Origin of the sequence: Roseateles sp. (assembly GCF_965229315.1) — a bacterium.
Classification (GTDB): domain Bacteria; phylum Pseudomonadota; class Gammaproteobacteria; order Burkholderiales; family Burkholderiaceae_C; genus Pelomonas.
Window position 1 is genome coordinate 1935149 of the sequence record NZ_CBDDJA010000002.1, and the last position, 228276, is coordinate 2163424.

General features: G+C 67.4%; 206 protein-coding genes, 8 tRNA genes and 5 pseudogenes (2 of these 219 only partly in view). 77 read left to right on the forward strand and 142 right to left on the reverse strand.

Features of this window, described 5'->3' with window-relative positions; genetic code table 11:
* Positions 1–2938: the 3' portion of an efflux RND transporter permease subunit gene (locus ACO07H_RS13725; protein WP_422015023.1), read on the forward strand. 140 nt of this gene lie to the left of the window's left edge; only the last 2938 of its 3078 coding nucleotides appear in the window; its start codon lies off the left edge, out of view; its stop codon occupies positions 2936–2938.
* Positions 2935–4224: a TolC family protein gene (locus ACO07H_RS13730; protein WP_422015025.1), complete on the forward strand. Its 1290-nt coding sequence runs from the start codon at positions 2935–2937 to the stop codon at positions 4222–4224. The genes ACO07H_RS13725 and ACO07H_RS13730 overlap by 4 nt, the downstream gene beginning before the upstream one ends.
* Before the next feature lie 3 nt (positions 4225–4227).
* Here ACO07H_RS13730 and ACO07H_RS13735 read toward each other — a convergent pair whose 3' ends face one another.
* A complete protein-coding gene (locus ACO07H_RS13735) occupies positions 4228–5532 on the reverse strand; it encodes a YihY family inner membrane protein (RefSeq protein WP_422015027.1) in 1305 nt (434 codons plus the stop codon).
* A 21-nt stretch (positions 5533–5553) separates the two neighbouring features.
* Between ACO07H_RS13735 and ACO07H_RS13740 the strand changes: the two genes are divergently transcribed.
* Positions 5554–5961, forward strand: a complete 408-nt coding sequence (locus tag ACO07H_RS13740; RefSeq protein ID WP_422015029.1) for a DUF2069 domain-containing protein — start codon at positions 5554–5556, stop codon at positions 5959–5961.
* On the forward strand, positions 5958–7361 hold the full coding sequence (locus tag ACO07H_RS13745) for an FAD-binding oxidoreductase (protein WP_422015031.1): 1404 nt from the start codon (positions 5958–5960) through the stop codon (positions 7359–7361). The genes ACO07H_RS13740 and ACO07H_RS13745 overlap by 4 nt, the downstream gene beginning before the upstream one ends.
* A 3-nt stretch (positions 7362–7364) precedes the next feature.
* Here the strand turns inward: ACO07H_RS13745 and ACO07H_RS13750 are convergent, their stop codons facing one another.
* The 24 genes from ACO07H_RS13750 to rpsO all read right to left on the reverse strand — a co-directional run bounded on the left by ACO07H_RS13750 (position 7365) and on the right by rpsO (position 33063).
* The gene (locus ACO07H_RS13750; protein WP_422015033.1) at positions 7365–10595 is read right to left on the reverse strand and encodes an efflux RND transporter permease subunit; all 3231 of its coding nucleotides are present in this window, start codon (positions 10593–10595) and stop codon (positions 7365–7367) included.
* Between the two features lies 1 nt (position 10596).
* The gene (locus ACO07H_RS13755) at positions 10597–11778 is read right to left on the reverse strand and encodes an efflux RND transporter periplasmic adaptor subunit (protein WP_422015035.1); all 1182 of its coding nucleotides are present in this window, start codon (positions 11776–11778) and stop codon (positions 10597–10599) included.
* Positions 11779–12013: 235 nt separating this feature from the next.
* Positions 12014–12598: an NUDIX domain-containing protein gene (locus ACO07H_RS13760; protein ID WP_422015037.1), complete on the reverse strand. Its 585-nt coding sequence runs from the start codon at positions 12596–12598 to the stop codon at positions 12014–12016.
* Positions 12585–12899 carry a DUF2818 family protein gene (locus ACO07H_RS13765; protein ID WP_422015039.1) on the reverse strand — a complete coding sequence of 105 codons (315 nt, stop codon included), beginning with the start codon at positions 12897–12899 and terminating at the stop codon, positions 12585–12587. Before ACO07H_RS13765 ends, ACO07H_RS13760 begins: the two co-directional genes overlap by 14 nt.
* Before the next feature lie 17 nt (positions 12900–12916).
* Entirely contained in the window at positions 12917–14398 is a 1482-nt protein-coding gene (gene nuoN / locus ACO07H_RS13770; protein ID WP_422015041.1) for an NADH-quinone oxidoreductase subunit NuoN, read from the reverse strand.
* A 20-nt stretch (positions 14399–14418) separates the two neighbouring features.
* Positions 14419–15897, reverse strand: a complete 1479-nt coding sequence (locus tag ACO07H_RS13775) for an NADH-quinone oxidoreductase subunit M (protein ID WP_422015043.1) — start codon at positions 15895–15897, stop codon at positions 14419–14421.
* Positions 15898–16078: 181 nt separating this feature from the next.
* Complete coding sequence (gene nuoL / locus ACO07H_RS13780) at positions 16079–18127, reverse strand: NADH-quinone oxidoreductase subunit L (protein ID WP_422015045.1); 2049 nt, start codon at positions 18125–18127, stop codon at positions 16079–16081.
* Positions 18128–18140: 13 nt separating this feature from the next.
* Positions 18141–18461, reverse strand: coding sequence for an NADH-quinone oxidoreductase subunit NuoK (gene nuoK, locus ACO07H_RS13785; RefSeq protein ID WP_088481271.1), 321 nt, complete (start codon positions 18459–18461; stop codon positions 18141–18143).
* A complete protein-coding gene (locus tag ACO07H_RS13790; RefSeq protein ID WP_422015047.1) occupies positions 18458–19111 on the reverse strand; it encodes an NADH-quinone oxidoreductase subunit J in 654 nt (217 codons plus the stop codon). Before ACO07H_RS13790 ends, nuoK begins: the two co-directional genes overlap by 4 nt.
* A gap of 149 nt (positions 19112–19260) precedes the next feature.
* Positions 19261–19749, reverse strand: coding sequence for an NADH-quinone oxidoreductase subunit NuoI (gene nuoI / locus ACO07H_RS13795; RefSeq protein ID WP_422015049.1), 489 nt, complete (start codon positions 19747–19749; stop codon positions 19261–19263).
* A 10-nt stretch (positions 19750–19759) separates the two neighbouring features.
* Positions 19760–20857, reverse strand: coding sequence for an NADH-quinone oxidoreductase subunit NuoH (gene nuoH / locus ACO07H_RS13800; RefSeq protein ID WP_422015051.1), 1098 nt, complete (start codon positions 20855–20857; stop codon positions 19760–19762).
* A 13-nt stretch (positions 20858–20870) separates the two neighbouring features.
* On the reverse strand, positions 20871–23177 hold the full coding sequence (gene nuoG / locus ACO07H_RS13805) for an NADH-quinone oxidoreductase subunit NuoG (protein WP_422015053.1): 2307 nt from the start codon (positions 23175–23177) through the stop codon (positions 20871–20873).
* Between the two features lie 18 nt (positions 23178–23195).
* Positions 23196–24527 carry an NADH-quinone oxidoreductase subunit NuoF gene (gene nuoF / locus ACO07H_RS13810; protein ID WP_422015055.1) on the reverse strand — a complete coding sequence of 444 codons (1332 nt, stop codon included), beginning with the start codon at positions 24525–24527 and terminating at the stop codon, positions 23196–23198.
* 7 nt (positions 24528–24534) lie between these two features.
* Positions 24535–25050 carry an NADH-quinone oxidoreductase subunit NuoE gene (gene nuoE / locus ACO07H_RS13815; protein ID WP_422015057.1) on the reverse strand — a complete coding sequence of 172 codons (516 nt, stop codon included), beginning with the start codon at positions 25048–25050 and terminating at the stop codon, positions 24535–24537.
* Entirely contained in the window at positions 25047–26300 is a 1254-nt protein-coding gene (locus ACO07H_RS13820; RefSeq protein WP_422015059.1) for an NADH-quinone oxidoreductase subunit D, read from the reverse strand. Before ACO07H_RS13820 ends, nuoE begins: the two co-directional genes overlap by 4 nt.
* Positions 26301–26311: 11 nt before the next feature.
* Positions 26312–26908, reverse strand: a complete 597-nt coding sequence (locus ACO07H_RS13825) for an NADH-quinone oxidoreductase subunit C (RefSeq protein ID WP_422015061.1) — start codon at positions 26906–26908, stop codon at positions 26312–26314.
* Between the two features lie 10 nt (positions 26909–26918).
* Positions 26919–27395, reverse strand: coding sequence for a NuoB/complex I 20 kDa subunit family protein (locus ACO07H_RS13830; RefSeq protein ID WP_046113908.1), 477 nt, complete (start codon positions 27393–27395; stop codon positions 26919–26921).
* Positions 27396–27426: 31 nt separating this feature from the next.
* The gene (locus tag ACO07H_RS13835) at positions 27427–27786 is read right to left on the reverse strand and encodes an NADH-quinone oxidoreductase subunit A (protein ID WP_422015064.1); all 360 of its coding nucleotides are present in this window, start codon (positions 27784–27786) and stop codon (positions 27427–27429) included.
* 226 nt (positions 27787–28012) lie between these two features.
* Positions 28013–28097, reverse strand: a tRNA-Leu gene (locus tag ACO07H_RS13840).
* 112 nt (positions 28098–28209) lie between these two features.
* Positions 28210–28596 carry a preprotein translocase subunit SecG gene (gene secG, locus ACO07H_RS13845; protein ID WP_422015066.1) on the reverse strand — a complete coding sequence of 129 codons (387 nt, stop codon included), beginning with the start codon at positions 28594–28596 and terminating at the stop codon, positions 28210–28212.
* A gap of 58 nt (positions 28597–28654) precedes the next feature.
* The gene (gene tpiA / locus ACO07H_RS13850; RefSeq protein ID WP_422015068.1) at positions 28655–29398 is read right to left on the reverse strand and encodes a triose-phosphate isomerase; all 744 of its coding nucleotides are present in this window, start codon (positions 29396–29398) and stop codon (positions 28655–28657) included.
* Between the two features lie 10 nt (positions 29399–29408).
* The gene (locus ACO07H_RS13855) at positions 29409–30395 is read right to left on the reverse strand and encodes an NAD(P)H-quinone oxidoreductase (RefSeq protein WP_422015070.1); all 987 of its coding nucleotides are present in this window, start codon (positions 30393–30395) and stop codon (positions 29409–29411) included.
* A gap of 21 nt (positions 30396–30416) precedes the next feature.
* On the reverse strand, positions 30417–32573 hold the full coding sequence (gene pnp, locus ACO07H_RS13860; protein WP_422015072.1) for a polyribonucleotide nucleotidyltransferase: 2157 nt from the start codon (positions 32571–32573) through the stop codon (positions 30417–30419).
* Between the two features lie 220 nt (positions 32574–32793).
* Positions 32794–33063: a 30S ribosomal protein S15 gene (gene rpsO / locus ACO07H_RS13865; protein ID WP_422015074.1), complete on the reverse strand. Its 270-nt coding sequence runs from the start codon at positions 33061–33063 to the stop codon at positions 32794–32796.
* A 400-nt stretch (positions 33064–33463) separates the two neighbouring features.
* On the opposite strand from rpsO, the gene ACO07H_RS13870 reads away from it, so the two are divergent.
* Positions 33464–33859: an Hsp20/alpha crystallin family protein gene (locus ACO07H_RS13870; protein WP_422015076.1), complete on the forward strand. Its 396-nt coding sequence runs from the start codon at positions 33464–33466 to the stop codon at positions 33857–33859.
* Here the strand turns inward: ACO07H_RS13870 and tsaD are convergent.
* The 9 genes from tsaD to uvrB form a co-directional block, all read right to left on the reverse strand.
* Positions 33856–34899, reverse strand: a complete 1044-nt coding sequence (gene tsaD / locus ACO07H_RS13875) for a tRNA (adenosine(37)-N6)-threonylcarbamoyltransferase complex transferase subunit TsaD (RefSeq protein WP_422015078.1) — start codon at positions 34897–34899, stop codon at positions 33856–33858. The two genes, ACO07H_RS13870 and tsaD, sit on opposite strands and share 4 nt — an antisense overlap.
* A complete protein-coding gene (gene fdx / locus ACO07H_RS13880; protein ID WP_422015080.1) occupies positions 34896–35234 on the reverse strand; it encodes an ISC system 2Fe-2S type ferredoxin in 339 nt (112 codons plus the stop codon). The genes tsaD and fdx overlap by 4 nt, the downstream gene beginning before the upstream one ends.
* 13 nt (positions 35235–35247) lie before the next feature.
* The gene (gene hscA, locus ACO07H_RS13885; RefSeq protein ID WP_422015082.1) at positions 35248–37104 is read right to left on the reverse strand and encodes a Fe-S protein assembly chaperone HscA; all 1857 of its coding nucleotides are present in this window, start codon (positions 37102–37104) and stop codon (positions 35248–35250) included.
* 3 nt (positions 37105–37107) lie between these two features.
* Complete coding sequence (gene hscB / locus ACO07H_RS13890) at positions 37108–37626, reverse strand: Fe-S protein assembly co-chaperone HscB (protein ID WP_422015084.1); 519 nt, start codon at positions 37624–37626, stop codon at positions 37108–37110.
* Between the two features lie 60 nt (positions 37627–37686).
* Entirely contained in the window at positions 37687–38010 is a 324-nt protein-coding gene (iscA, locus tag ACO07H_RS13895; protein WP_422015086.1) for an iron-sulfur cluster assembly protein IscA, read from the reverse strand.
* A gap of 5 nt (positions 38011–38015) precedes the next feature.
* Entirely contained in the window at positions 38016–38411 is a 396-nt protein-coding gene (iscU, locus tag ACO07H_RS13900) for a Fe-S cluster assembly scaffold IscU (protein WP_422015088.1), read from the reverse strand.
* Positions 38412–38424: 13 nt separating this feature from the next.
* Positions 38425–39645, reverse strand: a complete 1221-nt coding sequence (locus ACO07H_RS13905; protein ID WP_422015090.1) for an IscS subfamily cysteine desulfurase — start codon at positions 39643–39645, stop codon at positions 38425–38427.
* Positions 39646–39673: 28 nt separating this feature from the next.
* The gene (iscR, locus tag ACO07H_RS13910; protein WP_422015092.1) at positions 39674–40219 is read right to left on the reverse strand and encodes a Fe-S cluster assembly transcriptional regulator IscR; all 546 of its coding nucleotides are present in this window, start codon (positions 40217–40219) and stop codon (positions 39674–39676) included.
* A gap of 185 nt (positions 40220–40404) precedes the next feature.
* Entirely contained in the window at positions 40405–42513 is a 2109-nt protein-coding gene (uvrB, locus tag ACO07H_RS13915; RefSeq protein WP_422018640.1) for an excinuclease ABC subunit UvrB, read from the reverse strand.
* A 150-nt stretch (positions 42514–42663) separates the two neighbouring features.
* On the opposite strand from uvrB, the gene ACO07H_RS13920 reads away from it, so the two are divergent.
* The 7 genes from ACO07H_RS13920 to ACO07H_RS13950 all read left to right on the forward strand — a co-directional run bounded on the left by ACO07H_RS13920 (position 42664) and on the right by ACO07H_RS13950 (position 47886).
* Positions 42664–43851, forward strand: coding sequence for an amino acid aminotransferase (locus ACO07H_RS13920; RefSeq protein WP_422015094.1), 1188 nt, complete (start codon positions 42664–42666; stop codon positions 43849–43851).
* Between the two features lie 132 nt (positions 43852–43983).
* Positions 43984–45303 carry a polyhydroxyalkanoate depolymerase gene (locus tag ACO07H_RS13925; protein ID WP_422015096.1) on the forward strand — a complete coding sequence of 440 codons (1320 nt, stop codon included), beginning with the start codon at positions 43984–43986 and terminating at the stop codon, positions 45301–45303.
* Positions 45300–45947, forward strand: coding sequence for an electron transport complex subunit RsxB (rsxB, locus tag ACO07H_RS13930; RefSeq protein ID WP_422015098.1), 648 nt, complete (start codon positions 45300–45302; stop codon positions 45945–45947). The genes ACO07H_RS13925 and rsxB overlap by 4 nt, the downstream gene beginning before the upstream one ends.
* A gap of 19 nt (positions 45948–45966) precedes the next feature.
* Positions 45967–46611: an endonuclease III gene (gene nth / locus ACO07H_RS13935; RefSeq protein ID WP_422015100.1), complete on the forward strand. Its 645-nt coding sequence runs from the start codon at positions 45967–45969 to the stop codon at positions 46609–46611.
* Positions 46612–46624: 13 nt separating this feature from the next.
* Positions 46625–46834 carry a DUF904 domain-containing protein gene (locus ACO07H_RS13940; RefSeq protein ID WP_422015102.1) on the forward strand — a complete coding sequence of 70 codons (210 nt, stop codon included), beginning with the start codon at positions 46625–46627 and terminating at the stop codon, positions 46832–46834.
* Positions 46831–47130, forward strand: a complete 300-nt coding sequence (locus ACO07H_RS13945; protein WP_422015104.1) for a cell division protein ZapA — start codon at positions 46831–46833, stop codon at positions 47128–47130. Before ACO07H_RS13940 ends, ACO07H_RS13945 begins: the two co-directional genes overlap by 4 nt.
* Before the next feature lie 297 nt (positions 47131–47427).
* Positions 47428–47886: an EVE domain-containing protein gene (locus ACO07H_RS13950; protein WP_422015106.1), complete on the forward strand. Its 459-nt coding sequence runs from the start codon at positions 47428–47430 to the stop codon at positions 47884–47886.
* A gap of 7 nt (positions 47887–47893) precedes the next feature.
* Here the strand turns inward: ACO07H_RS13950 and ACO07H_RS13955 are convergent, their stop codons facing one another.
* Positions 47894–48907, reverse strand: coding sequence for a diguanylate cyclase (locus ACO07H_RS13955; protein ID WP_422015108.1), 1014 nt, complete (start codon positions 48905–48907; stop codon positions 47894–47896).
* A gap of 215 nt (positions 48908–49122) precedes the next feature.
* On the opposite strand from ACO07H_RS13955, the gene ACO07H_RS13960 reads away from it, so the two are divergent.
* The 4 genes from ACO07H_RS13960 (at position 49123) to ACO07H_RS13975 (ending at position 51617) form a co-directional block, all read left to right on the forward strand.
* Entirely contained in the window at positions 49123–50373 is a 1251-nt protein-coding gene (locus tag ACO07H_RS13960; protein WP_422015110.1) for an NAD(P)/FAD-dependent oxidoreductase, read from the forward strand.
* Positions 50374–50505: 132 nt separating this feature from the next.
* A complete protein-coding gene (gene rpsU / locus ACO07H_RS13965) occupies positions 50506–50718 on the forward strand; it encodes a 30S ribosomal protein S21 (RefSeq protein WP_007833691.1) in 213 nt (70 codons plus the stop codon).
* 98 nt (positions 50719–50816) lie between these two features.
* A complete protein-coding gene (locus ACO07H_RS13970; protein ID WP_422015119.1) occupies positions 50817–51263 on the forward strand; it encodes a GatB/YqeY domain-containing protein in 447 nt (148 codons plus the stop codon).
* Between the two features lie 9 nt (positions 51264–51272).
* A complete protein-coding gene (locus ACO07H_RS13975; protein ID WP_422015121.1) occupies positions 51273–51617 on the forward strand; it encodes a TIGR01244 family sulfur transferase in 345 nt (114 codons plus the stop codon).
* Between the two features lie 19 nt (positions 51618–51636).
* Here ACO07H_RS13975 and ACO07H_RS13980 read toward each other — a convergent pair whose 3' ends face one another.
* The 6 genes from ACO07H_RS13980 to pmbA form a co-directional block, all read right to left on the reverse strand.
* Positions 51637–52359: an ABC transporter ATP-binding protein gene (locus ACO07H_RS13980; RefSeq protein WP_422015123.1), complete on the reverse strand. Its 723-nt coding sequence runs from the start codon at positions 52357–52359 to the stop codon at positions 51637–51639.
* A complete protein-coding gene (locus ACO07H_RS13985; RefSeq protein ID WP_422015125.1) occupies positions 52356–53129 on the reverse strand; it encodes an ABC transporter ATP-binding protein in 774 nt (257 codons plus the stop codon). Before ACO07H_RS13985 ends, ACO07H_RS13980 begins: the two co-directional genes overlap by 4 nt.
* 2 nt (positions 53130–53131) lie before the next feature.
* A complete protein-coding gene (locus ACO07H_RS13990) occupies positions 53132–53986 on the reverse strand; it encodes a branched-chain amino acid ABC transporter permease (RefSeq protein WP_422015127.1) in 855 nt (284 codons plus the stop codon).
* A 3-nt stretch (positions 53987–53989) separates the two neighbouring features.
* Entirely contained in the window at positions 53990–54871 is an 882-nt protein-coding gene (locus ACO07H_RS13995; protein ID WP_422015129.1) for a branched-chain amino acid ABC transporter permease, read from the reverse strand.
* A gap of 65 nt (positions 54872–54936) precedes the next feature.
* Positions 54937–56097, reverse strand: coding sequence for an ABC transporter substrate-binding protein (locus tag ACO07H_RS14000; protein ID WP_422015131.1), 1161 nt, complete (start codon positions 56095–56097; stop codon positions 54937–54939).
* 46 nt (positions 56098–56143) lie between these two features.
* Positions 56144–57511, reverse strand: a complete 1368-nt coding sequence (gene pmbA, locus ACO07H_RS14005; protein ID WP_422015133.1) for a metalloprotease PmbA — start codon at positions 57509–57511, stop codon at positions 56144–56146.
* A 166-nt stretch (positions 57512–57677) separates the two neighbouring features.
* On the opposite strand from pmbA, the gene yjgA reads away from it, so the two are divergent.
* Positions 57678–58217 (forward strand): ribosome biogenesis factor YjgA, encoded by a 540-nt coding sequence (yjgA, locus tag ACO07H_RS14010; RefSeq protein ID WP_422015135.1) that lies wholly within the window; start codon positions 57678–57680, stop codon positions 58215–58217.
* Complete coding sequence (gene mog, locus ACO07H_RS14015; protein ID WP_422015137.1) at positions 58210–58794, forward strand: molybdopterin adenylyltransferase; 585 nt, start codon at positions 58210–58212, stop codon at positions 58792–58794. The genes yjgA and mog overlap by 8 nt, the downstream gene beginning before the upstream one ends.
* Here mog and ACO07H_RS14020 read toward each other — a convergent pair.
* From ACO07H_RS14020 to ACO07H_RS14030, 3 genes are all read right to left on the reverse strand, one after another.
* Positions 58757–61978, reverse strand: coding sequence for a ligand-binding sensor domain-containing diguanylate cyclase (locus tag ACO07H_RS14020; protein ID WP_422015139.1), 3222 nt, complete (start codon positions 61976–61978; stop codon positions 58757–58759). The two genes, mog and ACO07H_RS14020, sit on opposite strands and share 38 nt — an antisense overlap.
* Positions 61979–62132: 154 nt before the next feature.
* Complete coding sequence (cysE, locus tag ACO07H_RS14025) at positions 62133–62909, reverse strand: serine O-acetyltransferase (RefSeq protein ID WP_422015141.1); 777 nt, start codon at positions 62907–62909, stop codon at positions 62133–62135.
* Between the two features lie 43 nt (positions 62910–62952).
* Positions 62953–63687: an RNA methyltransferase gene (locus ACO07H_RS14030; protein WP_422015143.1), complete on the reverse strand. Its 735-nt coding sequence runs from the start codon at positions 63685–63687 to the stop codon at positions 62953–62955.
* 110 nt (positions 63688–63797) lie between these two features.
* On the opposite strand from ACO07H_RS14030, the gene ACO07H_RS14035 reads away from it, so the two are divergent.
* Positions 63798–64739: an inositol monophosphatase family protein gene (locus tag ACO07H_RS14035; RefSeq protein ID WP_422018641.1), complete on the forward strand. Its 942-nt coding sequence runs from the start codon at positions 63798–63800 to the stop codon at positions 64737–64739.
* A 220-nt stretch (positions 64740–64959) separates the two neighbouring features.
* Positions 64960–65274: a TonB family protein gene (locus ACO07H_RS14040; protein ID WP_422015145.1), complete on the forward strand. Its 315-nt coding sequence runs from the start codon at positions 64960–64962 to the stop codon at positions 65272–65274.
* 77 nt (positions 65275–65351) lie between these two features.
* Here the strand turns inward: ACO07H_RS14040 and ACO07H_RS14045 are convergent, their stop codons facing one another.
* Positions 65352–66407 carry a hypothetical protein gene (locus ACO07H_RS14045; RefSeq protein WP_422015147.1) on the reverse strand — a complete coding sequence of 352 codons (1056 nt, stop codon included), beginning with the start codon at positions 66405–66407 and terminating at the stop codon, positions 65352–65354.
* A gap of 94 nt (positions 66408–66501) precedes the next feature.
* Here ACO07H_RS14045 and mutS point away from each other — a divergent pair, with 94 nt between their 5' ends.
* The 8 genes from mutS (at position 66502) to ACO07H_RS14085 (ending at position 74777) form a co-directional block, all read left to right on the forward strand.
* The gene (gene mutS, locus ACO07H_RS14050) at positions 66502–69063 is read left to right on the forward strand and encodes a DNA mismatch repair protein MutS (protein ID WP_422015149.1); all 2562 of its coding nucleotides are present in this window, start codon (positions 66502–66504) and stop codon (positions 69061–69063) included.
* Between the two features lie 70 nt (positions 69064–69133).
* Positions 69134–69937, forward strand: coding sequence for an alpha/beta hydrolase (locus ACO07H_RS14055; RefSeq protein ID WP_422015151.1), 804 nt, complete (start codon positions 69134–69136; stop codon positions 69935–69937).
* Between the two features lie 73 nt (positions 69938–70010).
* Positions 70011–71660, forward strand: a complete 1650-nt coding sequence (locus tag ACO07H_RS14060; protein ID WP_422015153.1) for a CTP synthase — start codon at positions 70011–70013, stop codon at positions 71658–71660.
* Positions 71661–71672: 12 nt separating this feature from the next.
* Positions 71673–71963, forward strand: coding sequence for a DUF1330 domain-containing protein (locus tag ACO07H_RS14065; RefSeq protein ID WP_422015155.1), 291 nt, complete (start codon positions 71673–71675; stop codon positions 71961–71963).
* A gap of 89 nt (positions 71964–72052) precedes the next feature.
* A complete protein-coding gene (gene eno, locus ACO07H_RS14070; RefSeq protein ID WP_422015157.1) occupies positions 72053–73339 on the forward strand; it encodes a phosphopyruvate hydratase in 1287 nt (428 codons plus the stop codon).
* 6 nt (positions 73340–73345) lie between these two features.
* Positions 73346–73639, forward strand: coding sequence for a septum formation initiator family protein (locus ACO07H_RS14075; RefSeq protein WP_422015159.1), 294 nt, complete (start codon positions 73346–73348; stop codon positions 73637–73639).
* Positions 73639–74250: a nicotinamide riboside transporter PnuC gene (gene pnuC / locus ACO07H_RS14080; RefSeq protein ID WP_422015161.1), complete on the forward strand. Its 612-nt coding sequence runs from the start codon at positions 73639–73641 to the stop codon at positions 74248–74250. Before ACO07H_RS14075 ends, pnuC begins: the two co-directional genes overlap by 1 nt.
* Positions 74251–74255: 5 nt before the next feature.
* Positions 74256–74777 carry an AAA family ATPase gene (locus tag ACO07H_RS14085; protein WP_422018642.1) on the forward strand — a complete coding sequence of 174 codons (522 nt, stop codon included), beginning with the start codon at positions 74256–74258 and terminating at the stop codon, positions 74775–74777.
* Between the two features lie 174 nt (positions 74778–74951).
* Here the strand turns inward: ACO07H_RS14085 and ACO07H_RS14090 are convergent, their stop codons facing one another.
* Both ACO07H_RS14090 and ACO07H_RS14095 read right to left on the reverse strand, forming a co-directional pair.
* Positions 74952–75989: an Hsp33 family molecular chaperone HslO gene (locus tag ACO07H_RS14090; RefSeq protein ID WP_422015163.1), complete on the reverse strand. Its 1038-nt coding sequence runs from the start codon at positions 75987–75989 to the stop codon at positions 74952–74954.
* Between the two features lie 112 nt (positions 75990–76101).
* Entirely contained in the window at positions 76102–76626 is a 525-nt protein-coding gene (locus ACO07H_RS14095) for a gamma carbonic anhydrase family protein (protein WP_422015165.1), read from the reverse strand.
* Between the two features lie 252 nt (positions 76627–76878).
* On the opposite strand from ACO07H_RS14095, the gene ACO07H_RS14100 reads away from it, so the two are divergent.
* The 9 genes from ACO07H_RS14100 to ACO07H_RS14140 all read left to right on the forward strand — a co-directional run bounded on the left by ACO07H_RS14100 (position 76879) and on the right by ACO07H_RS14140 (position 87252).
* On the forward strand, positions 76879–77406 hold the full coding sequence (locus ACO07H_RS14100; protein WP_422015167.1) for a PEP-CTERM sorting domain-containing protein: 528 nt from the start codon (positions 76879–76881) through the stop codon (positions 77404–77406).
* Positions 77407–77495: 89 nt separating this feature from the next.
* The gene (locus ACO07H_RS14105; RefSeq protein WP_422015169.1) at positions 77496–78299 is read left to right on the forward strand and encodes a ferritin-like domain-containing protein; all 804 of its coding nucleotides are present in this window, start codon (positions 77496–77498) and stop codon (positions 78297–78299) included.
* Complete coding sequence (locus tag ACO07H_RS14110) at positions 78299–79207, forward strand: DMT family transporter (protein ID WP_422015171.1); 909 nt, start codon at positions 78299–78301, stop codon at positions 79205–79207. The genes ACO07H_RS14105 and ACO07H_RS14110 overlap by 1 nt, the downstream gene beginning before the upstream one ends.
* A 51-nt stretch (positions 79208–79258) precedes the next feature.
* Positions 79259–80575 carry an aspartate aminotransferase family protein gene (locus tag ACO07H_RS14115; RefSeq protein WP_422015173.1) on the forward strand — a complete coding sequence of 439 codons (1317 nt, stop codon included), beginning with the start codon at positions 79259–79261 and terminating at the stop codon, positions 80573–80575.
* A gap of 58 nt (positions 80576–80633) precedes the next feature.
* A complete protein-coding gene (locus tag ACO07H_RS14120) occupies positions 80634–81815 on the forward strand; it encodes an esterase-like activity of phytase family protein (RefSeq protein ID WP_422015175.1) in 1182 nt (393 codons plus the stop codon).
* 21 nt (positions 81816–81836) lie between these two features.
* On the forward strand, positions 81837–82724 hold the full coding sequence (locus tag ACO07H_RS14125) for a DMT family transporter (RefSeq protein WP_422015177.1): 888 nt from the start codon (positions 81837–81839) through the stop codon (positions 82722–82724).
* Between the two features lie 9 nt (positions 82725–82733).
* Entirely contained in the window at positions 82734–83588 is an 855-nt protein-coding gene (locus ACO07H_RS14130; protein ID WP_422015179.1) for a PIG-L deacetylase family protein, read from the forward strand.
* Positions 83589–83593: 5 nt separating this feature from the next.
* Complete coding sequence (locus ACO07H_RS14135) at positions 83594–84577, forward strand: succinylglutamate desuccinylase/aspartoacylase family protein (protein ID WP_422015181.1); 984 nt, start codon at positions 83594–83596, stop codon at positions 84575–84577.
* Between the two features lie 725 nt (positions 84578–85302).
* On the forward strand, positions 85303–87252 hold the full coding sequence (locus ACO07H_RS14140) for a hypothetical protein (RefSeq protein ID WP_422015183.1): 1950 nt from the start codon (positions 85303–85305) through the stop codon (positions 87250–87252).
* A 53-nt stretch (positions 87253–87305) separates the two neighbouring features.
* Here ACO07H_RS14140 and ACO07H_RS14145 read toward each other — a convergent pair.
* From ACO07H_RS14145 to yghU, 3 genes and pseudogenes are all read right to left on the reverse strand, one after another.
* Positions 87306–87684: pseudogene (locus ACO07H_RS14145) on the reverse strand (VOC family protein).
* Between the two features lie 31 nt (positions 87685–87715).
* Positions 87716–88345: a glutathione S-transferase family protein gene (locus ACO07H_RS14150; protein WP_422015185.1), complete on the reverse strand. Its 630-nt coding sequence runs from the start codon at positions 88343–88345 to the stop codon at positions 87716–87718.
* 13 nt (positions 88346–88358) lie between these two features.
* Positions 88359–89240 carry a glutathione-dependent disulfide-bond oxidoreductase gene (gene yghU, locus ACO07H_RS14155; protein ID WP_422015187.1) on the reverse strand — a complete coding sequence of 294 codons (882 nt, stop codon included), beginning with the start codon at positions 89238–89240 and terminating at the stop codon, positions 88359–88361.
* A 136-nt stretch (positions 89241–89376) separates the two neighbouring features.
* Here yghU and ACO07H_RS14160 point away from each other — a divergent pair, with 136 nt between their 5' ends.
* Together ACO07H_RS14160 and ACO07H_RS14165 are read left to right on the forward strand one after the other, a co-directional pair.
* Positions 89377–90024, forward strand: coding sequence for a DsbA family oxidoreductase (locus ACO07H_RS14160; protein WP_422015189.1), 648 nt, complete (start codon positions 89377–89379; stop codon positions 90022–90024).
* Between the two features lie 67 nt (positions 90025–90091).
* The gene (locus tag ACO07H_RS14165) at positions 90092–91081 is read left to right on the forward strand and encodes a recombination-associated protein RdgC (protein WP_422015191.1); all 990 of its coding nucleotides are present in this window, start codon (positions 90092–90094) and stop codon (positions 91079–91081) included.
* A 19-nt stretch (positions 91082–91100) separates the two neighbouring features.
* On the opposite strand, the gene ACO07H_RS14170 is transcribed toward ACO07H_RS14165, so the two are convergent.
* From ACO07H_RS14170 to dusA, 9 genes are all read right to left on the reverse strand, one after another.
* Entirely contained in the window at positions 91101–91895 is a 795-nt protein-coding gene (locus ACO07H_RS14170; protein WP_422015193.1) for a PEP-CTERM sorting domain-containing protein, read from the reverse strand.
* Between the two features lie 158 nt (positions 91896–92053).
* Positions 92054–93031, reverse strand: a complete 978-nt coding sequence (locus ACO07H_RS14175) for a hypothetical protein (RefSeq protein ID WP_422015195.1) — start codon at positions 93029–93031, stop codon at positions 92054–92056.
* Between the two features lie 123 nt (positions 93032–93154).
* Positions 93155–93658, reverse strand: coding sequence for a hypothetical protein (locus ACO07H_RS14180; RefSeq protein WP_422015197.1), 504 nt, complete (start codon positions 93656–93658; stop codon positions 93155–93157).
* A 12-nt stretch (positions 93659–93670) separates the two neighbouring features.
* A complete protein-coding gene (locus ACO07H_RS14185) occupies positions 93671–95788 on the reverse strand; it encodes a TonB-dependent receptor (protein WP_422015199.1) in 2118 nt (705 codons plus the stop codon).
* A 116-nt stretch (positions 95789–95904) separates the two neighbouring features.
* On the reverse strand, positions 95905–96402 hold the full coding sequence (locus ACO07H_RS14190) for a hypothetical protein (RefSeq protein ID WP_422015201.1): 498 nt from the start codon (positions 96400–96402) through the stop codon (positions 95905–95907).
* Positions 96403–96563: 161 nt separating this feature from the next.
* Positions 96564–97028, reverse strand: a complete 465-nt coding sequence (locus ACO07H_RS14195) for a CYTH domain-containing protein (RefSeq protein WP_422015203.1) — start codon at positions 97026–97028, stop codon at positions 96564–96566.
* Positions 97018–98271 (reverse strand): DEAD/DEAH box helicase, encoded by a 1254-nt coding sequence (locus tag ACO07H_RS14200; protein ID WP_422015205.1) that lies wholly within the window; start codon positions 98269–98271, stop codon positions 97018–97020. Before ACO07H_RS14200 ends, ACO07H_RS14195 begins: the two co-directional genes overlap by 11 nt.
* 6 nt (positions 98272–98277) lie before the next feature.
* On the reverse strand, positions 98278–98856 hold the full coding sequence (locus ACO07H_RS14205) for a methylated-DNA--[protein]-cysteine S-methyltransferase (RefSeq protein WP_422015207.1): 579 nt from the start codon (positions 98854–98856) through the stop codon (positions 98278–98280).
* A gap of 21 nt (positions 98857–98877) precedes the next feature.
* Complete coding sequence (gene dusA, locus ACO07H_RS14210) at positions 98878–99903, reverse strand: tRNA dihydrouridine(20/20a) synthase DusA (protein WP_422015209.1); 1026 nt, start codon at positions 99901–99903, stop codon at positions 98878–98880.
* Between the two features lie 135 nt (positions 99904–100038).
* Here dusA and ACO07H_RS14215 point away from each other — a divergent pair, with 135 nt between their 5' ends.
* Positions 100039–101052, forward strand: coding sequence for a tyrosine-type recombinase/integrase (locus tag ACO07H_RS14215; RefSeq protein WP_422015211.1), 1014 nt, complete (start codon positions 100039–100041; stop codon positions 101050–101052).
* Positions 101053–101335: 283 nt separating this feature from the next.
* Here the strand turns inward: ACO07H_RS14215 and ACO07H_RS14220 are convergent, their stop codons facing one another.
* Together ACO07H_RS14220 and ACO07H_RS14225 are read right to left on the reverse strand one after the other, a co-directional pair.
* Positions 101336–101602, reverse strand: a complete 267-nt coding sequence (locus ACO07H_RS14220) for a hypothetical protein (RefSeq protein ID WP_422015212.1) — start codon at positions 101600–101602, stop codon at positions 101336–101338.
* A 23-nt stretch (positions 101603–101625) separates the two neighbouring features.
* A complete protein-coding gene (locus ACO07H_RS14225; protein ID WP_422015214.1) occupies positions 101626–102048 on the reverse strand; it encodes a hypothetical protein in 423 nt (140 codons plus the stop codon).
* Between the two features lie 949 nt (positions 102049–102997).
* On the opposite strand from ACO07H_RS14225, the gene ACO07H_RS14230 reads away from it, so the two are divergent.
* The 3 genes from ACO07H_RS14230 (at position 102998) to ACO07H_RS14240 (ending at position 104723) form a co-directional block, all read left to right on the forward strand.
* Positions 102998–103882, forward strand: coding sequence for a hypothetical protein (locus tag ACO07H_RS14230; protein WP_422015216.1), 885 nt, complete (start codon positions 102998–103000; stop codon positions 103880–103882).
* Positions 103879–104211: an STAS-like domain-containing protein gene (locus ACO07H_RS14235; protein WP_422015218.1), complete on the forward strand. Its 333-nt coding sequence runs from the start codon at positions 103879–103881 to the stop codon at positions 104209–104211. The genes ACO07H_RS14230 and ACO07H_RS14235 overlap by 4 nt, the downstream gene beginning before the upstream one ends.
* A gap of 170 nt (positions 104212–104381) precedes the next feature.
* Positions 104382–104723 carry a hypothetical protein gene (locus ACO07H_RS14240; RefSeq protein WP_422015220.1) on the forward strand — a complete coding sequence of 114 codons (342 nt, stop codon included), beginning with the start codon at positions 104382–104384 and terminating at the stop codon, positions 104721–104723.
* 67 nt (positions 104724–104790) lie between these two features.
* Here the strand turns inward: ACO07H_RS14240 and ACO07H_RS14245 are convergent.
* Positions 104791–105588: pseudogene (locus tag ACO07H_RS14245) on the reverse strand (phage portal protein); the annotation flags it as partial.
* Positions 105589–105627: 39 nt separating this feature from the next.
* Here ACO07H_RS14245 and ACO07H_RS14250 point away from each other — a divergent pair.
* From ACO07H_RS14250 to ACO07H_RS14265, 4 genes are all read left to right on the forward strand, one after another.
* A complete protein-coding gene (locus ACO07H_RS14250; protein ID WP_422015222.1) occupies positions 105628–105921 on the forward strand; it encodes a hypothetical protein in 294 nt (97 codons plus the stop codon).
* An 87-nt stretch (positions 105922–106008) separates the two neighbouring features.
* Positions 106009–106416 (forward strand): hypothetical protein, encoded by a 408-nt coding sequence (locus tag ACO07H_RS14255; protein WP_422015224.1) that lies wholly within the window; start codon positions 106009–106011, stop codon positions 106414–106416.
* Positions 106413–106640 carry a hypothetical protein gene (locus tag ACO07H_RS14260; RefSeq protein WP_422015226.1) on the forward strand — a complete coding sequence of 76 codons (228 nt, stop codon included), beginning with the start codon at positions 106413–106415 and terminating at the stop codon, positions 106638–106640. Before ACO07H_RS14255 ends, ACO07H_RS14260 begins: the two co-directional genes overlap by 4 nt.
* A 2-nt stretch (positions 106641–106642) precedes the next feature.
* On the forward strand, positions 106643–106894 hold the full coding sequence (locus ACO07H_RS14265) for a hypothetical protein (protein WP_422015228.1): 252 nt from the start codon (positions 106643–106645) through the stop codon (positions 106892–106894).
* Between the two features lie 86 nt (positions 106895–106980).
* Here ACO07H_RS14265 and ACO07H_RS14270 read toward each other — a convergent pair whose 3' ends face one another.
* From ACO07H_RS14270 to rimP, 9 genes are all read right to left on the reverse strand, one after another.
* Positions 106981–107745, reverse strand: a complete 765-nt coding sequence (locus ACO07H_RS14270) for a hypothetical protein (protein ID WP_422015230.1) — start codon at positions 107743–107745, stop codon at positions 106981–106983.
* A gap of 357 nt (positions 107746–108102) precedes the next feature.
* The gene (locus ACO07H_RS14275; RefSeq protein ID WP_422015232.1) at positions 108103–109218 is read right to left on the reverse strand and encodes an enoyl-CoA hydratase/isomerase family protein; all 1116 of its coding nucleotides are present in this window, start codon (positions 109216–109218) and stop codon (positions 108103–108105) included.
* Positions 109215–110081, reverse strand: coding sequence for a DMT family transporter (locus tag ACO07H_RS14280; protein ID WP_422015234.1), 867 nt, complete (start codon positions 110079–110081; stop codon positions 109215–109217). Before ACO07H_RS14280 ends, ACO07H_RS14275 begins: the two co-directional genes overlap by 4 nt.
* A gap of 107 nt (positions 110082–110188) precedes the next feature.
* On the reverse strand, positions 110189–112012 hold the full coding sequence (gene typA / locus ACO07H_RS14285; RefSeq protein WP_422015236.1) for a translational GTPase TypA: 1824 nt from the start codon (positions 112010–112012) through the stop codon (positions 110189–110191).
* A 24-nt stretch (positions 112013–112036) separates the two neighbouring features.
* On the reverse strand, positions 112037–113020 hold the full coding sequence (gene truB / locus ACO07H_RS14290; RefSeq protein WP_422015238.1) for a tRNA pseudouridine(55) synthase TruB: 984 nt from the start codon (positions 113018–113020) through the stop codon (positions 112037–112039).
* Complete coding sequence (gene rbfA / locus ACO07H_RS14295) at positions 113013–113393, reverse strand: 30S ribosome-binding factor RbfA (protein WP_422015240.1); 381 nt, start codon at positions 113391–113393, stop codon at positions 113013–113015. The genes truB and rbfA overlap by 8 nt, the downstream gene beginning before the upstream one ends.
* A 112-nt stretch (positions 113394–113505) precedes the next feature.
* Entirely contained in the window at positions 113506–116511 is a 3006-nt protein-coding gene (infB, locus tag ACO07H_RS14300) for a translation initiation factor IF-2 (RefSeq protein ID WP_422015242.1), read from the reverse strand.
* 50 nt (positions 116512–116561) lie between these two features.
* On the reverse strand, positions 116562–118040 hold the full coding sequence (gene nusA, locus ACO07H_RS14305; protein ID WP_422015244.1) for a transcription termination factor NusA: 1479 nt from the start codon (positions 118038–118040) through the stop codon (positions 116562–116564).
* Positions 118037–118675 carry a ribosome maturation factor RimP gene (rimP, locus tag ACO07H_RS14310; RefSeq protein WP_422015246.1) on the reverse strand — a complete coding sequence of 213 codons (639 nt, stop codon included), beginning with the start codon at positions 118673–118675 and terminating at the stop codon, positions 118037–118039. The genes nusA and rimP overlap by 4 nt, the downstream gene beginning before the upstream one ends.
* Before the next feature lie 248 nt (positions 118676–118923).
* Between rimP and fabI the strand changes: the two genes are divergently transcribed.
* Positions 118924–119703, forward strand: a complete 780-nt coding sequence (fabI, locus tag ACO07H_RS14315; RefSeq protein ID WP_422015248.1) for an enoyl-ACP reductase FabI — start codon at positions 118924–118926, stop codon at positions 119701–119703.
* Between the two features lie 49 nt (positions 119704–119752).
* On the opposite strand, the gene ACO07H_RS14320 is transcribed toward fabI, so the two are convergent.
* Entirely contained in the window at positions 119753–122026 is a 2274-nt protein-coding gene (locus ACO07H_RS14320; RefSeq protein WP_422015250.1) for an Orn/Lys/Arg decarboxylase N-terminal domain-containing protein, read from the reverse strand.
* A gap of 167 nt (positions 122027–122193) precedes the next feature.
* On the opposite strand from ACO07H_RS14320, the gene ACO07H_RS14325 reads away from it, so the two are divergent.
* Together ACO07H_RS14325 and ACO07H_RS14330 are read left to right on the forward strand one after the other, a co-directional pair.
* A complete protein-coding gene (locus ACO07H_RS14325) occupies positions 122194–122580 on the forward strand; it encodes an NfeD family protein (protein ID WP_422015252.1) in 387 nt (128 codons plus the stop codon).
* A gap of 31 nt (positions 122581–122611) precedes the next feature.
* Positions 122612–123547, forward strand: a complete 936-nt coding sequence (locus tag ACO07H_RS14330) for an SPFH domain-containing protein (protein ID WP_422015254.1) — start codon at positions 122612–122614, stop codon at positions 123545–123547.
* 272 nt (positions 123548–123819) lie between these two features.
* Here ACO07H_RS14330 and ACO07H_RS14335 read toward each other — a convergent pair whose 3' ends face one another.
* Positions 123820–124530 (reverse strand): autoinducer binding domain-containing protein, encoded by a 711-nt coding sequence (locus ACO07H_RS14335; RefSeq protein ID WP_422015256.1) that lies wholly within the window; start codon positions 124528–124530, stop codon positions 123820–123822.
* Positions 124531–124608: 78 nt separating this feature from the next.
* Between ACO07H_RS14335 and ACO07H_RS14340 the strand changes: the two genes are divergently transcribed.
* From ACO07H_RS14340 to ACO07H_RS14350, 3 genes are all read left to right on the forward strand, one after another.
* On the forward strand, positions 124609–124983 hold the full coding sequence (locus ACO07H_RS14340) for a hypothetical protein (protein WP_422015258.1): 375 nt from the start codon (positions 124609–124611) through the stop codon (positions 124981–124983).
* A gap of 52 nt (positions 124984–125035) precedes the next feature.
* Positions 125036–125125, forward strand: a tRNA-Ser gene (locus tag ACO07H_RS14345).
* 221 nt (positions 125126–125346) lie between these two features.
* Complete coding sequence (locus ACO07H_RS14350; protein WP_422015260.1) at positions 125347–126645, forward strand: tyrosine-type recombinase/integrase; 1299 nt, start codon at positions 125347–125349, stop codon at positions 126643–126645.
* A gap of 311 nt (positions 126646–126956) precedes the next feature.
* Here ACO07H_RS14350 and ACO07H_RS14355 read toward each other — a convergent pair whose 3' ends face one another.
* The 5 genes from ACO07H_RS14355 to ACO07H_RS14375 form a co-directional block, all read right to left on the reverse strand.
* The gene (locus tag ACO07H_RS14355; RefSeq protein WP_422015262.1) at positions 126957–127718 is read right to left on the reverse strand and encodes a Fic/DOC family protein; all 762 of its coding nucleotides are present in this window, start codon (positions 127716–127718) and stop codon (positions 126957–126959) included.
* Positions 127711–128364 carry a hypothetical protein gene (locus tag ACO07H_RS14360; protein ID WP_422015264.1) on the reverse strand — a complete coding sequence of 218 codons (654 nt, stop codon included), beginning with the start codon at positions 128362–128364 and terminating at the stop codon, positions 127711–127713. The genes ACO07H_RS14355 and ACO07H_RS14360 overlap by 8 nt, the downstream gene beginning before the upstream one ends.
* 348 nt (positions 128365–128712) lie before the next feature.
* The gene (locus tag ACO07H_RS14365) at positions 128713–128940 is read right to left on the reverse strand and encodes a hypothetical protein (RefSeq protein ID WP_422015266.1); all 228 of its coding nucleotides are present in this window, start codon (positions 128938–128940) and stop codon (positions 128713–128715) included.
* A gap of 57 nt (positions 128941–128997) precedes the next feature.
* Positions 128998–129744 carry an SDR family oxidoreductase gene (locus ACO07H_RS14370; protein WP_422015268.1) on the reverse strand — a complete coding sequence of 249 codons (747 nt, stop codon included), beginning with the start codon at positions 129742–129744 and terminating at the stop codon, positions 128998–129000.
* A 166-nt stretch (positions 129745–129910) separates the two neighbouring features.
* Entirely contained in the window at positions 129911–130906 is a 996-nt protein-coding gene (locus ACO07H_RS14375) for an SDR family NAD(P)-dependent oxidoreductase (RefSeq protein WP_422015270.1), read from the reverse strand.
* Between the two features lie 187 nt (positions 130907–131093).
* Between ACO07H_RS14375 and ACO07H_RS14380 the strand changes: the two genes are divergently transcribed.
* Positions 131094–131666 carry a TetR/AcrR family transcriptional regulator gene (locus ACO07H_RS14380; protein ID WP_422015272.1) on the forward strand — a complete coding sequence of 191 codons (573 nt, stop codon included), beginning with the start codon at positions 131094–131096 and terminating at the stop codon, positions 131664–131666.
* Between the two features lie 340 nt (positions 131667–132006).
* Here the strand turns inward: ACO07H_RS14380 and ACO07H_RS14385 are convergent, their stop codons facing one another.
* Positions 132007–132237 (reverse strand): hypothetical protein, encoded by a 231-nt coding sequence (locus tag ACO07H_RS14385; protein ID WP_422018683.1) that lies wholly within the window; start codon positions 132235–132237, stop codon positions 132007–132009.
* Positions 132238–132755: 518 nt separating this feature from the next.
* On the opposite strand from ACO07H_RS14385, the gene ACO07H_RS14390 reads away from it, so the two are divergent.
* Positions 132756–133136, forward strand: coding sequence for a GntR family transcriptional regulator (locus ACO07H_RS14390; RefSeq protein ID WP_422015274.1), 381 nt, complete (start codon positions 132756–132758; stop codon positions 133134–133136).
* 212 nt (positions 133137–133348) lie between these two features.
* Here ACO07H_RS14390 and ACO07H_RS14395 read toward each other — a convergent pair whose 3' ends face one another.
* Both ACO07H_RS14395 and ACO07H_RS14400 read right to left on the reverse strand, forming a co-directional pair.
* The gene (locus tag ACO07H_RS14395) at positions 133349–134215 is read right to left on the reverse strand and encodes a DUF932 domain-containing protein (RefSeq protein ID WP_422015276.1); all 867 of its coding nucleotides are present in this window, start codon (positions 134213–134215) and stop codon (positions 133349–133351) included.
* A gap of 72 nt (positions 134216–134287) precedes the next feature.
* The gene (locus tag ACO07H_RS14400; RefSeq protein ID WP_422015278.1) at positions 134288–134716 is read right to left on the reverse strand and encodes a single-stranded DNA-binding protein; all 429 of its coding nucleotides are present in this window, start codon (positions 134714–134716) and stop codon (positions 134288–134290) included.
* Between the two features lie 765 nt (positions 134717–135481).
* Here ACO07H_RS14400 and ACO07H_RS14405 point away from each other — a divergent pair.
* Positions 135482–135736 carry a hypothetical protein gene (locus tag ACO07H_RS14405; protein WP_422015280.1) on the forward strand — a complete coding sequence of 85 codons (255 nt, stop codon included), beginning with the start codon at positions 135482–135484 and terminating at the stop codon, positions 135734–135736.
* 627 nt (positions 135737–136363) lie between these two features.
* Here the strand turns inward: ACO07H_RS14405 and ACO07H_RS14410 are convergent.
* A complete protein-coding gene (locus ACO07H_RS14410) occupies positions 136364–136555 on the reverse strand; it encodes a hypothetical protein (RefSeq protein ID WP_422015282.1) in 192 nt (63 codons plus the stop codon).
* Between ACO07H_RS14410 and ACO07H_RS14415 the strand changes: the two genes are divergently transcribed.
* Positions 136547–137410 (forward strand): tyrosine-type recombinase/integrase, encoded by an 864-nt coding sequence (locus ACO07H_RS14415; protein ID WP_422018643.1) that lies wholly within the window; start codon positions 136547–136549, stop codon positions 137408–137410. The two genes, ACO07H_RS14410 and ACO07H_RS14415, sit on opposite strands and share 9 nt — an antisense overlap.
* A gap of 91 nt (positions 137411–137501) precedes the next feature.
* Here the strand turns inward: ACO07H_RS14415 and ACO07H_RS14420 are convergent.
* Together ACO07H_RS14420 and ACO07H_RS14425 are read right to left on the reverse strand one after the other, a co-directional pair.
* Positions 137502–137805 (reverse strand): annotated as a pseudogene (locus tag ACO07H_RS14420) (integrase core domain-containing protein); the annotation flags it as partial.
* A gap of 187 nt (positions 137806–137992) precedes the next feature.
* A complete protein-coding gene (locus ACO07H_RS14425) occupies positions 137993–138256 on the reverse strand; it encodes a hypothetical protein (RefSeq protein WP_422015284.1) in 264 nt (87 codons plus the stop codon).
* A 174-nt stretch (positions 138257–138430) separates the two neighbouring features.
* Between ACO07H_RS14425 and ACO07H_RS14430 the strand changes: the two genes are divergently transcribed.
* From ACO07H_RS14430 to ACO07H_RS14440, 3 genes are all read left to right on the forward strand, one after another.
* Positions 138431–142585 carry an RHS repeat-associated core domain-containing protein gene (locus tag ACO07H_RS14430; protein ID WP_422015286.1) on the forward strand — a complete coding sequence of 1385 codons (4155 nt, stop codon included), beginning with the start codon at positions 138431–138433 and terminating at the stop codon, positions 142583–142585.
* Positions 142586–143497: 912 nt separating this feature from the next.
* On the forward strand, positions 143498–144010 hold the full coding sequence (locus ACO07H_RS14435; protein WP_422015288.1) for a helix-turn-helix domain-containing protein: 513 nt from the start codon (positions 143498–143500) through the stop codon (positions 144008–144010).
* A gap of 35 nt (positions 144011–144045) precedes the next feature.
* A complete protein-coding gene (locus ACO07H_RS14440) occupies positions 144046–144321 on the forward strand; it encodes a hypothetical protein (protein WP_422015290.1) in 276 nt (91 codons plus the stop codon).
* A gap of 103 nt (positions 144322–144424) precedes the next feature.
* On the opposite strand, the gene ACO07H_RS14445 is transcribed toward ACO07H_RS14440, so the two are convergent.
* Entirely contained in the window at positions 144425–144991 is a 567-nt protein-coding gene (locus tag ACO07H_RS14445) for an ORF6N domain-containing protein (RefSeq protein WP_422015292.1), read from the reverse strand.
* On the opposite strand from ACO07H_RS14445, the gene ACO07H_RS14450 reads away from it, so the two are divergent.
* The 6 genes from ACO07H_RS14450 (at position 144969) to ACO07H_RS14475 (ending at position 148075) form a co-directional block, all read left to right on the forward strand.
* A complete protein-coding gene (locus tag ACO07H_RS14450) occupies positions 144969–145316 on the forward strand; it encodes a tyrosine-type recombinase/integrase (protein ID WP_422015294.1) in 348 nt (115 codons plus the stop codon). The genes ACO07H_RS14445 and ACO07H_RS14450 overlap by 23 nt on opposite strands.
* Before the next feature lie 15 nt (positions 145317–145331).
* Positions 145332–145571 (forward strand): hypothetical protein, encoded by a 240-nt coding sequence (locus ACO07H_RS14455; protein ID WP_422015296.1) that lies wholly within the window; start codon positions 145332–145334, stop codon positions 145569–145571.
* Between the two features lie 186 nt (positions 145572–145757).
* The gene (locus ACO07H_RS14460; RefSeq protein ID WP_422015298.1) at positions 145758–146207 is read left to right on the forward strand and encodes a glycine zipper domain-containing protein; all 450 of its coding nucleotides are present in this window, start codon (positions 145758–145760) and stop codon (positions 146205–146207) included.
* Between the two features lie 2 nt (positions 146208–146209).
* Entirely contained in the window at positions 146210–146644 is a 435-nt protein-coding gene (locus ACO07H_RS14465) for a DUF4279 domain-containing protein (protein WP_422015300.1), read from the forward strand.
* Between the two features lie 164 nt (positions 146645–146808).
* Positions 146809–147006: a hypothetical protein gene (locus ACO07H_RS14470; protein WP_422015302.1), complete on the forward strand. Its 198-nt coding sequence runs from the start codon at positions 146809–146811 to the stop codon at positions 147004–147006.
* Between the two features lie 787 nt (positions 147007–147793).
* Positions 147794–148075 (forward strand): hypothetical protein, encoded by a 282-nt coding sequence (locus tag ACO07H_RS14475; RefSeq protein ID WP_422015304.1) that lies wholly within the window; start codon positions 147794–147796, stop codon positions 148073–148075.
* On the opposite strand, the gene ACO07H_RS14480 is transcribed toward ACO07H_RS14475, so the two are convergent.
* The gene (locus ACO07H_RS14480; RefSeq protein ID WP_422015306.1) at positions 148050–149039 is read right to left on the reverse strand and encodes a sodium-dependent bicarbonate transport family permease; all 990 of its coding nucleotides are present in this window, start codon (positions 149037–149039) and stop codon (positions 148050–148052) included. The genes ACO07H_RS14475 and ACO07H_RS14480 overlap by 26 nt on opposite strands.
* A gap of 73 nt (positions 149040–149112) precedes the next feature.
* On the opposite strand from ACO07H_RS14480, the gene ACO07H_RS14485 reads away from it, so the two are divergent.
* A complete protein-coding gene (locus tag ACO07H_RS14485; protein ID WP_422015308.1) occupies positions 149113–150018 on the forward strand; it encodes a LysR family transcriptional regulator in 906 nt (301 codons plus the stop codon).
* Between the two features lie 397 nt (positions 150019–150415).
* Here ACO07H_RS14485 and ACO07H_RS14490 read toward each other — a convergent pair.
* A pseudogene (locus ACO07H_RS14490) lies at positions 150416–150568 on the reverse strand (transposase); the annotation flags it as partial.
* A 208-nt stretch (positions 150569–150776) separates the two neighbouring features.
* Here ACO07H_RS14490 and ACO07H_RS14495 point away from each other — a divergent pair.
* The 3 genes from ACO07H_RS14495 (at position 150777) to ACO07H_RS14505 (ending at position 152524) form a co-directional block, all read left to right on the forward strand.
* Entirely contained in the window at positions 150777–151202 is a 426-nt protein-coding gene (locus ACO07H_RS14495) for an ABC transporter permease (RefSeq protein WP_422015310.1), read from the forward strand.
* An 11-nt stretch (positions 151203–151213) separates the two neighbouring features.
* A complete protein-coding gene (locus ACO07H_RS14500; RefSeq protein WP_422015312.1) occupies positions 151214–152152 on the forward strand; it encodes a dienelactone hydrolase family protein in 939 nt (312 codons plus the stop codon).
* A gap of 147 nt (positions 152153–152299) precedes the next feature.
* Positions 152300–152524 (forward strand): hypothetical protein, encoded by a 225-nt coding sequence (locus tag ACO07H_RS14505; protein WP_422015314.1) that lies wholly within the window; start codon positions 152300–152302, stop codon positions 152522–152524.
* Positions 152525–153020: 496 nt separating this feature from the next.
* On the opposite strand, the gene ACO07H_RS14510 is transcribed toward ACO07H_RS14505, so the two are convergent.
* The 11 genes from ACO07H_RS14510 to ACO07H_RS14560 all read right to left on the reverse strand — a co-directional run bounded on the left by ACO07H_RS14510 (position 153021) and on the right by ACO07H_RS14560 (position 171182).
* Positions 153021–156095: a chondroitinase family polysaccharide lyase gene (locus tag ACO07H_RS14510; RefSeq protein WP_422015316.1), complete on the reverse strand. Its 3075-nt coding sequence runs from the start codon at positions 156093–156095 to the stop codon at positions 153021–153023.
* A 219-nt stretch (positions 156096–156314) separates the two neighbouring features.
* Positions 156315–157871: a sulfatase gene (locus ACO07H_RS14515; protein WP_422015318.1), complete on the reverse strand. Its 1557-nt coding sequence runs from the start codon at positions 157869–157871 to the stop codon at positions 156315–156317.
* A 34-nt stretch (positions 157872–157905) separates the two neighbouring features.
* Positions 157906–160362 carry a polysaccharide lyase 8 family protein gene (locus ACO07H_RS14520; protein ID WP_422015320.1) on the reverse strand — a complete coding sequence of 819 codons (2457 nt, stop codon included), beginning with the start codon at positions 160360–160362 and terminating at the stop codon, positions 157906–157908.
* Entirely contained in the window at positions 160359–161522 is a 1164-nt protein-coding gene (locus tag ACO07H_RS14525; RefSeq protein WP_422015322.1) for an N-acetylglucosamine-6-phosphate deacetylase, read from the reverse strand. Before ACO07H_RS14525 ends, ACO07H_RS14520 begins: the two co-directional genes overlap by 4 nt.
* The gene (locus ACO07H_RS14530; protein ID WP_422015324.1) at positions 161516–162457 is read right to left on the reverse strand and encodes an ROK family protein; all 942 of its coding nucleotides are present in this window, start codon (positions 162455–162457) and stop codon (positions 161516–161518) included. Before ACO07H_RS14530 ends, ACO07H_RS14525 begins: the two co-directional genes overlap by 7 nt.
* Positions 162458–162469: 12 nt before the next feature.
* Positions 162470–163615, reverse strand: coding sequence for an SIS domain-containing protein (locus tag ACO07H_RS14535; RefSeq protein WP_422015326.1), 1146 nt, complete (start codon positions 163613–163615; stop codon positions 162470–162472).
* A gap of 11 nt (positions 163616–163626) precedes the next feature.
* Positions 163627–164919: a D-tagatose-bisphosphate aldolase, class II, non-catalytic subunit gene (locus tag ACO07H_RS14540; RefSeq protein ID WP_422015328.1), complete on the reverse strand. Its 1293-nt coding sequence runs from the start codon at positions 164917–164919 to the stop codon at positions 163627–163629.
* A gap of 111 nt (positions 164920–165030) precedes the next feature.
* Positions 165031–167955: a TonB-dependent receptor domain-containing protein gene (locus ACO07H_RS14545; RefSeq protein WP_422015330.1), complete on the reverse strand. Its 2925-nt coding sequence runs from the start codon at positions 167953–167955 to the stop codon at positions 165031–165033.
* A 105-nt stretch (positions 167956–168060) separates the two neighbouring features.
* Positions 168061–169230: a glycoside hydrolase family 88 protein gene (locus tag ACO07H_RS14550; RefSeq protein WP_422015332.1), complete on the reverse strand. Its 1170-nt coding sequence runs from the start codon at positions 169228–169230 to the stop codon at positions 168061–168063.
* Between the two features lie 123 nt (positions 169231–169353).
* The gene (gene kduD, locus ACO07H_RS14555) at positions 169354–170115 is read right to left on the reverse strand and encodes a 2-dehydro-3-deoxy-D-gluconate 5-dehydrogenase KduD (protein ID WP_422015334.1); all 762 of its coding nucleotides are present in this window, start codon (positions 170113–170115) and stop codon (positions 169354–169356) included.
* Positions 170116–170138: 23 nt separating this feature from the next.
* A complete protein-coding gene (locus tag ACO07H_RS14560; protein ID WP_422015336.1) occupies positions 170139–171182 on the reverse strand; it encodes a LacI family DNA-binding transcriptional regulator in 1044 nt (347 codons plus the stop codon).
* A gap of 345 nt (positions 171183–171527) precedes the next feature.
* Here ACO07H_RS14560 and ACO07H_RS14565 point away from each other — a divergent pair, with 345 nt between their 5' ends.
* The 4 genes and pseudogenes from ACO07H_RS14565 to ACO07H_RS14580 all read left to right on the forward strand — a co-directional run bounded on the left by ACO07H_RS14565 (position 171528) and on the right by ACO07H_RS14580 (position 175947).
* Positions 171528–172928: an MFS transporter gene (locus tag ACO07H_RS14565; protein WP_422015338.1), complete on the forward strand. Its 1401-nt coding sequence runs from the start codon at positions 171528–171530 to the stop codon at positions 172926–172928.
* 71 nt (positions 172929–172999) lie between these two features.
* Positions 173000–174268 carry a DUF2264 domain-containing protein gene (locus tag ACO07H_RS14570; protein WP_422015340.1) on the forward strand — a complete coding sequence of 423 codons (1269 nt, stop codon included), beginning with the start codon at positions 173000–173002 and terminating at the stop codon, positions 174266–174268.
* Between the two features lie 296 nt (positions 174269–174564).
* Positions 174565–175412, forward strand: a pseudogene (locus ACO07H_RS14575) (integrase core domain-containing protein).
* Positions 175413–175695: 283 nt separating this feature from the next.
* Positions 175696–175947: a hypothetical protein gene (locus ACO07H_RS14580; RefSeq protein WP_422015342.1), complete on the forward strand. Its 252-nt coding sequence runs from the start codon at positions 175696–175698 to the stop codon at positions 175945–175947.
* Between the two features lie 53 nt (positions 175948–176000).
* Here the strand turns inward: ACO07H_RS14580 and ACO07H_RS14585 are convergent.
* From ACO07H_RS14585 to ACO07H_RS14700, 24 genes are all read right to left on the reverse strand, one after another.
* A tRNA-Asp gene (locus ACO07H_RS14585) sits at positions 176001–176077 on the reverse strand.
* Positions 176078–176131: 54 nt separating this feature from the next.
* Positions 176132–176207 (reverse strand) — tRNA-Glu (locus tag ACO07H_RS14590).
* Between the two features lie 48 nt (positions 176208–176255).
* Positions 176256–176331, reverse strand: a tRNA-Ala gene (locus ACO07H_RS14595).
* A 76-nt stretch (positions 176332–176407) separates the two neighbouring features.
* Positions 176408–176484: transfer RNA gene (locus tag ACO07H_RS14600), tRNA-Asp, on the reverse strand.
* A 52-nt stretch (positions 176485–176536) separates the two neighbouring features.
* Positions 176537–176612 (reverse strand) — tRNA-Glu (locus tag ACO07H_RS14605).
* Positions 176613–176663: 51 nt separating this feature from the next.
* Positions 176664–176739: transfer RNA gene (locus ACO07H_RS14610), tRNA-Ala, on the reverse strand.
* Positions 176740–176826: 87 nt separating this feature from the next.
* Positions 176827–178230, reverse strand: a complete 1404-nt coding sequence (gene gltX / locus ACO07H_RS14615) for a glutamate--tRNA ligase (protein ID WP_422015344.1) — start codon at positions 178228–178230, stop codon at positions 176827–176829.
* Positions 178227–179465, reverse strand: a complete 1239-nt coding sequence (locus ACO07H_RS14620) for an O-succinylhomoserine sulfhydrylase (protein WP_422015346.1) — start codon at positions 179463–179465, stop codon at positions 178227–178229. The genes gltX and ACO07H_RS14620 overlap by 4 nt, the downstream gene beginning before the upstream one ends.
* 5 nt (positions 179466–179470) lie before the next feature.
* Positions 179471–180982, reverse strand: a complete 1512-nt coding sequence (purF, locus tag ACO07H_RS14625) for an amidophosphoribosyltransferase (protein WP_422015348.1) — start codon at positions 180980–180982, stop codon at positions 179471–179473.
* A 10-nt stretch (positions 180983–180992) separates the two neighbouring features.
* Positions 180993–181520: a CvpA family protein gene (locus tag ACO07H_RS14630; RefSeq protein WP_422015350.1), complete on the reverse strand. Its 528-nt coding sequence runs from the start codon at positions 181518–181520 to the stop codon at positions 180993–180995.
* 10 nt (positions 181521–181530) lie between these two features.
* Complete coding sequence (locus tag ACO07H_RS14635; protein ID WP_422015352.1) at positions 181531–182301, reverse strand: SPOR domain-containing protein; 771 nt, start codon at positions 182299–182301, stop codon at positions 181531–181533.
* A gap of 14 nt (positions 182302–182315) precedes the next feature.
* A complete protein-coding gene (gene folC / locus ACO07H_RS14640; RefSeq protein WP_422015354.1) occupies positions 182316–183635 on the reverse strand; it encodes a bifunctional tetrahydrofolate synthase/dihydrofolate synthase in 1320 nt (439 codons plus the stop codon).
* 73 nt (positions 183636–183708) lie between these two features.
* The gene (gene accD / locus ACO07H_RS14645) at positions 183709–184581 is read right to left on the reverse strand and encodes an acetyl-CoA carboxylase, carboxyltransferase subunit beta (RefSeq protein ID WP_422015356.1); all 873 of its coding nucleotides are present in this window, start codon (positions 184579–184581) and stop codon (positions 183709–183711) included.
* A gap of 3 nt (positions 184582–184584) precedes the next feature.
* Positions 184585–185394, reverse strand: coding sequence for a tryptophan synthase subunit alpha (gene trpA, locus ACO07H_RS14650; protein ID WP_422015358.1), 810 nt, complete (start codon positions 185392–185394; stop codon positions 184585–184587).
* Positions 185391–186680: a tryptophan synthase subunit beta gene (gene trpB / locus ACO07H_RS14655; RefSeq protein WP_422015360.1), complete on the reverse strand. Its 1290-nt coding sequence runs from the start codon at positions 186678–186680 to the stop codon at positions 185391–185393. Before trpB ends, trpA begins: the two co-directional genes overlap by 4 nt.
* A 9-nt stretch (positions 186681–186689) precedes the next feature.
* Positions 186690–187319 (reverse strand): phosphoribosylanthranilate isomerase, encoded by a 630-nt coding sequence (locus ACO07H_RS14660; protein ID WP_422015362.1) that lies wholly within the window; start codon positions 187317–187319, stop codon positions 186690–186692.
* Entirely contained in the window at positions 187316–188098 is a 783-nt protein-coding gene (gene truA / locus ACO07H_RS14665) for a tRNA pseudouridine(38-40) synthase TruA (RefSeq protein ID WP_422015364.1), read from the reverse strand. The genes ACO07H_RS14660 and truA overlap by 4 nt, the downstream gene beginning before the upstream one ends.
* A gap of 60 nt (positions 188099–188158) precedes the next feature.
* Positions 188159–190777 carry a FimV/HubP family polar landmark protein gene (locus tag ACO07H_RS14670; RefSeq protein WP_422015366.1) on the reverse strand — a complete coding sequence of 873 codons (2619 nt, stop codon included), beginning with the start codon at positions 190775–190777 and terminating at the stop codon, positions 188159–188161.
* Positions 190778–191025: 248 nt separating this feature from the next.
* Positions 191026–192138: an aspartate-semialdehyde dehydrogenase gene (gene asd / locus ACO07H_RS14675; RefSeq protein ID WP_422015368.1), complete on the reverse strand. Its 1113-nt coding sequence runs from the start codon at positions 192136–192138 to the stop codon at positions 191026–191028.
* Positions 192139–192223: 85 nt separating this feature from the next.
* Positions 192224–193318: a 3-isopropylmalate dehydrogenase gene (gene leuB, locus ACO07H_RS14680; protein ID WP_422015370.1), complete on the reverse strand. Its 1095-nt coding sequence runs from the start codon at positions 193316–193318 to the stop codon at positions 192224–192226.
* A complete protein-coding gene (leuD, locus tag ACO07H_RS14685; protein WP_422015372.1) occupies positions 193318–193965 on the reverse strand; it encodes a 3-isopropylmalate dehydratase small subunit in 648 nt (215 codons plus the stop codon). Before leuD ends, leuB begins: the two co-directional genes overlap by 1 nt.
* A 1-nt stretch (position 193966) precedes the next feature.
* A complete protein-coding gene (leuC, locus tag ACO07H_RS14690; protein WP_422015374.1) occupies positions 193967–195379 on the reverse strand; it encodes a 3-isopropylmalate dehydratase large subunit in 1413 nt (470 codons plus the stop codon).
* The gene (locus ACO07H_RS14695) at positions 195376–196269 is read right to left on the reverse strand and encodes a LysR family transcriptional regulator (protein WP_422015376.1); all 894 of its coding nucleotides are present in this window, start codon (positions 196267–196269) and stop codon (positions 195376–195378) included. The genes leuC and ACO07H_RS14695 overlap by 4 nt, the downstream gene beginning before the upstream one ends.
* Before the next feature lie 84 nt (positions 196270–196353).
* On the reverse strand, positions 196354–197688 hold the full coding sequence (locus ACO07H_RS14700) for a hypothetical protein (RefSeq protein ID WP_422015378.1): 1335 nt from the start codon (positions 197686–197688) through the stop codon (positions 196354–196356).
* Between the two features lie 372 nt (positions 197689–198060).
* Here ACO07H_RS14700 and ACO07H_RS14705 point away from each other — a divergent pair, with 372 nt between their 5' ends.
* Complete coding sequence (locus tag ACO07H_RS14705; protein ID WP_422015380.1) at positions 198061–198747, forward strand: substrate-binding periplasmic protein; 687 nt, start codon at positions 198061–198063, stop codon at positions 198745–198747.
* On the opposite strand, the gene ACO07H_RS14710 is transcribed toward ACO07H_RS14705, so the two are convergent.
* From ACO07H_RS14710 to scpA, 12 genes are read right to left on the reverse strand one after another with little or no spacing between them, the layout of a single operon-like run.
* The gene (locus tag ACO07H_RS14710; RefSeq protein ID WP_422015382.1) at positions 198744–199220 is read right to left on the reverse strand and encodes a VOC family protein; all 477 of its coding nucleotides are present in this window, start codon (positions 199218–199220) and stop codon (positions 198744–198746) included. The genes ACO07H_RS14705 and ACO07H_RS14710 overlap by 4 nt on opposite strands.
* Positions 199221–199228: 8 nt before the next feature.
* Positions 199229–200428, reverse strand: coding sequence for an FAD-dependent oxidoreductase (locus ACO07H_RS14715; RefSeq protein ID WP_422015384.1), 1200 nt, complete (start codon positions 200426–200428; stop codon positions 199229–199231).
* On the reverse strand, positions 200421–202466 hold the full coding sequence (locus tag ACO07H_RS14720; RefSeq protein WP_422015386.1) for an acetyl-CoA carboxylase biotin carboxylase subunit: 2046 nt from the start codon (positions 202464–202466) through the stop codon (positions 200421–200423). Before ACO07H_RS14720 ends, ACO07H_RS14715 begins: the two co-directional genes overlap by 8 nt.
* An 11-nt stretch (positions 202467–202477) precedes the next feature.
* On the reverse strand, positions 202478–202768 hold the full coding sequence (locus ACO07H_RS14725) for a helix-hairpin-helix domain-containing protein (RefSeq protein ID WP_422015388.1): 291 nt from the start codon (positions 202766–202768) through the stop codon (positions 202478–202480).
* Positions 202768–203913 carry a hypothetical protein gene (locus ACO07H_RS14730; RefSeq protein ID WP_422015390.1) on the reverse strand — a complete coding sequence of 382 codons (1146 nt, stop codon included), beginning with the start codon at positions 203911–203913 and terminating at the stop codon, positions 202768–202770. Before ACO07H_RS14730 ends, ACO07H_RS14725 begins: the two co-directional genes overlap by 1 nt.
* Positions 203910–205442, reverse strand: coding sequence for an acyl-CoA carboxylase subunit beta (locus tag ACO07H_RS14735; RefSeq protein ID WP_422015392.1), 1533 nt, complete (start codon positions 205440–205442; stop codon positions 203910–203912). Before ACO07H_RS14735 ends, ACO07H_RS14730 begins: the two co-directional genes overlap by 4 nt.
* A gap of 5 nt (positions 205443–205447) precedes the next feature.
* Positions 205448–205843: a VOC family protein gene (locus tag ACO07H_RS14740; protein ID WP_422015394.1), complete on the reverse strand. Its 396-nt coding sequence runs from the start codon at positions 205841–205843 to the stop codon at positions 205448–205450.
* On the reverse strand, positions 205840–206802 hold the full coding sequence (meaB, locus tag ACO07H_RS14745; RefSeq protein WP_422015396.1) for a methylmalonyl Co-A mutase-associated GTPase MeaB: 963 nt from the start codon (positions 206800–206802) through the stop codon (positions 205840–205842). The genes ACO07H_RS14740 and meaB overlap by 4 nt, the downstream gene beginning before the upstream one ends.
* On the reverse strand, positions 206799–207242 hold the full coding sequence (locus tag ACO07H_RS14750; RefSeq protein WP_422015398.1) for a GNAT family N-acetyltransferase: 444 nt from the start codon (positions 207240–207242) through the stop codon (positions 206799–206801). The genes meaB and ACO07H_RS14750 overlap by 4 nt, the downstream gene beginning before the upstream one ends.
* A gap of 11 nt (positions 207243–207253) precedes the next feature.
* Positions 207254–207661 carry a type II toxin-antitoxin system VapC family toxin gene (locus ACO07H_RS14755; protein ID WP_422015400.1) on the reverse strand — a complete coding sequence of 136 codons (408 nt, stop codon included), beginning with the start codon at positions 207659–207661 and terminating at the stop codon, positions 207254–207256.
* The gene (locus ACO07H_RS14760; protein WP_422015402.1) at positions 207658–207984 is read right to left on the reverse strand and encodes a hypothetical protein; all 327 of its coding nucleotides are present in this window, start codon (positions 207982–207984) and stop codon (positions 207658–207660) included. The genes ACO07H_RS14755 and ACO07H_RS14760 overlap by 4 nt, the downstream gene beginning before the upstream one ends.
* Positions 207985–208014: 30 nt before the next feature.
* Positions 208015–210195, reverse strand: coding sequence for a methylmalonyl-CoA mutase (gene scpA, locus ACO07H_RS14765; RefSeq protein ID WP_422015404.1), 2181 nt, complete (start codon positions 210193–210195; stop codon positions 208015–208017).
* Positions 210196–210279: 84 nt separating this feature from the next.
* Between scpA and ACO07H_RS14770 the strand changes: the two genes are divergently transcribed.
* Both ACO07H_RS14770 and ACO07H_RS14775 read left to right on the forward strand, forming a co-directional pair.
* Positions 210280–210939, forward strand: coding sequence for a GntR family transcriptional regulator (locus tag ACO07H_RS14770; protein ID WP_422015406.1), 660 nt, complete (start codon positions 210280–210282; stop codon positions 210937–210939).
* Positions 210940–211244: 305 nt separating this feature from the next.
* A complete protein-coding gene (locus ACO07H_RS14775) occupies positions 211245–220499 on the forward strand; it encodes a hypothetical protein (protein ID WP_422015408.1) in 9255 nt (3084 codons plus the stop codon).
* 164 nt (positions 220500–220663) lie between these two features.
* On the opposite strand, the gene ACO07H_RS14780 is transcribed toward ACO07H_RS14775, so the two are convergent.
* The 8 genes from ACO07H_RS14780 to ACO07H_RS14815 all read right to left on the reverse strand — a co-directional run.
* Entirely contained in the window at positions 220664–221515 is an 852-nt protein-coding gene (locus ACO07H_RS14780; protein WP_422015410.1) for a hypothetical protein, read from the reverse strand.
* An 8-nt stretch (positions 221516–221523) separates the two neighbouring features.
* Positions 221524–222474, reverse strand: a complete 951-nt coding sequence (locus tag ACO07H_RS14785; RefSeq protein WP_422015412.1) for a hypothetical protein — start codon at positions 222472–222474, stop codon at positions 221524–221526.
* Positions 222475–222476: 2 nt separating this feature from the next.
* A complete protein-coding gene (locus ACO07H_RS14790) occupies positions 222477–223457 on the reverse strand; it encodes a glycosyltransferase family A protein (RefSeq protein WP_422015414.1) in 981 nt (326 codons plus the stop codon).
* 1 nt (position 223458) lies between these two features.
* Positions 223459–224565 carry a DegT/DnrJ/EryC1/StrS family aminotransferase gene (locus ACO07H_RS14795; protein ID WP_422015415.1) on the reverse strand — a complete coding sequence of 369 codons (1107 nt, stop codon included), beginning with the start codon at positions 224563–224565 and terminating at the stop codon, positions 223459–223461.
* Positions 224562–224972: a sugar 3,4-ketoisomerase gene (locus tag ACO07H_RS14800; RefSeq protein ID WP_422015417.1), complete on the reverse strand. Its 411-nt coding sequence runs from the start codon at positions 224970–224972 to the stop codon at positions 224562–224564. The genes ACO07H_RS14795 and ACO07H_RS14800 overlap by 4 nt, the downstream gene beginning before the upstream one ends.
* A 71-nt stretch (positions 224973–225043) precedes the next feature.
* On the reverse strand, positions 225044–226384 hold the full coding sequence (locus ACO07H_RS14805) for a class I adenylate-forming enzyme family protein (RefSeq protein WP_422015419.1): 1341 nt from the start codon (positions 226382–226384) through the stop codon (positions 225044–225046).
* Positions 226385–226388: 4 nt separating this feature from the next.
* Positions 226389–226625: an acyl carrier protein gene (locus tag ACO07H_RS14810; protein ID WP_422015421.1), complete on the reverse strand. Its 237-nt coding sequence runs from the start codon at positions 226623–226625 to the stop codon at positions 226389–226391.
* A protein-coding gene (locus tag ACO07H_RS14815; RefSeq protein WP_422015423.1) for an HAD-IIIC family phosphatase crosses the window boundary here: on the reverse strand, positions 226618–228276 show its 3' portion. It continues 120 nt past the right edge of the window; the window shows 1659 of its 1779 coding nt (coding positions 121–1779); its start codon lies off the right edge, out of view; its stop codon occupies positions 226618–226620. The genes ACO07H_RS14810 and ACO07H_RS14815 overlap by 8 nt, the downstream gene beginning before the upstream one ends.

Sequence of the window (228276 nt, forward strand, 5' to 3'; positions counted from 1 at the left end):
GCAGGTTGTCACGCAGGTGCCGGGGCTTGCCGCCGAGGAGGTGGAACAGCAGATCACCGTGCCGCTGGAGCGCGAGTTGCTGGGCACGCCGGGCCTGCACGTGCTGCGCTCCAAGAGCACCTTCGGCCTGTCGCTGATCACCATCGTCTTCAAGGACGGCGTGGAGGGCTACTGGTCGCGCCAGCGGCTGCAGGAGCGCATCAACGGCGTACAGCTGCCCTACGGCGCGCAGCCGGGGCTGGACGCCTACACCTCGCCCATCGGCGAGATCTACCGCTACACGCTGGAGTCCGGGAGCCGCGACCTGCGCGAGCTTTCGGAGCTGCAGTTCTGGACCGTCATCCCGCGGCTGAAGAAGGTGCCCGGCGTCATCGACGTCGCCAACTTCGGCGGCCTGACGACGCAGTTCATGCTGGAGCTGGACCCGGCCCGCCTGGTGCAGTACGGCCTGACGCTGCAGCAGATCAAGGACGCCATCAACGCCAACAACAGCAGCGCCGGCGGCAGCGTGATGAACCGCGGCGAGCAGGCCTACGTCATCCGCGGCGTGGGGCTGATCCGCTCGCTGGCGGACATGGGCAACGTCGTCGTCACGGCCAAGAACGGCACGCCCGTGCTGGTGCGCGACCTGGGCACCGTGGCCTATGGCAACGTGGAACGCCGCGGCATCCTCGGCAAGGACGACACCCCTGACACCCTGGAAGGCATCACGCTGCTGCTGAAGGACGAGCATGCGTCCGAGGTCATCAAGGGCGTGCACGAGGCGGTGCGCGACCTCAACGAGCACCTGCTGCCCAAGGACGTCAAGGTCGTGCCCTACCTGGACCGCAGCACGCTGATCGAAGCCACCACGCACACGGTCGGCCACACGCTGATCGAGGGCGTGACGCTGGTGACGCTGGTGCTGCTGCTGGCACTGGGCAGCTGGCGTGCGGCGCTGATCGTGGCGGTGACCATCCCGCTCGCGCTGCTGATCGCCTTCGTGTTCATGCGCCACCTGCAGATCCCGGCCAACCTGCTGTCGCTGGGCGCCATCGACTTCGGCATCCTGGTGGATGGCGCGGTCGTGCTGGTCGAGAACATCATGCGCCGCCGCGAGGAGCAGGAAGGCCGGCCCATCACGGCCGCCGACGCGATCGCGGCGACGCTGCAGGTCGCCCGGCCGATCTTCTTCGGCATGCTGGTCATCATCGCCGCCTACCTGCCGCTGTTCGCCTTCCAGCGCATCGAATACAAGCTGTTCTCGCCGATGGCCTTCGCCGTCGGCTCGGCGCTGGTGGGTGCGATGCTGGCGGCGCTGGCGCTGATCCCGGCGCTGGCCTGGCTCGCCTTCCGCAAGCCGCGGCGCGTGTTCCACAACCGGCCGATGCAGTGGCTGGTGGTGCGCTACCAGCGCTTCCTCGAGGCGGCCATCGGCGGGCGCCGCTGGGTGATGGCCAGTTGCGCCGCCGCACTGGCCGGCGTGGTGCTGCTGGGTGCCAGCATCGGCCGGGATTTCCTGCCCTACCTCGACGAAGGCTCGCTGTGGCTGCAGGTCACGCTGCCGCCCGGCATCACGCTGGACAAGGCCGGCACGATGGCCGGCGAGCTGCGCCGCGCGACGCGCGAATTCCCCGAGGTGTCCACCATCGTCACGCAGACCGGCCGCAACGACGATGGCACCGACCCCTGGACCGTCTCGCACATCGAGGCCAGCGTGGGCCTGCACCCGTACTCGACGTGGCAGTCCGGCCTGAGCAAGCAGGCCCTGATTGCCCAACTGGACGCACGCTACCGCCAGATCCCCGGCGTCAGCGTGGGCTTCATGCAGCCCATGATCGACGGCGTGCAGGACAAGCTCTCGGGCGCGCACACCGACCTGGTCGTGAAGATCTACGGCGACGACTTCGACGAGCTGCGCCGCATCGCTGCCGCGGTAGTGGCAGCGCTGGATACCGTGCCCGGCGCGGCCGACGTGGCCATCGACCAGGAGCCGCCGCTGCCCAACCTGAAGATCGACGTGGACCGTGCGGCAGCAGCGCGGTACGGCATCAACGCCAACGACATCAGCGACCTCATCACGACCGCCATCGGCGGCGCCACGATCGGCCAGGTCTTCGTCGGCGAGAAGAGCTACGGGTTGACCGTGCGCTTCCCGCAGGCCGTGCGCAACAACCCTGACGCCATCGCCGGGCTGACACTGTCGGCCCCGGGCGGCGCCAAGGTACCACTGGCCCAGGTGGCGGCCATCCACACCGTGTCGGGCGAGAGCACGATCACGCGTGAAGGCGCGCGCCGGCACCTGACGGTGAAGCTCAACCCGCGCGGCCGCGACCTGTCCGCCGTGCTGGCCGACGCGCGGACGGCGATCGCACGCGGCGTCACCTATGACGCGCAGCGCTACCAGCTCGTCTGGGGCGGTCAGTTCGAGAACCTGCAGCGCGCGCAGGCACGGCTGGCGCTGATCCTGCCGATGACGCTGGGGTTGATGTTCCTGCTGCTGTTCGCCGAGTTCGGCAACCTGCGTCAGCCGGCGCTGGTGCTGGGCGTGGTGCCGCTGGCCACGCTGGGGGGCCTGGCCGCGCTGCACCTGCGGGGCATGACGCTGAACGTGTCCAGCGCGGTCGGCTTCATCGCCTTCTTCGGCGTGGCCGTGCTGAATGGCGTGCTGATGATTTCGCAGATCAACCGGCTGCGCGCGCATGAGCACCGGCCGCTGCGCGAGGCCGTCATCGAAGGCGCACGCAGCCGCATCCGGCCCGTGCTCGTCACCGCCACCGTGGCGGCGCTGGGCCTCACGCCGGCGATGCTGGCACGCGGCCTGGGCAGCGACGTGCAGCGACCGCTGGCGACCGTGGTGGTCGGCGGCCTCGTCACCGCCACGCTGCTGACGCTGCTGCTGCTGCCGGCGCTGTACCAACTGATCGAAGCCCGCATCGAGGCCAGGGAGGCCGCATGAAGTTCACCCGACTGATGACGCCGATGCTGGCGCTGGCCGCGACGGCCGCGCACGCCCAGCACGTCCCGTTCACCGCCTACCTGGACGCCGTCGAGCAGCGCAGCCTGGAGCTGGCCGCACAGCGCGAGACCGTACGCGCGGCACGTGCGGGCGTGTCCATCGCCGCGCTGCCGCCCGACCCGTCGCTGAGCTGGGGCATGGGGCCGAAGGAGTTCAGCCGCGAGGTGACGCCGAAGCCGCCGCTGGGCCAGTCGCTGAGCCTGAGCTGGACGGTCGAGACCGCCGGCAAACGCGGTCGTCGCGTGCGCGCGGCCGAGAGCGGCGTGGCGCTGGCCCAGGCCAGCGTGGAAGGCTTCGCGCACACCCTCTACGGCAACGCCGCCGGCGCCTTCGCCGAGGCCTGCCGCAGCCGCGAGGCGCTGCTGCGCCAGGAGGCGACGCTGATGGCACTGTCCGATGTGGTGCGTGCCAACGAGGTGCGCCGCAAGGCCGGCGACCTGGGCGGGCTGGAGCTGCTGCAGTCGCGCACCGAGCGCGACCAGTACCAGGCCGCCGTCGTCAAGGCGCGGGCCGACGCCAATGTCGCGCGGCTGAACCTGGCCCTGCCGTTGAGCGGCACGCTGGAGTCCGTGTTCGGCGACCAGCCGCTGGCCTGCCAGTTCCAGCCCTTCGACGCCGGCGACGACATCGACCGCCTGGTGGAGCAGGCGTTGCAGCAACGCGACGACGTGCGCATCGCCCGGGCCACGCTGGCCAACGCCCGCGACGCCGCCGACCTGGCGCGCGCCAACCGCTACGTGGACCCCAGCATCAGCCTCAGCTACGCCTACGCACCGCATGGGCGCGACGGCGCGGAAGCCGACGGCAGCCCCATCGCCGGCGCATCGCGCACCAGCACGCTGAGTTTGTCGGTGTCGGTGCCCATCCCGCTGTCGCGGCTGCAGCGTGGCGAGCTGGTGCAGGCCGAGTCCGCCGTCTCGCAGGCACTGCTGCTGCAACGCCAGGCCGAACTGAAGGCCGAGGCCGATGTGCGCGGCACGCATGCGCAGTTCCTGGCGGCGCGAGAGAACCTGGCGCGCTACCGCGACACGGTGGTCGCCGATTCGCAGAAGGTGCTGGACGGCATGCGGCTGTCGTACCGCAACGGCGCGGCCTCCCTGCTGGAGCTGCTGAACGCGCAGCGCTCGGCGGACGACCTCTACCTGGCCTACCTGCAAGCGCAGGCCGACCTGGCGAATGCGACCGTGCAGTTGCAGCTCAGCCTGGGGCGGCGGCCGGCTCTGTAGCCCTCAATGGCTGTCGGCGGCGAGCAGCCGGTCCAGCATCAGCGTGGACCACTCGCCCTGCGTCCACAGGTTGGCCAGCAGCCCCTCGCGGTCGGCGAGGAACGCACTCAGCAGCGGCGCGGCCGGCGTGCGCTCCGGGGCGCACAGCAGCGTCAGGCGCTGCGCGCCCTCCTCTTCCAGCCGGCCTATCCAGTCCAGCACCAGCAGCCGGTCGAGGATGGGGCTGAGCTGCAGCGGGTCCACCTGCAGCGCACGGGCCAGCGCCAGGTGCGACAGGCCGCCCTGCCCGGCCTCGCGCACGCGCCACAGCTCGCGCAGCGCTTCCAGCGCCAGCGCGAACGGCTGGCCCGGCGTGTCGGCCCGCAGATGCAGTCGCCCCGTCAGGCTGGGCGTGTTGGCCGCGAGGATGGCGCCCAGCAGCACGACGACCCACCCGAGGTAGACCCAGACCAGGAACACCGGCACGGTGGCAAAGGCGCCGTACAGCGTCGAATACGTCGGCACCTGCTTCACGTACCAGGCCAGCAGCGCCTTGGCGAGCGAGAAGCCGATGGACACGAAGGCGCCGCCCAGCAGCGCATGGCGCCAGCGCACGTGCGTGTTGGGCACGTAGTGGAAGAGGCCCGCCATCGCCAGGCCGAACAGCAGCACGTCGGCGCTGCCCAGCGCCGTGGACATCGCCGCCGGCATCGCCGTCAGGTACCCCTGGCCGACGCTGATGGCATAGCTCGTCAGCGTGAGGCTGCCGCCCAGCAGCAGCGGGCCCAGCGTCAGCGCGGCCCAGTAGACGAGCACGCGCTGCGCGATGGGCCGCGGGCGCTGCACGCGCCAGATCGCATTCAGCGTGCGGTCGATGGTGAGCATCAGCGCCAGCGCCGTGACACCCAGCGCCACCAGGCCCACCGCGCCCAGCTTGTTGGCCTTGGCGGCGAACTGCGTCAGCGCGCCCAGCACCGGCTTGGCGATGTTGGGCGGGATCAGGCTCTTCAGGAAGTACTGCTCCAGCGCGGCCTGGAAGCTGGAGAAGATCGGGAATGCGGTGAACACGGCCAGCATCACCGTCAGCAGCGGCACCAGCGAGATCAGTGTCGTGAACGTGAGGCTGCCGGCGGTCAGGCCCAGCTTCTCTTCCTTGAAACGCTGGCGGAAGGTCTGCAGCGTCTGCAGCCAAGGCCAGCCCAGCAGCACGGCCAGGAAGTTGCTCGCGAAGGTGACGGGGTTGCGGGCGAGCGGCGCGTCGGCATCGCTATTGGCGTTGGCATTGGCGGGGGCGGCGGATGACACGGACCGGACGGGAATCGGGGACATGGCTTCTATGATGCCGCAGCTATGTCCCCTGCCCCCGAAAGAACCGAACCCAGCGCGGCCGAGCGCCTGTCGCGCAACCTCGCATTCGCCGCCATCACGGCGCTATTCCTGCTGTGCCTGATGTGGGAGCTGTGGCTCGCGCCAACGGGGCGAGGCACGCTCGCCGTCAAGGCGCTGCCACTGCTGCCGGCGCTGATGGGCCTGTGGCGCTACCGCCTCTACACCTTCCGCTGGGTGGCGCTGGGCGTGTGGCTGTACGTGCTGGAGGGCCTGGTGCGCAGCACCAGCGAGGGCGGGCTGGGGCAGTGGCTGGCGCTGGCCGAGGTGGTGCTGGGCGCCATCGCGTTCACCGCCTGCACCGCGCAGATCCGCCAGCGGCTGAAGGCCGCCAAGGCTGCCGCAGCGACCGGGGCCACGGAGCCGGCATGACGGCCTTCCTGGACGCGCTGCGCGCGCGGCTGGGAGACGCCGGGCTGCTCGTGGGTGGCGACCTCGCGGCCTACGAGCAGGACTGGCGCAAGCGCTACGCCGGCCGGGCGCTCGCGGTGGCGCGGCCGGCGTCCACGGACGAGGTCGCGGCGGTGCTGAAGCTGTGCCACGACCACCGGGTGCCGGTCGTACCGCAGGGCGGCAACACGGGTCTGGTCGGCGGCTCCACGCCGGACGACAGCGGGCGGCAACTGGTGCTGAGCCTGTCGCGCATGAAGCGCCTGCGCGGCGTGGACGTGGCGAACGCCAGCCTCACCGCCGAGGCCGGCTGTGTGCTGGCCGATGTGCAGGCGGCAGCACGCGCGGCCGGCCTGCTGTTCCCGCTGAGCCTGGCGGCCGAGGGCTCGTGCACGCTGGGCGGCAACCTGGCGACCAATGCCGGCGGCACGCAGGTGCTGCGCTACGGCAATGCGCGCGATCTGTGCCTGGGGCTGGAGGTCGTCACGGCGAGCGGCGAGGTGTGGCACGGGCTGTCGGGCCTGCGCAAGGACAACACCGGCTACGACCTGCGCGACCTGTTCATCGGCAGCGAGGGCACGCTGGGCGTCATCACCGCGGCGACGATGAAGCTGTACCCGGTGCCGAAGGAGCGCCTGACCGCGCTGGCGGCCTGCGCATCGCTGGACGATGCGGTGGCACTGCTGGGGCTGGCGCGCGAGCACGCGGGCGATGCGCTGACCGGCTTCGAGGTCATGAACGGTGCCTCGCTGGCGCTGGTCGCGCGGCAATTGCCGCAACTGCACCAGCCGCTGCCGCCCGTGGCGTGGACGGTGCTGCTGGAGCTGTCGGATGCCGAGAGCGCCACGCATGCCCATGGCGCGTTCGAGGGCCTGCTGGAGGCGGCCATGGCGCGCGGCTGCGTGCAGGACGCGGCCATCGCACAGAACCTGCAGCAGGCCAAGGCCTTCTGGCATCTGCGCGAGTCCATCCCGCTGGCGCAGGCGCAGGCCGGGCTGAACATCAAGCACGACATCGCGCTGCCGGTTTCCGCCATCTCCGGCTTCGTCGCCGAGATGGACGCCACGCTGGCGGCCTACCTGCCCGGTATCCACATCATCGACTTCGGGCACCTGGGCGACGGCAACCTGCACTACAACGTGCAGGCCCCGGCCACCGTGCCGCCGGCCGAGTTTCTCGCGGCCCACGAGGGGCCGATCAACGCGATGGTCTACGACGCCGTGGGCCGGCGCGGCGGCTCGATCTCGGCCGAGCACGGCATCGGGCGCCTCAAGCGCGAGGAACTGGCGGCCCGCAAGGACCCGACGGGGCTGGCGCTGATGCGGGCGATAAAAAAGGCCCTGGATCCCCGGGGCCTGATGAATCCCGACCGCCTGGTCTGAGCCTCACTCAGCCATGCGGGGCTGCATCGCCGGGTCGCGGCGGCCGCGACCGCGCCGGAACAGCGACTGCAATCCCCAGTAGATGAAGATGGTCAGCGTCAGGAACGCCACCACGACCAGCAGCACCTCGCCGACGGACAGGATGGCCGCGCCAACGACGGTCCAGCGCTGCCGCCGCGCCGCGAACTTGGTGCCCAGGTTGTCGCGGAAGATCTCGATGCTGTCGTAGAAGCTCGGCACCATCAGCAGCGTCAGGAAGGTGGACGTGATCGTGCCGCCGATGATGGCCACGGCCATCGGGCGGTAGAACTCGCCGCCCTCGCCCACGCCAATGGCCACCGGCAGCATGCCGGCGATCAGCGCGAAGGTCGTCATCAGGATGGGGCGGAAGCGCTTGCGGCCCGCGTGCATCAGCGCCTCTTCACGGGGCACGCCATTGGCCTCCTCCTGGCGTGCGGCGTCCAGCAGCAGGATGGCATTTTTCGCCACCAGGCCGGCCAGCATGATGATGCCGATGAAGCTCATCAGGTTCAGCGTGCCCTTGGTGAGCAGCAGCGCGAGGACGACACCGATCAGCGACAGCGGCTGCGACAGCATGACGCCCAGCGGTGCGGTGAACGAGTTGAACTGCATCACCAGGATCAGGTACATCAGGCCGATGCCGGACACCAGAGCCGTGCCCATCGCGCTGAACACCTCGGCCTGGTCCTTGGACGCACCGGCCAGCTTGATGCCGTAGCCGGGCGGGAAGCTCATGCTCTGGGCGAGCTTCTGCGCGTCGGCCGACACCTCGCCGGAGGAGCGGCCCTGCGCGTTGGCCGACACGGTGACGACGCGCTTGCCGTCCACGTGGCTGATGGTGGCCGGACCCTTGCCGGTGGTGACGGTGGCGATCTGCTCCAGCGGCACCATCATGCCGGTGCCGCTCACGGCGATCGGCAGGCGCTCGATGTTGCCGGCATCGACGCGGTCGTCGGGGTGCAGGCGCACCGAGACGTCGCGTGTCTGGCCGGTCGGGTCGATCCAGTCGCCGACCTGGATGCCGGCGAAGGCCACACGCAGCGCGTTGGCCGCGTCGCCGACCGAGATGCCCATGGCGTTGGCCATGCCGCGGTGCATCTCGATACGCAGTTCGTCCTGCGTGTCCTGCTGCGACAGGCCCACGTCCACGGCACCCGGCACCTTGCGCAGCCGGGTCATGAAGTCTTCGGTCATCGCCATCAGCTGGCGCGTGTCGGTGCCGTAGAAACGGATCTGCACGGGCTTCTGGCCGCCGTTGTTCAGGTCGTCCAGCACGACGTACTCGGCGCCGGTCAGCACCTTGAGCCGCTCGCGCAGGTCCGCGCCGATCTGCTGGGCGCTGCGCTGGCGGGTGAAGCTCTTGCCGAGGTCGATGTAGAGCTTGCCGCCGGTGGTCTGCACGAAGCTGTCGGTGGCCTTGGTCTCGGGCAACTGCCGGGCGATGTCGGCGGCCGCGGCGAGCTTGCGGCGCGAGTATTCGAGGCTGGCGCTGGGCGGCGTGCGGATGTCCACGGCGATGGTGCCGAAGTCGGAGCTGGGCAGGAAGCTGCTGCCGCCGAGCGTGGCCTGCAGCCCGATGGCGGCGAAGAAGCTCAGCGTCGCGATGGTCGCCATCCAGCGGCGGTGGTGCAGTGCCCAGGCGATCACGCGGCCGTAGCGGTCGGCCTGGTGGTCGAACCAGACATTGAACTTCTCCAGGATCCTGGAGATGCCGGTCTTGGGCGCCTCGTGGTGCCCCGGGGGGTCGCCCCAGAAGGCCGACAGCATCGGGTCCAGCGTGAACGACACCAGCAGGCTGACGAGCACCGAGGCCACCACCGTCAGCGCGAACGGGCGGAACCATTCGCCGCCCACGCCCGGGATGAAGGCGACGGGCACGAACACGGCGACGATGGAGAAGGTGGTCGCCGCGACGGCCAGGCCGATCTCGGCCGTGCCGCGGAAGGCTGCGGTGCGCCGGTCGGCGCCGCGCTCCATGTGCCGGACGATGTTCTCGCGCACGACGATGGCGTCGTCGATCAGCACGCCGATGGCCAGCGACAGGCCCAGCAGGCTCATGAAGTTCAGCGTGAAGCCGAACAGCCAGACCGCGATGAAGGCGGCGATGACGGACGTGGGCAGCGACGTGGCCGTGATCAGCGTGGAGCGCCACGAGTTCAGGAAGGCGTAGACCACGAAGATGGTCAGGCCGGCGCCGAACACCAGCGCGTCGATGACGTTGCGCAGGCTGTTCTGGGCGTCCTTGCCGCTGTCCTGCGTGATCTCGAGCTTGGTGCCTTCGGGCAGGCTCTTGTTGCTCTCCTCGACGACCTTGCGCACCTCCTTGGCCACGCTGACCGTGGAGGCCTCGCGCGAGCGGGTGATGGACAGCCCGACGTTGTTGTTGCCGTTGCGCACGCTCAGCGTCGTGCGTTCGGCAAAGCCGTCCTGGATGGTGGCGACCTGGCCCAGCCGCACCAGCTCGCCGGCCGTGCGCTTGACGACGATGCGGTCGAAATCGGTCGGTGACTCGATGCGGCCGACCAGGCGGATGCTCTGGTCCTCATACTCGCCACGCACCTTGCCGACCGGGGCCGACATGTTCTGGTTGCGCAGCGCGTTGGTGACGTCGCTGACCGACACGTTGAACTCGCGCAGCTTCTGGCCGTGCAGCAGCACGGACAGTTCGCGGTTCAGCGAGCCGAACACGTCCACCTTGCCGACGCCGGGGATGGCGCGGAACTTGTCGGCGAGCTGGTCTTCGGCGATGCGCGACATCTCGGCATGCGTCAGCGTCTTGGACTCCAGCGACACCTGCATGACAGGCTGCGCGGACGGGTCGACGCGCTGCAGGATGGGCTCCCGCATCTCCTGCGGCAGGTTGTAGCGCACGGACGCAATCGCGTTGCGCACGTCGTCCGCGGCTTCGATCAGGTTCTTCTTGAAGTCGAACTGCAGCACGAAGGTGGCCTGACCCTCGCCGGCCGTGGAGCGCACCTCGGTCACGCCGGGCACGGCCAGCAGCGGCCGCTCGACGCGGTTGACGATCTCGCGCTCGCTGGTCTCCGGCGACGCGCCCGGGTAGGGGATGCTGACGACGAGGATGGGAATCTCGACGTCCGGGTTCTGGTTGACCTTGAGCTTGGTCAGGGCCAGCAGGCCCATGGCCATGATGCCGATGATGCAGACGATCGTGGCGATCGGCTTCTTGATGGCGAAATCGGAGATCAGCACCTCAGCCTCCTGCGCTCGCTGCGGACGCCGCCGGTGCCTCAGCGGCCGCGGGCTTGGCGCCTGCGGCCACCTGCTGCACGGGCGTGCCCTCCACCAGCGTGCGGCTGGGGTTGCGGATGATGATGTCGCCGGCGGCCAGGCCGCTCTTGACGACGAACTCGCCGCTGCGCTCGTCGCGCTCGCCCAGCACGATGGGCTGGCGGTGCAGCTTGGCGTCCTTGACGATCCAGGCGAACGCACGGTCGCCGTCGCGCTGCAGGTCGGCATCGCCCAGCATCAGCGCGACCACGGTGCTGGTGCGCACATGACCCTCGCCATACAGGCCGGAGACGACGGCCTGCTTGGCGTCGACGAAATCGACCAGCAGCGCGACCTGGCGGGTGACGGGGTCCGCGGCCACGTCGATGCGGCGGATGCGGCCTTCAGACTTCGGGTTGGCCGCGCCGTTGATGCGCAGGTCCACCGGCTGCCCGACCTTCAGGTCGGCGCGCCGGTCGGCGGACACATAGCCCTCGAACCGCATGCTGCTGGGGTCGATCACCTTCAGCAGCGCCTTGCCGACCTGCGCCGTGTCGCCGGAGGACACCTGGCGTTCGCTGACGACGCCATCGAACGGCGCGCGCACTTCGGTGCGGGCCAGTTGCTGGCGTGCCGCGACGAGGCGGGCATCGGACGCGACGCGTTCACTCATCGAAGCCGTGCGGCGGTTCTGCGCATCTTCCAGCGCCTGCAGCGACACCATGCCTTGCGCCTGCAACTGCTTCTGCCGCTGGTACTGGCGGTCAGCCTGCTCGAAGGCTTCCATCGCGGCGCGGGAGGCTTCCTGGGCCGATGCCAGGCTGTCACGGATGGACGTGGCGTCCAGGCGCACGAGCAGGTCGCCCTTGCGCACGACCTCGCCGTTTTCCTTGAACACCTGCTGCACGATGGCCGAGACCTCGGCACGCAGGTCTGCCCGGCGTTCGGGCTGCACGGAGCCGGTGATCAACGGGCCGGTGCTGTGGTCGCTCTGGCCCAGGATCATCCGGTCCTCGACCCTGAGCTGCAGCGGCGGCAGCGGCTTGGTCGCGTCGGTGTCGGTGCCGGGCTTCTTGCAGGCCGACACGGCCAACAGCGCCGCGAGCGCCGTGAGGGTGAGCAGGCCGCGCGCGCTTGCATGCAGCTGTGTGGGACGGTGAGTCATCCTGGAATCGTTCGTTGTTGTGGCCGGGAATCGGGGCCGCCCGCCTGGGGCGGTTGGCCGGAACGCCGCATGACCGCGGCGCCATCGTCTTCATGGTCGTACACAGTACGACACAAAGCCCGGCAAGCATACCGACGATGGCCGGGGGTGCCGGAAGTCGTGCGACGGACTGCGGATGGCGCCGGTGAAGCGCGCAATTCGGGTGACAGACCGGGGATGGGCGTGCCGGGCTGCGTCAGGCGCGCGCTGACCAGCTGAGCGGCCAGTCGCCCTGCTGCCAGCGCTGCAGCCACAGCAGACCGATCAGCGTCTTGGCATCGGTCAGCATGCCGCCCACGGCCAGCGCATCGAGTTCGGCGGGTGTGTGCGTGACGAGTTCCAGGAACTCGCCGGCATCGAGCTTTTGCTGGCCGCCCGTGAGGCCACGTGCGAAGAAGATGTGAATACCCTCGTCCGAGTAGGCGATGGCGTTGTGCAGCACGCCGGCATAGGCCCATTCGGCGGCGCTGTAGCCGGTTTCTTCGATCAGCTCGCGTTGCCCGCAGGCCAGCGGGTCTTCGCCGGCGTCGAGCTTGCCGGCCGGGAACTCCAGCATCACGCGTCCCATCGGGTAGCGGTACTGGCGCTCCATCAACAGCCGGCCGTCATCCAGCAGCGGCACGATCATCACCGCGCCGGGGTGACGGATGTACTCGCGCTGGGCTGTGCTGCCATCCGGCAGCGCGACGTGGTCCTTCCGGACGCGCAGGAAATGGCCCTCGTAGACGGAGCCGCCATCGAGGCGGCGCTCGACGAGGTGGTCGTCCTCAGTCCTGGCCACGGCGCCCACCACGGCGCAGGTAGCGCCAGACGAAACCGGGAAAGCCCAGCGTGATGAAGAGACACGCCGCTGACGCGTAGAACTCCCAGCCCTGCGCGTGGCGCTGGCCGATGCGGGTCTCCAGCAGCGTGCCGAGCCCGAAGGTCAGCACGGCCAGCAGCACCAGTTCCAGCAACCGCCACCAGACGGCCTTGGGTTGCTGGCGGGGGCCGACCAGCAGCAGCCGCTCGCTGAAGTACGGCAGGTTGGCGGCGACGAGGGCCGCTGCCAGAACCACCCAGACGGCGACGGTTTGATCCATCAGGTCCGGTCAGCCGGTCAGGTGGCCAGGGCCCGGACGATGGCCTTGGCGCACAAGTCCATCAGGCCGCCAGGCAGCAGGCCGAAGACCAGCACGGCAGCGCCGTTCAGCGACATGACGAACCGCACATCACCCGGCGCGGCGATGGGGGCCGTGTCGGTGGCTTCGTCGAAGAACATGACCTTGACGATGCGCAGGTAGTAGAACGCGCCGACCAGCGACACGACGACGGCAAACACCGCGAGGTACAGGTAGGCCTGCACGTTGGTGGACACCAGCGCCTGCAGCACCGACAGCTTGGCGTAGAAGCCCACCGTGGGCGGCAGCCCGGCCAGCGAGAACATGAAGATGCTCATGACCAGCGCGAACCAGGGGCTGCGCTTGGCGAGGCCCGCCAGGTCCTTGATCTCCTCGGCCTCATGACCCTGGCGCGACAGCAGGATGATCATGCCGAAGGTGCCCAGTGTCGTCAGCACGTAGGTCACGGCGTAGAACATCGCCGAGCTGTAGGCGTTGGCGGCGGACAGCGTGTTGTTGTTGACGACGCCCGACGTCATGCCCAGCAGCATGAAGCCCATGTTGGCGATGGTGGAGTACGCCAGCATGCGCTTGAGGTTGCTCTGCGCGATGGCTGCCAGGTTGCCGATCAGCAGCGACATGATGGACAGCACCATCAGCATCTGCTGCCAGTCCACGGCCAGGCCGATCATGCCCTCGACGAGCAGTCGCACCGTGATGGCGAATGCGGCGAGCTTGGGCGCCGCGCCGATCAGCAGCGTGACGGCGGTGGGGGCGCCCTGGTAGACGTCCGGCACCCACATGTGAAAGGGTGCGGCGCCCAGCTTGAAGGCCAGGCCGGCGACGACGAAGACGACGCCGAAGACCAGCACCGAACGGTTGGGCGCGCCCTGCGAGATGACGTCGAAGACCTGCGGGATGCTCAGCGAGCCGGTCGCACCGTACATCATCGACAGGCCGTACAGCAGGAAGCCGCTGGCCAGCGCGCCGAGCACGAAGTACTTCATCGCGGCTTCCGTCGCGATGGCGTTGTCGCGGCGCAGCGCGACGAGCGCGTACAGCGACAGGCTCATCAGTTCCAGGCCGAGGTAGATGACCAGGAAGTTGTTCGCCGACAGCATCACGCTGATGCCCAGCAGCGAGAACAGGCTGAGGATGAAGAGCTCGCCCTTGAGCATCTCGCGCGACGCCGCGTAGGGGCGCGCGTAGACCAGCGTGATCAGCGTCGCCAGGCAGGCGAAGCCGGCCAGCAGGTGGCCCATGGGGTCGGCGACGACCATGCCCTGCATGGCATAGGTGGTCAGGCCGGCGTCGAAGTCATAGAAATGCAGGCCGGCGACGACGACCAGCGTCAGCTGGGTCAGCCAGTAGGTCGGGCGGCGCTGCTCGTCGGTGACCCACAGGTCCGCGAGTGCGACGACGCAGCCCATGGCCAGCAGCAGGATTTCGGGATAGATCGCGAGCCAGTTCATGTCGTTCATTGTTGTGCCTCAGCTCGTCATCAACCCGGGATGAGCTTGCTCTGCGCGACGTGCTGCAGCAGCTCGACGACCGAGACGTGCATCACGTCGGTGAAGGGCTTGGGGTAGACGCCCATGTAGAGCGTGGCCACGGCCAGGACGGCCAGCATGACGAACTCGCGCCTGTTGATGTCGGTCAGCGCGCGCACCTTGTCGTTGGCGATGTCGCCAAAGTAGACGCGCTTGATCATCCACAGCGTGTACGCCGCACCGAACACCAGCGCCGTCGCGGCAATGCCACCCAGCCAGAAGTTGAACTGCACGGTGCCCAGGATCACCATCCACTCGCCGACGAAGCCGGCGGTGGCGGGCAGGCCGCAGTTGGCCATGCCGAAGAACACGGCGAAGGCTGCGAAGGTCGGCATGGTGTTGACGACACCGCCGTAGTCCGCGATCTCACGCGAATGCACGCGGTCGTAGAGCACGCCGATGCACAGGAACATGGCGCCCGACACGAAGCCGTGCGAGATCATCTGCACGAGGCCGCCGGCCACGCCCAGCTCGTTGAAGATGAAGAAGCCCAGCGTCACGAAGCCCATGTGGGCGATGGACGAATAGGCCACCAGCTTCTTCATGTCCTTCTGCACCAGCGCGACCAGGCCGATGTAGACGACGGCGATCAGCGACATCGCGATGATGAGCCAGGCCCATTCGCGCGCCGCGTCGGGGGCGATCGGCAGCGAGAAGCGCAGGAAGCCGTAGCAGCCCAGCTTGAGCATGATGGCCGCCAGCACGACCGAGCCACCGGTGGGCGCCTCGACGTGGGCGTCGGGCAGCCAGGTGTGCACCGGCCACATCGGCACCTTGACCGAGAACGCTGCCAGGAAGGCGAAGAACAGCCAGGTCTGCGCGCCGCCCGTCAGCGGCAGCTTGTGCCAGGTCTGGATGTCGAAGCTGCCGGCGGACTGGTAGTACAGGTACAGCAGCGCGACCAGCATCAGCAGCGAGCCGGCCAGCGTGTACAGGAAGAACTTGAAGGCCGCATAGACGCGGTTCGGACCGCCCCAGACACCGATGATGATGTACATCGGGATCAGCGTGGCCTCGAAGAACACGTAGAACAGCATGCCGTCCAGTGCGCTGAAGACGCCCACCATCAGGCCGGACAGGATGAGGAACGCGCCCATGTACTGGTTCACGCGCGTCTCGATGACCTCCCAGGCCGCGATGACGACGATGACCGTGATGAACGCGGTCAGCGGCACGAACCACATCGAGATGCCATCCACGCCCAGGTGGTAGTGGATGTTGAAGCGGGCGATCCAGGGTTGGTTCTCGACGAACTGCATCGCGGCGGTCGTCGTGTCGAACCCCGTGATCAGCGGGAGGGTGACGAGGAAGCTCGCCACGGCCGCCACCAGCGCCAGCCAGCGCACGGCTTTGACCTGTTCGTCGCGCCCGACCGCCAGCAGCAGCGCGCCGCAGGCGATGGGCAGAAAAATCGCAAGACTCAGCAACATTCTTGTTATCCGCCTCAGAGGGTGTGGAGAGGCTCGGTGTGGCCGAGCGGACCGCACAGGCGGCCCCAATCAAGGCGCAAAGCGGAGCCGTAGCTCTGCCTACGGCGAGCATTTGCAACGACGAGTGGGGTCGTCTGGGAGGGACGAGCGGTCATGTTGAGCTTCTTCATACCCTCTGCGCTCAGAACCCGAACAGGGCGCTGAACTGGGGCTTGATATAGGGCCAGAGCTGCCAGGTCATCAGTCCCGTGACACCGAGGATCATGACCAGGGCGTACCAGTACAGGTAGCCCGTCTGCAAGCGGCGCACCAGACCCGCGATGCCGCCGACCGAGCGGGCCGAGCCGTTGATGATCAGGCCGTCGATCAGCGCGCCGTCGCCGCCCTTCCACAACCCCGTGCCGATGAGGCGCGCAGCGCGAGCCAGGATGTTCTCGTTGATCCAGTCCATGAAGTACTTGTTCTCCAGGACGACGATCAGCGGGCGCAGCACCTTGGCCAGCGTGGCCGGGATGGCGGGCGCGACCATGTAGAACACGTAGGCGGTGACCACGCCGGCCAGCGCCAGCCAGAACGGCAGCGTGGTCAGGCCGTGCAAGGCCATCGCGGCGGCACCGTGGAAGCCTTCGGCCAGTTCCTCCATCGCCGGGTGGGCGTGGCCGTTGACGAAGATGGCGTCCTTGAAGAAGTCGCCGAACAGCATCGGCTGGATGGCCATGAAGCCGATGACGACGGACGGGATGGCCAGCAGCACCAGCGGCGCGGTGACGACCCAGGGCGACTCGTGCGGCACGTGGGCGTGGTGGTCGCCGTGGTCGTCATGGCCGTGCTGCTCGTCGTCTTCCGGCGGGAACGGCTTGTGGTGGAAGTGTTCCTTGCCGTGGAAGACGAGGAAATACATCCGGAACGAGTAGAAGGCGGTCACGAACACGCCGGCGATGACGGCGAAGTACGCGAAGCCCGCGCCAGGCAGGTGGCTGGCGTGCACGGCCTCGATGATCGAGTCCTTCGAGTAGAAGCCCGCGAACAGCGGCGTGCCGATCAGCGCCAGCGAGCCCAGCAGCGACGTGATCCAGGTGATGGGCATGTACTTGCGCAGGCCGCCCATGTTGCGGATGTCCTGGTCATGGTGCATGCCCATGATGACGGAGCCGGCACCGAGGAACAGCAGCGCCTTGAAGAAGGCGTGCGTCATCAGGTGGAACACGGCCACCGAGTAGGCCGATGCGCCCAGCGCCACGGTCATGTAGCCCAGCTGCGACAGCGTGGAGTAGGCGACGACGCGCTTGATGTCGTTCTGGATGATGCCGAGGAAGCCCATGAACAGCGCCGTGATCGCGCCGATCACCATGACGAAGTTCAGCGCCGTGTCGCTCAGCTCGAACAGCGGCGACATGCGCGCCACCATGAAGATGCCGGCCGTCACCATCGTGGCGGCGTGGATCAGCGCGGAGATGGGCGTCGGGCCTTCCATGGAGTCGGGCAGCCAGACGTGCAGCGGGAACTGTGCCGACTTGCCCATCGCGCCGATGAACAGGCAGATGCAGGCGACGGTCAGCATGGCCCAGTCGGTGCCAGGGAAGACCATCTTGGACAGCAGGTCCGCCTTGGCGAAGGTCTCGGCGTAGTTCAGCGAACCGCCGAAGGCCACCAGCAGGCCGATGCCGAGGATGAAGCCGAAGTCTCCCACCCGGTTCACCAGGAAGGCCTTCATGTTGGCGAAGATGGCCGACTGCTTCTTGTACCAGAAGCCGATCAGCAGGTACGACACCAGGCCCACCGCTTCCCAGCCGAAGAACAGCTGCAGCATGTTGTTGCTCATGACCAGCATCAGCATGCTGAACGTGAACAGCGAGATGTACGAGAAGAAGCGCTGGTAGCCGTCGTCCTCTTCCATGTAGCCGATGGTGTAGATGTGCACCATCAGCGACACGAAGGTCACGACGCACATCATCATGGCCGTCAGGCCGTCGACGAGGAAGCCGACTTCCATCTTCAGCGGGCCCAGGGTCATCCACTCGTAAATGGTGGCGTTGAAGCGCGCGCCGTCGACGGCCACGCTGTACAACGTCTGTGCCGACAGGATGAAGGCGATCAGCACGCCGAGGATGGTGACGATGTGCGAGCCACGGCGGCCCACCGTCTTGCCAAAGAAGCCGGCGACGATGGCGCCCACGAGCGGCGCCAGCGGCACCGCCAGCAGCAGGTTCTGGTTGAGTGTTGCAGACATCTTGTGTGTGTCCTCAGCCCTTGAGAGCGTCGAGTTCTTCGACGTTGATGCTGGCTCGGTTGCGGAACAGCACGACCAGGATGGCCAGGCCGATGGCCGACTCGGCCGCCGCGACGGTCAGGATGAAGAACACGAAGACCTGCCCGCCCATGTCGCCCAGGTAGTGCGAGAAGGCGACGAAGTTCAGGTTGACCGCCAGCAGCATCAGCTCGATGGCCATCAGCAGCACGATCAGGTTCTTGCGGTTCAGGAAGATGCCGATCACCGACAGCGCGAACAGCATCGCGCCCAGCGTCAGGAAATGGCCCAGGGTCAGTCCAGCGGCGCCGATCATGCTTTGCCTCCTTCGGTGGGTGCGGCAGCAGAGGTCGCGGCTTGCGCTGGCGCGGCGATGGTCGGCGCCATCTTCACGATCTTCAGGCGCTGCGCCTTGGTGACCTTGACCTGCTCGGAGGGGTCCATCGCGCGCGAGTCCTTGCGGCGGCGCAGCGTCAGCGCGATGGCCGCGACGATGGCGACCAGCAGCAGCACAGCCGCGATCTGCAGCGGATACAGGTAGGCGGTGTAGATCTCGATGCCCAGCAGCTTGGTGTTGCCCAGCTGCAGCTGCGCCGCGGTGGCGACCGGCGCATCGGCAAGCTGGAAGCCGCCCATCAGCACGATGCCCATCTCGAAGGCGATCAGCGCGCCGACGACGGCAGCAAGCGGCAGGTGCTTCCAGAAGCCCTCGCGCATGCTGTCGGTGTTCAGGTCCAGCATCATGACGACGAACAGGAACAGCACCATGACAGCACCGATGTAGACGAGCACCAGCGCGATCGCCAGGAACTCGGCCTTCAGCAGCATCCAGATGCAGGACGCCGTGAAGAACGACAGGATCAGGAACAGCGCCGCATGCACGGTGCTGCGCGCCGTGATGACACGGAACGAACTCACCAGCAGGATGCCGGAGAAGACGTAGAAAAGGATGGTCGTGATGTCCATATTTGCTCGGGCAAACACTGCTGACTTTGGATCCGGGGCGTCCGCCGGGCCGTCCCAAGGGCGATCCGGGCAGATGTGGACGAGGGCGTTGGCCTGAGTCCATCTGCGTCCCCTCGGGGGACCGGCCGGGTACTCCCGGACGCGGGGTGTCAACGATATTTGGCGTCAGCCTCCTTTTGGGCCGCGATTTCGGTCTCGTACTTGTCACCGACCGCCAGCAGCATGTCCTTGGTGAAGTACAGGTCGCCGCGCTTTTCGCCGTGGTATTCGAAGATGCTGGTCTCGACGATGGAGTCCACCGGGCAGCTTTCCTCGCAGAAGCCGCAGAAGATGCACTTGGTCAGGTCGATGTCGTAGCGCGTCGTGCGGCGGCTGCCGTCGGCGCGCACGTCGCTCTCGATGGTGATGGCCATCGCCGGGCAGACAGCCTCGCAGAGCTTGCAGGCGATGCAGCGCTCTTCGCCGTTCTCGTAGCGCCGCAGCGCATGCAGGCCGCGAAAGCGCGGGGACAGCGGCGTCTTTTCCTCGGGGAACTGGACGGTGATGTTGCGCGACAGGAAGTGCCGGCCGGTGAGCTTCATCCCCTTGAGCAGTTCCCAGAGGAAGAAGGTCTTCGCGAAATTCGTGATTGCAGTCATGGGCGCCGCCTCACTTCCAGATGTTGAACGGCGTCTGCATCCAGGCACCGACAACGACCAGCCAGATCAGCGTGATGGGAATGAAGATCTTCCAGCCCAGACGCATGATCTGGTCGTAGCGGAAGCGCGGGAACGTGGCGCGCACCCACAGGAACATCGTGACGACGAAGAAGGTCTTGCCGAACAGCCAGGCCCAGTTCCAGAACGCCATCGTGTGCTGGATGAAGGCCGGCGTCTCCATGCCGAACAGGCTCCAGGAGATCGGCGCGGTCCAGCCGCCCAGGAACATGACGACGGCCAGGGCCGACACCAGGATCATGTTGGCGTACTCGGCCAGGAAGAACATCGCGAACGACATGCCCGAGTACTCGATCATGTGGCCGGCGACGATTTCCGATTCGCCTTCGACGACGTCGAACGGGTGGCGGTTGGTTTCGGCCAGGCCCGAGATGAAATAGACGATGAAGATGGGGAACAGCGGCAGCCAGTTCCAGGACAGGAAGGTCAGGCCCATGTTCGCGAACACGCCCTTCTCCTGCACCTGCACGATGTCGGTCATGTTCAGGCTGCCGGTCACCATCAGCACGACGACCAGCGCGAAGCCCATCGAGATCTCGTAGGAGACCATCTGCGCCGAGGCACGCAGCGCGCCGAGGAAGGCGTACTTCGAGTTGGACGCCCAGCCGGCGATGATGACGCCGTACACCTCGAGCGACGTGATCGCCATCAGGAACAGCAGGCCGGCATTGACGTTGGCGACCGCCGCGTCCGGGCCGAAGGGCACGACGGCCCAGGCGGCCAGCGCCGGCATGATGGTCATGACCGGGCCGAGGAAGAACAGGCCCTTGCTCGCGGCGGCCGGCTTGATGATCTCCTTGAAGATCAGCTTGACCGCGTCGGCGATGGGCGTCAGCAGGCCGTAGGGGCCCACGCGGTTCGGGCCGGGGCGGATCTGCGACCAGCCGATGGCCTTGCGCTCCCACAGCGTCAGGTAGGCCACGCAGCCCAGCAGCGGCAGGATGACCGCGACGATCTTCAGCAGGCTCCAGACCAGGGGCCACAAGGCGCCCAGCAGCGACGCGCCGTTTTGGTAGAGAGAGTCGATCATTCTTGAGGCTCCCTCAGACCTTGCTCAACGTCAGCGTGCCGAAGGCGGCACCCAGCGCGGCGGTTTGTGCGAGGCCGGCGGGCACACGGGCGAGGCCTTCAGGCAGACCGGCTTCGAGGCGGGCGGGCAGTTGGGCCGCGCCGCCGTCTTGAACGATGCGGACGTAGTCGCCGTCGTGCAGAGCCAGCTGCTGCCACAGGCCAGTGGGCAGGCCCACCATTGCCGCTTCACGGCCATCGGCCGTCAGCTGCAGCGAGGTCGAGTTGCGCACCAGCGCGTCGGTCGCGTAGATAGGCAGGTTGCCGAAGCGTTCGACACCATCGGCCTTGGCAACGATTTGTGGCGTGGCAGAGGTGCCATTGCTGAGGCGGGCCGCGATATCACCTCCCAGCGCCTGCTCGCGCACCTGCTCGGAGCTGTCCTGGTCAAAGCCCGGCAGGCCCAGCAGGTTGCCCAGCACGCGCAGCACCTTCCAGCCCGGGCGCGTCTCGGCCAGCGGCCTGACGACGCCGACGAAGCTCTGCAGCCGGCCCTCGGCGTTGACGAAGCTGCCGGAGGTCTCGGTGAACGGCGCAATGGGCAGCAGCACATCGGCGTATTCGAGACCGCTCTTGAACGGACTCAGCACGACGACCATCTCGGCCGCGTCCAGCGCCTTGGCGGCGGCGCCCGTGTTGGCCGCATCCAGTACCGGGTCGGTGTTCAGCAGCAGCGCGGCCTTCAGCGGCGAGCCGGCCAGCATCTGCGCGGCGTTCAGGCCGTCGATCTGCGGTTGCGCCTTGACGAGCTGCGCGCCGACGGTGTTTGCCGCGGCGGTCAGGTAGCCGACGGTCGCGCCGGTCTGCTGGCCAATCCACTGGGCGAGTGCCAGCAGGCTGGCCGCTTGCGGATGTTCGGCCGCAGCGTTGCCCAGCAGGATGGCCTTGCGCTGGCCGGACGACAGGCTGGCGGCCATGGCCTGGGCTTCATCGGTCGCCGTGCCGGACAGCGGCGCACCGTCACCGATCGCGGCGGCCAAATCGGCCAGGGCTTGCACCCAGCCCGAGGGCGCCACGGATTGCGACGCGGCGAGCGGCAGCAGCCAATCGTCGCTGTTGATGCCAATGCGATGCACGGCCGCACCGCGGCGCGCCGCATGGCGCAGGCGCGCCGCGAACAGCGGGTGGTCCTTTCGCAGGTTGGAGCCGACGACCAGCGCCCGGTCCAGCTCGGACAGGCTGGCGATGCTGGTGCCCAGCCAGCGGGCCTGGCCGGCGGGTGCGGCGTTGCCGAAATCGCTGTGGCGCAGGCGGTGGTCGACGTTGTCACTGCCCAGGCCGCGCACCAGTTGCGCCAGCAAATGCAGTTCCTCGACGGTGCTGTGGGCCGAGCCCAACGCGCCGATGGCTGCCGCGCCGTGGTCAGCCTTGATGGACTTCAGGCCGTTGGCGACGTATTCCAGCGCCGTCGTCCAGTCGACCTGCTTCCAGGCACCGCCCTGCTTGATCATGGGCGCGGTCAGGCGCGCGTCGCTGTTCAGCGCTTCGTAGCTGAAGCGGTCGCGGTCGGCGATCCAGCATTCGTTGACGTCTTCGTTCTCCAGCGGCACGACGCGCAGGACCTGGTGGTTCTTGACCTGGACGATCAGGTTGGCGCCGGTGGAGTCGTGCGGGCTGACGCTCTTGCGGCGCGACAGCTCCCAGGTGCGGGCGCTGTAGCGGAAGGGCTTGCTGGTCAGCGCGCCGACCGGGCAGATGTCGATCATGTTGCCCGACAGCTCGGAGTCCACCGTGCGGCCGACGAAGGTCTGGATCTCGCTGTGCTCGCCACGGTGGGCCATGCCCAGCTCCATGACGCCGGCGATCTCCTGGCCGAAGCGCACGCAGCGGGTGCAGTGGATGCAGCGGCTCATCTCCTCCATCGAGATCAGCGGGCCCACGTTCTTGTGGAAGACGACGCGCTTTTCTTCGGCGTAGCGGCTCTTGCCCGCGCCGTAGCCCACGGCCAGATCCTGCAGCTGGCACTCGCCGCCCTGGTCGCAGATCGGGCAGTCCAGCGGGTGGTTGATCAGCAGGAATTCCATGACACCCTGCTGGGCCTTGAGCGCCTTGTCGCTCTTGGTGCGCACGATCATGCCCTGCGTGACCGGCGTGGCGCAGGCGGGCATGGGCTTGGGTGCCTTCTCCACGTCCACCAGGCACATGCGGCAGTTGGCCGCGATGCTGAGCTTCTTGTGGTAGCAGAAGTGCGGGATGTAGGTGCCGGCCTTTTCGGCGGCATGCATGACCATGCTGCCTTCCTGCACCGAGACCTTGTTGCCGTCGAGTTCGATTTCAACCATGGCTGTTCCTGGGACTGCTTAGACCGCCACCAGGGGCTTCTTGTGTTCGATCAGGTGCACGAACTCGTGCTTGAAGTGCTTGATCATGGCCCGCACCGGCATCGCCGCGGCATCGCCCAGCGCGCAGATGGTGCGGCCCTGGATGTTGTCGGCGACCGAATTCAGCAGGTCGAGATCGTCCGCCCTGCCCTGGCCGGCGTAGATGCGCTCGATGACGCGATGCATCCAGCCCGTGCCTTCGCGGCACGGCGTGCACTGGCCGCAGGACTCGTGCGTGTAGAAGTAGGACAGGCGCATCAGGCTCTTGACCATGCAGCGCGAGTCATCCATGACGATGACGGCACCCGAACCCAGCATGGAACCGGCCTTGGCGATGGAGTCGTAGTCCATCGTGCAATTCATCATGATCTCGGCGGGCAGCACCGGCGCGGATGAGCCACCGGGGATCACCGCCTTCAGCGTGCGGCCCTTGCGGACGCCACCTGCAAGCTCCAGCAGCTTGCTGAACGGCGTGCCCAGCGGGATCTCGTAGTTGCCCGGGCGCTCCACGTCGCCTGACACCGAGAACAGCTTCGTGCCGCCGTTGTTGGGCTTGCCGATCTCCAGGTAGGCCTGGCCGCCGTTGCGGATGATCCAGGGCACCGCCGCGAAGGTCTCGGTGTTGTTGATGGTGGTCGGCTTGCCGTACAGGCCGAAGCTGGCCGGGAACGGTGGCTTGAAGCGCGGCTGGCCCTTCTTGCCTTCCAGAGACTCCAGCAGCGCCGTCTCTTCGCCGCAGATGTAGGCGCCGAAGCCGTGGTGGGCGTGCAACTGGAAGCTGAAGTTGGAACCGAGGATCTTGTCGCCGAGGTAGCCGGCGTCGCGCGCCTCTTCCAGGGCCGCCTCGAAGCGCTCGTAGACCTCGAAGATCTCGCCGTGGATGTAGTTGTAGCCGACCGAGATGCCCATCGCGTAGGCGGCGATGGCCATGCCCTCGATGACCTGATGCGGGTTGAACATCAGCAGGTCGCGGTCCTTGCAGGTGCCCGGTTCGCCTTCGTCGGAATTGCAGACGAGGTACTTCGCACCCGGGAACTGGCGGGGCATGAAGCTCCACTTCAAGCCGGTCGGAAAGCCCGCACCGCCTCGGCCGCGCAGCGCCGAGGTCTTCACTTCGGCGATGACCTGGTCAGGCGTCATGCCGCCGTCAGCCGCGAGGATCTTCTTCAGCGCCTCGTAGCCGCCGCGCGCCTCATAGTCCTTGATGGACCAGTTCTTGCCGTTCAGGCCGTCGTAGATCTGCGGGGTGATGTGGCGGCCGTGGAAACAGGTCTCGGCGCCCGTGGATTGGAATTTGGTGAGGTCCAGCATGTCGTCCTCAGGCCTTCACTGCCGTGGTTGCAGCATTGGCACGCAGCACATCGACGAGTTCGTCGAGGCGCTCGGCCGTCATGAAGCTGCACATCTGGCGGTCGTTGACCAGCATCACCGGCGAGTCGGCGCAGGCGCCCAGGCACTCGCTCTTCTGCACGGTGAACAGGCCGTCGGCCGTCGTGCCGCCCTCTTCCACGCCCAGCTTGTGGCACAGGTGCTCCAGCGCCGTCTGGCCGTCGCGCAACTGGCAAGGCAGGTTGGTGCAGACGTTCAGCTTGAACTGGCCCAGCTTGCGCTGGTTGTACATGTTGTAGAAGGTCGTGACCTCGTACACGGCGATCGGCGCCATGCCCAGATGCGCGGCGATCACGTCCTCGGCCGCGCGGGACACGAAGCCCTCTTCCTGCTGCACGATGGCCAGGCAGGCCATCACGGCGGACTGGCGCAGCTCGTAGGGATACTTCGCGACCTCGCGGTCGAAGCGAGCGCGGGTGGCGTCAGAGAGTTGGTAGCTGCTCATCGATCAATCTCGCCGAACACGATGTCCATGGTGCCGATGATGGCGACGGCGTCCGCGATCATGTGGCCGCGGCCCATCTCGTCCAGCGCGGCCAGATGCGCGAAGCCAGGTGCGCGGATCTTCAGCCGATAGGGCTTGTTCGCGCCGTCGCTGACCATGTAGATGCCGAACTCACCCTTGGGGTGCTCGACAGCCGCATAGGCCTCGCCCTCGGGCACGTGGAAGCCTTCGGTGAAGAGCTTGAAGTGGTGGATCAGCTCTTCCATGTTGGACTTCATGTCCACGCGCGAAGGCGGTGCCACCTTGTGGTTGTCGGTGATGACGGGGCCCGGGTTGGCACGCAGCCAGGCCGAGCACTGCTGGATGATGCGGTTGGACTGGCGCATCTCTTCCACGCGCACGACATAGCGGTCGTAGGTGTCGCCATTGGTGCCGACCGGGATGTCGAAATCCATCTTGTCGTACACGTCGTAGGGCTGCGTCTTGCGCAGGTCCCAGGCGATGCCCGAACCGCGCAGCATGGCACCGGTGAAGCCGAGGTTCAACGCACGCTCGGGCGTCACGACGCCGATGCCGACCGTGCGCTGCTTCCAGATGCGGTTGTCGGTCAGCAGCGTCTCGTAGTCGTCGACGTTCTTCGGGAAACGCGCGCAGAAGTCGTCGATGAAGTCCAGCATCGAGCCCTGGCGGTTCTCGTTGAGCTGCGCGATGGCCTTGGCATTGCGGATCTTGCTGACCTTGTACTGCGGCATCACGTCCGGCAGGTCGCGGTAGACACCACCCGGACGGAAATACGCGGCGTGCATGCGAGCGCCCGACACGGCCTCGTACAGGTCGAACAAGTCCTCACGCTCTCGGAAGCAGTAGATGAGGATGTTCATCGCACCGCAGTCCAGGCCGTGGCACCCCAGCCAGAGCAGGTGGTTCAGCAGGCGCGTGATCTCGGCAAACATCACGCGGATGTACTGCGCGCGGATCGGCACCTCCAGACCCAGCATCTTCTCGATGGCCAGGCAGTAGGCATGCTCGTTGGCCATCATCGACACGTAGTCGAGACGGTCCATGTAGGGCAGCGACTGGATGTAGGTCTTGCTCTCGGCGAGCTTCTCGGTCGCGCGGTGCAGCAGGCCGATGTGCGGATCGGCGCGCTGGATGACTTCGCCGTCCAGTTCCAGCACCAGGCGCAGCACGCCGTGGGCAGCCGGATGCTGGGGACCGAAGTTCAGCGTGTAGTTCTTGATTTCTGCCATGACTGTTCGACTTACAGGCCGCCGTACTTGTCTTCGCGGATGATCCGCGGCGTGATCTCGCGGGGCTCGATGGTCACCGGCTGGTAGATGACGCGCTTTTGCTCGGCGTCGTAGCGCATCTCGACGTGGCCCGACACCGGGAAGTCCTTGCGCATCGGGTGGCCGATGAAGCCGTAGTCGGTCAGGATGCGGCGCAGGTCGTTGTGGCCGTCGAAGATGACGCCGAACATGTCGAAGGCTTCGCGCTCGAACCAGTTCGCCGAACTCCACACATCGGTGACCGAGGCCACGCAGGGAAAGTCGTCATCGGTGGCGAAGACCTTCAGGCGCAGGCGCCAGTTCTTGGTCACCGACAGCAGGTGGCTGACAATGGCGTAGCGCGGGCCTTCACGGCCCCCATTGCCAAAGTCGCTGTAGTCCACACCGCAAAGGTCGATCAACTGCTCGAGCTTCAGCTCGGGGTGGTCGCGCAGCGTGGTGGCCACGTCGTGGTAATCCACCGCGCGGACGGTCAGCGTCAACTCGCCCAGCGCGTTCTTCAACTCGACGACACGTTCGCCGAGGACGGCACCCACTTGCTGGGCCAGGGTTTCGAGGTTCATGCTCATGCCTTGGCGCTCAGCGGGCGATGGTGTTTTCGCGGCGGATCTTGGCCTGCAACTGCAGGATGCCGTACAGCAGCGCCTCGGCCGTCGGTGGGCAGCCGGGCACGTAGACATCCACCGGCACGATGCGGTCGCAGCCGCGCACGACGGAGTAGCTGTAGTGGTAGTAGCCGCCGCCGTTGGCGCAGGAGCCCATCGAGAGCACCCAGCGCGGCTCGGCCATCTGGTCGTAGACCTTGCGCAGCGCCGGCGCCATCTTGTTGCACAGCGTGCCGGCCACGATCATCAGGTCGGACTGGCGCGGGCTCGGGCGGAACAGCATGCCGAAGCGGTCGATGTCGTAGCGCGCGGCACCCGCGTGCATCATCTCGACAGCACAGCAGGCCAGGCCGAATGTCATCGGCCAGAGCGAGCCGGTCTTGGACCAGTTGATGAGCTTGTCGACCGACGTGGTGACAAAGCCCTCTTTCAGGACGCCTTCAATACCCATTTGAAATTCCCAGCTTGTGTCGGCCGCAGGCTTATTCCCAATCGAGGGCGCCTTTTTTCCACTCGTAGGCGAAGCCGACGACCAGAATGCCGAGGAAGATCATCATCGCCCAGAAGCCCGTCGCACCGATTTCCTTGAGCGCGACGGCCCAGGGAAACAGGAAGGCAATTTCCAGGTCGAAAAGAATGAACAGGATGGCGACGAGGTAGTAGCGCACATCGAATTTCATGCGCGCGTCTTCAAAGGCCTCAAAGCCGCATTCGTAGGGGGAGTTCTTGGCCGCGTCGGGCCGATTGGGGCCGAGCAGCCCGCCGAGCAACTGGGGTGCAATCCCGACCACTGCGCCGACCAAAATGAAGAGGATGACGGGCAGATATTGTTCGAGATTCATCTTGGCCTTCTCGGGTCGACTAAAACGTCTTCGTCAACATGGCCGCCGGTGAAGCAGGCCACAAAAGCAAACAGGCGCGCCACCAGCGAATCGAATGATCTCGCTCGCGGATCGCGCCCGCCTTGAACCTTGCGTCGATCAGCCCGGCGTCAAACCGGGCGACTTCAGCGACAGGCCGCTATGGCTGACCCCCGCATCAAAACTGCGGGAATCCTAGCCGATGTTCTGGTGCCGTCGGCGAGACTCGAACTCGCACAGCTTTCGCCACTACCCCCTCAAGATAGCGTGTCTACCAATTTCACCACGACGGCAGGTATTCAAATATGCCTGGCAACCGGGGAGGGTTTGCTTGCCAGACAGCCTCGCATTCTATACCGAAAGTGACAACCCTCCAGCGGAGGAAGCGAGGCTTTTAGTCGGGATTCAGTTCGCCGCGGACGAAGCGGAAACGGCCGGCGGCACGGTGGGTGCCACGACGGCGCCCGGGATTGCCGCGGCACCCGATGCGGCCGGCGCCGGCGCGACGACAGGCGAGCGATCCAGCACGTTGTCCGCGGCCGAACTGGCCGTGCGGCTGTTGGACAGGTAGGCCAGGCCCAGCGTGCAGCCGAAGAACACCGTGGCCGCAAATGCGGTGGTGCGCGACAGGAAATTGGCGCTGCCGGTGGCGCCGAACAGGCTGCCCGACGCTCCACTGCCAAAGGATGCGCCCATGTCGGCGCCCTTGCCGTGCTGCACCAGCACCAGACCGATGATCGCCAGGGCGGACAGCAACTGAACGATCAACACCAGATTTGCAAAGAACTGCATTCCAAACACTCCATCAAAACTCGTTGACGCCGCGCTCCAATGCGGGCGCCGGGAAAACTCAGTGGGCGGCCGCCAGGCAGATCGCCGCGAAATCAGCCACTTTCAGCGACGCGCCGCCAATCAGGCCGCCGTCGATGTCGGGTTGCGCGAACAGCTCGGCCGCGTTGTTGGCCTTGACGCTGCCTCCGTAGAGGATGCGCATCACGCCGGAACGATCAGTGGCAGCCTGCAGTTGCGCGCGCAGCACGGCATGCACGGCCTGTGCCTGGGCAGGCGTGGCCGTCAGCCCGGTGCCGATGGCCCAGACGGGCTCGTAGGCCACGACCATCTCGCCGCAGCAGTGGCCCAACGTGTGGATGACGGCGGCGAGCTGGCGCTTGACGACGGCGTCCGTCTGCCCGGCGTCGCGCTCGGCGAGCGTCTCGCCGACACAGACGATGGGGCACACGCCATGCGCGAGCGCAGCCTTGGCCTTGTCCGCCACCAGCTGGTCGCTCTCCGCGTGATACGCGCGGCGCTCCGAGTGGCCGACGATGGCGTAACGGCAACCCACGTCGGCCAGCATCGCACTCGACACCTCACCGGTGTAGGCGCCCTGCTCATGCGCAGAGCAGTCCTGCGCACCGTAGACCATGGCCGTGCCGGTCAGGGCCAGCGCAGTCTCGGCGAGATAGGGGAACGGCACGCAGACCGCCACATCGGCATTCCACGGCCCGCCCTCCTTCAGACCCGCCAGCAACTGCGCGTTGGCGGCGCGGCTGCCGTGCATCTTCCAGTTGCCGACGACGAGTTTTCTTCTCATCTCCACTCCATCACCAGTTCAGCACGATCTTGCCGATGTGCTGGTTGGACTCCATCAGCGCATGCGCCTCGGCCGCCTGGGCCGCGGGCAGTTCGCGATAGACGACCGGCCTGATGCGACCCGCCTCGATCAGCGGCCAGACCTTGGCGCGCAGCGAGCGCGCGAGCGCCGCCTTGAACGCCGCCGAGCGCGGGCGCAGCGTCGAGCCGGTGATCGTCAGCCGCTTGCGCAGCACCAGACCGGCATCGATCTGCGCGTTCACGCCGCCCTGCACCGCGATCAGCGCCAGGCGGCCGTCCTCGGCCAGCGCCTGCACGCCACGACCGATGTAGTCGCCGGCCACCATGTCCAGGATCACGTCGACGCCGCAGCCACCGGTGGCCGCCTTGGCTTCAGCCACGAAATCCTGTTCACGGTAGTTGATGGCGACGTCAGCACCCAGCGCCAGGCAGGCCGCCGCCTTGTCGGCACTGCCCACCGTCACCAGCACGCGGGCACCCAGCGCCACGGCCATCTGGATGGCCGTGACCCCGATGCCACTGCTGCCGCCGTGAATCAGCAGCGTTTCGCCCGGCTGCAGCGCAGCACGTTCGAACACGTTGGCCCAGACGGTGAAACAGGTCTCGGGCAGCGTCGCGGCCTGCGCCATCGACCAGCCCTGTGGCACCGGCAGGCACTGGGCCACAGGCGCCGCGCACAGCTCGGCATAACCGCCACCATTGACCAGCGCACAGACCTTGTCGCCGACCGCGAAGCCGGCTTCGGCCAGCGCCGCCGCGTCACCCGAGACGATCTCGCCCGCCACTTCCAGGCCGGGCAGATCGCTGGCGCCAGCGGGTGGCGGGTAGGCACCCTTGCGTTGCAGCACATCCGGCCGGTTGATGCCGGACGCCGCCACGCGGATCAGGCACTCGCCAGGCCCGGCGACCGGATCCGGCCGCGCGGCCAGTTCCAGCACCTCGGGCCCGCCGGGGCGGGTGATCTCAATGGCTTGCATCGCTCAGGCGCTCCGCCTTGCTTACTCAGCGGCGGCTTCAGGGGCCGGCGCAGCAACAGGCGCTGGCGCTGGCGCGGGCGCGGCGTCACGGTCGATCAATGCCTTCATGGACAGCTTGATGCGACCCTTCTCATCCGTCTCCAGCACCTTGACCTTGACGATCTGGCCTTCGCTCAGGAAGTCCGTGACCTTCTCGACGCGCTGGTGCGCGATCTGGCTGATGTGCAGCAGGCCATCCTTGCCGGGCAGCAGGTTCACAAGTGCACCGAAGTCCAGGATCTTGACGATGGGGCCTTCGTAGACCTTGCCGATTTCCACTTCGGCGGTGATCTCGGCGATGCGCTTCTTGGCCAGTTCGGCCTTCTCGCCGTCGGTCGAGGCGATGGTGATGGTGCCGTCTTCGCCGATGTCGATCGTGGTGCCGGTCTCTTCGGTCAGCGCGCGGATGGTGGCGCCGCCCTTGCCGATCACGTCACGGATCTTTTCCGGGTTGATCTTCATCGTGTACAGGCGCGGCGCGAAGTCGCTGACTTCGGTGTTCGCCGTGGCCATCGCGCCGACCATCACGCCCAGGATGTGCAGGCGGGCTTCCTTGGCTTGCGCCAGGGCGACCTGCATGATTTCCTTGGTGATGCCCTGGATCTTGATGTCCATCTGCAGCGCGGTGATGCCGGTCGTCGTGCCGGCCACCTTGAAGTCCATGTCGCCGAGGTGGTCCTCGTCACCCAGGATGTCGGTCAGCACGGCGAAGCGGTTGCCGTCCTTGATCAGGCCCATGGCGATGCCGGCCACGTGGGCCTTCATCGGCACACCGGCGTCCATCAGTGCCAGGCAGCCGCCGCACACCGAAGCCATCGACGAAGAGCCATTGGATTCGGTGATTTCCGAGACCAGGCGCACCGAGTACGGGAAGTCTTCCTTGCTCGGCAGTGCGGCGATCAACGCGCGCTTGGCGAGGCGGCCATGGCCGATTTCGCGGCGCTTGGGGCTGCCCACGCGACCCGTCTCGCCGGTGGCGAAGGGGGGCATGTTGTAGTGCATCATGAAGCTGTCGGTGAACTCGCCGGCCAGCGCGTCGATGCGCTGCGCGTCGCGGTCCGTGCCCAGCGTCGCGATGACCAGGGCCTGCGTCTCGCCACGGGTGAACAGCGCCGAGCCATGGGTGCGCGGCAGCACGCCGTTGCGGATCTCGATGGGGCGCACGGTGCGGGTGTCGCGACCGTCGATGCGCGGCTCGCCAGCCAGGATCTGGCCACGCACGATGCCGGCCTCGATCTCGAACAGCAGGCCCTCGACCTCGACCTTGTCGAACTCGACGCCATCGGCCTTCAGTGCGGCGAAGACGTTGGACGTCACGGTGCGGCAGGCTTGCGTGCGGGCCTGCTTGGAGCGGATCTGGTAGGCCGCCTTCAGGCCTTCTTCGGCCAGGCCCTTGACCTTGGCAATGAACGGCTCGTTCTTGGCCGGCGCGGTCCAGTTCCAGGCCGGCTTGGCGGCATCGCGCACGAGGTCGTTGATCGCGGCGATGGCGATGTTGCCCTGCTCGTGGCCGTAGACCACGGCGCCCAGCATGATTTCTTCCGACAGGCCGACGGCCTCGGACTCGACCATCAGCACGGCGGCTTGCGTGCCGGCGACGATCAGGTCCATCTGGCTGTTGGCCAGCTCGGTCTTGCCCGGGTTCAGGATGTATTCGCCGTTGACATAGCCCACGCGCGCGGCGCCGATGGGACCGTTGAACGGGATGCCGGAGATGGCCAGCGCGGCGGACGTGCCGATCATGGCGGCGATGTCGGCCTGCACTTCAGGGTTCAGGCTCAGCACGTGCACGACGACCTGGACTTCGTTGAAGAAGCCTTCCGGGAACAGCGGGCGGATCGGGCGGTCGATCAGGCGGCTGGTCAGCGTCTCCAGCTCGCTCGGGCGGCCTTCACGCTTGAAGAAGCTGCCAGGGATCTTGCCGGCGGCGTAGGTCTTCTCGATGTAGTCGACGGTCAGCGGAAAGAAATCCTGGCCGGCCTTGGCTTCCGTCTTCGCGACCACGGTGGCCAGCACCACGGTGCCTTCGATGCTCACCAGCACGGCGCCGGTTGACTGGCGGGCGATCTCGCCGGTCTCGAGCGTGACCTGGTGGTTGCCCCACTGGAAGCTCTTGGTGACCTTGTTGAACAAACTCATGCTCATCTCCTGGTTGATGGACGACGCTGTCACACGACGGCGGCGTCAGGGAAAACCGGGGAACGATGCTGGGTTTGGCTGCGATGCCATTCCAACGAGACTCGATCGAGTCGCCTTGGAATGACACATCGATGCCACGTCAGCCTGGCTCCGCGGTAGATGGACAAAGAGCCTGTACTGGGCTTGAGGACCAGACAGGCTCCATGTCGGATGGGGCGAATTACTTGCGCAGGCCGAGCTTGCCGATCAGCGCGACGTAGCGGCTGGAATCGATGCGCTTCAGGTAGGCGAGCAGGCTCTTGCGGGTGTTGACCATCTTCAGCAGGCCGCGACGGCCGTGATGGTCCTTGGCGTGCGTCTTGAAGTGGGGCGTCAGCGCGTTGATGCGGGCGGTCAGCAGGGCGACCTGGACTTCAGGGCTGCCGGTGTCATTGGCGCTGCGCGCGTTGGTCTTGACGATTTCGGCCTTGTTCAGATCGGCGACGGACATGTTGTTTTCCAAAAGGTTTCGGAAGTCCGGCCGGGCAAGACGCGTTCAAGGCGCTGCCGCAGACGGTTTCCGGGGTTGACTTGCGGACACGGGGGAAACCGCCCCGAGCCGTGCTGGTACCGCTCAACTCGCGCTGAGCGTTCTGTTCTGCGCCGTGAAGCGCAAAACCTGCGGATTCTAGCGCAAAGCCAGACCCGGCCCCAACCACAACGGGTCAGGCGTGCGGACATGCGGCCAGCCGCCCCGGCTTTCAAGAGCGCGAAGCGCCCTGCCCTGCGAATGCGTGACTTCTCTGCTCAGCGGCGGCAAAGGGTCTTGAAGCGCTGCGGCATCGCCACATCTGCCGGTCATCGGGTGCTGCTCCCGACCGGTTCAGCAGCGCAACCACTGGAGTTTCACCATGTTCTACCTGACCCATCCCCGCCATGTTGCCCGCGTCCTGCGCCAGTTCGATGCCGACACCAACACCGCCCGCACGCCGGCCCTGGACGTGAGCGAAGACGACAAGGCGTATCGCGTGACGGTCGACATGCCCGGCGTCGTCAAGGAAGCAGTCAAGGTGCGCATCGACGGCCGCCGCGTGAGCATCGAGACCGCCAGCGAGGAAGTCGTCGCACCGACCGACGGTTCCCGCGTGCTCTACCGCGAACGCCGGGCTGCCAGCTACGCCCGCAGCTTCTCACTGCCGGCCGAGATCGACCAGGGCCAGTCGCAAGCCCGCTTCGAGAACGGGGTGCTGACGCTCAACCTCACCAAGCGCATCGCCGAGAACGGCGGCCAGCTGACGGTCAACTAAGCCGCCCCAAGCTCCCAGCGCGGACGGACTTCAAAGCCGCCGTCCTGCCTGGGGTGGGCCATGCCGCGCTGCACACGCAGCGCGGCGGCCATCGCGATCATGGCGCCGTTGTCGGTGCACAGCGACAGCTCGGGATAGTGCACACGCACGCCCCGCTTCGCGCAGACGGCATTCAGCTGCTCGCGCAGCTTGGCGTTGGCGCCGACGCCACCCGCGACGACGAGGCGCTTCAAGCCCGTTTCCTTCAACGCCAGCAGCGACTTCTTGACGAGCACCTCGACGATGGCTGCCTGAGTCGATGCAGCCAGGTCAGCCCGGGTCTGCTCGCACGGCGAGTCACCCATCTTCTTCACCTGCGTCAGCACCGCCGTCTTCAGGCCGGCGAAGCTGAAATCCGGTCTGCCGCTGTGCAGCAGCGGGCGCGGCAGCGCGTACGCCTCGGGGTTGCCAAACTCCGCCATGCGCGCCAGGTGCGGGCCACCGGGATACGGCAGGCCCAGCAGCTTGGCGCTCTTGTCGAAGGCCTCGCCGGCGGCATCGTCGATGGTCTCGCCGAGGATGTCGTACGAGCCCACGTCGTCCACACGCATCAACTGCGTGTGCCCGCCGCTGACCAGCAGCGCGACGAACGGGAACTCCGGCGGGTCGGCCGACAGGAAGGGCGACAGCAGATGCCCCTCCAGGTGATGGATGGGCAGCGCCGGCACCGCCAGCGCAGCGGCCAGCGACACGGCCACGCCGGCGCCCACGAGCAACGCGCCCGCGAGTCCGGGGCCTTGTGTGTAGGCAATCAAGTCGATGTCATGCAGCGCCAAGCCGGCCTGCGTCAGCACCTCGCGCGTCAGCGGCAGCACACGGCGCACATGGTCGCGTGAGGCCAGCTCGGGCACGACGCCACCATAGGCCTGGTGCATGGCAATCTGGCTATGCAGCGCCTGCGCGAGCAGCTTCGGCGGTGCATCACCGTTCACCTCGACAAGCGCTACCCCGGTCTCGTCGCAAGAGGATTCGAAACCCAGGATGCGCGCGGCTTGGTTCACTGGCCTTCCTTGGCGTGGTTGATCGAGTACTTGGGGATTTCGACCGTGACATCCTGCTGGCGCAGCAGCGCCTGGCAGGACAGGCGCGAGTCCGGCTCCAGCCCCCAGGCGCGGTCGAGCATGTCTTCCTCGTCCTCTTCCATCTCGCTCAGCGAACGGCCGCCCTCGCGGACGATGACGTGGCAGGTCGTGCACGCGCAGACCTGGTCGCAGGCGTGCTCGATGGGGATGTCGTGGGCCAGCAGCGCTTCGCAGATCGACGTGCCAGGCTCGGCAGTGATGCTGGCGCCGTCGGGGCAGTACTCGGCGTGCGGGAGGATCTTGATGACGGGCATGTCTTTTGTTCTCTCAAAGGGCCGAGACGTTGCGGCCGGTCAGCGCGCGGGCGATGGAGCGGTTCATGCGCTCGGCGGCAAAGCCTTCGGTCGCTTGCGCCAGAGCCTTCACGGCGGCATCGATGGCGTCGGCATCGCCGTCCATCCTCGCCAGTGCCAGCAGCTGCGATTCGAGCGCCTCGCGCTCGGCTGGCGGCAGCAGGTCGCCATCGGCAGCCAGCGCACTGCGCGTGGCGAGCACCATGCGCTCGGCCTCGACCCGCGCCTCGCGCAGCTTGCGCGCGGCCATGTCGACCTCGGCGCTGGCAAAGCCGTCCTTCAGCATGCTGGCGATCTCGTCGTCGCCCAGGCCGTAGCTGGGCTTGACGGTGACGGCGGCCTGCACACCCGAGGTCAGCTCCTCGGCAGACACGTTGAGCAGCCCGTCGGCATCGACCTGGAAGCTGACGCGGATGCGCGCCGCACCGGCGGTCATCGGCGGGATGCCGCGCAGCTCGAAGCGCGCGAGGGAGCGGCATTCGCTGACCAGCTCGCGCTCGCCCTGCACGATGTGCACGGCCAACGCGGTCTGGCCGTCCTTGAAGGTCGTGAAGTCCTGCGCCTTGGCCACCGGGATGGTCGAGTTGCGCTCGATGACGCGCTCGACCAGTCCACCCATGGTCTCCAACCCCAGCGACAACGGGATCACGTCCAGCAGCAGGATCTCGCCGTCGGCCGCATTGCCGGCCAGCTGGTTCGCCTGGACGGCCGCGCCCAACGCGACGACTTCATCGGGGTTCAGGTTGGTCAGGACCCTGGACTGACCATCCGGGCCAAACAGTTCGCCAACGGCGCGGCGCACCACGGGCATGCGCGTGGAGCCGCCGACCATGACGGCGCCCTGCACGTCCGCGGCCTTGACCTTGGCGTCGCGCAGCACGCGCTTCACGGCGGACAGCGTCTTGGTGATCAGCGGTTGGGCGAGTTCTTCGAATTGAGCTCGCGTGACGGCCACGCGCAACTCGCCGCTGTCGAGCGCGGCGAACAGCTCGGTCGAGTCGGCATCCGACAGCGCTTCCTTGGCGGCGCGTGCGGCGACGAGGACAGCGCGCTTGTCGTGAGCCGATGCGACGGCGCGGCCGCCCAGCGCCCAGTCGGCCAGCGCGCGGTCGAAGTCGTCACCGCCCAGAGCCGCGTCGCCGCCGGTCGCGACGACTTCGAACACACCGCGCGTCAGGCGCAGCAGCGAGATGTCGAAGGTACCGCCACCCAGGTCGTAGACCGCGTAGAGACCTTCGCTGGCGTTGTCCAGGCCGTAGGCAATGGCCGCCGCCGTGGGCTCGTTGATGAGGCGCAACACCTTGAGACCGGCCAGCTCGGCGGCGTCCTTGGTCGCCTGGCGCTGCGCGTCGTCGAAGTAGGCCGGCACCGTGATGACGGCGCCGAACAAGTCGTCGGCAAAGCTGTCCTCGGCGCGGAAGCGCAACGTGGCGAGGATCTCGGCAGACACCTCGACGGGGCTCTTCACGCCGTCGCGCGTGGCGATGGCCAGCATGCCGGGGCGGTCTTCGAAGCGGTACGGCAGCTGGCCGCGGTGGGCCACGTCGGCCAGGCCACGGCCCATGAAGCGCTTGACCGAGACGATGGTGTTCTCGGGGTCTTCGGCCTGGGCGGCCAGCGCATCGGCGCCGATCTGGCGCCGGCCTTCAGGCAGGTAGCGCACGGCGGACGGCAGGATCACACGGCCTTGTTCGTCAGGCAGGCATTCGGCCACACCATGGCGGACGGCGGCGACGAGGGAATGGGTCGTGCCGAGGTCGATGCCGACGGCGATGCGGCGCTGGTGCGGGTCGGGCGAGGCGCCGGGTTCGGAGATCTGAAGCAGGGCCATGTTTTAGGCGTCTAGCGCGGCGAGGCGCTGGTCGATATCGGCACGGAAGCGCTGGATGAACATCAGCGCGCGGACCTGGGAGGCGGCAGCGGCAGCGTCGTTGGTTTCGTCGAGCAGATGCTGCACGGTGGTGAGTGCGGTGGCTTCGGCCTGGGCTGCCTCGTCGTCGAGCGTGGTCAGCGCGGCCTCGCCGTCGGCGTCGTCGAGGGCCTCACGCCATTGCATCTGCTGCATCAGAAAGGCCGCGGGCATCTGCGTGTTGTTTTCGGCCTGCACCGGCGCGCCACGCAGCTCACACAGGTAGGCCGCGCGCTTGAGTGGGTCGCGCAGGCGCTGGTGGGCTTCGTTCACCCGCATCGCCCACTGCATGGCAACGCGCTGGGCCGCGGCGCCTTCCGATGCGAAACGGTCGGGGTGGACTTCAGCCTGCAGCGACTTCCAGCGGGCGTCGACGTCCGCGCGCACCTGGGCCTGCTGTTCAGGCAGGCCGAAGAGCTGGAAGTCGTTGTCGGTGAGGCGCATGGCGGGTTGTAAAAGCAAAAGGCGCGGTTCACACCGCGCCTGTCATCGAGTCAGCGAGTTTCAGACACGGAAGGACTCGCCGCAGCCGCACTTGTCTTTCTCGCGCGGGTTGCGGAACTTGAAGCCTTCATTCAGGCCTTCGCGCACGAAGTCGAGTTCGGTGCCGTCGAGGTAGGGCAGGCTCTTGGGGTCGATGAGGATCTTCACCTCATGGCCTTCGAAGATCACGTCCTCGGGCGCCACGTCGTCGGCGTATTCGAGCTTGTAGGCCAGGCCCGAGCATCCCGTGGTTTTCACGCCCAGGCGCACGCCCACGCCCTTGCCGCGCTTGGCGATGTAGCGCTTGACGTGGCGGGCCGCGGCTTCGGTCAGCGTGACGGACATATCGCTTAGGCCGTGGTCGCTGCGTGCTTGGCGCGGTAATCGTCCACCGCGGCCTTGATGGCGTCTTCGGCCAGGATGGAGCAGTGGATCTTGACCGGCGGCAGCGCCAGCTCTTCGGCGATGTGCGTGTTCTTGATCGTCAGCGCCTCGTCCAGGCTCTTGCCCTTGACCCATTCGGTCACGAGCGAGCTGGAGGCGATGGCCGAGCCGCAGCCGTAGGTCTTGAACTTGGCGTCCTCGATGAGGCCGGTCGCCGGGTTCACCTTGATCTGCAGCTTCATCACGTCGCCGCAGGCCGGCGCGCCGACCATGCCGGTGCCGACGTCGTCATCGCCGTTGTCGAACTTGCCGACGTTGCGGGGGTTTTCGTAGTGGTCCACGACCTTGTCGCTGTATGCCATGTTGTTCTCCTGATCAGTGAGCAGCCCACTGAATGGTGCTGATGTCGACGCCGTCCTTGTACATGTCCCACAGCGGGGACAGCTCGCGCAGCTTGCCGACACGGTCGGTCAGCACGCTGATGGCGTAGTCGATTTCTTCTTCGGTCGTGAAGCGGCCGATGGTCATGCGCAGCGAGCTGTGGGCCAACTCGTCGCTGCGGCCCAAAGCGCGCAGCACATAGCTGGGCTCCAGGCTGGCCGACGTGCAGGCCGAGCCCGACGACACCGCCAGGCCCTTGACGCCCATGATCAGCGACTCGCCCTCGACATAGTTGAACGAGATGTTCAGGTTGTGCGGCACGCGGTGCTCAAGGTCGCCGTTGATGAAGGTCTGCTCGATGCCCGACAGCCCCTTCACGAGGCGGTTGTGCAGCGCACGGATGCGCTCGCTCTCCGCACCCATCTCTTCGCGGGCGATGCGGAAGGCCTCGCCCATGCCGACGATCTGGTGCACAGGCAGCGTGCCCGAGCGCATGCCGCGCTCATGCCCGCCACCGTGCATCTGCGCTTCCAGGCGCACACGCGGCTTGCGGCGCACGTACAGCGCACCGATGCCCTTGGGGCCGTAGGTCTTGTGCGAGGCCAGGCTCATCAGGTCGATGGGCAGTTGGGCCATGTCGATGGCGACCTTGCCCGTGGCCTGGGCCGCGTCGACGTGGAAGATGATGCCGCGCTCGCGGCACAGGTTGCCCAAAGCGACCACGTCCTGGATGACGCCGATCTCGTTGTTCACGTACATGACCGAGGCCAGGATGGTGTCCGGGCGCAGCGCGGCCTTGAAGGCTTCCAGGTCGACGAGACCGTTTTCCAGCACGTCGAGGTAGGTCACGTCGAAGCCCTGGCGCTCCAGCTCGCGCATGGTGTCGAGCACGGCCTTGTGCTCGGTCTTCACGGTGATGAGGTGCTTGCCGCGGGTCTTGTAGAACTGCGCGGCGCCCTTGAGCGCCAGGTTGTTGGACTCGGTCGCGCCGGAGGTCCAGACGATCTCGCGCGGGTCGGCACCGATCAGCTCGGCGACCTGAACGCGGGCCTTTTCAACAGCCTCTTCCGCCTCCCAGCCCCATGCGTGGCTGCGCGACGCCGGGTTGCCGAAATGCTCACGCAACCAGGGAATCATCGCGTCCACCACGCGGGGATCGCACGGCGTCGTCGCGCCGTAGTCGAGGTAGATCGGGAAGTGCGGGGTCATGTCCATGGAACGACTTCTCTTGGGTTCTTCTGACTTACTTGCTGAACGCGCCGCTGAGATTGCCACCCAGCGCGAACACCGAGTTGGGCGCCGTCACGCGGATGGGCTTGAGCACCGGCTGGCTGGAAATGGCGCGCTTGATGGGCGCCGCCTCGACCTCGAAGCCCTTGGCCAACTGCTCGTCGGCCAGCTTGCGCAGGGAGACCGAGTCGAGGTACTCGATCATCTTGGCGTTCAGGTTGGTCCACAGCTCATGCGTGATGCAGCGGCCGCTGTCCTCGCCCATGCAGTTTTCCTTGCCGCCGCAGCCGGTGGCGTCAAGCGCCTCGTCCACGGCGACGATGATGTCCGCCACGGTGATGTTCTCGGCCTTGCGACCCAGCGAGTAACCGCCGCCGGGGCCGCGCGTGCTTTCCACCAGTTCGTGGCGGCGCAGTTTGCCGAACAGCTGCTCCAGGTAGGACAGCGAAATCTGCTGCCGCTGGCTGATCGCCGCCAGGGCCACGGGGCCGGTGTTCTCGCGCAGCGCCAAGTCCAGCATCGCGGTGACTGCAAACCGGCCTTTGGTAGTGAGACGCATAAAAACTCCTTTGCGAGATGACACGACCAGGATTTGTCCTGGACAAACGATTTCGGGTTAACCCGGCACGCTTGGACAATAGCCGAGCGAATCATTTCCGATGATTTTACTCGACTACTGCAGCATTTCCTATGGGCCGCGGGTAGCCCTGGCCTCGTCCGGGTTTTTGCTGCGCCGCAGCAGCTTCAGCGTGGCGTGGCCGGCTTGCGGGCGCTGTCCAGCGGCACGATGTTGTCGTGCACGCGTGCGCCGAAGGCCTGCTCGCGCAGTTGCGCGAGTTGGTCGCGCAGGCGCGCCGCCTTCTCGAACTCCAGGTTGCGGGCGTGCTCCAGCATCTGCTTTTCCAGCTGGGCGATGCGTTTGGCCAGATCCTTTTCGGACAAGTCCTCTACCTGAGCCGCCGCCAGCAGCTTGGCGTCGTCGCGGCCGGACTCGGCTGAATACACGCCATCGATCAAGTCCTTGATGCGCTTGGTCACGCTGCGCGGCGTGATGCCGTTTTCCTCGTTGAAGGCGATCTGCTTGGCGCGCCGGCGCTCGGTTTCGCCGATGGCCTTGCGCATCGACTCGGTGATGCGGTCGCCATAGAGGATGGCCTTGCCGTTGAGGTTGCGCGCGGCGCGGCCGATGGTCTGGATCAGGCTGCGCTCGGCGCGCAGGAAGCCTTCCTTGTCGGCGTCCAGGATGGCGACCAGCGACACCTCGGGGATGTCCAGCCCCTCGCGCAGCAGGTTGATGCCCACCAGCACGTCGAAGGCGCCCAGGCGCAGGTCGCGCAGGATTTCCACGCGCTCCACCGTGTCCACGTCGGAGTGCAGGTAGCGCACCTTGACGCCGTTGTCGCTGAGGTAGTCGGTCAGCTGCTCGGCCATGCGCTTGGTCAGCGTCGTGATCAGCACGCGCTCCTGCATCTCGACGCGCAGGCGGATCTCCTGCAGCACGTCGTCCACCTGGTGCGTCGCGGGCCGCACCTCGACGAGCGGGTCCACCAGGCCAGTCGGCCGCACGACCTGCTCGACCACCTGGCCGGCGTTGTCCTGCTCGTACTGCGCCGGCGTGGCGGACACGAAGATGGCCTGGCGCATCTTGCGTTCGAACTCCGCGAACTTCAGCGGCCGGTTGTCCAGCGCCGACGGCAGCCGGAAGCCGTATTCGACCAGCGTCGTCTTGCGCGCGCGGTCGCCGTTGTACATGCCGCCGAACTGACCGATCAGCACATGGCTCTCGTCCAGGAACATCAGGGCGTCGGGCGGCAGGTAGTCCACCAGCGTCGGCGGCGGGTCGCCGGGCGCGGCGCCGGATAGGTGGCGCGTGTAGTTCTCGATGCCCTTGCAGTGGCCCACCTCCTGCAGCATCTCCAGGTCGAACCGGGTGCGCTGCTCGACGCGCTGGGCCTCGACGAGCTTGCCCTCCTTGACGAAGAAATCGACGCGCTCGCGCAGTTCCGCCTTGATCGCGTCCGTCGCCGCCAGCACGCGTTCGCGCGGCGTCACGTAATGGCTGCTGGGGTAGACGGTGAAGCGCGGGATCTTCTGGCGGATCTGCCCCGTCAGCGGGTCGAACAGCGACAGAACCTCGATCTCGTCGTCGAACAGCTCGATGCGGATGGCCAGCTCCGAGTGCTCCGCCGGGAACACGTCGATGGTGTCGCCGCGCACGCGGAAGTGGCCGCGGGTGAACTCCATCTCGTTGCGGGTGTATTGCATGCGGATGAGCTGCGCGATGACGTCGCGCTGGCCCATCTTGTCGCCCACGCGAAGCGTCATCACCATCTGGTGGTAGTCGCTCGGGTTGCCGATGCCGTAGATGGCCGAGACCGACGCGACGATGACCACGTCGCGCCGTTCCAGCAGGCTCTTGGTGCAGGACAGGCGCAACTGCTCGATGTGCTCGTTGATGGCGCTGTCCTTCTCGATGAACAGGTCGCGCTGCGGCACGTAGGCCTCGGGCTGGTAATAGTCGTAGTAGCTGACGAAATACTCGACGGCGTTGTTCGGAAAGAAATCGCGGAACTCGCTGTACAGCTGCGCGGCCAGCGTCTTGTTGGGCGCGAAGATGATGGCCGGGCGGCCCAGGCGGGCGATGACGTTGGCCATCGTGAAGGTCTTGCCGGAGCCGGTCACGCCCAGCAGCGTCTGGTAGCTGAGGCCGTCGTGGATGCCTTCGACGAGTTGGTTGATCGCCGCCGGCTGGTCGCCAGCGGGCGGGAACGGCTGGAACAGCTGGAACGGCGAGCCTTCGAAGCTGACGAATTCGCCCTTGCGCTCCTCGGTGTCACCCTCTGTGGCGGGCATGGCGTTCAAGGCTTCTTGCATGGGGAATTCCCTGGGTTCACGGGCAAAATTGCTGCGCTGCATTGCTGCAATGCAGAAACAGTCAGGTTAGCGCAGACCCTGATTCTTCAAGCCTCCCCTCCTGCCAACGTCCTTTCAGGAACCTCCCCCATGTCCCTCTTCGCCGAAGTCTCCCTGGCCCCCCGCGACCCCATCCTCGGCCTGAACGAGCAGTTCAACGCCGACACCCGCCCGGGCAAGGTCAACCTCGGCGTCGGCGTGTACTACGACGAGAACGGCAAGCTGCCGCTGCTGAAATGCGTGCAGGCCGCCGAAGCAGCGATGGCCGCGGCCCCCAAGCCGCGCGGCTACCTGCCCATCGACGGCATCGCCGCGTACGACAAGGCCGTGCAGAAGCTGGTCTTCGGCGGCGAGCTCAAGAACGTCGCGACCGTGCAGGCCCTGGGCGGCACCGGCGCGCTGAAGATCGGCGCCGACTTCCTGAAGCACCTCAGCCCCGGCGCCACCGTGCTGATCTCCGACCCCAGCTGGGAAAACCACCGCGCACTGTTCACGCAGGCAGGGTTCAAGGTTGAGACCTACCCCTACTACGATGCCGCCAACAAGGGCGTCAACTTCGACGGCATGCTGTCCGCGCTGAACGCCGCGCCGGCCGGCACGGTTGTCGTGCTGCACGCCTGCTGCCACAACCCCACCGGCTACGACATCACGGCGGCCCAGTGGGCACAGGTGGTCGCCGCAGTCAAGGCCAAGGGCCTGACGCCCTTCCTGGACATGGCCTACCAGGGCTTCGGCTTCGGGCTGAAGGAAGACGGCGAGGCGGTGCGCCAGTTCCAGGCCGCCGGCGTGGGCTTCTTCGTGTCCACCAGCTTCTCCAAGAGCTTCTCGCTGTACGGCGAGCGTGTCGGTGCGCTGAGCGTCGTCTGCACCAGCGACGAGGAAGCCGTGCGCGTGCTGTCGCAGCTCAAGATCATGATCCGCACCAACTACTCCAACCCGCCGACGCACGGCGCGCAGGTCGTCGCCCAGGTGCTGGCCGATGACCAGCTGCGCGGCCTGTGGGAGGAAGAACTGGCCGGCATGCGCGTGCGCATCAAGGCCATGCGCTCGGCGCTGGTGGCCGCACTGAAGGCGGCCGGCGTCACGCAGGACCTGGGCTTCGTGACCGAGCAACTGGGCATGTTCAGCTACTCCGGGCTGACTGCCGCCCAGATGCAGCGCCTGCGTGACGAGTTCGGCGTCTATGGCGTGGACTCGGGCCGCATCTGCGTGGCCGCGCTGAACGAAGGCAACCTGCCGACCGTGGCGGCGGCCATGGCGGCGGTCATCCAGGGCTGACGCAGCCCTGGGCGCACCGTCCAAGTGCGCAGGATTGGCGCTTTAGGGCGCCGATCCGATGTTGCAGCGCACAACCGCGAAAGCGTTTTCTGGCACCATTGGCGTTCCCAGTCCCCTCGTTCAAGGCCGGCAATGCTGTATCAGCTCTTCGAAACCCAGCGCGCGCTGATGAGTCCCTTCTCGGAATTCGCCGCCGCATCGGCCAAGCTTTACAGCCATCCGCTGTCGCCCTTGGCGCACACGCCGATGGCGCAGCGCATGTCGGCCGGCCTGGATCTGATGCACCGGCTGGCGAAGGACTACGAAAAACCCGAGTTCGAGATCAAGTCCGTCGAGGTCGATGGCGTGGACGTCGCCGTGCAGGAGCTGGTGGCGCTGGAAAAGCCCTTCTGCCGCCTGTTGCGCTTCAAGCGCTACACGGACGACCCGGCGGTGCTGGCCAAGATGAAGGATCAGCCCACGGTGCTGGTCGTGGCGCCGCTGTCGGGTCACCACGCCACGCTGCTGCGCGACACGGTCAAGCAACTGCTCAAGGACCACAAGGTCTACATCACCGACTGGACCGACGCGCGCATGGTGCCGCTGGACGTCGGCCCCTTCCACCTGGACGACTACATCCATTACGTGCAGGAGTTCATCCGCCACGCGGGCGGCGCGGACAGCCACGTCATCTCCGTCTGCCAGCCGACGGTGCCCGTGCTGGCCGCCATCTCGCTGATGGCCAGCGCCGGCGAGGCCACGCCGCGCAGCATGACCATGATGGGCGGCCCCATTGACGCCCGCAAGAGCCCGACCGCCGTCAACAACCTGGCGATGAACCGCAGCTACAGCTGGTTCGAGACCAACGTCATCTACCGCGTGCCGACCAACTTCCCAGGCGCCGGCCGCGCGGTCTACCCGGGCTTCCTGCAGCACACCGGCTTCGTCGCGATGAACCCGGACCGCCACCTGACCTCCCACTACGACTACTTCCTGGACCTGGTGCGCGGCGACGACGACAGCGCCGAGTCGCACCGCAAGTTCTACGACGAGTACAACGCCGTGCTGGACATGCCGGCCGAGTACTACCTCGACACCATCAAGACCGTGTTCCAGGACTTCGCGCTGGTCAACGGCACCTGGCAGGTCGATGGTGCGCTGGTGCGGCCGCAGGACATCAAGACCACCGCCGTGCTGACCATCGAAGGCGAACTCGACGACATTTCCGGCGCCGGCCAGACCCAGGCCGCCCTCGACCTGTGCGCGAACGTGCCCGGACAGCACAAGTACCACTACGAAGCCAAGGGCGCCGGCCACTACGGCATCTTCTCGGGCCGCCGCTGGCGCGACCACGTCTACCCGGAAGTGCTCGCCTTCATTGCCAAATACGACGCCAAGCCGCTGAACAAGGCCCCTGCGCCCGTGCCGGCCAAGCGCGCGCCGGCAGCCAAGCGCGCAGCCCGGAAAGCGTGACTCTCGCCGAGCGCATCGACGCGGCGCTGCCGCAGACTCAGTGCACCCGCTGCGGCTATACGGACTGCCGCAGCTACGCCGAAGCCATCGCCGCAGCTGAAGCCGACATCAACCAGTGCCCCCCCGGGGGTGCCGAGGGCGTCGCCCGCCTCGCGGCCATCACGGGGCGCCCGGCCCTGCCGCTGAACCCGGCCAACGGCATCGAAGCGACACGCGGCGTCGCCGTCATCGACGAAGCCTGGTGCATCGGCTGCACGCTGTGCATCAAGGCCTGCCCGGCGGACTGCATCGTCGGCGCGCCCAAGGCCATGCACGTCGTCGTCGCCGCACAGTGCACCGGCTGCGAGCTGTGCGTGCCGGCCTGCCCGGTGGACTGCATCACCCTGCCCGAGGTCACCACCACCACCGGCTGGGCCGCATGGAGCCAGCCGCAGGCCGACGAAGCCCGCGAGCGCTACCAGTTCAGGCAGTTCCGTCGGCACCGCGAAGCCGAAGAGAACGAGGCGCGCCTGATGACCAAGGCCGAGGCCAAGCTGGCCGACCTGCCGGCGGCCTCGGCCATCACCGACCCGGTCCAGCTGGACCGCAAGCGCGCCGCCATCGAAGCCGCGCTGGCGCGCGCTCGCGCCAGGCGCTCGCCATAAGGCGGCGGACAATGCCTGCATGAACGGTGCCCAAGTCGAACGTTTCTTCGCCACGCTGAAAGCCGCCAACCCGGCGCCGCAGACCGAGCTGGAGTTCTCCAGCGTCTTCGAGTTGCTGACGGCCGTGCTGCTGTCCGCGCAGGCCACCGACGTGGGCGTCAACAAGGCCACTCGGCGGCTGTTCGCCGTCGCCAACACGCCGGCACAGATCCTCGCGCTCGGCCATGAGGGGCTGGAATCCCACATCAAGACCATCGGCCTGTTCCGCAGCAAGGCCAAACACCTGCTGCAGACCTGCCGCATGCTCATCGCCTTGCACGGCGGCGAGGTGCCGCGCTCGCGCGAGGCGCTGGAGGCACTGCCCGGCGTGGGCCGCAAGACGGCCAACGTGGTGCTCAACGTCGCCTTCGGCGAGCCGACGATGGCGGTGGACACCCACATCTTCCGCGTCAGCAACCGCACGGGCCTGGCGCCGGGCAAGACGCCGCTGGCCGTCGAGCTGGGGCTGCTCCAGCGCATACCGGCTGCGTACAGGGTGGATGCGCACCACTGGCTGATCCTGCACGGCCGCTACGTCTGCCAGGCGCGCAAGCCGCTTTGCAGCGTCTGCGCCGTCATCGACACGTGCGACCACGGCCGCCAACTAAAATCCGTCTCCGCCTGACCCGAGCCCATCCATGGCCAGCCTGACCGATCTGACCGACCGCGTGGAGCGCCTGCTCCTTCGCCACGACGAAATCCTGCGCACCAACCTGCTGCTGCAGGTGCAGCTCACCGCCATCACCCAGGAGCGCGACAGCCTGCGCTCGCGCCTGAACGCGGCCCGCGCGCGCGTCGACGCGCTGCTGGAGAGGCTGCCTGGCGAAGCGCCAAGGGACGACGCATGAAGCAGATGGAAGTGACCATCATGGGCCAGAGCTACCTGCTCGGCTGCCCCGAAGGCGGTGAAGCCGCGCTGACCTCGGCCGTGGCGCAGGTGGACCGCGAGATGAGCACCATCCGTGACGCGGGCAAGGTCAAGGCACGCGAACGCATCGCCGTGCTGGCCGCGCTGAACCTGGCCTACCAGCTCGCCGGCACGGCGCCCAGCACGGTGGTGGCGGGACCCATCGCGTCGCCGGAACTGGACGCGCTCGTCAAGCGCCTGGACGATGCGCTCGGCCACGATGGCCAGTTGATCTGACAGCACCGCCGCGGCCGGTGCCCCGCCAAGGCGCAAGGCCCGCCACCGCGCAGGGCGACCTGCTTGAGTCGTAGAATTCACCCCGTCCATCGCTTTCCCCGGGGCTTTATTTCCTTCATCCGATGCTCTATGAGCAAGGGCTTGGAACATGCCGGACGGGCGTGATCGTCTCGCGTCAGATGAACCCGAAGTCCGGCTGACCTCGCCCACCTGATTACCCCTGGGTGTTCAGGATCTCGGCCCCCAGGATTGCGGTGGACACCCTTTTCTGCGTTGCCCGTTGGGTAGCATCGGCCGATGAACTACTGGCTGATGAAATCAGAACCCGACGAGGCCTCCATCCTCGACCTGGAACGCGCCGGCACCCTGCCCTGGACCGGCGTGCGCAACTACCAGGCGCGCAACTTCATGCGTGACGACATGCAGCTCGGCGACGGCGTGCTGTTCTATCACTCGTCCTGCCCGGAACCCGGCATCGCAGGCCTCGCCGAAGTCAGCAGCGCGCCCTACCCGGACGCGACGCAGTTCGATCCGGCCAGCCCCTACTTCGACCCCAAGTCCAAGCGCGACACGCCACGCTGGGTGCACGTGGACGTGCGCTGGCGCGAGACGACGCCCCTGCTGAGCCTGAAGGCCATGCGCGAGGCGCCTGAACTCGCCTCCATGCGCGTGCTGGAGCGCGGCAGCCGTCTGTCCATCACGCCGGTCACGCCGGACGAGTGGCGGGCGGTACTGAAGCGGTTGCGCGCCGCCTGAGCGCGGGTCAACCGAAGGCGATCGACGCCAGCACCACCTGGTTGCCGCCGCGGCGCTGCGCCTCGTGCACGGCGGCTTCGCTGGCGGCGGTCAGTTCATCCTGGCGCGAGGCGGTGTGCGGGAAACTGGAGACGCCCATCGAGATCGACAGGCCCAGATCCTCACCGTTGAGTACGACGATCTGCGCGACGCACTGGCGGCGCAACTGCTCCATGCGCGCATGCGCCGTCGCCAGGCCCACGCCGGACAGCAGCACCGCGAAGCGATGCGGCCCGATGCGGCAGGCCGAGTCCATCGCACGCGTGTTGGCCCGCAACATGCGCCCCATGCCTTCGAGCAGGCGCTGCTGGGCAGCTTCGCCCAGCGCCGTGACGGCTGGCGACGCGTCCAGCGCGATGACGACGAGCGCGAACTCGCGATGTTCGCGAGAAGACAGGTCGATCTCGCGCAGCAGTTGATCGTCGAACTGCGGCCGCATGTACAGGCCCGAGACATCGTCGCGGCCCGAGCCCTGCTGCAGCTCGCGGCGGATCTGCTCAAGGGCCACCTGCTGCTGCTCGATCTGCGCCAGCGCACGCTGCAGGTGCGACTCGCGATGGCGCTCCTCGGTGCGCTCGTGCCAGACGGCGAGCAGGAAGTCCTGGCCCACGGTCATGCGCGTCACGCTGAACTCGCGCCGACGGCCGTTGATCTCCAGCTTGTGCTCGCTGACGACCGGGTGGCGTTGCGCCATAACCGTCTGCTCGACACGGCGCAATGCCGTGGTCTCGTCGGGCTTGAGCAACTCCGCATCGGTGTGGCCGACGACCTGCTCGCGCTCGAACATCTGCGCCAGCCCGGTGGTCGCGAACACATAGCGGCCGTTGACGGCCGACTTGATCGCCGCCTGGCTGCCGAGCGGCTCGATCAGCGCCACGAGGCCCGCCAAGGCCTCGCCGCCCAGATCGGCATGACCCGCCAGCCAATGCGCCAAGCTGCCGGGTGGCGGCTGCATCGCGGTCGTGTCGGCAGTCATGTCCATGGAATCGTCTTGATGCGATCAGGCGCTCGCGGCAGGAGGCCGCTTTGCGTCGCGGGTGTCGAGGAATGTAGTGGGGGCAAACCGGCAGCAGCAAGGGCGGTCTACCCCACGAACCGGGACTCCCCCCTAGAAGACCCGCCCAGCACCACGGCCCGAATCGTAACGAGTTTCGCCTCGCTCACCCCCGACAATGCGACCCGATTCAGGGGGAGGTCATGCAGGGATTCGATGCGGTGGTGGTGGGCGCGGGCGCGGCAGGCCTGTTCTGTGCCGGGCTGGCCGGGCAGCGCGGGTTGAGGGTGCTGCTCGTCGACCATGCACCACGCCTGGCTGAAAAGATCCGCATTTCGGGTGGCGGACGTTGCAATTTCACCAACCGGGAGGCCGGCCCGGCGAATTTCCTGTCCGAGAACCCGGCGTTCTGTCGCTCGGCGCTGGCGCGCTACACGCCGCAGGACTTCATCAAGCTGGTGCAGCGTCACGGCATCGCCTTCCACGAGAAACACAAGGGCCAGCTGTTCTGCGACGACTCCAGCGAGCAGATCATCCGCATGCTGGTCGCGGAGTGCGAGACGGGGGGCGTGACACGCTGGCAGCCCTGTACCGTTGCCGACGTGCGCGCGCTGCCCGAAGGCGGCTTCGAACTGGACACCAGCCAGGGCGCGGTGCGTACGCCGCGCGTCGTCGTGGCAACGGGTGGCCTGCCGGTGCCCAAGATCGGCGCCAGCGACTGGGGACTGCGCCTGGCGGCGCGCTTCGGCCATGCCATCGTCGAGCCGCGCCCGGCCCTGGTGCCGCTGACATTCACGGCGGACGACTGGGCCCCGTTCGCGGCGCTGGCCGGGCTGTCGCTGCCGGTGCAGGTGAGCTGCGGCAGCGGCAAGGCGCGCATGCGCTTTCTGGAGGACCTGCTGTTCACGCACCGCGGCCTCAGCGGCCCCGCCATCCTGCAGATCTCCAGCTACCGCAAGGACGGCCAAGCCTTGCAGATCGACCTGGCGCCCGAGCTTCAATTGGACAAGGACCTGGTCGAAGCCAAGTCGGCGTCGCGCCGCCAGCTGGGCAACGAGCTCGCGGCCCGTCTGCCGCAACGGCTGGCCGCCGCATGGCTCGATCGCGCCGGCCTGGACGCCACCCGCCCGCTGGCCGAATGCCGCGATGCCGATCTGCAAGGCCTGGGCCGCAGCGTGCACGAGTGGCAGCTGATGCCCAGCGGCGACGAGGGCTGGCGCAAGGCGGAGGTCATGCGCGGCGGCGTCAGCACCAAGGAGTTGAGCTCTCAAAGCCTGGAGAGCAAACGCGTGCCGGGACTGCATTTCATCGGCGAGGTGGTCGACGTGACCGGGTGGCTGGGGGGCTACAACTTCCAGTGGGCCTGGGCCAGCGCAGCCGCCTGCGCACAGGCCATGGCGGCCGCCCCGGCCAGGCCTCAAAGCCCGCTTGATCGAATCTTGGCAAGTCGTTGATTTCCCCGCTACAATCCTCGGCTTTGCTGGCAAACCCGCGCGTCGATTCGCTTGCCTATCCCAGGCGACGCAGTCATCCGGAACCTGCTGCTGAGCCTCAGCCGCGAACACCGAGCGCAATCAAGGAAATACATGACCACCATCCGCGTCAAGGAAAACGAGCCGTTCGACGTCGCACTGCGTCGCTTCAAGCGCACCATCGAAAAGCTGGGCCTGCTGACTGATCTGCGCGCCCGCGAGTTCTATGAGAAGCCCACCGCTGAGCGCAAGCGCAAGAAGGCAGCCGCCGTCAAGCGCCACTACAAGCGCGTGCGCAGCATGCAGCTGCCCAAGAAGCTGTACTGATCGTTCCTGACGCGACCCGGAGCCCTCCCTCCGGCGTGACCCTGAAACCCGCCACAGGACGCTGTCGCGGGTTTTTGTCTTTTGAACCGGATGTCCCCATGAGCCTGAAAGACCGCATCACCGATGACATGAAGGCCGCGATGCGCGCCAAGGAAGCCGACCGGCTGCTGACCATCCGTGGCCTGCTGGCCGCCGTGAAGCAGAAGGAAGTGGACGAGCGCATCGTCGTGGACGATACCGCCCTGGTCGCCATCGTCGACAAGCTGATCAAGCAGCGCAAGGATTCCATCAGCCAGTTCGCCGCCGCCGGCCGTGACGATCTGGTCGCCAAGGAAACCGCCGAGCTGGCCGTGCTGCAGGCCTACCTGCCAGAGCGCCTGTCGGCCGAGGCGGTGGCCGAGAAGGTCGCAGCAATCGTGGCCGAGCTGGGCGCCAGCGGTCCTGCCGACATGGGCAAGGTCATGGCCGCCGCCAAGGCGCAGCTGGGCGGCGTGGCCGAGATGAGCACGGTTTCCGCTGCGGTCAAGGCCGCGCTGACGAAGTAAGGAATCGCAATGAGCCTGCCCCTGCAAGCACTGGCGCCCGACATCTGCGCATCACCGCAACTGCTGCCCGCCGCCATGGCCGAAGTGGCTGCGATGGGATTTCGCAGCGTCGTCAACAACCGGCCGGATTTCGAGCACGGCCCCGACCAGCCGACCTCGGCCGACATCGAGGCGGCGGCCGTCGCGGCGGGGCTGGAATACCGCCACCTGCCTGTCGCAGGCGGCTACCAGTCACCCGAGGAGGTCGAAGCGTTCGCCGTGCTGCTGGAGACGCTGCCGCGCCCGCTTCTGGTGTTCTGCCGCTCGGGTGCGCGATCCACGCGGCTGTACCTGCAGGCGCAGCAGCTGGGCTGATCGCCCGCGGGCCCGGGCCTCAGTGACCCAGGTACGCGGCCTGCACGCGCGGGTCGCCCAGCAGTTCCCGGCCACTGCCCTGCAGGGCGATGCGGCCGTTCTCCAGCACGTAGGCGCGCTGTGCCAGCTTCAGCGCCTGCTTCACGTTCTGCTCGACGAGGAAGATCGTCAGCCCTTCCGCGTTGATGCGCTGCAGCGTGCGGAAGATGTCCTGCACGATGAGGGGCGCCAGGCCCATGGACGGTTCGTCCAGCAGCAGCAGCCGCGGCTTGGCCATCAGCGCGCGGCCGATGGCCAGCATCTGCTGCTCGCCGCCCGACAGGCTGCCGGCCAGCTGCGTCGCGCGCTCGGCCAGCCTGGGGAACAAGCTGTAGATGTGGTCGATGCTGCGCGCCCGTTCGGCGGCGCCGTCGCGACGCGTGTAGGCACCCAGCTCCAGGTTCTCGCGCACGGTCAGCGTCGTCAGCGTGGCACGGCCTTCGGCCACCTGCACCAGGCCGCTGGCCACGATGCGGTGCGGCGCCGCGCTGGTGATGTCCTGGCCATCGAACTGCACACGGCCCGCGGCCTTCTTCACCAGTCCCGACAGCGCCATCAGCGTCGTCGACTTGCCGGCACCGTTGGCGCCGACCAGTGTCGTGATCTGCCCGGCTTCCAGCTCCAGGTCGATGCCGCGCAGCGCCTGGACGTGACCGTAGGCGACGGCCAGCCCGCGCACGCTCAACAGCGGTTGCGCACTCATGCCGCCACCTCTTCGTCGTCGTCGCGCCCCAGGTAGGCCTCGATGACCTGCGGATCGTTGCGCACCTGCGCCGGGCTGCCCTGCGCAATGATGCGGCCAAAGTTCAGCACGGCGATCTGCTCGCACAGGCCCATGACGAAATGCATGTCGTGCTCGATCATGAAGACGGTGTAGCCGCGCGCCTGGATGTTGCGGATCTCGCCCATCAACTCGGCCTTCTCGGCGCCGTTCATGCCGGCCACCGGCTCGTCCAGCAGCAGCAGTTTCGGCTCGGTGGCCAGCGCGCGGGCCAGCTCCAGCTTGCGCTGCTCGCCGTAGCTGAGGTTGTCGGCGATGTCGTCGGCCTTGTGGTCCAGCTTCATCCACGACAGTAACTCGCGCGCCCGCTCTCGCGCGGCGCGCTCGGCCGCACGGAAGCTGGGCAGGCGCAGCAGCAGCCCGGCCGGGCCGTAGGCCAGCCGGCCGTGCATGCCGACGATGACGTTCTCCAGCAGCGTCATTTCCTTGAACACGCGGATGTTCTGGAAGGTGCGCGCCACGCCGCTCGCGGTGATGCGGTGCGGCTTGCGGCCGACCAGGCTCGCGCCGTCGAACAGAATGTCGCCCGACGTCGGCGGCAGCAGGCCGGTGATGAGGTTGACCACGGTGGTCTTGCCGGCGCCGTTCGGCCCGATCAAGCCGAAGATGCCGCCGGCCGGCACGTCGAAGCTGACGCCCTGCAGCACTTTGAGGCCGCCGAAATGACGCGAGACGGATTGCAGCTTCAGCATGCTCAGCGCCTCCGGCCCAGCAAGGCGCGCACGCGTTGCGGGTCCCACAAGCCGCGCGGCAGGAACAGCACGATCACCACCAGGATGAGCCCGTTGAAGACGTTGCGGAAGTCCGTCAGGCCGCGCAGCAGTTCGGGCAGCAGCGTCAGGATGACGGCGCCGGAGATCGGGCCCATCAGGCCATTGATGCCGCCGAGGATGGTCATGGTCAGGATCTCGACGCCGCGGTCGAAGCCGTACTCGTTGGGGCCGATGAAGAAGGTCAGGTGCGCGTTCAGCGCGCCGGCCAGGCCGGCCAGCATCGCGCCCAGCACGAAGGCCAGCATCTTGTGCGCGTTGACGTTGATGCCCATCAGGCCGGCCGCGGTCTCGTCCAGCTTGATGGCCTCGAACGCGCGGCCGACCTTGGAGCGGCGCAGCAGCGCGAGCACCCCGCAGGCCAGCCCCAGCGCCAGCAGCACATGCCACCACTCGGTCGACGGCGGGATGCCGTTCAGCCCCAGCGCGCCACCGGTCCAGTCCTCGGTGTTCAGGATGAAGATGCGCACCACCTCGCCGAAGGCCAGCGTGGCCATCGCGAGATAGACGCCGGACAGCCGCAGCGTCGGGCCGCCCATCACCAGCGCCACCAGCGCCGGCGCGGCCATGCCGCCGGCCAGCGCGACCGCGAACGGCGCACCGGCGTTCATCGTCAGCAGCGCCGCGGCGTAGGCACCGATGCCCATGAAGGCGGCGTTCGCCATGGCCAGCATGCCGCAGGACAGCGTCAGGTAGATGGACAGCGCCAGCAGCGAGTTAGTGCCCAGCGTCAGCACCAGGTTGCTGTAGACGGCCCAGAAGTTGTCGAACGCTTCCATCGCTCAGACCTTGCGCTCGTTCGTGGTGCCGAACAGCCCCTTGGGCCGCAGCAGCAGCACGGCGAACAGCAGGCCGAAACCGACCGCGTCGCGCATGGTCGAGCCGATGTAGGCCACCGACAGCACCTCGGCGAAGCCCAGGAACAGCCCCGCCAGCATCGCGCCGCGGATGTCGCCCATGCCGCCCAGGATGATGACGGCGATGCCCTTGTGCAGGATGGGCTGGCCCATCAGCGGGAACAGCGCGTTGGAGTACAGCCCGATCAGCACGCCCGCCACGCCGCCCAGACCGGCGGCGAAGAAGCTGGTCAGCATGAACAAGCCGCCCACGTTGATGCCCAGCAGCGCCGCCGCCTTGGGACTTTCGGCGATGGCCCGCAGCGCGCGGCCCAGCTGCGTGCCGCGCAGCACCAGCAGCAGCACCGCCATCAACGCGAAGGACAGCGCGATGATGCCCAGCTCCAGCACGGTCACGTGCAGGCCGGCGAGGTTCAGCGTGTCGTGCGGCAGCACCTCGGCCGGGAAGCGCAGGTTCTCCGCACCGAACAGCCCCTGCGCCAGGCTGTTGATCGCGATGGCCAGGCCGATGGTGGCGATCATCGGGATCAGGTGCGGCGCATTGCGCGCGCGCAGCGGCCGCAGCACCAGCAGGTCGATGACGAGGCCCAGCAGCCCCGACGCGAGAAAGGCCACGGCCAGCGCACCGGCCAGCGGCACGTTCAGCTTGAGGACGGCCTGCAGCGCCGCGTAGGCGCCGACCATGAAGACGGCCCCATGCGACAGGTTGACGACGCCGAGCACGCCGAACACCAGCGTGAAGCCGAGCGCGAACAGCGCATAGACGCTGCCCAGCGAGAGGGCGTTGAAGAGTTGCTGTTCAAGCACGACGGAGACCCGGACAAAAGACAAGGCCCGCGACGCAAGCCGCGGGCCGCTGCGGCGAAGGCGCCTTACTTCTCGATGGCGTAGCGGCCGCCCTTGGTGACGCTGACGATGGCGGTCTGGTCGGCGTCGTAGCCCGCAGGCTTGCCGCCCTTGTCGACGGCACGGCGGAACGCGAAGCCGCCGGTCGCGCCGGTCCACTTCACGGCCGGCAACGCCTCGCGCAGCGCAGCGCGGTCCTTGGCGAGGTCGCCGCTGAGCTTGACCTTCTTCAGCGCCTGCGCGGTGATGTACATCGCGTCATAGGCCTGCGCTGCGAACTGGTCGGGCGCCGACTTGTGCTGCTTGGTGTAGGCGACGATGAACGCGCCGTTCTCCTTGGTCTGGTTCTCGATGGACCAGGGCGAGCCGATCCACAGGCCGTCGGACGCGCCCTTGGCCAGCTCGAACACCTTGACCGAGTTCATGCCGTTGCCGCCGATGACGGGCACGTTCAGGCCGAGCTGGCGGGCCTGCACCATGATGGGCGCGCCCTCCGCGATCAGCGCGGACAGCACCAGCGCGTCCGGCGCGCTGGCCTTGATCTTGGTGAGCTGGGCCTTGAAGTCGACGTCGCCCTTGGCGAAGGTCTCGGTCGTCGTGACGGCGATCTTCTGCGCCTCCAGCGCCTTCTTGAAGTTGTCGTAGCCGCTCTTGGTGAAGACGTCGTCGTTGCCGTACAGCACGGCGACCTTCTTGATACCGAGCTTCTTGGCCGCGGTGGCGATGGTGACCGGCAGCACGTCGGCCTCGGTCACCGAGTTGCGGAACACATGGTCGCCGATGGACGTGATGCCGTCCGCCGTGTTGGACGTGCCGAACACCACCGTCTTGGCAGCCTGCGCGATCGGGTCGGCCGCCTGCGCGGAGTTGGACAGCGTGGGGCCGAAGAGCATCAGCACCTTGTCCTGGAAGATCAGCTTCTTGAAGGCGTTGATCGCCTCCTCCTTCTTGCCCTGCTCGTCTTCGACCACCAGCACCAGCTTGTTGCCGTTGATGCCACCGGCGGCGTTGATCTCGTCGGCCGCGAGTTGGAACCCGGCGCGGATGCTCTGGCCATACTGCGCCGCACCGCCCGACAAGGCCTCGGCGACACCGAGCTTGATGTCGGCGGCCTGCGCCGCGCCAGCCAGCGCTGCGAGTGCGGCAAATGCGGCAACGGCCAACGGCCTGAGGGTGCGAGTGATCATCTGCGGGTCTCCTGTTGTTGTGGGCGGGGTCGGTTTTTGATGATAGTCAGTTGCCGGCCAGCTTCATGCCCGTGACCAGGAGGGAGCCCACCGTCTTGGTGCCCATCGTGTACTCGTCGGACCCGATGCCGACGATGTTCTGCAGCATGTCCCTCAGGTTGCCGGCAATGGTCACTTCATGCACCGGGTAGGCGATCTCGCCGTTCTCGACCCAGTAGCCGCTGGCGCCGCGCGAGTAGTCGCCCGTCACGTAGTTGACACCCTGCCCCATCAGCTCGGTGACCAGCAGGCCGCGGCCGAGGCGGCGGATCATCGTCGCGAGGTCGTCGCCGGGCGCGGTGGCGCGGCTGGTCATGCGCAGGTTGTGCGAGCCGCCGGCATGGCCGGTGGTCTTCATGCCCAGCTTGCGGGCCGAGTAGCTGGACAGGAAGTAGCCCTGCAGCATGCCGCCCTGCACGACCTGGCGGGCCCGCGTGACGACGCCTTCGTCGTCGAACGGCGAGCTGCCCTTGCCCTTGGGCACATGCGGGTCCTCGCTGATGTCGATGTGCGGCGCCATGACGGATTTGCCGAGGCTGTCGAGCAGGAAGGTCGTGCGCCGGTATAACGCGCCGCCGCTGGTGGCCTGCACCAGCGCGCCCAGCAGGCCGATGGCCACCGTGCTTTCGAACAACACCGGCACCTCGGCCGTGGCGACCTTGCGCGCCTTCAGCCGCGACAGCGCCCGTTCCGACGCGTAGCGGCCCACGGCCTCGGCCGAGGCCAGTTCGGCCGCGTCGCGCATGGAGCTGTACCAGGCGTCGCGCTGCATGCCGGCACCGCGGCCGGCAATGGGCGCGACCGACAGCGAATGGCGCGAGCTGGCATAGCCGCCGCGAAAGCCGCGCGTGTTGCCCATCCAGAAATGCGACTGCTGGGCCGACACGGCCGCGCCTTCGCTGTTGGTGATGCGCTTGTCCACCGCCAGCGCCGCGGCCTCGCAGCGCAGGGCGATGTCGGCCGCCTGCGCGGCGTCGATGGCCCAGGGGTGGAAGAGGTCCAGCTCGGGCCGCAGCGATGCATCCAGCGCCAGGTCGGCCTCGTCGGGCAGGCCCGCGAACTCGTCCTCGGCCGTGAACCGGGCGATGTCGTAGGCGGCGCGTGCGGTGTCGCGGATGGCCTGCGGCGAGAAGTCCGACGTGCTGGCATTGCCGCGGCGCTGGCCGACGTAGACCGAGATGCCCAGCGACTTGTCGCGGTTGCGCTCGACGTTCTCCAGTTGGCCCAGCCGGGCCGACACCGACAGGCCGCAGCCCTCGGACACTTCGGCGCCGGCGTCGGTGGCGCCGAGCTTCTTCGCCTCGGCCAGGGCGTCCTCGATCCACTGCTGGAACTGCGCGGGGCTGTAGGCGAAACCTTCTTGGGCTTGGGACATGAACTGAGACGCCACGGGGGCCGGCGCCTGGAAATCGAGGTGGGCGACAATCATAGGACCCGAAGAACTTGGACCACCCCGTACGGCTTCCCCGGCCCCTCCATGGCCGCAGCCCGCGACAGGCAAGGCACCTCCCTGGCTTTGCGCTCCACCACGGGCACACAAGATGCAAGAAAACACCCCCGAATTCGATGACGACGACGGCTTCGACCGTCCCAGCAAGAGCCAGCTCAAGCGCGACATGACCGCGCTGCAGGGGCTCGGCGAAGACCTGCTGAACCTGCCGGAAAGCCGCTGGGAGCCGCTGGCGCTGCCCGAGATCCTGTACGACGCGCTGCGCCATGCGAAGAAGATCACCAACTTCGAGGGCAAGCGCCGCCAGATGCAGTACATCGGCAAGCTGATGCGCAAGATCGACCCGGAGCCCATCCGCGAGGCGGTCGCCGCGTTCAAGCTGGGCCATGCGCAGGACAGCCTGCGGCTGCACCAGTCCGAGCGCTGGCGCGAGCAACTGCTGGCCAACGATGCGGCGCTGCAGGAGTTCATCAACGAGCACGTGGACGTCGACATCCAGCAGCTGCGCAACCTCGTGCGCGCCGCGCGCAAGGACGCGGCGAACGAGCCCGAGAAGCGCAGCGGCCGGGCGTTCCGCGAACTGTTCCAGTTCATCAAGGCGTCTGAGCCCGCCGCTGATGCCGATGAGTGATCCGGTTCCTGAACTTGTACGCATTGGCATCGTCTCGGTCAGCGACCGCGCATCCAGCGGCGTCTACGAGGACAAGGGACTGCCCGCCCTGAAAGACTGGCTGACCGGCGCGCTGCTGAATCCCATCGAGTTCGTGCCGCGCCTGATCCCCGACGAGCAGGCCGGCATCTCGGCCGCGCTGGTCGAACTGGTCGACGACGAACGCTGCGACCTGGTGCTGACCACCGGCGGCACGGGGCCCGCGCCGCGCGACGTGACCCCCGAGGCCACGCTGGCCATCGCCGACCGCGAGATGCCAGGCTTCGGCGAGCAGATGCGCCAGATCTCGCTGCACTTCGTGCCGACGGCCATCCTGTCGCGCCAGGTGGCGGTCATCCGCGGCCGGGCGCTCATCATCAACCTGCCCGGCCAGCCCAAGGCCATTGCCGAGACGCTGGCAGGCCATGAGCAGGCCAGCGGCATCTTCGCGGCCGTGCCCTACTGCATCGACCTGATCGGCGGGCCCTACCTCGAGACGCGCGACGAGGTCTGCCAGGCCTTCAGGCCCAAGAGCGCGCGGCGTCCGTCGGCGGCCTGAGCCCGGCCGGCGCCATCGCCGCCAGCGCGGCCTTCACCCGGTCCAGCGGCTGGTTGCTGCTGATGCGCGGCCCCTGCTCATCGCCGCCGGACTGCAGCCCCACCCAGGCGTTGCGCCCCGAGTGCTTGGCGGCGTACAGCGCCTGGTCGGCCAGGTTGACGACCTGTTGCCAGGTCTTTCCCGATGGCCGCCCGGGCTCGTAGGGCATGCAGGCGAAGCCGATGGAGCAGGTCACGTTCAGCGGGCTGCCGTCATCCAGCACGAACGGCGTGGCGGCGATGGCCGTGCGCATGCGCTCGGCCAGTTCCTCGGCGCGGACCCGGTCCGTGTCGCGCGCCACGGCCAGGAACTCCTCGCCACCCCAGCGCACCAGGTAGTCCGACTCCCGCAGCACCGCGCGCAACCGGGCGCCGAACTGCGTCAGCACCGCGTCTCCGGCCGCATGGCCGTAGTAGTCGTTGACGCGCTTGAAGGCGTCGATGTCCAGCAGCAGGAAGACGCTGTCCGTGTCCAGCGGCTGGGAGCCGGCCGCCCGCACCTCCTGCGCGCGGCGCTGGCTGGCGGCCAGGTCCTGCTCGATGTGCTCGGCCAGGAAGCGGCGGTTGTGCAGGCCGGTCAGCGGGTCGGTCACGCTGCTCATCTCGAGCTGGGCCGACTTTTCCTCCAGCGCGCGGTGCAGCGCCTCCAGCTCCACCGTGCGCGCGCGCACCTTGCGTTCGAGCTCATGCTGGCGCGCCTTGAACATGCGCGTGCGCAGGCCCACCGCGGCGAACGTGAGCCCAGCCAGGGCTAGCACCAGGCCAGCACGGAACCACCACGTCTGGTGCCAGGCCGGCAGCACGCGGATGGGCAATGCCAGCTCGCCTTCGCCCCAGGCGCCGTCGCGGTTGGAGGCGCGCAGCAGCAGCCGGTAGTCGCCTGGCGGCAGGTTGGTGTAGGCCGCCAGCCGGTGTGCCGCGTCCGCAGACACCCAGTCGGCATCGAAGCCTTCCAGCTTGTGCGCATAGCGGTTGCGTTCCGGCGCCGAGAAGTCGGTCGACGAGAACTCGACGGCCAGGCTGTTGGCGTCGGGCAGCACCGTCAGCGCGGCGCTGCCGGGCGGCAACGGCCGGCCGCCCTGCTTGATGTCGGTGACGAGCACGCGCGGCCGGTAGTTCCAGTCCTGCAGCTTCTCCGGCCGCACGACGGTCATGCCGCCGGCGCCACCGAACAGCAGTTCGCCACGCTCGGTGCGGGCCGCCGCGGCCGTCCAGTAGGTCGGAAAGACGACGCCCTCGGCCCGACGCAGCGCACGCACGGTCAACTGCTGCGGGTCGATGCGGGCCAGGCCGTTGTCAGTGCTGGCCCAGACCTGGCCTTGCAGGTCCTGCAGCAACGCGTTGACCGTGCCGTCGGGCAGCCCCTGCGCCATGCCCAGGCGCTGCGGTGCGTCCGCCTCGCGACCCGGCACCGGCAGGATGTCGACGCCGCCGCCGTAGCTGCCCACCCACAGCCGGCCGGCGTCGTCGGTCAGCAAGGCCGTGATGAAGCCCGCCGACAAACGCCCGGCCTGCTGCGGCCCGGCAGGGAATTGCGTGACGGCGCCGCTGGCGACATCGACCCGGTTGAGCCCGTTGCGGGTGCCGACCCACAGGCCACGGCCGGGCGCCGGGGCGAGCACGGTCACGCGCTCGTCGCTCAGGCCGGGCGCGGCCAGCTTCACCGGCTCGGCGCGGCCACTGGCGACGTCCATGCGCCACAGCCCGTCGGCCTGGCCGCCGATCCACAACGTCGGCCCATCGGCCAGCAATGCCCAAACCGACGCTGCCGGGTCGCGGCCCTGGAGCTTGACGCGCGCCACGCGCCGCCCCGCCGCGTCCGCCCGGTACAGACCGCGCTTGGTGCCGATGAAGTAGTCGCCGTCCGGCGCGCGGGCCATCGCCAGCACGATGTCCTGCGGCAGCGCCGTCTCCGGCCGCGTCGCGTCGGGCTTCATCACCGCGACGCGCGTGCCGGCGGCGTCCAGGATGTCGATGCCGCTCTTGTGCGTGCCCAGCCACAGCCGGCCGTCCGGCATCGGCTGCACCCAGCTGATCTCGGTGCTGACGAAGCTGGCGTCCATCGCATCGCCAACGTCGGGGCCGGCGCCGAAGCGCGTCAGCACGGCGGTCTGGCGCGGGTCGTAGCGGCTCACACCGCGGCTGGACGCCACCCAGACGAGGCCGGCGCGGTCGCGGTAGATCTTGCGCAGCGCGTTGTCCGCCAGGCTCATGGGCCAGGCGGGCACATGGCGGATGCGGCGCGTATCGCCGCGGTCCAGGTCCACCGACACCAGGCCCTGACCCAGCGTCGCGATCCACATCTCGCCCGGCTGGATCTCCAGCAGGCTGGCGATCTGGCTGGTGCGCAGCAGGTCCTGCCCGTCCGGCGTCGCGGCCTCGCGCACGGCCCTGGCCGGCGCGGCGCCGTCGTCGCCCAGCACGAAGACGCCGTCGTGCAGCGTGCCCACCCAGATGCGGCCGGCCTGGTCCTGGGTCAGCATTTCCGGCTGCGCGGTGCTGCCCGCCTGCAGTGGCACGGGCGTCAGCGCGGCCGAGCCCGGCTCGCGCCTGAAAAGGCCCGCCGTGCTGCCCAGCCACACCGCGCCGCGCCGGTCGCGCATGACCACGCGCACCTGCGGCCCGGCCGCGGCGGCCCAGGCGCCGGACCGGCTGGCGTGCTCGACGTGGCCGGTGGCGGGGTCCAGGCGGTCCAGCCCGGCGTCCGTGACGACCCACAGGCCGCCGTCGCCATCGTCGGCGATCTGGCGCACGCTGACGTGGCTCAAGCCCCGCTCGCCGCCGCACGGATAGGCGACGAAGCGGTCCGTCGCCGGGTCATGGCGCAGCAGGCCGGCCGCGCTGGTGCCCACCCACAGGCGCCCGCGGGCATCGCCGTGCAGCGTCTGCACGTAGTTGTCCGGGAGCGCGCCGGGCCGCTGCGGGTCCGCCTGGTAGACGCGGAAGCGGTAGCCGTCCCAGCGCGACAGCCCGCCCAGGCTGCCCACCCACAGGAAGCCCTGGCCGTCCTCGGCGATGGCCGTGGCGATCGCATTGGGCAGGCCCTGGTCCTGCGTGACGTGCTGGAAGGCGATGTCCGCGAGCTTGGACCAGCGTTGACCCTCGGGCGCTGCCTCGGCCGGGTGGGCCAGGACCGCGCCAAGCATCAGGCCCAGCGCGAATCGCCAACCGTGGAAAAGCGTCGTTCGGAACTCGCGCAGCAGCAAAGCAGGTCGACACAGCGGGCCACCGGCCCTGAAGCGGCGATTCTGCGGCATGCCCATGGCCGTTGCGCGGCACCTCAACGCCGCGCAGGCGCCCCTATTTCACGAGCCGGTTCATCTCCGCGGCGTCGAACGCCTCGGCACGCTGGGCGTCCGCCGGCACGCAGTCGCCCGAGGGATGGCCCGTCTGCGCGGACAGCTTGCACATCGCCTCCCACAGCAGCGCGATCTGGTGGTCGTGGCCGGCGGCGCTGTCGATGAGCCCGCGCATGGCCATGGCCAGCGGATCATCGCCCTGGGTCAGGCCGTAGGCCGAGAAGCCCATCCTGGCGGCCGCCTGCTCGCGCGCCTGCTCGCTGGCCGCCTCGATGATGCGGGCCGGGTTGCCCACCGCCGTGGCCCCGGCCGGCACGGGCCGCGTCACCACCGCGCCGGAGCCGATGCGCGCGCCGGCTCCCACCGTGAAGCCGCCCAGCACGCAGGCGTTGGCGCCGACGATGACGCCCGGCCCCAGCGTCGGGTGCCGCTTGGCGCCCTTCAAGAGCGAGGTGCCGCCCAGCGTCACGCCCTGGTAGATGGTGCAGCCTTCGCCGACTTCGGCCATCTCGCCGATGACGATGCCCATGCCGTGGTCGATGAAGACCTTGCGGCCGATCTTGGCGCCGGGATGGATCTCGATGCCGGTCAGGAAGCGGTTCCAGTGCGACACCCAGCGGCCCAGCCACCGCAAGCCGTTCATCCAGAACCACTGCGCGCGGCGGTGCAGCCAGAGCGCATGCAGGCCCGGGTAGCAGGTCAGCACCTCCCACGCCGACCGCGCAGCCGGGTCGCGTTCAAGGATGAGGGCGATGTCTTCGCGCAGGCGCTGGAACATGGAACTGCCGCAGGGAAAAGGGCAGCGCAGTGTAGGTGCGGGGTCAAGAACCCGTCGGGCCGACGGTCTTGCTCATCTGGCGCGCCACGCCGCGCAGGATGTGCACCTCCTCCGTCGTGAGCGCTGCGCGGTTGAAGAGCTGGTTCAGGCGCGGCATCAGCTTCCTGGGCGCCGCGGGGTCGAGGTAGCCGATGTCGGTCAGCGCCGCCTGCAGGTGCTCCAGCAACCCTTGCACGGCGCGGGCGTCGGCCAGCTGCACGTCGGGCGTGCGCGGTTGCACGCCGAAGCCGCCCAGCGCCTGGCGCAGGTCGTAGGCCAGCAATTGCACCGCTTGCGCCAGGTTCAGCGAGCCGTAGCCGGGATCGGTCGGGATGCTGAGCACGGCGTGGCAGCGGTAGACGTCGTCGTTGCTCATGCCGTAGCGCTCGGAGCCGAACACCAGCGCCAGGCGCGGCGCGGCCTCGCGGGCGGCAAGCTCGGCGAACAGCGCCCGCGGCTCGCGCGTGGGCGGGCCGAAGTCGCGCGGCGTCATCGCCGTGGCGCAGGCGAAGTCCACACCGTCCAGCGCCTCGGCCAGCGTGGGCACGACGCGGGCGCGGGCCAGGATGTCCGCCGCGCCGCTGGCCATGGCCACGGCCTCCTCGTGGCAGAGCACATCGGGGAAGCGCGGCGCGACGAGCACCAGGTCGCGAAAGCCCATCACCTTCATCGCCCGCGCCGTCGCGCCGACGTTGCCGGCATGGCTGGTGTGGATGAGAACGAAGCGTGTGGATTCCACGGGTTTGTACTGGCGTCGAGCTAGAATCGCGCGATTATCCGGGCCGTGTCCGCCACGACCCGCCGCTCTTTCCTTCTGTCGCCCCTTCTTCCCAGCGAGTGCTACGCATGCTGCAAACGTCCCACCATCCCATGCTCAATGTCGCCATCAAGGCGGCGCGTGCGGCTGGCGCCCTCATCAACCGCGCGTCGCTGGACCTCGAAGCTCTGCGCATCAACACCAAGAGCCCGAACGACTTCGTCACCGAGGTCGACCACGCCGCAGAAGGGGTGATCATCGAGACGCTGCTGGGCGCGTATCCGGACCACGGCATCCTCGCCGAAGAGTCGGGCCGCACCCACGGCGCCAAGCATTCCGAGTACGTCTGGATCATCGATCCGCTGGACGGCACCACCAACTTCATCCACGGCCTGCCGATGTACTGCGTGTCCATCGCGCTGACGCACCGCGGCGTCGTGCAGCAGGCCGTCGTCTACGACCCGACCCGCAACGACCTGTTCTACGCCAGCAAGGGCCGCGGCGCCTTCCTGAACGACCGCCGCCTGCGCGTGTCCAAGCGCACCCGCATGAGCGACGCGCTGATCGGCACGGGCTTCCCGTTCCGCCGCGGCGACAACTTCAAGCGCTACGTGAAGATGTTCGAGGAGGTCATGCAGCACTGCGCCGGCCTGCGCCGCCCGGGCGCGGCCGCCCTCGACCTCTGCTACGTTGCCGCCGGCTACTACGACGCCTTCTTCGAGACCGGCCTGCAGCCCTGGGACGTGGCGGCCGGGTCGCTCATCATCACGGAGGCCGGCGGCCTGATCGGCAACTTCACCGGCGAAGCCGACTACCTGCACCAGCGCGAAGTCGTGGCCGGCAACCCCAAGATCTACGCGCAGCTCGTGACCATCCTGTCGCCCTACACCCGCGTCATCAAGGACGAAGAGCCGGCGGCGGCGGCTGCCCCCATGGCCGCGACCGAGGCCGCGACCGAGGCCGCCGCGCCTGTTGCCAAGAAGCGTGCGCCGGTGCGCATCAAGCGCGACGAGGGTGGCGACGCGCCGCTCTGAGCCCCCGCGGCGCTCGCCCTCGAAGCCCTCCTCGCGAGGGCTTTGTCGTTTTCGGGCGTGACGGATTTGGCGGCCTTCGCCATCGCGGATGCCACGGGCCGGGAAGGTGTGACTTGCGCACGGCCTGCCCCCTGGCTTGAGGGGGGCGGCTGGCCAAAATGCGTCCTGCAGCGCGGCCACACGCCGCAAGACCTGTTCAACAAGCCTGAAAGAGTCCCTGATGTTCGCCCGCTCCGCCATCGCCCTCGCCCTCGTCGCCGCCGCATCGCTGGCCCATGCCGATGCCAAGGTCCTGAAGAAGGTCGCCCCCGACTACCCCGGCGAAGCCGTCAAGAAGAACATCACCGCCGGCAGCGTGCGCGCCAAGATCGCCATCGCCGGTGACGGCAAGGTCTCGGGCGTGGACATCGTCGAAGCCGAACCCAAGCGCGTCTTCGACCGCGCCGCCGTCGACGCGCTGAGCCAGTGGAAGTTCGAAGGCACCGGCGCGCCGCAGACGCATGAGGTGAAGCTGGTGTTCAAGTCGGAAGACTGAAGCCAGGCGCCGTCCGGCCTGCAGGCCGCGATGCCCCCCCACAAGGCCCGCAGCGCGGGCCTTGTGCTTTTCCGGCGTCACTCGTCCCGGACGATCACCTCGGCCAACCCGGCCGGTCCGGTGCGGAACTGGTAGGACGCCACGCCATCGTCCGCCCCACCGGGCGGCTTGAACAGCGCCACCAGCAGCGCGCCGCCCTCCCGCCACCCCACACCCGAGCGACCCACGATGGCCAGCCACCACTGCCCCTGTACCAGCACGGGCAGCACGCGGGGATCGGCGTTGGAAAACACGGTCAACATCGGATCGAGCCACCGCTCGTCGGCCCCGAACACGGGAAAGGGCGGGTTGAAGACCTTGTCGGCGCGGGTCGCCGATTCGAACCTGCCGAACACCGCCAACGTGGCGGCGTCCGGTTGGCGCCCGCCGTTGAAGGCCTGCACATCGAGAGGTTGGCCACGGACCCGTGAGTCTTCGTAGCTCGCGGCCAGCCGCTGCGCTGTCGGCTGCGCGTTGTCGCAGACCTGCGCGCCAGGCAGGCAGAAGCGCTGTCCCAGCGACAGCGTCGTCTGCCGCCTGATCTCGATGCTGCAAAGCCCGGTCCATGCACGGCTGCTTCGGCCAGCGATGCGGTAGCGGATGTCCGGGCTGGTCATCGTCGGCGCCCCGCCCACGACCAACGCCGGATGTCCCAGCACTTGGGCGAAGCGGGCCGATTCGGTGACGCACAGGTTCATGCCGTCCAGTGTGAAAGGGGGCTGCAGCTCCCGTGCAGCCCGGCCTGGCAGCGCTTCCACCAGCACCAGCGTCTGGCAGTTTGCCGTGCCGCCGTACTCGCTCGCCATGTAGACCGGCAAGCCCGCTAGTTTTCGTACGTCGAGCGGTCGGTCATGGGGCGCGCCGACGGCCTCGCGCCAGCGCGGATCGCGGGCCACGGCGTCGACGATGGCGGACGGCGCTGCGGCCGCAGCGGGTCGAACCCAGGCGAACAGCGGATCGAGCCGGGACCAGGTGCTCGCCGGCGCACGCCGCGCCTCTTCGGCCAGACGCGTGCACAGCGACGGCTCGGCCAGCCCGGCCCGCGAGCCCATCACCAACGTCAGCGCCGCGCCGACCCGCAAGACCTTGTTCACCGTGCTCTCCCGGCGGAGCACTGGGGCACCCCGCTTAAACTGGTGCGCATTCTGAAGCCCTCCGCCGGGGGGCTTTGCTATTTGCCCCACGCCGATGAACCAGACCGCTGACTTCAGCGCGCACACGCCCATGATGCAGCAGTACCTGGGCCTGAAAGCCGACTTTCCGGACACGCTGCTGCTGTACCGGATGGGCGATTTCTACGAGGTCTTCTTTGATGACGCGCGCAAAGCCCATGCGCTGCTGGACATCACGCTGACCCAGCGCGGCCAGAGCGCCGGGCAGCCCGTGATCATGGCCGGCGTGCCGGTGCATGCGCTGGAGAGCTATCTCGCCAAGCTCATCAAGCTCGGTGAAGCGGTGGCCATCGCTGAACAGGTCGGTGAGGTCGGCGCGGGCAAGGGGCCGGTGGAGCGCAAGGTGGTGCGCGTCGTCACGCCGGGCACCATCACCGACACCGAGTTGCTGGCCGACAAGCAGGACGCGGTGCTGCTGGCCGTCTCCGGCCACGGCCGCCGGCACGGGCTGGCCTGGCTGTCGCTGACGCAGGGCGAGATCGGCCTGGCCGAATGCAGCGACGTGGAACTGCCGGGCTGGCTGGCGCTGCTGTCCCCGGCCGAGGTGCTGGTCAACCGCGAACAGCAGCCGGCCGGCGTCATGAAGGCGCGTTTCCCGGTGACGAACCGGCCAAGCTGGCAGTTCGACGGCGCCTTGGGCAACCGCAAGCTGTGCGAGCAATTGGCGGTCGCCAGCCTGCAGGGCTTCAACGCGCATGAAATGGTGCTGGCGCATGCGGCCGGCAGCGCGCTGCTGGCCTTTGCCGAACACACCCAGGGCCGCGCGCTGGCCCACGTGCGGTCGTTGCGCGTGCAGCGCGCCAGCGACCTGCTGGACCTGCCGCCGGCCACGCAGCGCAACCTGGAGCTGGTGCAGACGCTGCGCGGCGAGTCGTCGCCGACGCTGTTCTCGCTGCTGGACACCTGCAAGAGCGGCATGGGCAGCCGCACGCTGCGGCAGTGGCTGCTGCATCCCAAGCGCGACCGGGCGGAAGCGATCTCGCGTCACGACGCGATTGCGGCGCTGCATGCGGAAGGCTTCGAGCCGCTGCGCGAGGCGCTGAAGTCGGTCAGCGACGTGGAGCGCATCTCCGCCCGCATCGCGCTGCGCCAGGTGCGCCCGCGCGAGCTGACGGGCCTGCGCGCGACCTTGCAGGTGCTGCCGCAGCTGCGTGCAGTGACGCCGGCTGCCCTGCGTGATGCAGCGTTGACGCCGCCGACCGACATCCTGGATCTGCTGGAGCGCGCCATCGCGCTGGAGCCGGCCCTGCTGACGCGCGACGGCGGCGTCATGGCCGACGGTTTCGACGCCGAGCTGGACGAGCTGCGCGGCATCCAGCAGAACTGCGACGGCTTCCTGCTGGACCTGGAAACGCGCGAACGCGCCCGCACCGGCATCGCCAACCTGCGTGTGCAGTTCAACCGCGTGCACGGCTTCTACATCGAGGTGACGCAGGGCCAGGTCGACAAGGTGCCGATGGACTACCAGCGCCGCCAGACGCTGAAGAACGCCGAGCGCTACATCACGCCGGAGCTGAAGGCATTCGAAGACAAGGCACTGTCCGCCAACGAGCGGGCGCTGGCGCGCGAGAAGCTGCTGTACGAGCAGGTCATCGACGCGCTCATCACCCGCCTGGCGCCGCTGACCGCGCTGGGCCGCACGCTGGCCGGGCTGGATGCGCTGGCGGCGCTGGCCGAGCGTGCCATCACGCTGAACTGGTGTCGGCCGGAGTTCGTTCCACAGCCCTGCCTGGACATCGAGGCCGGCCGCCACCCGGTCGTGCAGGCCCGCCTGTACGAAACCGGCGGCACGGAGTTCATGCCCAACGACTGCAAGCTGGATGCGCGCACCAAGCTGCTGGTCATCACCGGCCCGAACATGGGCGGCAAGAGCACCTTCATGCGCCAGGTGGCGCTGATCGCGCTGCTGGCCGCCATCGGTTCCTACGTGCCGGCCACCCGTTGCCGCCTGGGCCCGATGGACGCCATCCACACGCGCATCGGCGCGGCGGACGACCTGGCCAACGCGCAGTCCACCTTCATGCTGGAGATGACCGAGGGCGCGGCCATCCTGCATTCGGCCACCGACCAGTCGCTGGTGCTGATGGACGAGATCGGCCGTGGCACCTCGACCTTCGACGGCCTGGCGCTGGCGTCGGCCATCGCCAGTCATCTGCACGACAAGACGCGCGCCTTCACGCTGTTCGCCACACACTACTTCGAGCTGACCGAGTTCCCGGCCAAGCACACGCTGGCGCAGAACTGGCACGTGTCGGCCGTGGAGAGCGGCGAGGACATCGTCTTCCTGCACGAACTGCAGCCCGGCCCTGCCAGCCGCAGCTACGGCGTGCAGGTCGCGAAGCTGGCCGGCATGCCGGCCAGCCTGGTGCGCCAGGCACGCGCGACGCTGGAAGCGCTGGAGACGCGCTCGAACGCGGCCGACGACCAGTTCGACCTGTTCGCCGCACCCCCTGCCCCACCGCCGCTGCCCGAGCCCAGCGCGCTGGTGGCCGCGCTCGCCGGCATCGACCCCGATGCACTGTCGCCGCGCGAGGCGCTCGACGCGCTGTACCAGCTCAAGAAGCTCGCCAAGGCATGAGCGCTGCCCGGCCGCCCGAAGGCTCTCGGCGCCAGCTCGCCGGGACAGCGCGCAGCGCGAAGGGTGCCCGGTGACCAAGACGCTCGTCTTCTCCCACGCCAACAGCTTTCCCGCCGGCTGCTACCGCGTGCTGTTCGAGCGCTGGCGCGCGGCCGGCTGGCGCGTCGAGGCGCTGGACCGCTTCGGCCACGATCCGCGCTTCCCCGTCACCGGCGACTGGCGCCGGCTGCGCGACCAGCTCATCCATTTCATCGAGCACGACGTGAGGCCCGACGGCCCCATCGCGCTGGTGGGCCATTCGCTGGGCGGCCTGCTGAGCCTGATGGCCGCGTGCCGCCGGCCCGACCTGGTCAATGGCCTGGTGATGCTGGATTCGCCCGTCATCGCCGGGCTCCGCGCCGCCGGCATCGCCGTGGCGAAGACGACCGGGCTGATCCACCGCTACGGCCCGTCCAAGATCGCCCGCGAGCGCAGGCAGAGCTGGCCCGACCGCGCGGCAGTCCACGCGCACTTCGCCGCCAAGAAGGCGTTCGCCCGCTGGGACCCGCGTGTACTGGCTGACTACGTCGAGGCAGGCTTCGAGGAGCTGGACGGCCAGGTGCGGCTGCGCTTTCATCGCGAGGTCGAAGCCCACATCTACCGCACGCTGCCTCACCACCTGCCGCTGCTGCTGCGCCTGCGCCCGCCACAGTGCCCGGTGAGCTTCGTCGGCGGCACGCGCTCGCGCGAGCTGCGCCAGGCCGGTGCCGCGGCGTCGCAGCGGCTGGCGGGCGAGCGCTGGCGCTGGATGGAGGGCTCGCACCTCTACCCGTTCGAACAGCCGGATTCGACGGCCGACCTGGTGCTGGCGCTGCTCGCCGACCAGGCCCGCTGACGGCCGGGCCCCGACGCCTCCCGTACAATCTGAATTTCCCACCACAGCAGCCTGTTCTGGGCTGCTGCAAGACATGACCAAATACGTCTTCGTCACTGGCGGCGTGGTGTCCTCGCTAGGCAAGGGCATCGCATCGGCCTCCCTGGCTGCCATCCTCGAATCCCGCGGCCTCAAGGTCACCCTGATCAAGCTGGACCCGTACATCAACGTCGACCCGGGCACGATGTCGCCGTTCCAGCACGGTGAGGTCTTCGTCACCGACGATGGCGCCGAAACCGACCTGGACCTCGGCCACTACGAGCGCTTCATCACGACGCGGATGAAGAAGGCCAACAACTTCACCACCGGCCAGATCTACATGTCCGTGCTGGAGAAGGAACGCCGCGGCGACTACCTCGGCAAGACGGTGCAGGTGATCCCGCACATCACCAACGAGATGCAGGAGTTCATCCGCCGCGGGGCCGGCCAGGGCACGCCCGAGGCGGTGGACGTGGCCATCGTCGAGATCGGCGGCACGGTGGGCGACATCGAGTCGCTGCCCTTCCTGGAAGCCGCGCGCCAGATGAGCCTGAAGGCCGGCCCGAACAACGTCGCCTTCGTACACCTGACCTACGTGCCGTGGATCGCCGCCGCCGGCGAACTCAAGACCAAGCCCACGCAGCACACGGTGCAGAAGCTGCGCGAGATCGGCATCCAGCCCGACGCGCTGCTGTGCCGCGCCGACCGCCGCATCCCCGACGACGAACGCGAGAAGATCTCGCTGTTCACGAACGTCGCGGAGTACGGCGTGATCTCGATGTGGGACGTGAACACCATCTACAAGGTGCCGCGCATGCTGCACGAGCAGGGCCTGGACCAGCTCATCTGCACCAAGCTGCAGCTCAACACCAAGAGCGCGGACCTCAAGCGCTGGGACAACCTCGTGTTCGAGGTCGAGAACCCCAAGGAGCAGCTCACCATCGCCATGTGCGGCAAGTACACCGACCTGTCGGACTCGTACAAGTCGCTCAACGAGGCGCTGCGCCACGCCGGCATCCACAACCATTCGGGCGTGAAGATCGAGTACGTCGACAGCGAGACGCTGACGCCCGAGACGGTCGGCAGCCTCAGCGCCTACGACGCCATCCTGGTGCCCGGCGGCTTCGGCAAGCGCGGCGTGGAGGGCAAGATCCTGGCTGCGCAATACGCCCGCGAGCACAAGGTGCCCTACCTTGGCATCTGCCTGGGCATGCAGGTCGCGACCATCGAGTACGCCCGCCACATGGCCGGCCTGGCAGGCGCCAACTCCACCGAGTTCGACCCGCAGACGCCGCATCCCGTCATCGCGCTGATCGACGAGTGGCAGGACGCCGACGGCAGCATCCAGAAGCGCGACGCCAACTCCGACCTCGGCGGCACGATGCGCCTGGGCGCGCAGAGCTCCGACGTCAAAGCCGGCACGCTGGCCCACGACATCTACGGCGACGTCGTCACCGAGCGCCACCGCCACCGCTTCGAAGCCAACGAGCACTACCTGGACCGCCTGCAGCAGGCTGGCTTGGTCATCTCGGCCATCACCCAGCGCGAGAAGCTGACCGAAATGGTCGAGCTGCCGCGCGAGGTGCACCCGTGGTTCGTCGGCGTGCAGTTCCACCCCGAGTTCAAGTCCACGCCCTGGGGCGGCCACCCGCTGTTCACGGCCTTCATCAAGGCCGCGCTGAACCACAAGCACCAAGCTCACTGACTCACTGACACCATGCCGAGCGCCTACATCTTTGCAAATGTCACGGTCACCGACCCGGCGCAGTACGAGGACTACCGCAAGTTCTCGTCGCAGGCGATGCAGGTGCATGGCGCCGAGGTCTGCGTGCGTGGCGGCGCAGTCAGCGTGCTGGAAGGCGACTGGGCGCCGGAGCGTGTCGTTCTGCTGAAGTTCCCATCGCGCGAAGCGGCGCAGGCGTTCTACGACTCGCCCGAGTACGGCCGCGCCCGGCAGGCCCGCGAGGGTGCGGCGGTGATGCGCATGGTGCTGATCGACGGCGTCTGAAGCACCGGCAAGAGATTGATGTGACGCGGTAACGCCCGCTTGGCACACTGCGCCCCGCCCCGAATTTTTCACTTCCTGGAGACACAAGAATGAGCGCCATCGTTGACATCGTCGGCCGAGAGATCCTCGACAGCCGCGGCAACCCCACCGTGGAGTGCGACGTGCTGCTGGAGTCCGGCGTCATGGGCCGTGCGGCCGTGCCGTCGGGCGCGTCCACCGGTTCGCGCGAAGCCATCGAGCTGCGCGACGGCGACAAGTCCCGCTACCTGGGCAAGGGCGTGCTGCGCGCCGTGGAGCACATCAACACCGAGATCTCTGAGGCCGTGCTGGGCCTGGACGCCGCCGAGCAGGCTTTCCTGGACAAGACGCTGATCGACCTGGACGGCACCGAGAACAAGAGCCGCCTGGGTGCGAACGCGATGCTGGCCGTGTCCATGGCCGTGGCCCGCGCCGCGGCCGAAGAGTCCGGCCTGCCGCTGTACCGTTACTTCGGCGGCATGAGCGCCAACCAGTTGCCCGTGCCGATGATGAACGTCATCAACGGCGGCGCGCATGCGAACAACTCGCTGGACCTGCAGGAGCTGATGATCATCCCCGTGGGCGCGCCGAGCTTCCGTGAAGCGCTGCGCTGGGGCGCCGAGGTCTTCCACGCGTTGAAGAAGATCCTCGAAGGCAAGCACATCTCCACCGCCGTCGGCGACGAAGGCGGCTTCGCGCCCAGCGTCGAGAGCCACGAGGCCGCGATCCAGCTGATCCTGGACGCCATCGCCAACGCCGGCTACACCGCCGGCGAACAGATCGCCATCGGCCTGGACTGCGCCGCCAGCGAGTTCTACAAGGACGGCAAGTACGTGCTGGAAGGCGAAGGCGGCATCCAGCTGACCGCGGCCCAATGGACCGACATGCTGGCCACCTGGGTCGACAAGTACCCCATCATCTCCATCGAGGACGGCATGGCCGAAGGCGACTGGGACGGCTGGAAGCTGTTGACCGACCGCCTGGGCAAGAACGTGCAGATCGTCGGCGACGACCTGTTCGTCACCAACACCAAGATCCTGCAGGAGGGCATCGACAAGGGCATCGCCAACTCGATCCTGATCAAGATCAACCAGATCGGCACGCTGACCGAGACCTTCGCCGCCATCGAGATGGCCAAGCGCGCGGGCTACACGGCCGTCATCTCGCACCGCTCGGGCGAGACCGAAGACAACACCATCGCCGACATCGCGGTGGGCACCAACGCCGGCCAGATCAAGACCGGCTCGCTGTCGCGCTCGGACCGCATGGCCAAGTACAACCAGCTGCTGCGCATCGAGGAAGACCTGGGCGACGTCGCGACCTACCCCGGCCGCGCCGCGTTCTACAACCTGCGCTGACCTCACTTGAAAGTCCTCGCCCTGGTCCTGGCCGCGTTCCTCGCGGCCATCCAGGCCCAGCTCTGGGTGGGCCGGGGCAGCATTCCGCACGTCGCCCAGCTGCGTGAGAAGCTGGCCGACGCGCAGGCCGAGAACGACGCGGCCCGGGCACGCAACAGCCAGCTGCAGGCGGAGTTGCGCGACCTGCGCGAGGGGCTGGAGATGGTCGAGGAGAAGGCCCGCTTCGAGCTGGGCATGATCAAGTCCGACGAAATCTTCGTGCCCGTCGCTTCGGCGGCGGCCTCGTCCGGCAGGCGCTGATGCTGGCGGCCTCGTGGGCGGCGCTGATCGCGCCGGCCTTCTCCGCGTTCGGCAGCCCCATCTCGTGGCTGGAGCTGGTGGCCTTCGTGCTGGCGATCTGGATGGTCGTGTGCAACATGCGCGTGCACCTGCTGGCCTGGCCGCTGGCGCTCATCAGCTCGCTGATGTACTTCGCGCTGTTCTGGGACGGCAAGCTCTACGGCGAGGCGGCGCTGCAACTGCTGTTCGCCGCGCTGGCGCTGTGGGGCTGGTGGCAGTGGCGCTTCGGCCGCACGCGCAGCGGCGAGGCGTTGACCGTGCGGCGCCTGGGCCTGCCAGGCCTCGCCAAGCCCGTGCTGCTGACGCTGGCCGCCTGGCCGCTGCTGGGCCTGTTCCTGTCCAGGCAGACCGACTCGCCGCTGCCCTACTGGGACGCCTTCCCCACCGTCGCCAGCCTGCTGGGCCAATGGCTGCTGGCGCGCAAGTACGAGGAGAACTGGCCGACCTGGATCGTCGTCAACGCGGTCAGCGTGGTGCTGTTCGGCCTCAAGGGCTACTGGCTCACCGTCATCCTGTATGCCGGCTTCATCCCGATGAGCGTGATCGGCTGGCGCGCGTGGAGGCGGGCTTGACGCTGGTGGCCCTGCTGGGCGCCGAGTGCACCGGCAAGTCCACGCTGGCCGAGGCACTGGCCACGCACTTCAACGCCGGCCTCGTGACCGAGTACCTGCGCGAATGGTGCGACACCCACGGCCGCACGCCGCAGAAGCATGAGCAGCCGCACATCGCCCAGGCCCAGGCCGCCCGCATCGAGGCCGCCGCCCGGCAGCATGCGCTGGTGTTCTGCGACACCACGCCGCTGATCACGGCCCTGTGCAGCCAGCATTACTTCGACGACGACTCGCTGCTGGCCGGCGCGGTGGCCTTCCAGCGCCGCTGCGACATGACGCTGCTGTGCGCTCCGGATTTGCCCTGGCAGTCCGATGGCATCCAGCGCGACGGGCCCGAGGTGCGGGCACGCTTCGACGCGCGCCTGCGCGCCGCGCTGGCGGCCGCGGCGCTGCCGTGGGTGGACATCGAAGGCAGCGACGCGGTGCGGCTGCAACGCGCGCTGCAGGCGCTGGCGCCCCGGCTCACAGCGCCCGCTGCGCGTAGCTGACGCCGTAGGCCGCCGGGCGCACCAGCAGCACCGGGTCGGCGGATGGCTTGATGCCGGCGGCGGCCAGGTCATCATGGATGGTTTCCTGCGCCTGAAGATCCCCTGCTACCAGCGCCGCAGGCCCGGCCCGCAGGGGTCAGACCGGACTGCGAACGTCCGTGCCGGGCACGCCGCTCATTGCAGCGTCGCGTCCCCGCCGACGGGCTGGTTGCCGAGGGCCGTGAACATGGCACCGACATCGACCGCGTCGAAGCGGTAGTGCTGGCCGCAGAAGTCGCAGCTGATCTCGATCTCGCCACGTTCGGCCAGCACGCTGTCCGCCTCGTCGCGGCCCAGACCGCGCAGCATCTGCGTGACGCGTTCCCGCGAGCAGGTGCAGGCGAAGTGCGGCGCCTGCGGCTCGAAGCGGGTCACGGTCTCTTCCCAGAACAGCCGGCGCAGCACCGTGTCGGCGTCCAGCGTCAGCAGTTCCTCGGCCGTCAGCGTGCCCGCGAGGATGCTGATGCGGTTGAAGGCGTCGGACAACCCGATGTCGTCCTCGTTGCTGGAGCGCTGGCTCCATGCCGGCAGCGCCGGGTGCTCCCCGGCGGGGCTTGGCGTGGGCGAGGCCGGCCCGGCGCCGCGCACCCCCTGCAGATTGCCTTCGCCCTCGACCGGCAGGCGCTGGATCAGCAGGCCCGCGGCGATGTCGCCATTGGCGGCCAGCACGAGCTTGGTGTCGAGCTGCTCGGACTGCAGCATGTAGTGCTCCAGCACCTCGGAGATCTTCTGCAGCGGTTCGCGCTGGTCGCCGTGCAGGGACACGACCCCCTGGTAGGGCTGCTGGCCGGGGAACTTGTCCTTGGGGTCCAGCGTGATCGCGCAACGCCCCTGGCCGTGCAGGTTGACCATGGCCTCCAGCGCCGCGCCCGGCGCCACCTCGCCCACACACTTGGCCGTGGCGCGGAACGCCAGGTCGGGCTGGGCCTCCGCGACGGCCAGCTTGACGGGGCCGTCACCGAAGATCTGCAGCACCAGCGCGCCGTTGAACTTGATGTTGGCCTGCATCAGCACGGCCGCGGCGCTCATTTGGCCCAGCAGGTCGCGCAGTTCCGGCGGGTATTCGCTGCCGGGCTCGCGGCGCGACAACAGCTCCTGCCAGGAACCGGTCAGCCGCACCAGCATGCCGCGCACGGGCAGGCCATCGAACAGGAACTTGTGCAATTCAGACATGCTGGCGCCCCTCGTCCGTCGAGGTCGCCGGCCGATCCCCCGAGGGGGTGCCTGTCCGGCTTGGGGCGGCCCGGCGCTCGGCCCGCTCGCCGGCCTTCACGTTCTTCATGTCTTATCCGATCCTCTTCAGGCCGCCCGCATAACGGCGGCCGTTGTTGACGTAATGGGCCGCGCTGGCCTTCAGACCGGCGATCTGCGCCTCGCTGAGTTCGCGCACGACCTTGGCCGGCGCGCCGACGATGAGGCTGCCGTCCGGGAATTCCTTGCCCTCGGTCACCAGCGCGCCGGCGCCGACGACGCAGTTGCGGCCGATGCGGGCGCCATTCAAGACCACGGCGCCGATACCGATGAGGCTGTCGTCACCCACCGTGCAGCCGTGCAACATGACCTGATGGCCCACCGTCACCCGCTCCCCGATGACGAGGGGGTAGCCGTGGTCTGCATGCAACACCGAACCATCCTGGATATTGCTACTGGCGCCGACCGTCAGATGCTCGCTGTCGCCGCGCAGCACGGCGTTGAACCAGATGCTCACATCCTCGGCCAGCGTGACGCGGCCGATCACCTCGGCGCTGCCGGCCACCCAGGCGGAACCGGCCACATCGGGGACGAAGTCATCCAGTTGGTAGATCGCCATCGCTCGCCGCCTGAGAGTGGCCGCTGGGGCCGGGAGCGGAATTTTAGGTGAGCACCCGGCGACGGCCTGCGAGCCGCGGCGGCCGTGGGTGCACGGCGTCGCGGCGCAACCCGGGTTAGTGCCCAGCGGGTTTTCACGCCCCTCAAGTCCGGTGCTTGCTGAAAGCTGTCGCCAACCTGATCATCGCCGCCACACCTGTGAATTCGTCACGGTTGACCGTTAGCTGTTTTTCCACATCGCGAGAAAGAACATATGAACGTCAAGAGCCTCCTCTCCAAGATCGCCACGGCCGCGGCGCTGACGGCCGCTGCTGCTGCCGCCCAAGCGGACACCTACCAATTCACCCTGACCGGCGCCTACAACGCCACCTGGCAGATGCAGTCGACCATCGAGCCGGATGATCCGTATGAAGGTCAGGGCTTCATCGTTTGGGATGTTGCCGGTACGTTTCCCGGCGCCAGCACGGGCTTGGTCGACCTGACCTTCTATCACGGCGACCTCGGCGGCGGCGTCCAGATCGACGACTTCTATGGCGATGCCACGCTGCTGATCGCCGACGGCCCGCAGCTGTACACCGGCTCCGAACTCAACCCGACCTTCAACCTCGGCACCTTCGCGCTGACCGAGTACCAAGGCACCGCCTCGTACACGCTGACGGTGACCAACCTCTCGGCCGTGCCGGAACCGGCTTCCATCGCCCTGCTGCTGGGCGGCCTGGGCCTGGTGGGCGCTGCCGCGGCACGCCGCCGCAAGACTGAAGAAGAAGCGCTGGAAGCCTGAGCTCCACACCCCTTCACAGCCGCCGCCGGCGCCCAGCGCCTGCGGCGGCTTTTTCATGGCCTCGCCGACCCTCGCCGACAATCGCGGGCATGGATCTCCGCTGCCGCGCTCTCGACATCCTTGCCATTGCCGCGCCGGACGCCAAGGTCGCCGCCACGCAGGCGCTGGCGCAGGCCGTCGCCGGGGGCGAGGCCACGCTCGACGAAACCACCACTCTCGTCCCCGGGCCTGCCGTGACCCTTCCCGGCCGCCCGCCGCTGCCCCGGCTGGTGGCCGCGGTCAAAGTGACCAAGCGCTCGCCTTTCACGCTCGAAGGCCGCGCCGCGCTGGTGCACGCCATCGCCCACATCGAGTTCAACGCGATCAACCTCGCGCTCGATGCCCTCTGGCGCTTCCCCGGCATGCCGCGGGCGTTCTACCTGGACTGGCTGAAGGTGGCCGCCGAGGAGGCGTTGCACTTCGACCTGCTCGCCGGGCACCTGCGCACGCTCGGCGCGAACTACGGCGACTTCGACGCCCACGATGGCCTGTGGACCATGGCCGAGCGCACGGCCGGCGACGTGCTCGCCCGCATGGCCCTGGTACCGCGCACGCTGGAGGCCCGCGGGCTGGACGCCACGCCGCCGCTGCAGGCCAAGTTCGCCAAGGCGGGCGACCCGCGTGCCGTGGACATCCTCGCCATCATCCTGCGCGACGAGGTGGGCCACGTGCAGATCGGCAACCGCTGGTACCGGTTCCTGTGCACACAGCGTGGGCTGGACCCGGTGGCGCTGTATCCCGACCTCGTCGAGCGCTTCCAGGCGCCGAAGCTGCGCGCGCCCTTCAACCTGGAGGCCCGCCGCGCCGCGGGCTTCGAGGACGCGGAACTCGCCGCGCTGACCCTCGCCCCCTGATGACCCGTCTCCAAGCCAACCTGCTGCTCACGGCCGTCGCGCTGATCTGGGGCTCCGCCTTCATCGCCCAGCGCCAGGGCATGGCCGACGTCGGCCCGCTGCTGTTCACCGGCGTGCGCTTCCTGATCGGCTCACTCGTGGTAATGCCGCTGGCCATGCTGGAGTGGCGCCGGCTCGGTCGTGAAGGAAAGCCCTTGACGCGGCTGGACGGCTGGCACATCGCCGGCCTGGGCGGGCTGATGACGCTGGGCGCCGTCATGCAGCAGATCGGCATCCAGTTCACCAGCGTCACCAACGCCGGCTTCCTGACCGCGATCTACGTGCCGCTGGTGCCTGTGCTGGCCTGGCTGCTGCTGCGCCAGGTCGCTCATGGGTCGGTGTGGCCCGCAGCCGTGGGATGCCTGGCCGGCGCATTCCTGCTGTCCGGCGCGCACGAGCTGAACGTGGGCGCGGGCGACCTGTGGGTGGCCGGCTCGGCCGTCCCCTGGGCGCTGCACGTGCTGATGGTGGGCCGCTGGGCCGACCGCATGGGCGCGCCCTTCCTCGTCGCCAGCGGCCAGTTCGCGGTGTGCGGCGTGCTGTCGCTCATCGCGGCCTTCGTCAACGAGCCGGTCCATGCGAGCGGCCTCGTGGCTGCCCTCTGGCCCATCGTCTACACCGGCGTGCTGTCGGTGGGCGTGGCCTTCACGGCCCAGGTCGTCGCGCAGCGCTACGCGCATGCAGCCGATGCCGCCATCATCCTGTCGTCCGAGACGCTGTTCGCGGCCGGCTTCGGCTACCTGCTGCTCGGCGAGCGCCTGAACACCGCCGGCCTGCTCGGCTGCGGCCTGATGCTGGGCTGCATCCTGTTCGTGCAACTGGCGCCGCTGGTGGCCAGACTCAGGCAACCCCTGAGTCCGCAAATCTGACCAACCAGTCAGAATCGAGCCAACCCCGTCATCTTTCCCGAGGAGCCCCGCATGAGCGCAGACGTTTCCAAACTCGACGCCTACTGGATGCCGTTCACGGCCAACCGCCAGTTCAAGCAGTCGCCCCGGCTGCTGACCGGCGCCGACGGCATGTTCTTCCGTGACGACAAGGGCCGCGAGGTGCTGGACGGCATCGCGGGCCTGTGGTGCGTCAACGCCGGCCACAACCGGCCCAAGATCGTCAAGGCCATCCAGGAGCAGGCCGCGGAGCTGGACTTCGCACCGCCCTTCCAGATGGCCCATCCCAAGGCCTTCGAGCTGGCCGATCGCCTCGCGCAGATCGCGCCCGCGGGCATGAACCGCGTGTTCTTCACCAACTCCGGCTCCGAGTCCGTCGAGACGGCGCTGAAGATGGCCATCGCCTACCACCGCGTGCGCGGCGAAGGCGCCCGCACCCGGCTCATCGGGCGCGAGCGCGGCTACCACGGCGTCAACTTCGGCGGCATCTCGGTCGGCGGCATGGTGGCCAACCGCAAGATGTTCGGCAGCCTGCTCTCGGGCGTGGACCACATCCGCCACACGCACGACCCGGCGCGCAACGCCTTCTCGGTGGGCGTGCCCGAACACGGCGCCGAACTGGCCGATGACCTGGAGCGCCTGGTCGCGCTGCACGACGCGTCGACCATCGCCGCCGTCATCGTCGAACCGGTGGCCGGCTCCACCGGCGTGCTGATCCCGCCGGCCGGCTACCTGCAGCGCCTGCGCGACATCTGCGACAAGCACGGCATCCTGCTGATCTTCGACGAGGTCATCACCGGCTTCGGCCGCACCGGCCAGCCGTTCGCCGCGCAGACCTTCGGCGTCACGCCGGACCTGATGACGGTGGCCAAGGGCATCACCAACGGCTGCGTGCCGATGGGCGCGGTGTTCGCGCAGCAGAAGATCCACGACGCTTTCATGACCGGGCCGGAGCACCTGATCGAGTTCTTCCACGGCTACACCTACTCGGCCCACCCGCTGGCCTGTGCCGCCGGACTCGCCACACTCGACACCTACGCCGATGGCAACCTGCTGACCCGCGCCGGCCAGATGCAGGCCGAGTTCGCCACCGCGCTGCACTCGCTGCGTGACGAACCCAACGTCATCGACGTGCGAAACATCGGCCTGGTCGGCGGCATCGAGCTGAAAGGCCTGCCGGGCGAGCCGGCCAAGCGCGCGTTCAACATCTTCCTGGACTGCTGGGACAAGGGCCTGCTGATCCGCACCACGGGCGACACCATCGCGCTGTCGCCGCCGCTCATCATCGAGAGCCAGCACATCGCCACCATCATCGACACGCTGCGCGGCGCGCTGCGGCGGGCCGCCTGAGCGACAACGGCCACAACACGGCGCGACTAGACTGCGCGCCGCCGCCCACGGAAATCCGATGAAGTCACTTGCCCGTTGCGCCGCGATCGCGGCCCTGTCCCTGATCGCCCTGCCCGGCGTCGCCCAGACGCTGAGCTACCTCGGCCAGCAGATCGTGCCGACGAGCGCGATGTTCCGCGGCGTGCCGGTGGGCGGCCTGTCCAGCATCGACTACGTGCCGGCGACGGGCCGTTATCTCGCCATCTGCGACGACCGCAGCGACCTGGCGCCAGCACGCTTCTACGAGCTCTCGCTGGACCTGAGCCAATTCCGCCGCAGCGCCACGCCCGGCGAGGCCGGCGTGTCGTGGGTCAACATGACCACCATCCTCGACCTGGACGGCAAGCCCTTCGCGCGCAACCGCGTGGACCCCGAGAGCCTGCGGCTGGACACGAAGCGCAACCTCATCTACTGGAGCAACGAAGGCGCGCGCACGTCCGGCGGCATGCAGAACCCGACCGTGCGCCGCATGCACCCGGACGGCCGCCCCGCGGGCGAGTTCCCGGTGCCGGCCTACTACAACCCCTCGGGCAGCGCCGGCGGCCTGGCTGCGGGCGACATGGGCGTCTACAACAACCTCGCCTTCGAGAGCATCGCGATCACGCCCGACAGCAAGACGCTGTGGACCATCGTCGAGAACGGCCTGGCGCAGGACAGCCCGCCCACGGCGGTCGGCCGCGGCAGCCGCACCCGCATGCTGGCCTTCGACCTGGACACCGGCAAGGCCGGCGCCGAGTACGTCTACGAGGTCGGTCCCGTGCCGTTCCCGCCGGCACGTGCCGGTGACTTCGCCACCAACGGCGTGCCCGACATGCTGGCGCTGTCGGACCATGAATTCATCCTCATCGAACGCGCCTATGCCGTCGGCGCAGCCACCCCCGGCGTGGCCGCGCTGACCAGGCAGCCCACCAGCAACACCATCAAGCTCTACCTTGTCGACACGCGCGGCGCCACCGACGTGGCCGGCTGGCCCACCCTCAAGGGCCGCGACGTGGTGCCCGTCAAGCGCACCCTGCTGCTGGACCTGTCCTCGCTGAAGAACGACGACGGCAGCGTGCTCGCGGTGGACAACATCGAGGGCCTGACCTTCGGCCCGATGTTTGAGGGCAAGCGCACGCTGATCCTGGCGTCCGACAACAACTTCAACCCGGCGCAGTTCACGCAATTCATTGCCCTGGTCATCGACGGCCCGCTGCCCTGATCGCGCGAACGGTCCGCGCCCATGCATCCCATCCCCTGGCGCGCCTACGCGCTGCTGGCGGCCAGCACCAGCCTGGTCGGCAGCTACGTGGGCCTGTCCAAGCTGCTGGTCGCCGTCTTCCCCGTCTTTTTGCTGGCCGGCCTGCGCTTCGGCTTCGCGGCAGTGCTGATGCTGCCCTGGCTGAAGAAGCCGGCCGACGAGGCGCCGCTGGACGGCCGCTCGCGCCTGCTGCTGTTCCTCGAATCCTTCCTGGGCAACTTCCTGTTCTCCATCTGCATGCTGTTCGGCCTGCGGCAAAGCTCGGCCGTGGTGGCCGGCGTCATCATGGCCGGCATCCCGGCCGCGGTGGCCCTGCTGAGCTGGGCGGTGCTGAGGGAGCGCCTGAGCGGGCGCGTGCTGGCCGGCATCGCCTGCGCGGTGGGCGGCATCGGCCTGGTGGCGCTGGGCAAGCACGACGGCGCCGAGACCACGCCGCTGGGCGCGCTGCTGCTGCTTGCCGCGGTGTTCTGCGAGGGCTGCTACGTCGTCATCGGCAAACAGTTGACGGCCAACCTGACGCCGCGGCGCATCAGCGCGCTGATCAACCTGTGGGGCCTGGTGCTCGTCACGCCGCTGGCCGTCTGGCAGGGCTTGAGCTTCGACTTCGGCATGCCGCGGCTGCTGGACTGGGCGCTGCTGGGCTACTACGCCGCCACCGCCAGCGTCGTCACCGTGTGGCTGTGGATGGCCGGGCTGCGCGGCCTGCCCGCGGCCAAGGCCGGCGTGTTCATGGTGTTCCTGCCCATCAGCACGGCGCTCGTCGGGCTGCTGCTGGGCGAGTCCCTGTCCGCCGCGCAGGCCCTGGCCTATGGCCTGGCCTTATTGGGTGTGCTGCTGGCGACATGGCCCGCGCCAACCACCGCTCGTTAGGATGCCGGGATGTTCTCCCTGGAAGACGACCTCGCGCGCTGGCGCGAGCACCTGACCCGCTTCGCGGCGCTGCTGGGCAGCCCGCCCGACCGCCACAACGCGCCCGCGACTGAACCCCGCGCCGCCCACTGCCTGGTCTTCGCGCCGCACCCGGACGACGAGTGCATCGTCGGTGCGCTGCCGCTGCGCCTGCAGCAGGAGGCCGGCTGGCGCATCAGCAACGTGGCCGTCACGCTGGGCAGCAGCCCCGAGCGCCGCGAATCGCGCTGGGCCGAGCTGGTGGACGCCTGCGGCGTGCTGGGCTTCGGCTGCATCCGCGTCGGCGACGATGGCCTGTCCGACGTGCGCCCCGACACCGCCGAGCGCGAGCCCGCGCTGTGGGCCGCCCACGTCGCCGCCCTCGCCGCGCTGCTGCACGAGCACCGCCCTGCCCTCGTGCTCGCGCCGCATGCGCTGGACGACAACCCCAGCCACCGCGGCGTGCACCGCCTCGTCGTCGGCGCGCTGGCCGCCGCGCGCAGCAGCACCGTGCTGGCGATGACCGAGTTCTGGTCCACGCAGGCCGACCCGAATGCGCTGGTGCAGACGAGCATCGCCGACACCGCCCGCCTGATCGCCGCGCTGGCGCGCCACACCGGCGAGATCGCGCGCAACCCGTATCACCTGCGCCTGCCCGCCTTCCTGGCGGACGCCGTGCGCCGCGGCGGCGAGTTGGTGCTGGGCGCGGGCGAGGCGCCGCCCGACTTCGCCTTCGCCACGCTCTACCGCCTCGTCGAATGCCGCGACGGCCAGCTCGCCGCCGACCTGCCGCGCCGCGTCTTCCCGGCCGACCAGGCCCTGACCTCTGCCCTGCTCAAGCCCTGACCTCCATGTCCAGCCAGCCCACCCACCTCCGCGTCCACCAGTTCGCCGGCCTGCAGCCCGGCCCGCGCTTTCTCGTGACCGGCGCGGTGCACGGCAACGAGGTGCACGGCACGAAGGCCATGGCGGAGATCATTCGCCAGCTCGACGCCGGTGAGCTGACGCTCAAGCGCGGCACGCTGACCTTCGTGCCCATCGTCAACCCGCTGGCCCACCAGCTCAACCGCCGCGAGGGCGACCGCAACCTGAACCGCAACCTGCGCCCACCGGCCGTGGTGCACGACTTCGAGGACCGCGTCGCGCGCGTGCTGTGTGCGCTGATCGCCGACCACGACGGCATCCTCGACCTGCACAGCTTCCAGGGCAACGGCCCGGCCTTCGCGATGATCGGCCCGCGCAACAACCACGGCGACCTGGAGCCCTTCACGCAGGAAGCCACCGAATCGGCGCTGGCCGCACGCCTGGGCGTGGGCCGCATCGTCGAGGGCTGGCTGTCCACCTACGCGCTGGGGCTGCAGCGCCGCCAGCAGCGCACCCACGACGGCTCGCGCCGCGCCACGCTGATCTCCGACCCGCACTACGGCGTCGGCACCACCGAGTACATGCGTTCCACGGGCGGCTGGGCCATCACGCTGGAATGCGGGCAACACCTGGACCCGAACGGCCCCGAGGTCGCTCGCCTGGCCATCCTGCGCGCGCTGGTGTTCCTGGGCATGCTGGACGACAGCGCCGTCGAGCCACACCGCCCGGCGCAGCCGCCCGAACTGCTGCAGCTCTACGACGTCATCGACCGCGACGACATGGGCGACACGTTCGAGCGCGAATGGGCCAGCTTCGACGCCATCGAGAAGGATCAGCGCATCGGCACCCGCGCCAACGGCGACGCCGTGCTGGCGCCCAGCGAAGGCCGCATCGTGTTCCCCAACGTCAAGTCGCAGCCGGGGACGGAATGGTTCTACCTGGCACGGCGGAGTGATCGGCAGCTGGGCTGAGTTGACACAAGATCGACGTCCGTGTTGACTGCGCTGGCAGTTCTCAGTTTGTTCGCTTGCGCACCGGCGATCGTCGTCTGGGTGGCCTACGGCGCAGGACGTTTGGAGCAGCACTTCAGCTACATGAGATTGCGCTGATCGCGGCTCTCGTGTGTTGCACCGTCGGCTGGCTCGTCACTGTGCAGTCATCAACTGCCTTGTCAAGCGGCCAGGTCCTCCGGTGGCTGGCGGTGACGCTTGCCGCCACGGCCTTGTCACTTTTCGCGCCGCTCTTGATTGGCTACGGACTGATACGTGGCCAGCCACGTACCACGGCAGTGCTGCTGTCTTTGCCCCTGGGATTGCTGGGATCTGGGCTTTTTGCGGTGCTCCATACGGCCTTCGCCTGTTTCATCGCTTTTTCTTGCTGAATCTCAACTGCGCGGAGAGCCTTCTCACGACCCTGACCCGCCAGGCCATGAGAATCAATGCCCCAGCCTGGTTACTGGCTCACCACGGATCCCTTCACTGACGTGTGCGGCAAAAGCCTTCAATGTAGGGGTTAGGTGGGTAAGTCCTCCTGCTGTCTGTGGCGCGAGCTGGTGACGATGTGGCTTGAATGAACGACGCCGGCTGCGTCTCCTGGGGTACTCCCGGCGAGGCCGCGCTGTCGCGATTCCTCAGCGCTGGGTGCCAGTCGGGTTGGCCCCATGCATACAGCCACAGACACATGACGGGGATGACTGATGAGTTCTTCGAATAGCAAAGTCCTTGCGGCAGCGACGCTTGCCGGCGCAATGGCGTTCGTCGGCGCGGGCTTCACCGATGCACAGGCCGCCACGGCCAACGCTCAGAAGACCCAGTATTGGTCTGTTTCCGGCGGCACCGTCGGGGTGCGTTGGAACCGGGAGCTGGTGGCCGATCTCGGGCTGGTGCTTGGACGGGCCGACGGCGCCAGGGTGATGCAGGCGGGCTCCGAGTTCGACACCTTCGATCTGGGTTCGACCGGCAGCCTTTATTTCGACGTGCGAAATGGCAACTTGCAGAATTTTGTGAGCGGCGCCCTGCAGGCGCGGGGCGGCTATGTGATCGGCTCATCGGGCGGGAGCCTGGACCTGAGCAACTTCACGCTGCGCCCGCGTCCCGGCAGTGCCGTCATTCTGGACGTCGTCGGCAACGACGGGCAGGCCTGGTTCTTCGTCGATCGCCTGATGTACGAGCTGATCGACAACAAGCAGCGCCTGGCCGTGCGCACCATGGATCTGCGCATCACGCCGGCCCTCGCGGCACGCATCGGCCAGCCCGTCGTGGCGGGCTGGACGGTTGCCGAACTGCAGATGACCACCGATGTGCTGCGCCAAGGGCCGGGCATGGAGACCTTGGTTGCCGACGCCAGATGGCACGGCACCCCCGTGACGGGCGTGCCGGGCGCGACCTACGAAGCTGACCTGTTCATGTCGGCGCTGAACTTCCAGTACAGCCGTTGCGACTCGTGCACCGGCGCGGGGGGCAATGGGCGGGCCGTGTTCACGCCGGCATCGACGCTGCGCAACAACGTCAACAACGGCACGGCGGCCCCCACCATTGCCGGCGACCCTCTGGGCACGAGCACCGCGCTGTATGCGGCCAACATCCCGTGGTATGCGAAGTTCTCCGGCAATTTCGCGCCGTACAACAACGACCAGCATCCCTTTCTGATCTGGAACCTCTATCGCTTCAACGCCGATGGCACGGTCGACCAGATCGGACGATCCGGCGTGAAACATGCGTTCCTGACGCTCAATACCGCTTGCATCGAAAACCCGGGCAACGACCACATCCTCGGCCGCGGCTGTTCCGACGTTTACAGCGTCAGCAACAACGACAGCAACTCCGCCCAGGGCCCGCGCTCGGAAATCATCCCGGCGACGAATGTGTGGGGGCGCTGCGGCTCCGTCTACGACACGAACTGCGACGGCGTCTCCAACACCAGCGGCCTTGGCAACTATGACCAGCGCCTGGTCGTGCGCGAATCGCAGTTCAGCGGTCCGGACCGGGCCGGCGCCACTTACCTGTTCGAGTCGTGGTATCTGGCGCGCGGCGACGTCAACGTCCTGAACTCCATGGCCACGACGCGCGCAACCTTCACACGTAGCGGCTCGGTCTGGGTGGTCGGCGGCAATGACCATTACAAGCTGGGCCCAGCCATCGACCGCTGGGTCGAGTCGACCTCGCGCGGCAACAGCGCGACCTCGTCGGACCTCAATACCGCTGAGGGCCGGATCAAGCTGGCAGCCAGAGCCACCGACCTCGGCGGTGGCCGCTGGCGCTACGACTATGCCGTGATGAATCTCGATTTCGCCCGCGCGCAGACGCAAGGGGCCGAGCCGAACCTGCGCGTGATCAGCAACGCTGGCATCAACAGCCTGAGCATTCCGGTGGGTTCGGCAACGCTGTCCGACATCGCCTTCAGCGATGGCGACCTCGATGCGACGAACGATTGGACCGCCAGCATCAGCAATGGCGTCATCACCTGGTCCGCGCCGAACGTGAATCCTCTCAACTGGGGCACCATGTTCCGCTTCTCGTTCATCACGGACAAAGGGCCCGGGGCTGTGCAGATCCAGGCCAGCCTGGGTATCGCCAACCCTGGTTCACCCCAATCCCTGAGCGTCTCGGGCGTGCTGTCGCCAATCACCGCGCGGGCGGCACGCTGAAGGGCTGGCCTGGCGTGCGGCATCCGCCGCGCGATGTCGGCCACACGCTTCACTCAAGCCTCGTACAACTCCAGCGGCAGGCCGTCCGGATCGACAAGGAACGCGAAGCGCCGGCCCGTGCACTCGTCGACGCGCACTGGCTCGACGGCCACCCCTTTCGCTTCCAGGTCGGCCTTGCACTGCGCGAGGTCATGGACCACGAAGGCTAGGTGACGCAGCCCTGCGCTTCCGGATAGGACGGGCGCGGCGGCGCATCCGGGAACGAGAACAGCTCCACCTGGCCGCCGTCGGGCAGCGCCAGGTTCAGCTTGTACGACCGCTGCGCCTCGCGGTGTTGTTCGGCACGCGCAGGCCCAGCACCTCCGTGTAGAAGCGCTTGGATGCCTCGTAGTTCGAGCAGATCACGGCGGCGTGGTGGATGCGGCGAAGCATCTCGACAGGCGGGGGGTCGCGGCCCTGAAGCCTAAGCCATCGTGCCGCGCGCCTGCATGGCCTCGCGCCACCGCCGCAGGTGCGGATGCTCGTCGCCCGGCTTGACCTTCACCGCGCGCGCGAAGTCCACGACGACGACGGCCGTGATGTCGGCGATGCTGAACTGCCCGGCGGCGATGAATTCGCGCTCGGCCAGGTGCTCGTTCAGCACCGCGAAGAAGTGCTGCACGCGCATCAGGCCGCGCAGCGCCAGGTCGGGGATCTGCGCGAAGTCCAGCGGCCCGGGCAGCGCCCGGTTGAGCATGGCCGGGCTGCTGTTGCGCAAAGCGTCGGCCACCGGCAGCAGGCCTTCGAACTCGACGCGCCACTGCCAGCTCGCGATCTCGGCCTTGTCCAGCGCGCTGCGGCCCAGCAGCGGCGGCTCGGGGTGGGTGGCCTCCAGGTAGGCGGCGATGGCGGCGTTGTCGGTCAGTACGGGGCCTTCCTCCGTCACCAGCGCGGGCACCGTGCATTGCGGGTTGATGCGGCGGTAGGCCTCGCCCATCTGCTCGCCGCTGCGCAGGTCCACCTGCACGCTGTGGTGCAGCACGCCTTTCTCGGCCAGCAGGATGCGCGCGCGGCGCGGGCTGGGGGCGGTGGCGCAGTCGTACAGGGTCAGCATGGCGCGGGGCTCCTCAAGGCGCGGGGGCAATCTTGTCCTGGGTCTTCGTGTCGAAGTCGCTCGCATCATGCCGCTCGTGCAGCTGGCTGGCCGGGTCGCCCTGCACGCGGTTGACCTTGCGGCCGCGCTGCACGGCCGGGCGCTTGGCAATCTCGTCGGCCCAGCGGATGACGTGCGTGTACTCGTGCACCGACAGGAACTCGCCCGCGCCGTAGACCTGGCCCTTGGCCAGCGCGCCGTACCAGGGCCACACGGCCATGTCGGCGATGGTGTAGGCGTCGCCCGCGATGAAGGGGTGCTCGGCCAGCTGGCGGTTGAGCACGTCCATCTGCCGCTTGACCTCCATCGCGTAGCGGTTGATGGGGTACTCCAGCTTCTCGGGCGCGTAGGCGTAGAAGTGGCCGAAGCCGCCGCCCAGGAAGGGCGTGCTGCCCATCTGCCAGAACAGCCAGCTCAAGGTTTGCGCGCGCTCGCGGCCGCTTTCAGGCAGGAAGGCGCCGAACTTCTCGGCCAGGTAGATCAGGATGGCGCCGGACTCGAACACGCGGATCGGCTCGACGTCAGGTCCACCGCTGCGGTCCACCAGCGCCGGGATCTTGGAGTTGGGGTTGACCTCGACGAAGCCGCTGCCGAACTGCTGGCCCTCGTTGATGCGGATCAGCCAGGCGTCGTACTCCGCGCCCGAGTGGCCGGCCGCCAGCAGTTCCTCCAGCATCACCGTCACCTTCACGCCGTTGGGCGTACCCAGCGAGTAGAGCTGCAGCGGGTGGCGGCCCACGGGCAGCACCTGCTCGTGCGTGGCGCCCGCCACCGGGCGGTTGATGTTGGCGAACTGGCCGCCGCTGGCCTCGTTCCAGGTCCAGACCTTGGGCGGGGTGTAGGCGGTGTCGGTCATGCAGTCATCTCCATTCGGGCAGGCCACGCAAGGTGGCGACGCGAGCTTGTACCCGCAGAGTGCATGGGCGTGCCGCGCCGGGGGCCTTGGCGCTTGCGCGGACAATCCGGCAGCCCGCAGTCAACCGCCCAAAACCATGCGCATTGATTTCATCTCCGACGTCGTCTGCCCCTGGTGCGCCATCGGCCTGTACTCGCTCGAAGCCGCCGCCGCCCGCATCCCCGGGCTCGAGCTGGACCTGCACTTCCACCCCTTCGAGCTGAACCCGCAGATGGGCCCGGCCGGGCAGGACATCGAGGAGCACCTGGCCGAGAAGTACGGCGCCAGCGCGGCCCAGCTCGAAGGCACCCGGGCGGCCATCCGCGAGCGCGGCGCGGCGCTGGGCTTCACGTTCAGCATGGCGGCGCGCAGCCGCATTTACAACACGCTGGACGCGCACCGCCTGCTGCACTGGGCCGGCGAAGTCGGCCCAGCCGTACAGCGCACGCTCAAGGGGGCGCTGCTGAAGGCCTATTTCACCGACGGGCTGGACGTGTCCAGCCACGACGTGCTGCTGACCGCCGCCACCGGCGCCGGCCTGCCCGAGGCCGAGGCGCGCGAGCTGCTGGCCGGCAAGCGCTTCGCCGCCGAGGTGCGCGCGTCGGAAGCCGAGGTGCAGCGGCAGAACATCCACGGCGTGCCGGCCATCATCGTCAACGAGCGCCACCTGATCCAGGGCGGCCAGCCGGTCGAGGTGTTCGAGAAACTGTTACGCCAGGCCATGGCCGAGCCCGCGACGGCCTGAGACAATCTCGCATCTGCTGAAGCCCGCCGCTGGCGGGCTTCTCGTTTTCTGAGGAGCCCCGTTTCCCGTGTTCAAGAATCTGATTGCCTATCGCATCGGCGAAGGCTGGGCCACCGATGCCAAGCAACTGGCCGAACAGCTCGCCAAGGAACCCTTCCTGCCCTGCGCCCCGACGCAACCCCTGACCGTGGGCTGGGCGCCGCCGCGCGGCGTCGAGCATGCACCGCTCGTCGAGGTCATCGACGGCCACTGGCTGGTCAAGCTCAAGCGCGAGCAGCGCCTGCTGCCCTCCTCCGTCGTGCAGGAGCGCGTGGACGAGCTGGCCGAGCACATCGAGGCGACGACCGGCCGCAAGCCCGGCAAGAAGGCCAAGAAGGAGCTGAAGGAGCAGGCCGCGCACGAGCTGCTGCCGCGCGCCTTCACCAAGACCTCGGCCACGCAGGTGTGGATCGCGCCGGCTCAGGGCCTGCTGTTCGTCGACGCCGGCTCCACCAGCCGCGCGGACGAGGTCGTCACGCTGCTGATCCAGGCCAGCCCGGGCCTGAGCCTGCAACTCGTGCAGACGGCCGAGAGCCCCGCCGCCTGCATGGCCGCGTGGCTGCTGGACGGCGTCACGCCCGAAGGTTTCCAGATCGAGCGCGAGTGCGAGCTCAAAGGCAGCGACGAGCAGAAGCCCGTCGTGCGCTATGCCCGCCACCCGCTGGACATCGACGAGGTGCGCGCCCACCTGACCAGCGGCAAGATGCCCACGCGGCTGGCGCTGAGCTGGCGCGACCGCGTCGCCTTCACGCTGACCGAAGGCCTGGCCATCAAGAAGATCAGCTTCCTGGAGCTGGCCTTCGAAGGCCGCGCCGAGGCCAGCGGCGACGAGGCCTTCGACGCCGACATGGCGCTGGCCACCGGCGAGTTGGTGCGGCTGGTGCCGGCGCTCATCGATGGCCTGGGCGGCGAGCACGACTTTGCCGCCGGCCCGTCCCCTGCACCCGCGGCCCGGCCCGCCGAAGCACCGGCTGAAGCGCCGGCCGAGGAAGCGGCCGCCGACGCCCCTCCCTGGTGATCGCCCAGGCCGGCGAGGGTCAGGCCTTGCGGCGGCGCAGCAGGGCGCCGGCGGCCAGGCCGAGCGCCAGCAGACCGGCAGGGGTGGGTTCCGGCACGGCGCTGATGCTCACGTTGTCCAGGCCGAGGATCTGGTCGGGCGAGGTCTGGCGGGCGTTGTCGTCCACCCAGCGCAGGTACAGCGTCTGGCCGTCGGCGACCGGGGTGGACAGCGTCACGAGCGTGGGCGCCAGCGTCGTCACGCCCACGGTGTTGGGCACCGTCGAGATCGTCGGGTTCAGGTCGGACAGGTTGGTCCAGTTGCTGCCATCCAGGCTGTAGAACAGCCAGTAGCCGGGCAGTTCGTTGTCCGTGGTGACTGACGTGAATCGCACGGTATCGAAGCCGATCGTCAGCGCGCTGAAGCTGGCACCGGTCGTGTTCGTCAGCGAAAGCTGCAGCGCAGTGCCGGTGACGGTGGTGGGTGACGTGGCGAGCACGCGGTCCGCGGTCGCGGCGGCGCTGAGCGCGGCGTTGAAGCCGTTGTTGTTGGTGCCGCTGGGCGCGGTCGTCACGGTGAGCGAGCCGCTGGTGGCGACCATGGACGCGACGCTGTTGGCGCCGTTGCCCGGGATGGTGTTCGTCCAGGTCGCGTTGGTGGTGCCGGCGTTGCCCGTCAGCACGCTCCAGCCGGCCGGGGGCGTCGTGCCGCTCGTGCCCATGGCGTCGAAATTCTGCTGGTAGCCGCCCACCGCCAGGTCGGCGGCATGGACGGCGGTGAAGGCCAGCGCCAGCAGCGGCAGCATGGCGAGGCGGTTGGGGCGCAGAGGGTTCATGGGTCGCGTCTCTTGGAGGGGTGGGGCCCGCGGCCCGCCGAGCAAGCGGGCGGGCGGGCGGGAGCACGGGAGTGGCAGACGCGATTGCAAGCAAGCGGGATGACCGCCACGTGTCGCAGGCACGAGCACCCCCCATTTGCGGGGCAGGCTCAGCGGGGTCAGGGCGCTCCCGCCGCCACACGCCGCAGCGGCGGGCGCAGCAGGTAGCCGCGCGTCGCCAGCCGCCAGGGCGCCAGCTCATGGGGGTTGACCGGGTGGCCGCCGGCGAGCTGGCCGGCCGCCCACGAGGTGTGCGCCCAGGCCCGCTCGCCCAGCGATTCGCGCCACGCCAGCAGCGCCGGCATCAACCCGGGCTGCAGCCACACGTCCCAGCACGGCGCCTCGGGCGCGAGACGCTTCAGGCCCCCATGCACCGCATCGGCGAGCAGGCGCAGCCGCGCCTGCGCGGACGCGCTGTCGCAGGCCGGCAGCAGGCCGCGCAGCAAGCGGTTGCGGGCCGTCGCCACGCCGCAGTTCAGCGTCAGCAACCGCTGCACCTGCTGCAGCGCGGTGCGCACGGACGTGGGCGGCAGCGGCGCGCACAGTGGCAGCGCCGGTACCTCCAAGGGCCGGGCGGCATGGGCCGGTCCCAGCATCAGCACGGCCAGGCGCAGCCATTCGACGGGCGCGAGGCCCGACGTGGCGTCGGCGTGCTGCGACAGCGCCAGCACCTCGTCGAAGCCGCGCGTGCCCTTGGCCCGGTTCACGCGCGAACTCATCATGGCCAGGTTGGACGCCGCATAGGCGCCGTCGTTGTTGAGCCGGTCCACGGAGGCATCGCTGCCCTGGCGGGTGGCGTGCGTCAGCGGCTCGCGCGTGACGGGGCAGTGGCTCACGTCCAGCCGGCGCAGCAGCTCGATGGTCACGTCGGGCGCGACGCTGCGGCCACGCGCGAGCGCACCCAGGCGCAGCTGCAGCCATTTGCGCACGAAGCGGTCGTCCTGGCGCGGGCGGCTGCCCTGCTGCGCGGCGGCGGCGGTGAAACCCTCGCGAACGGCGTCGGGCCAGTGCGGCTGCACGGGCAGGCGGCTGAGCCGGTGCAGGTCGTGGCCGAGCATGCGGCCCACCTCGACCGCGTCGATAGCGTCGATTGGCATCACGGTGTCATCCCCGAAAGGCCCGCGCGGGCGACGGCGTCGCGGCCGGCAGGCACGGTGCAAATCCCGCTGCGGCCACGGCCGCGAACGGGTCGGCGCGGCCGCGTGGCGCGGCCGTTCGGGTCAGCCGCGGGGCGGCGGTGAGTGGGGCCGGGGCTCTGCGTCGGCCCACGCCACCGCCGGCGCGGGCGGCCAGCGGCCGTTGGCAGCGCTGACCGGCAGCCGCAAGGCCTGGACCGGTGCCGCCAGCGTCAGCGTGGCGCTGCCCACCGTCGCCCCCGCCACCAGATCGGCCACGGCCGGGTCGGCGCTGGCCACGGTGTGCACGCTGCCGTCGCGGGCGTCGTGCCAGTGGCGCTGCACGCCGTGGTGCTCATGCTGGCGGCCTTGCGCATGCGCACTCGCATGCGCACCCGCATGCGCGCGTGCCTGCGCCTGTTCGCGCACTTGCTGCACCCGCTGCACCAGCCGCTGCACGACCTGCACCGCCGGCTGCAGCCAGTCGCCCGGCGCGGCCGCGGCGGGCGCCGAATGCCAGTGCGCCGGCCCGAGCAGCCGCAGGCTGGCACTGGATGCACCGAACACCGGTTGCGCCAGGATCAGCAGCCACAGCAGCATCGCGCGCATGGCGTTGAGCCCTTAGAAACCCACCTTCAGCGTGACGCGCACGGTGCGCGGCTCGGCGGGGTGCACGTGCCTGTCGGCCACCGGCGCGGCCTCGCCCGGCAGTTGCGACTCGTAGAAGTACTCGATGTCGTTGAGCTTGCGGTTCAGCACGTTGAACACATCGAACGTGATCTCGCTGGCTTTGCCGAACATCGCGCCCAGCTTGCGGCTGACGCGCAGGTTGGTGGTCAGCGACGACCTGGAGCGCACGCTGTTGTCTTCGATCAGCGCGCCCGAACCCAGGTAACGCCACTGCACGCTGGCCGACCAGGGGCCAATGTCGCGCACGGTGACGGCGATGGAACCCACCTTGTCGACCGCGTTCGGGATGCGGTTGCCGGCGGCGTCGGCGTCCGCGAAACGCGCATGCGTCCAGGCCAGGTCGGCGTCCACCAGCAGCCAGGGCAGTGGCACGTAGCGGTTGTTCCACTCCACGCCGTGGCGCTTGCTGGGCCGGTTGGCCTCGGTGGCGCCGGCGTCGCCCACGTAGACCAGCTCGGAGTCGAAGTCCAGTTGCCACAGCGCGACCGAACTCTGCAGCCCAGGCACCCACTCGGTCCGCGCGCCCAGCTCCATGCCGCGCGCCGCCACCAGCCCGGGCACTTTCTCGACCGGGTCGCCCGTCTTGGGGTCCACGGTGGCCGTGGTGCCGCGGGCGTCGTTGCTGTGAAAGCCGCGGCCGGCGTTGAAGAAGAACTCGGTCCTGGCCCAGGGGCCGGCGATCAGCGCGAACTTCGGGCTCAGCAGGTGGGCCGAGGCGCTGCCCGAGTTGGCGGCGTTCGTCAGCGCGTCCACCTTGAAGCGGGCCTGGTCGGCGCGCAGGCCCACGACGCCGCGCAGCCACGGCGCCAGCTCCACCGAGGTCTGGCCGTAGACGCCCAGCTGCGTCTGGCGCACCTCGTCGTCGCGCGTCGTGGCGGTGATGCGGCGCTCCACGGTGTCGAACAGGCCCACGCGGATGCGGTCGTGGCGCAACTGCAGGCCGACTTCGGTCCTGGCGGGCATGCCGGCGACGCGGTGCTCCACGCTGTGGGCGGCGTTCAGGCCGTAGACATCGCGCCGGTCCTGCTGCAGGAACTGATCGCCCTCCACCGGCCGCTCCATCGCGTAGGTGAAGTTGGAGAACAGCTGCAGCCGGTAGTTCATCGCATAGGCCGCGACGGTCGTGGCCTCGCTGCCCGTGTTGCGATGCCATTCGCCGGACAGGCTGGTGCGGCGCGTGTCGCCACCGTCGCTGGTGTCCACCGCATCGAAGCGGCCGAAGGGCTTGCCGTTGTAGCTGCCCGCGGCTATCAGCCGCTGGGGCACCTGGTCGGTCGAGTTCCAGGTCGCGTCGTAGCCCATCAGGCTGGCGCTCCAGCCCTCGGCCTGGGTCCCGGCGGACAGCGTGACGACGCCGTTGCTCTTGCGCAGGTGTTCCGGCAGCTGCCACGGGCCGTCGTTGTGCTGCACCTCGATGGCGCCGAGCAGGTTCATGCCGCCGCCGATGGCCGCGGAGCCCGCGCCGACGAAACGCTGGAACTGGCGCTGGCCCAGCGTCAGCGCCGCGAAGTTCTCGTCCAGCGTGTGGCGGTAGGCGATGTCGGCCGAACCGGCGGCCGAGAAGTCGCCGTTCCTGGCGAAGTACGGCCCCTTGCGGTAGTCGATGCGGTCCACCAGCTCCGGGATCAGGAAGTTCAGGTCCGAATAGCCCTGGCCGTGACCGTGCGTGGGCATGTTGACCGGCAAGCCGTTGACGGTGGTGGCGAAGTCGGTGCCATGGTCGAGGTTGAAGCCGCGCAGGAAGTACTGGTTGGCTTTGCCGTCGCCCGAGTGCTGCGTGACGATGAGGCCGGGCACGAACTCCAGCACCTCGCCCGGGCGCAGCGCGGGGCGACTCTTCAGCAGCTCGGCACGGATGCTGCCTTGCGACGCGGCGTCGGTGCTGCCGATGGCGTTGTCGTAATGGCGGCCGGTGACCTCCACGCGTTCCAGGGCTGACACGGCGACCGGCCCGGACTGGCCATGGGCGGTGGCCGCGGCCAGCAGGCTGGCGGCGAGCAGCGTCGGCTGCAGGCGCCGTGGGTGCAACGACGGATGTTCTTTTGGCATGGGCGTTCTCGGAAAGCAGTGACCGCTGCGGGCGTGCGCAGGCGCCGCCCGTCACGTCGGGACGGGCGGAAATCGGGGAACAGGCGCGATGGGCAGGCGCGGATGCGCCGGGGCGGTCAGCCGCGAGGCGGTGTCAGCAGCGGCACGACGACGCGGTCGCGCCAGTCCGGCGCGGCCGTGACGGGGCGGGCATCGCCCTCACCCGCCAGCATGGCCAGGCCCGTGGGCAGCCAGGCCAGGAAGGCCGTGGCGCCGCCATGCGAAGCATCCTCGGCCGAATCGCCAACGTCGAGCACGTCAGCGGTGTCATGCGAATGCTTGTGGAAGACGCCGCCATGCTGGTGCAGGCCGTTGGCCGGCCCGGTGCTCACCGTGAACCCCGCCACGAGCCGCGGGTCCTGCGCGGCGTGCAGATGGTCGAGCAGCGCACGCAGCGGCCGCGTCAGGCTCGCCAGCGCGGAACCCTGCGGCGCCAACGAACCGGTGTGCATGTGCCGGTGCCCCTGCACGCCCGCCACCAGCTGCGCCACGCTGTGCAACGGCAGCACGACGAGCAGCAGCACCAGGATGCCGACGCGCGTTCGTTGCAGCAGCGATGACAGGACAGGAGGCACGGGCGTGGTGATGGCGAAGCCGACCGGGGATGGAGAGCCGACGCCGCATTCTTGCGTGCGGTGATGGCCGGCATATGACAAGGCGTTCCCCTGTCATACGCAGGCCATGCACAAATGGATCACCTCAAACGTGGGAGCTCAAACGTGAAAGGCGCGCCGGCTCACCAGCCGGTGTACGGCGTCACCGCCAGGTTGGCGTTGACGTAGCGCGCGTCGCCGGTCACCTCCTCGCCCAGCCAGGGCGGGCGCGAGAAGGCCTGGTCCTCGGACTGCAGCTCGATCTCGGCGACCAGCAGGCCGGCGTTGGCACCCAGGAACTCGTCCACCTCCCAGGTCATGCCGTCGAACGCGCACAGGTGGCGGATCTTCTCGACGACCGGGCCGTCGCACAGCGCCAGCAGTTGCTGCGCGTCGGCCGGCGGCAGCTCGTACTCGAACTCGGCGCGTGTGGCGCCGCGCGTCGCGCCCTTGATGGTCAGGAACGCGCGCTCGCCGGCCAGGCGCACGCGCACGGTGCGCGCCGGGTCGCGGCTCAGGTAGCCCTGGCTGAAGCGCGTCTGGCGCGAGGCCGGCTGGCGCCAGCCCTCGCCGCTGACCAAGAACTTGCGTTCGATCTCAATGCCCATCGTCGGCCCCTGCTGCGGCGCGCGCTGCGGCCTCGCGCAGCTTGTCCTTCTTGCTCTTGCGCGTGGTGCTCTTGATGCCGCCGGCCGCCTGGGCCTCGCTGGCCACGGCCCCGGGCTCGAAGCCCGCCAGCCGTTCACGCGGCACGCGCCGGCCCTGGCGCTTCTCGATGAGGCGGAAATGGCTCTCGGCGTTCTCCGCACTGTCGGCGCAGATGAAGCTGACCGCCACGCCGGTGGCACCCGCGCGGCCGGTGCGGCCGATGCGGTGGGTGTAGTCGGCGGCCGAGCGCGGCAGCTCGTAGTTGACGACGGCGTCCAGCGCGTCCACGTGCAGGCCGCGCGCGGCCACGTCGGTGGCCACCAGCACCTGGACGCTGCCGTCCTTGAGCGCCGCCAGCACGTCGCGCCGCGCGCCCTGGCTCAGCTCGCCATGCAGCACGCCGGCCTTGAAGCCATGGGCGAAGAGCTTGTCCGACACCAGGTCGGCCGTGTAGCGGCTGGCGACAAACACCAGCGCGCGGCCCCAGCCCTCGTCGGTCAGCAGTTGCCGCAGCGCGGGCAGGCGCTGCGCGCGGTCGAGCTGGATGGCGCGCTGCGTGATCTGCGGCGGCGCCTCCTGGATGTCGATGCGCACCGGGTCGTGCAGCAGTTGCTCGGCCAGGCCTTGCACGGCCTGCGGGCAGGTGGCAGAGAACAGCAGCGTCTGGCGCCGCGCGGGCAGCAGCGCCAGCACGCGGTGCAGCTCGTCGGCAAAGCCGGCCGCCAGCAGGCGGTCGGCCTCGTCCAGCACCAGGCACGCCACGCCCGCGAGCGTCAGCCCGTTGTGGTCGATGAGGTCCAGCAGCCGGCCCGGCGTGGCCACCATCACGTCGCAGCCGCCGCGCAGCGCCATCAGCTGCGGGTTGATGGACACGCCACCGAACGCCAGCGCGACCTTGGGGCGGTGCAGCAGCAACGCGGCCACGTCGCGCAGCAGCTGCGCCGTCTGCGCGGCCAGCTCGCGCGTGGGTGCCAGCACCAGCACGCGCGGCCCCGGCCGCGGCGGCGACGCGACGAGGCGCTGCAGCAGCGGCAACACGAACGCGGCGGTCTTGCCGGAGCCGGTCTGGGCGAGCGCCAGCACATCGGCACCGGCCAGGATGGGCGGCAGCGCGGCCGTCTGCACGGCGGTCGGCGCGTGATAGCCCTGGTCGCGCACGGCGCGCAGCAGGGCGGGCGAGAGGCCCAGGGATGCAAAGGACATGCGCGATTAGAACAAGGCTTGCTGGTCGCCCGCCAACTGGCCGGCGGCCCGGGCCTCGATGAGCAGCAGCCGGCGCTTGGTGTCGATGCCGCCCGGTGCCGAAAAGCCGGTGGGCTCGCCCCCGGCGCCCATGACGCGGTGGCAGGGCACGATGGGCGCAAAGGGGTTGTCGCCTTCGGCCCGGCCGACGGCACGCGCCGCCCCGGGCTGGCCGAGGGCGGCGGCGATGTCGCCGTAGGTGCGCGTCTGGCCGGGCGGGATGGCGCGGGTCAGCGCGTGCACCTGGCGCCGGAACTCGGGGATGCCGCGCTCGTCGAGCACGACGTCGCGCAGGTCCGGCGTGCCGCCGGCCAGGAGCGCCTGCACCCCCCGGATGGCCGCGGCGATGGCCGCCGGCGGGCTGGCGACCTCCCGGGCGGCGGGGAAGCGCCGGCACAGGTCCTGCACGGTCACGTCGGGCAAGCGGGTGGCCACCACCCCTTGGGCACTCCAGACGATGCCGCAGCGCCCCAGCGCCGTGTCGAACACGCCGCAGCCCAGCGGCTCGTCCGCGGGACGCTCGGGGAGCGCGGCAGCCTCAGCCATCGGGCGTCCCGCAGGCGCTCGTCAAGCGGCCAGCGCCAGACCCGACAGCCGGGCAGCGGTGGCCTGCGCGGCCACCTCGCGCGGCGCCAGTGTCTTCAGGCGGTGGTCGCTCCACACCTGGCGCCAGCGGCGCGCACCGGGCGTGCCGTTCCACAGGCCCAGCGCATGGCGCATCGCGTACGACCAGGACCGGCCGCTGGCATGCACGCGTTCGAGGTAGCTCAGCCACTGGTCCTCGACCTGCTCGCGCCCAAGCGTCGAGTTCGGCGCAGGGTCGGGCTGGCCGAAGAAGCGCGAGTCCCATTGCACCAGGCTCCAGGGCTCGTGATAGGCCTCGCGGCCAATCATCACGCCATCCAGCACGGCCAGCTGCGCGGCGATCTCGTCGGGCGTCTTCAGGCCGCCGTTGACGGCGATGGTGAGCTGCGGGAAGTCGCGCTTCAACTGCGCCACCAGTTCGTAGCGCAACGGCGGGATCTCGCGGTTTTCCTTCGGGCTCAGGCCTTGCAGCCAGGCGTTGCGGGCATGGACGATGAAAACCTCGCAGCCGGCTTCGGCCACGGTGGCGACGAAGTCGCGCACGAAGCCGTAGCTCTCGTTTCTGTCGATGCCGATGCGGTGCTTGACCGTCACGGGCAGCGTCGTCGCGTCGCGCATGGCCTTCACGCAGTCGGCCACCAGCTGCGGCTCGGCCATCAGGCAGGCGCCGAACGCGCCCTTCTGCACGCGCTCGCTGGGGCAGCCGCAGTTCAGGTTGACCTCGTCGTAGCCCCAGCGCTCGGCCAGCTTCGCGCAGGCCGCCAGGTCGGCCGGCTCGCTGCCGCCGAGCTGCAGCGCCACGGGGTGCTCCTCGGCATTGAAGTCCAGGTGGCGCGGCTGGTCGCCATGCAGCAGCGCACCGGTCGTCACCATCTCGGTGTACAGCAGCGCGTGGCGCGTGAGCAGGCGGTGGAAGTAGCGGCAATGGCGGTCCGTCCAGTCCATCATGGGCGCAACGGACAGGCGCCAAGGGTTATAAGACGTTGATTTATCGGAAGAAACTGGCATTTCGACGGGTCAATCCGTAGCACGGATTTCCACAAATTTCCCCTGGCATACACTTTCCCAGTGCTACGGAAGTGCTACGGCCGCGACGCTCGCTTCGGCCCGTAGCAAATGGACCAGAGGGAGGACCAAAGAGCGATGCCATCAATTATCCCGTTGAACGGAAAGTGGCGTGCCCAGGTGCGCCGAAAAGGCGCACCGACGCAGACGAAGACCTTCGGGACGAAGGCGCTGGCCGAGGCCTGGGCCCGACAGGTGGAAACTGACGTGGAAGCGGGCCTGGCCGGCCTGGTGTCCCCCAAATCCAAGACGACGATTGGCGATCTGATCACGCGCTACACCGAGGAGGTGTCGAAGACGAAGCCCTTCGGCAAGAACAAGACGTGGGTGCTGAATCGGATGGCCGACAAGAAGACCGGCCTGGGAGCGGTCAAGGTGAACAACCTGACGGCGGAGCGCATCGTCCAGTACATCACTGAGGACCGCCGCGTGCAGGGCGTCACGGCGTCAATCGACCTGACCTACCTGGGCACCGTGCTGAAGATGGCCAGGTCGATCTGGCGCATCCACTCGCTGCGCAACGTCGTCGAGGACGCCCGCGAGGCCCTAAACCACATGGGCATGCTGGCGCGAAGCAATGAGCGCGACAGGCGGCCGACTCAGCCCGAGCTGGACGCGCTGCGGGCATGGTTCCGGCTGCACTCGCGCAGCCTCACCATGGACATCTTCGATTTCATCCTCGATAGCTGCTTTCGGCCGCCAAGCGAGATCTGTGGGCTGCGCTGGGAAGACCTGAATCGCGACGACAAGACGATCCTCATCCGCGACAGGAAGGACCCGCGCAAGAAGCTGGGGAACAACCAGTGCGTGCCTCTGCTCGGCCGCTGCATGGAGATCATCGAACGCCAGCCAAAGGACGGCGAACTCATCTTCCCGCTGAACGGCAAGAGCTGGAGCAGCGTGTTCCCTCGGGCTTGCGACAAGCTGGGCATTGAGGATCTGCAGCTCTACGACCTGCGGCACGAGGCGATCTCGCGCCTGGTCGAGTCGGGCAAGTACAGCATCCCCGAAATGATGCTCGTCACCGGCCACAAGGACCCGAAGCAACTCATGCGCTACACCCAACTACGGGCTGCGAATCTGCACCGCTGAAGATCCTCGGCTGAACCGCAGGCGCTGGCTAAGCCAGCGCGCGATAACGTAGGGTTTTCCCCGTTGAACATTGACTAGGCTGGAACGTCATAACGAGAGGACGGTGGCCTCCGGGCAAAAACTCCGGCCGGTAACATCGGCCCTGGCGCAAGCCCCTGCTTTTCCTCCCTGAGCAGGCCGTGTGAGTGAGCAACAAATACGGTTGACCCCGGGCGATGCCCGGGGTCTTTTGTTTGTCGCCACCAACGCATGAGATGCGCCAGTACGCATGCCGCGCAAAAAGCTAAAAAGGGACCTCTGACGGCTTGATGCGCAACGCCACCCACACACGATTGAACGTGACCCCGTCAGTCGCATCGTCTACGTGCACGACCAACCGCTGCCAGCGTGCGCCGCGAGGCGCGCCATGGGCCGCCCGCAGTTGGGGGTGGGTGCTGAACACGTAGCGCGCCGGCCTACCTGACTCGTCGACCAGTTGTGCCATGTCGAATGCATCAGCATCGAGTTCGCTCAACTGGGCCTCGGTGACATGGGTGTCGTCGTACTTCATCGGTAGCTCCAACGTTTTCAGGATCAGGCAGGCACCGTGCCTGGCTGAGCATTTCGTTTCTCCGCCTCGCGGCGCGCTCTGCCGCGAGTGGGCGGGAAACGCGCCTTTGCCACCGCCTCGGTGGCGTCGTAAGGCTCTCGAATGGGGTCGCACCACCAGACCTGGGGCACGGGCCTGACACTCTTGCGGCCGTCGCCGTGGTCTTCCCAGCCGAGCACCATGATCTGGCCGTCGCGCACCTTGACCCGCGCGTCGTCGAGCTGCCGAAACACGAGCTGGTCAGTCCCTCGAATACCCAGAAGCGATGCCGTCAACGGCCGGCCACCATCTGGATGCAGGCGCAGGACGGTGACCCAAAGCCGGCCGCGTAGCGGGACCATGTCTTCAAGGCTCTGCTGGGGGAGCTTCCTCCCTCGATGACGCAACTGGATGGCTTCGACCCACATACTGTGTATTTATACAGTATTGCCAACCGAGGGTGGAAGGGCGTCGCCGGGTTCGGCCCGGCGCCCATGAGCCCGTCGACCTGGCGACAAGATCTCGCAGCGGGCGAACTGGCCACGCGCTCGGCCCGTAGGGCTTGCGCAAAATCAGGGCGACCTCGGGAAGTTCCTAACCTCCCTAACCTGCCCGGCAATATCGCGAGATTCTTCAGTCACGACAGGCATTTACGGGACAAGCCAGAACCTAACCTTCTCCAAATCAAAACCTAATCAGGTTAGGAATTCATAACTTAACTTTTGCATCATAAAATCCCTTCCAAATCAACGACTTGTAGAGATATTAGGAAATTGGTTAGGAGAGATTAGGGGGCTAACCTAACCATAAATCCCCCAGTGTGACAACGACTTAGGCCCACTTTGTCGGCCTGGTTCAGAAGGTTAGGAACTTCCCGAGCGATCTCCGCAAACATTCAATCCGACGCGTTCACGGACGCAGCGCTCGCTCCCACCAGAGCGCCCCACAACTCTCGGTCATGCAGCACGAAGGCCGTCAGATCCCGTCAGCGTTTCCGCCCCGCCAATCGCCCGCCGGGCCGCTCCAGGCCTTGCAACGCATCCGGCCGGCATCGCCGTCAAAAGCGCCCTATTTAGCGCGCGGGCGGGGCGGGGTCCCGAGCGCGCGCCGCAATGCGTGGTCGCCCTCCCCTCTGGCGCGAGCGGGCGAAGTCCACCGTTGATACCCACAGGCTCACGGGCAACGCCTGGGCCTTTGTGACTAGCCAGTGACGGAGAATTGCACGCGGGGGAGCCCAGATTGAAAAAACCAACCAACGAGTTGTTCCGCAGGCAGCGGCGCATCAGCGCGCGACGGTCGCGCAAGCTTCGGCGTGAGCGCAGACGCTCCATCCTGGCGCGACGTGTACGCCACCGTCGGCCGCAGACCTTCGGCTCCATGTCCGTCGTCGTCCCGACCGACCTCCGATACCACGGCAGCGGGCGGACGCGGCAGATTTTTGACGACTTCATCCGGACGGTGACTGTCGGCTTGGCTTTGGGGCGTTCAGTGAAGCTGGACTTCTCCAAAACCGAGCGACTCTTTCCTTGTGGCCTGCTGCTCTTCCTCGGGCACCTCGATTGCTGGGTGGAGCTTCACAGGGCGAAGTTGTCCTGCACCTACCCGGAAAACGACGTTGTGGAGCAAATGCTGCAGTCAGCGAAGGTGTTCTCTCAGCTGGGCTTGCCGCCTCGCAAGGCCGTGGCAGCCCACGACGTTATCAAGTGGCACCAGTTCGAGGGTCACAACGCCGATGCCACGCCCATTGAGCCATTCCTTGAAGAGGTACGAACGGCGACGGGAGCAGATTGGCAACTTGGTTTGGGCTCATGCATCGCCGAGGCCTTGACCAACGTGAGAAAGCACGCATATCAGGACAAGGCCGCATCCCATTGGTGGATGTTCGCGACGGTCAACATGGAGTCAAAACGCATCTTCGTCGCGATGCATGATCGCGGCGACTCCATCCCGGCGACGCTGCTGGCCAAGCCCGAATGGATCGATCAAGTCACCTTCCGAAGGCTTCGCCGCGGTGGTGACTGCGAGCTAATTAGCGCCGCCGCTGGCGGCAGGACGCGAACACGCTTGTATTACCGAGGCAAGGGTTTACCCGAAATGGTAGAGTTCACTGAAAGGCACCGAGCGAACGCTCTTGCGATCTACAGCCGCCGTGGCTACTTTGTCATGGGGGATGGAGGTAGCTCGACGGCGACTGGTACGCTCAACAACCCGGTCGACGGCACGCTGTTGATCTGGACCCTCAACTACGGAGTTAAATCATGAATCGCTCGATTGTTGTAGCGCGTGACTTCTCCCGTAGCCCTGCAGGTCGGACCGTTGACGACGGGCCGAACTCGGGTGAGAGATTCCGCGAAGAATGGCTGTGGCCGGCCCTCAATGAGGGTGACGACGAAGTGGAGATCGACTTGCGCGGGGCGCTGACGTTTGGCTCGTCGTTCCTTGACGAGGCTTTTGGTGGCTTGGTGCGCAAGTACCGGTGCTCGCCCAAACTTCTGCGTCGCCGTCTGCTCATTCGATCCGATCTCGACCTTTACGTGACCAAGATCTGGAGCTACGTGGAGGATGCCGGTAAGCACGAGGGCGTGCACTGAGCGCGGTTGACGAGTTCGCCAAGTGGCTGCCGGCGTTTGGCTTCGCCGTCACCGCTGTAGGCTGGTTCATCTCCAGCGCTCAGGCAAACAGTCGCGAGGCTCGCAAGGAGAAGCGCTCAGAGGTCGACGCATGCTGCGACCTCGCTGCAGACATCCTTGAAAAATCGCGCTTGTACTACCTGAGAGAGCCGGACGAGAAGAGTCCCGGTGAAGCAGCTGATTTGTCGTTCAGCGTAATGCGCCTGCTCAAGCGGCTGCAGCGCCTAGAGCGGCAGCACAGGTCTTTCAAGGTCAGCGACGCGGGTGGCGACCTGTTCGAAACGGTGACGGGCGAGGATTTCGAGTCCAAGAACCGGGTGGCCAAGACCTTGAAGGACGACCACATCCGTCGCATCGAAGAGGCGGTTCACCGTGTGATCGATGACCTTGAATCTGGCTTCGAAACCGAGTTCAAGAGCCGCCGTCAAAAGATCAGGGAATGGCGCAAGGCCAGGAAGAGCTGGCGCCCGTAGAGCACCGACTGCTGCAATGTCGATTTCGACGGCACCCGGCGTCGTTCAACGGCGACGCCTTGCGGGATCACGCGGTACCTCTGTCACCCGGCACCGTCGCGATCACATACGGCTCAAACCGCACCACCTCTTCCCCCATCCACTCATTCAACGCCAGAAACCGCGCCTGCAGCGGCTCGATCTCATTGCGGGCGAACACCTGCGCCGCCGGCAGCACCGCGCCAAAGCCACCCGTGTTCCCCGGCACGATGCCCAGCAACTGCGGCGGGATGCGATGGGCCGCCAGCACGTCATCGCGGCTGACGCTTTTGATGTTGAAGAAGTCGTCCTTCGCTGCCACCTCGCTCACCGGAATGAGCTGCACCCCATCCTTCTTGCCGTTGGGCGAGTAGAGGAACAGGTTGCGAAAGTTGCCCGGCCCCTTGCTGCTCTTTAACGCCTCGCGGATCGAGTCGATGTCTTCCTGCTGCTGGGCCGGGTCGCTGATGTAGAGGATGAAGCCCGCGTGGCTGCCGTTGTTGTAGTACCGACGTCGGAACAGCGTGGCCGACTCATTCAGCCAGGCCGCCTGCAGGCTCGAAAGGTACTCCGGCAGGCCGTAGATCTCCTGGTTGATGTCCGCCTCGCGCATGTGAAAGATCGAGCCGCGCACGAACTCGTGCTCGTCCTTCCAGCCCCGCACGAAGAAGTAGCGGTCCAGCTCGGCCCCGCGCCGCACGTACTTTGCAAGCGGGTGCAAGAGCTGCAGGTTGCGCCCCGTCGCGCTGCGCGGCAGCTCCAGGTAGCCATTGCCGAACGTCAAAAAGTCCAGCACCAGCGCGCCGAACACCTCGGCGCTCAGCAGCCTGTGCGGCTTGAACGTGGACACCCGCCTGACGGCGGCGCAAGCCCGGGACAGCCACGCATGAGCGTCGCCCCGCTTACCGGCGTCGAGCTGCCGGACGGCCTGCTGCAGGACACCTGGGAGCGCATGCGCCAGGGCCGCGCCCACTGGCCGGCCGACTTCCAGCAATCCATGGCGCACCCGCTGGTGTCGCGCGTGGTGCGCATCAGAGCTGCGCTACGCGTCCGACGGCGGGCTGGCGTCTCGCAGTCCTCTCAGCCACCGCGCGCTGAGCGCCGCGCCCCGAGTTCCCCCGTCTCCACCAACCGCCCAGCCGTGGACCGCAAGCGCGCGGCTGCGGCCGACAACGACTGACCCTGAAGGAAGCAGCACATGCGCACATCCGCAGCGCGTCGCAATGACCGACGCGCCACCCCCCACAGCCATCCCGTCGCCATCGCCATGGCGACGAACCGCATGCGCAATCACCTGCGCACCGTTGGCATCGAGCTATTCATGACCAGCGACGGCGAGACGGCGCGCGGCCTTGTCAGCCACTTGGCCTGGATCGTCGGCATCGGCGCTGAGATCGCCGCCAACACCGCGCCCGGCAGCGACCTGGCGCGCCGCCAGCACGCGATGCTGCGCAACCTGGTGCAGATTGCCACCGAGGGCTGCGCCTGGCGCGCTGCCCTGGCCGAGCAGATCTGGACAGCGGCCCAGGAAGGCCACGACCTGATGGTCAGGCATCCGACCCTCGGCCTGGCCGTCCTCGCCGGCGCCGACCACCTGGCAGCGCGCGTCGCCGCCGGCGACGTGTGCATTTCCGATGTCGCCGGCGCCGAGATCTACCGGGAGGCCGCGCATTGAGCCCCTTCGACCCGAACTTCAAGAGCAGCCTGGTCGCCGAAATGCTCACACCGCGCGGCCGGCGCGCCGCAAGGGCCTCCCGCCAGGCCAGCGCCCGCATCGACGCCATGCGCGCCTCCGACGACCCCCTGCAGCGCGCCAATGCCTCGGGAACTATCCCCGGCCTGGGCCAGCAGCCCGACCACGCCAAAACCAGCCGCATCCTGAAGCCGGCAAAGCTCTAAGCATGCGTACCCAGTTCGCCCTTCTCCTACTGACCGACGGCCGGCCAACCATGACCCACGCCGAGTTCGCCAGGCTCCGCAGCAAGAGCCCCCGCACGATCCAAAACGAGATCTACGCCAAAAGGAACCCCGTACCCTTTTGGAAGGACGGCGGGGACTACATGTGCAGCGTGGCCGACGTAGCCACCTGGCTGGACGGCCAGCGCGACATCGCCATCAGCGAGCTACCGCACCTGGCGGTCTACTCCGACTAGCTGACAAATCGCCACGAAGCAAAGCGGCCCGCGATCAACGATCCGGGCCGCTTCGTTTTGGCAGCGTGATCAACAGGTTCCTGAGACTAGAGCCGCGCTGAGACCATATGCGCGTACGCGAGCAGCCACCCCAGCAATTGATCAAACTTCTCGACGTGCCAGTTGAAGCCGTCATCAGATGGCAGGAGCTGATGATCAAGCAAATGGATGGTGGTGTTCAGCCTGCCGTTCCCGAAATACTGGCCTACTAAGTCTCGAATCTCTTGAGTTGGCGCCGCCAGCCCGGCGTCCCTAGCGATGCCCTCCGCAAAGTCGTCCGCGCTTGATGCTTGCCCACGCCTGTGAACGATTAGATGCCGCATCCGTTCGACCAAGAAGAGCACCACTTTGAGGTCAACGGCGAGCGCATTGCGGGATTCGACTTGACTGATCCCAGGAAAGGCTCGCAAGCGACTCGCCGCAACGGTGGCCTTCATGCCGCGCAGGCCTCTGGCTTTCTCGATCCACCACGAGGTGGGCATCCCAGCATGCCCTCCAATCGACGTCAAATCCTTGCTGGACCAGATGGTCGAATCGATGGCGCCGGCGCACCCATATGCGTCAGTCATGAAGTCTTCAAAGTGCTCAAACACCTCAGCAAGCAGCCACTGATATTGCCTGTTGTGACTCACCACCAACGCACTCAACAATTCGTCGTGTGACTGCTCGCGATGGTCGTAGAAGACATGTTGAGAAGAGGTGTCTCGGAACGACAACGACAGCATGACTGCTGCGGCACGGATGCCGGCTTCATTGGCCCGGTTCCGCTGTTCAGTGCGATGCGCGAATTCGCGCAGGACAAGGCTTTTCACCTGCCTGCGCTCCTGCTCAATCTGTGCTGCTGCAGCCTTTAGGCGATCAAACGCAGCGGTTATCTCAGGCGATGGCATCCGCGAGGCCCCAAGGTGGAATCGTCAGCGCAATCGTCTCGCTTGCGCGTTGCACTGCTTGTATCAGTCCACGCGGGCAAAACCACAAAGCTGCACGAGAGCAAGATCCTCATGCCGGGCCGCGCCAATCGGTGACCAATGCCCGTCCTGCGCCATCGCAGCTGCTACGAGATTGCTACGACCGCCAGATAACCCGCATGAATAAAGGCCCCGCCGTCCAATCCATCATCGGCGCGACGGACAGGCGCCAGGGGCTGTGGCGCGCGGGATCGGCCACGCTCATGCCAGGTCGCGCAGCGGGTGCGACTCGGGCGTCCAGGGGCTGACGAAGAAGGCCGCGACCTCGGCCGGGTCGATGTCGGCCACCTGCGCCGGTTTCCAGCGGGGCTGGTGGTCCTTGTCCACGGCCAGCGCGCGGATGCCCTCCACCGTCTCGCTGCGCGCGGCGCCGCGCAGGTGGAAGCTGTGGTGCACCAGGTCGCGCTCCAGGCGCAGGTCGTCGGCCAGGCTGAGCTTGCGGCCGCGGCGCACCAGCTCCAGCGTGACAGCGGTCATCGTCGGCGAACGCTTCAGCAGCGCGGCGTGGGTCTGCTGGGCCCAGGGGTCGGGCGTGGCGGCGAGCGAGTCCAGGATGGCGGCCAGGGTCGGCAGGCCGAAGTGGCGGTCGATGCGCTCGGCCGCCGCCTTGGGATCGGACGCGGGCGCCAGGTCCACGCGCTCCATGACGGTCGCCACGACATGCTCGGCGCTGGGCTGGTGGCCGTGGCGCAGGTCGTCGACCATGCCGGGCCACTGCGCCGAGCGCACGAACACGTCGCCCAGGCCCCACTCGATGGCGTCGCCGGCCGCGATGGCGTGGCCGGTCAGCGCCAGCCATTCGCCGACGTGCCCCGGGCACTGCGCGAGAAAGTAGCCGCCGCCGACGTCCGGAAACAGGCCGATGCCGGTCTCGGGCATGGCGAGCTTGGAGTGTTCGCTGAGCACGCGCAGCTTGGCGCCCTGGCTGATGCCCATGCCGCCGCCCATCACCACGCCGTCCATCAACGCGATGTAGGGCTTGGGGTAGTGGTGGATCAGGTGGTTGAGACGGTATTCCTCGGTGAAGAAGTCTTCCAGCGCCGGGTCGCCCGCATGGGCCGCCTGGTGGAAGAAGCGGATGTCGCCGCCCGCGCAGAAGGCCGGTGCCTTGCCTTCGCGGCCGGCGCCCAGCACCGCCACGGCCTGGATCTCGGGGTGCGCGGCCCAGTGGCGCAGCAGCGTGGTCATGTCGCGCACCATGGCCAGCGACAGCGCGTTCAGCGCCTGCGGGCGGTTCAGCGTGATGAGGCCGAGGCAGCCATTGACCTCGGCCAGGATCTGGCCGTCGGATACCAGGGGCGGGATCAGGTCGTTCATGCGTTCTTCAAGGCAGGTTGGACGGAAGGAGGAGCAAGGGCTTCGTGGGCGATGAGCGCGGCCAGCACGAGGCCGCCGCCCACCAGCGCCGCACTGCCCGGATGTTCGCCTGCAAACAGCCAGGCCCACAACACGCCGAGCAGCGTTTCGCCCTGGCCGAGCAGCGCGATCTCGTGGCTGGGCAGCTCCCGCGCGATGCGCACCGCAACCAGGCAGGGTACGGCGAGCTGCAAGACCCCGAGCAGCGCCAGCAGATTCAGGTCGTGCGCGCCGGCCTGCAGCGGCCAGGCCAGCGGCAGCGTGACGGCCATGGAGATCAGCGCGCCGATCAGCACGGCGGGCAGCATGTCGGCGTTGGGCCCGATTTTCTGCAGCAGGCACCAGTTCGTCGCAGCCGCGAGCGGCACGCCCAGCGCCACGACCACACCGAGCAGCGGCCCGCCCAGCTGGCCGCCGAACATCCACGCAATGCCCGCGCCGGCCACGACGATGGCCGCCCAGGTGCGCGCGGGGATGGGCTGGCGCAGGAAGACGCGGGCGAACACGGCCGTGAACAGCGGCGACAGCGACATCGTGACCAGCACGTTGGCCACCGTCGTCAACGACAGCGCCACCATGAAGGCCGTGAACATGACGGCCCAGCACAGGCCCGACGCCCAGACCGCGCCGCCGCGCATGGCAGAGATCAGCGCCCTGCCCCGCATGACGCCCAGGATGGCCAGCAGTGCCAGCGCATTGAACGCGCTGCGCCAGAACGTGATCTCGAAACCCCGCGCCGCGTCCAGATGCCGCGTGACCACGCCCGCCGAACTCCACATCAGCGTGACCAGCAGCATCAGCAAGACGGCAGACCGGTGACTCATGAAAGAGCGCCCCTGAAAAGGGGCGCGGGCAATGCTCTGGCTAGAGCCCCCTCTCGGAGGGGGCCGGGGGGAGCTCAACGAGCCGCACGGCGCAAAGGCGCGAGCCTTTAGGCGCGCGACGCGCGCTTTCTTTCGTTCTCCGAAAGAAAGCGCTTGCGCAGGCGCACGCTCTTCGGCGTGATCTCGACCAGTTCGTCGTCCTCGATGAACTCGACACCGTACTCCAGCGTCAGGTCGATGGGCGGCGTGATCTTGATCGCGTCTTCCTTGCCGCTGACGCGGAAGTTGGTCAGCTGCTTGGTGCGCGTCGCGTTGACGACCAGGTCGTTGTCGCGGCTGTGGATGCCCACGATCATGCCCTCGTACACCGGGTCGTTGGGCTTGACGAACATGCGGCCGCGGTCGTCCAGCTTGCCCAGCGCATAGGTGAAGATCTCGCCAGCGTCCATGGAGATCAGCACGCCGTTCTTGCGGCTGGCGATGTCGCCCTTGTGCGGCTCGTAGCCGTCGAAGATGTTGCTGATCAGGCCCGAGCCGCGGGTCAGGTTCAGGAACTCGTTCGTGAAGCCGATCAGGCCCCGCGCCGGGATGCGGTACTCCAGGCGCACGCGGCCACGGCCGTCCGGCTCCATGTTGACCAGCTCGCCCTTGCGCTCGCCCAGCGCCTGCATGACGCCGCCCTGGTGGGTTTCTTCCACGTCGGCGGTGACCAGCTCGATGGGCTCGTGCTTCTCGCCGTCGATGGTGCGGAACACCACGCGCGGCTTGGAGACGGCCAGCTCGTAACCTTCGCGGCGCATGTTCTCCAGCAGGATGGTCAGGTGCAGTTCACCGCGGCCCATCACTTCGAAGATGCCGTCCTCGTCGGTTTCCGACACGCGCAGCGCGACGTTGCTCTGCAGTTCCTTCTGCAGGCGGTCCCAGATCTGGCGGCTGGTGACGTACTTGCCTTCGCGACCGGCCAGCGGGCTGGTGTTGACGCAGAAGTTCATCGTCAGCGTCGGCTCGTCGACCTTGAGCATGGGCAGCGGTGCCGGGTCGGTCAGGCTGGTGACGGTCACGCCGATGCTGATGTCGTCGATGCCGTTGATCAGCACGATGTCGCCCGGGCCGGCCGAGTTGGTCTGCACACGGTCCAGGCCTTGGAAGGTCAGCACATTGTTGACGCGGCCCTTGGTGGTCTTGCCGTCCGGGCCTTCCATGACGGCCACGTCCATGCCGGGCTTGAGCGTGCCCTGGCTGATGCGGCCCACGCCGATGCGGCCGACGAAGGTGGAGTAGTCCAGCGCCGAGATCTGCAGCTGCAGCGGCGCGGCCGGGTCACCCTTCTGGGCCGGCACGTGCTTCAGGATGGTGTTGAACAGGGCCGACATGTCGGGGCCCCACTGCTCACCGGGCGCGCCCTCTTCCAGCGACGTCCAGCCGTTGATGCCCGAAGCGTAGACGACCGGGAAGTCGAGCTGCTCGTCGTTGGCACCCAGCTTGTCGAACAGGTCGAACGCGGCGTTGATGACGGCGTCGGGCTTGGCGCCCGGCTTGTCGACCTTGTTGACGACGACGATGGGCTTGAGGCCCAGCGCCAGCGCCTTCTTGGTCACGAAGCGCGTCTGCGGCATCGGGCCTTCCTGCGCATCGATCAGCAGCACCACGCCGTCGACCATGGACAGCGCGCGCTCGACCTCGCCGCCGAAGTCCGCGTGGCCCGGGGTGTCGACGATGTTGATGTGCGTGCCTTCCCAGCTCACGGCGCAGTTCTTGGCCAGGATGGTGATGCCGCGCTCGCGTTCGATGGCGTTGCTGTCCATCACGGTGTCGACGACCTTCTCATGCTCGGCGAACGTGCCGCTCTGGCGCAGGAGCTGGTCCACCATGGTGGTTTTGCCGTGGTCGACGTGGGCAATGATGGCGATGTTGCGGATCGGGGTGGTCATGGTGATGCTTCTAGAAAAACCGGTTCAGGCGGCGAGGAGCGCCTGGACCTCCGGTGGGGTCAACAGGCGGTCGGCGATCAGTTCGCCAGAGGTGATGTGGGCGCTGCCGAGGAAGGCGCGCAGTTCGGGGCCGTAGACGCGCACACGCGGTGCGTCGGGCGCAGTCACGCGGCGGCGCAGGCCGGACAGGAAGCGCGCCGCTTCGGCGGCATCCAGTCGCAGTTCGGGCGCGTCCGCCAGCAGGCGGTCGGGCGAGGTCAGCAGCGCCGCGCGTTGCTCTTCCGGCAGCGCTTCCAGCGCGGTCAGCGTGATGCTGCCGTCCAGCGTCAGGCCGCCGGAGCCGGTGCGGCGCAGCGCGGCGAGCGAGGCACCGCAGCCGAGCGCAGTGCCGATGTCTTCGGCCAGCGTGCGGATGTAGGTGCCTTTGGTGCAGCGGACGTCGAGGGTCACGGTGCCAGCCTGCACGCTGACGATGTCGATGGCATGAATCGTCACGCGGCGGCTCTTGCGCTCGATCTCGATGCCGGCGCGCGCGTACTCGTACAGCGCGCGGCCCTCGTGCTTGAGCGCCGAATACATCGGCGGCATCTGGTCGATCTCGCCGGTGAAGGCGGCGCAGGCACTGGCGATCTGTACCGCGGTGATGCCGTCGGCGTCGCGGCGCTCCAGCACCTCGCCTTCGGCGTCGCCGGTGGTGGTGCGGATGCCCAGCGCCAGCGTGGCGAGGTAGCGCTTGTCGGCGTCCAGGCTGGCCTGGCTGAACTTGGTGGCGGCGCCGAAGCACAGCGGCAGCAGACCGGTGGCCAGCGGGTCCAGCGTGCCGGTGTGGCCGGCCTTCTCGGCGCGCAGCAGCCACTTGGCCTTCTGCAACGCGTCGTTGCTCGACAAGCCCAGCGGCTTGTCGAGCAACAACACGCCATGCAGCGCGCGGCGTTGCACCCGCACGCGGGGCGGGCGGCTTTCCTTCGGGGCCAGGGCCGGCGCGGCCAAGGCAGCGGCCTCAGTCATTCGGTTCCTCATCCTCCAACGCGCGACTCGCGTTGGCCTTGTTGATCAACGCACTCATCTCGGCGGCGCGCTCGATGGTGCGGTCGAACTGGAAATGCAGCGTCGGCACGGTGTGGATCTGCAGGCGCTTGAACAGGCCGTTGCGCAGGAAACCTGCGGCCTCGTTCAGGGCTTCCTGCGTCTCGGCCGGGTCGCCGACCAGCACCGAGAAGAACACCTTGGCGTGCGCATAGTCCGGCGTGACCTCGATCGCACTGATCGTGGCCATGCCGATGCGCGGATCCTTCAGCTCGCGGATCAGCTCCGCCAGATCGCGCTGGATCTGGTCGGCGACGCGGAAAGCTCGGTTGGGGATGGCGCGTTTGTGTCTCATGGCAGGTTTCCTGATCAGGCTGTTTGCATGGTTCACACGCGAACAGCCAACAAAGAACAAACCCCGCCCCTTTTGGGCGGGGTCTGCGGGGGTCAACCCTCAGGGGTAGGTATCAAAGCGTGCGGGCCACTTCCTTGATCTCGAAGAATTCCAGCTGATCGCCTTCCTTGATGTCGCTGTAGTTCTTGAGCTTGATACCGCACTCGAAGCCTTCCTTGACTTCGCGGACGTCGTCCTTCTCGCGGCGCACCGAGTCCACCTCGCCCGTGTAGACGACGGTGTTCTCGCGCAGCAGTCGGAAGCGAGCGCCACGGCGGACCAGGCCGCTGGTGACCATGGAGCCGGCCACCGTGCCGATCTTGGAGGCGACGAACACGACGCGGATCTCGGCCGTGCCCAGCGCTTCCTCGCGCTGCTCGGGCGCCAGCATGCCGGACATCGCCTTGGTCACGTCGTCCACAGCGTCGTAAATGATGCTGTAGTAACGCAGGTCGACCGCGTTGCCTTCGGCCAGCTTGCGCGCACCGGCGTCGGCGCGCACGTTGAAGCCGATGATGACGGCCTTGGACGCGATGGCGAGGTTGACGTCGCTCTCGCTGATGCCACCGACCGCCGCGTGGACGATCTGCACCTTGACCTCGGCGTTGCTGAGCTTGAGCAGCGAGGAGGCCAGCGCTTCCTGCGAACCCTGCACGTCGCTCTTGATGATCAGCGGCAGCGTCTGCACATCGCCGCCACCCATCTCGCCGAACATGTTCTCGAGCTTGGCGGCCTGCTGCTTGGCCAGCTTCACGTCGCGGTACTTGCCCGAACGGAAGGTGGCCACTTCGCGGGCACGGCGCTCGTCGCCCAGCACCATGAACTCGTCACCGGCTTGCGGCACTTCGGTCAGGCCCTGGATCTCGACCGGGATGGACGGGCCGGCCTCGGTGGTGGCCTTGCCGTCCTCGTCCAGCATGGCGCGCACGCGGCCGAAGGTGGAGCCGGCCAGCACGACGTCGCCGCGCTTGAGCGTGCCGCTCTGCACCAGCACCGTCGCGACCGGGCCGCGGCCCTTGTCCAGCTTGGCTTCGATGACGATGCCCTTGGCCATCGATTCGACCGGCGCCTTCAGCTCCAGCACTTCGGCCTGCAGCAGCACCTGCTCCAGCAGTTCGTCGATGCCCTGGCCGGTCTTGGACGACACGCCGATGAACGGGGCCTCGCCGCCGAATTCTTCCGGCACGACCTGCTCGGCCACGAGTTCGCTCTTCACGCGCTCGACGTTGGCATCCGGCTTGTCGATCTTGGTCATCGCGACCACGATGGGCACGCCTGCCGCCTTCGCATGGTGGATGGCTTCCTTGGTCTGCGGCATGACGCCGTCATCGGCCGCACAGACCAGGATGACGATGTCCGTCGCCTTCGCACCGCGAGCCCGCATGGCCGTGAAGGCCGCGTGACCCGGGGTGTCCAGGAAGGTGATCATGCCGCGCGGCGTGTTCACGTGATACGCACCGATGTGCTGCGTGATGCCGCCGGCTTCGCCCGCCGCCACGCGGGCGCGGCGGATGTAGTCCAGCAGCGAGGTCTTGCCGTGGTCGACGTGACCCATGACGGTGACGACCGGCGCGCGCGGCAGCGATTCGTGCTGCTGCTCGGCCGTGCCCTCTTCTTCCAGGAAGGCGTCCGGATCGTCCAGCTTGGCGGGGAAGGCCTTGTGGCCCATTTCCTCGACCAGGATCATGGCGGTTTCCTGATCCAGTTGCTGGTTGATGGTGACCATCTGGCCCAGCTTCATCAATTGCTTGATGACCTCGGCGGCCTTGACCGACATCTTGTGGGCGAGGTCGGCGACCGAGATGGTCTCCGGCACATGGACCTCTTGTGCCAGTTGCTCGACCGGCGCCTGGAAGTTGGACTGGCCATGAGCACCACGGTCACTGCCACCCCGGCGGCCGCCGGCACCACCGCGCGCCGGAGCGCGCCAGTTGCCGCCGCCACCCGGGCGGTTGGCGCCGGCCGGGCCGGAGCCGATGGTCTTGAGGCCGCGCTTCTTGGCGGCGTCATCGGCCCAGCTCGACGACAGCTTCTCGGACTTGACCGACTTCTTGTCGCCCGGCTTGGCCGTGGTGCTGCCCGGAGCCGCCGGTGCGCCAGGCGCGCCGACCTTCTTGTGGATGGTGCCCTTGATGCCTGCAGCCGGTTCGGCCGGCTTGGGCTCTTCCTTCTTCGGCGCGACCATCACCTTCTTGGGCGCGTTCATCATCGCGCGGATGGCGGCAGCCTCGGCCTCGGCGGCCTTGCGGCGGCGGATCAGGTCGTCCTGCTTCTGCTTCTCTTCGGCAGCAGCATCGACGGCCTTGACCACACGCAATGCCGGCTTCGCAGGCTCCACCGGCGCTGCAGCCACCACGGGGGCAGGCGCTTCCACCGGCGCGGCGGCGACGGGTTCAGGCGCAGGCGCGGGCGCCTCGACCGGTGCCGACTTGGCACGACGGCTGGCGGCAGCCTTGTTGATCGCGGCAGCCTCGGCCGACGCGGCAGCCGAGCTGCGCTGGCGAGCTTCGGCCACCTGCTCAGGCTTGGCAGCTTCGGCGGCCGCCTGCGCGGCGGCTTGTGCAGCAGCAGCGGCAGCCGCTTCAGCAGCCGCCTGCTCCTCGGCGCGACGCGCCTCGGCCGCTTCTCGAGCGGCGCGCTCGGCGTCCTCGCGGGCCTTGACCTTGGCGGCCAATTCCTCTTCCTGCTGACGCAGCGCGGCGGCGTGGGCTTGCGCCTCTTCCTCGCGGCGGGCCAGTTCGGCGTCGTCCTGAGCGCTGCCGGCCTCGTCCGCGGTGTCGTCACGCTTGACGAAGGTCCGCGTCTTCTTGACCTGCACCTGGATCGTGCGGGCCTTGCCACTGGCGTCGGCCTGCTTGATCTCGGTGTTGGACTTCTTGACGAGGGTGATCTTCTTGCGATCGGCACCGGCGGTGCCGTGCGAGGAGCGCAGGTGGTCGAGCAGGCGTTCCTTGTCGGACTCGCTCAGCGAGTCGTCAACGGAAGACTTCTTGACGCCCGCGGCTTGCAGCTGCTCCAGCAGCGTGCCCGCCGGCTTGCTCAGCTCGGCGGCGAATTGGGCGACGGTAGTCACGGCCATGTGGGGATCCTTCAAATTGCTTTCGGTGCGGCGCGGCGTGTGTTGATCGATCAGTCGTTGAACCAATGTTCGCGAGCCTTCATGATCAGCGCGCGCGCGGCGGCCTCGTCCTGCCCGGTCAGTTCGACCAGCTCGTCGACGGCCAGATCGGCCAGGTCGTCGCGGGTGTTGATGCCGCCCTCGGCCAGCTTGCTCAGCAGCTCGGGCGTCACGCCTTCGAGATCGCGCAGATCCTGCGAAACCTCTTCAACCTTCTCTTCGCGGGCGATCTCCATCGTCAACAGCGCATCCTTGGCCCGGGTGCGCAGCTCGTTGACGGTGTCCTCGTCGAAGGCCTCGATCTCGAGCATTTCCTGCATCGGGACGTAGGCCACTTCTTCGAGGCTGGTGAAGCCCTCGGCGATCAGGATGTCGGCGACTTCGGCATCGACGTCGAGCTTGTCGACGAAGAGCTTGCGCACCGTTTCGCTTTCCTGCTCGTGCTTGGCGGCCGATTCCTCGGCCGACATGATATTGATGCGCCAGCCGGTCAGCTCGGACGCCAGGCGCACGTTCTGGCCGCCGCGGCCGATGGCGATGGCGAGGTTTTCCTCGTCCACCACCACGTCCATCGCGTGACGCTCTTCATCCACGACGATGGATTGCACGTTGGCCGGGGCGAGCGCGCCGATGACGAACTGGGCCGGGTCTTCGCTCCACAGCACGATGTCCACGCGCTCGCCAGCCAGCTCGGTCGTCACGCCGTTGACGCGCGAACCGCGCACGCCGACGCAGGTGCCGATGGGGTCGACGCGCCGGTCATGGCTGACGACGGCGATCTTGGCGCGCGAACCGCTGTCGCGGGCACAGCTCTTGATCTCCAGCAGGCCTTGCTCGATCTCGGGCACTTCCTGAGCGAAGAGTTCCTTCATGAACTCCGGGCTGGAGCGCGACAGCATGATCTGCGGGCCGCGCTGCGTCGGGTCCACGCCCAGGATGACGGCGCGCACGCGGTCACCGGTGCGCAGGTTCTCTTTCGAGATCATCTCGCTGCGCTTCAGGCGCCCTTCGACGCGGCCGCTTTCGACAATGATGTCGCCCTTGTCCAGGCGCTTGACGGTGCCGACGAAGATCTTCTCGCCGCGCGACATGAAGTCGTTCAGCAACTGCTCGCGCTCGGCGTCACGAATCTTCTGCAGGATGACCTGCTTGGCGGCCTGGGCACCGATGCGGCCGATGGGCACGGACTCGACCGGCTCCTCGATGTGGTCGTCCACCTCGATGTCGCTGATCTGTTCCTGCGCCTCGAACAGCAGGATTTCGGCATCGGCGTTCTGCAGGCCGGCCTCGTTGGGCACGACATGCCAACGGCGGAAGGTTTCATAGTCGCCGGAGTCACGGTCCACGCTGACGCGGATGTCGGCCTCAGCGCCGTAAATCTTCTTGGTGGCCGAGGCCAGTGCGGCTTCGACCGCACCGAACACGACATCACGCTCCACGCTCTTCTCGCGCGAGATCGCGTCCACCAGCATCAACATTTCACGGTTCATTGCTTGAGACCTCCGTCAACCTTGTCTTGGCCGGGCGCCACCTCGGTGGGTTCGCCCGCTTGTTTCTGGGCCGCTGGCCCTTTGGGCGTCTTTTTCGGCTTGATCACGCCGCGCTGGCCGGGCTTTCGATCGGGCGCCGGCTCACCACCGCGCCCCTTGAAACTGAAAGACGGCACGACGCGCGCCTCGCGCACCTCGTCCAGCGTGAAATCGAGCGCCTGCTCGGCCTCGCCGTCGTCGAAGACCAGACGCCAGGCCTGGTCATCCGCCCCAGCAGGCTGCGCGCTGAGGACGCCGCGGTATTTCTTGCGCCCCTGGAAAGGCAGCTTCAGCGTGATGTCGATTTCCTGGCCGGCGAAGCGCGCGTAATGGGCGGCGTTCTTCAGCGGCCTGTCCAACCCCGGCGAGGACACCTCGAGCCGGGAATACTCCAAACCTTCGACTTCGAGCACATACTGCAGCTGGCGCGTGATTTTTTCGCAGTCGTCCACCGTGATCAACTCACCGGCAGCCGCTTCGGGCGCAAGCTTGTCGACCATCACGCGCAGCGTCCCACCGCTGGCACTGCGTTCGCAGTCCACGAGTTCGTAACCGAGTCCGGTCACGGTCGTTTCCACAGCGTCTTGCCAACTCATGCGTTCTGGGTATCGGGGCGAAAGAAAATCGAAAAAGCAAAAAAAATGGGCTGGATGAATCCGCCCACTCGTTCACCAAAATCCTGCGCCGGGGGATGTCGTCCGGGGCTCGTTGAAAAACCGCCTTGAAAGCAGCTTCTCATTTCCAGTGAAGCTCGGATTGTACTGTGCAAGTCCCGTGCCGGCAAGCTGCTGGCCACCACGCATGCCAGAATCATGGGCTGCTTCAGACCTCACAGGAGACAACCATGGGCTTTCTCGCCGGCAAGCGCCTGCTGATCACGGGCGTGCTGTCCAACCGCTCGATTGCGTATGGCATCGCCCGCGCCTGCCACCGCGAAGGCGCGGAACTGGCCTTCAGCTATCAGGGCGAGCGCTTCAAGGACCGCATCAGCGAGTTCGCTGCCGAATTCGGCTCCAGCCTGACTTATGACTGCGATGTGAGCAGCGACGCGCAGATGCAGGCGCTGTTCGACCAGTTGGGCGAGGTCTGGCCCGAATTCGACGGCTTCGTCCATTCCATCGGTTTCGCGCCCCGCGAGGCGATTGCCGGGGATTTTCTCGAGGGCATGACGCGCGAGAACTTCCGCATCGCCCATGACATCTCCGCCTACAGCTTCCCGGCCATGGCCAAGCTGGCCGCGCCACGACTGCGAGTCGGCTCGGCACTGCTGACGCTGAGCTACCTGGGCGCGCTGCGCGTGGTGCCCAACTACAACACCATGGGCCTGGCCAAGGCCAGTCTGGAAGCCAGCGTGCGCTACCTGGCGCAGGCGCTGGGCGCCAAGGGCGTGCGGGTCAACGGCATCTCGGCCGGCCCGATCAAGACGCTGGCGGCTTCAGGCATCAAGGACTTCGGCAAGCTGCTGGGCCAGTTCGCCGCGCAGGCGCCCATTCGCCGCAATGTGACCATTGACGACGTCGGCAACACGGCGGCCTTTCTGCTGTCGGACCTGGCCGCCGGCATCAGCGCCGAAATCACCTACGTGGACGGCGGCTTCAGCCACACGGCGATGGCCATGGAGTGAGCGGCCCGCGCGAGGCGCGGCGCGCCTCGCGGGATCGCCTGCGGCGTGATCAGGCCCGCACGCAGTCCACGTAGTAGTAGCCGCGGCTCGTTTCCTCGTCCACCTCATGCACGAGACCGTGCACGTCGGTCGCGAAACCTGGGAACTTGGCGTTGAAACTGCGCGTGAACTTCAGGTAGTCGACGATCTTCTTGTTGAAGCGCTCGCCGGGCACCAGCAGCGGGATGCCCGGCGGGTAAGGCGTCAGCAGAGAGGTCGTGATGCGGCCTTCCAGTTCGTCGATACCGACGCGCTCGGTGCGGCGCTGCGCGATGTGCGCGTAGGCGTCGCTGGGCGTCATGGCGGGCTGCAGGTTGGACAGGTACATGTCCGTCGTCAGCCGCGCGATGTCGCCCTCGGCATAGGCCTGGTGGATGCTCTGGCACAGGTCGCGCAGGCCCATGCGCTCGTACTTGGGGAACTGCGCGACGAACTCCGGCAGGATGCGCCACAGCGGCGCGTTCTTGTCGTAGTCGTCCTTGAACTGCTGCAGCGCGGTCAGCAGCGTGTTCCAGCGGCCCTTGGTGATGCCGATGGTGAACATGATGAAGAACGAGTACAGCCCCGTCTTCTCGACGACGACGCCGTGCTCGACGAGGAACTTCGTCACCACCGACGCCGGGATGCCGCTGCCGGCAAAGCGGCCTTCCATGTCCAGGCCGGGGGTGATGATGGTGGACTTGATCGGGTCCAGCATGTTGAAGCCTTCGGCGAGCCCGCCGAAGCCATGCCAGTCTTCATCGGCATGCAGCATCCAGTCGTCCGACACCGGCCGGCTGCCGTGATCGTCCTGCGCGCGCAGGAAGTCGGGGCCCCAGACCTTGAACCACCAGTCGTCGCCGTAGTCGCCTTCGACCTTGCGCATCGCGCGGCGGAAGTCCAGCGACTCGCGGATGCTTTCCTCCACCAAAGCCGTGCCGCCAGGCGGCTCCATCATGGCCGCGGCCACGTCGCAGCTCGCGATGATCGAATACTGCGGGCTGGTGCTGGTGTGCATCAGGTAGGCCTCGTTGAAGAGGTGCTTGTCGAGCTTGACGCTCTGCGAGTCCTGCACCAGCACCTGCGAAGCCTGCGAGATGCCGGCCAGCAGCTTGTGCGTGGACTGCGTCGCATACACCATGGCCTCCTTGGGGCGCGGGCGGTTCTTGCCCATCGCATGGAACTGGCCGTAGAAGTCGTGGAAGGCCGCATGCGGCAACCAGGCCTCATCGAAGTGCAGCGTCGGGATGTAGCCGTCGAGCTTCTTCTTGATGGTCTCGGTGTTGTAGAGCACGCCGTCGTAGGTGCTCTGCGTCAGCGTGACGATGGACGGCCTGACCGTCGCCGGATCGATGTGCGCCAGCAGCGGGTTGGCCGCAATCTTGGCGCGGATGGTCTCCGGGCTGAACTCGCTCTCGGGGATGGGGCCGATGATGCCGTAGTGGTTGCGCGTCGGCGTCATGAAGACGGGGATGGCACCGCACATGATGATGGCGTGCAGGTTGCTCTTGTGGCAGTTGCGGTCGATGACGACCACGTCACCCGGCGCCACGGTGTGGTGCCAGACCATCTTGTTGGACGTGGACGTGCCGTTGGTGACGAAGAAGCAGTGGTCGGCGTTGAAGATGCGAGCGGCGTTCTTCTCGCTCTGGGCGATAGGCCCGGTGTGGTCCAGCAGTTGACCGAGCTCCTCGACCGCGTTGCACACGTCGGCTCGCAGCATGTTCTCGCCAAAGAACTGGTGGAACATCTGCCCGACCGGGCTCTTCAGGAAGGCGACGCCGCCGGAGTGCCCCGGGCAGTGCCACGAATACGAGCCATCCTGCGCGTAATCCATCAGCGCCTTGAAGAACGGCGGCGCCAGGCCATCGAGGTAGCTCTTGGCCTCGCGGATGATGTGGCGGGCCACGAACTCCGGCGTGTCCTCGAACATGTGGATGAAGCCGTGCAGTTCACGCAGCACGTCGTTGGGCAGATGCTGGCTGGTGCGCGTCTCCCCGTAGACGTAGATGGGGATGTCCGGGTTGCGGTTGCGGATCTCCTGGATGAACTTGCGCAGGTTCAGCACGACGGGATCCATCTCCGGGCCCGCCGTGAACTCCTCGTCGTCGATGGACAGGATGAACGCCGACGCGCGGCTTTGCTGCTGGGCGAACTGCGACAGGTCGCCGTAGCTCGTGACCCCCAGCACCTCCATGCCCTCCTTCTGGATGGCCTCAGCCAGCGCGCGGATGCCCAGGCCCGAGGTGTTCTCGGAGCGGTAGTCCTCGTCAATGATGACGACGGGAAAATGAAAACGGATCATCGCGGCCTCCAGCGGGCGGGCATCAAAAAACGAAGCCGCGAAGTGTAGGGCCGCGATGTGTTCCGGCGGTGTCGGCGCAGTCTATAAACTGACCTGGCCACACTGAGATGGGAGACAAGATGGATTGGGATTGGAATTGGGCGACCGTCTGGTGGATCTCGGCCGGTTTGCTCGTCGCGGCGGAGTTGGCCAGCGGCACGTTCTATCTGCTGATGCTGGCCGTGGGTGCCGTTGCCGGCGCGCTGGCCGCCCATCTGGGCGCGAGCCTGACAGGCCAGGCGCTGACTGCCGCCTTCCTGGGTGGCGCGGCGGTGGTGGGCTGGCACCTGAAACGCAGCCGCAGGCCCGCACCGGCGCCTGCCGCGAGCAATCCTGACGTCAATCTCGACATCGGCCGACCCGTTCAGGTCGAAGCCTGGACTGCCGACGGCCTGGCCAGGGTGCAGTACCGCGGCGCGGCCTGGCAGGCGCGCTTCATTGGCAGTGCGCCGGCCCGCAGCGGCCTGCATGTGATTCGCGCGGTCGAAGGCAGTTGCCTGCTGCTCGACCGCTGAAGCTTCAAATCAACAACTCCCGGGAGGCCCCATGGGGTTCCAGATCGCATTCGTCATCCTCGTCATCGCCGCCATCTTTGTGGCGCGCTCGATCAAGGTCGTCCCGCAGCAGAACGCCTGGGTGGTGGAGCGCCTCGGCAAATACCACGCGACGCTCACCCCGGGCCTCAACTTCCTCGTGCCGTTTGTCGACCGGCTGGCCTACAAGCACTCGCTGAAGGAGATCGCACTCGACGTGCCGAGCCAGATCTGCATCACCAAGGACAACACCCAGCTGACCGTCGACGGCATCCTCTATTTCCAGGTCACCGATCCGATGCGCGCAAGCTATGGCGCCAGCAACTACGTCGTCGCCATCACCCAGCTTGCGCAGACGACGCTGCGCTCTGTCATCGGCCGCATGGAGCTGGACCGCACCTTCGAGGAACGCGCGGTCATCAACACCTCGGTGGTGGAGGCCCTCGACGAAGCCGCGCTGAACTGGGGCGTCAAGGTGCTGCGCTACGAGATCAAGGACCTGACGCCGCCGCCGGCCATCCTGCACTCCATGCAGGCGCAGATCACCGCAGAACGCGAGAAGCGCGCGCTGATTGCCGCATCGGAAGGCCGCCGCCAGGAGCAGATCAACATTGCGACCGGCGAACGAGAGGCCGCCATTGCGCGGTCTGAGGGCGAAAAGCAGGCCGAAATCAACCAGGCGCAAGGCCAGGCCGCGGCCATCACCGCCGTGGCGGACGCCACGTCCGACGCCATCCGCAAGATTGCAGCCGCCATCCAGCAGCCCGGCGGCGGGGAAGCGGTGCAACTCAAGGTCGCCGAAAAAGCAGTCGACGCCTACGCACAGCTGGCGCAGAAGAACAACACGATGATCGTGCCGGGCAACATGACTGAAGTGGCCGGCCTCATCGGCACGGCCATGGCGCTGATGAAATCGGGCAGCAAGCCCGTGATCCAGACAACCAAGTAGACGTAAACGCAAAAAAGCCCGCGAGGGCCCCTAAGGGCGGTCGCGGGCGTGAGGCCGTTCGGGGGGCACCGAACGAAAAGCTTCCGAAGTGCCGCTCTCGCTGGCGACCTCTTCAAATCAGCAGATCAACCGCCGGTGTAGGGCAGACCGAAGAAATCAGCAAAGAGCTTCCACATTTTTTACTCCATCTGGCCGGCAGGCCGTAATCGATGGATGTCAGTGTGGATGAGGAAGGGATACCAGGGAACTACAAACTCTGGTAGTCAAACAGCTCACAGAATGCCCAACTCCATGGCCTTGAGCACGGCATGGTTCTTGTTGGAAACGTCGAGAACCTTGAACAGTTGCTTCATGTGGTAGTTCACGGTGTTCTCGCTGATCCCCAGCAAGCTGCCAACGACCCAGGCACTCTTGCCCTCCATCGTCAACTTGAGAATTTCCAGTTGACGGGGCTGCAGCCGCACCGTCGGGACCTTGACATTGACCAGCAGACGCCCCGCCGCGTCCTGCGCATGCACTGCCAGCAGTTGAAGGTCCGCAATCATGCGACTGAGCTTGATGGGATCGCTGGGCAGCGGCGTATCCCGGTCAATGCCGAGCAAGAACCGCCGATAGCCGGGCATGTGCACACTGACGGCAACACCCGTTCGGTAACCAAACGGAGCCTGCGTCTCCCACAGATCGCCCGCACCCGCATCCGTGTAGAGCCGCTGGTCATAGATCAACGGTGCCGCGTTGCTCATCACATGGCGATGAACGGGATCCCGCTTGGCATTCTCGGGGTCGACCTGGGCCGCCAGGAACTCAGCGGGTGTATTGCCAATCGAGAAGTACTCGTTCTTCGCCTTAGGCCCGCGGTGCTCGACAGCGAGCACCCCTGCGACGAGGCCGAAGTCCAAGTCATTGGCGAAGTCGATCAGCCCCTGTCTAAAAGACGTGAGATCTGCCGCTTGACTGACTTGTTCGTACCTCTGGAGGTTCATGCGCTACTAGGGTTGGTAGGAGCCAGCGCGACTCAAGCAAACGCACACTGCCAACCATCCAAATGACGGGAGTTCCGAATGCAGATGGCAGCTTGGCAACTGATGGCCTGCGAGACGGTCGTCAAGACTGTAAACGAGTTTAAAAAGGTGACGCCTGCGTTGCGTCAAGTCGGCCGCAGCGTAAAAGTGCACGATGCACGGTCCGGACTTCGGTCCGGACAGGAAGTCTGGGGCACGGATGCCAACGGCGAGTCCATCCAGATCGCCTGGGAATGGACCGAGATCCAACCTGACGTCGTGGCGCTGTTCGACCCCATGAACATCCTCTGCAACGTGGCGTTGGTTGACGGCGAAGGCCATGAGCTCGCGCGTTCCAGGCGCATGCTCCACCTGAACAACATCGTCCATCAGCTTGGATGGCGCGATGCACTGGACGTGCCCTGCATAAATTGAGGCATCCGTCTCCTTGCATCGGCCTGCAATAGGCTATGATGTTGGGCTTGCAGGAGAGGTGGATGAGCGGTTTAAGTCGCACGCCTGGAAAGCGTGTGTGGGTTTATCCCCACCGCGGGTTCGAATCCCGCCCTCTCCGCCAGTACTAGATTCCCAGATGATCCGAGACCGTCCCAGAGACGGTCTTTTTTTGCCCGTTCCATAGAGGAAATAGGCCCGACACGGTGGATCACGGGTGCCAGAGCGTCCATCAATGTCCCATGCCTTCCCGGGCTTTTTTGTGGGTCACTTTGGGGGTAAGCTTTGTGGGTAGGAATTTCGAGCACTCGAAATTTTTGTGGGTAGACTTTCGGAGGATTTCCGATGCCCAAGAAGCCCGGCGCGCACGCCATTCATCGCCTCAGCGCTCTCGTCGTCAAGAACTCGAAGAAGCCCGGCTGCTTCGCGGACGGCGGCAATCTGTACCTGCAGATTTCACCAGGGGGCGCCAAAAGCTGGCTCTTCCGGTACCGACTTGGTGGCCGCTCCAGAGAGATGGGGTTGGGTCCATTGCACGCGGTCGACCTTGAGGCGGCTCGTGCGCTTGCCAAGATCCATCGAGGGGAATTGCTCGCGGATGTCGATCCGATAGAGGCGCGACAGGCTGCGCGCAGCGCCGACCTGGCGAACGAGGGTGCCAAGACAGAACGCAAGAGGTGGCAGTGGTGCTGCGAGACCTACGTGGCAGACGTCAAGATTCCTGAGCTGACGAACGCCAAGCACGCGGCCCAGTGGGGCACCACGCTTGAGACGTACACCTACGCCAAGCTCGGCGAGAAGTGGATCGACGAGATTGGGCTCAACGAGGTGTTCGACGTACTCAAGCCAATCTGGCTAGAGATCAACGAGACGGCGAGCCGCGTGCGCTCACGCATGGAAGCGGTGTTTGGCTGGGCCAAGGTGAAGGGATATCGCACGGGCGACAACCCTGCAGCGTGGAAATCCAACCTGCAGCATCTCCTGTCCTCCCCCGACAAAGTCCAGGAGGAGGCTCACCACCCTTCCCTGCCCTATGAAAAGGTGGGCGCCTTCATGGCGAAATTGCATGAGATTCAGGCCAACAACCTCAGGTATCGCCGATCCATCTCGCCCGCCATGGCGCTGGAGTTCGCGATCCTCACATGCATGCGCACGAATCCGGTCATCAGCGCGGATTGGAGTGAGATCGACGAGGGGAAGAAGGTCTGGACTTCATCTGCAGAGCACATGAAAGGCAAGTTCCCAATGCGCGTTGCGCTATCGCCGCGGGCCATGAAAATCCTTGAACTGATGAAGGCGCACCGCGTCGACGAATGTCCGCTGGTGTTCCAGTGGAACGGCGTAGGTCTGCACAATTCGTCGATGCTGAACGTCCTCGCCAATATGGACGAACATGAGCCCAGCACGTGGGTCGACCCGAAGATCGCTGGCCGGCGCGTGACCGTCCATGGGTTCCGATCAACCTTCACCGATTGGGCTGCCGAGACCACCGGCTTCGATTTCAAGGTTTACGACAAGGCTCTCGCTCACGCCGAGTCAAACCAGACAGTCGCAGCTTATCTCCGGGGGGACATGCTCGCCAAAAGGCGCCCGCTGATGGATGACTGGGCGTCCTTCTGCGACGGCGAAACTCGCCGCGTTTAGCCTGCCTTCAGGTTACGACCGCAGGTTGTATGGGGTGCAAGGGGTAGCGAGTTCGAATCCCGCCGTCCCGACCATTTTTTTCGTTGTAGATCAAGGACTTAGAAGCGAAAGCCTCTAAGTCCTTTCTCCTTTCGGAGTCCGATTTCCGACTTTAGGGGCAACCGTAGGGGCAACCGCGGAACGGGCTCGTATGGGACGTTTTGGGTTGCCTGGGCAACGTACCTTGAGACAGGGACCTGCTCACCCCGTCCTCGCCGATGACGGTACGTTGCGCCGCCCTCACGCCAGTGGCAGGGCGCTGCAGGCATGCCTCACTCGTCCGAACTCGCGGCCGCAGGACCAACCGGCTTGATCCGGTAGCCGCGGCGTCGTTCGAATTCCCGGTACTGTTCCGCGACCTGGGCGTCTTGATAGCTGCCGGCGATGGTGTCGGTCGCGCCTTGCCCATCGAGACCCGGCAGCCCGCCGATCATCCCGCCCCAGGTCTGGCGCTCCTTGCCCTCGCCAATGAAGGGGAGCAGATAGGCATCGAGGATGCCTCGATTGGGCGTCTCGATCTCGGCGCTGAGCGCGGCCAGATAGTCGCTCTTGTTCGTGCGGTGCCATTCGATGCAGAAGCCTGCCCGGTGACACAACTCGGTATGCACCACCAGCATCGTGCGCCCATTCCCATCCAGGAACGGATGACCGTACGCGAACATGCCCATCACAAAGCCCGGACGCTGGCGCAACTGTCGCTTGTCGCTAGCGATGCGCAGCCCCTCCTCCACCGCCAATCGCGCAGCCAGCGGGTGGGAGAACAAGGTCCCGGCCTTGGTGATCGAGAGATCCGGCGCGGTGATGGCTCGGTCCTGGCCAGCCCAGGGATAGAAGCCCTCGAACAGGATGCGATGAACAGCCATGAAGTCCGCGTAGCTCAACGAACCACGCCGCTTCGAGAGATGCGCGATCGCCTCGTCCAGGCTAGCCCGGAACATCTGGTGCTCCAGCTCCTGGACGATCTGCGGGTCTTTCTCGGCGAATTTGTTGCGCAGGTAGCCGGCCGTCTCGAAATCGCGGAACGGATCAAACACCCTGCTTGCGCTCCCGCAGGTAGTTCACGAGCAGCCTCGCCATGTCGTCCTTGCTCAGCTTGCCCGCGCGCTTGAGAGCAACCAGCAGATCCTGCACCGGGCCGGACCGAACTTCGTCGCCGGCCAGGCGGGTCACCGTCTCGGCCCAATGGTCGGCGGCCGTAGGCGAGTACCGGACCCCATGGAAACCAGCCAGCCAGCGCACGTAGTCCGCCACGTGGGTGGTTGGGAACGTCGCCGTGTCCCACCGCCGGCTTGCAAAGGTCGTGAAGGCCCGGCGACTGCGGTTGTTGACGTACTGCACGGCACTCCGGCCCAAGGCGAGCTTGCGGGAGACGCGGCGGTCGCCCGTGTCCAACACCAGCGCGCCCTCCACATCCTGGGTCACATGAGCCTTGAGCTTGAGAGCCAGCTCACGTCCCAGCGTCTCGACATCCACGACCGGCGTCACCTCATGGGTGGAAGCGTCGCGGCGGGCCTTGGCGTAAACGCCCGCGCCCAGGCGAAGCAACTCGCCGTCGCGCTGAAGCGCCTTCAGCGCCTCCGACACCTGCGATGCACTGCCCAGCGGCGCGAGTTCGGTCCGCAGCACGACATGGCCGGCGCGGCGTCGAATCGACTGGCGCATCCGGTCGGCGAGCTTCATGGAGAATCCCATGCGAAGATTTTAACACTTCAGATCTGACTTCTCCAGAAATCTCAATGGTGTCAATGTCTTACAGCCGCAAAACCTGCCGATGACCCGGTCATTCCTGCCGGACTTCGGTCTGCTCGTTCGGGCTCAGGCGGACGGTGCAGCGCAATGACTTTCTGATAACTTTGCTGCATGTCTTGGCTTGATCTCCTGCTTGCATGCGCGACGCTGGCGGTCGCCTTGACGACGGCCTCCCGCTCCGCGTCTCGGGGGGCAGGTCAGTGCCCAAAGCCGAAGTTCCGGATCCACGGCGATGGTCAGGACCGCAGGGACAGTAAGCCTTCTTCGACCTCGTATCGGCTAGGCGTCAAACGGCGCATTCCCCGAGAACGCATCGTCTGCCGCCGAGCCGTAGCTGCGCCGCAAGTCCTCCTTCAGTTGCGCGACCTCCCGTTCCAAACGTTCTATGCGATCAAGCGTATGGTCGAAGCTGGTGGACTCCATCGCTTGCAGGAAGGCCCAGATGGTCGCTAGGGCGCATCGGAATTTTCCTTGCTCCGGTCCCGGTTGGTTTGCTGTCGTTGCCATCAGAGGCTCCTCCGAGGGTGACGGCGAGGCTGACCCCATGCCGCCGGCGTGTCGAATTCAGAGCTGCGACCAACCGCCATCGACCGGAATCTCTAGGCCGGTCGTGAAAGTTGCGTCGAATGCCAGGAGGAGGACGGCCTTGGCGATTTCCTCCGAGGTCCCGAATCGCTTCATCGGGATGATGCCGAGCGTGTGCCCCCTGACATGGGTTCGCATCTCCTCCGTCGGAAACACCTTTTGGAGGATGCCCGTGTCGATGGGGCCGGGCGACACCGCGTTGACACGAATCTCCTGCGGAAGCAGCTCGGCAGCGAGTACGCGAGTGAATGACCGCAGCGCAGCCTTCGCGGCCCCGTATGTGGCTTGGCCGGCCAATCCCTTGACGTTGGCGACGGAGGTCGTGAAGACGACAGAGCCTCCACGGTTGATCAACGGCGCGAGCTTCTGAACCGCGAAAAACGGCCCTTTGGCGTTCAGGTTGAACATCTCGTCGTAGACGTCCTCGGTGACGCTCCCGAGAGGCGTTGGGATGCTGAAGCCGGCGTTGACGAAAAGCAGGTCGAAGGTGTCGAACTCGGCCTTCACCCGAGCGGCGAGGGTGTCGATGTCCGTCAGCGACCGCGCGTCGCTCGACACGACGGTGGCCCCGGCCCCAAGCTCTCGCTGCGCCGACTCCAGGCCGGGCGCTGAGCGTCCCGTCACGAGAACGCGCGCGCCCCCGTCGAGGAGCATCTTCGCCGTCGCGAGGCCCATGCCACTGGTGCCGCCGATGATGACCACCCGCTTCGATTCATACCGTTTCATGCGTTTTCTCCTTGCGACTGTCGGGTCGCATTGCTGTTTATGAACTGTTTGGTAACAAAATCGGCGTGACAATGTGCTCAAGGCACTTGTGAACACGTCATTTCAAAACCCGTGTGGCCGTGGGCGATCTAGTCGCTTCCCAATCGCCTTGTACTGGGCGCGGGGATCAGTGGCCGTGAACGGGCGCCCCGCAGCCGCCACCCTCAAGCCGTCGCAGGGGAAAATCAGGGACAGCGACCTTGATGACCGCCTCCCACGCTGCTTCTTGGTTTTCGTGATCGTAGAGATGCGGTTGGCGCTGCGCCTCAATCGGGCCTGCGAACTTCCCTTGAGCTGAGGCGAAGAACTGCCCTGAGACGTCGGTGCCGAACTTCGACGCCTGGATGTACCGACGGGCCGCGGTCTCTGGTGTTTGATTCATCCCGGGAATGTGGCTGACGATTGGGATCATCAGATATTTCACCAAGAGGCCGGCATTTCGCCCTACCTCGGTCGCGGTCGCCGCGCCGGGCGAGACGGCATACACCGCCATGCCGGCCGGCAGTCGGCGCGCCAGTGCCGCAGCCCACCAAGCGACGATGAGCTTCGCGTCGGCATAGGCGTTGTTGGCGTCGTACTTCACGTTCGGCCCATTGCGCAGCAGGGCTTCTACAGCGGCGGTTCGGTCGCCCTGGTGGTATTTGGCCGCAAAGGCTGGCAGGTCGGTGTACTTGAAGAGGGGGACCCCACCTCGGGCAGGTTCTGCGCCGGCGATAACGATGCGGGCGTTGGGGCTCAGCAGTCCGGCTTCGAGCAACCCGTCAGTCAGTTGATGGTGGCCGATGAGGGGGGCTTGAGAAGCCTCGACGCCAGTTGCCGAAATCACGCGCTTCTTGCCTGGGACCATCCCGGCATTGAGCAGCAGCAGATCAATCGGTTGACCTCGCTTGCTCAGCTCCGCGAGGGCCTTCCAGACGTTGGACGGGTCCTCCAGTTCCAACTCCAGCGGGGTGAAGATTTGCGATCTGGTCTCAGCTGCGAGCTGCGCGGCCGCCGTTCGTATCCGGCTCATGCTGCGCCCGGTGACGATGACCTGGCGGTAGCCCTCGCTGGCCAGCAAGCGAGCTGCCGCGTAGCCGACTCCGGAGGTGGCGCCTGTGACAAGTGCGATTGAATGTTTCATAGACTGTTTCGCGGAGAAGGTAGGGTCGAACCAATGCGTCCTGGGCTGCCGGGGTGGCTTGCCAATTTAGAACCGTTTGGTAATAATATCGACGCGTCTCTAGCTCAGTCAAGGATTTTCGAACTAAATGGTTCCAAACGCTGTCAGACCTCGCGGACGTCCGCGCAGCTTCGATGAGAGGGAGGCCTTGGAAAAGGCGATCCAGGTCTTCTGGTCGAAGAGCTACGACGGCGTCACGATTGAAGACCTGGTCACCGGGATGGGCGTACGAAAGCCGAGCCTGTATGCCGTCTTCGGGGACAAGAGGGAAATCTTCCTCCGGGCGCTCAAGACGTACGCAGAGGCCAAGGGGGCTCGCGCTGCGAAGGCTCTCTTTTCGCCGCCGACTCTTCGCGACGCGCTGGCCAGCTTCCTGAGACACGCCGTAGAAGCTGCAACCGAAGAAGGATCGGCACCAGGATGCCTCATGGTGTGCGTCGCGCCCCTTGTAGACGACCCTGAGGTGAGGCAGTTCCTGAAAGACGCCGTGGGTGGTGGCTTGGCGCTTGTGGAACGCCGTTTTCGCGACGGGATCAGCGCGGGAGAAATCCCCCCTGACTTTCCCGTGGCCGTGCGCGCCAGCCAGGTTGGTGACCTTGCCCGCGGTCTCACCATGCGGGCGCAGATGGGCACTCCGCGCCTGGCATTGCTCAGGGATGCCCAGGAAGCGGCTGATTTAGTCCTTCCGCCGCGCATCAGCAACGCAGGCCTAGAAGGTTGAGAAGACCGACAAGTCTGGTGACATGCAGATGGTGATCTGCGTGCTAGATGACCCATCGTTCTGGATGGACGCCCAGCCAGCCGAGCGGTCTCCCCCCGATCAATTTCGCCTTTGGGCACTTGACCTGCCCCCGCCCCCGGGACGCGAACCGGCAGGCCGTCGGCAGCTTGGTGCCCAAAGCAGAAGCTCTCCGAACCTCGGCAACAGGCTGGTGTGAGTCGTTCGTGGCGCAGGGCCCGAACGCCCGCTTGGGCTGGAACCAGTCACTGAGCGCAGGCGGCCCAGCCGGCATTCGCAAGGCCGTGTACTGCCCGCTGCAATCGCGCGCGTTCCTCGGTCTTCATGGGAGGCTCAAGTCCATGCCGAGCGTCCTGGCCAGTCCGAAGGCCAAGATCAGCAAGACGAGGAGCAACAGCACGAACACGGCGACGAACTTGGCGCCCATGCCTAGTAGCGCGCGCCGGTCCGCCCACTTCTTCTCTCGGTCGTAGTGCCACTTGATGGCGAAATACATGCCTGTGACAAATACCAGACCCTTGAATAGTACGAAGACGATGAGAACCCAATCCACCTGAGCATTCCTGGCTGTTGCTCGACACCATCCATCTTGACGGTAAACAAGAGCAGCGGACATTGGGCGTTTTAACTCACGGCCTGCGCGCAAACATGACGCAGCCGTCAAAGGCCTTCAAGTTCTAGTGGCCTCCCAACGGAGGCTGAACGTTGCGGGATCAAGCCCGTGGGACTGGCAGGTCTTGGCCGATAGCCGCCACGCTGGCACCGCAGCCGTACCGTCCCCAAGCGCTGCGGACCTACTGGTCGCTCTGGCTGTATCGGCACCAGGCCGGGTGCAGTCGCTTAAGCAAAGCGAAGTGACCGACGGCTTTCGATGCTGTGTTGACCTCCGACTCGCCGCGAGGGGCCAGCATCTCCGCGCTGTGGCCGCCCACTGCCCGCCCAGCGTCGCAAGGCCGCCCGCGGGGCTCGCCCGGTCCCGCTGCCAACACTTGCATCACCGCCCCCAAGCCCTAGACTGGCGGCGCGCCACCCCACCCAGCCGGCAGTCGACCGAGGCGCGGTGCCGACACCATGCGTGATCGCCCGTCCGCCGCCGCCGCGAAGTTCGAACAGCTGGCTCGTGAGCTCGAGCAACAGATCAGCGCTGGCGTGCTGCGGGCTGGTGATCGCCTGCCTTCGGTGCGCCAGACCTGTGCCAGTCGCGGCCTGAGCCCGAGCACGGTCTTCCAGGCCTATTACCTGCTCGAATCGCGCGGCCTGGTCCGTGCGGAGCCGCGCTCCGGCTACTTCGTCGCCGCCCGCGCGAGCGGCGTGCTGCTCGCCGAGCCCAAGACATCGGCACCGCAGTCCGGATCGCAGCCCGTCGAGGTCACCACTGCGCGCATTTGGTCTTCTTCGGGATCCGCAGCACTGCGCAGCAGTCCTCGCACGGCGAGGATGTGCGCCCGTTGAGACCAGGTGACCGGTCGGGCAAGTCGCGGCCCGACTCGCCCTGCATCCATCTCGGCAAGCCGCCGTCGGTGACCACGAAGAGCGCAGCCCAGCCCATGCGGGATCGGCTTGCAGTTCCGTGGGTTGCAGATGGCGCATCCATGCGCCGATGGTCGGCCCGGCAAGCCAGGCTTGAAGCGCTGGACTCGGTGTCGAATCCAGCGCAGCGCGAATCAGGCCTTGAGCTTGCGCATCTCCTCGGCCAGCATCCACAGCGCTCGGTTGAGGCTGACGCCCCGGTCGATGCTCTGGACGGGGCGTGTGTGGATGCGGCGGCCTTGCGCGTTACGGCCCGGCTGGCCGCCTCGAATCACGTTCTCCTGAACTTTCTGGAATGTGGCCCACAGGCTGTGCCCCGCGTCCTCGGCCCGGCGCGCCTGGACAAGCTGTTCGGCCGTCACGGGTGCCTGACCCAGCTCGCTCCCCTGCCCTTGGCGTTCGCCGAAACGCAGGGCCAGCGCCGAAGTCGCGAACGCGATCTGCTCTCGCGGGTCAAGCTGCAGCGCCTTCATCGCCTCGGCGTGTGCATCCACGGTTTCGAACGCTTGCAGGATGCGGGTGGCGCCCTCGATCACCTCGCCCTGGATGTCGCCACGATGGGGCACGCGGATGTCCTCCACCACATCGCCGACAACGAGGCCGTTGCAGCAGATGTAACGGAAAATCCCGCCCATCATCTGGTACGAGCTCGCACCGTCGTGGCTATTGATGAGGATGATTTCGTTGGCCTCGGGCTTGGTCTGGACCTGGCCAGCGTGGCGCATCCGGATCATGTGTTTCGTGAACTCGGCCTTGCCCTCGAAGCGGCTGGAACCCTGCGCGACCATGAATGGCTCGAAACCCTCCTTGCGCAGCCCGCGCAGGACCTCGATGGTCGGGATGTAGGTGTAGCGTTCGGAGCGGCTTGCGTGCTTGCCGGCGGCGAAGATGGACGGCGCCGCCGCGCGCATCTGGTCTTCGTCGAGCGGCTCGTTGCTGCGGATGACGCGGGTAGTACGGCCGGCAAAGCGGGCAGCGAGCGTGGGATGGGTGGATTGCATGATGGACTCCTTCGGTCAATGGATGAGTTCGAAGGCGGGCATGGCCTGCTCGGCGACGCCCGCCGGCTGGGTTCAGGCCTCCACGCGGGCAGGACGCTGCGTGGTTCTGCCCTTGGCGCCGGCCCCGTCCGCAACCTGGGCGGTGCTGCGGCGCGCTTCGCCTTCGGCACGGCTGTCCAGGTAGTCGATTTCCTCGACGGCGAAGTCCCAGCCGTAGACCGTCTCCTCGTCCCTCACATAGTTGTTATTGCGCAGGCGGCCGACGATATTCACGTGCGAACCGCGCCCGAGGTACTCGGCTGCGTTTTCAGCCTGTGCGCCCCACAACGTCCACTGGATCGCCGTGGATAGCTGTTCGCGCCCCTCGCCCGATCCGCGGACGTTGTTGCTGATCGCCGTCAGCGTCGCCTTGGCAATCAGCCCCTCGCGGCCCGAGACGAATTCGAGCTTGACCGCACCCGCCAGGTGCGCATTGCGTTGAATGACTTGAATGTTTGCCATGACAATCTCCTTCAAGAAGACCGGCCGGGCCCCGGACGGGTTGCCCTGAAAACTGATCCTCTTGCTCGGACTCCTCGCTCCCGCCCACGGGCGGGCGGGGGGTGGGCATGGCCCCTTCCCTCACGGGAAGGGGTTGGGGATGGGTGGGGTCGTCTTCAGGCAGCCAGGCAGTGCGCCGGTTTCCCGGCCCACCGCTGAAAAGATCCCCCCACCGTTCCCCCTCGCCCAAGCACGGGGGCGCGTGGGGGGATCGCGGTGGGACGACCGGCGCACGGCTGCCCTCCCCCCATCGGCGACGCAGCGTCGCAGGCGATGAGACAGCTCGCCTGGCGCAGCGCTTGCAGCGAAGGCGACGCAACGCCATGAGCAGCGGCGGCTCCGCGGCCGGCGTGACACAAAGCGAAGCGACTGGCGCGACGGTCGAGCCACTGCGATCACTTCAGCGCGGCCCGGCCTCGGGCTTGGCGGGTGCCCGGGGCGGCGATCTGGCCGGAACAGCGCGCAGCGCAGTCCATCAGGACCGGCCAGTTCGCCGAGCGGCTCTTTCACGCGCAGCGTGAAGGAAACAAGCCGCGATCCCCGGGTACGGGAGGGCCGCGCCTCATGCGTCCACACCCCGCGCAGAGACACGAACTGCCGTGCGACTCATCCTGCAGAACGGCATTCCATCCGGCCGCATCGGCAATCCGTCGCGCGCACCTCGCAGCGTCACGGGCCGTTGAAGACACTGCAATCACTGACACAGCCAACCCACCGGAGCCCACCATGACCACCGCCGCAAAGACCTTCGCCGTCGCCCTCGCCGCTGTCACCGCTGCTGCCGCCATCGGCGTCGGCCTGGCCAACAGCATGGCAGCGCCCGAACCGCAGGTCGTGAAGCTTGAGCGCGTCGTGGTCATCGGCAAGCGTGCCGATGCGGCAGTGGTCGCCAGACTCCCGCGCGTCGTCGTCGAAGGCCGCCGCGCAACGTCGCTGGAGACCACCGTGGCTTCCGCACAGACGGCTGTCCGGCCGATCTGAGACCACGCCGCTGTCAGCCCACACCCGCCGCTGGCGGGTTTTCTTTTGCCGCAACGCGGCGGCGCGGCCCGGCTGCGGGCATGGCGGGTGCGAGGGGTGGCGATCTGGCCGGACACGCGCGAAGCGCAGCCGATCAGGACCGGCCTGTTCGCCAAGCGGGCCCGTTCACGCGCAGCGTGAAGGAAACCGGCCCGCAGTCCCCGAGCACGGAAGGGCCGCGCCCCCAGCCCCGCGTGCGCAGCACGCCAAGCCGTCGCGCAGCGACGCCCAAGGGAGTGTTGCCCAGGCGGCCCAGGGGGAACGCCTGGAAGAGCCGCCCGCGCCGCACTCACCATGAACCCAGTATTGGCCTGATCCAAGGCCTTCAAGCCGCTGATTCAGGGCCCGAATCCAGCACGGCCAACGGCACGCCCAGCGCCGAATATGGGTCCAGGCGGGTCAAGGTGAATCGCCTCCGGGTCCAGACCGGGTCGAAGTGAATAGGAAGTGGGTCGAAAGCGGGTCAGAAATGAATCCAGGTGAATCGAACCCGAACCAAGCGAGCCGCGAACGCGTCCCGGATGCCATCGCTGGCCGCGCGGAAGAGTCTTCGTCGCCCGCCCGACTTCAGCCGAAGCAACCACCAGGTCAACGCTCGCGCAAGGCGCGGCGGTTCGGCGACGAGATACGGAGGCTCCTGATCAGGGCATCGACCCCATCGACCAGCGCAAAACCGAGCGCCGAGAAGCCGAACAGCGGCTGGCCGCAGCTCGGACCTTCAAGCAGTGCTCGGAAGAGTTTCACAAGAACAACGAGGCGTCCTGGAAGAACATCAAGCACGCCGCCCAGTTCTTAAGCACGCTCCAGACATACGCCTATCCGACGTTCGGCAACTGGCCGGTTTCGGACATCACCGCTGACGATGTGCTCAAGGCCGTGCTGCCGATCTGGGGCATCAAGCACGAAACCGCTACTCGCGTCCTGCAGCGCATCAAGAAGGTGCTCACCTGGTCGGCAGTCGCCCGCTACCGGGAGCCGTTGCGCTCGGATTTCTGGGACTACGTGCATGGCAAGCTGCCTGCCGTCAGCGTCGAAGAGAAGCACCACGAAGCCTGCCCCTACGACGAAGCTGGCGCGCTGCTGCTGCGCGTGCTGAACAGCAGCGCCAGCGATGTCGTCAAACTCGCATTCATGCTCACCGTGCTGACAGCGGCGCGTTCGGGGGAAACGCGAGGCGCGACATGGGACGAAATCAAACTCACCGAGAAGGTCTGGGAGGTTCCGGCATCCCGCATGAAGGCGGGGCGGCCTCATAGCGTCCCCCTGAGCGACGGCGCGCTGGCTGTGCTCGGCCGCGTCCGCGCACTGTCCGACAGTAAGACCCTCGTGTTTCCCAGCCCCCGTGGCGTCAAGCTCAGCGACATGGCGTTCACCCAGTTGCTGCGACGCCTTGAGGCGGGCTGCACCATGCACGGCTTCCGCTCGACGTTTCGAGATTGGGCGGCGGATCAGACGGACTATGCGGCGCAGACTTGCGAAGCCGCACTCGCTCACGTCAACGAAGACAAGGTAGAGGGTGCATACCTGCGATCCGACCTATTCAAGAAGCGCAGGGCGCTGATGGCCGACTGGGCCGCGTTTTTGGAATCGTCGGCCAAGGGATACGACATCGGGCATACCGTAGAGGCGGAGTAGCGCACCTAGATATCATGATGCCACCGGATCGGCTCGGCTCGGCTTCTTCTTCCCTGCGGGCGGCTACCATCCCTTGTAATCAGCAGTGAGGCTAGATGTCAAGACCCGCATGTTTATGCACCGCACGCTTGAACAATTCGGGCTTGCTGACCTGCCAGGACGGGAGCGTGGTGATCGAGTGAGCGCTGCGGGATGTGGTGGTTGTAGGTCTTGCAGTACGTCATCAGCGTGGCCTTCAACTCGGCACCCGACCTGAATGGGGTTTGCTGCACCACTTCGCTGATGCGCCCGTTGAAGCGCTCCACCAGGCCGTTGGTCTTCGGAAGGCGCTGCGGACACAGACGGTGCTCTATGCCCAGCGCACGGCAGCGCACATCGAAGTGATGCCGCCCCGAAAGTACCTGCTACGCGTCGTACGTACTCAGTGCCCTGACGAGCCAGAAGATTTTTCCGTTTGAACATTGTCGGCGAAACGAGGCTGCCCGCGTCTCAGCACCTATGCCGGTACTACAGTCGCGGTCTAACTTCAGAGTCGGTCGTGCATCGCCAAGATGGCGGCGCTGCGCAATGTAGTCACCGGTTTCAATAGAGATTGGCCCCTTTCAGGGCCTGCTCATTTTTCGCTTTCAGGCATGCGCTCATTGCTTGACGCCGTTGAGGAGCGGGTGCTGTCAAGCCGCCGGCTGAACCGTTGACTTGAGCTTGGCACTCGCGCATCGCCTTCGCTCGCTGAGACACTTCCGGAGCGCTAGAGACCTTGTCTGTGTCCTGAGCAACGACGCGGGCTGTGCCGATGGCGAGGAGCGCAGCGAAAAGAAGATCAGTGCGAATTTTCGTCAAGTTCATCCCCTAGGGGTTCTGCCGGGCTTCGAGCGAAGAGTGCTCCGCATCTTCTGAGTGTCGACGCAATTACTTCATCTGCTATCCCCAATACTGTGGAGCGTGACAATCTGTTGGTGAGTTAGGGTCTGGGCAGAATTCAATCGTTCAGGAGGTCCCGTGCCCCGTCAAAACTTGGCAATGATCATCGTCGCCGCCGCGCTTGGGGGACTCGCATCTTCGAGCGCGCTCGCGCTCGACGCAGTGCCGGGATCAGGCTGCACAGACGGGCATGGTCAGCCCATAGGATGTCCCGCATCAGGCGGCGGCGGCGGCGGCGGCGGCGGCGGTGGAAGCATAGGAGACGTTGGCGCAGTACCTACTTCAACTCTGGATCGAGTGACGGTCTACGGGAAGAGTCAAGCCCAGAAGAATTTCGACAGTTGGGCGCTGCGGTTGTTCTTCGATAACCGCATGCCACGCATTGAGAGAGAGCCTAGCCTGATACCAGAAGCGCGAGGACCGGTCCAGAACAAGGCAGGCTCCAATTCTGTTCCTGGCAAGGTGAACTGCACGGGCAGCGATGGCGACGCTCCAGAATCGACGACGTCGCAGCCAGTGATCATCTCAACGGGTGAAAAGATCTTGCCGCAACAAGACTTTGCGATTGGCGGAGCTGCAACCTTCGCGGTGTCGCGTACGTACAGAGCGACGCCTCTGACCTCTTCCTACGCGCCATCGTTCGGTGCGAATTGGGCATCCTCGTTGGACTTCGGGCGTCTGATTGCAAAGCGCGTGAAGTATCGCGGCTACTGGACCACGCCCGGGTCAGTCACGCTGGTGAGGGCCGACGGGTCGACTGTGCTCTTCTCCCGCGTGGGTACCGTGATGCCAGGAGATACCGACGGTGTTTACAAGGCTGCGGGTACTGATCGGTACGGGGAGATTTACTACGACTCCACTATCGACATGGGGCAGTGGTCGACACCGAATGCATACGCCGAGTTCTGGAATGAAGGCCGCATTCAGTACTACGGTACCAATGATGGCCGACTGACCATCGACTTCGGCTACAACACCGCTTTGCAGCTGTCGACTCTCACGCTCAATGGGAGTCGCACCATTTCGATCGGGTACAACGCCAGTGGTCTTGTGGCCCAGGTCACCTCGCCGACGAGCGGTAATTGGAACTATACGTACGACGGGTCGTCTCGGCTGACGACGGTCCAGAGCCCCAGTGCGGCTCAGACCATCACCTATCACTATGAGAACTCAGCATTACCCAATTCACTGACCGGTTTCAGCGTCAATGGGGTGCGCAAGACCCGCTACGACTACTACCCCGACGGCCGCGTCAGCAGCAGCGGCAGTAGCGACAACGAAAGTCGTGACAGCTTCACGTACGGCACGTCGAACACCGTCGTGACCAACGAATACGGTTTAGCCGTCACCTACAACTACACCACCGTCAGCGGCACCAAATTCCTCAGTTCCACAAATGCTCCTGCAGGCACAGGCTGCCCTGCGGCGAATGCGAGCTACACGTATGACGCCTACGGTCGGCTGCAGACGTCGACGAATTCCGAGGGCTCGACAACCACCTACACGTATAACGTCGACGGGTATGTCACACGCAAGGACGAGGCCACCGGCGGCGACAAGCGGTCTACCACGATGGTGTGGGACACGACAGGACGTTTGCGCGAGTACCGCGTACTCAACAGCGCCGGCACGGCAATCTACCTGCGCACGTATACGTACTACGCATCGGGCGTTGGTATAGGTCAGGTGCAGACGATGACCGAGCAGGATCTTGCCACGAGCTACACGAGGACGAACAACTATGCCTACACGTTGAGCGGCAGTCAGCGGCGCGACGATGTGACCCAAGTCGGTATCGGTACCGAATCGTTCACCTACAACGCTGCGGGCGACATGATCCAGACACAGGACACGCTCGGACGCATCACCACCTACTCCGGGCACAACGGATTTGGGCAAGTGGGCCTCGTGACCTATCCAAATGGCCTGTCCACCTCGTCGACTTACTACGCGAGTGGTGATCTTCAGACCCAGACTGTCAACACGCCAAGCGGCAATCGGACGTGGACGTATGGTTGGACTCCTGACGGAGCAATCAGTCAGATCGCCGAGCCAGGCGGCTTGGTGACCACGTACACGTACACGCCGTCGGCAGGGCGTTTGTCCGAGGTCAGCGACAACACGGGCAGCGTGGTCAACTACACCCGAACCGGCAGGCTGTATGGCACGTCTTCCACCCGGAGGGTTCCGGACCTGACCGGCAGCATCCCTGTGGCCGCAACCTCTGGCACTTTCGCTTCAAGTTATGACGTGAACTCACTGGGCGCCACTTGGAAGGTCTACGCCGCCGACGGCGTTTCCGTGAAACAGACGACTGATTACACGCCGGGCGGACGCCTACAAACGGTCACGGACGGCGCGGGCAAAACGCGAGGTGCAATCTACGATTTGCTTGGCCGCGTGATAAGCAGTTCCGCAACCGATGGCGGAACCATCTATTACTACTACGACCCTATGGATCAGCTGACGCAGGTCACCGACCCAAACGGGCGAGTCACGAGCTATACCGTCGACAAGCTGGGGCGTACCAGCAGCGTTAGCAGCCCGAGCACCGGGACCACATCGTTCGGTTCCGATGCGTGGGGTCGCGTGACCAGCGAGACGCGCCCAAATGGCGTTTCCCTCTCGTACACCTATGACGCTGGAAGTCGGCCTGCGACTCGATCCAGCGGCGGCGTCACCGAGACTTTCACGTACGACAGCTGCAGCAACGGCGTGGGAAAGCTGTGCTCGATGACCTATGCGGCTGGATCGACGGCTTATAGCTACGACAGCTCAGGCAACCTGACGCAGCAGACGCAAACCATCGGTGGGGTCAGCAACACGGTGAGCTGGGGTTATGACAGTCTGGGACGCGTGACGAGCTTGACGTATCCCAACGGCTTGGTGCTGACCTACCAATACGATGGCTACGGGCGACTCGCGCGAATCCTGTCCAACCAGTGGAGCACGGTAATCGACAATCTGCTGTACCAGGCGTCTGCATCCGGACCGTATGCATGGAAGTGGGGGAACGGAGACAAGCGCGGATTCACGCAGGATACGGACGCCAGGCTCTACAAGCTTGAGAGCTCAGGCACGCAGTCGCTGACCTTCGGCTACACCAGTAATGACTTGATCTCCTCCATCACCGACGGCATCAATCCAGCGCTTAACAGCGGGTTCACGTGGGATGGCAGTGGGCGTCTGAAGGTGCTCACGCGGAGCAACGGAGACAACCAGAACGTTGACTATGACAATTCCGGAAATCGGACAAGTCACATCCGCGCGGGCACTGGCAATACGTATTCCTATGCGACGTCCGGTAAAGACTGGTTGACCAATGTGGGAAGCAAGACCTACGGTTGGGATAACTACGGACAGATGACGTCGGACGGCGTGCGCAGTTATACGTGGGATCAGTTTGGCCGCATGGCGACGGGGGGCGGTGCCACGTTCAGCTACAACGCATTGAATCAGCGGGTACGCAAGGCCAGTGCCTCGGGCACCAACGACTTTGTCTACTCACCATCAGGGCAGTTGCTGTACGAATCGCTGACCGGGACCGCATATGTCTACCTTGGCTCCAATATCGTCGCGATGAGCCGGGGTGGACAGATGTACGCCATCCATACCGACCAAGTGGGTAGGCCAGAGGTCGTTACGAACAGCGCGAGGACTGTTGCATGGCGCGCGCAGAATGCAGCCTGGGACCGTCAGATCGCGCTTGACAGCATCGGAGGCCTCAATATTGGTTTCCCAGGTCAGTACTACGATTCGGAGACGGATTTGTGGCAGAACATGCATCGATATTACGAAGCATCCACTGGCCGATATGTTCAATCTGACCCTATTGGACTTGCCGGGGGCATCAATACCTATAGCTATGTCGAGGGCAACCCGGTCAGCCTTGTTGATCCTGATGGACTTGTCGGCGGCCCACCTGCGCGCGGTACGTATTACCCACGTGGCTCGGCGCCGAGTGGACCGCCTTCCATGTCAGAGAATGGAGGCGTCGGATCGACGCGATCCGTTATGAACCAGTTCACCAACCTGCCGAATCCTGCGCCCCAGATTCCTGGCGGGTACGTTGGCGTGAACTATCCATGGTCGATGCCTGAAATCAGGCGCTACTGTGCCGTCTGCGTACCAGATGGTGGATCCGGCTCAAATGGCAGTTCATGTCCACGAGTTGAGTTGCCAGCAGGTACGCCGAATGCGTCAGCGCCCGGCCAATCCCCAGCCTGCCGATGTGTGCAGTGGGCGATCTACTAGAAAAGTAGAAGTGCCATGAATGCAAGTAAAAACGCTCGGAGAGGCTTGTCTGTAGCCCTTGGGTTTGGGGTCGTTATTGCGGTGTCATTGCTGGTTGCCTACCTTGTTGGCAGCCAGCCATCACCTGAACAGGCTTGCACTCAGAAGTGCGCGGAATTCAATCGGCAAGGTCGTCTCGTCTACACAGGTCCTGCGACGCCAAAGGATCAATATAAAAAGGCGAACAGCGTGTGCGAATGCCAATGACTCGTAATGCGAAGTCATCGGGTGAGGCCACAGCCGTGGTCCGCCTCTGATGTAAAACCTCCTCGCAACCCTGTTGCGGCCCAGCAGGCCACTTGGCCTGCTGGGATGGAGGCAAAGCGCCGCTGACGGCCCTGCGCCGCTGCGCCTGCTCACCGACGACGGCTGGGTCGATCCGTCGCTGAGCGGCACGCCGCACGGCGTGCTCGCCGAGTTGGCCAAAACCCTCCACACCCGAGTCTGGCGCCTCGCCCTGAGCCGCTCGACACCGCGCCATCCGCGAGCGGTCTTGGCCGCTGCATGCGCGCTTGGCACTGCGGCACAGCCGCCATGCCCCCAGCCCGTCGCAGACTGATCCGTAAAGCCCAGCAGAGGCATTGCTGGCTTGCCTCAGGCTCGCTGCTGCTTGCTCTCCGATTCACTGTCAATCTGTCGCAAATTCACTGCAGATTCATCGCAGGGGTGCCGGAATCGACAAGGGCAGGATGCCAGGTAGATATCTTCGATAGCTACCCAGTCCTGGTCTTCTAGGTCCGCTGGCGCGCCCGTCGCAGACACTCAGGGCTGCGCCCCGAGACCCCGGGTGGGGGCGTGCGCCCCTCGATCTCCAAACTGTTGAATGTCAAATATATTTGACATTCAAGATTGAAAACCCGCTACGCTGTCGGCATGTATGCCCTCCACGAGCTGAGCCAGGCGGTGCGCACACGGCGCCAGGAGATCGGGCTGTCGCAGCACAGGCTGGCGCAGTTGGCGGGACTGTCGCGCGCGACGATCGTGCAACTGGAGCGGGGCACGCTCAAGGACTTGAGCTTCACGCGCACGGCGGCCGTGCTGGATGTGCTGGGCCTGGGGCTGACGATCGGAGCCGCACATCCGCGGCTGAAGCCCAGGCTGGTGGAGCCGACCCCGCCGCTGGAGTTGGCGGCGCGCACGGCGAGCACGAGCTACGCGCGGCGCTTGACGGCGGCGAAACTGGATGCGGCGCTGCGCACCGGCATCGTGCCGACGGGGTTCGAGCCGCACGTGCACACGCTGCTGGAAGAAGCGCCGGTCTCGCTGCTGGCGAAGCTCGTCGAGCAACTGCACGCCGAGGCAGGCGGGGCGCGCGAAGAAGTGTGGGCGAGCATGCGCAGTCTGGCGCGTGAACTCCAGGGCATGAGGGCGCTCTGGCTCGAGTAAATCAGGAAGATCAGGTTGAGAAGGAGATAAAAACCGTGGAGGCTTTGTACAAGCGTGAGCTGTATGGCGAGACGATGGCGCTGGCGATCGAAGCGAAGGGATCGACGGCCGTCAGCATCGCCAATCGCTGGGCCTTGGGCTGGCCGGATCGGGTGCGGGCCCTGCTGGCCGCCGGGGTCTACGGGGAATGCCTGGAGCGTCAAACCGAGACGGAGAAGGACGCGTTGGCCGAAACCTATGCGCCGCACCTCTCGACGATTGAAGTCCTGCAGCTCAACGAGGTCTCGCTGTATCCGCCGTTCCTGGGATAGGGATGTCTTGAGAAAGAGAAAAAGCCGCGCCCAACCCCTTAGCTGCTAAAGCTGGGGTGCGAGGGACGGCGGTGCGTCGTTCAGTGCTGAGCGTCGGACCCGTTCAGGGCTTCTTGTTCTTCTTGTCCTCGTGGGTCACGAAGCCGATGGGCCGCTTCGGCGGATCGGGCGGCGCCATGAGTTGGTTGACGGCATCGATGAGCTGGCGCAGCTGCGCCCGCGTGTTGCGGCTGAAGGTGTCGTGGGTCAGTGTCAGGCCCTCGGTCTTCTGCTCCAGTTCATCGAGCCGCTTGGCCAGGTCGGCATGTACGACGGCCAACTCGCGCATGCGCACAAAGGCCCGCACCACATAGATGCCCATCTCCACCGCCTGGGGCGAGGCCAGCACATTGGCGGCCTGGATCGCGCCGTGCTCGGTGAAGGCATAGGGCAGCACCTTGGAAAACTTCAGCTTGTGGAGGTGATCGCAATTTGCGACCACCTCGGCCTTCTCGGCGGCGTCGAGCTGGAACATGAAGTCGTCCGGGAAGCGGTCGCGGTTGCGCTTGACCTGCTCGTTCAGCCGCCGGGTCGGCACGCCGTAGAGCGAGGCCAGGTCGGCATCGATGATGACCTTCTGACCGCGCAGGACCAGGATGCGGCCCTCGATGCGCGGCAGCAGCGCCGGCACCGGCGCCGGCTTCTGGCTCGCGGCACTCATTGCGCGTCAGCCGTCTTGGCCGCGTCAGCCGTGCCAGGCTGACATCCGCTTCATCCAGGAAATGCTCGGGCACGCCAGCATCGAGACGACGGAGATTTACACGCACGTCTCCATCGACAAGCTGATTGCGGTGCACCGGGCCACGCATCCGAGCCGCCTGGCAAGGCGCTCAGAGCCGCGCAGAGACGCCGCACAGCTGGTGGCGGGGCCAAGTCTTGCCGAAGCGCGGGAAGCGCTTCAGCGGGCCATTGAGGCCGATGCCGACGGCATCGACGACGACACGATGAACGAATAAGACGGACGACCCACCATGCCACGCACCAGCAAGCGCATCACCCTCGATCTGCCGCCCGAGTTCATCGAGCTGTGCAAACAGGATGGCATCGAGCCCATCGTCGTGCTGCGCGGCTTCATCGCCGACCTGGCCGAGATCATCAACTGGGCGAGCAGCCCGCGAACCGACGGCTACAGCAGCAACGGCAGCGACGAGCGCCGCATGGCCATGGAGTATTACGAGCGGGTCGGCTACCCCTGGTTCAACAAGCCCTGACGGGGGCGATGCCGGCGGCCGGGGCCGCGCGGTGCATCGCTTGGCGGCTAAGAGGAATAACCCTCGCTCTGGTTGCCCGCGTGCGGGCGCACGGCCAGAATGCGCCTCTAAGGAAAAAATACAGACAGCAGGGAGCGCGTCTTCGTCATCCGTCCGCAAGCCCTTGAGGCGACTAGAAAAAATGCCTTGCCCTACGACGACTGGTCGTCGGGGGCAATCATTTATGCCTATGTGGGTGGGAACCCGCTGAAGTATGTGGATAGGACTGGGCTAAATCCGGCAGCTGGCGCGGTGCTCGGTGCAGAAATTGGAACAGCGGTATTCCCTGGAGTTGGGACGATTGTTGGTGCCGGCTTGGGAATTTTGGGCGGCTACTTGATTGCTGACAAATTAACCAATGTATTGCTGGCCAGCAAGCCGGGTTCAAAACCCAAAAACTGCCCAGCTGGAACAATTCCCATTGATCAAGCGAAAGGCCCGAGAGGTTGGGACAAAGAAGAACTTCACGGTATTAAAGATGGGGTTGGAGCTGGGCCGCCTGACTGGGTGGGGATAACGCCTGATGGGCGCGTTATTACGGGTGATAGCAACGGAAATGCAGTTGACAATGGACCTGCAAAGGACTATTTGCATTAAAAATGAACACTTTTAGCTACGAAATTTCATTTCGCGCGTTTGGAGTTTCTCTGAGCCCAGATGAACTGACTGACAAGCTTGGTCTTGCGCCAAAATGGAAAAGAAAAGCTGGCGAGCGACGAGTGAGTGCAGGAGGAGCGCTCTTGGAGGGCGTCTACGATAGTGGATATTGTTCGTTCCCTTTTCCTCATAAGGATGACGAAGACATCGAAGCTTTCTTAGATCAAACGCTATTGAATCTTGAAGCCCATGAAGAATTTTTTCTTAATTTAAAGAAAAGTGGTGTTCGCCTTGAATTGTTCGTTGGTTGGTATTCCGCTGGAAATACTGGAGCAATTTTTGAGAGTGAAGTTCTTAGCAAGCTGGGGAAGCTTGGAATTGACTTAGCAATGGACGTGTACGGTGAATCCGAGAAATTGGGGTCAGGTACTGCATGATTCAGCCCGGTAGGTTGGGGTCGTTGACCCCAACAGCAATCCTGTCGACGGTGGCAGGCCGAGTCGCGCAAATCGCTAAACCTCCGCGCCGACCTCGCCGCTGAAGACACCGTGCCAATCGTGTTTGTGATCGCCAAGTGCGCGGCGCCGGCCCAGCTCGTAGGTTGGGCTGCGAAGCCCAACGCCTTCACGAGGCGCTGAACGCTGCAAACCCCGATCCCGGCCGCCTGGCCGAGATCGAGGTCGAGCAGCGCAAATTGCGAAACCTCCGTGCTGACCTCGACCCCCGCGATGCTGCGCAAATCGAGTCCGTGATCGCCGAGCACGCGCCGCTGGCCAGGCGGCTTTATGCAGCCGCGTGAGCTGCGTGGCTCCACAGTCGCCTTCACCGCGTCAAAACCCTGCCGGCGGAACTCCCGGTACTTCTCAAGGTTGACCAGCCACTCCAGCTCAACGTGTTTGAGCTTGAACATCTCGCGGTCTTGTGACCGCCACGCGAGCGACGCAGGCCTGAACAGGCGGCGCAGCCCACCCGAGGTGGGTATTGCCCCGGCTGCCCAGGGGGAACACCTGGAAGAGCCACCCCGTGCCGACCGCTGCGGCCCTACCGCCCGGAAGAATCAGGCCACACCACGCGCCGCCTTCACACCGATTTCTTCTAGCAACCGAAGCCGAACGAACCTGTCATGGGATCCAGCGATCACGTGATTTTTTGTGGGTAGCTTTGTGGGTAGACGCCGTTGATGGCCTTGAAAGCCGCATCAATACTGGCCCGCCGGCGGACGCCCTCTCCGCCAGAATTGTTTGTAAGTCCTTGAATCGCAACAAGATTCTGTAAATCCAGGGTGTTCTCTCCCCTGGACTTTCACACAAGGGGCCTACACAACGGCACGAGCGCAAATCATGGTCGATCTGGATGCCTATACCTTGGCATCACGAACCATTCGACTATGCCCATCTTGCCCACCGGCCTTCAAGAAATCCTCAATTCCGCATCCGCATCGACGCCCTGACGCCCGACGTCATCGACTCGATTTGCCTGCACATCGAAGCCACCGCGTTGGCTGGTGATGAAGCACGGGTGATGGGCGATACCTACACGCCGGAGGAAATCGAGGGCTACCAAACCGGACACACCGAGGCAAATCGGTGCTCAAAGCCGCCCTCGTCCTCGGCAAGCAGGATGTGCTGCGCCCACCGCTGGAAGAGTTCCTACGCCTGTATCAGTACGAGCTGAACGCGCCGGAAGATGACATGCGCCGCCTGACGCTGGCCCACGGCCGCGCCCTCCTGCGCGTCAACGAGAAGCTTCTGAGCCGCTATAGCGGCAACGATGAACGCTGGACGAAGCCAGCAGCACGTAAAGCGGTGCGATCTCAGCGGGCTGGCCGAGTCGAAGTCGTCTCTACGAGAGCCAGGCATTGGCCATGAACTGATAAAGCGGTATTCCGAACAGAAGGTTGAACGGGAAAGTCAGGCCAAGGGACAAGCCGAAGTACAGCGCGGGCCGGGCCTCTGGCACTGCCGTACGCAACACCGCCGGGACCGCGATGCAGGACGCGCTGGCAGCCAGGACAGCGAGCAGCGTGGCGTCGGGAATCGAAAGACCTGCGACTCGCGCAAGCAGCAGCGCGAGCAGCGAGTGCGCGATCGGCCCGAGGACTCCGTAGGCCACCAGCGTCAGGGACAGTTTCTTCAAGCCATCGAAATGCCTGGCCGTCAGCAGCCCCATGTCCAGCAGGAAGAACGCCAGCAGGCCTTTGAAGAGGTCGACCGTGAACGGCTGCATCGCCTTGGCGCCCGACTCGCCGGTGGCCAAGCCCACCAAGAGCGCACCAAGGAGCAGCACGGTACCGCCGTCGGTCAGCGCTTCACGCGCCAGCTTTCCGAGTGCCAGTCCTGGGCGGCCTAGCGCGGCTGTGCCATCCCCTGCCAACACCACGGCGCCGCGACCGCGCATGGCACCCGCCACCCCTACGCCGAAAAGGATCGCAGGTGACTCCATGAGAGCCATGGCAGCGGCCAGGTGACCGCCGGCGGGTGTGCCTTGTTGCTCAAGCACGTGGGCTGCGGTGACGAAGGTGACTGCGCTGACACTCCCGTACGTTGCAGCGACGCCAAGAGCATCGAACGGTGGGAGCAGCCGCTTGAGGACGCCCCACCCCAGCAGGGGGACGACCACGGCCAGGCTGATGGCGCACGCCAGGGTCGCCAGTACCTCGCCCGTGAAGCCAGACTTCGCGAGCGCGAATCCGCCTTTGAGTCCAAGAGCCATCAGCAGGTAGAGCGAAAGGAACCTGGACAGCGCTGGCGGCACTTCGAGGTTTGATTTCATCAAGCCGGCGGTCACGCCCAGGACGAAAAACAGGATAGCGGGGTCTAGAAGATTGCTCATGCGTCGGCATGCTACGGAGAGAGCACCACGATGAAAAATCAATAGTTATGATGCCATCCATAGACTTATTTCTATGCAAGCAACTTTCCGCCAACTGAGGATGCTTGTAGCACTCGCAGATGCCGGCAGCATCACAGGCGCGGCCAAGGCGTGCCATGTCACTCAGCCGACGGTGTCCATGCAGTTGAAGGATCTGGCCGAGTCCGTGGGCCTGCCTCTGTATGAGCAGGTTGGAAAGCGCCTGCACTTGACAGAGGCGGGTGAAGCCCTGCTTCGCACCGCGAGGACCGTGCAGGCGGAGTGGGAATCCTTCGAACAGCAGGTGGCGGCCTTCAAAGGCCTTGAACAAGGCCGGCTGAAGCTTTCGGTGGCGAGCACTGCAAAGTACTTCGTGCCCCGGATGCTTGGCAAGTTCTGCGCTGAGCATCCACACATCGACATCTCACTGCAGGTCATCAACCGGGACGGCGTCGTCGAGCGATTGCGCGGCAATCTGGACGACCTGTACGTGCTGTCGATGCCGCCCGAGGATGTGCCTCATCACAAGGAGGCTCTGTTACCCAATCCTCTCGTTGTGATCGCTTCGCTGGAACACCCGCTGGGCTGCAGCAAGCGCATCCGTTGGCAACGCCTTCAAGACGAGGCCTTCATCTTGCGTGAGCCCGGATCAGGCACCCGCATGGCTGCGGACGCACACTTGGCCCGCCTCGGCCTCTCGCCGCGCGTGCGGTTGGAACTTGGCAGCAACGAGGCAGTCAAGCAGTCCGTCGCTGGCGGCATGGGCCTGGGCTTGATATCCCGTCACGCACTCGCGGCGGACCCACGCGACGACCATGTCGCGGTGTTGCCGGTGCAAGGCTTCCCTGCCCCATCGTCCTGGTGGCTCCTGTGGCCTCTCGGCAAGCGACTGTCACCCGTGGCGACCGAGTTCCGGGGCCATCTGCTCGCGCTGGCGAAGTCGTGGGAAGCGCACAACTAGCTTCGGGCTGAAGGACACTGCCGGTGCGAGACGCACGGTGCCCCTGACGTCAATAAACCGACGGGCAGTGGTTGAATGGATCGACTCGGCGCACTTCATCTTGAGCAGTGCGCCTTCGATGAGTTCAGTTCGCTTGGCCATGTTGGCTCCGCGGATCATGCCTAGTCACCGGGCCGAGCGGGCTCGCCAACCGACAGGGGTGCATAGAGGTCTTTGCGCGTCCCGAGCAGCGACGTTGCCACGCCAATCCGCGAGGCCGGAATCTGGTGGGTGCCGTTGCCGCGAGTTTCGAAATCCAGCGCACCGGCTGTCCGGCAGGCCCGCGAGGCGCATAGGTGGGCTCATCGTTATTCGAACTCGCGACTTTGACGCAGTGGCGACCGGTCCTTAAGAGTTGCTAACAGAACGCCGGCGGCGTGCGAACGCAGATGATGCAGCAGGCCAAGCTCAGTAGAGCCAGGTGAGTCTGAACACTGCGCTCGAAGCGGATGCGCAGTTTTCCGAAGGCCGCCAACCAGGCGTGCGTGCGCTCGACTACCCAGCGATGACGCAATGGGGTGCGGCATCGAACAGACGGCTGCGCGACGAGCGTCGAAGCTAGGTTCGAGTCTTCCTTCCCCCTTTGTCGGCGCAACCGCAACGATGACCCCTCAAGCAGCGCCCCCGGGCCGGTGCCACGCACTGGCGCATCTACGAAGCCCCGGATCAGCCAGCGCTGCCCGGGCGGCGGCAAGCCGTTCGCGCTCCCCCCGACGCCGATGACGCAGGCGGTCATCGTCTACGGTGTCGCCGTGGCCCTGGGCGTGCCGCTGGTCTGGAGCCCGCAGGCACTGCTGGGCGTGGTGGCGCTGGTGCTGCTCGGCGCCGCGCTGTTCTCGACCTTCTCGCTGATCATTGCCTGCATCGTCAAGACGCGCGAGCGCTTCATGGGCATAGGCCAGGTGCTGACGATGCCGCTGTTCTTCGCCAGCAACGCGATCTACCCGACCGACATCATGCCGCCGTGGCTGAAGGCGGTGGCTCACGCCAACCCGCTGAGCTATGTGGTGGACGGCTTGCGCTCGCTGATGCTGGTGGGTGGCACCAGCACGCTGGGCCTGGGCATGGATTTCGCCGTGCTGGCCGCAGGGCTTGCGGCACTGGTCTGGATCGGCGGCTGGATGTACCCCCGGTTGATCACTTGAACGCTGATTAAATGGAAACCCTGCTGTTTGCACCAACGGAGGTCCCGATGAACGACAGCCCTGCGCTTCGCCGATTGCTCAAACGCCATCGAATGGTGGCGTGGTCGCTCGCATGGGCAGTTGCGGCTGCTGCCGGCTGCTCATCGGCATCGGCCGCCGAACGAGCCATCGAGATTCCGACGGCAGGCCTTTCTTCGTCACCCAAGCCGCTCGTCGGCTACGTTTTCCAGCCTGCCGGTGCGGGCGAGCACCCTGCCGTCGTGATGATGCATGGCTGCGGCGGTGCCTACGCGAGCGACGGCGCTCTCAATGCGCGCCACCGGATGTGGGGCGAGTTGCTGGCCGCACATGGGTACGTCGCTCTGATGCTGGACAGCTTCACCTCGCGCGGCGTCAAGCAGCTCTGTACCCAGAAGTTCGACGAAAGGACACTGAAGGAACGCGACCGCATGGGCGACGCCAACGCAGCCCTGGCCTATCTGCGTGCTCAGCCCGAAGTGGCTCGAAGCCGCATCGCTGTGCTGGGCTGGTCGCACGGCGGCGGCAGCGTGCTCGCCACGGTGTCCCAGGCGACACGGGACGAGCCGGGCTTCGCGGCCGCCGTCGCGTTCTACCCGGGTTGCAGTGCACGCGCCAGGACGGCCGCATCCTTCCACCCATCCGCCCCGCTGCTGATCCTGATCGGCGAAGCCGATGACTGGACACCTGCCGCGGCCTGCGTCGCGCTCACGGCCAGCGCAGCAGCACGCGGCGAGCCGATGCGCATCGTGACCTACCCGGGCACGTTCCACGACTTCGACAACCCAGGCATCAAGACCCAGAAGACCCGCAAGGACGTGCCCAACGGCGTGCACCCCGGCCAGGGCGTGACCGTCGCCCCCAACGCGCAGGCACGCGAAGACGCCAAGCAGCAGGTGTTGCAGTTCTTGGCGGAGAACCTGCCGGGTTAGCCGGCATGACCACGCCGACCCAACTGCTGCGGAGGGCCGTTGCGGCGCATCCGCCCTCTCGTTGCAGCGGGCTTGGTGGGCTGCGGCAGCCGCCTGCGCGCGCCGCATTGCGCAATTGCACGCGCAGCGTGTGGTCGCCCACCTCAGGTGCAATCGACCAACCCCGAGACGCTGGTCAACAGGATCGCGTGGTGCTGGATGCCCGCAGTGGCCACGCCGGGCATCGGGCTGGCGATTGACATGATCGCCATCTTCAACCCCGAGTACCGCTGCGAGCAGCCAGCCGATGCGGTCGCTGCGGTCGTGTTCGGTATGCCCAGGCATCTTGCGCTCCGGGATGAGTCGCGGGCGTGGTTACGTCATCAGCGTTAGTGCCGGCCGCGCTGCAGGGACTTCGGACTGCCGCGGCTGCAGGTCAGGGTGGCCAAAGTTCGGCCAGGAGCTGTGCTTCACGATTGAACGCTCTGCGGAAGGTCAACATGTCCATCGACTTTCCCCATGGAGGAAGCCTACATGGCGGCATGTGCGCGACCTCGCGACACCAGCACGCACGGTCTCCCTCGCGTAGCCAACGAGGGTAGCGTCAAGCCATCAGGCGCAATGACCGCGATTTGATTGAATCCGGCGTCGGTTAAGGCTCAGGACCAGCGGCGCCGTTCCGGCGCCGCAACAAACCCAGGAGTAATGCCCTTCAACCCAGCGGATTCATCAAATCGATTGGTACGGATTCTGGGGCAGGTCAATTTGGGAAAGAACATCGGCCGCGTTTACCGGCGATGTACTGGAGTAGTCGGCATCGCGCAGCACGGCCCTCGCGCGATGCGATGATCGCGTCAAACACGTTCAGGATGCCCCGTGTTCGCATTGCTCAGTCCCTGACCACGTCAAACTGCACTGGCATCGCGTGGCTGGTCCGGAACATCAATTCGCTGTTCATCCCGTTGACACGGACCGCCAGGCCTTCGACCGGTCTGGCCAGCTTCCAGCGCCCGCGCAGTGTCACCACCGTGTGCATCGGCTGAGACGGCTGCTCCATCCAGGGCAGGCCGTAGACGATTCGCTCGCGGCGCGCACCCGAGGCGTCGTACTGCTCCGGATCCTTGCCTTGATAGAGGTTCAGGTCGGGGTTCACGAACGACCCCGACAGCTTGTCCTTCTCGCTGCGCAGCATCAGCATCGCGGGGCTGGACACCGCCTGCAGCAGCGCGTCGTTCTCCACGGCCCCAGGCTCAAACAAGGCGTAGGCGGTGAGCCCCGTGGCGCGGTCGTTCACGATGTGCGCACGGTTCGAACGGGAAAGGACGACATACGCAGCCTTGGCCGTGCCCTGCTCGCCGCACCTCTTGCGGCCGGCGTCGCCCGGCATGCCGATGAAGATGGCGTATTCGTAGCCGGCATTGACGGGTGCGATGCCGTGGTCGATCACGAGGCTGGCGAAATCCCCGCGCGTGGCGCCGCGGCCCGTCTCGTCCACCGAATCCTGCGGGCCGCGCTTGAATGCCACCGTCTGGCCCGACGCCAGGCACCAGCCGTTGCCCCGCTCGTCGCGGGCAAAGCGCGAACCATCCAGGCGCAGGCGGGTCTCGCTGGCGCTCCAGGGCGTGCCGACGCCATCCATGTCCGCGCTGGCACCGCCCGGCAACAGCCGGTCCTGGAACAGCGTGGTCTGCACCGCAGACTCGCGGTCGCTGGCACCGATGCCCGAACCGACGGCAATGATGCGCTCGTCGAACATGAAGACCGACTTGCGCGCCACCAAGTCGTCACCGTACTTCGGGTGGCCCTGCAGCTTCATCGCGAACATCCCCTGCCGGCCGCGGAAGTCCAGCCCGCCGGCGTAGCTTTCCTCCGACAGCAGCATCTCCTCGACGCCGGCCGAGGGCTCGACGTTCAGCACCCTGGCTTCGAGGCGGGCCAGCGGCTGCTGGATCGCCGTGGTGCCAGGCCACCGATTCCAGTTCCATCCCTGCGCAGCAAAGCCGCGCCTGGCCCCTTCGGCGGGCATGACTTCAAGCGCGCCATAGTTGATGCTGCGTCCGTAGAGGTTCTTCCTGTCGTACGACTCGTTGCCCGCCAGGTAGCGGCTGTAGCCGCGCGCAGTCGCCAGCCAGCCATCGCGCCGGTGTAGGGCCATCGACGAGTAGTTCATCGTCCAGCTGCCTTGCGGGTCGGCCTCGGGCTTGACGCCCTTGGCAAGCAGCTCTCGCGCCAGCTTCCGGTCGATCTCGGTGGGCCCCCAGGCCTTCTTCCCCGCCCAGTCACCACGCACCAGGCGCAGATAGGCCGAAGCAAGTTCCGGATCCGCTGCCCCCCTCGCCTGCGCCAATGAGCGAAAGGGCGCGATCGCGATCGACTGCTGGCCATCCGGGTGGCGGCCGCTCAGGCTCATCGGGATCAGGCCGTCGCTGGAGTAGATGCGGGTGCGCAACACCGCGTCACGGATGCGCGCATAGGCCTGTGCGGTGACGGGGAATCGGCTCGCCTCCAGGTAGCGCAGGACCGCCGTCACGCCCGCCAGCCCGCCGTTGCCATAGGCCACGTAATGCTGGCCGTGATGGAAGACGCTGCCGTCGGGCTTGATCCCGCCGGCCAGCCCCTGCGACTTCAGCGTCGAGGCCGACAGCCATGCCGAGAGGTCGCCCAGCAAGGCGTCTCGTCGCGCCGCATCGGGCTCCATCAGGATGGCGTACAGCGCCGGCTGGATCAGCGTGTTCATCACGTCGACGTTGAACTCGACGATTGCGGACGTCGGCTCGTAGATGCGGCCCAGGCCCACGTAATAGCCCAGCGCCTGCAGGGTCTGGGCGCGCTGCTCGCCCAGTTCGCCGCGCATCAGGAACACCGCCTCGGCCCAGTCGCGCAGGATGTAGCCCTGGTGATGCATCAGCCCCTGGCCGCTGCCGCGCACCAGGCCCTGGTCGCCCAGGTGCGAGTTCAGCCGCAGGAACAGCTCGCGCAGCGGGCCGCGCGCCGCGGCGTCCTGGCTGCGACGGAAGGCCACGGCCAGCGCGCGCATCGCGGCGCCGAACTCCTTCCACGTGGCGGTGCTGGCGCGCAAGGCGGCCAGGGCTTTCTGGTCGACGCCGCTGGTGGCGTACATCTCCCACTGGTGGGAGGTTTCCGCCAACGCCTTGATCGCCCCGTCGGGCAGCAGCTGACGCCTGGCGATCTCCAGCGCATCGGCTGCTCCGACCTTGCCTTCCAGCAGGTCGGCATCGATCAGCGCGCTGATGGGTTCGGTCGCTCCTGCACCCCCTGCACCCAAGGCCTGGCGGGCCTGCGCCTCCTGCAGCCAGCGGTCGAAGTGGATCAGGGCGGTCCAGTGCCGGTTGGCTGAGCTGGGCGCGGTCTTGTTCAGATCCGGCAGCTGATAGTCGGCAGCCGGATGCCGCATGTCGATGCGCATGTCCAGCCCGAGCTGGTCGATCCAGGCGGTGCCGCTCGCCGCGCCGGCCGGGGGCGTGATCGTCAAGCGATCCATGCCCGCCAGCGGCTGGCCTTGCATGTCCACTTCGAACGCAACGACCGCAGCGCGCCAGCCCGTGAAGTTCGCGTTCATCACAAACGACGAAGCGGCCTGTTCTCCCTTGTGGAACTGGAAGCGGTATTGCCCTTCGAAAGGCCGCGCACTGTAGATCCACAACGTGATGCCGTCGCGCCGCTGATCGGCGCCGTTGGCCACGAAGGGACGGAATGCAAAAGGGTGCCGGATGACGAGGCTGTCGCCCTCACGCCAGTCCCACTGCAGCGAGTAGCTGCCGTCCTTGACATGCTCGCCCGACAGGCTGAGCCGGCCTTTCAGCGTCGAGACACCGGCCGGAACGCCGTCCTCGAAACGCTCCAGCCGCGCTGATGTGCGCTCGTCGACGCGAGCCGTCGGGGTGGCCGCCAGCAGGGGTTCGGCCAGCAGCATGGCGGCCAGCAGCAACGGAACTTTGGACACGACATCTCCAGTGGTACTTGTCATCTTGTGTTGGCGCGAGGCTTTGGCGCGGGCCTTGGCACAAGTCGGCGCCTGAAGCGGGCCCGAGCAGCGCACAGGCCCCGGGTCGGTACAAAAAGGGGCCCCTGGCGCAATGCCAGGGGCCGCAAGGTCTTCCCGGCCCGGCCCTCAAGGAGCGCGGACCAGGGACGGACCAGGAGACCGGTTGCTGGCGCCGCCTCAGCGTTCCGAGCCGGGCGTGGGCTTGGCGCGGGAGACCTTGACCGACCGCGAAGTCGTATCGAATTCGGCTGGCCGCCAGGGATCGCCGGTCTTCTCCAGCCAGGGCAGCAGTTCGCGCTCGATCAGCTCCTTCACGAGGGCCGGCTGCTGTGCCGCCACGTCGCGGGTCTGCAGGGGATCGGCGACGTTGTCGAAGAGCGTGTAGCGCAGGGCCTGCTTGTCGGCTCGCTGGACCACCAGCGTGTGGCCCTCGGTCCTGACCCCGCGCTTGCCGAACGACTGCGCGCCGTAGGGGACCGAGAGGTAGAGCTGTGAGCTGGCGCCGGCGCCCTTGCCCGTCAGCACCCGGGCCGACCAGTCGGAGCCTTCCACGGTGGCCGGAGTCTTGTCGGCCAGGCCCAGCAGCCCCAGCAGGGTGGGATACAGGTCGGGCAGCGACATCAGCGACGCATCCGTGCCCGCAGCAATCCGACCGGGCAGGCGGAACATCATCGGAATCCGCAGGGACTCCTCGAAGGGGTTGTTCTTGGTGGGCTCGCCATGGGCGCCCAGGCAGCAACCGTGGTCGGAGAAGAACACCACCAAGGTGTCGTCGCGCAAGCCGCATTCGTCCAAGGCATCGAGGATGCGCCCGAACTGCTCGTCCACGCCGCTGACCATGGCGAAATAGGACTTGGCATGCTCCGGGCCATAGCCCTCCTCGTACTTCTTGGCCCAGTCGACCGTCTCGCGCCGGTTGAGGTCGCGGCTGCTCAGGCCCTGGTAGCGGTCCAGGTATTTCTTCGGCACCTGGTCATAGGGCGAATGCGGCGGGTTCATCGACACCACCAGCGCAAAGGGCTTGGCGGGGTCGCGCAGCTTGCCGCCTTCGTTGCGCAGGTACTGGATGGCCACATCGGCCTCGTGCTCCGGCCCCCACTGCTTGACATGGATGGGATGGTCGCGGTCGCCCTCGTTCGTCCAGTACATGGGCGTCAGGTGCAGGTCGTAGGTGCCGTAGGAGTGCCAGAACTCGAAGCCGTGGCGGCGCTCCGGCGGCGTCCATTCGTTCCATTTCGTCCCGTTGACGGGGTTGTTGTAGCTGGGGACGTAGGGCTCGTGCGGCGCGTCCAGATGCCATTTGCCGACATAGCCCAGCGCATAGCCCTGGGCCTTCAGCACGTCTGACCAGCAGATCGCATGCCGGGAGAGGTCGATGCCGACCAGGGCCCCGTAGTCATGGCAGTTGCCGGTCATGCCATTTCGCAACGGGTACTGGCCGGTCATGATCATGCCGCGTGCCGGCGTGCACAGCGGGTAGTTGGAGACGGCCTGCGTCATCACGCGCGACTCCCGGGCGAAGCGGTCGACACGGGGCGTCAGCACCGGATCCGCGCGCATGAAACCCTGGGCCTGGGCCCGCATCTCGTCGGGGAACACCAGCAGCAGGTTCAGCGGCTTGGCGGTCGGCCCTGCCGTCGCGCAGGGCGCCGCGGCCTGGGACGCCTGGCCGGACAACAGCAGGCCGCCGCCGGTGGCCACCTGCTTGACGAAGTTGCGACGTGAACTGGGCATGGAACCTCCGAAAACTATGGCGCGATCGTGACGCTCAGGGCTGGGGCCGGGCGGCAGGAAGGATGAACTCGGCCGTGAAGCTGGCGCCCGCGGCGCCGGCGGTGTCCACGCGCAGGCGCAGCTTGGGCGCGGTGGCCAGCACTGTCACGCCGGCGCTCAGCGGCCCGACCGAGAGCACCGGCTGCTCGAACGTCAATTCCACAGCGGCCTCTTGCTGCGTCGGCTCTGCCACGGTCAGCGTCATCCGATCACCGCTGCGCTGGATGAGCAAGGCCGCCGGCGCCGAACTCGACACATAGGGCTTGCCGTCCTTGGCCGCCCTGCCCGCCCGCCAAAGATTGGCCGCGTAGACGCCCGCGCCCGGCACCTGGACCACCGCCGCCTGTTCATCATTGGCTTCGATGCGCAGCCCGGGATCGGCGGCCGCGGCGCGGGTTTCGGCCTCACCGGCCCCGGGCAGCAGCAGGTAGGCATAGGACGGGCTGCCATGCGGGATGGACAGCACCTGGAAGCTGTTCTTCAGGTCTTGCTTGCTGGCGTACTCGTGCAGATCGTGCCAGGCGCCGTGGCGTTCGCTGCGCTCGCTCACGAGGTCGGTACCCAGCGGGAAGACGTAGCCGATGCTGCTGCCCGCCCTGTCGTCCTGCAGGTGGGCCCAGTGCACGCCGCTGCGCTTGCCGTTGGGCAGCTCCTGGCCGTCGACCAGCAAGCGGGCGCCGGATGCATCGGAGAGCCGGCGGTTCTCGACGACGGTCTCTGCCGTGCCCGCCGCGGGCGTGATGCCCGAGCCCAGCGCGAGGATGCGGTCGCCGAGCAGGAACCAGGCCTTGCGGCCCTGCAGCGCCGAGCCCGTCACCTCGCGCATCGAGAAGGCCATGCCCAGCGCCGCGTAGCGCCCCAGCGCCACGCCGCCCACCCAGGCCTCGGGATTGGCATATTGCTTCCAGGCCTGGGGCCGGCCCGCACCCGAGCGGTCCGTGGTGGTGCCGGGCAGGCGCCGGATGTCCACCGTGGGCCAGTAGCCGTCGGCAAACTGCGCCAGGTCCGCGTCGTACAGCGCCAGCCTGCCCATGCCCGTCCACCAGCCCTTGAGGTTCTCGCCGTTGCCCATCTCGAAGGCGCCGGTGCGCGGCGACGTCAGGCTGAGCACGGCGGCAAAGCCGCTCCCTCTCAGCACGGCGCGGTCCATCGCAGGGTAGATGCGTGCGCCCGGTGCCGCGAGGACGGGCCGGATGCTGGCGTCGGCGGCGATGGCCTTGAGCAGGCTCAGCTCGTGCAAAGGCAGGCTGGCGTCACCGCCCTCGTCCGACAGCGTGGCCAGGAGCTCGCGATCCTGCGCCAGCCAGCCCTTGATGGCCGAGCGCAGCGCGGCCGCGTCCGCAGGCGGCGCCTGTTCGGCCAGCGAAGCCAGCGCGGCGATGACGGCGCGGCCCGCGCTGCGGTCGGTATGGCCGGGCTGGCTGAGCTTGCGGCCCCGGAAGGCGTCGGGCATGGCGGCATCGATCAGCAGCGGCACGAAGCTCTCCCGCGCGAACGCGTAGACATGCGCCACGCGCGCATCGGTGATGGGCCAGGCCGAGCCCTGCAGCAGGTACAGCAGCCGCGCATAGTCCTCCAGGGCCACGACGCCGTAGCTGCCGGCATAGGCGAAGTAGTGGTGCTGGATGAAGGAGCCGTCGCGGTAGAAGCCGTCGTCCGTGCTCACGTAGTCCAGCGTGCCGCCGATCGCGTCGCGGCCGGACGCGACACGGGCGCCGTCCTGGCCCAGCATGCCGCCGAGGATGGCCACCAGCGCCTTGTCGAGCAGGTTGGCACCGGTCTCATGGACCAGCGTCCCGTCGGCACGGCTCTTGGTCCGAGGATCGGGCACGTACCAGCGGATGGCTGCCAGGCAGCGTTCGCGCAGTTGCGCAGGCACGGTGTCTCCCGCCAACGTCAGCAGATCGAGCAGGCGCAGCGGCGTGCCGATCTGCCAGTGCCACCAGTTGCCCCACTCGGGACGGCCGGCGGTGTACTGCTCACGCAGCAGCCAGTCCAGGCCGGCAGCGAAGCCCTCGGCCAGGCGGACATCCCGATAGGCCGGGGATCCGGGCGTGCCGTAGGCCTGCGCCATCGTCAGCAGGCGCAGGGCATTGCTGGTCACCAGCGCCGACGCGGCCAGCGTGTCGGGGTTCTTGAAGTCGCCGATGTCGTCCCACAGCGCCTTGGCACCGGGCTCGCGGTGCATCTGCCGCAACGCTCGCAGTGCCGCGTCGGACTGGCGGCGCAGACGGCTCGCCACGAGAGCTTCCTGGCGGTCCAGCGATGCGGGGCCGACCAGCTTGAGCAGCCAGCGCTGGCGCAACGCGTCGAAGGCCTCGGCGGCTGGCGCATTGACGGCCACCGGCTGCATCGACGCCTCGGTCGCCGGCGCAGCCGGACATGCCGCGCTCAGCGCCGCGAGCAAGGCCAGCGAGGCGCGGCTCGCTGCGAAGGATGTGATGGCTTTCATGCGGATGCCCTTGCGATGATCTCCGGCCCGTTCCGGCCTGGCGCGATCGGGATCTCCCGCCCCTGCACCCACACCCGCTGAACCATGAGTTCGGCGTCGAGGGAGACCAAGTCTGACCAGGCGCCCACCTCGATGCGGCCTCGATCCGCGAGGCCCAGGTAGTCGGCGGGAAACCGTGACAGGCGGTTGGACGCGTCGGCCAGGTCCAGACCCAGCGAGACCAGGTTCCTCAGCGCCTGGTCCATGGTCAGCGCGCTGCCGGCCAGCGAGTCGCCCAGCGCGAGGCGCACACAGCCCATGCACTTGAAGACGCGCTGGGTGCCCAGCGTGTATTCGCCATCGGGCATACCCGTGGCCGGCGTGGCATCGGTGATGCCGTAGGCCTTGGGGATGGCACGCAGCGCGGCCAGGATGGCGCCCGGCTGCACGTGCTGCAGGTCCGGGATGATCTCGGCGAACTCGGCATGGGCCAGCGCGGCGCAGGCGATGCCGGGCTGGCGATGCGACATCTCGCTCATGCCGTTGAACAAATGGGTGAAGCCCGTGGCGCCCGCCTGCAAGGCCTTCACGCCGTCGTCGTAGCTGCCGGCCGTGTGCCCCAGCTGCACGCGCATGCCCTGGGCCACCAGCTCCGGGATCAGCGCCAGATGGCCTTCTATCTCGGGCGCCAGGGTCAGCGCGAGGATGGGCGCCAGCGCCTGCCAGCGCCGGATGCGCGCCATGTCGCCGCGCATGACCGCCGGCGGCTGGGCCCCCAGGCGCTGCTCGCTGATGAACGGGCCTTCCAGGTGCACGCCCAGGATGCGCGCGCCCTCCGGCACCAAGGCCTCCATGCTGCGCCGCACGCCGCGCAGCGCGCGCTCGATGTCGGCTTCGCACGCCGTCATGGTGGTGGCCAGCATCGCTGTGGTGCCGTGCCTGGCATGAAAGCGTGCGACTTCGAGCGCTGCATCGCCGCCCTGCATCACATCCCGCCCCACAGCGCCATGCACGTGCAGGTCGATGAAGCCGGGCAGCACGACCGGCAGCTCGGCAGGATCCAGGCCCGCCAGCTCGGGCACCGACAGCTCGCGGATGGTCACGATGCGCTGCGCCATGCTCACCTCGGCAAGCCGCCAGCCCTGGGGCGTGAGCACGCGCCCTGTGACCCTGTTCAACATGCGCGGGCGTCCTCGGCCCGGAGCAGGCTCAGGGCCAGCACGGCCGCGCCGCGGGTACCGCCGGCGTCGCCGAAGGCCGGCGGCAGGATGGGCGGCGAGATCAGGCCGCGCACCAGGTGGCGCGTCACCTGTTCCGGCAGCTCCTCATACAGATGGCTGAGCTTGGACAGCCCGCCGCCGAGCACGATGGCGCCGGGGTCCAGGTGCAGCACCAGGCTGGCCAGGCTGCTCGCCAGGATGTCCAGATGCACTGCCAGCGCCTGCCGCGCCGCCGAGTCGCCGGCGCAGGCCAGCGCCATGATGCCCTGCCCGTCCAGCTGGCTGTCGCTCAGATGCGTGTAGATCGCCCGCAGCCCCGAGCCCGACACATAGCGTTCCAGGCAGCCGCGCTGCCCGCAGGCGCACTCGAAGATGGGCAGGCCGTGCCCCTGCAGCACGGCCGCGGAGATGGGCGTGTGCCCGGTCTCGCCCAGCGCGCCGTTGCGGCCCTTGAGCAGCCGGCCGTTCACGCAGTAGCCGCCCGCGGCGCCGGTGCCGATGACCAGCCCGAACATGGAGTCGAAACGCGCCGCCGCGCCGCCGTTCGCCTCGGACAGCGCGAAGCAGTGGCAGTCGTTGGCAACGTTGACCGGCTGCTTCAGGCTCGCCTGCAGCATGCGGGCAACCCGGTGCCCGCGCAGGGCCGGGATGTTGGCGCTGACGTGGCAGCCGGTGCGCGGATCGACAAATCCCGGAATGCCGACCCCGACAGCCGTTGCCGCCCCCACACAATCATCCGCCTCCTCCACCAGGCCGACAACGGCCTCGATGAATTCCTGGATGCCCTGGGTCGGCGTGTCGATGCGGCGCCGGTGCAGCGGCGTCAGATCCTCGTCATGGCTGACGAGTTCGATCTTGGTGCCGCCCACGTCGATGCCGTGAATGATCCGGGTCATGCTCGGTGGCCGTCAGTGCACGGGATGGATGGTGACGCCCTGGACGACGCGGTTGACCGTGCCGCAGACGCTGGGGTTGTCGGGCGTCAGGCCCAGCGCCAGCGACTGCTGCAGCGCGAACCACTGCGCGAACAGGATGTACAGCGGCGCCAGCTCGACATCGGTGAGGCCTTGCGCGTCGGCCAGGTCCAGGGTGTCGCCATCCGCCATCAAGTCGTCGCCCAGCGCGCCCATGACCAGCACCTTGCCGGCTCGGCCATCGGCGCGCAGCTCGCGCAGCAGGTCGAGGTCGTACTTGCGGGTGTAGGGATCGGATGACAGGAAGATGACCACCAGCGTCGCGCCATTGACGATGGTCTTGGGGCCGTGGCGGAAGCCCAGCGGCGAATCGTGCAGGCTGACGATGCGGCCGTCGCTCAGCTCCAGCAGCTTGAGCGCGGCCTCGCGTGCCAGGCCCTTGAGCTCATTGGATCCGAGGTAGACGACGCGTTCGAAGCGGCCCACCCAAAGCGCACATTGCTGGGGCACCTGCGGCATCAAGCGGCGCGCGGCAGCCGTCAGCATGTCGGCATGCTGCGCGATGCCGAAGCACCGCGCCGCCACCAGCAGCATGGTGGTGAAGCTGGAGGTCATCGCGAAGCCGCGGTCGTGGGTGGCATCGGGCAGCACCACGGCGCGGCACTTGGTCTCGTCGCGCCGGGCCATCTCGCGCGCCAGTTCGCCGTTGGCATTGCAGGTGATGACCAGTTGACGGCAGTCCTTGACGAAGCGGTCGGCGAGCTGCACGGCCGCCACGCTCTCCGGGCTGTTGCCGGAGCGGGCGAAAGACACCAGCAGCGTCGGCACGTCCGCGGCCAGGCACAGGCCGGGGCCGCTGACGATGTCGGTGGTGGCGATGGCCTCGACGCGCAAGCCGGTGGCCGCGCCGATGGCGGGCGCCAGGCATTCGCCGATGAAGGCGGAGGTGCCCGCGCCGGTCAGGACGATGCGCAGATGAGGCGTGGCGAGCTGGGCGGCGATGAAGCGTTGCACGCCGACGTTGTCGCCCAGCGCCTGCAACGCCTCGGCCCAGACGGCCGGCTGGTGCATGATTTCGCGCACCGTCCAACGAGCGCCGCGCTGTTCGAGTTCGGCATCGGTCATGTCAGTAAGGGGCATGGTGTGCGCCTTCAATTCAGGTTCATGGGGTTGCATGCGAGGGCGTACTGCTGAAGCACGCGATGCACGCTCGAGTCGAGCAGGGCCGTCGCGCTGTTCTTCAGCCGTCCGGCGCGGATCTGCTCGTATTGCCAGGGCATGCACTGGCTGATCAGGGTCATGGGCAGGCCCGAGGGCGAGGCGCGGTCCAGCCTGTCCAGCAGTCGACGGGCGGCCTCGGCCACGCGCGGGTGGCTCCAGTAGTACCGGATGCGATCGCTGAGGCTGTACTGCAGGTCCAGCCTGACGCGGTCGCTGTCCTGGTAATACTTCTGCCAGTGGCCGGGCTGCTCCTGCATGACCGAGAGCACCGTCTGCCGCAGGTCGGGGGATGCGTCCGGCCCCAGCCATTCCTGCTCGATGTCAACGAGAGACCATAGCGCCTCGCGCAGCGCGAAGGTCAGGCCGGGGCCGACCTTCAGGATCGCGAAGTGGTCGCGGACGAGGGCCGAAAGCGCGTCGGAGGTCTGGTAGTCGGTCGAGTGCGCCTCGTACACCAGGCCGGGATGGCCGGCGATGGTGGCGCTCAGCTCGCGCGCCAGATCGGGCCGGTAGTCGATGACCTTGTCATGGTCGAACTCCACGCCGGGCTGCACCACCAGGCCGATCACCCGTGCCCAGGCTGCGCCCGCGCCGACGGCGGCGAAGGCCTCCTGATGCACGGCCAGCGTGCGCTGCGCGGCCGCCGGGCGGGTCACGGCCAGACTGTCGAGTTCTTCATGGGCGCCACCGGGAACAGGAACTTCGGTGCCCACGATGTAGACCGGCGCCTCGCCACCGGCGCGGGCCCAGGCCGCCTCGGCCACGCGGGCCAGCCGCGCCGCGCGCTCGGCCACCACTTCGTCGCTCAGCACGGCCGGGTCTGTGGCGCAGGGCATGGAGCAGTCCAGGTGGATCTTGCGAAAGCCTGCCTCGACGTACTGGGCGATCAGCACTTCCGAGCGGGCCATGGCCTCCTGCGGCGTTTCGGCCTGCCAGCAGTTAGGGCCCAGGTGGTCGCCGCCGAGGATGAGCCGCTCGCGGGGCAGCCCCACCTCGTCCGACAGCCGATGCACGAAGTCGCGGAAGTCGGCCGGCCGCATGCCGGTGTAGCCGCCGAACTGGTTCACCTGGTTGGATGTGGATTCGATCAGCAGCGGCTGTGCACCCGCCAGGGCATGCGTCATCGCGGCGCGCAGCACGTCCGGGTGAGCCGAGCACACCGAATAGATGCCCACGGCAGCGCCGCGGCGGTGGCGATCGACGAAGTCGAGCAAGACTTTCATGAGGTCAACGTGAGGAAGGGAGGGCGCCGGTCGGGCAGGGAAAGAGGCTGTCGGACGTGATGGGCCGCGGGCGGGGGGCCTGTCGGCCGCCCTGCCCGCGGCCAGCCCGCGTCAGAACTTCTGCGTGTACTCGACGTAGCCGTAGCGATCCGGCACCCCGAAGGCCGGGTTGAAGCTGCGGTCTGCGTTGACGACGAACGGCGGCTGCTTGTTGAAGACGTTGTTGACACCGAGCTTGACCCGGCTCTGCGACGTCGGCTGGTAGAAAGCGCTGACGTCGTGGAGCGTGTACGCCGGAATGCGGTTGGCACTGCCGCCCGCCAGGAAGGGCAGGTACTTGGCGGTGGCGGGGTTGCTCGGGTCCGTCTGGGATTGCACCGGCCCCAGGTCATTGCACAGGCCCACGACGCTGGTGCCGGTCAGCTTGCAGTTCTCCGTCTGGCTCGAGAAGTAGCGCGCACCCCAGCGAGCGCCCCAGGCCGCGCGGCTCCAGTTCACGCTGAGGTTGGACCGCAGGCGATAGTGGGCGCCGGAGGACAGCGTGCCGCTGGTCAGCACGCCGACCTTGTTGACAGGCGTGATCGGGGTGTCGATGACCTTCGTGAGGATGGCGTTGGTCATGTCGAAGCTGAATTTGCCGAAGCTCGTGGCCTTGGGGGCGTAGCGCCAGTTCAGATCGAAACCCTTGAAGCGCTCGCCGCCAGGGCCGTTGAGCGCACCGACGCGGACGAAGCTGATCGCACCACCGGCGTCACGCTGCATCCAGCCGTCCGGGCACATCCGGGGGTCGCCGGGGTTGGACAGGCAGTTGAGCGCCATCTGGTTCATGTTCGGCTTGACGATGCTGTCGCGGAAGGTGACATCCCAGTAGTCCAGCGTGAGCTCCAACCCGGGCACGTAGTGGGGGCTGTACACGAAGCCCATGGTGCGGAAGATGTCGCGCTCGGGGCCCAGCTGCGGGTTGGCCGTGTTCAGCTGCGTCGTCGGCCCCGCGAGCCGCGTGTCATAACCACCGACGGGAACACCGGCCGCACGACACTGCGCCTGCTGCTCGGCCGTGAGCTGTGTGTAGCGGTTGGAGGCAATGCTGCCGTTGGTGTTGGTGGTGAACGAGCAAGGGTCGGTCACGACGACCGTGGAGGTCACGGTGTTCTGGATGATGCCGGAGAGGTCCAGGCGATAGCCCGTGCTGAAGCTGCCGCGCAGCGCCAGGTCGTCCATGACCTTCCACTTCAGACCGAACTTCTTGTTGTTGACGTTGATGCCACCGCCGTAGGACGAATGCCGGCCGGCCACGCTGAGGTCCAGCTTCTGGATGCCCGGCAGCCGCTTGAGCAGCGGCACGTAGAACTCGCCGAAGACGTCGGTCGAGCCGTAGCCGCCACCGGTGACGCCGCGGGTGCGCGACAGCGCGTCGTTGTTGTCGAAGGCGATGAAGCGCCCCGTGTCGCCCCACACGGTGTGGCGCTCGATGCCGCCCGCGAAGCCCAGCGGGCCGGCCGGCAGCTTGACCAGGTCGGGGGAGCTGATCTGGGCGAAGTAGTCGTGGTCGTAGAAGTTGTTGGTCCAGCCCACGTCCTGGGGGTCGAGCTGGGCGTACTTCAGCATCTCCGACGTGATCGTGCCGCTGCCCAGCAGGTTCATGGGCACGCAGCCCGCGATCACATGGCCCGGCGTGCCGCAGACGATGTTGCCGCTGCTGTCCTTGAAGGACGGACCCAGGGCATTCGTCAGCCGGCTGATGCTGAAGTCATTGTTGAGATGCGTCACCTGGTGCGTCGAGCCATGCACCGCACCGAACTCCCAGTCGAAGCTGCGGCCCCACAGGTCGAAGTCGCCCGACAACGTGGGCGAGATGGCGCGGGTCTTGGTGTCGGCGGCCCGCTGCAGCGGGCCCGCTTCGACGGCCGCGCGCTGGACGCGTCCGACGGCGACGCCGAACGGGTTGTAGTAGCTCTGGGGCGAGATGAAGATGCCCGCGCCGCCTACCGAGCCGCCCGCGCCCAGGTTGAAGTCCTGCGGCGCGTCGGACGTCGCCGAGGCTTGCATGAACTGCCCGGTCACGCGCAGCTTGATGCGGTCGGTGATCTGGTAGGACATGTCTCCCACGACCGACTTCTGGGTGAGCGGAACGACCAGGCTGCTGACGCCGACGTTGTTGTAGCTGTCGGTCGGCTTGTCGTAGACGCGCCAGTCCGTGCCGGTCTTGCCCGGGTCGTAGGTGAAGAAATTGGTCTTGACGCCGTTCGGGTCGGCGAGCGTACCGGCGGCGCAACCACCCGAGGGCAGGACCGCGCTCTTACACAGCTTGAAGCTGCCGGCCGGCGTGAAGTCTGTGTAGTTGAAACTGCCCGAGCCATAGGGCGCGCGCTGGCGCGTCAGCTCGTAGTCGCTGAAGTGCAGACCCTCGCCCTGGTTGTACTGGAACGACAGGAGGCCGGAAAAGCGCTCGGTCGTGTGACCGACGGTCAGCTCAACCGTCTTCTGGGCGCCCTTGCCCTCCGAGTAGCTGCCGTAATAGGCACGCAGGTTGGCGCCGCTGAACCTGTCCTTGAGCACGACGTTGATCAAGCCGACCATGGCGTCCGCGCCGTACAGGACCGATCCGCCATCCTTGAGCACGTCGATGCGCTCGACGGATGCCAGCGGGATGGAGCTGAGGTCGGCCGTGCCGTTGAGGTCCGAGCTGCCGACCCAGCGATGGCCGTTCACCAGCACCAGCGTGCGGCCGAAGCCGATGCCGCGCAGGTTGGCGTAGGAGATCTGATCCGCTCCCGTCGTGCGGTTGCGGGCATCGCCGGAAATGGCCATCGACTGGAGCACCTCATCCAGCGTGGTGGCGCTGGTGGCCTCGATCTGCGCGCGTGTGATCGTCTGCACCGGCACCGAGGACTCGGCGTCGACGCCCTTGATCTTTGAGCCGGTGATCTCGACGCGATTGAGCGACGCCTTCTGCGCGTCGTCCGTGGACTGAGCCTGCGCCATGCAGACCGGGACCGAAACGGCCAGGGCAACGGCGGATGCCAGAGGGCTCATCCGATGGCTTGATGGAAATTGAACAGCCTTCACTCTTGTCTCCTCTCAGGGTTTGGTCAATGCGTTTGGGTGCGGTGGTTCTTTGCGGGGTTGCGGATCGCAGGCCTACCAATGGCCCTGCCAGCCACGGGTCGCGCGGGCGAGCGCTTCGAGATAGAAGTAGTCGCCCCACAGCGAGGCTTCATCGATGCCCTTGCCATGCGGCTTGCTGTAGACGCCGTGCAGCAGCAGCGCGTTGGAACCGGTGCCGGTGCCGTCGCAGTGCTGGGCAAGCCCGGCGAGGATGCGCAGCGCCTCAAGGCGGTAGTGCTCGCCCTCGCTCGCCGGCAGGTGCGAGGCCAGCTCGATCAGGCCGCACGCGGCGATGGCCGAGGCCGAGCTGTCCCAGGGTTCGCCGCTGCCGTCGCCGTAGGCGAGATCCCAGTAGGCGACGCCGTTGGCGGGCAGGCGGGCCAGGAAGTAGTCAGCCTGGCGACGGGCGACGGCAAGCAGCCCGAGGTCGGGCGCGAAACGGTGATTGAGCGCGAAGCCGTAGATGCCCCAGGCCTGGCCGCGCGCCCAGCAGGAGTCGTCCGCGGCGCCCTGGGCCGTGCTGCCGCGCAGCGGGGCGCCGGTCGCGACGTCGAAGTGGTAGGTGTGGAAGCTCGACGCGTCCTTGCGCACCAGGAAGTCGCGCGACTTCACCAGGTGGCTGCGCGCGGCTTCGCGGTAGGCCTCGTTGCCGCTGGCGTTGCTTGCCCAGAAGAGCAAGGGCAGGTTCAGCAGGCAGTCGATGATGATGCGGCCGCGCTGCTCGGGATCGGTCAGGTCGCCCCAGGCCTGGATGATGCCGGCCTGCGGCCAGTAGCGCTGCAGCAGCCAGTCGGCAGCATCCAGCGCGGCGCTGCGAGCCAGCGGGTCTGCCGTCAGCTTCCATGCGGCCACGCAAGAGGGCGTGTACAGGAAGCCCATGTCGTGGTGGTCGACGTTGACGCGGTCGCGGATGCGGGTGGCGAAGCTGCCCACGTGCTGCGCGGCAGAGGCCTTGCAGGCTGCGTCGTCGGCAAGCTCGAAGGCGACCCACAGCAGGCCCGTCCAGAAGCCGGTCGTCCAGCCAACGTTGGCGCCGGGCGGGAAGCCATACAGGTCGCGGTCCACGTAGCGGTTGTCCTGCGTCCAGCCGTGGGGGAAGCCTTCGGGGAACTCGTCTCGAAGGCGGCGCACCTGGGCCAGAGCTTGCGACAAAGGCTGGTCGAAGCAGGTGGTGGCGGTAGGCGTATCAGTGGTGATTGGCATGGTGATAAGGTAACGTTTCCATTACTTCTCGAAAAAATCGCCTCTGCACAGGCGTTTCGACGAGCTACTGTCGATCAATATAGGGTAACGTTTCCATATTGGGCCAAAGAATTCGTCGCGTGGTCAGCGCGCCAGCCATCCGCCGTCCACGGCGATCACCTGGCCGTGCACGTAGGCCGAGGCGTCGGACGCGAGGAAGACGGCCGCGCCCCCGATGTCCTGCGCCCGCCCCCAGCGGCCGGCGGGGATGCGCTCCAGGATCTGGCGCTGACGCTCCTCGTCGGCCCGCAGCGCGGCCGTGTTGGCCGTGTCGATGTAGCCCGGCGCGATGGCGTTGACGTTGACGCCCCGGCTCGCCCACTCGTTGGCGAGCGCGCGGGTCAGGCCCAGCACGGCGTGCTTGCTGGCCGTGTACGACGGCACACGGATGCCGCCCTGGAAACTCAGCAGCGAGGCGATGTTGATGATCTTGCCGTGCGCCTGATCGAGCATCTGGCGGCCGGCCTGCTGCGACAGCTGCCAGACGGCGTTCAGGTTGAGGTCCAGCACGTCGTCCCAGTTGGACTGGCTGTGCACGTCGGCGTCGGCGCGGCGGATGATGCCGGCACCATTGACAAGGATGTCCAGGCTGCCGAAGGCTTGCACCGTCGCTTCGACAGCGGCAGCCGCGGCGCCCGGCTCGGCCAGGTTGCCCTGCACGGCCAGGCCCTGGCTGCCCGCGGCCCGCACGGCCGCGAGGGTGTCGTCGGCGGGCTGGCGGTTGGCGGTGATGGCAACCCGCGCCCCGGCCTGCGCCAGCGCCACCGCAATCGCCTGGCCGATGCCGCTGGCGCCACCGGTCACCAATGCGCTGCGGCCCGCGAGAGAAAAGAGCTGTGCTGTCATGGTCGGTCGCTTTTGTTGCAGGGTCAGCCCAGGACCGCTTCGGGCGAGGGACCGCAGGAGTCGCGGATGACGAGCACGCTGGGCAATTCGATGGGCGCGTCGTCGGCCCCCTCCGCTGGCGACTGGCCGCGGATGCGCTGCAGGATCAGCCGCACGGCCTGCTCGCCGATGTCGGACAGCGGCTGGCGCACGGTCGTGAGGCGGGGGTAAACATGGTTGGATGCCGGGCTGTCGTCGAAGCCGACGACCGAGACGTCCCCGGGAATCTGCAGGCCCTTCTCCTTGAGCGCATCCATGGCGCCGATGGCCATCGCGTCGTTGGCGGCGAAGATGGCCGTCGGGCGCTTGGGCTGGGCCAGCAACTGCTGCGCGGCCTCGAAGCCGCCCGATTGCGTGAAGTCGCCCTGCACCACCAGGCTCTTGACGGGCCGGATGCCGGCCTGCTTCAGCGCGTCCTGGTAGCCGCGCTGGCGCTCCTGGCTCTGGCCGGTGTAGCTGGAGCCGGTGATGAAGGCGATGCGGCTGTGGCCCAGTCCGATCAGGTGCTCGACCGCCGCGCGCGAGCCCTCATAGTTGTCGCCGCGCACGGTGGGCAACCGGGTCTCGTTGCGCCAGTAGTTGATGAGCACCACCGGCACGCTGCTCGACTCGAACTCGGCCAGCAGGCCTTCCTGCGCCGTGGGCAGCACCAACAGGATGCCCTCGCAAAGCCCGCCCAGCACACGGTTGATGTCCTGCTGCTTGGGCGCACCCAGTTCGGTGCTGGCGTTGTAGATGATGAGGTCCAGCCCGGCCTGCTTGGCGGCCAGGCTGACGGCGCCGATGATCTCGTTGATCACACTGGACTGCAGGTTGCTGACCGCCAGGCCCAGCAGGTTGGGACGCCCACCCTTGAGGATCTTGGCCGACAGGTTGGGTGAATAGCCCAGCGCCTTCGCCGCCGCGACCACCTTCCTGCGCGTCTCGTCGGAGACGAAGCCGGTGCCGTTGAGCGCTCGAGACGCGGTCACCAGCGCAACGCCCGCCTGCTTGGCGACGTCGATCAGGGTGACGGAGTTCTTGGACATTCGCTTTCCTCTACTGGCTTGCTGACCGGCGGGATTGTGTTGTCACCCGCACGGCTGCACGCCGCCCTTGGAGCTGCTGCGACACCGGAGCAGGCCTCAGGGGATCCAGCCCGGCGTCGTTCGTTGGCCAAATGATAGGCGGATTTCAGGAAACGTTTCCCTACGTGTTTTCCCCAAAAATTCAGCAAATACCTCACTGCACACCGGGAGCGACGCCTGAGCAGCACCCGTGTAATCCCGGTAACGATGGCAAATAGGGAAACGTTACCCTATGCGGACCAGGCCATTACAGCGGCATGCTGCGCACGCCTGGCGCCACGGCGCAAGGCGCCAAGGACCGGAGCCATGCAGCCTCAAGCAGTACCCACGACACCTCTTCCCGCCGACCCCGACCGTCTCAAGCTGTCGGCGCGCCGCTGGCACCACGGCAGCCTCACCTACACCGCGGGCGGCCTGCTCGCACTTTTCATCTTCCTGCTGGTCGGCGACTTCGCCTGGAGCGTGAAGGAGCGCGCCGCCATCCCCGTCGCGCAGATCCTGCTCAAGCAGATGGAGGCGAGCAACCTGTTCGTCGCGCTGGTGGTCGGCTCGCTGCCCTGGGGCCTGAGCATGGTGCTTACGCCCTTCATCGCCGTGCGCTCCGATCGCCACCGCGGCCGCTGGGGCCGGCGCATTCCCTTCCTGCTGGCCCCCACGCCGCTGCTGATGCTGGGCCTGGTCGGCATGGCCTTCACGCCGGAGGGCGGTGCGCTCCTTCACGGGCTGCTTGGCGACGCTTCGCCAGGCCTGCGCATCTGCAAGCTGGCCTGGTTCAGCCTGATGTGGATCGCCTTCGAGGTCGGCTCGGTGATCGCGAATGCCGTTTTCGGCGGCCTGGTAGCCGACGTCGTGCCCAGCAAGTTGACGGGTCGCTTCTACGGCATGTTCCGCGCAGTCAGCTTGTTGGCGGGCATCATCTTCACCTACCAGATCGTGGGCCAGGCCGAGCGCTACTACGCCGAGATCTTCATCGGCATCGCGCTCGTCTACGGCCTGGGCTTCGCCGCGATGTGCTGGTTCGTGCGCGAGGGCAGCTATCCGCCGCAGCAGACGCTCGCGCCCCGGACCGGCGGCACCGAGTCGGAGATGCGCCGCTACATGCGCGAGTGCTTCAGCCATCGCTTCTACGTCGGCGTCTTCCTCGCGATGATGCTGGGGCTGATCTCCTTCAACCCCGTCAACAGCTTCGGCGTGTTCTATGCCAAGCAGATCGGCCTGGGGCTGGACGGCTACGGCAAGGCGCTGGCCCTGACCTATGCCTGCTCGCTGCTGCTGGCCCTGCCGATAGGCTGGCTGGCCGACCGCCTGCACCCCTTGCGCGTCGGGCTGGGCTGCATCGTGCTGTACGCCGCCGCCATGCTGCCGGCCGGCCTGCTGGTGCAGACGGCGACACAGTTCCAGGCCGCGTTCGTGCTGCACGGCGTGTTCTCGGGGCTGTTCGTGACCGGCACCGCGGCCATCGGTCAGTACCTGTACCCGCAGGAACGGTTCGCGCAGTTCCAGTCGGCGGCCAACATCCTGGCCGCCCTGGGCTACACGCTGGTGCCACCGCTGGTCGGTGTCTGGCTGGACCTGACCGGCCAGAACTACCGCCACACCTTCATCGCCAGCGGCTTGCTGGCCGCCGCCTCGGCGCTGATCTTCGCCTGGCTGCTGCGGCCGTTCAACGCGCTGGGCGGCGCCAGGAACTACCAGGCTCCGGGCTGAGTCCCGGCAGCGCCTCAGGCGCTTTCCTGAAGGCCCACCCGTTTCGAGAACCGCCGTTGAGAGGCAACGACATGACCGCCCCCATACCCTCGAGCCGCCGCTCGCTGGCTGGCCGCCTGCTGGCCTTCGTCGTCATCGCCGCGCTGCACGTCGGCGCGTCGGCGCAAGCGCACGCAACCGCCGCCGACGGATCGAAGGACAGGCAGTACTGGGCCACCACGCTGTACCGGATCGCGGCGCCGGTGCTGCTGAACCTGGCCGACGGCACTCTCAAGGCCAACATGCCTGTCGAGGTACCGCCCGGCCATGACGACGCCTTCTTCCGCCGCGTCACCCACCTGGAAGCCGTCGGCCGCACGATGGCGGGCCTGGCCCCCTGGCTGGCCCTGCCCGACGACGACACGGCCGAAGGCCGGCTGCGCCAGCAGCTGCGCAGCGCATTCCTGAAGGGCATCGCCAACGGCGTGAATCCCGCCCATCCCGACTACCTGAACTTCAGGACCGAGAAGCAGCCCATCGTCGACGCCGCCTACCTGGCGCAAGCCTTCATCCGCGCGCCCAAGGCCTTGTGGGAACCGCTGGACAAGACAACCCGGCAACGGCTGATCGACGAATTCAAGGCCTTGCGCAGCCGCACCGGCGCCTACAACAACTGGCTGCTGTTCGCCGGCATCAACGAGGCCTTTCTGCTGTCGGTCGGCGAGCCCGCCGACCCGGTTCGCATCGAGTTCGCCAAGCGCAAGATGGCCGAGTGGTATGTGGGCGACGGCTGGTACAGCGATGGTCCGAAGTTCAGCATGGACTACTACAACAGCTACGTCATCCATTCCATGCTGGTCGACTTCCTCGACATCCTCGTCGCCCACGGGATGGCAGAGCCCGCCGAGCAGCAGACCGCCGTGCGGCGCCTGGTCCGGTATGCGGAGTTCACCGAACGGCTGATCGCGCCGGACGGCAGCTACCCCGCGTTCGGGCGCTCCATCACCTACCGCACCGGGGCCTTCCAGGCCCTGTCCCATGCGGCGCTGATGCAGCAGCTGCCGCCCCATGTGGCGCCGGCGCAGGTGCGCGGCGCGCTCACCGCGGTGATGCGCCGCATGTTCGACGGCTGCGCCAACTTCGACGACAAGGGCTGGCTGGTGCTGGGCTTCTGCGGCCACCAGCCCGGCGTCGCCGACGTCTACACCTCGACGGGAAGCCTGTACATGGCCACCCTCGGCTTCCTGGCGCTGGGCCTGCCCGCCGACAACCGTTTCTGGACAGACCCGCCGGCCGACTGGACCGCGCGCAAGGCCTGGGCCGGCAAGCCGTTGCACAAGGACTACAAGGTCGACTACTGATCAACGACGGCCCTGAAGTGGCCTGCTGGCGTAAGCGCATCGAAAAGAACACGGCAAGCTTACGAACACGAATGACGCGTCAGCCCGAGCTCGGCAAGGGCAGGTGAGTCTGGTCGGTCGAAGCAGATGCGAAACCTTCCGATGGCTAACTTCCGCAGCCAAAAAGCAAAGATCAAGTACTGTTGGGACTCATGTGATCAGGTACCCGTTCGCAGCTGGGCCTTGTTCAAAGCCAAGGACATGCTGCGGGAGTTGATCCAAACCCTCAAGGCCCAGAAGTCGGTCGTCAAAGTCGCATGAGCCAAGTTCACACCCGAGCCCGCGCCACGCCACTGATCCGCACAGAGATTCGCGAGTCCGAGTTGGACGTGATGAAGCTGGCCGAGCGCTACAACATCAGCCGCGACACGGCCGCGAAGTGGAAGAACCGGGAGGACGTGCAGGACCGCTCACACCGTCCGCACAAGCTCAGCACCACGCTCAGTGAAGGACAAGAAGGCTGGTAGCTGACGTGCGCCGCCTGACGCTGATTCCGCTGGACGATCTCTTGGTGGTGGTGCGTGAATTCATCAACCCGGCCATCTCGCGTTCAGGGCTGGACCGATGCCTGCGACGCCATGGCGTGGGCAGCCTGCGCGCGTTGCAAGCCGCAGCCCTTGAGGCCGTTGGTGAGACACCGCCTGCCAAGACCTTCAAGGACTACGAGCCTGGCTTCGTTCACATCGACATCAAGTACCTGCCGCAGATGCCTGACGAGGCGGCCAGACGCTATCTGTTCGCGGCCATTGACCGGGGCGCGCGCTGGGTGTTCCTGCGCGTGTCTGCTGACCAAAGCGAGGCCAGCAGCGTGGACTTCCTGGAGCGGCTGCACAGGGCAGCGCCGATGAAGATCACCCAGGCGCTCACCGCCGCGCCATCCGCAGACCAACGACCTGATGGAGCGCTTCAACTGGCACCTCAGCGGGGTGGTGAAGCAAACCCGATTCAAGTCGGGCGCCGAGCTGGAGCGACCCTCACGGCGTACTGCAAGACCCACAACCACCACATCCCGCAACGCTCGCTCGACCACCGCTCACCCATGCAAGCCCTTCAGGCTTCGCAGGTCTCCAAGCCCTATTTGTTCAAGCGCGCCGCATGTAAGTAGGCGGGTCTCGACAAGTAACCATGCGGCTCACAAGGGCGTTTTCGATCCTCCTCTTACTCCTCGACTTCTCATCGCCTTAAACGAAGAAACCTTCTGAAGCTTGGGCGGCGGGCGCAGAGTGCTCTCGCGCCCTCTCCGCCAAGCCTATTCGGGCCCTTTGCACGCAGCCAGGCTGCAATTCGCGCCCCGGAAATCGCAGTTCGTCGCCTGATGCTGGCTCATCAGGCCGGCTTGCTGAATACTGCAAAGCGTGCCTCGCCGTCTGCGAGGCTGGGAGCCGGAGATGCTGCAAGACAAAAAGGGGTGGCTGAGCTTGAGCTTGGCGCTGGGCCTGGTGGCCGGCGGATTGCCGGCGCAGGCCAGCGAGGTGGTCAAGCTCGCACGTCTGGTCGTCAGCGGCAAGCGCAGCGTCAGCGAAGCACCACGCACCACGCCGCCCGAGCCGCGCCCGGCATCCACCAGCCCGCAGGCCCACGGCACTGGCGGCAGCGACGAAGCCGGCACAGCGCCCGCACTGCCACGCGGCGTTTCCTGAAGACCCAAAACAAAATGCGCCGAAACCACAAGGTTTCGGCGCATTGCTATGAGTGGCGGAGTGGACGGGGCTCGAACCCGCGACCCCCGGCGTGACAGGCCGGTATTCTAACCAACTGAACTACCACTCCGCGTGGTGATACTTTTTTCGAGTATCTCGCAATACTCGCAAGCTGCATCAAGCTTGGCGTCCCCTAGGGGATTCGAACCCCTGTAATCACCGTGAAAGGGTGGTGTCCTAGGCCTCTAGACGAAGGGGACTGACCTTTCAAAACTACTGCGAGCCACCCAATATCCAAAATGAACATCTGGTGGAGGTAAGCGGGATCGAACCGCTGACCTCTTGCATGCCATGCAAGCGCTCTCCCAGCTGAGCTATACCCCCGCCGATCAAAGCGGTCGCAAAAAGCAAACGGCCAATAAATTGGCCGTTCTTTATCGGGCGGACCCGATGGAATCCTTGGCGGAGTGGACGGGGCTCGAACCCGCGACCCCCGGCGTGACAGGCCGGTATTCTAACCAACTGAACTACCACTCCGCGTGGGATGAATTCGATATTGTATTTCAACAATACCCAAGCTCATCAAACTTGGCGTCCCCTAGGGGATTCGAACCCCTGTAATCACCGTGAAAGGGTGGTGTCCTAGGCCTCTAGACGAAGGGGACTAATCCTTCGCGACTTGAACTGCGCGCCACGCAAAACTCCCGAAGGATATTTGGTGGAGGTAAACGGGATCGAACCGATGACCTCTTGCATGCCATGCAAGCGCTCTCCCAGCTGAGCTATACCCCCGTGTTTTCGATTCAGCCTATCGACTTTCGTCGTCAGCCTCTTCGTTAACAGCGCTGTTCAAGCGAGACCAAGAGTATATGACGAATTTCAGACGCTTTGCAAGCGTTGGAGCACTTTTTTCTGATCGAAGTGCTCGAGCACGGCGTCCAGCGAAGGGGTTTGTGCACGGCCGCACACGACAACCCGAACCGGCACGGCGAGTTGCGGCATCTTCAAACCGGCGGCCGTCAGCGTTTCTTTCAAGGCCTGCTGGATAGCGCCCTTGTTCCACTCCGTCACAGCACCCAGGCGCTGCGACAAGGCGGCCAATGCGGGGCGCACCGCGTCGGTGATGTGCGCGGCGAGATCCTCGGCCGACGGGGTCACCGGCTTGAAGTACATCGCCAGCCAGTCGGCCAGCGCGGCCACAGTCGCGCAGCGGTCCTTGAACAGACCAACCTTGGGCTGGACCTGCTCGACCGTTGCGGCAATGCCCTTGGCCGCCAATTGCTCGACGACGAGGCTGGCCAGGCGCGCCTCGTCGATCTGCTTCACGTAGTGGCCGTTGACCCAGTCGAGCTTGGCCGGATCCCATTGCGCCGGACTCTTGGACAGGTGCGAGCCGTCAAACCAGCTCACCATCTGCGCGGCCGAGAACAACTCGTCGTCACCATGGCTCCAGCCCAGGCGGGCCAGGTAGTTCAGCATGCCTTCAGGCAAATAGCCGCTGGCCGCATAGTCCATCACGCTGACGGCGCCGCGGCGCTTGGAGAGCTTCAGTCCGTCGTCGCCCAGGATGATGGGCAGGTGCCCGAACTGCGGCAACGGCGCCCCCAGCGCGTTGAAGATGTTGATCTGCCAGGGCGTGTTGTTGACGTGCTCGTCACCACGGAAGACGTGGCTGATGCGCATGTCCCAGTCGTCCACGACGACGGCGAAGTTGTAGGTCGGCACACCGTCCTGGCGGGCGATGATGAGGTCGTCGATCTCGCGGTTGTTGATCGTGATCGGGCCCTTCACGACGTCGTGCCAGGTCACGTCGCCCTCGACCGGGTTGGCGAAACGCACGACGGGCTTCACGCCTTCGGGTGGCGTGGGCAGCGTCTTGCCGGGCTCGGGGCGCCAGCGGCGGTCGTACAGCGTCTTCTCGCCGCGGGCGCGCTGGGCCTCGCGCATGGCGTCGAGTTCCTCGGGCGTCGCATAGCAGCGGTAGGCGCGGCCTTCAGCGATCAACTGCTCGATGACCGCCGCGTAGCGGTCCAGGCGCTGCATCTGGTAGACCGGACCTTCGTCGTAGTCCAGACCCAGCCAGTTCATGGCGGCAATGATCTGGTCCACCGAGTCCTGCGTGGAGCGGGCCACGTCGGTGTCCTCGATGCGCAGCACGAACTCGCCACCGTGGTGGCGGGCGTAGGCCCAGGAGTACAGCGCGGTGCGGGCCGTGCCCAGGTGCAGGAAGCCGGTGGGCGACGGCGCGATGCGCGTGCGGACCTTGTCGAAAGTGGAAGTCATCGGGTCGTCAGAGTGGAAAGGCCGCGCAGCAGGTCGTCGGTGATGTCGTCGACATGCTCCAGGCCGACGGCCAGGCGGATCAGCCCCTGGCCGATGCCTGCGGCCTGCCGCTGCGCCTCGGTGAGGCGGCCATGCGAGGTCGTGGCGGGGTGGGTGATGATGGATTTCGTGTCGCCAAGGTTGGTGGCGATGGACAGCACGCGGGTGCTGTCGATGACGTGGAAGGCTCCGGCACGCGCCGCCTCGGGCGTGTCGGCCCGCAGGTCGAAGGACAGCACGGCGCCACCCTGCCCGCCCTGTTGGCGCATGGCGAGGTCATGTTGCGGATGAGACCCGAGCGATGGGTAGTACACCCGGTCGACCTCGGGCTGCGCCTCCAGCCAGCGTGCCACGGCAAGCGCTTGCTGGCTCTGAGCCTTCATGCGCAGCGACAGCGTCTCCAAACCCTTCATCACGACCCAGGCGTTGAACGGCGCAAGCGTCATGCCCACCGTGCGCAGGATGGGGCCGAAGACGTCGCGGATCAGCCTGTTGGGGCCGCACAGCGCGCCCGCCATCACACGGCCTTGCCCGTCCATGTACTTGGTGGCCGAGTGCATGACAACGTCTGCCCCCATCTCGGCAGGACGCTGCAGCGCCGGCGTCGAATAGGTGTTGTCAACGGCCAGCAGCGCGCCGGCGGCGTGAGCCAGGTCGGCCAGCGCGCGGATGTCGCAAACCTCGGTCAGCGGGTTGGTCGGCGTCTCGGCGAAGAACAGCTTCGTCGCTGGCCGGATGGCCGCCCGCCACTCGGCGAGGTCGGTCTGCGACACGAACGTCGTCTCGACGCCGAACTTGCCGAACTCCTTGGCGAACAGGTTGATCGTCGAGCCGAACACCGAGCGCGAGCAGATGACGTGGTCGCCGGCCTTCAGCACGCCCATGCCCAGCAGCAGGATGGCGCTCATGCCGGTGGACGTGGCGATGGCCGCTTCCGTGCCTTCCATGGCCGCCAGGCGCGCCTCCAGGCTGCGCACCGTCGGGTTGCTGGTGCGCGAGTAGGTGAAGTCGTCCGAGTTCGCAAAGCGCTGCGCCGAAGTCTCGGCATCGGGCTGCACGTAGGCGCTGGTCAGGAACAGTGCTTCGGAGTTTTCGCCGTGCTGGCTGGGCGCCAGCGCCGTGCGCACGGCTAGCGTCTCGGGCCGCAGGCCTGTGGGCAGCGTGGCACGCGCAATGCGGCGGGCTTCGTCACTCATGGCGCTCAACCCTCGCTGCCGCCCTGCAGCGCCAGGCGGCCACGGGCATCGGCGTCTTCGTCGCTGGGCTGGCTGGCGCGCTGGGCGCGCAGCGTGGCGAAGTCTTCCAGGCTGACATCGCCGGTCACGTAGTGGCCGTCGAAGCAGCTCGCCTCGAACCCGGCCAGGCCAGGCCGCAATGCGGCGACGACCCGCTTCATCGCGTCCACGTCCTGGTAGATCAGCGCGTCGGCGCCGATGTAGGCGCAGATCTCCTCGATGGAGCGGTTGTGCGCGATCAGCTCCTCGGCCGTCGGCATGTCGATGCCGTAGACGTTGGGGTAGCGCACCGGCGGCGCGGCGGACGCGAGGTAGACCTTGCGCGCGCCGGCCTCGCGGGCCATCTGGACGATCTCCTTGGAGGTGGTGCCGCGCACGATGGAGTCGTCCACCAGCAGCACGTTGCGGTCCTTGAACTCCACGCCGATGGCGTTGAGCTTCTGGCGCACGCTCTTCTTGCGCGCGCCCTGCCCCGGCATAATGAAGGTGCGGCCGACGTAGCGGTTCTTCACGAAGCCCTCGCGGTAAGGCTTGCCGATGCGGTGCGCCAGCTGCATCGCCGACGGGCGGCTGCTCTCCGGGATGGGAATGACCACGTCGATCTCGTTGGGCGGCATCGTCGAGATGACGCGCTGGGCCAGCGTCTCGCCCATGTTCAGCCGTGCCTGGTAGACCGAGATGCCGTCCATCACGGAGTCCGGGCGGGCCAGGTAGACGAACTCGAACATGCAGGGGTTCAGCGTCGGGTGGTCATTGCACTGTTCGGTATGCAGCCTGCCATCCATGTCCACGAACAGCGCCTCGCCGGGCGCCACGTCGCGCTCCAGTTGATGGCCCGTGCCTTCGAGCGCCACGCTCTCGCTGGCCACCATGAAGTCGCCGTTCGCCGAGCGGCCGAAGCACAGTGGGCGGATGCCGTACGGGTCGCGGAAGGCCAGCAGCCCTTGGCCGGCGATCAGCGCGATGACCGCGTAGCTGCCCTTGATGCGCTTTTGCACGGCGCGCACGGCGGTGAAGACCTCCTTGGGCGTCAGTGGCAGGTCGCGCCCTGCCATCTCCAGTTCGTGCGCCAGCACGTTGATCAGCACCTCGGTGTCGCTCTCGGTGTTGATGTGGCGGCGGTCGATGTCGAACAGCTCGTCCTTCAGCGCGTGCGCGTTCGTCAGGTTGCCGTTGTGCACCAGCACGATGCCGAACGGCGCGTTCACGTAGAAAGGCTGGGCCTCTTCCTCGCTGTAGGCGTTGCCGGCGGTCGGATAGCGCACCTGGCCCAGGCCGATGTTGCCGGGCAGCGCACGCATGTTGCGGGTGCGGAACACGTCGCGCACCATGCCACGCGCCTTGTGCATGAAGCACTTCTGGCCCTGCATGGTGACGATGCCGGCGGCGTCCTGGCCGCGGTGCTGCAGCAGCAGCAGCGCGTCGTAGAGCAACTGGTTGACGGGAGAGGCAGCGAGCGTGCCGACGATGCCGCACATGGCGAAATCCTTAGTCTGACGAATCCGTCTCAGATGGGGTCATCGAGCGGGAAACAAAGCGGGCCACAGGGTCAGGCAGCAGCGGCGTCAGGTCGCGCAGCACGCTGCACAACACCGGCGCCGCGCGCGAGGCCTGCCAGGTGGCCGACTGCGCGATGGGTGATGCGCCGATGACGAGCACCAGCAGCAGGGCCACGATGACGCCGCGCAGCGCGCCGAAGCCGGCACCACCGAGACGGTCCACGACCGACAGCGGCGTGGCATGGATCAGGGTCTTGACGAGCCGCGTGGCCAGGCCCCAGACGATCAGCACGAAGATGAAGGCCAGCACCAACGAGACCATGTGCACGACAGCCGGTCCGAACTTGCCCTCGGGCAGCAGTTGCTCGACCATCGGCGCCAGCGGCGCGGCTGCGAAATAGGCCACGACCCAGCCGGCCAGCGACATCACCTCGAACACGAGGCCACGCCACAGACCGATGCCGATGGACATGAGCAGCAGCGCCGCGAGCGCGAGATCGACCCAGCTCAGTTCCATGGCGCAGTGCTCACAGCGTCAGGATGGCGCCGGGCAGGCCTGCGCCCTTCAGCTTGGCGGCGGCTCGCTCGGCCTCGTCCCGGCTGGCAAACGGCCCCAGGCGCACACGCACGCGGCGGCCGTCCGCCGTGTCCACGGCCTGCGCATAAGTCTTGAGCCCCAGCTTCTCGACCTTGAGGCGCACGTCCTGGGCCGCCTTGTTTTCGCCGAACGCGCCCACCTGCACGATGAAGCGGGCGGCGGACGGTGTGCTGGCGGGCGCGGCCGCATGGCTCGTCGGCTCCTTGCCCTCCAGCAGCGCCTGGGCGCGGGCGCCATCGTTCGCCGCTGCCTTGGGCTTGTCGGCAACTTTGACGGGCGTCTTCTCCACCGGCTTTTCAGCGACAGCCTTCTCGACCACCGGCGGCTTCTCCACGGGCTTCTCGACAACGCGCTCGGCTGCCACCTGCGTGCTCGCGACGGCTGCAGGCGTGGGCGTGGATGCAGGCTCGGCCTGCGACAACGGCTCCCGCGTCGGCACGGCCAGCGGCGGCGCGGTGTCCTTGCGCGGGATGTCGATGGGCAGGTCCACCGGAATGGGCCGCGGCTGCGTCTCGAAGATCAGCGGAAAGCCCACCACGCCGGCCGCCACCAGCACGGCCGCGCCGATGAGGCGGCGGCGCGCGCGCACGCGCAACACCTGCACGTCGTCGGCTGCGGAGGCCCTGGCACCGGACTTGGCTGATTTCTTGGGCGCCGCCGCAGCAGCGTCATCGCGCTTGAGGAAGGAAAACAGGCCCATCGGCGGCGTCTGGCTCAGTGGAGGGTGGGAGGCTGGAGGGCGGGCGCCGCAGCAGCGCCGGCCATCACGCGGGGCAGGCCCTGCTGGAGCACTCCACCCACGGTGTAGAAGGAACCGAAGACCAGGATTCTATCGGCCGTGCTCGCACCGGCCGCCGCAGCGTGCAGGGCATCCAGGGGATGGGCGTGGGTGTGCGTCGCCACGTCGGGCGGCGTCGTCAGCCCGGCGGTTAGGAAGGCGGCTTCGAGTTGCTCGGCCGTGGCGGCGCGGGGAATGGGCAGACTGGTGAAGTGCCAGACGTCCACCAGTGGCGCCACCCGGGCCAGGATGCCCGCCAGGTCCTTGTCCGCCATGGCACCGAAGACGGCATGCGTGCGCGGGAAGAAGCCCATCTGGTCGAGGTTCTGCGCCAGCGCAGCGACGGCGTGCGGGTTGTGGGCCACGTCCAGCACGACGGCCGGCTGGCCGGCCAGCACCTGGAAGCGGCCGGGCAGCTCGACCAGCGCCAGACCGGTGCGCACGGCCTGGGCGCTGATGGGCAGCCGGTCGGCCAGCGCCTCGAAGGCGGCCAGCACGCCGGAGGCATTCAGCAACTGGTTCACGCCGCGCAGCGCCGGGTAGGCCATGCCGGAGAAACGCTTGGCTCGCCCGGCCCATTGCCACTGGGTGCGGTCGCCGCTGAACGTGAAGTCGCGGCCGAGCTGGCGCAGGTCGGCGCCCAGTTCGGCGGCACGCGCGGCCAGCGACGCCGGCGGCATGGGGTCGCTGACGACCACCGGACGGCCGGCGCGCATGATGCCGGCCTTTTCCCGGCCAACGCTCTCTCGGTCGTTACCGAGGAATTCGGTGTGGTCCAGGTCGATGCTGGTGATGACGGCGCAGTCGCCGTCAATGACGTTGACGGCATCCAGCCGGCCGCCCAGGCCCACTTCGAGGATGACGAGGTCCAGCGGCTCATGCTGCAGGCGCCGCATGATGGCCAGCGTCGTGAACTCGAAGTAGGTCAGCGTGATGTCGCCGCGCGCGGCCTCCACGGCCTCGAAGTGCGGCTCCAGCGACTCGGCCGCCACCGGCGCGCCGCCCACGCGGCAGCGCTCCTGGAAGTGCACGAGGTGGGGCTTGATGTACAGGCCCACGCGGTAGCCGGCATGCAGCGCGATGGACTCCAGCATCGCGCAGGTCGAGCCCTTGCCGTTGGTGCCGGCGACGACGGCCGTCGGGCACTCGAACGCGATGCCCAGCCGATCTTTCACGGCCCGGACGCGGTCCAGCGTCATGTCGATGGTCTTGGGGTGCAGGCGCTCGCAGTGGGCGAGCCATTCATCGAGCGTCATGGTCAAGCGTCATGGCGAATCAAAAAAGCAAAAGCCAGGCACGGGGCCTGGCTTGGCACTGTCGCAACGGGGTTCAGGCGACCGCGTCCGCGCTCTGGCGCTGCAGCATGGCGAGCTGGCGCGCGATGGTCTCGCGCAGTTGACGGCGGTCCACGATCATGTCCACGGCGCCCTTCTCCATCAGGAACTCGGCGCGCTGGAAGCCCGGGGGCAGCTTCTCGCGCACGGTGTTCTCGATGACGCGCGGGCCGGCAAAGCCGATCAGCGCCTTGGGCTCGGCCAGCACGATGTCGCCCACGAACGCGAACGAGGCCGACACACCGCCCATCGTCGGGTCGGTCAACACGCTGATGTAGGGCAGCTTGGCCTTGGCCAGGCGCGTCAGCGACGCGTTGGTCTTGGCCATCTGCATCAGGCTCAAGAGGCCTTCCTGCATGCGCGCGCCGCCGGTGGCGGTGAAGCAGATGAACGGCGTCTTCTGCTCGATGGCGGTCTCGACGCCGCGCACGAAGCGCTCGCCGACGACAGAGCCCATGGAGCCGCCCATGAAGTCGAACTCGAAGCAGGCTGCGACGACCGGCACGCTCATGACGGCGCCGCCGATGACGACCAGCGCGTCGGTCTCGCCGGTGCTTTCCAGCGCTTCCTTCAGACGGTCGGGGTACTTCTTGTTGTCCTTGAACTTCAGCGCGTCGACCGGCAGCACCTCCTGGCCGATCTCGTAGCGGCCTTCACCGTCCAGGAAGGCGTCCAGACGCGCGCGCGCGCCGATGCGGTGGTGGTGCGAGCACTTGGGGCAGACGTTGATGTTCTGCTCCAGGTCGGTCTTGTAGAGCACCGTCTCGCAGCTGGGGCACTTGATCCACAGACCCTCGGGCACGGTGCGGCGGTCGGCCGGGTCACCTTGCTGGATCTTGGGAGGAAGCAGTTTGTCGAGCCAACTCATGGGTCAGTCCTTGTGGGCTGTGTCGAGCGCGGCGCGGATCTCTCGGATGAAAGCCGCGCCAGTCAAGGCGACATTATCGGCTGGCTGGCGCTCCAGCAATTCGACCAGCTTGGAGCCGATGACGACCGCATCGGAAACGTCAGCCACCGCCCGCGCCGTGGCGCCGTCGCGGATGCCGAAACCCACGCCCACCGGCACGCTGACGTGCTGGCGGATGCGCGGCACGGCCTCGGCCACGGCCGCGGTGTTCAGGTGGCCGGCGCCGGTCACGCCCTTGAGCGACACGTAGTAGACATAGCCGCTGGCCAGCTTGCCGACCTGGGCCATGCGGGCCTCGGTGGACGTGGGCGCGAGCAGGAAGATGGCGTCCATGTCCACCGCCCGCAGCGCCGCGGCCAGCTCCTCGCACTCCTCGGGCGGGTAGTCCACGACCAGCACGCCGTCCACGCCCGCGGCCTTGGCGTCGGCCACGAAGGTCGGCTGGCCGTAACGCTCGATGGGATTGGCATAGCCCATCAGCACGATGGGCGTGGTGTCGTTGGTGACGCGGAACTCGCGCACATAGGACAGCACGTCACGCAGCGAAATGCCTTTTACCAGCGCCCGCTCGCCGGCCCGCTGGATGACGGGGCCATCGGCCATCGGGTCCGAGAACGGCACGCCCAGCTCGATGACGTCCGCGCCGGCCTCGGCCATCGCGAGCATCAGGCTCACGGTGGCCGACGGATGCGGGTCGCCCGCGGTGACGAAGGGGATCAGCGCTTTGCGGCGTTGGGCCTTCAGCCCCTCAAAAGTGGCAGCAATGCGGCTCATCGTGCGGCTCCCGGCAGCGCGACGACGACGTCGCCGCCCTTCACGGACTGCCCGCGGCAGGACGGCCGGCAGTAGAAATCGGCATGCGACAGGTCGGCCACGGTGCCGATGTCCTTGTCGCCGCGGCCGGAGAGGTTCACGAGCAACACCTGGTCCTTCGGCAGCGTTGGCGCGATCCTCATCGCGTGCGCCACCGCGTGGCTGGATTCCAGCGCCGGGATGATGCCCTCGGTGAGGCACAGGCGGTGGAAGGCCTGGATGGCCTCTGCATCCGTGACGCCCACGTACTCGGCGCGGCCGATGTCCTTCAGGTGGGCGTGCTCCGGGCCGACGCCGGGGTAGTCCAGGCCCGCGGAGATCGAGTGCGTCTCGGTGATCTGGCCGTTGGCGTCCTGCAGCAGGTAGGTGCGGTTGCCATGCAGCACGCCCGGCGTGCCAGCGGACAGCGTCGCGGCGTGCTTGCCGCTGGCGATGCCCTCGCCCGCCGCTTCGACGCCGATCAGGCGCGTGGCCTCGTGGGGGATGTAGGGGTAGAAGATGCCGATGGCATTGCTGCCACCGCCCACGCAGGCGATGACGGCGTCGGGCTGGCGGCCCACCATGCCGGGCATCTGCACCAGGCATTCGTCGCCGATGACGCGCTGGAAGTCGCGCACCATCATGGGGTAGGGGTGCGGGCCGGCCACGGTGCCGATGATGTAGAAGGTGTTCTCGACGTTGGTGACCCAGTCACGCATCGCCTCGTTGAGCGCGTCCTTCAGCGTCCTGCTGCCGCTGTCCACGGGCACCACGGTGGCGCCCAGCAACTTCATGCGGTAGACGTTGGGCGACTGGCGCTTCACGTCCTCGCTGCCCATGTAGACCACGCACTCCAGGCCGTAGCGCGCGCAGATGGTGGCCGTGGCCACGCCGTGCTGGCCGGCGCCGGTCTCGGCGATGACGCGCGGCTTGCCCATGCGCTTGGCCAAGAGGGCCTGGCCGATGACGTTGTTGATCTTGTGCGCGCCGGTGTGGTTGAGGTCTTCGCGCTTCAGGTATATCTGCGCGCCGCCCAGTTCGCGGGAGAGGCGCTCGGCGTGGTAGATCGGGCTCGGCCGGCCGACGAAGTGAGCCAGCTCCTTCTTGTACTCGGCGACGAACGCGGGGTCGTTGCGGTAGTGCGCGTAGGCGTCCTTGAGCTCGTCGAGCGCGTGGACGAGGGTTTCGGAGACGAAGCTGCCGCCGAAGGTGGCCGTGCCGGCATGGCGGAAATGCCCGGTGGCATCGGGCTGGTCGTACTGGAACATGGTCTTTCCCTACTGGGAGAGTGCTGCGTCCGCGCGGCGCACCGCGCGGCAGAACTCGTGGATCAGGTCGGCGCTCTTGATGCCCTTGGACACCTCGACGCCGGAACTCACATCAACGGCCCACGGCCGCACCTGGGCGATGCCATCGCCGACGTTTGCTGCATTCAACCCACCAGACAAAACGAGGTGAGAGCGAACGCTTGGTGGAATGAGTGACCAATCGAAGACCTTGCCGCCACCGCCATAGCCCTCGACAGGGGCGTCGAGCAGGATGGCCTGGGCGCTGGAAAAACGAGAACCGAAGTCTACCAAGTCGACGCCCGGGGCGACGGCGGCGGCACGCAGGTAAGGCCGCCTCACGCGGTCGCAGTCCGCCGGCGTCTCGTCGCCGTGGAACTGCAACAGCATGTTGGGCAACGCGGCCAGGCCCGCCTGCAACTCGGCGTCCGTTGCATTGACGAACAGGCCCACAGGTGTGACGAACGGCGGCAGCAGCCGCGCCAGCGCCCTCGCCCGCTGCGGCGTCACGGCGCGGGGGCTCCTGGCGTAGAAGACGAAGCCGATGGCATCGGCGCCGGCTTCAACGGCGGCCTCGACGTGGGCTTCTTGGGTCAAGCCGCAGATCTTGATTCGGGTCATGGGAGCCAATCCAAAGCCGCGACGTCGCGCGGAATGTCGAGTTCGGCATCGTAGGTCGGGCCGAGGAAGTACAGGCCGTCCGGGGCGAAGGTCGGTGCCGCCACCTTGCGGTCGCGCGCGGCGAGCACGTCCGACACCCAATCCGCCGAGCGCGTGCCGCTGCCCACGGCCAGCAGGCAGCCCATCAGGTTGCGCACCATGTGGTGCAGGAAGGCGCTGGCCTCGAACTCGAAGCGCCAATAGGCACCGCGGCGCTGCACCTTGATGTCGCGCAACGTCTTGACGGGCGATGCGGCCTGGCATTCGGACGAGCGGAAGGACGAGAAGTCGTGCTCACCGATCAAGCGCTCGGCAGCGGCTTCGAGCGCGCGCTGGTCGAGCGGGCGGAAGACCCAGCCACATTGCCCGGACTCGATGGCCGGTCGCACGGCGGACTCCAGCAGCAGGTAGGCGTAGCGCCGCCCCCGCGCGGCATTGCGCGCGTGGAAGGTGTCGCCCGGAAAGCGGCACCACTGGATGGCAATGTCGGGCGGCAGGTAGCGGTTGCTGCCACGCACCCAGGAGAACAGCTCCCGCTCGACCTCGGTGTCGAAGTGGACGACTTGGTTGATGCCGTGCACGCCCGCATCCGTGCGGCCGGCGCAGATCGTGCGGATGGGTTGGGCGGCAAACGCGGACAGCCCCTTCTCCAGCGCGTCCTGCACGGTGCGGCCGCCCGGCTGGCTCTGCCAGCCGTTGTAGCCGCCGCCGCGGTAACTCACGCCCAGTGCAACTCTCATCGGTCCTCGACAAAGAAAAACGCCCGGCCAGGCCGGGCGTCGAAGTATCGCGGCTGAGCGTCAGCGCAGCTCGTCGAGCATCGCCTGGGCGCGGTCGCGCAACGAACCACTGGCGCGTTGAACCACCTCCTGCAGCACCTCGCGGGCGCCTTGCGTGTCGCCGATCTGGCGGAACTCGTCGGCCAGTTCGAGCTGGCGCAGCAACGGGTCACCCTCCTCTTCGCCCTGCGCGTCCAGCGCCTCGGACAGCTTGTCGGGGTGGGTCTCGCCGGGGAGGGTGGGTTCTCCCAGGTCGAAGTCCAGGTCCATCGACGGCGCCGAAGACGCCGCGGGTGCAGGCGCAGGTGCGTTCGCCTGAACCAGGGGCAGGCCACCCATGCCGCTCAGGTCGAAGTTCAGGTCCGGTGCGGGCGGCGCGGTGCGCGTGCCGCGGCTGGAGATGTCGAAGTCCATCGTCATCGGCGCCTGCTCGACCGACGCCGGCAACACCTGCGTGGCCGCCATGGCGGTCGGCGAGACGGGCTCGGGCGCGTCGAGGTCCAGGTCCAGCGCCAGGTCGAAGCCGCTCACCGGGCCGGTGTCCGGGCCGCTACGCAAAGCGTCGGTATTCAAGTGCGATGCCGCAGCGGCCACGGCGCTGGCCGCCGGGGGCAGCGCCGTCTGCGGCAGCGTGCTGGCATTCATCGGCTCCGGCCGCATGTCGGCGCCGTCGTCGTGCAGCATGGGGGCGCCGCCAGGCTGGTAGAGCGGATTGTCCGGGTCGATGCCGCGGCCCAGCTCCTGCGCCTTGGCCCAGTCCTCGCCCGAGCCCTTGGTCTCGGCGAAGAGCTGCACGGCGAGCTGCTCGAAGCCCTTGGTGTCGCGGCGCTTGGCGTAGACCTCCAGCAGCTTCAGGCGGATGGCCAGCCGCGTCGGATTGGCACGCAAGGCTTCCTTCAGGATTTCCTCGGCCTGCAGGTCACGGCCGTAGGCCAGGTAGACATCGGCCTCGGCGACCGGGTCCACGTCGCCGATGGCGTCGAGCTGGCTGAGCGAATAGCTCATGGACGACTGGCCGCTGTTCTGCGCGTCGCGCGTGTCCACGCGCTGGCCGCCGGTGCCGCCGAAGAACGAATCCGGCTGCAGGCGGCTTTCATGGAAGCCGGTTTCCGACGCATGGGCCGGGCGGCGCGAACGCAGGCGGTACAGGCCCAGCCCCCCCAGCACCGCGACCAGGACACCCGCGAGGGGCAACACGATGGGGTTGTCCAGCAACTGCTCGATGAAGCTCGGCGGCTCGGCGGCCGGTGGCGGCGGCGCCAGCGGAGCGCTGGCACGCACCGCTGGCTTTGAAGCCGCATCGCTGGCTGCGGCCGCGACCACGGGCGCCGGCATGGACGCTGCGGCGGATGCAGCCTCGACGGCTGCCACGACCGGGGCAGGCAAGGCCGGCGTGGCCGGCGCGGGCGCCGGTGCGGCGGATGCCACGGTGGCCGCAGGCTTGGCGGCGCTGGAGAGCTTCTTCAGTTCCTCCACGTTGCGGGTCAGCTCGGCGACGCGGGCGGCGGCGTCCTTCTTCTCGGCCTCCTTCGACAGCTTGGCCTCGGTCGCGCTGGCGGCGGCGCCATTGGCCTTGCTGAGCGTGAGCTTGTCGGGTGTCGGCGCGGCAGCCGGCTTGCGGTCGTCCACCGCCGCCTGCACCTGGCCCTTGGACTGGCGCTCGCTCTCGTTGTTCTGCAGCGTCGGCGCGGCAGACGCGAGGCGCTGGCGGTAGGCGGAGAAGTCCGCGCTCTGGGCCAGGATGATCTGGCGCGCCTCGCCATGGGACACGGCGCCCAGCGCGTCGCTGCCCGGCACCTGCAGCGTGGAACCGGCCTTGAGCCGGTTCATGTTGCCGTCGATGAAGGCATCCGGGTTGTTGCGGAACAGGCCCACCAGCATTTGGTCCAGCGAGATGCCGCTGACCTGGCTGCGTCCGGCGATGCGGGACAGCGAGTCACCGGGGCGCACCGTGTATTCGGCGGCAGCCACCGCGGGCGGGCGGGCTGGCACCGGCGCAGGCGCGGGGGTCGGCGCACGAGCGATGGCAGGGGCAGGTGCCGGTGCGGCCGCCGGTGCAGAAGCGGGGCCATTGCGCGGCAGCGTCGTCGCGATGACGGGCGCGGGGGCTGGCACGGCTTCGCTGGACGCCGGCTGGGCCGGCAGCGGCGCAGGCGCGGCCGCCATGGCCGGTGGCGCGGTGATGACGGGTGCGGGCTTGGGCAGGCTGGGCGGGTCGAACAGCAGCGTGTATTCGCGCACCAGACGGCCGCTGGACCAGGTCAACTCCAGGATGACGTCGACGAAGGGCTCCTGCACGGCCCGGTCACTGCTGACCCTCAGCACGGTGCGGCCGTTGAGGCGCGCAATCTGCACCTGGGCCGACGCCAGCACCGGATTGAACTCGACGCCCGACGCACGGTAGGACTCCGGCGGCGCGACGCGCACCTTCAGCGTGGCGGCTTCCTCGGCCGTCAGGCTGGTCACGTCAATCTCGGCGCGCATCGTCTCGCCCAGGGCCGACTGCACATTCAGCTTGCCCAGGCCCAGCGCATGCGCGCCGCTGCTGCTGACGACCAGCAAGGCAGCGAGCGCCAGGTGGTGGCGCGCGAAGCCCGCCGGGCGGAGTCCCTCGAATGCGTCTCGGATGTGGTCTTTCAAGGCATTCCCCAAAGCAACAAGGCGGGGCTGTTGAGGGCCCCGCCTGTCTCGATCTTTCAGCACTCGCTGCGCGAACTTGGTCTGCACGCTGGTCGGCAGGATAGGGCCTGAGTCGAGTTTCGAATCAAAAACACAACGGCATCAAGCATATACGCTGAAATGCTCACGCGATACCTCATGTGTCGCGTGGTTTCAATATCGAGACCGGGGTGAACCCTAGGTCAAAGCGTAAAAGACCGTAAGCGAACTCAACGCTCGAGCAGGATGCGCAACATGCGGCGCAGCGGCTCCGCAGCACCCCACAGCAACTGGTCGCCGATGGTGAACGCGCCGAGGTATTCGGGGCCCATGGCCAGCTTGCGCAGGCGGCCCACGGGGATGGTCATCGTGCCGGTGACGGCGACCGGCGTCAGATCGCGAATGGTCGCCTCGCGGGTATTCGGCACGACCTTCACCCAGGCGTTGTCGGCGGCGATCATGGCCTCGATGTCGGCCAGCGGCACGTCCTTCTTCAGCTTGAAGGTCAGTGCCTGGCTGTGGCAGCGCATCGCACCGACACGCACGCAGAAGCCATCGACGGGGATGGCGCCGCTGCCGAGGATCTTGTTGGTCTCGGCCATGCCCTTCCACTCTTCCTTGGACATCCCATTGCCGAGATCCTTGTCGATCCAAGGGATCAGCGAGCCGCCCAGCGGCACGCCGAAGTTGGCGGTCTCATCAGCGGAGAGCGAGCGCTGCTTGGCGATGACCTGGCGGTCGATCTCCAGGATGGCGCTCTTGGGGTCGTCCAGCAGCGGCCTGACCGCGGCGTTCAGCGTGCCGTACTGCGTCAGCAGTTCGCGCATGTGCTGGGCGCCGCCGCCGGAAGCGGCCTGGTAGGTCTGCGTGGACATCCATTCCACGAGGCCGGCCTTGTACAGCGCGCCCACGCCCATCAGCATGCAGCTGACGGTGCAGTTGCCGCCTATCCAGTTCTTGCCACCGCTGGCCAGCGCCTGGTCGATGACCGGGCGGTTGACCGGATCCAGCACGATGACGGCGTCGTCGGCCATGCGCAGCGTCGAGGCGGCGTCGATCCAGTGGCCGGCCCAGCCCGCGGCGCGCAGCTTGGGGTAGACCTCGGTCGTGTAGTCGCCGCCCTGGGCCGTGATGATGATGTCGCAGCGCTTGAGCTGGGCGATGTCGAACGCGTTCTGCAGCTTCGTCTCGCTCTTCGCCTGTAGGGGCGCATTGCCGCCGGCGTTGGACGTCGAGAAGAACAGCGGCTCGATCAGGTCGAAATCGCGCTCGGCGGTCATGCGCTCCATCAGGACCGAACCCACCATGCCGCGCCAGCCTACGAGGCCTACCAAGGTCGTCATCATCATTCCTTCAGTTCACCAAACCCCATCCACTTCGGGCCCCGGCTCGTTCGCCGGGTTTGGAGGGGCGAGACGAGACGGAGCTTTAGCTCTTGATGGTTTTCGTGGTCGTGATGGCTTTGGCGACAGCGTCGCCCATCTCGCGGGTCGTGACCTTCGAGGTGCCTTCACTCCAGATGTCGGCGGTGCGCAAGCCCTGCGCCAGCACCGACTGCACGGCCTGCTCGATACGAGCGGCAGCGTCGGCGTGGTTGAGGGAGAACTTGAGCATCATGGCAGCGGACAGGATTGTAGCCAGCGGGTTCGCGATGCCCTGGCCCGCGATGTCCGGCGCACTGCCGTGCGACGGTTCGTACAGGCCTTTGTTGTTCGCGTCCAACGAGGCAGACGGCAGCATGCCGATGGAGCCGGTCAGCATCGCGGCCTCATCCGAGAGGATGTCGCCGAACATGTTGCCGGTCACGACCACGTCGAACTTCTTCGGCGCCTTGACGAGCTGCATGGCGGCGTTGTCCACGTACATGTGGTCCAGCTCGACGTCGGGGTACTGGGCATGCACCTGGGTGACGATGTCCTTCCAGAACTGCGAGGTCTCCAGCACGTTGGCCTTGTCGACGCTGGTCAGGCGCTTGCTGCGCTTTTGCGCGGCCTGGAAGGCGACGTGGGCGATGCGCTCGATCTCGGGGCGCGAGTAGCGCATCGTGTCGAACGCTTCATCGGTCCCGGGGAAGTGGCCATCCACCGCTGTGCGGCGACCGCGCGGCTGGCCGAAGTAGATGTCGCCCGTCAGCTCGCGGATGATGAGGATGTCCAGGCCGGCGACCAGCTCGGGCTTGAGCGACGATGCGTGCGTCAGCTGCTCGTAGCAGACGGCCGGACGGAAGTTGGCAAACAGGCCCAGCGCCTTGCGCAGGCCCAGGATGGCCTGTTCCGGCCGCAGCGCGCGCTCCAGCTTGTCGTACTTCCAGTCGCCCACGGCACCGAACAGCACGGCGTCGGCATCCTGCGCCAGCTTCAGCGTGGCGGGAGGCAACGGGTGGCCGCTGGTCTCGTAGGCCTTGCCGCCCACATCGGCCCAGTCGAGTTGCAAGGGCAGGTCCAGCGCGCCCAGCACCTTGACCGCTTCGGCCATGATCTCCGGACCGATACCGTCGCCCGGCAGTACTGCAATCTTCTTCATCAAATCACTCGGTTGTTCAGCCAGGGCTTGGCGGCGATGCGCTGGGCCTCGTAGGCGCGGATCTTGTCGGTGTGCTGCAGCGTCAGGCCGATCTCGTCGAGGCCGCCGATCAGGCACTCCTTGCGGAAGGGCTCGATGTCGAACGGGATCTCGGCGCCATCGGGCTTGACGACGACCTGGCGCGGCAGGTCGACGACGAGCTGGTAGCCCGTGAAGGCCTTGACCTCGTCGAACAGCTGGTTCATCGCCGACGCCGGCAGCGCAATGGGCAGCAGGCCGTTCTTGAAGCAGTTGTTGAAGAAGATGTCGGCGAAGCTCGGTGCCAGGATGGCGCGGAAGCCGTACTGCTGCAGCGCCCAGGGCGCGTGCTCGCGGCTGGAGCCGCAGCCGAAATTGCTGCGCGCGATCAGCACGCTGGCGCCTTGATAGCGCGGCTGGTTCAGCACGAAGTCGGGGTTGGGCTTGCGGCTGGCCGGGTCCTGGCCGGGCTCGCCATGGTCCAGGTAGCGCCACTCGTCGAACAGGTTGGGGCCGAAGCCCGAGCGCTTGATCGACTTCAGGAACTGCTTGGGGATGATCGCGTCGGTGTCGACGTTGTCGCGGTCCATGGGCGCGACCAGGCCCTTGTGGAGGGTGAACTTGTCCATGTCAGGCCAGCGTCCTCACGTCAACGAAATGCCCGGTCATTGCCGCGGCGGCAGCCATCGCCGGGCTGACGAGATGGGTTCGCCCACCCGCACCCTGGCGGCCTTCGAAGTTGCGGTTGCTGGTGGAGGCGCAGCGCTCGCCCGGCTCCAGCCGGTCGGCGTTCATCGCCAGGCACATGGAGCAGCCCGGCTCGCGCCACTCGAAACCGGCGGCCTTGAAGACCTGGTCCAGCCCTTCGGCCTCGGCCTGCGCCTTCACGAGGCCGGAGCCCGGCACGACGAGGGCCAGCTTGATGTTCTTGGCCACGCGGCCGCCGACGCGGCGCACGACGCTTGCGGCCTCGCGCATGTCCTCGATGCGGCTGTTGGTGCAGGAGCCGATGAAGACCTTGTCGACGTGGATGTCGCCGATGGCCTTGTTGGGCTCCAGCGCCATGTAGGTCAGCGCGCGCTCGATGGCGCCGCGCTTGACGGCGTCGCGCTCCTTGTCCGGGTCGGGCACGCGGTCGTCGATGGCCAGCACCATCTCGGGCGACGTGCCCCAGGTGACCTGCGGACGGATCTGCGCGGCGTCCAGCTCGACGACCTTGTCGAAATGGGCGCCGGGGTCGGAATGCAGCGTGCGCCAGTAGGCGACGGCCTGCTCCCACTCCACGCCCTGCGGCGAGAACGGGCGGCCCTTGACGTAGGCGATGGTCGTGTCGTCCACGCCGATGAGGCCGGCACGGGCGCCGGCCTCGATGGCCATGTTGCAGACCGTCATGCGGCCTTCCATGGAGAGGGCCCGGATGGCCGAGCCGGCGAACTCGATGGTGTAGCCGTTGCCGCCCGCCGTGCCGATCTTGCCGATGATGGCCAGCACGACGTCCTTGGCGCCGCAGCCCTTGGGGAGTTGCCCTTCGACCTTGACGAGCAGGTTCCGTGCCTTCTTGGCTGACAGCGTCTGGGTCGCGAGCACATGCTCGACCTCGCTGGTGCCGATGCCGTGCGCCAGCGCGCCGAAGGCGCCGTGCGTGGAGGTGTGGCTGTCGCCGCAGACGACGGTCATGCCCGGCAGCGTCGCGCCCTGCTCCGGGCCGATGACGTGCACGATGCCCTGGCGCTTGTCGTTCATCTTGAACTGCGTGATGCCGACGCGGTCGCAGTTGGCGTCCAGCGTGTCGACCTGCAGCTTGGAGATCGGGTCCGAGATGCCGTGGCTGCGGTCGGTCGTCGGCACGTTGTGGTCACTGACGGCGAGATTCGCACTCAGGCGCCAGACCTTGCGGCCGGCCAGGTCGAGGCCTTCGAAGGCCTGCGGGCTGGTCACCTCGTGCACGAGGTGGCGGTCGATGTAGAGCAGCGCCGTGCCATCCGGCTCGGAGTGCACGACGTGCTCGTCCCAGAGCTTGTCGTAAAGCGTTCTTGAGGTCATTGCTTCTCTCGGGGAATCAGGGTGTCCACGAAACGTTGCACCACGGTGGGCAGGCGCTGCTGGCGCAGCACGCCCAGGACATAGTCGCGCTCGGCCCAAGGCTCTTCCAGCCGCAGGCAGCGCACGCCGAAGACGCGCGTGAAGCGCTCGGCCGGCTGCTCGGGCAGCACGGCCACGCCCAGGCCGGCTTCGACGAGCTGTGCGATGGCGTCGAAGCCGCGCACCTGCCAACGGGCGTTCAGCGTCTTGCCGCGCGCGGCGGCCTGTTCGCGCATCAGCTCCTGGGCGCTTGCGCCGGCGTGCAGGCCAATGAGGTCATAGGCCAGCAGGTCGTCGAAGGTGACTTCCTCGCGCTGCGCCAACGGATGCTTCAGCGGCACGAGTGCGGCGAGGCGCCCGTGCGCGAAGGTCCAGGTCTGCAGCCGGTTGTCCAGCAGCGGCGGCGAGAACACGCCGACGTCCGCGCGCCCTTCCGCCACCGCAGCCTGCGCCTCGGCGCTGGTCAGGTCTTCCAGGCTGATGCGGATCTGGCTGTGGGCCTGCGAAAAACCCACCAGATGCGGCGGCAGCGCCTCGGTGATGGCGCTGCTGTTGGCGGCGATGCGCAGATGCCCCTTGATGCCGCGCGAGAACTCCATGACCTCGGTTTCAAGGGCGTAGAGCGACGCGTGCAGCGAGCGGATGTGGCGCACCAGCGCGCGGCCGGCCTCGGTCGGCTCCACGCCCCGGGCGCGGCGCTCGAAGAGCTGCACGCCAAGGCGGCTTTCCAGGTCGGACAGGCGCTTGCTGGCCGCGGCCAGCGCCAGGTGCTCCTGGGCAGCGCCGCGCGTGATCGAGCGGGTCTGCTCGATGGCGAGCACGAGATTGAGGGTGGTGAGGTCGTGGCGCATGATGTTCGTCTGCCGTCAGCATAGCCTTCGCGGATCAGACAATTCTGCGCCAGAAAGCGACTTTGCTTTCGCCAATGACGAAATTCAACGCGGCGCGTTCACGTCCTTCAACAGGCCACGCAGCGCGTTGCGGCTGTGGGCGCCGAAATGGCCCAGCAGCTCGGCGATGGCCTGATGCAATTCGTCGCGCTGCCCCTGCAGATCGCGCGCCAGTTCAGGGCCGAGCGTGGCTTCGTTGGCTGCAAAGTCGAAATTGGGGTCAGAGACAAATTTCGCTGGCGCACCCACGACGACCGCCGCGTCCGTCGCCGGGCCGGCCGCAAAGGCTTCGGCGGCCACGACGGCGCGCACGTAGTTCGCGCTCCACGGCGGATAGCGCACATCACGTGCCGCGTCGCGCAGCGCCGTCTCCAGCGGGCCATCGCGGCGCTGGCGTGCGTTGTCGATGATCCAGCGCGTCTGGAACTGCTCCAGCACGAAATGCCGGTTGCTCTGCAGCACGACCAGCCCCTGCCGATCGGCCGGCGCGCCGAGCTGGGCCTTCAGGTTGACCCACATCATGTGGCCCAGCGTCGCACCCGGCGCGGCGCTGGCGTGGTAAGGCTGCGTCAGGTCCTCCACGTGGTGCAGCGCCAGGCCGGCGAAGCGCCAGCCCCAGTAGGCGTGGCCGGTCTGCCAGGCCAGGACCGCCAAACCGCCGTACTGCTGCACGCGCAGCTCGGTGAAGGTGCGCGCGAAGCTGGGCGCGAGCGTGTTGAAGATGGCGCCCTGGTGGAAGAAGCCCATGTGGAACGGCGCCTGCGAGCCGATGGCGACAGCCGGGTTGCCGAAGGGCTGGGGACCGAAGCCGTAACCCGGCTGGGGACTGCCGGCGTTGTCGTCGAACAGGTTGAGGTCGTGGCCGTAGTCGGGCTCGTCGCAGGCCGAAGCCAGCACGCCCAGCGCGGCGACGGTTTCGCCCGGCTGCAGCGCGACGAAACGCTGCGTGGCGCCCTTGCCGTTGGCGACGGCGCTCACCTCAGACGCATCCAGCGGCGGCCGCACGCTGTCGGGCTCGCGTGGGTCCACCTGGAGGTACAGCGCCAGCCTGGACTGCGGCGACAGCCGCAAGGCGCGCAGGAAGGCGGCGCGGCGCTCCGCATCGCTGCGCCGGGCGTCGGGCACGAAGCGCAGCGCGTCGGGTCGCGGCGCATGGCCTTTCAGGTGGCCGCGTGCCCATTGCTCCTGCGCCTCCAGCGCGCGGGCGATGGCGCCTTCCTGATCGCGCAGGAAGTCGACGAGCGGCTCCGCCCTCACCGGCGCGGCGTTCGCCACCTCCGGCATGCGCTCGAAGGCGCGGTAACACATGGGGGTGTGGTTGCCCCAGGCCAGCGCCAGGGCGGGAAGCAGCAAGGCTGGCAGGGCGATGAGGAGGCGCATCAGCTGGGGCGGCGTTGAACAGCCACGCATTCTGGCCCGCACGGAGCAAAGCCTTGCGACCGAACCCACGAAGCCGCTTGTGGCCGCCACGCCTCCCGGTGTGCGACGGGCTGGTCAGCCCCGGCGGCACGCGCAAGTTTTGCTGCGTGCAGGTTACGGGTGGGCAAGGTTTCGCAGAAGCGGTGATTCAGGAATCACCGCTTCGCAGCCAGCGAACCGCTTCGCGAAGCCGCAAGCCCGGCTTGCCACCGCCGGCCAGTGTGCGAGGATGGTCCATCTCCGCTGCCTGCCGGACCGATGCGACGACGACTCCTCACGGCTCGACTCGCCTTGCTCCCCACGACGCTGCTCCTCGCGTTCGCGACAGTGCCTGTGAGAGCCGGGAACTTCGTCATCGGCGTCGAGGACATCGACTACGCGCCCATCATGAGCACCGGGCCCGACGGCGAATTCCGTGGCTATGCGCGCGAGCTGCTGGACCTGTTCGGTCAGCGCCATGGCCACCGCTTCGACTACCGTCCCCTGCCGGCCAAGCGGCTGACGGCCGAGCATGCCGCGGGTCGCCTCGATGGTGTCTTCCCCGACAACCCGAACTGGGAGGGCGAGGCCAAGCGCGGCCTGGCGCTGACGTATTCACAACCGGCCGTGCCCTTCCAGGACGTGGTCCTGGTGCCGCGCGCGCGGCGCGATCAGCCGGTGCACGAACTGGGCGTCGTGCGGGGCTTCACGCCTAAGCGTTTCATGCCGCTGATCCAGTCCGGCGACCTGCACGTGACCGAGGCGGGCGACCCGTCGCGGCTGATCCGCATGGCGCTGGCCGGTCGCGTCGACGGCGTGCACGTCGCGCTGCCGGTCGCCCGCTACCAGCTCAAGCAACTGCGCCTGCCCGACGCCCTGGTGCCGTCCACGACGCTGCCGTCGGCGCCCTACGAGCATCACTACCGGCTGTCCAGCGCCAGGCACGCCGAGCTGGTCGTCCAGTTCGACCGCTTCCTGCGCGAGGAACAGGCCGCGCTGGCCACCCTGCAGCGCCGCTGGGGGCTGGGCGCAGGCTCCTAGCCCCGCCCCGTCGCCGCGATGACGCCGGGCGGCGCCTGCACGAGTTCGATCAGCACGCCCTCGCCGCCAAACGGGAACTGGTCGTTGCCCTTGGGATGCACGAAGCAGATGTCGTGGCCGGCGGCGCCTCGGCGGATGCCACCCGGTGCGAAGCGCAGGCCCTGCTGCTCCAGCCACTGCACGGCCGCGGGCAGGTCGTCCACCCACAGGCCGATGTGGTTCAGCGGCGTGGCGTGCACGGCCGGTTTCTTCTCGGGGTCGAGCGGCTGCATCAGGTCCACCTCCACGGCATGGGCGCCCTGCCCCAGCGTGCAGATGTCCTCGTCGACGTTCTCGCGCTCGCTCCTGAAGTGGCCGGTCACCGGCACGCCCAGCAGGTCCACCCACAGGTGGCGCAGCTTGCCCTTGTCCAAGCCGCCGATGGCGATCTGCTGCAGGCCGAGGACCTTGAAGGGACGCGTGGTGTTGTTCATGGTCGTCGTCACAGTTTGAGCCGCCCCCACAGCCAGCCGGTCTTGACGCCGGCCAGCGTGGCGATGGATTGTTGATGGATGTAGGGCAGCCGCCCACCCCAGCCGAAGAAGCGGTCGCGCAGCCAGGGCGCGACGACGGCGTGGGACTGGAACATCGGCGTCAGGCCCTTGCTGGCCTGGCCGTAGAAGCGCAGGTGCGCGCGGCGGCGGCGGGTGTAGCGGGCGAAGACGGCGCGCCAGTCCCCGCCGTCGGCCTCGGCCGCCAGTTCGTGCGCGTCGATCAATGCCATGTTGGCGCCCTGCCCCAGCTGCGGGCTCATGCCATGGGCGCAGTCGCCGATGGCCAGCACGCGGCCGTCGTGCCAGCGCGCCATCCACACGTCGGCATAGCGCGCCTCGCGCAGCTGCGCGGCCTCGTGCAGGCCGGCAAGCAGCGGCGCGACGCCGGGAAAGAGGTCGCACATCTGCCGCTTGAGCGCTGCCAGCGCGGTGCGGCCCGCCCAGCCCTCCAGCTCGGCGACCGGCAGGCTCCAGAACAGGTTGATGCCCTGCGCCGTGTCGCCCGCGGCGGCCTTGCCCACGGGCATCAGGCCCAGCATCTGCGACGCCGAACGGAAGCGCTGGCGCAGCTCGACTTGAGGAAAGCCCGCCGGCGCCGGCAGCACGGTCCACACGGCGCCCCACGCAAAGGGCCGCGCATGCTGGGCGACCTTCATGCGCTGCCGCAGCCGGGAAAAGCTGCCGTTGGCCAGGATCAGCGCGGCATGCCGGGCCGGCGCACGGCCGGCGACGCGCAGCGTCACACCGCCGGCATCCTGTTCGAAGTCCTCCACGGCTGCGCCGCAGTGCCAGGCGATGCCCAGCTCGCGCACGCGCTGCCACAGCAGGTCCATCAGCGCTCCGCGCTGGATGCCCAGGCCGTAGGCATCGGCGTGAAAGCGCCGGTAGCTCATGTCCAGCACGGCGCGCCCGCTGGGCGTGTCGCCGAACAGGCGGTCCACGCGCACACCCAGCGCCAGCGCCCCGTCCAGCAACCCCATGGCCGCCAGCACGCGCTGGCCGGTGGGCTGCAGCAGCAGGCCGGCACCAATCGGTCGCGGCTCGGGCACGGCTTCGTACAGGTCGACCGGCACGCCGCGCTCGGCCAGCCGGATGGCCGCCGCCGCGCCCGCCACACCCGCGCCGACGATGGCGACGGCGTCAGGCAAAGCGCAGGATGGGCTGGTCCACCGACAGGCTCTCGCCCGGCTTGGCCAGCACTTCGGCCACGGTCACGTCCTGCGTCGCGCTGAGGATGTTCTCCATCTTCATCGCCTCGATGACCGCCAGCCGCTCGCCGGCCTGCACGACCTGGCCCACCTGCGCCGCCAGGTGCACCAGCAGCCCGGGCATGGGCGACAGCAGCAGCTTGGACGTGTCGGGCGGGGCCTTGTACGGCATCAGCGCCTGCAACTCGGCCGCGCGCGGGCTCAGCACGGTCAACTCGACGGCGCGGCCGCCGTGCTGGATGCGGTAGGCCAAGGGGTTGCGCGCCGTGCCCCGCTCGGCCTGGGCCGTGAACGGGACGCCGTTGACCGTGCCGGTGATGCGCACGTCGTTCAGGCGCGAGCCGGAGACGATGCGGTAATCCTTGCCACCCACCTGCACGCGCGCCTCGCCCAGCGCACCGGCGAACTCGGAGATGTGCATGGCATGGCGTTCGGTCTGGCCACCGCCGAGGTTCACGACCGCGACGTAGTCATGCTCCACCTTCACCTCGTGGCCGCGCATCTGGCCGCTGATGCCGGCCTCGCGCTCGCGCGCCTTGCGGCGGATGAAGCCGGCCAGCGCGACGAGGAACAGCGGGTCGTCATGCGGCACGTCGTCGGACTTGAAGCCGCCGGCGTAATGCTGGGCGATGAAGCCGGTGTTGAAGTTGCCGGCCGCGAAGTCCGGGTGCGCCAGCAGCGCGGCCTGGAAAGGGATGTTGCTGGACACGCCGCGGATGACGAAGCCGTTGAGCGCCTCGCGCATCTTCGCGATCGCCTCCGTGCGGTCCTTGCCGTGCACGATGAGCTTGGCGATCATCGAGTCGTAGAACATCGGGATCTCGCCGCCCTCGTAGACGCCGGTGTCCACGCGCACGCCGAAGCGCTCGGGCTCGCCCTGCGCCATCGTCGTTTCCGGCGGCTGGTAGCGCACGAGGCGGCCGGTGCTGGGCAGGAAGTTGCGGAACGGGTCTTCCGCGTTGATGCGGCACTCGATGGCCCAGCCGTCGCGCTTGATCTGGTCCTGCGTGAACGACAGCGGCTCGCCGGCCGCGACGCGGATCATCTGCTCGACCAGGTCCAGCCCCGTGATGCACTCGGTGACCGGGTGTTCCACCTGCAGCCGCGTGTTCATCTCCAGGAAGTAGAAGCCCTGGTCCTTGCCGACGACGAACTCCACCGTGCCGGCGCTCTGGTAGTTGACGGCCTTGGCCAGCGCCACGGCCTGCTCGCCCATCGCGCGGCGCGTGGCCTCGCTGATGAAGGGCGACGGCGCCTCCTCGATGACCTTCTGGTGGCGGCGCTGGATGGAACACTCGCGCTCCCACAGGTAGACGACGTGGCCTTGCGCATCGCCCAGCACCTGGATCTCGATGTGGCGCGGCTCTTCGACGAACTTCTCGATGAAGACGCGGTCGTCGCCGAAGCTGTTGCGCGCCTCGTTGCGGCAGGACGTGAAGCCCTCGAAGGCCTCCTTGTCGTTGAAAGCCACGCGCAGGCCCTTGCCGCCGCCGCCGGCGCTGGCCTTGATCATGACCGGGTAGCCGATGCGCGCCGCGATGCCCACGGCTTCTTCGGCCGACAGGATGGGCTCGTTGTGGCCCGGGATGGTGTTGACACCGGCCGCGGTCGCCAGCTTCTTGGATGCGATCTTGTCGCCCATCGCGGCGATGCTCGCGTGCTTCGGGCCGATGAAGACCAGGCCTTCTTCCTCCACGCGGCGCGCGAAGTCCTCGTTCTCGCTGAGGAAGCCGTAGCCGGGGTGGATGGCCTGCGCGCCGGTCTGCCTGGCCGCGGCAATGATCTTGTCGGCCACCAGGTAGCTCTCTCGCGACGGCGCCGGGCCGAGCAGCACGGCTTCGTCGGCGAGGTCGACGTGGCGGGCATCCTTGTCGGCCTCGGAGTAGACGGCGACCGTCTTGATGCCCATCTTGCGGGCCGTTGCAATCACACGGCAGGCGATCTCGCCCCGGTTCGCAATGAGGATCTTGGTGAACATGGGAAGCCTCGTTATGTCGTTGTGCCGAGCAGCTTCTTGCGCTGCTCGGTGAAGTGCCACCACGGCTGGGCGGGCCCGCCGTTCATGAAGTCGTGCGCGGCCATGAAGGTGTCCAGCACGCAGGGGTCGTGGCGCTGGCCCATGGGGTCGCGCAACCGGTCATACGTTTCGTACGGGTCCATGGTCTTGACGTGCGCGGGCGTCGGCAACCCCAACCCCACGAGATCGGCGGCCATGGCCTTGCCGATGTTCGGGATGTCGGTGAGCGTGCGCGCTTCCGCGGCGCAGGTGGCCTTGCCCATCACGGCGCCTCGCCGTCGCGCAGCGGGTTGGGCAGGCCCAGCCGGTCACCGCAGTCGGTCTGCTCGCAAGCCAGCTGACCCAGCAGTTGCAGGTGCAGCCAGCCCGGCAGCACGGCGTCGGTGTCAGGCAGCCGGCCCAGCACACGCACGGCGATCACGCGGGCCCCGGGGGCCCACTGCGCCAGGCCGTCGCCCTCGATCAACGCACTGCCACCCTGGTAGCGATTGGCCGTGCCGCTCAGGCGCGCGCGCGTGGGGCTGATGACTTCGTCCAGCGAGGCGGTCGTCAGCACGACCTCGCCCTGGTAGCGAAACGGGTTGGTCGCCAGCACCGGCAGGCTCACCCAGACGGGTGCGCCGAACGGTTTGGCAAAGGCTTTCAGGCGCTGCACATTGGCTTGCCGCTGCGCGTCCCGCTCTTCGCGGGCCTGGCGCTGGCGCTGCTGGCTGGCGGCCTCGTTGCTGTATTGCTGGAAGTCCTTGCCGGGGTCCAGGAACATCGACGCCTCCGTGACGACACCCTTGGCGTTGCCGTAGCTGTCGGTCTCCAGCTCGGCCTGCGGCACCGCCCGCACGCGGACATGGGTGCGCTCGCCGCCGGGGCGGCCGCGTTCGCGCAAGCGGTCGTCGCCGCAGCGGCTCTTGAGCTTGTCCAGCGCCGAGCGCAGCAGTTGCTTGGCCACCTCGTCCTGCGCCAGCGCCGGGCCGTCGGCCTGCAGCACCCAGAGCGTGTCGGGCTTGCAGGGGTCGGCGAGGCGCGTCAGGTCGCCGGTGGCCTGCACCGCCAGCCGCGGGCTCATGCCTTGCAGCTGGGGCAGAGGGCCGAGATCGAACAACACGCTGTCCCTGGCCAGCGCGCGTGCACGCAAGCCGTCCGACGGCTCGGGCAGATAGACGCCCGCGCTGAACCGGCCGGCCCGTTCCTCGCGGTTCTGCGGTGACAGGCGCAGCGCCCAGATGGCGCGGCCCTGCCCTTGCGCCAGTCCGTCGCGGCAGGCGCCCTCGTAGCTGAACACGTAGTCATGGCTGGCCAGGTATTGCGGTGCCACGACGACGCAACCGCTGCTGGCGTCCCGGTGTTGAGCGGCCTGTGCGCTCGCGGCCAGCCCGGCCGCCAGCGCGATGCCGTACGTCCAGCGCCTCACAGCGGGATGTTGCCGTGCTTGCGCCACGGGTTCTCCAGCTTCTTGTCCTTCAACATCGACAGGCTGCGGCAGATGCGCTTGCGCGTCTCGTGCGGCTGGATGACGTCGTCGATGAAGCCGCGGCTGCCGGCGATGAAGGGGTTGGCGAAGCGGGCCTTGTACTCGGCCTCGCGGGCAGCCAGCTTGGCCGGGTCGCCCTTGTCCTCGCGGAAGATGATCTCCACCGCGCCCTTGGCGCCCATCACCGCGATCTCGGCATTGGGCCACGCAAAGTTGACGTCGCCGCGCAGGTGCTTGGAGGCCATCACGTCATACGCGCCACCGTAGGCCTTGCGCGTGATGACGGTGATCTTCGGGACCGTCGCCTCGGCGTAGGCGTACAGCAGCTTGGCCCCGTGCTTGATGATGCCGCCGTACTCCTGCGAGGTGCCGGGCATGAATCCGGGCACGTCAACGAAGGTGACGACCGGGATGTTGAACGCGTCGCAAAAGCGCACGAAGCGCGCGGCCTTGATGCTGCTCTTGATGTCCAGGCAGCCCGCCAAAACCAGCGGCTGGTTGGCGACGATGCCCACCGTCTGGCCTTCCATGCGCGCGAAGCCGGTGACGATGTTCTTCGCGTAGTCGGGCTGCAGTTCGAAGAAGTCGCCATCGTCCACGACCTTCAGGATCAGTTCCTTGATGTCGTACGGCTTGTTGGCGTTCTCGGGCACGAGCGTGTCCAGCGAGTAGTCCACGCGCGTAGCCGGGTCGCCGCTGGGACGGCACGGCGCCTTCTCGCGGTTGGACAGCGGCAGGTAGTTGAAGAACCGGCGCAGCATCAAGAGCGCCTCGACATCGTTCTCGAACGACAGGTCGGCCACGCCGCTGCGCGTGTTGTGCGTGGTGGCGCCGCCCAGCTCCTCGGCGGTCACCTCCTCGTGCGTCACGGTCTTCACCACTTCGGGGCCGGTGACGAACATGTAGCTGCTGTCCTTCACCATGAAGATGAAGTCGGTCATGGCCGGCGAGTACACGGCGCCGCCCGCGCAAGGGCCCATGATCATGCTGATCTGCGGCACGACGCCCGAGGCCATGACGTTGCGCTGGAACACGTCCGCGTAGCCGCCGAGGGACGCCACACCCTCCTGGATGCGCGCGCCGCCCGAGTCGTTCAGGCCGATGACCGGGGCGCCGACCTTCATCGCCTGGTCCATCACCTTGCAGATCTTCTCTGCATGCGCTTCGGACAGCGCGCCGCCGAAGACGGTGAAGTCCTGGCTGAACGCGAAGGCCAGGCGCCCGTTGATCATGCCGTAGCCGGTCACGACGCCGTCGCCGGGGACACGCAAGTCCTGCATGCCGAAGTCCACGCAGCGGTGCTCGACGAACATGTCCCATTCCTCGAAGCTGCCCTCATCGAACAGCAGCTCCAGCCGCTCGCGCGCGGTCAGCTTGCCCTTGGCGTGCTGGGCGGCGATGCGCTTCTCGCCACCGCCGAGCCGCGCGCGGGCGCGCTTGGCTTCGAGTGCTTGCAGGATGTCATGCATGGGTTTCAGCCCTCAAAAGGGAAATTGATCTCCACGCCGTTGCCGGCGGGGTCTTGCAGGAAGAACTGGTGCTGGCGCGTCGCTTCGGCGCGGGACTCGCGGAACGACACGCCGTGCAGCGCGAGCCGGGCCGCCGTCGCGACGGGATCAGAGCCGGCAAAGGCGGTGTGGTCGAAGGTGCTGGCGGCAGCCGGGTCGAACGGGCCGCGCGGCGGCTCCTGCGGCGACTGCTCGGACAGGTGCAGCACCGGATGGCCGCCCGCGTAGAGCCAGTAGCCGCGGCTGTTGAACGCGGGGCGCGGGCCGACGTCCAGGCCCAGCACGTCGCGGTAGAAGTCGCGCAGCCTGGCCAGCAAGTCGCCCGGCGCGCGCAGGTTGATGTGGTGCAGACCGGTGATCATGGGGTGCTCCTGAAGGCGGCCAGCAACTGGCGCGCGGCGGTGGAGGCGGGTGTGCGGCCGTCGCGCACGGCGGTGGTCGCCGCGTCGAGCTGGGCGTGCACCGCCGGGTTGGCGATGAAGGCCTGGCGCAGCCCGGCATGGATGCGTTCCCACATCCACGCCAGCGACTGCTCGCGGCGCTTGTGCGCCCACGCGCCGCTGGCTTCGCGCTCGGCGCGCAAGGCGGCGAGCGCCTCCCAGAGGGGCGCGATGCCATTGGCCTTCAGCGCGCTGACCTTCATGACGCGCTGCGTGGCGTGGGCGTGCGTGGGCAGCAGCCGCAGCGCGGAGGTGATCTGTGCCTGCGCGCGCGCGGCAGCCGCGTCGTCCAGGTCGGCCTTGTTGATGACGACCAGGTCGGCCAGTTCCATGACGCCCTTCTTGATGGCCTGCAGGTCGTCGCCCGCATTGGGCAGTTGCAGCAGCAGGTAGAGGTCGGTCATGCCGGCCACGGCGGTCTCGCTCTGGCCCACGCCCACGGTCTCGACGATGACGACGTCGTAGCCCGCGGCCTCGCACAGCAGCATGGCTTCGCGCGTCTTCTCGGCCACGCCGCCCAGCGTGCCGCTGCTGGGGCTGGGGCGGATGAAGGCACGCGTGTCCATGGACAGCCGCTCCATGCGCGTCTTGTCGCCCAGGATGGCGCCGCCGGACAGCGTGCTGGACGGGTCCACCGTCAGCACGGCGACGCGGTGGCCACGTTCGAGCAGGAACAGGCCGAAGGCTTCGATGAAGGTGCTCTTGCCCACGCCCGGCACGCCGGAGATGCCCAGCCGCAGCGCGCCGCCGTTGGCGGGCATCAGCTCGGTGAGCAGCGCGTCGGCCTGCTCGCGGTGGTCGGCCCGGGTGGACTCGACCCGCGTGATGGCTTTGGCCAGCGCGCGGCGGTCACCGGCCAGGAGCGCAGCGGCGAGGTTCAATGCGCCGCTCCCGGTGGTACCCAGCGGTACTCGATGTCAAAGTCGAGTTCCCTCACTTGCTCGAAGCCGTGGCGCAGGTAGAAGTCATTGGCCCGGCTGCCACGCAAGGCGCCCAGGGTGATGGCCTTGCCGGCTGCATGCGCCTGCTGCTTGATGTGCTCGATGACCCAGGCGCCGATGCCCTGGCCTTGCCAGCCCGGCTTCACATAGAGGTGTTGCAGGTGCAGCGTCCGTTCACACGGCATGAGGGTGAAGTAGCCGACCCGCTCCTCGGCAACGCACAGATGCCGCATGCACGCCGGCATGAACTGCGCCAGAAATCTGGCCCGGGACGCAGCGGGGTCGAAACGGCCCAGCCGCTCCAGGCTGTCGCGCAGCGCCTCCATGCGCAGGGCGAACATGGCCTCGAAGTCGGCGTCGGCGACGTTCGCCAGCGACATGCCCGGCTTGCTCACAGGATCTCGAACGCCCGGCCGTCGGCCAGGCGGTAGCGTGAGAAGTCGCGCACATCCATCGTCATGACCTGCGTGACGCCGGTTTCAGTCGCCAGCCACACCAGCGTGGCATCCGCAAAGTCCATCTCGGTGCGCGGCCATTCGGTGTAACGGGCCATCAGCTCGGCGATGTCGGGCAGATGCGACTCGTCGAACGGGAAGACCGCCACCGCGCCTGCGGCCACCCAGCTCAGCAGGCGCTGGTTGGCTGCAGGCTTCAGGAAATGGCTGGCTTCGACGATGCACGGCCACGTCGTGGTCAGCATCCAGCCTTGCGGCAACAGCCGCGCGTAGTGCTGATGGGCCACGCTCGCCGTGTCGAACAAGGCGATGAGCGGGCCGGCGTCGACGAGTGCTGCGTTCACGCGGCCGGGTCCTCGCTGGCGGGTGGCCAGGGTTCACCGCGCTGCTTGGCCTGCTGGAAGGCAAGCCAGTCCGCGGCCTCGGCAGCTTGCTTGTCTTGCAGCTTGGCGCGCAGCGGCCGTTCGGCCGTCGATGGGGCCGCTTCTGCGGCGCTGTACGCAGCGGCGTTCTCCATCACCTGCTGGTACAGCGCCGCGGGGTCCTTGCGACCCAGCGCGCGCTCCACCGCCTCGATGATGAACTGCGACTTGGTGACGCCGCGGCGCTTGGCAGCGAGCTCCAGCTCCTTCTCCATCAGCGGGTCCATGCGAACGGATACGGCCATAGCGACTCCTTGAATTACCGTATTACAGTATCACAAAGCCCTGCGGATTTGTTCGAGCACGTCCTTGGCGCTGGCCGGGATGGGGGTGCCCGGGCCGTAGATGCCCTTGACGCCCGCCGCGTACAGCATGTCGTAGTCCTGGGCGGGGATGACGCCGCCTACGAACACGATGATGTCGTCGGCACCCTGCTGCTTCAGTTCGGCAATGATGGCCGGCACCAGCGTCTTGTGGCCGGCCGCCAGCGTGGAGACACCCACCGCGTGCACGTCGTTCTCGATGGCCTGGCGGGCGCATTCCTCGGGCGTCTGGAACAGCGGGCCGATGTCGACGTCGAAGCCGAGGTCGGCAAACGCCGTGGCCACCACCTTGGCGCCGCGGTCGTGGCCGTCCTGGCCGAGCTTGGCGATCATCACGCGCGGGCGGCGGCCTTGTTCGTCACCGAAGGCGGCGATCTCGCCCTGCAGCCTGGCCCAGCCCTCGGCCGAGTCGTAGGCCGCCGCGTAGACGCCGCTGACCTTGTGCGTGTCGGCGCGGTGGCGGCCGAAGACGGCTTCCAGCGCGTCGGACACCTCGCCTACCGTCGCTCGCAGCCGCATGGCCTTGATGGACAGGTCCAGCAGGTTGCCTTCGCCGGTCTCGGCGGCTTGGGTGAGCGCGGCCAGCGCGGCCTGCACGGCGGCGGTGTCGCGAGTGGCCTTGATGCGGTTCAGCCGTTCGATCTGCCCATCACGCACCTTGACGTTGTCCACGTCGAGGATGTCGATGGCGTCCTCCTTGTCCAGCCTGTACTTGTTGACGCCCACGATGACGTCCTGGCCCGAATCGATGCGCGCCTGCTTCTCGGCGGCACTCGCCTCGATCTTCAGCTTCGCCCAGCCCGAGTCCACCGCCTTGATCATGCCGCCCTGGGCGTTGACCTCCTCGATGATCTCCCAGGCCTTGTCGGCCATGTCCTGGGTGAGCTTTTCCATCATGTAGCTGCCGGCCCAGGGGTCGACGACGCTGGTGATGTGGGTCTCTTCCTGGATGATGAGCTGGGTGTTGCGCGCGATGCGGCTGCTGAACTCGGTGGGCAGCGCGATGGCCTCGTCCAGCGAGTTGGTGTGCAGGCTCTGCGTGCCGCCGAACACGGCCGCCATCGCCTCGATGGTGGTGCGCACCACGTTGTTGTACGGGTCCTGCGCGGTCAGGCTCCAGCCCGAGGTCTGGCAGTGGGTGCGCAGCATCAGGCTCTTGGGACTGGTGGCGCCGAAGCCCTTCATGATGCGGCACCACAAGAGCCGGGCCGCACGCATCTTGGCGATCTCCAGATAGAAGTTCATGCCGATGGCCCAGAAGAAGGACAGGCGCGGCGCGAAGTCGTCCACGCTCAGGCCCTTGGCCATGGCCGTCTTCACGTACTCCTGGCCATCGGCCAGCGTGAACGCCAGTTCCAGCGCCTGGTTGGCACCGGCCTCCTGCATGTGATAGCCGGAGATGCTGATGGAGTTGAACTTGGGGCACTCCCGCGCCGTGTACTCGATGATGTCACCGACGATGCGCATCGACGGCTCCGGCGGGTAGATGTAGGTGTTGCGGACCATGAACTCCTTGAGGATGTCGTTCTGGATGGTCCCGGCCAGCTTGTCCTGCGACACGCCCTGCTCTTCCGCCGCCACGACGTAGCCGGCCAGCACCGGCAGCACGGCGCCGTTCATCGTCATGCTCACGCTGACCTTGTCCAGCGGGATGCCGTCGAACAGGATCTTCATGTCCTCCACCGAGTCGATGGCCACGCCGGCCTTGCCGACGTCGCCGGTGACGCGCGGGTGGTCGCTGTCGTAGCCGCGGTGAGTGGCCAGGTCGAACGCGACCGATACGCCCTGCCCGCCGGCCGCGAGCGCCTTTCTATAGAAGGCGTTGCTTTCCTCGGCGGTGGAGAAGCCCGCGTACTGGCGGATGGTCCAGGGCCGGGCGGCGTACATCGTCGCCTGCGGGCCGCGCAGGAAGGGTTCGAAGCCCGGCAGCGTGTCCGCATGCGGCAGGCTGGCCGTGTCGGCGGCCGTGTACAGCGGCTTGACCGTCAACCCCTCGGGCGTCACCCAGTTCAGTGCAGCCACGTCACCGCCGGGGGCGGATTTGGCAGCCGCCTTGTGCCATTGCTCCAGCGTGGCAGGCTTGAACTCCGGGGCGTCCCCCCTGCTGCTGCTATCCCGGCTGGCGTCCGACATCGAAACTCTCCTGTAACTGCGGCCGCATCTTAGCCGACGGATTATTCATAATTATGAATTCATATTGCCTCTACACTGCCCGGCATGTGCTCCCAGCCCGCGCTCGCGCCACGCGCCCTCTACCAGGAGGTGGCGGAGCTGCTGCGCCAGCGGATTTTCGCGCGCGAGTTGGAGCCGGGCAGCTGGATCGACGAGCTGAGGCTCTGCGCCGACTTCGGCATCAGCCGCACGCCCTTGCGCGAGGCGCTGAAGGTGCTGGCGGCCGAAGGCCTGGTGACGATGAAGGTGCGGCGCGGCGCTTACGTGACCGAGATGTCCGAACGCGATGTCCGGGAGGCCTACCAGTTGCTCGCCCTGCTGGAGAGTGACGCCGCCGCTCAAGTGGCAGCGCGGGCTGACGATAACGAGCTTCAGGAACTGCAGCAGTTGCACGATGTGCTGGAGTCGCAGGTCGGGCAGCGGGACGCGTTCTTCGCGGCCAACGAGCGCTTCCACATGCGGCTGCTGGAGATCGAGGGCAATCGCTGGCGGCTGCAGATCGTCACCGACCTGCGCCGCGTAATGAAGCTCAACCGCCACCATTCGCTGTTCAAGCAGGGCCGGCTGGCGGAATCGCTGGGCGAGCACCGCGCGCTGATGCAGGCGCTGCTGCAACGACAGCCCGAGGCCGCGGCTGCGCAATTGCGCATGCACTTCCAGAACGGCCTGGCGGCGGCCACGCCGCCCGAGTCGGCCGCCGCCTGACGGCATCGCGGGCGTGCGTTGGTCCACGGCCCGCGGCGTTCCGCGGCGAGGACGAGGCCAATGACCTCGCTTATGCGCCGATCACGAACTCACGGTTTTCCTAGCATTCGGCACGAAATGTCGAGGAGGCTCGGCTGCAAATTGCTTAAGTTTGTAAAGCCGCGTCCGAAAATCGACTGAGGGCTAAGGGGCCGCTCGAGTGCATTGAGGTCGCCTGCATGACGAATCGTCTTGCAGGCGTTCTGACAGATGCCTGTGCTCCCTCGGCACTTTGCACATAAATGATCCCGTTCCAGGAGCAGACGATGGCTTCACTGATTACCAATTCGACAACGGCACAGATCGCCTCTCTCTCGACCAGCGCCTTGTCGAGGCTGACCAGTGAAGATTGGCTCGCGTTCTCCACGGAGCAGTTCCAGGCGCTCACGACGTCGCAGTTCTCGTCACTGACGACACGGGCCGTGACAAATTTCACGACCGCACAGATGGGCGTGATCGAGAGCCAGGACTTGCGGGCGCTGAACACCAGCGCCATCCGCGGCCTGAGCACCGCCCAGCTTGAAGCCCTGGGTTCGGACCAGATCGCCGGTCTCGGCACCAACCAGGTCGCCTCGCTGAGCACCGCCCAGGTCGCAGGCCTGACGAGCGAGGACCTGAACGCGCTCGGCACCGCGCAGTTCCGCGCACTGTCCACTGCCCACATCGCAGCCCTGTCGACCAGCCAGGTCGCCGGGCTGGAGAGTGCGGACGTCGCCGCACTGAGCAGTGCTCAGATCAGCAACCTGAACTCCTCCCAGCTGGCCGCGCTCAGCACCGCCAACATCGCCGCGCTGGAAACCAACCAGGTCGCCGCGCTGAGTTCCCGTCAGGTGACCGCGCTGGGCACCGACCAGATTGCTGCTCTGGAGACCCAGGATCTGCGCGCGTTGAACACGGCCGCGCTGCGGGCGTTGAGCACGGCCCAGCTCGAAGCGCTGGGCTCGGCACAGATCGGCGCCCTGAGCACCAGCCAAGTCGCGTCGCTGACCACGCAACAGGTCAGCGGCCTCGTCAGCGAGGACCTGAACGCGCTGGACAGCAGCCAGATTCGCGCGCTGAACACCGCCCAGATCGCGGCCCTGTCCACGGCGCAGGTCGCCGCGATGGAGAGCGCCGACGTCGCCGCCTTCAGCACCGGCCAGCTCGCCGCGATGGGGTCAGCCCAGCTGGGCGCCCTGTCCACCGCCAACATCGCCGCGCTGGAGACCAACCAGTTCGCCGCGCTGAACTCGCGCCAGGTCGCCGGCCTGGGCACCGACCAGATCGCCGCCCTCGAGACGCAGGACCTGCGGGCGCTGAACACCGCCGCCATCCGGGCACTGACGACCGCCCAGGTCGAGGCGCTGGGCTCGGCCCAGATCGGCGCGCTGAGCACTCAGCAAGTCGCCTCGCTGACGACCCAGCAGGTCGCCGGCCTCGTCAGTGAAGACCTGAACGCGCTGGGCACCGACCAGGTCCGCGCGCTGGGCACGGCCCAGATCGCCGCGCTGTCCAGCGCGCAGGTGTCGACGATGGAGACAGCGGACGTCGCCGCGCTGAGCACGGCGCAGATCGGCGCCCTCGGCTCGGCCCAGTTCGGCGCCCTGAGCACGGCCAGCATCGCCGCGTTCGAAACCAACCAGTTCGCGGCGCTGAACACGCGCCAGGTGGCCGGCCTGAGCACCGACCAGGTCGCCGCCATCGAGACGCAGGACCTGCGAGCCCTCGGCACCGCGGCGCTGCGCTCGCTGAGCACGGCGCAGATCGACGCCCTGGGCTCGGCCCAGATCGGCGCGCTCTCCACCGGTCAGGTCGCGTCGCTGACGACGGCGCAGGTCGCCGGCCTCTCCACCGAGGACTTCACGGCCCTGAGCAGCGCCCAGATCCGCGCGATGGGCAGCGCCCAGATTGCCGCCCTGTCGACAGCGCAGATCGCCGGCATGGACACGGCCAGCGTCGCCGGCCTGAGCACCGGCCAGATCGGTGCGCTGACCTCGTCGCAGCTGGGCGCACTGAGCACGGCCAACGTCGCCGCACTCGAAACGACCCAGTTCGCGGCGCTGAACTCGCGCCAGATCGGTGGCCTGGGCACCGACCAGATCGCTGCGATCGAGACGCAGGACCTGCGCGCGCTGAACACCGCGTCGCTGCGCGCCTTGAGCACCGCGCAGGTGGAAGCGCTGGGCTCGGCCCAGATCGGTTCACTGTCCACGGCCCAAGTGGCGTCGCTGACCACGCAGCAGGTCGCCGGCCTTGTCAGCGAAGACCTGAACGCCCTCGGCACCGACCAGATCCGCGCACTGAACACCGCGCAGATCGCCGCCCTGTCCACCGGTCAGGTCTCCACGATGGACAGCGCCGACGTCGCGGCGCTGAGCACCGGCCAGATCAACTCGCTGAGCTCATCGCAGCTCGGCGCACTGTCCACCGCCAACATCGCCGCGCTGGACACCAACCAGGTCGCCGCACTGAGCTCACGCCAGGTCACGACGCTGGGCACCGACCAGGTCGCCGCGCTGGAAACGCAGGATCTGCGTGCATTGAACACCTCGGCGCTGCGCGCCCTGAGCACCGCCCAGATCGAAGCGCTGGGCTCGGCCCAGATCGGCGCGCTGAGCACCCAGCAGGTCGCGTCGCTGACGACGGCCCAGGTCGCCGGCCTGGTCAGCGAAGACCTGAACGCCCTCGGCACCGACCAGATCCGCGCGCTCAACACCGCGCAGATCGCGGCCCTGTCGTCCGCGCAGGTCTCGACGATGGAAAGCGCCGACATCACGGCGCTGACCACCGGCCAGTTCGCGTCCCTGGGCTCCGCGCAGCTCGGCTCGCTGAGCACGGCCAACATCGTTGCGCTGGAGACCAACCAGTTCGCCGCGCTGACGTCGCGCCAGGTCGCGGGCCTGGGCACCGACCAGATCGCCGCCATCGAGACGCAGGACCTGCGGGCCCTGGGCACCGCTGCGCTGCGCGCGCTCACCACGGCGCAAATCGAAGCGCTGGGCTCGGCCCAGATCGGCGCGCTGACGACCCAGCAGGTCGCCGCACTGAGCAGCCAGCCCCAGGTGGGCGGCCTGGTCAGTGAAGACCTGAACGCGCTGGGCAGCGCGCAGATCCGCGCGCTGAACACCGCGCAGATCGCCGCCCTGTCCACCGGCCAGATCTCGACGATGGAGAGCGCCGGCGTGGCCGCGCTGTCGACGGCCCAGATGGGTGCCTTGGGCTCGTCGCAGCTCGGCGCGCTGAGCACGGCCAACATCGCTGCGCTGGACACCAGCCAGGTCGCCTCGCTGAACTCGCGCCAGATCACCGGCCTGGGCACGGACCAGATCGCCGCCATCGAGACGCAGGACCTGCGGGCGCTGAACACGGCCGCCCTGCGCGCGCTGGGCACCGCCCAGCTCGAAGCGCTGGGCTCGGCCCAGATCGGCGCGCTGAGCACGGCCCAGGTGGCGGCGCTGACGACGGCCCAGGTGGCCGGCCTGGTCAGCGAGGACCTGAACGCGCTCGGCACCGACCAGATCCGCGCGCTGAACACCGCTCAGATCGCCGCCCTGTCCACCGGGCAGGTCTCGACGCTGGAAAGCGCCGACGTGGCGGCACTGAGCACGGCGCAGATCGCCTCGCTCGGCTCCGCCCAACTCGGCGCGCTGAGCACGGCCAACATCGTCGCGCTGGAAACCAACCAGGTGGCCTCGCTGACCTCCCGCCAGGTCTCGACGCTGGGCACCGACCAGATCGCTGCGCTTGAAACGCAGGACCTGCGCGCGCTGAACACTGCGTCGCTGCGCGCCCTCAGTACCGGCCAGCTGGAAGCACTGGGCTCTGCCCAGATCGGTGCGCTGAGCACGCAGCAAGTCGCGTCGCTGACCACCGGCCAGGTGGCCGGCCTTGTCAGCGAGGACCTGAACGCGCTCGGCACCGACCAGATCCGCGCACTCGGCACGGCGCAGATCACCGCGCTGTCGACCGGCCAGGTCTCCACGATGGAAAGCGCCGACGTGGCCGCGCTGAGCACCGGCCAGTTCGCCTCGCTGGGCTCTGCCCAGGTCGGTGCGCTGAGCACGGCCAACATCGCCGCGCTGGAAACCGCCCAGTTCGCTGCGATGAGTTCGCGCCAGGTCGCCGGCCTGGGCACGGACCAGATCGCCGCCATCGAGACGCAGGACTTGCGCGCCCTGGGTACGGCAGCGCTGCGCGCGCTGACCACGGCGCAGATCGAAGCCCTGGGTTCCGCCCAGATCGGCGCGCTGACGACGCAGCAGGTCGCCGCGCTGAGCAGCTCGCCGCAGGTGGGCGGCCTGGTCAGTGAAGACCTGAATGCCCTGAGCAGCGCACAGGTCCGCGCACTGAACACCGCCCAGATCGCGGCGCTGACCACCGGCCAGATCTCCACCATGGAAAGCGCCGGCGTCGTGGCGCTGTCCACGGCCCAGGTCAATGCGCTGAGCTCGGCGCAACTCGGCGCGCTGAGCACGGCCAACGTGGCCGCGCTGGACACCAACCAGGTCGCCACGCTGAGTTCGCGCCAGGTCGCGGGCCTGGGCACCGACCAGATGGCCGCGCTGGAGACGCAGGACCTGCGTGCCCTGAACACCAGCGCGCTGCGCAGCCTCAGCACGGCGCAGGTCGAAGCGCTGGGCTCGGCCCAGATCGGCGCGCTGTCCACCGCCCAGGTGGCGGCGCTGACGACGGCCCAGGTGGCCGGCCTGGTCAGCGAGGACCTGAACGCGCTCGGCACCGACCAGATCCGCGCGCTGAACACCGCTCAGATCGCCGCCCTGTCCACCGGCCAGGTGTCGACGATGGAAAGCGCCGACGTGGCGGCACTGAGCACCGCGCAGATCGCCTCGCTCGGCTCCGCCCAACTGGGCGCATTGAGCACCGCCAACATCGTCGCGCTGGAGACCAACCAGGTCGCCGCACTGAGCTCTCGCCAGGTGGCCGGCCTCGGTACCGACCAGATCGCCGCCATCGAGACGCAGGACCTGCGGGCGCTCAACACCGCCTCGCTGCGGGCGCTGAGCACGGCCCAGATCGAAGCATTGGGCTCCGCGCAGATCGGTGCGCTCAGCACCGGCCAGGTGGCATCGCTGACCACGCAACAGGTGGCCGGCCTCGTCAGCGAAGACTTGAACGCGCTCGGCACCGACCAGATTCGCGCGCTCAACACCGCCCAGGTCGCCGCCCTGTCCACCGGCCAGGTCTCGACGCTTGAAAGTGCGGATGTCGCTGCACTGAGCACCGCCCAGGTCAACGCACTCGGCTCCGCGCAGCTCGGCGCGCTGAGCACGGCGAACATCGTCGCGCTGGAGACCAACCAGGTCGCTGCACTGGGCTCGCGCCAGGTGACGGCGCTGGGCACCGACCAGATCGCCGCCATCGAGACGCAGGACCTGCGTGCCCTGGGCACGGCGGCGCTGCGTGCTCTCAGCACGGCCCAGATCGAAGCGCTGGGCTCGGCGCAGATCGGCGCGCTGTCCACGGCCCAGGTCGCGTCGCTGACGACGGTCCAAGTCGCCGGCCTCGTCAGCGAAGACCTGAACGCCCTCGGCACCGACCAGGTCCGCGCGCTGAACACCGCGCAGATCGCCGCCCTGTCCACGGGCCAGGTCTCCACGATGGAAAGCGCCGATGTCGCCGCGCTGACCACCGGCCAGATCAACGCGCTGAGCTCCTCGCAGCTCGGTGCGCTGAGCACCGCCAACATCGCGGCGCTGGAAACCAACCAGTTCGCCACACTGAGCTCGCGCCAGGTGACGGCGCTGGGCACCGACCAGATTGCCGCCATCGAAACGCAGGACCTGCGCGCCATGGGCACGGCTGCCCTGCGTGCCCTCAGCACGGCCCAGATCGAGGCGCTGGGCTCGGCGCAGATCGGCGCACTGTCCACGGCCCAGGTCGCGTCGCTGACGACCGTCCAAGTGGCCGGCCTGGTCAGCGAAGACCTGAACGCCCTCGGCACCGACCAGATCCGCGCGCTGAACACCGCGCAGATCACCGCCCTGTCCACCGGCCAGGTGTCGACGATGGACAGCGCCGATGTCGCCGCGCTGACCACCGGCCAGATCACGTCGCTGAGTTCCTCGCAGCTGGGCGCGCTGTCGACCGGGAACATCGCTGCACTGGAAACCAACCAGGTGGCCGCACTGAGCTCGCGTCAGGTCACGGCACTGGGCACGGACCAGATGGCCGCCCTCGAGACGCAGGACCTGCGGGCGCTGAACACCGCCTCGCTGCGCGCCTTGAGCACGGCCCAGATCGAAGCGCTGGGCTCGGCACAGATCGGCGCGCTGAGCACGCAGCAGGTCGCATCGCTGACGACGGCCCAAGTGGCCGGCCTGGTCAGTGAAGACCTGAACGCGCTCGCCACCGACCAGATCCGCGCGCTCGGCACGGCGCAGATCACCGCACTGTCGACCGGCCAGGTCTCCACGATGGAAAGCGCCGATGTGGCCGCGCTGACCACCGGCCAGATCAACGCGCTCGGCTCCGCGCAGCTCGGCGCGCTGAGCACGGCCAACATCGCGGCGCTGGAAACCAACCAGTTCGCGGCGCTGAACTCGCGCCAGGTCGCGGGCCTCACGACCGACCAGATCGCCGCCATCGAGACGCAGGACCTGCGCGCCCTCGGCACGGCCGCCTTGCGCGCGCTGACGACGGCCCAGGTCGAGGCCCTCGGCTCCGCCCAGATCGGCGCGCTGAGCACACAGCAGGTCGCCGCATTGACCAGCACGCCGCAGATCGTCGGCCTCGTCAGTGAAGACCTGAACGCGCTCACCAGCGCACAGGTCCGTGCGCTGACGACCGCCCAGATCTCCGTGCTGACGACGGCCCAGATCTCGACCATGGAAAGCGCCGCCGTCACGGTGATGTCCACGTCGCAGGTCGCGGCGCTGAACTCGTCGCAACTGGGTGCCCTGTCGACCGCCAACGTCGCCGCGCTGGACACCAGCCAGGTCGCCACGCTGAACTCGCGCCAGATCGCGGGCCTGGGCACCGACCAGATGGCCGCCCTCGAGACGCAGGATCTGCGTGCGCTGAACACCGCCTCGCTGCGCGCCCTGAGCACGGCCCAGGTCGAAGCGCTGGGCTCCGCCCAGATCGGCGCGCTGAGCACGCAGCAGGTCGCGTCGCTCACGACATCCCAAGTCGCCGGCCTCGTCAGCGAGGACCTGAACGCGCTCGGCACTGACCAGATCCGCGCGCTGGGCACCGGCCAGATCGCCGCGCTGTCCACCGCGCAGGTCTCGACGATGGAGAGCGCCGACGTGGCCGCGCTGACCACCGCCCAGATCGTCTCGCTCGGCTCGGCTCAGCTGGGCGCGCTGAGCACGGCCAACATCGTCGCGCTGGAAACCAACCAGGTCGCCGCGCTGAGTTCACGCCAGGTCACGGCGCTGGGCACCGACCAAGTCGCCGCACTGGAGACGCAAGACCTGCGCGCACTCAACACCGCGTCGCTGCGGGCGCTGAGCACCGCCCAGATCGAAGCGCTGGGCTCCGCCCAGATCGGTGCGCTGTCCACCGGCCAGGTTGCATCGCTCACGACGGTTCAGGTGGCAGGCCTCGTCAGCGAGGACCTGAACGCACTCGACACGGCACAGATCCGCGCCCTGGGCAGCGCGCAGATTGCTGCGCTGTCCACCGCGCAGGTCTCGACGATGGAAAGCGCCGACGTCGCCGCGCTGTCGACCGGCCAGATCACCGCGCTGGCGTCTTCGCAGCTCGGTGCGCTGAGCACGGCCAACATTGCCGCGCTGGAGACCAACCAGTTCGCCACGCTCAGCTCGCGCCAGGTCACCGGCCTCACGACGGACCAGGTCGCGGCCATCGAGACGCAGGACCTGCGTGCGTTGAACACCGCGTCGCTGCGCGCCCTGAGCACCGCCCAGCTGGAGGCGCTCGACTCGGCCCAGATCGGCGCGCTGAGCACCCAGCAGGTGACGTCGCTGACGACCCAGCAGGTCGCCGGCCTCGTCAGCGACGACTTGAACGCGTTCAGCAGCGCCCAGATCCGCGCACTCAACACGGCGCAGATCGCCGCCCTGTCCACCAACCAGCTCGCGACGATGGAAAGCGCCGACGTGTCGGCCCTGAGCACCGCGCAGATCACGGTGCTGGGTTCCTCGCAGCTCGGCGCGCTGTCCACCGACAACATCGTCGCGCTGGACACCAGCCAGTTCGCGTCGCTGAGCTCGCGTCAGGTCGTCGGCTTCTCGACCGACCAGATGGCCGCCATCGAGACGCAGGATCTGCGGGCGCTGAACACCTCGTCGCTGCGTGCGCTGAGCACGGCGCAGCTCGAGGCGCTGGACTCCGACCAGATCGGCGCGCTGTCCACGATGCAGGTGGTCTCGCTGACCACGCAGCAGATCAGCGGTCTCGTCAGCGATGACCTGAATGCCTTCGACACCTCGCAATTCCGTGCGCTGACGACCAGCCAGATCTCGTCGCTGACGACCGGCCAGATGTCGACGCTGGAAACCGCGGACATCCATGCGCTGACCACGATCCAGTTGCACACGCTGAACACGGCGCAGCTGCAATCGCTGAGCACGGAGAGCGTGCAGGCGCTTGACACGCAGCATTTCGCGGCGATGACGTCCAACCAGCTTGGCTCGCTGACGACGGCGCACATCCAGGCCATCGACACCCAGGACATCGCGGCCTTCACGACCGCGGCGATCGCGGGGCTGACGACGGCACAGATCCAGGCGTTCACGACGCAGCAGATCCAGGGCTTCGAAACCCAGGATCTGGCAGCGCTGAACATGAGCCAGTCGCTGTCCTTCACCTCTGAGCAAACCGCTGCGATGAGCACGGCGCAGTTCGAAGGGCTGACCTGGTCCACGCCATTGGTGCTGGATCTGAACGGCAACGGTATCGAGACGCTGAAGGCCGCCAGCGGCGTGCAGTTCGACCTGAACGGCAACGGCCACACCCAGCAATGGGGCTGGGTCGGCGGCGGCGACGGCCTGCTGGCGCTGGACCGCAACGGCGACGGCATCATCAACAACGGCTCCGAACTGTTCGGCTCGGGCTTCATCATGGCGGACGGCAAGCGCGCCGCCGACGGTTTCGCCGCGCTGGCCAGCCTGGACAGCAACCACGACCACAAGATCAACAGCGCCGATGCGCAGTTCAACCAGCTGAAGGTCTGGGTCGATGCCAACCACGACGGCAAGACCGACGCGGGCGAGCTCAAGAGCATGGCCGACCTGGGCATCGTCGAGTTCAGCCTCAATGTCAGCAAGACGCACGAGGTCAACAACGGCAACTTCGTCGGCCTGCTGTCCAGCTACACGACGGCGGACGGTGTGGTGCACCAGATCGGCGACGTGTGGTTCGCGAAGAACAAGGACGGCACGCCGGCCACCGACGTGAAGCTGGGCGACCTGCTGGCCCATCCGGAGACGCCACTGCTCGGCGGCAGCGCGGCCGGCGCCCCGGCCGTGCAGCCGACGACGGCGACGCCGGAGATGCTGCATCACCGCATCAAGCCGATCAGCGACGACGACGAGACCAAGTTCCCGTTGATCTGACCCCACGATCCCTTGCGGTCCGGCGGGACCGCCTGCGAGCAGCCAGCTCGCCCCGCAAGGGGCGTCTGGCTCTCTTTTTTCCAGGACGCGAAGACGTGCGACGGACAAGGGGCGACGAAAAAAAGAGGCTCCTCGGAGCCTCCTGCCTTGGGGTGGTGCGGGACTCAGCCCAGGCCGCGCTGGATCACATCGCGGATGTCGCGCTGGCGGATCAGGTCATAGCCACGCTGGGCGTAGACCGCCCGCGCAGCGTCATCGGCCACCAGCGCTTCGCAGGCGGCGCGGATCTCGGCCGTCTTGACGAACGTCAACGCGGCGCGCAGGTCGTCCTCGATCTCCAGCCCGTCGCTGTAGTCGCACACCACGGCCTTGGCGTTGGCCATCAGGTAGGACACGCGCACGATCTCGAAGATGGTGCCGCGCGAAAAGTTCACGACGACCTTGGCGCGCGCGATCAGCTCGTCGCGCTGCGAGCCCCAGACGTTGCACACCGTCATGACGGACAACCCCGTCAGGTCGGGCCGCAGGCCGGCCACCTGGTGCAGCGCCTCGAAGCGGTCGGGCGTGATGTTGCCGTAGTACAGCACGTCGATGTCCTGCGCCACGCCCTTGGCCACCTTCTCCAGGTTGGGCGCGTAGGCCGTCAGCGCGTGGTACGCCGGCACGCGCGGGTTCAGTGCGTTCCAGGCCGCGACGTTGGAGGCGCTGTAGTCCCAGATCCGGTACTTGCGCGCCACATGCTCGGCGGCCGTGCCGGCGAGGTCGCGGTGCGCGTAGCGCTCCATGTTGAAGAAGATGGTGTCGGCCGGGAAGCTGTCGATCAGCCCCAGCTGCAGCGGGATCTGGAAGCCGAACACGAGGTTCAGCGCCTCGGGATCGAAGAAGTTGATGCGGCGCTCGACCTGATGGCCCAAGGCAGCAAAGCCCCAGTGGTAGGACTCGACCACCTCGTTGTACGCATCGAGGATGCCGACCTTGGGGTGGAAGGGGTTGTACTGGACCAGGCAAATCTTCATGGGCGTGTTCAGGTTGGCATCTGGTCCAGCGGATGCGGTCGCACCAGATAGCGTTCGGCGCTCTGCACGAGCACGAGGCTGGCCTTCATGCTCTGGCAGTAGCGGAAGTCGATCATCGTGTTCCAGACGAAATGCACCTGGCCGAAGAAGGCCGCCAGCAGGTCCGAGAAGCCGATGTCGAAGGAATAGCTGTCGCCGAACACGACCACCGCCTCCTGGTAGGGCGCGGCCGGGTTCTGCAGCACGTAGTGGTTGCCGACGTGCGCGCCGGTGGTGGCCAGCAGCCGGTTGTCGTAGACCGGCGGCGCGCGCCGCGTGATGCTGATGACGCTCTCGTGGCAGACCTCGTCGATGTACTTCAGCAGCAGGTCGTGCCGCCACCAGGCGCGGCCCAGTGGCACGTGCGAGAAGTCGAAGTGGCGCTCGGGCCAGACAGCCTGCATCAACGCAGCGAAGCCGAACCACGTGCCGCTGGCGCACCAGTGGCTGTTGCCACGGAAGGCCAGTTCGGCGCGCCACGATTCGGCCCGCAGCTGCGCGAGTGGATAGACCAAGCCGCGCGGCACTGCGGCCATCAGCTGCTGCACCGGCCGTTCGCCGACGACCGGCAGGCCGTTGGGCCAGCGCGCTTCGGGAAAGATGGACTGCTTCTCCGGCACGACGAGATGGCCGAAGCGCGCGCCGATGGCGGCGGACGCAGCCAGCCGCCGCTCGAACACCTGCTGCCACTCGGCGATGGCCGGCGGCGCCAGGCGCAACTGGCCCAGGTACTGCTGCTCCCAGTGGTTGCTGCCGTTGCTGATGAACTGCCAGCCGTCGGCGCCGGTGATGGCCACCTGGTCCTTGGACAGCGTTTCGAACGGCCGGTCGTACAGCGCGGCCAGGCGCTGGTGGTTGGCCTCGGCCAGCGCGCGCTCGGCCTGAAGGAATTCGCTCAGCCGCTGGTTGCCGTCGTCCATGCTCACCCCAGTGCCGACAGCGGCTTGCGCGCCGCGGCACCGCTGTAGACGTGCCAGAGCGCGAGGAACTCGGCCTCGGCGCCGTCGCTGCCGGCGGCCAGCCCCGGCATCACGGCGCAAAGCGCCAGCATGTCGGCCTGCGTGCCGTAGCGCTCGACGATCAGCGGGCACAGCCGCGCCAGGTTGGCCTGCGCCGCGCCCGCGTCCAGCAGGCCCAGCCGGCGGCCCGACATCGTCAGCGCGATGTAGGCCAGGTGGGCCAGCTTCATCGGCCGGCCCATCGGGTCGGCCGAGTGCTGGACCGCGCTGGTGCGGAAGTAGCCCAGATGCTCGTTGATGTAGCCCAGCGGCGCGCGCGTCGCGGCCTTCAGGAAGGCGCCCAGGTCTTCCAGGCCGGTGAAGCAGATGCCGTCCAGGCTGGGGTCGTCCAGTAGCGGCGCCATGTCGGCATGGAAGGTCGCGTTGGAGAACTCGCCCAGCCAGTTGCCGCTGACACCGGCCGTGTGCGCGAACAGCAGCCTGGCGTCCAGCGCCAGCATGCGCTGCGGATGGGTGGCGACGGCGGGCGGCACCGGCAGGTCGCGCGTGGGCTGGCCGGACTCCAGGGCGGTCCAGCGGCGGCTCACCGCGCACTGCGGGCGGCCCTGCGTGTGCGCGGCCAGGTGGCGCTCGTAGAAGCTGGGATAGGGGATGTCGTCGTCCAGCAGCAGGTGGAAGAGCTCGGTGCGCCCGCCGTAGCGCTGCAGCAGCGCGCGGAAGTTGTCGTAGGCGCCGGTGCGCGGCCCGGGCACGACGTCCAGGTTCAGGTCGGGCACCGCCTGGCGCAGCGGCGTGCCGGCGGCCAGTGCAGCGACGAAGGCCTGGTCCGGGCTGTCGTCGGAAATGATGATGTGCGCGGGCTTGACGCTCTGGTGGCGCAGCGCCGCCAGCAGCTCGACCAGGTACTTGGGCTTGTAGGCCGGGACCAGCGTGGTGAACTGCATGTCAGGCCAGCACCTGGCGGATGACGGCCGCCACGCGCTGCACGTCGTCGCCGCCCATGTAGGGCGCGATGGGCAGACTCAGCACCTGATGCTGCAGCGCCTCGGCGATGGGCAGCGCCGGCCAGGTGTGGTCGGCATAGGCCTGCTGCTGGTGGCAGGCGATGGGGTAATGCACCAGGTGGCCGATGCCGGCCTCGGTCAGCGCGGCCTGCACGGCAACGCGCCGGTCGGTGGCGATGACGAACAGGTGCCAGACCGGCTCGGCGCCGTCGGCCACGGCGGGCAGTTGCAGCGGCAGACCCTGCAGCGCGTCGAGGTAGGCCGCGGCGACGCGGCGGCGCGCGGCGTTATCGGCATCCAGCGACGGCAGCTTGGCGCGCAGCACGGCGGCCTGCATCTCGTCCAGCCGCGAGTTGACCCCGGCCAGCTCATGCCGGTACTTGACGGTGGAGCCGTAGTTGCGCAGCAGGCGCAGCTTCGCGGCCAAGGCGTCGTCGTTCGTCGTGATGGCACCACCGTCGCCCATCGCACCGAGGTTCTTGCCGGGATAGAAGCTGAAGCCGGCCGCGTCGCCCAGGCTGCCGGCGCGTCGGCCTGCATAGCGCGCGCCATGCGCCTGCGCGGCGTCCTCGATGACCTTCAGGCCGTGCCGCCGCGCCACGTCCAGCAGCGGCGCCATGTCGGCCGGCTGGCCATACAGGTGCACCGGCATGATGGCGCGCGTCGCCGGCGTGATGGCGGCCTCCAGCCGCGCCGGGTCGATGTTGTGCGTGCGCGGGTCGGGCTCCACCGGCACCGGCGTCGCGCCGGCCTGGCTGACGGCCAGCCAGGTGGCGATGAAGGTGTTGGAGGGCACGAGCACCTCGTCGCCCTCGCCGACACCGTAGGCCTTCAGGATCAGCGCCAGCGCATCCAGGCCATCGGCCACGGCGATGCAGTGCTTCACCTCGCAGTAGGCCGCGAACTCGCGCTCGAAGGCGGCGACCTCTTCGCCCAGGATGTACCAGCCGGAGTCGATGACGCGTGCGATGCCGGCGCGGATGGCCTCGTCGTGCGCGGCGTTCAGGCGCTTCAGGTCGAGGAACGGGATCGCCACCGGCACGCTCACTTGCTCCACCTCGCGCGCATGAACTCGGCGTAGTCGCGGTAGTAGTCGTCCTCGCTGTAGCGGTTGGACGCCAGCACCATGCAGACGGCGCCCGACGAGAAGTTGTCCAGCTCGCGCCAGATCATGGGGCAGACGTACAGGCCGTGGTACGAGCGGTTCAGGTGCACGCGCTTCTTGTCCTTGCCGTCGTCGAGCACCACGTCGAAGCTGCCCGACATCGCGACGATGTACTGGTGCAGTGCCTTGTGCGCATGGCCGCCGCGCTCGGAGCCGCCGGGCACGTCGTACAGGTAGTAGACGCGCTGGATGTCGAACGGGACATGGACACCGCCTTCGATGAAGGTCAGGTTGCCACGCGGGTCCTGGATCTTGGGCAGGTCAAGGATCTTGCAACTGTCGATGGACATGGGGGGACATCCTCTAGATGCCGCCCATTGTGGGGCGAGCCACGTTCTATCCGCACCGGATTAACGCCGGTTCAACGCCGCATCTTCTTGAAACGCGCCGAGTAGATGGCCTGGTCCAGCATCTCGACCTTGGCCGGCACCTTGTACGCCGTCAGCCGGGCCAGGCAGGCCTTGCGGATGCGCAGGCGCAGGTCGGCCAGCGCCTCGGGCTCGTGCACGGCCACCTTGGCGACGACGATCTGCCCCAGCAGCGCATGCTTCTCGCCCACCACGACGACGTCGTCGATGTTGGGCAGCGCCAGGATCACGTCCTCCACCTCGGCGGGGTAGACCTTCTGGCCGCCCACGTTGATGAGGTCGGTCACGCGACCCAGGATGCGGAAGTAGTCGCCGTCCACCTCCACGCGGTCCTGCGTGTTGAACCAGCCGTCGGCGTCGAAGCCCGAGGGCGCGTTCAGGTAGCCCACCATGCGGTAGTCGGAGCGAATCCACAGGATGCCGTCGCGCACCTGCGTCTCGAAACCCGAGCCGCCGATGCGCACCCACAGCGAGCCGTCGGGCCGCGACTGCGAGCGCAGCACGCCCACTTCCGACAGGCCGTAGGTCTGCTGCAGCTCCACGCCGGGGAAGCGCGCACGGATGCGGTCCAGCGTCGCCTGCGGCATGGTCTCGGTGCCGTAGGTGATGCGCTTCAGCGACGACAGGTCGTAGCGCTGCGAAAGATCGGTCGCGGCCAGCAGCGTCAGGAACGACGGCGTGGTGGGCAGCAGCTCGACGCGGTGGTTCTGGATGGCCGCGCAGATGGTTGCGATGGCGCGGTCCTCCGCCGTCACGACCGTGCCCAGGCTGGCCGTGATGGCCAGGATGGTGTTGATGCCGCCGAAGTGGTCCAGCATCAGGAAGGGGATGGCCACGACCGGCGCGCGCTGCACGACAAACTTCTCCATCACGCGCTCGAAGTCGTGCAGCATGCCCTTGGGCTTGCCGGTCGACCCCGACGAGAACAGGACCAGCCCGGCCTTGCCCGTCGCACGGAACTCGTCCAGCATGGCGTTGCTGACGGGCACGGCATGCGCCTTCAGCGTCCAGCTCAGGCCGTCGGGTGCGAAGTCGATGGCGTGGTCGCAGCCGGAGATGGACAGCGCCTCGCCCTCCTCGATGACCGAGCCGCGCGTCATCGGCACCACCAGCGCCTTCAGCGAGGCCAGAGACAGGATCATGCAGTACACGTCCGGCGCGTAGTCGGCCAGCACGACGACGGTCTGCCCGGCCTGGATGCCGCGCTCACGCAGTTCGGCCGTGAACTCGGCGATGCGTGCCGACATCTGCCCGTAGGTGAAGACCTGGCCCTTGTGGACGAAGGCCTTCAGAGACGGGTCAGCCGCGGCGAAGCGGTCGAGCAACCATTGCATGGCTTCAACCAGTCAGCTGCTCGTCGAGAACCAGGCAGATCAGCTTGAACGACGTCGCGTTGCCGGCGTCCTCGTCGGGGATGGTCACGCCGAAGCTTTCCTCCAGCGCGAGCACCAGGTTCATCTGCTTGAGCGAGTCCCAGCCGTCCACGTTGTCCATGCTGGCGTCGTCACCGATCGCGGACTCGTCGACCTCCAGCACCGAGGCCATCACCTGCTTCACCAACGCCTTGTCAACCATTGCGCAACTCCACCCATGCACTGTCGGCGAGCTGCACGGTGGCCAGCTCGGCGGTATAGAAACGTGTGCCATCGGCTGCCTCGGAAGACAGGCTCAGGCCCAGTCGATCGTAGAAGTCTGCCACCTGGGCATTCTTGGCGGTCGGGCGATAAGCCGCCGTCAGGCGCAGCTTTCCGCGCGCCAGCGCGTCGGCCAGCACCGCCCGCCAGATGGCGAACTCGATGCCGCGGCCGATGACGCGGCAGCTCATCAGGAAGGAATGAACGACCGCGGCATCGCCCTCGTCCACGGTGATCAGCACGCCCGTCAGCCCATGCTCGGCCAGGCGGTCGCTGACGGAGAACGAGTAGACCGTCGCGTCCGGCCGTGCCATCAGCGCCGCCAGGTCGCCGGCCTGCAGCCGCTCGGTCGTCAGGTTGAACTGGTTGGACTTGGCCATCAACTCCGCGATGCGCGGCAACTGCGCAGCGTCGTCGCGCTTGAGCGTGACGGCCAGGCCCAGCGAGCGCAGGTAGTCGGCCTGGTTCGCGAAGCCGGCACGGGCCTCGGCGGCCTCGGCCAGCGCGCGGTACTGCTGCGTCTTGCCGCGGCTTTCGGCGCTGACACCACCGGCGGTGAACAGCGGCGCGATCTCGTCGCGCACCAGCGCCGGGTAGTCCTGCAGCGCCTTGGGCACCTGGAACAAGCGCACCTGCGGCAGCTGCTCGCGCACCGCCTCGATCTCGAAGGCCGAGTCGTCGATGAAGACGAAGCTGTCCAGGCCCAGGTTCAGCTCAGCGGCCAGCGCGCGCAGGTTGCTGGGCTTGTCGGTCCAGTTGACCTTCTTGGCCACCAGCTGCGCGTCGCGCAGCCCCATGTGCGGATGCCGGGTCAGCACCTCGTCCACGTCGGCCGGGTTGTTCTTGCTGTTCAGGCACAGCAGCACGCCTTGCGCCTCCAGCGCCTTGAACTGCTGCTGCACGGTCCAGAAGATATTGCCGGGGAAGCTGTAGCGGTCCAGCTGGATGCCGTCCAGCCCGTCCTCGCCGACGATGCCGCCCCACAGCGTGTTGTCGCAGTCCAGCACCAGCACCTTGTGGAACTGCGTGCCGAAGCGGCGCGTGGCGGCGGCGGCGGCCTGCGCGAGCTGGTCCACGAAGCCGGCCGTGTATGGCGCCTTGCCGCGGAAGTAGAAGCGCGCGTCGAAGGCGTGGCGGGCGCCGAAGCGGGCCAGCAGGCCGGCAGTCTCGACCACCCTCACCTGCGGATGCCGCGCGGCGACGTCGGCCAGGCCGGCGTTGAATGCATCCAGCGCCTGCTGCTGCGCGCTGTGCGCGGCAACGGCCGGGTTCATCAGGTGGCCGGCGAACAGCAACACCTGCGGCACGGCGTTGGCCGCTTGCAGCGCCAGCTCCAGGCGGTTCAGGTAGTCGGCCTGCGCTGCGGCGCGGGTGTCGGCGTCCAGCGTGTCGAGCTGTACCTCCCAGCCGGGCTGCAGGTTGTCGAAGAACGGCAGGATCACGAGCAGGTCGACGCCCGCGCTCGCATGGGCCTGCGCATCGCCGACGAGGTCGTCGTAGTGGCCCTTGGCGACCTGCAGACGCACACCGGCCGCGTAGGCATGGCGGCGCAGGTAGGTGCCCAGCAGGTCCACCGTGACGTTGGCGGCGAT

Coding starts and splice junctions, on each gene's coding strand:
- ACO07H_RS13730 (WP_422015025.1), top strand. CDS start 2,935: ATGAAGTTCACCCGACTGATGACGCCGATGCTGGCGCTGGCCGCGACG.
- ACO07H_RS13735 (WP_422015027.1), bottom strand. CDS start 5,532: ATGTCCCCGATTCCCGTCCGGTCCGTGTCATCCGCCGCCCCCGCCAAT.
- ACO07H_RS13740 (WP_422015029.1), top strand. CDS start 5,554: ATGTCCCCTGCCCCCGAAAGAACCGAACCCAGCGCGGCCGAGCGCCTG.
- ACO07H_RS13745 (WP_422015031.1), top strand. CDS start 5,958: ATGACGGCCTTCCTGGACGCGCTGCGCGCGCGGCTGGGAGACGCCGGG.
- ACO07H_RS13755 (WP_422015035.1), bottom strand. CDS start 11,778: ATGACTCACCGTCCCACACAGCTGCATGCAAGCGCGCGCGGCCTGCTC.
- ACO07H_RS13765 (WP_422015039.1), bottom strand. CDS start 12,899: ATGGATCAAACCGTCGCCGTCTGGGTGGTTCTGGCAGCGGCCCTCGTC.
- nuoN (WP_422015041.1), bottom strand. CDS start 14,398: ATGAACGACATGAACTGGCTCGCGATCTATCCCGAAATCCTGCTGCTG.
- ACO07H_RS13775 (WP_422015043.1), bottom strand. CDS start 15,897: ATGTTGCTGAGTCTTGCGATTTTTCTGCCCATCGCCTGCGGCGCGCTG.
- nuoL (WP_422015045.1), bottom strand. CDS start 18,127: ATGTCTGCAACACTCAACCAGAACCTGCTGCTGGCGGTGCCGCTGGCG.
- nuoK (WP_088481271.1), bottom strand. CDS start 18,461: ATGATCGGCGCCGCTGGACTGACCCTGGGCCATTTCCTGACGCTGGGC.
- ACO07H_RS13790 (WP_422015047.1), bottom strand. CDS start 19,111: ATGGACATCACGACCATCCTTTTCTACGTCTTCTCCGGCATCCTGCTG.
- nuoI (WP_422015049.1), bottom strand. CDS start 19,749: ATGACTGCAATCACGAATTTCGCGAAGACCTTCTTCCTCTGGGAACTG.
- nuoH (WP_422015051.1), bottom strand. CDS start 20,857: ATGATCGACTCTCTCTACCAAAACGGCGCGTCGCTGCTGGGCGCCTTG.
- nuoG (WP_422015053.1), bottom strand. CDS start 23,177: ATGGTTGAAATCGAACTCGACGGCAACAAGGTCTCGGTGCAGGAAGGC.
- nuoF (WP_422015055.1), bottom strand. CDS start 24,527: ATGCTGGACCTCACCAAATTCCAATCCACGGGCGCCGAGACCTGTTTC.
- nuoE (WP_422015057.1), bottom strand. CDS start 25,050: ATGAGCAGCTACCAACTCTCTGACGCCACCCGCGCTCGCTTCGACCGC.
- ACO07H_RS13820 (WP_422015059.1), bottom strand. CDS start 26,300: ATGGCAGAAATCAAGAACTACACGCTGAACTTCGGTCCCCAGCATCCG.
- ACO07H_RS13825 (WP_422015061.1), bottom strand. CDS start 26,908: ATGAGCATGAACCTCGAAACCCTGGCCCAGCAAGTGGGTGCCGTCCTC.
- ACO07H_RS13830 (WP_046113908.1), bottom strand. CDS start 27,395: ATGGGTATTGAAGGCGTCCTGAAAGAGGGCTTTGTCACCACGTCGGTC.
- ACO07H_RS13835 (WP_422015064.1), bottom strand. CDS start 27,786: ATGAATCTCGAACAATATCTGCCCGTCATCCTCTTCATTTTGGTCGGC.
- secG (WP_422015066.1), bottom strand. CDS start 28,596: ATGCAGTTCTTTGCAAATCTGGTGTTGATCGTTCAGTTGCTGTCCGCC.
- tpiA (WP_422015068.1), bottom strand. CDS start 29,398: ATGAGAAGAAAACTCGTCGTCGGCAACTGGAAGATGCACGGCAGCCGC.
- ACO07H_RS13855 (WP_422015070.1), bottom strand. CDS start 30,395: ATGCAAGCCATTGAGATCACCCGCCCCGGCGGGCCCGAGGTGCTGGAA.
- pnp (WP_422015072.1), bottom strand. CDS start 32,573: ATGAGTTTGTTCAACAAGGTCACCAAGAGCTTCCAGTGGGGCAACCAC.
- rpsO (WP_422015074.1), bottom strand. CDS start 33,063: ATGTCCGTCGCCGATCTGAACAAGGCCGAAATCGTCAAGACCAACGCG.
- ACO07H_RS13870 (WP_422015076.1), top strand. CDS start 33,464: ATGTTCTACCTGACCCATCCCCGCCATGTTGCCCGCGTCCTGCGCCAG.
- fdx (WP_422015080.1), bottom strand. CDS start 35,234: ATGCCCGTCATCAAGATCCTCCCGCACGCCGAGTACTGCCCCGACGGC.
- hscA (WP_422015082.1), bottom strand. CDS start 37,104: ATGGCCCTGCTTCAGATCTCCGAACCCGGCGCCTCGCCCGACCCGCAC.
- hscB (WP_422015084.1), bottom strand. CDS start 37,626: ATGCGCCTCACCGACAACGACTTCCAGCTCTTCGGCCTGCCTGAACAG.
- iscA (WP_422015086.1), bottom strand. CDS start 38,010: ATGTCCGTCACGCTGACCGAAGCCGCGGCCCGCCACGTCAAGCGCTAC.
- iscU (WP_422015088.1), bottom strand. CDS start 38,411: ATGGCATACAGCGACAAGGTCGTGGACCACTACGAAAACCCCCGCAAC.
- ACO07H_RS13905 (WP_422015090.1), bottom strand. CDS start 39,645: ATGGACATGACCCCGCACTTCCCGATCTACCTCGACTACGGCGCGACG.
- iscR (WP_422015092.1), bottom strand. CDS start 40,219: ATGCGTCTCACTACCAAAGGCCGGTTTGCAGTCACCGCGATGCTGGAC.
- uvrB (WP_422018640.1), bottom strand. CDS start 42,513: ATGCCCGCCACAGAGGGTGACACCGAGGAGCGCAAGGGCGAATTCGTC.
- ACO07H_RS13920 (WP_422015094.1), top strand. CDS start 42,664: ATGTCCCTCTTCGCCGAAGTCTCCCTGGCCCCCCGCGACCCCATCCTC.
- ACO07H_RS13925 (WP_422015096.1), top strand. CDS start 43,984: ATGCTGTATCAGCTCTTCGAAACCCAGCGCGCGCTGATGAGTCCCTTC.
- nth (WP_422015100.1), top strand. CDS start 45,967: ATGAACGGTGCCCAAGTCGAACGTTTCTTCGCCACGCTGAAAGCCGCC.
- ACO07H_RS13940 (WP_422015102.1), top strand. CDS start 46,625: ATGGCCAGCCTGACCGATCTGACCGACCGCGTGGAGCGCCTGCTCCTT.
- ACO07H_RS13945 (WP_422015104.1), top strand. CDS start 46,831: ATGAAGCAGATGGAAGTGACCATCATGGGCCAGAGCTACCTGCTCGGC.
- ACO07H_RS13950 (WP_422015106.1), top strand. CDS start 47,428: ATGAACTACTGGCTGATGAAATCAGAACCCGACGAGGCCTCCATCCTC.
- ACO07H_RS13955 (WP_422015108.1), bottom strand. CDS start 48,907: ATGGACATGACTGCCGACACGACCGCGATGCAGCCGCCACCCGGCAGC.
- ACO07H_RS13960 (WP_422015110.1), top strand. CDS start 49,123: ATGCAGGGATTCGATGCGGTGGTGGTGGGCGCGGGCGCGGCAGGCCTG.
- rpsU (WP_007833691.1), top strand. CDS start 50,506: ATGACCACCATCCGCGTCAAGGAAAACGAGCCGTTCGACGTCGCACTG.
- ACO07H_RS13970 (WP_422015119.1), top strand. CDS start 50,817: ATGAGCCTGAAAGACCGCATCACCGATGACATGAAGGCCGCGATGCGC.
- ACO07H_RS13975 (WP_422015121.1), top strand. CDS start 51,273: ATGAGCCTGCCCCTGCAAGCACTGGCGCCCGACATCTGCGCATCACCG.
- ACO07H_RS13980 (WP_422015123.1), bottom strand. CDS start 52,359: ATGAGTGCGCAACCGCTGTTGAGCGTGCGCGGGCTGGCCGTCGCCTAC.
- ACO07H_RS13985 (WP_422015125.1), bottom strand. CDS start 53,129: ATGCTGAAGCTGCAATCCGTCTCGCGTCATTTCGGCGGCCTCAAAGTG.
- ACO07H_RS13990 (WP_422015127.1), bottom strand. CDS start 53,986: ATGGAAGCGTTCGACAACTTCTGGGCCGTCTACAGCAACCTGGTGCTG.
- ACO07H_RS14000 (WP_422015131.1), bottom strand. CDS start 56,097: ATGATCACTCGCACCCTCAGGCCGTTGGCCGTTGCCGCATTTGCCGCA.
- pmbA (WP_422015133.1), bottom strand. CDS start 57,511: ATGTCCCAAGCCCAAGAAGGTTTCGCCTACAGCCCCGCGCAGTTCCAG.
- yjgA (WP_422015135.1), top strand. CDS start 57,678: ATGCAAGAAAACACCCCCGAATTCGATGACGACGACGGCTTCGACCGT.
- mog (WP_422015137.1), top strand. CDS start 58,210: ATGAGTGATCCGGTTCCTGAACTTGTACGCATTGGCATCGTCTCGGTC.
- ACO07H_RS14020 (WP_422015139.1), bottom strand. CDS start 61,978: ATGCTTGGCGCGGTCCTGGCCCACCCGGCCGAGGCAGCGCCCGAGGGT.
- cysE (WP_422015141.1), bottom strand. CDS start 62,909: ATGTTCCAGCGCCTGCGCGAAGACATCGCCCTCATCCTTGAACGCGAC.
- ACO07H_RS14040 (WP_422015145.1), top strand. CDS start 64,960: ATGTTCGCCCGCTCCGCCATCGCCCTCGCCCTCGTCGCCGCCGCATCG.
- mutS (WP_422015149.1), top strand. CDS start 66,502: ATGAACCAGACCGCTGACTTCAGCGCGCACACGCCCATGATGCAGCAG.
- ACO07H_RS14060 (WP_422015153.1), top strand. CDS start 70,011: ATGACCAAATACGTCTTCGTCACTGGCGGCGTGGTGTCCTCGCTAGGC.
- ACO07H_RS14065 (WP_422015155.1), top strand. CDS start 71,673: ATGCCGAGCGCCTACATCTTTGCAAATGTCACGGTCACCGACCCGGCG.
- eno (WP_422015157.1), top strand. CDS start 72,053: ATGAGCGCCATCGTTGACATCGTCGGCCGAGAGATCCTCGACAGCCGC.
- pnuC (WP_422015161.1), top strand. CDS start 73,639: ATGCTGGCGGCCTCGTGGGCGGCGCTGATCGCGCCGGCCTTCTCCGCG.
- ACO07H_RS14090 (WP_422015163.1), bottom strand. CDS start 75,989: ATGTCTGAATTGCACAAGTTCCTGTTCGATGGCCTGCCCGTGCGCGGC.
- ACO07H_RS14095 (WP_422015165.1), bottom strand. CDS start 76,626: ATGGCGATCTACCAACTGGATGACTTCGTCCCCGATGTGGCCGGTTCC.
- ACO07H_RS14100 (WP_422015167.1), top strand. CDS start 76,879: ATGAACGTCAAGAGCCTCCTCTCCAAGATCGCCACGGCCGCGGCGCTG.
- ACO07H_RS14105 (WP_422015169.1), top strand. CDS start 77,496: ATGGATCTCCGCTGCCGCGCTCTCGACATCCTTGCCATTGCCGCGCCG.
- ACO07H_RS14110 (WP_422015171.1), top strand. CDS start 78,299: ATGACCCGTCTCCAAGCCAACCTGCTGCTCACGGCCGTCGCGCTGATC.
- ACO07H_RS14115 (WP_422015173.1), top strand. CDS start 79,259: ATGAGCGCAGACGTTTCCAAACTCGACGCCTACTGGATGCCGTTCACG.
- ACO07H_RS14120 (WP_422015175.1), top strand. CDS start 80,634: ATGAAGTCACTTGCCCGTTGCGCCGCGATCGCGGCCCTGTCCCTGATC.
- ACO07H_RS14125 (WP_422015177.1), top strand. CDS start 81,837: ATGCATCCCATCCCCTGGCGCGCCTACGCGCTGCTGGCGGCCAGCACC.
- ACO07H_RS14130 (WP_422015179.1), top strand. CDS start 82,734: ATGTTCTCCCTGGAAGACGACCTCGCGCGCTGGCGCGAGCACCTGACC.
- ACO07H_RS14135 (WP_422015181.1), top strand. CDS start 83,594: ATGTCCAGCCAGCCCACCCACCTCCGCGTCCACCAGTTCGCCGGCCTG.
- ACO07H_RS14140 (WP_422015183.1), top strand. CDS start 85,303: ATGAGTTCTTCGAATAGCAAAGTCCTTGCGGCAGCGACGCTTGCCGGC.
- ACO07H_RS14150 (WP_422015185.1), bottom strand. CDS start 88,345: ATGCTGACCCTGTACGACTGCGCCACCGCCCCCAGCCCGCGCCGCGCG.
- yghU (WP_422015187.1), bottom strand. CDS start 89,240: ATGACCGACACCGCCTACACCCCGCCCAAGGTCTGGACCTGGAACGAG.
- ACO07H_RS14160 (WP_422015189.1), top strand. CDS start 89,377: ATGCGCATTGATTTCATCTCCGACGTCGTCTGCCCCTGGTGCGCCATC.
- ACO07H_RS14170 (WP_422015193.1), bottom strand. CDS start 91,895: ATGAACCCTCTGCGCCCCAACCGCCTCGCCATGCTGCCGCTGCTGGCG.
- ACO07H_RS14175 (WP_422015195.1), bottom strand. CDS start 93,031: ATGCCAATCGACGCTATCGACGCGGTCGAGGTGGGCCGCATGCTCGGC.
- ACO07H_RS14180 (WP_422015197.1), bottom strand. CDS start 93,658: ATGCGCGCGATGCTGCTGTGGCTGCTGATCCTGGCGCAACCGGTGTTC.
- ACO07H_RS14185 (WP_422015199.1), bottom strand. CDS start 95,788: ATGCCAAAAGAACATCCGTCGTTGCACCCACGGCGCCTGCAGCCGACG.
- ACO07H_RS14195 (WP_422015203.1), bottom strand. CDS start 97,028: ATGGGCATTGAGATCGAACGCAAGTTCTTGGTCAGCGGCGAGGGCTGG.
- ACO07H_RS14200 (WP_422015205.1), bottom strand. CDS start 98,271: ATGTCCTTTGCATCCCTGGGCCTCTCGCCCGCCCTGCTGCGCGCCGTG.
- ACO07H_RS14205 (WP_422015207.1), bottom strand. CDS start 98,856: ATGGCTGAGGCTGCCGCGCTCCCCGAGCGTCCCGCGGACGAGCCGCTG.
- dusA (WP_422015209.1), bottom strand. CDS start 99,903: ATGCCAGTTTCTTCCGATAAATCAACGTCTTATAACCCTTGGCGCCTG.
- ACO07H_RS14215 (WP_422015211.1), top strand. CDS start 100,039: ATGCCATCAATTATCCCGTTGAACGGAAAGTGGCGTGCCCAGGTGCGC.
- ACO07H_RS14220 (WP_422015212.1), bottom strand. CDS start 101,602: ATGAAGTACGACGACACCCATGTCACCGAGGCCCAGTTGAGCGAACTC.
- ACO07H_RS14225 (WP_422015214.1), bottom strand. CDS start 102,048: ATGTGGGTCGAAGCCATCCAGTTGCGTCATCGAGGGAGGAAGCTCCCC.
- ACO07H_RS14230 (WP_422015216.1), top strand. CDS start 102,998: ATGTCCGTCGTCGTCCCGACCGACCTCCGATACCACGGCAGCGGGCGG.
- ACO07H_RS14235 (WP_422015218.1), top strand. CDS start 103,879: ATGAATCGCTCGATTGTTGTAGCGCGTGACTTCTCCCGTAGCCCTGCA.
- ACO07H_RS14250 (WP_422015222.1), top strand. CDS start 105,628: ATGAGCGTCGCCCCGCTTACCGGCGTCGAGCTGCCGGACGGCCTGCTG.
- ACO07H_RS14255 (WP_422015224.1), top strand. CDS start 106,009: ATGGCGACGAACCGCATGCGCAATCACCTGCGCACCGTTGGCATCGAG.
- ACO07H_RS14265 (WP_422015228.1), top strand. CDS start 106,643: ATGCGTACCCAGTTCGCCCTTCTCCTACTGACCGACGGCCGGCCAACC.
- ACO07H_RS14275 (WP_422015232.1), bottom strand. CDS start 109,218: ATGAACGACCTGATCCCGCCCCTGGTATCCGACGGCCAGATCCTGGCC.
- ACO07H_RS14280 (WP_422015234.1), bottom strand. CDS start 110,081: ATGAGTCACCGGTCTGCCGTCTTGCTGATGCTGCTGGTCACGCTGATG.
- typA (WP_422015236.1), bottom strand. CDS start 112,012: ATGACCACCCCGATCCGCAACATCGCCATCATTGCCCACGTCGACCAC.
- truB (WP_422015238.1), bottom strand. CDS start 113,020: ATGACTGAGGCCGCTGCCTTGGCCGCGCCGGCCCTGGCCCCGAAGGAA.
- rbfA (WP_422015240.1), bottom strand. CDS start 113,393: ATGAGACACAAACGCGCCATCCCCAACCGAGCTTTCCGCGTCGCCGAC.
- infB (WP_422015242.1), bottom strand. CDS start 116,511: ATGGCCGTGACTACCGTCGCCCAATTCGCCGCCGAGCTGAGCAAGCCG.
- nusA (WP_422015244.1), bottom strand. CDS start 118,040: ATGAACCGTGAAATGTTGATGCTGGTGGACGCGATCTCGCGCGAGAAG.
- rimP (WP_422015246.1), bottom strand. CDS start 118,675: ATGAGTTGGCAAGACGCTGTGGAAACGACCGTGACCGGACTCGGTTAC.
- fabI (WP_422015248.1), top strand. CDS start 118,924: ATGGGCTTTCTCGCCGGCAAGCGCCTGCTGATCACGGGCGTGCTGTCC.
- ACO07H_RS14320 (WP_422015250.1), bottom strand. CDS start 122,026: ATGATCCGTTTTCATTTTCCCGTCGTCATCATTGACGAGGACTACCGC.
- ACO07H_RS14330 (WP_422015254.1), top strand. CDS start 122,612: ATGGGGTTCCAGATCGCATTCGTCATCCTCGTCATCGCCGCCATCTTT.
- ACO07H_RS14335 (WP_422015256.1), bottom strand. CDS start 124,530: ATGAACCTCCAGAGGTACGAACAAGTCAGTCAAGCGGCAGATCTCACG.
- ACO07H_RS14340 (WP_422015258.1), top strand. CDS start 124,609: ATGCAGATGGCAGCTTGGCAACTGATGGCCTGCGAGACGGTCGTCAAG.
- ACO07H_RS14350 (WP_422015260.1), top strand. CDS start 125,347: ATGCCCAAGAAGCCCGGCGCGCACGCCATTCATCGCCTCAGCGCTCTC.
- ACO07H_RS14360 (WP_422015264.1), bottom strand. CDS start 128,364: ATGAAGCTCGCCGACCGGATGCGCCAGTCGATTCGACGCCGCGCCGGC.
- ACO07H_RS14365 (WP_422015266.1), bottom strand. CDS start 128,940: ATGGCAACGACAGCAAACCAACCGGGACCGGAGCAAGGAAAATTCCGA.
- ACO07H_RS14370 (WP_422015268.1), bottom strand. CDS start 129,744: ATGAAACGGTATGAATCGAAGCGGGTGGTCATCATCGGCGGCACCAGT.
- ACO07H_RS14375 (WP_422015270.1), bottom strand. CDS start 130,906: ATGAAACATTCAATCGCACTTGTCACAGGCGCCACCTCCGGAGTCGGC.
- ACO07H_RS14390 (WP_422015274.1), top strand. CDS start 132,756: ATGCGTGATCGCCCGTCCGCCGCCGCCGCGAAGTTCGAACAGCTGGCT.
- ACO07H_RS14395 (WP_422015276.1), bottom strand. CDS start 134,215: ATGCAATCCACCCATCCCACGCTCGCTGCCCGCTTTGCCGGCCGTACT.
- ACO07H_RS14400 (WP_422015278.1), bottom strand. CDS start 134,716: ATGGCAAACATTCAAGTCATTCAACGCAATGCGCACCTGGCGGGTGCG.
- ACO07H_RS14405 (WP_422015280.1), top strand. CDS start 135,482: ATGACCACCGCCGCAAAGACCTTCGCCGTCGCCCTCGCCGCTGTCACC.
- ACO07H_RS14425 (WP_422015284.1), bottom strand. CDS start 138,256: ATGAACTTGACGAAAATTCGCACTGATCTTCTTTTCGCTGCGCTCCTC.
- ACO07H_RS14430 (WP_422015286.1), top strand. CDS start 138,431: ATGATCATCGTCGCCGCCGCGCTTGGGGGACTCGCATCTTCGAGCGCG.
- ACO07H_RS14435 (WP_422015288.1), top strand. CDS start 143,498: ATGTATGCCCTCCACGAGCTGAGCCAGGCGGTGCGCACACGGCGCCAG.
- ACO07H_RS14450 (WP_422015294.1), top strand. CDS start 144,969: ATGCGCGGCAGCAGCGCCGGCACCGGCGCCGGCTTCTGGCTCGCGGCA.
- ACO07H_RS14455 (WP_422015296.1), top strand. CDS start 145,332: ATGCCACGCACCAGCAAGCGCATCACCCTCGATCTGCCGCCCGAGTTC.
- ACO07H_RS14465 (WP_422015300.1), top strand. CDS start 146,210: ATGAACACTTTTAGCTACGAAATTTCATTTCGCGCGTTTGGAGTTTCT.
- ACO07H_RS14480 (WP_422015306.1), bottom strand. CDS start 149,039: ATGAGCAATCTTCTAGACCCCGCTATCCTGTTTTTCGTCCTGGGCGTG.
- ACO07H_RS14485 (WP_422015308.1), top strand. CDS start 149,113: ATGCAAGCAACTTTCCGCCAACTGAGGATGCTTGTAGCACTCGCAGAT.
- ACO07H_RS14495 (WP_422015310.1), top strand. CDS start 150,777: ATGACGCAGGCGGTCATCGTCTACGGTGTCGCCGTGGCCCTGGGCGTG.
- ACO07H_RS14500 (WP_422015312.1), top strand. CDS start 151,214: ATGGAAACCCTGCTGTTTGCACCAACGGAGGTCCCGATGAACGACAGC.
- ACO07H_RS14515 (WP_422015318.1), bottom strand. CDS start 157,871: ATGCCCAGTTCACGTCGCAACTTCGTCAAGCAGGTGGCCACCGGCGGC.
- ACO07H_RS14520 (WP_422015320.1), bottom strand. CDS start 160,362: ATGAAAGCCATCACATCCTTCGCAGCGAGCCGCGCCTCGCTGGCCTTG.
- ACO07H_RS14525 (WP_422015322.1), bottom strand. CDS start 161,522: ATGTTGAACAGGGTCACAGGGCGCGTGCTCACGCCCCAGGGCTGGCGG.
- ACO07H_RS14530 (WP_422015324.1), bottom strand. CDS start 162,457: ATGACCCGGATCATTCACGGCATCGACGTGGGCGGCACCAAGATCGAA.
- ACO07H_RS14535 (WP_422015326.1), bottom strand. CDS start 163,615: ATGCCCCTTACTGACATGACCGATGCCGAACTCGAACAGCGCGGCGCT.
- ACO07H_RS14540 (WP_422015328.1), bottom strand. CDS start 164,919: ATGAAAGTCTTGCTCGACTTCGTCGATCGCCACCGCCGCGGCGCTGCC.
- ACO07H_RS14545 (WP_422015330.1), bottom strand. CDS start 167,955: ATGAGCCCTCTGGCATCCGCCGTTGCCCTGGCCGTTTCGGTCCCGGTC.
- ACO07H_RS14550 (WP_422015332.1), bottom strand. CDS start 169,230: ATGCCAATCACCACTGATACGCCTACCGCCACCACCTGCTTCGACCAG.
- kduD (WP_422015334.1), bottom strand. CDS start 170,115: ATGACAGCACAGCTCTTTTCTCTCGCGGGCCGCAGCGCATTGGTGACC.
- ACO07H_RS14560 (WP_422015336.1), bottom strand. CDS start 171,182: ATGTCCAAGAACTCCGTCACCCTGATCGACGTCGCCAAGCAGGCGGGC.
- ACO07H_RS14565 (WP_422015338.1), top strand. CDS start 171,528: ATGCAGCCTCAAGCAGTACCCACGACACCTCTTCCCGCCGACCCCGAC.
- ACO07H_RS14570 (WP_422015340.1), top strand. CDS start 173,000: ATGACCGCCCCCATACCCTCGAGCCGCCGCTCGCTGGCTGGCCGCCTG.
- ACO07H_RS14580 (WP_422015342.1), top strand. CDS start 175,696: ATGCTGCAAGACAAAAAGGGGTGGCTGAGCTTGAGCTTGGCGCTGGGC.
- gltX (WP_422015344.1), bottom strand. CDS start 178,230: ATGACTTCCACTTTCGACAAGGTCCGCACGCGCATCGCGCCGTCGCCC.
- ACO07H_RS14620 (WP_422015346.1), bottom strand. CDS start 179,465: ATGAGTGACGAAGCCCGCCGCATTGCGCGTGCCACGCTGCCCACAGGC.
- purF (WP_422015348.1), bottom strand. CDS start 180,982: ATGTGCGGCATCGTCGGCACGCTCGCTGCCTCTCCCGTCAACCAGTTG.
- ACO07H_RS14630 (WP_422015350.1), bottom strand. CDS start 181,520: ATGGAACTGAGCTGGGTCGATCTCGCGCTCGCGGCGCTGCTGCTCATG.
- ACO07H_RS14635 (WP_422015352.1), bottom strand. CDS start 182,301: ATGGGCCTGTTTTCCTTCCTCAAGCGCGATGACGCTGCTGCGGCGGCG.
- folC (WP_422015354.1), bottom strand. CDS start 183,635: ATGACGCTCGATGAATGGCTCGCCCACTGCGAGCGCCTGCACCCCAAG.
- accD (WP_422015356.1), bottom strand. CDS start 184,581: ATGAGTTGGCTCGACAAACTGCTTCCTCCCAAGATCCAGCAAGGTGAC.
- trpA (WP_422015358.1), bottom strand. CDS start 185,394: ATGAGCCGCATTGCTGCCACTTTTGAGGGGCTGAAGGCCCAACGCCGC.
- trpB (WP_422015360.1), bottom strand. CDS start 186,680: ATGTTCCAGTACGACCAGCCCGATGCCACCGGGCATTTCCGCCATGCC.
- ACO07H_RS14660 (WP_422015362.1), bottom strand. CDS start 187,319: ATGACCCGAATCAAGATCTGCGGCTTGACCCAAGAAGCCCACGTCGAG.
- truA (WP_422015364.1), bottom strand. CDS start 188,098: ATGAGAGTTGCACTGGGCGTGAGTTACCGCGGCGGCGGCTACAACGGC.
- asd (WP_422015368.1), bottom strand. CDS start 192,138: ATGACGACCTTGGTAGGCCTCGTAGGCTGGCGCGGCATGGTGGGTTCG.
- leuB (WP_422015370.1), bottom strand. CDS start 193,318: ATGAAGAAGATTGCAGTACTGCCGGGCGACGGTATCGGTCCGGAGATC.
- leuD (WP_422015372.1), bottom strand. CDS start 193,965: ATGGACAAGTTCACCCTCCACAAGGGCCTGGTCGCGCCCATGGACCGC.
- leuC (WP_422015374.1), bottom strand. CDS start 195,379: ATGACCTCAAGAACGCTTTACGACAAGCTCTGGGACGAGCACGTCGTG.
- ACO07H_RS14695 (WP_422015376.1), bottom strand. CDS start 196,269: ATGCGCCACGACCTCACCACCCTCAATCTCGTGCTCGCCATCGAGCAG.
- ACO07H_RS14700 (WP_422015378.1), bottom strand. CDS start 197,688: ATGCGCCTCCTCATCGCCCTGCCAGCCTTGCTGCTTCCCGCCCTGGCG.
- ACO07H_RS14710 (WP_422015382.1), bottom strand. CDS start 199,220: ATGAACAACACCACGCGTCCCTTCAAGGTCCTCGGCCTGCAGCAGATC.
- ACO07H_RS14720 (WP_422015386.1), bottom strand. CDS start 202,466: ATGTTCACCAAGATCCTCATTGCGAACCGGGGCGAGATCGCCTGCCGT.
- ACO07H_RS14725 (WP_422015388.1), bottom strand. CDS start 202,768: ATGGGCAAGGCCACCTGCGCCGCGGAAGCGCGCACGCTCACCGACATC.
- ACO07H_RS14735 (WP_422015392.1), bottom strand. CDS start 205,442: ATGCATGACATCCTGCAAGCACTCGAAGCCAAGCGCGCCCGCGCGCGG.
- ACO07H_RS14740 (WP_422015394.1), bottom strand. CDS start 205,843: ATGATCACCGGTCTGCACCACATCAACCTGCGCGCGCCGGGCGACTTG.
- ACO07H_RS14750 (WP_422015398.1), bottom strand. CDS start 207,242: ATGTCGCTGGCGAACGTCGCCGACGCCGACTTCGAGGCCATGTTCGCC.
- ACO07H_RS14760 (WP_422015402.1), bottom strand. CDS start 207,984: ATGGCCGTATCCGTTCGCATGGACCCGCTGATGGAGAAGGAGCTGGAG.
- scpA (WP_422015404.1), bottom strand. CDS start 210,195: ATGTCGGACGCCAGCCGGGATAGCAGCAGCAGGGGGGACGCCCCGGAG.
- ACO07H_RS14770 (WP_422015406.1), top strand. CDS start 210,280: ATGTGCTCCCAGCCCGCGCTCGCGCCACGCGCCCTCTACCAGGAGGTG.
- ACO07H_RS14775 (WP_422015408.1), top strand. CDS start 211,245: ATGGCTTCACTGATTACCAATTCGACAACGGCACAGATCGCCTCTCTC.
- ACO07H_RS14780 (WP_422015410.1), bottom strand. CDS start 221,515: ATGAAGATTTGCCTGGTCCAGTACAACCCCTTCCACCCCAAGGTCGGC.
- ACO07H_RS14785 (WP_422015412.1), bottom strand. CDS start 222,474: ATGGACGACGGCAACCAGCGGCTGAGCGAATTCCTTCAGGCCGAGCGC.
- ACO07H_RS14790 (WP_422015414.1), bottom strand. CDS start 223,457: ATGCAGTTCACCACGCTGGTCCCGGCCTACAAGCCCAAGTACCTGGTC.
- ACO07H_RS14800 (WP_422015417.1), bottom strand. CDS start 224,972: ATGTCCATCGACAGTTGCAAGATCCTTGACCTGCCCAAGATCCAGGAC.
- ACO07H_RS14805 (WP_422015419.1), bottom strand. CDS start 226,384: ATGCAATGGTTGCTCGACCGCTTCGCCGCGGCTGACCCGTCTCTGAAG.
- ACO07H_RS14810 (WP_422015421.1), bottom strand. CDS start 226,625: ATGGTTGACAAGGCGTTGGTGAAGCAGGTGATGGCCTCGGTGCTGGAG.